At 32.8% G+C, this 230,686-nt stretch carries 214 protein-coding genes and 2 tRNA genes (2 of these 216 only partly in view); 109 read left to right on the top strand and 107 right to left on the bottom strand.

The genetic code is table 11. The features are described 5' to 3' along the window. The 13 genes from RC62_RS07340 to RC62_RS07280 form a co-directional block, all read left to right on the top strand. Positions 1-37, top strand: partial view of an NUDIX hydrolase gene (locus RC62_RS07340; protein WP_055094067.1) — the final stretch only. 656 nt of this gene lie to the left of the window's left edge; the window shows 37 of its 693 coding nt (coding positions 657-693); its start codon lies off the left edge, out of view; the stop codon is at positions 35-37. 74 nt (positions 38-111) lie between these two features. Continuing rightward, a complete protein-coding gene (gene prs / locus RC62_RS07335) occupies positions 112-945 on the top strand; it encodes a ribose-phosphate diphosphokinase (RefSeq protein ID WP_055094065.1) in 834 nt (277 codons plus the stop codon). A 70-nt stretch (positions 946-1,015) separates the two neighbouring features. Further along, on the top strand, positions 1,016-1,351 hold the full coding sequence (locus RC62_RS07330) for a hypothetical protein (protein ID WP_031455095.1): 336 nt from the start codon (positions 1,016-1,018) through the stop codon (positions 1,349-1,351). A 2-nt stretch (positions 1,352-1,353) separates the two neighbouring features. Then, a complete protein-coding gene (locus tag RC62_RS07325; RefSeq protein ID WP_055094063.1) occupies positions 1,354-2,223 on the top strand; it encodes a hypothetical protein in 870 nt (289 codons plus the stop codon). Positions 2,224-2,256: 33 nt separating this feature from the next. Further along, positions 2,257-3,339 carry an adenylosuccinate synthetase gene (locus tag RC62_RS07320; protein ID WP_055094061.1) on the top strand — a complete coding sequence of 361 codons (1,083 nt, stop codon included), beginning with the start codon at positions 2,257-2,259 and terminating at the stop codon, positions 3,337-3,339. A gap of 8 nt (positions 3,340-3,347) precedes the next feature. After that, positions 3,348-3,875, top strand: a complete 528-nt coding sequence (locus RC62_RS07315; RefSeq protein WP_055094059.1) for an NADAR family protein — start codon at positions 3,348-3,350, stop codon at positions 3,873-3,875. A 7-nt stretch (positions 3,876-3,882) separates the two neighbouring features. Then, the gene (locus RC62_RS07310) at positions 3,883-4,398 is read left to right on the top strand and encodes an O-acetyl-ADP-ribose deacetylase (RefSeq protein WP_055094057.1); all 516 of its coding nucleotides are present in this window, start codon (positions 3,883-3,885) and stop codon (positions 4,396-4,398) included. A 78-nt stretch (positions 4,399-4,476) separates the two neighbouring features. Beyond that, the gene (locus RC62_RS07305) at positions 4,477-5,121 is read left to right on the top strand and encodes a DUF4291 domain-containing protein (RefSeq protein ID WP_055094055.1); all 645 of its coding nucleotides are present in this window, start codon (positions 4,477-4,479) and stop codon (positions 5,119-5,121) included. Continuing rightward, a complete protein-coding gene (locus tag RC62_RS07300) occupies positions 5,118-5,666 on the top strand; it encodes an RNA 2'-phosphotransferase (protein WP_055094053.1) in 549 nt (182 codons plus the stop codon). The genes RC62_RS07305 and RC62_RS07300 overlap by 4 nt, the downstream gene beginning before the upstream one ends. A gap of 45 nt (positions 5,667-5,711) precedes the next feature. Then, the gene (locus RC62_RS07295; RefSeq protein WP_055094051.1) at positions 5,712-6,554 is read left to right on the top strand and encodes an ADP-ribosylglycohydrolase family protein; all 843 of its coding nucleotides are present in this window, start codon (positions 5,712-5,714) and stop codon (positions 6,552-6,554) included. Between the two features lie 51 nt (positions 6,555-6,605). Beyond that, entirely contained in the window at positions 6,606-7,337 is a 732-nt protein-coding gene (locus RC62_RS07290) for a metallophosphoesterase family protein (protein WP_055094050.1), read from the top strand. Between the two features lie 2 nt (positions 7,338-7,339). Next, on the top strand, positions 7,340-8,278 hold the full coding sequence (locus RC62_RS07285; protein WP_055094048.1) for an ADP-ribosylglycohydrolase family protein: 939 nt from the start codon (positions 7,340-7,342) through the stop codon (positions 8,276-8,278). Between the two features lie 5 nt (positions 8,279-8,283). Further along, entirely contained in the window at positions 8,284-9,753 is a 1,470-nt protein-coding gene (locus RC62_RS07280) for a nicotinate phosphoribosyltransferase (protein ID WP_055094046.1), read from the top strand. A gap of 222 nt (positions 9,754-9,975) precedes the next feature. On the opposite strand, the gene RC62_RS07275 is transcribed toward RC62_RS07280, so the two are convergent. From RC62_RS07275 to RC62_RS07250, 6 genes are all read right to left on the bottom strand, one after another. Next, on the bottom strand, positions 9,976-10,680 hold the full coding sequence (locus RC62_RS07275; protein WP_055094044.1) for a hypothetical protein: 705 nt from the start codon (positions 10,678-10,680) through the stop codon (positions 9,976-9,978). Then, positions 10,681-11,262: a nicotinate (nicotinamide) nucleotide adenylyltransferase gene (nadD, locus tag RC62_RS07270; protein WP_055094042.1), complete on the bottom strand. Its 582-nt coding sequence runs from the start codon at positions 11,260-11,262 to the stop codon at positions 10,681-10,683. Positions 11,263-11,348: 86 nt separating this feature from the next. Beyond that, on the bottom strand, positions 11,349-11,771 hold the full coding sequence (locus RC62_RS07265; RefSeq protein ID WP_055094039.1) for a DoxX family protein: 423 nt from the start codon (positions 11,769-11,771) through the stop codon (positions 11,349-11,351). 74 nt (positions 11,772-11,845) lie between these two features. Continuing rightward, a complete protein-coding gene (gene gmk / locus RC62_RS07260) occupies positions 11,846-12,421 on the bottom strand; it encodes a guanylate kinase (protein ID WP_055094037.1) in 576 nt (191 codons plus the stop codon). Positions 12,422-12,512: 91 nt separating this feature from the next. Then, on the bottom strand, positions 12,513-13,373 hold the full coding sequence (locus RC62_RS07255; RefSeq protein ID WP_055094035.1) for a YicC/YloC family endoribonuclease: 861 nt from the start codon (positions 13,371-13,373) through the stop codon (positions 12,513-12,515). A gap of 312 nt (positions 13,374-13,685) precedes the next feature. Next, the gene (locus RC62_RS07250) at positions 13,686-14,039 is read right to left on the bottom strand and encodes an arsenate reductase family protein (protein WP_055094033.1); all 354 of its coding nucleotides are present in this window, start codon (positions 14,037-14,039) and stop codon (positions 13,686-13,688) included. Between the two features lie 78 nt (positions 14,040-14,117). Here RC62_RS07250 and RC62_RS07245 point away from each other — a divergent pair, with 78 nt between their 5' ends. Continuing rightward, entirely contained in the window at positions 14,118-14,573 is a 456-nt protein-coding gene (locus tag RC62_RS07245) for a DinB family protein (protein WP_055094031.1), read from the top strand. Between the two features lie 81 nt (positions 14,574-14,654). Here the strand turns inward: RC62_RS07245 and RC62_RS07240 are convergent, their stop codons facing one another. The 19 genes from RC62_RS07240 to uvrC all read right to left on the bottom strand — a co-directional run bounded on the left by RC62_RS07240 (position 14,655) and on the right by uvrC (position 38,125). Continuing rightward, a complete protein-coding gene (locus RC62_RS07240) occupies positions 14,655-15,515 on the bottom strand; it encodes a thiopeptide-type bacteriocin biosynthesis protein (RefSeq protein ID WP_055094029.1) in 861 nt (286 codons plus the stop codon). 5 nt (positions 15,516-15,520) lie between these two features. Further along, entirely contained in the window at positions 15,521-17,752 is a 2,232-nt protein-coding gene (locus RC62_RS07235; protein WP_055094027.1) for a lantibiotic dehydratase family protein, read from the bottom strand. Positions 17,753-17,820: 68 nt separating this feature from the next. Next, positions 17,821-18,978, bottom strand: coding sequence for a lanthionine synthetase LanC family protein (locus tag RC62_RS07230; protein ID WP_055094026.1), 1,158 nt, complete (start codon positions 18,976-18,978; stop codon positions 17,821-17,823). Between the two features lie 73 nt (positions 18,979-19,051). Next, positions 19,052-19,342, bottom strand: coding sequence for a hypothetical protein (locus RC62_RS07225; RefSeq protein ID WP_055094024.1), 291 nt, complete (start codon positions 19,340-19,342; stop codon positions 19,052-19,054). A 48-nt stretch (positions 19,343-19,390) separates the two neighbouring features. Next, positions 19,391-20,137, bottom strand: coding sequence for a nucleotidyltransferase domain-containing protein (locus RC62_RS07220; RefSeq protein ID WP_055094023.1), 747 nt, complete (start codon positions 20,135-20,137; stop codon positions 19,391-19,393). Between the two features lie 262 nt (positions 20,138-20,399). After that, positions 20,400-20,897 carry a septal ring lytic transglycosylase RlpA family protein gene (locus RC62_RS07215; RefSeq protein WP_055094021.1) on the bottom strand — a complete coding sequence of 166 codons (498 nt, stop codon included), beginning with the start codon at positions 20,895-20,897 and terminating at the stop codon, positions 20,400-20,402. Positions 20,898-20,985: 88 nt separating this feature from the next. Beyond that, a complete protein-coding gene (locus RC62_RS07210) occupies positions 20,986-21,408 on the bottom strand; it encodes a hypothetical protein (protein ID WP_055094019.1) in 423 nt (140 codons plus the stop codon). Positions 21,409-21,513: 105 nt separating this feature from the next. After that, a complete protein-coding gene (locus tag RC62_RS07205; protein WP_316932852.1) occupies positions 21,514-24,294 on the bottom strand; it encodes a TonB-dependent receptor in 2,781 nt (926 codons plus the stop codon). Positions 24,295-24,620: 326 nt separating this feature from the next. Next, a complete protein-coding gene (gene pgi / locus RC62_RS07200; protein WP_055094015.1) occupies positions 24,621-26,264 on the bottom strand; it encodes a glucose-6-phosphate isomerase in 1,644 nt (547 codons plus the stop codon). Between the two features lie 113 nt (positions 26,265-26,377). Further along, positions 26,378-26,713, bottom strand: a complete 336-nt coding sequence (locus RC62_RS07195; RefSeq protein ID WP_055094013.1) for a hypothetical protein — start codon at positions 26,711-26,713, stop codon at positions 26,378-26,380. A gap of 44 nt (positions 26,714-26,757) precedes the next feature. Beyond that, a complete protein-coding gene (locus RC62_RS07190) occupies positions 26,758-27,378 on the bottom strand; it encodes a hypothetical protein (RefSeq protein ID WP_055094011.1) in 621 nt (206 codons plus the stop codon). Positions 27,379-27,415: 37 nt separating this feature from the next. After that, positions 27,416-28,636 carry a M23 family metallopeptidase gene (locus RC62_RS07185; RefSeq protein WP_055094010.1) on the bottom strand — a complete coding sequence of 407 codons (1,221 nt, stop codon included), beginning with the start codon at positions 28,634-28,636 and terminating at the stop codon, positions 27,416-27,418. Between the two features lie 22 nt (positions 28,637-28,658). Continuing rightward, positions 28,659-29,600 (bottom strand): tryptophan 2,3-dioxygenase family protein, encoded by a 942-nt coding sequence (locus RC62_RS07180; RefSeq protein WP_055094008.1) that lies wholly within the window; start codon positions 29,598-29,600, stop codon positions 28,659-28,661. Next, complete coding sequence (locus RC62_RS07175; RefSeq protein ID WP_055094519.1) at positions 29,600-30,370, bottom strand: DUF3108 domain-containing protein; 771 nt, start codon at positions 30,368-30,370, stop codon at positions 29,600-29,602. The genes RC62_RS07180 and RC62_RS07175 overlap by 1 nt, the downstream gene beginning before the upstream one ends. Before the next feature lie 299 nt (positions 30,371-30,669). Then, positions 30,670-31,830: a 4-hydroxyphenylpyruvate dioxygenase gene (hppD, locus tag RC62_RS07170; RefSeq protein WP_055094005.1), complete on the bottom strand. Its 1,161-nt coding sequence runs from the start codon at positions 31,828-31,830 to the stop codon at positions 30,670-30,672. Positions 31,831-31,923: 93 nt separating this feature from the next. Continuing rightward, on the bottom strand, positions 31,924-32,139 hold the full coding sequence (locus tag RC62_RS23205; RefSeq protein ID WP_316932855.1) for a four helix bundle protein: 216 nt from the start codon (positions 32,137-32,139) through the stop codon (positions 31,924-31,926). A gap of 348 nt (positions 32,140-32,487) precedes the next feature. Beyond that, positions 32,488-33,645, bottom strand: a complete 1,158-nt coding sequence (locus tag RC62_RS07165; protein WP_055094003.1) for a homogentisate 1,2-dioxygenase — start codon at positions 33,643-33,645, stop codon at positions 32,488-32,490. Between the two features lie 307 nt (positions 33,646-33,952). Beyond that, complete coding sequence (locus tag RC62_RS07160; protein ID WP_157472402.1) at positions 33,953-36,322, bottom strand: patatin-like phospholipase family protein; 2,370 nt, start codon at positions 36,320-36,322, stop codon at positions 33,953-33,955. A 9-nt stretch (positions 36,323-36,331) separates the two neighbouring features. Beyond that, positions 36,332-38,125 carry an excinuclease ABC subunit UvrC gene (uvrC, locus tag RC62_RS07155; protein ID WP_055094001.1) on the bottom strand — a complete coding sequence of 598 codons (1,794 nt, stop codon included), beginning with the start codon at positions 38,123-38,125 and terminating at the stop codon, positions 36,332-36,334. A 137-nt stretch (positions 38,126-38,262) separates the two neighbouring features. Between uvrC and RC62_RS07150 the strand changes: the two genes are divergently transcribed. Both RC62_RS07150 and RC62_RS07145 read left to right on the top strand, forming a co-directional pair. After that, entirely contained in the window at positions 38,263-39,243 is a 981-nt protein-coding gene (locus RC62_RS07150) for a succinylglutamate desuccinylase/aspartoacylase family protein (RefSeq protein ID WP_055093999.1), read from the top strand. Continuing rightward, entirely contained in the window at positions 39,230-39,802 is a 573-nt protein-coding gene (locus RC62_RS07145) for a 5-formyltetrahydrofolate cyclo-ligase (protein ID WP_055093997.1), read from the top strand. The genes RC62_RS07150 and RC62_RS07145 overlap by 14 nt, the downstream gene beginning before the upstream one ends. 283 nt (positions 39,803-40,085) lie before the next feature. On the opposite strand, the gene RC62_RS07140 is transcribed toward RC62_RS07145, so the two are convergent. From RC62_RS07140 to RC62_RS07100, 9 genes are all read right to left on the bottom strand, one after another. Next, positions 40,086-40,832: a tetratricopeptide repeat protein gene (locus RC62_RS07140; protein ID WP_055093995.1), complete on the bottom strand. Its 747-nt coding sequence runs from the start codon at positions 40,830-40,832 to the stop codon at positions 40,086-40,088. A gap of 56 nt (positions 40,833-40,888) precedes the next feature. Then, entirely contained in the window at positions 40,889-42,652 is a 1,764-nt protein-coding gene (locus tag RC62_RS07135; RefSeq protein ID WP_055093993.1) for a BatD family protein, read from the bottom strand. 115 nt (positions 42,653-42,767) lie between these two features. After that, positions 42,768-43,538 (bottom strand): tetratricopeptide repeat protein, encoded by a 771-nt coding sequence (locus RC62_RS07130; protein ID WP_055093991.1) that lies wholly within the window; start codon positions 43,536-43,538, stop codon positions 42,768-42,770. A 113-nt stretch (positions 43,539-43,651) separates the two neighbouring features. After that, entirely contained in the window at positions 43,652-44,686 is a 1,035-nt protein-coding gene (locus RC62_RS07125) for a vWA domain-containing protein (protein WP_055093989.1), read from the bottom strand. A gap of 60 nt (positions 44,687-44,746) precedes the next feature. Further along, positions 44,747-45,748 (bottom strand): vWA domain-containing protein, encoded by a 1,002-nt coding sequence (locus RC62_RS07120; protein WP_055093987.1) that lies wholly within the window; start codon positions 45,746-45,748, stop codon positions 44,747-44,749. After that, positions 45,748-47,382: a hypothetical protein gene (locus RC62_RS07115; protein WP_055093985.1), complete on the bottom strand. Its 1,635-nt coding sequence runs from the start codon at positions 47,380-47,382 to the stop codon at positions 45,748-45,750. The genes RC62_RS07120 and RC62_RS07115 overlap by 1 nt, the downstream gene beginning before the upstream one ends. 77 nt (positions 47,383-47,459) lie before the next feature. Continuing rightward, the gene (locus RC62_RS07110) at positions 47,460-47,816 is read right to left on the bottom strand and encodes a four helix bundle protein (protein WP_055093982.1); all 357 of its coding nucleotides are present in this window, start codon (positions 47,814-47,816) and stop codon (positions 47,460-47,462) included. Positions 47,817-47,879: 63 nt separating this feature from the next. Beyond that, positions 47,880-48,743 carry a DUF58 domain-containing protein gene (locus RC62_RS07105; protein ID WP_055093980.1) on the bottom strand — a complete coding sequence of 288 codons (864 nt, stop codon included), beginning with the start codon at positions 48,741-48,743 and terminating at the stop codon, positions 47,880-47,882. Positions 48,744-48,820: 77 nt separating this feature from the next. Next, positions 48,821-49,825, bottom strand: coding sequence for an AAA family ATPase (locus RC62_RS07100; RefSeq protein ID WP_007807095.1), 1,005 nt, complete (start codon positions 49,823-49,825; stop codon positions 48,821-48,823). 223 nt (positions 49,826-50,048) lie between these two features. Here RC62_RS07100 and RC62_RS07095 point away from each other — a divergent pair, with 223 nt between their 5' ends. The 3 genes from RC62_RS07095 to RC62_RS07085 all read left to right on the top strand — a co-directional run bounded on the left by RC62_RS07095 (position 50,049) and on the right by RC62_RS07085 (position 53,117). Next, positions 50,049-50,921, top strand: a complete 873-nt coding sequence (locus RC62_RS07095) for an aldo/keto reductase family oxidoreductase (RefSeq protein ID WP_055093978.1) — start codon at positions 50,049-50,051, stop codon at positions 50,919-50,921. A 158-nt stretch (positions 50,922-51,079) separates the two neighbouring features. Continuing rightward, on the top strand, positions 51,080-51,832 hold the full coding sequence (locus RC62_RS07090) for an SDR family NAD(P)-dependent oxidoreductase (RefSeq protein ID WP_055094516.1): 753 nt from the start codon (positions 51,080-51,082) through the stop codon (positions 51,830-51,832). A gap of 133 nt (positions 51,833-51,965) precedes the next feature. Further along, the gene (locus RC62_RS07085) at positions 51,966-53,117 is read left to right on the top strand and encodes an ATP-binding protein (protein WP_055093976.1); all 1,152 of its coding nucleotides are present in this window, start codon (positions 51,966-51,968) and stop codon (positions 53,115-53,117) included. 71 nt (positions 53,118-53,188) lie between these two features. Here the strand turns inward: RC62_RS07085 and RC62_RS07080 are convergent, their stop codons facing one another. Further along, on the bottom strand, positions 53,189-53,932 hold the full coding sequence (locus RC62_RS07080; RefSeq protein ID WP_055093975.1) for a DUF3298 and DUF4163 domain-containing protein: 744 nt from the start codon (positions 53,930-53,932) through the stop codon (positions 53,189-53,191). A gap of 105 nt (positions 53,933-54,037) precedes the next feature. Between RC62_RS07080 and RC62_RS07075 the strand changes: the two genes are divergently transcribed. Next, positions 54,038-55,180 (top strand): cystathionine gamma-synthase, encoded by a 1,143-nt coding sequence (locus RC62_RS07075; RefSeq protein ID WP_055093972.1) that lies wholly within the window; start codon positions 54,038-54,040, stop codon positions 55,178-55,180. Positions 55,181-55,238: 58 nt separating this feature from the next. On the opposite strand, the gene RC62_RS07070 is transcribed toward RC62_RS07075, so the two are convergent. Then, the gene (locus RC62_RS07070; RefSeq protein WP_055093971.1) at positions 55,239-56,033 is read right to left on the bottom strand and encodes a THC0290_0291 family protein; all 795 of its coding nucleotides are present in this window, start codon (positions 56,031-56,033) and stop codon (positions 55,239-55,241) included. 323 nt (positions 56,034-56,356) lie between these two features. Here RC62_RS07070 and gdhA point away from each other — a divergent pair, with 323 nt between their 5' ends. The 4 genes from gdhA (at position 56,357) to recO (ending at position 61,856) form a co-directional block, all read left to right on the top strand. Next, positions 56,357-57,700, top strand: coding sequence for an NADP-specific glutamate dehydrogenase (gdhA, locus tag RC62_RS07065; protein WP_055093968.1), 1,344 nt, complete (start codon positions 56,357-56,359; stop codon positions 57,698-57,700). 133 nt (positions 57,701-57,833) lie between these two features. Then, entirely contained in the window at positions 57,834-60,104 is a 2,271-nt protein-coding gene (locus tag RC62_RS07060; protein ID WP_055093966.1) for a T9SS type A sorting domain-containing protein, read from the top strand. Between the two features lie 13 nt (positions 60,105-60,117). Further along, positions 60,118-61,149 (top strand): acyltransferase family protein, encoded by a 1,032-nt coding sequence (locus RC62_RS07055; RefSeq protein WP_082421237.1) that lies wholly within the window; start codon positions 60,118-60,120, stop codon positions 61,147-61,149. Further along, on the top strand, positions 61,143-61,856 hold the full coding sequence (gene recO, locus RC62_RS07050; protein ID WP_055093962.1) for a DNA repair protein RecO: 714 nt from the start codon (positions 61,143-61,145) through the stop codon (positions 61,854-61,856). The genes RC62_RS07055 and recO overlap by 7 nt, the downstream gene beginning before the upstream one ends. Positions 61,857-61,933: 77 nt before the next feature. On the opposite strand, the gene RC62_RS07045 is transcribed toward recO, so the two are convergent. Then, positions 61,934-62,731: a T9SS type A sorting domain-containing protein gene (locus RC62_RS07045; protein ID WP_055093960.1), complete on the bottom strand. Its 798-nt coding sequence runs from the start codon at positions 62,729-62,731 to the stop codon at positions 61,934-61,936. 482 nt (positions 62,732-63,213) lie between these two features. On the opposite strand from RC62_RS07045, the gene RC62_RS07040 reads away from it, so the two are divergent. From RC62_RS07040 to RC62_RS07025, 4 genes are all read left to right on the top strand, one after another. Beyond that, entirely contained in the window at positions 63,214-65,106 is a 1,893-nt protein-coding gene (locus tag RC62_RS07040) for a PQQ-binding-like beta-propeller repeat protein (RefSeq protein WP_055093958.1), read from the top strand. 54 nt (positions 65,107-65,160) lie between these two features. After that, positions 65,161-67,080 carry a hypothetical protein gene (locus RC62_RS07035; protein ID WP_055094514.1) on the top strand — a complete coding sequence of 640 codons (1,920 nt, stop codon included), beginning with the start codon at positions 65,161-65,163 and terminating at the stop codon, positions 67,078-67,080. A gap of 203 nt (positions 67,081-67,283) precedes the next feature. Next, a complete protein-coding gene (gene ileS, locus RC62_RS07030) occupies positions 67,284-70,685 on the top strand; it encodes an isoleucine--tRNA ligase (protein WP_055093956.1) in 3,402 nt (1,133 codons plus the stop codon). 8 nt (positions 70,686-70,693) lie between these two features. Further along, a complete protein-coding gene (locus RC62_RS07025) occupies positions 70,694-71,074 on the top strand; it encodes a TraR/DksA family transcriptional regulator (protein ID WP_026983623.1) in 381 nt (126 codons plus the stop codon). A 248-nt stretch (positions 71,075-71,322) separates the two neighbouring features. On the opposite strand, the gene RC62_RS07020 is transcribed toward RC62_RS07025, so the two are convergent. Both RC62_RS07020 and RC62_RS07015 read right to left on the bottom strand, forming a co-directional pair. Next, positions 71,323-71,703: a hypothetical protein gene (locus RC62_RS07020; RefSeq protein ID WP_055093954.1), complete on the bottom strand. Its 381-nt coding sequence runs from the start codon at positions 71,701-71,703 to the stop codon at positions 71,323-71,325. A gap of 32 nt (positions 71,704-71,735) precedes the next feature. Next, complete coding sequence (locus RC62_RS07015; protein WP_055093951.1) at positions 71,736-72,092, bottom strand: roadblock/LC7 domain-containing protein; 357 nt, start codon at positions 72,090-72,092, stop codon at positions 71,736-71,738. 177 nt (positions 72,093-72,269) lie between these two features. Between RC62_RS07015 and RC62_RS07010 the strand changes: the two genes are divergently transcribed. The 7 genes from RC62_RS07010 (at position 72,270) to RC62_RS06975 (ending at position 83,170) form a co-directional block, all read left to right on the top strand. Further along, on the top strand, positions 72,270-72,485 hold the full coding sequence (locus tag RC62_RS07010) for a hypothetical protein (RefSeq protein ID WP_055093949.1): 216 nt from the start codon (positions 72,270-72,272) through the stop codon (positions 72,483-72,485). 125 nt (positions 72,486-72,610) lie between these two features. Beyond that, on the top strand, positions 72,611-73,210 hold the full coding sequence (locus RC62_RS07005) for a lipoprotein signal peptidase (RefSeq protein ID WP_055093947.1): 600 nt from the start codon (positions 72,611-72,613) through the stop codon (positions 73,208-73,210). 138 nt (positions 73,211-73,348) lie between these two features. After that, positions 73,349-76,507 carry a UvrD-helicase domain-containing protein gene (locus tag RC62_RS07000; protein WP_055094512.1) on the top strand — a complete coding sequence of 1,053 codons (3,159 nt, stop codon included), beginning with the start codon at positions 73,349-73,351 and terminating at the stop codon, positions 76,505-76,507. An 81-nt stretch (positions 76,508-76,588) separates the two neighbouring features. Further along, positions 76,589-77,782, top strand: coding sequence for a glycine C-acetyltransferase (kbl, locus tag RC62_RS06995; protein WP_055093945.1), 1,194 nt, complete (start codon positions 76,589-76,591; stop codon positions 77,780-77,782). Positions 77,783-77,894: 112 nt separating this feature from the next. After that, entirely contained in the window at positions 77,895-79,373 is a 1,479-nt protein-coding gene (locus tag RC62_RS06990) for an OmpA family protein (protein WP_055093943.1), read from the top strand. A gap of 63 nt (positions 79,374-79,436) precedes the next feature. Next, positions 79,437-82,202, top strand: a complete 2,766-nt coding sequence (locus RC62_RS06985) for a PD-(D/E)XK nuclease family protein (protein WP_055093941.1) — start codon at positions 79,437-79,439, stop codon at positions 82,200-82,202. 293 nt (positions 82,203-82,495) lie between these two features. Continuing rightward, on the top strand, positions 82,496-83,170 hold the full coding sequence (locus RC62_RS06975) for an ATP-binding cassette domain-containing protein (RefSeq protein ID WP_055093937.1): 675 nt from the start codon (positions 82,496-82,498) through the stop codon (positions 83,168-83,170). Between the two features lie 8 nt (positions 83,171-83,178). Here the strand turns inward: RC62_RS06975 and RC62_RS22845 are convergent, their stop codons facing one another. Beyond that, on the bottom strand, positions 83,179-83,322 hold the full coding sequence (locus RC62_RS22845) for a hypothetical protein (protein WP_157472399.1): 144 nt from the start codon (positions 83,320-83,322) through the stop codon (positions 83,179-83,181). A 287-nt stretch (positions 83,323-83,609) separates the two neighbouring features. On the opposite strand from RC62_RS22845, the gene RC62_RS06970 reads away from it, so the two are divergent. Together RC62_RS06970 and RC62_RS06965 are read left to right on the top strand one after the other, a co-directional pair. Beyond that, positions 83,610-83,927, top strand: coding sequence for a roadblock/LC7 domain-containing protein (locus RC62_RS06970; RefSeq protein WP_055093935.1), 318 nt, complete (start codon positions 83,610-83,612; stop codon positions 83,925-83,927). A 23-nt stretch (positions 83,928-83,950) separates the two neighbouring features. Beyond that, on the top strand, positions 83,951-84,325 hold the full coding sequence (locus RC62_RS06965) for a hypothetical protein (RefSeq protein ID WP_055093933.1): 375 nt from the start codon (positions 83,951-83,953) through the stop codon (positions 84,323-84,325). 76 nt (positions 84,326-84,401) lie between these two features. On the opposite strand, the gene RC62_RS06960 is transcribed toward RC62_RS06965, so the two are convergent. Next, complete coding sequence (locus RC62_RS06960; protein ID WP_055093931.1) at positions 84,402-85,178, bottom strand: alpha/beta fold hydrolase; 777 nt, start codon at positions 85,176-85,178, stop codon at positions 84,402-84,404. Between the two features lie 393 nt (positions 85,179-85,571). Here RC62_RS06960 and RC62_RS06955 point away from each other — a divergent pair, with 393 nt between their 5' ends. Together RC62_RS06955 and RC62_RS06950 are read left to right on the top strand one after the other, a co-directional pair. Next, positions 85,572-85,928, top strand: a complete 357-nt coding sequence (locus tag RC62_RS06955; RefSeq protein ID WP_055093929.1) for a hypothetical protein — start codon at positions 85,572-85,574, stop codon at positions 85,926-85,928. 88 nt (positions 85,929-86,016) lie between these two features. Further along, positions 86,017-86,535, top strand: a complete 519-nt coding sequence (locus RC62_RS06950; RefSeq protein WP_055093927.1) for a ferritin — start codon at positions 86,017-86,019, stop codon at positions 86,533-86,535. 66 nt (positions 86,536-86,601) lie between these two features. On the opposite strand, the gene RC62_RS06945 is transcribed toward RC62_RS06950, so the two are convergent. Further along, positions 86,602-87,894, bottom strand: a complete 1,293-nt coding sequence (locus RC62_RS06945) for an aminopeptidase P family protein (protein ID WP_055093925.1) — start codon at positions 87,892-87,894, stop codon at positions 86,602-86,604. 413 nt (positions 87,895-88,307) lie between these two features. Here RC62_RS06945 and RC62_RS06940 point away from each other — a divergent pair, with 413 nt between their 5' ends. Both RC62_RS06940 and RC62_RS06935 read left to right on the top strand, forming a co-directional pair. Further along, positions 88,308-88,742: a hypothetical protein gene (locus RC62_RS06940; protein WP_055093923.1), complete on the top strand. Its 435-nt coding sequence runs from the start codon at positions 88,308-88,310 to the stop codon at positions 88,740-88,742. A 2-nt stretch (positions 88,743-88,744) separates the two neighbouring features. Then, positions 88,745-89,320 carry a hypothetical protein gene (locus RC62_RS06935; protein ID WP_055093921.1) on the top strand — a complete coding sequence of 192 codons (576 nt, stop codon included), beginning with the start codon at positions 88,745-88,747 and terminating at the stop codon, positions 89,318-89,320. 128 nt (positions 89,321-89,448) lie between these two features. On the opposite strand, the gene RC62_RS06930 is transcribed toward RC62_RS06935, so the two are convergent. Beyond that, complete coding sequence (locus RC62_RS06930) at positions 89,449-89,853, bottom strand: helix-turn-helix domain-containing protein (RefSeq protein WP_055093919.1); 405 nt, start codon at positions 89,851-89,853, stop codon at positions 89,449-89,451. Between the two features lie 216 nt (positions 89,854-90,069). On the opposite strand from RC62_RS06930, the gene RC62_RS06925 reads away from it, so the two are divergent. Continuing rightward, positions 90,070-91,431: a hypothetical protein gene (locus RC62_RS06925; RefSeq protein WP_055093917.1), complete on the top strand. Its 1,362-nt coding sequence runs from the start codon at positions 90,070-90,072 to the stop codon at positions 91,429-91,431. Between the two features lie 14 nt (positions 91,432-91,445). Further along, complete coding sequence (locus tag RC62_RS06920; RefSeq protein ID WP_055093915.1) at positions 91,446-92,138, top strand: hypothetical protein; 693 nt, start codon at positions 91,446-91,448, stop codon at positions 92,136-92,138. A gap of 96 nt (positions 92,139-92,234) precedes the next feature. On the opposite strand, the gene RC62_RS06915 is transcribed toward RC62_RS06920, so the two are convergent. Further along, entirely contained in the window at positions 92,235-92,438 is a 204-nt protein-coding gene (locus RC62_RS06915; RefSeq protein WP_055093913.1) for a bacteriocin-like protein, read from the bottom strand. A gap of 295 nt (positions 92,439-92,733) precedes the next feature. Between RC62_RS06915 and RC62_RS06910 the strand changes: the two genes are divergently transcribed. The 6 genes from RC62_RS06910 (at position 92,734) to RC62_RS06885 (ending at position 98,137) form a co-directional block, all read left to right on the top strand. Then, positions 92,734-93,474 (top strand): LytTR family DNA-binding domain-containing protein, encoded by a 741-nt coding sequence (locus RC62_RS06910; protein ID WP_055093911.1) that lies wholly within the window; start codon positions 92,734-92,736, stop codon positions 93,472-93,474. A 100-nt stretch (positions 93,475-93,574) separates the two neighbouring features. Continuing rightward, positions 93,575-94,135: a hypothetical protein gene (locus tag RC62_RS06905; RefSeq protein WP_055093909.1), complete on the top strand. Its 561-nt coding sequence runs from the start codon at positions 93,575-93,577 to the stop codon at positions 94,133-94,135. Between the two features lie 74 nt (positions 94,136-94,209). Beyond that, positions 94,210-94,659 carry a GNAT family N-acetyltransferase gene (locus tag RC62_RS06900; protein WP_055093907.1) on the top strand — a complete coding sequence of 150 codons (450 nt, stop codon included), beginning with the start codon at positions 94,210-94,212 and terminating at the stop codon, positions 94,657-94,659. 462 nt (positions 94,660-95,121) lie between these two features. After that, entirely contained in the window at positions 95,122-95,301 is a 180-nt protein-coding gene (locus RC62_RS06895; RefSeq protein WP_055093905.1) for a hypothetical protein, read from the top strand. Positions 95,302-95,606: 305 nt separating this feature from the next. Further along, positions 95,607-96,809: a hypothetical protein gene (locus RC62_RS06890; protein ID WP_157472396.1), complete on the top strand. Its 1,203-nt coding sequence runs from the start codon at positions 95,607-95,609 to the stop codon at positions 96,807-96,809. After that, entirely contained in the window at positions 96,806-98,137 is a 1,332-nt protein-coding gene (locus RC62_RS06885) for a hypothetical protein (protein WP_167343849.1), read from the top strand. The genes RC62_RS06890 and RC62_RS06885 overlap by 4 nt, the downstream gene beginning before the upstream one ends. Before the next feature lie 65 nt (positions 98,138-98,202). On the opposite strand, the gene RC62_RS06880 is transcribed toward RC62_RS06885, so the two are convergent. Next, positions 98,203-99,564, bottom strand: coding sequence for a hydroxymethylglutaryl-CoA synthase family protein (locus tag RC62_RS06880; RefSeq protein ID WP_055093900.1), 1,362 nt, complete (start codon positions 99,562-99,564; stop codon positions 98,203-98,205). Between the two features lie 345 nt (positions 99,565-99,909). Here RC62_RS06880 and RC62_RS06875 point away from each other — a divergent pair, with 345 nt between their 5' ends. The 4 genes from RC62_RS06875 to RC62_RS06860 all read left to right on the top strand — a co-directional run bounded on the left by RC62_RS06875 (position 99,910) and on the right by RC62_RS06860 (position 104,513). Beyond that, on the top strand, positions 99,910-100,575 hold the full coding sequence (locus RC62_RS06875; protein ID WP_055093898.1) for a succinate dehydrogenase cytochrome b subunit: 666 nt from the start codon (positions 99,910-99,912) through the stop codon (positions 100,573-100,575). A gap of 11 nt (positions 100,576-100,586) precedes the next feature. Further along, positions 100,587-102,587: a fumarate reductase/succinate dehydrogenase flavoprotein subunit gene (locus RC62_RS06870; protein WP_055093897.1), complete on the top strand. Its 2,001-nt coding sequence runs from the start codon at positions 100,587-100,589 to the stop codon at positions 102,585-102,587. Positions 102,588-102,633: 46 nt separating this feature from the next. Beyond that, positions 102,634-103,380, top strand: a complete 747-nt coding sequence (locus RC62_RS06865) for a succinate dehydrogenase/fumarate reductase iron-sulfur subunit (protein WP_055093895.1) — start codon at positions 102,634-102,636, stop codon at positions 103,378-103,380. Between the two features lie 113 nt (positions 103,381-103,493). Next, the gene (locus tag RC62_RS06860) at positions 103,494-104,513 is read left to right on the top strand and encodes a hypothetical protein (protein WP_055093894.1); all 1,020 of its coding nucleotides are present in this window, start codon (positions 103,494-103,496) and stop codon (positions 104,511-104,513) included. A 75-nt stretch (positions 104,514-104,588) separates the two neighbouring features. On the opposite strand, the gene RC62_RS06855 is transcribed toward RC62_RS06860, so the two are convergent. Beyond that, positions 104,589-106,892, bottom strand: a complete 2,304-nt coding sequence (locus tag RC62_RS06855) for a family 20 glycosylhydrolase (RefSeq protein WP_055093892.1) — start codon at positions 106,890-106,892, stop codon at positions 104,589-104,591. A 198-nt stretch (positions 106,893-107,090) separates the two neighbouring features. On the opposite strand from RC62_RS06855, the gene RC62_RS06850 reads away from it, so the two are divergent. Beyond that, a complete protein-coding gene (locus RC62_RS06850) occupies positions 107,091-107,867 on the top strand; it encodes a DeoR/GlpR family DNA-binding transcription regulator (protein ID WP_055093890.1) in 777 nt (258 codons plus the stop codon). Here RC62_RS06850 and RC62_RS06845 read toward each other — a convergent pair. From RC62_RS06845 to RC62_RS06810, 8 genes are all read right to left on the bottom strand, one after another. Continuing rightward, positions 107,864-108,934, bottom strand: a complete 1,071-nt coding sequence (locus tag RC62_RS06845; protein ID WP_055093888.1) for a dipeptidase — start codon at positions 108,932-108,934, stop codon at positions 107,864-107,866. The genes RC62_RS06850 and RC62_RS06845 overlap by 4 nt on opposite strands. 129 nt (positions 108,935-109,063) lie before the next feature. Beyond that, on the bottom strand, positions 109,064-110,179 hold the full coding sequence (locus tag RC62_RS06840) for a D-TA family PLP-dependent enzyme (protein WP_055093886.1): 1,116 nt from the start codon (positions 110,177-110,179) through the stop codon (positions 109,064-109,066). Positions 110,180-110,183: 4 nt separating this feature from the next. Continuing rightward, positions 110,184-110,831 carry a bifunctional 4-hydroxy-2-oxoglutarate aldolase/2-dehydro-3-deoxy-phosphogluconate aldolase gene (locus tag RC62_RS06835; protein WP_055093885.1) on the bottom strand — a complete coding sequence of 216 codons (648 nt, stop codon included), beginning with the start codon at positions 110,829-110,831 and terminating at the stop codon, positions 110,184-110,186. 9 nt (positions 110,832-110,840) lie between these two features. Beyond that, the gene (locus tag RC62_RS06830) at positions 110,841-111,869 is read right to left on the bottom strand and encodes a sugar kinase (RefSeq protein ID WP_055094510.1); all 1,029 of its coding nucleotides are present in this window, start codon (positions 111,867-111,869) and stop codon (positions 110,841-110,843) included. Between the two features lie 261 nt (positions 111,870-112,130). After that, positions 112,131-112,598, bottom strand: a complete 468-nt coding sequence (locus RC62_RS06825; protein WP_055093883.1) for a RidA family protein — start codon at positions 112,596-112,598, stop codon at positions 112,131-112,133. Positions 112,599-112,602: 4 nt separating this feature from the next. Next, positions 112,603-113,922, bottom strand: a complete 1,320-nt coding sequence (locus RC62_RS06820) for a GntP family permease (protein WP_055093881.1) — start codon at positions 113,920-113,922, stop codon at positions 112,603-112,605. Between the two features lie 231 nt (positions 113,923-114,153). Then, positions 114,154-115,683, bottom strand: a complete 1,530-nt coding sequence (locus RC62_RS06815) for a SusD/RagB family nutrient-binding outer membrane lipoprotein (protein ID WP_055093879.1) — start codon at positions 115,681-115,683, stop codon at positions 114,154-114,156. 34 nt (positions 115,684-115,717) lie between these two features. Further along, positions 115,718-118,873: a SusC/RagA family TonB-linked outer membrane protein gene (locus tag RC62_RS06810; RefSeq protein WP_055094508.1), complete on the bottom strand. Its 3,156-nt coding sequence runs from the start codon at positions 118,871-118,873 to the stop codon at positions 115,718-115,720. Positions 118,874-119,105: 232 nt separating this feature from the next. Between RC62_RS06810 and RC62_RS06805 the strand changes: the two genes are divergently transcribed. Further along, positions 119,106-119,873: an amidohydrolase gene (locus RC62_RS06805; RefSeq protein WP_055093877.1), complete on the top strand. Its 768-nt coding sequence runs from the start codon at positions 119,106-119,108 to the stop codon at positions 119,871-119,873. Here RC62_RS06805 and RC62_RS06800 read toward each other — a convergent pair. Next, a complete protein-coding gene (locus RC62_RS06800; protein ID WP_055093875.1) occupies positions 119,870-121,558 on the bottom strand; it encodes an Ig-like domain-containing protein in 1,689 nt (562 codons plus the stop codon). The genes RC62_RS06805 and RC62_RS06800 overlap by 4 nt on opposite strands. Positions 121,559-121,729: 171 nt before the next feature. Between RC62_RS06800 and RC62_RS06795 the strand changes: the two genes are divergently transcribed. The 5 genes from RC62_RS06795 (at position 121,730) to RC62_RS06775 (ending at position 126,373) form a co-directional block, all read left to right on the top strand. Beyond that, the gene (locus RC62_RS06795) at positions 121,730-122,734 is read left to right on the top strand and encodes a hypothetical protein (RefSeq protein WP_055093873.1); all 1,005 of its coding nucleotides are present in this window, start codon (positions 121,730-121,732) and stop codon (positions 122,732-122,734) included. Then, positions 122,694-125,066, top strand: a complete 2,373-nt coding sequence (locus RC62_RS06790; protein WP_055093871.1) for a hypothetical protein — start codon at positions 122,694-122,696, stop codon at positions 125,064-125,066. The genes RC62_RS06795 and RC62_RS06790 overlap by 41 nt, the downstream gene beginning before the upstream one ends. Before the next feature lie 15 nt (positions 125,067-125,081). Continuing rightward, a complete protein-coding gene (gene mce / locus RC62_RS06785; RefSeq protein WP_055093869.1) occupies positions 125,082-125,486 on the top strand; it encodes a methylmalonyl-CoA epimerase in 405 nt (134 codons plus the stop codon). A 146-nt stretch (positions 125,487-125,632) separates the two neighbouring features. After that, positions 125,633-125,706 (top strand) — tRNA-Ile (locus tag RC62_RS06780). Between the two features lie 448 nt (positions 125,707-126,154). Continuing rightward, on the top strand, positions 126,155-126,373 hold the full coding sequence (locus RC62_RS06775) for a hypothetical protein (RefSeq protein WP_055093867.1): 219 nt from the start codon (positions 126,155-126,157) through the stop codon (positions 126,371-126,373). 36 nt (positions 126,374-126,409) lie between these two features. Here RC62_RS06775 and RC62_RS06770 read toward each other — a convergent pair whose 3' ends face one another. Continuing rightward, positions 126,410-127,000, bottom strand: a complete 591-nt coding sequence (locus tag RC62_RS06770; protein WP_055093865.1) for a riboflavin synthase — start codon at positions 126,998-127,000, stop codon at positions 126,410-126,412. Positions 127,001-127,057: 57 nt separating this feature from the next. Between RC62_RS06770 and pdxA the strand changes: the two genes are divergently transcribed. The 13 genes from pdxA (at position 127,058) to RC62_RS06705 (ending at position 135,860) form a co-directional block, all read left to right on the top strand. After that, entirely contained in the window at positions 127,058-128,107 is a 1,050-nt protein-coding gene (pdxA, locus tag RC62_RS06765) for a 4-hydroxythreonine-4-phosphate dehydrogenase PdxA (protein WP_055093863.1), read from the top strand. 106 nt (positions 128,108-128,213) lie between these two features. Next, the gene (locus RC62_RS06760) at positions 128,214-128,765 is read left to right on the top strand and encodes a YceD family protein (protein WP_055093861.1); all 552 of its coding nucleotides are present in this window, start codon (positions 128,214-128,216) and stop codon (positions 128,763-128,765) included. 9 nt (positions 128,766-128,774) lie between these two features. Next, positions 128,775-128,969, top strand: a complete 195-nt coding sequence (gene rpmF / locus RC62_RS06755) for a 50S ribosomal protein L32 (protein WP_007137315.1) — start codon at positions 128,775-128,777, stop codon at positions 128,967-128,969. Positions 128,970-129,143: 174 nt separating this feature from the next. Beyond that, complete coding sequence (locus RC62_RS06750) at positions 129,144-130,142, top strand: beta-ketoacyl-ACP synthase III (protein WP_055093859.1); 999 nt, start codon at positions 129,144-129,146, stop codon at positions 130,140-130,142. A gap of 23 nt (positions 130,143-130,165) precedes the next feature. Beyond that, positions 130,166-130,651 carry an acetyl-CoA carboxylase biotin carboxyl carrier protein gene (accB, locus tag RC62_RS06745; RefSeq protein ID WP_055093857.1) on the top strand — a complete coding sequence of 162 codons (486 nt, stop codon included), beginning with the start codon at positions 130,166-130,168 and terminating at the stop codon, positions 130,649-130,651. 109 nt (positions 130,652-130,760) lie between these two features. Continuing rightward, positions 130,761-132,110: an acetyl-CoA carboxylase biotin carboxylase subunit gene (gene accC / locus RC62_RS06740; RefSeq protein WP_055093855.1), complete on the top strand. Its 1,350-nt coding sequence runs from the start codon at positions 130,761-130,763 to the stop codon at positions 132,108-132,110. Positions 132,111-132,413: 303 nt separating this feature from the next. Continuing rightward, complete coding sequence (locus tag RC62_RS06735) at positions 132,414-132,710, top strand: hypothetical protein (RefSeq protein ID WP_055093853.1); 297 nt, start codon at positions 132,414-132,416, stop codon at positions 132,708-132,710. A 70-nt stretch (positions 132,711-132,780) separates the two neighbouring features. Beyond that, positions 132,781-133,077 carry a hypothetical protein gene (locus tag RC62_RS06730; RefSeq protein WP_055093851.1) on the top strand — a complete coding sequence of 99 codons (297 nt, stop codon included), beginning with the start codon at positions 132,781-132,783 and terminating at the stop codon, positions 133,075-133,077. Positions 133,078-133,105: 28 nt separating this feature from the next. After that, positions 133,106-133,396 (top strand): hypothetical protein, encoded by a 291-nt coding sequence (locus RC62_RS06725; protein WP_055093849.1) that lies wholly within the window; start codon positions 133,106-133,108, stop codon positions 133,394-133,396. Positions 133,397-133,422: 26 nt separating this feature from the next. Beyond that, positions 133,423-133,719, top strand: a complete 297-nt coding sequence (locus RC62_RS06720) for a PepSY-like domain-containing protein (protein WP_055093847.1) — start codon at positions 133,423-133,425, stop codon at positions 133,717-133,719. Between the two features lie 44 nt (positions 133,720-133,763). Then, on the top strand, positions 133,764-134,072 hold the full coding sequence (locus RC62_RS06715) for a hypothetical protein (protein WP_055093845.1): 309 nt from the start codon (positions 133,764-133,766) through the stop codon (positions 134,070-134,072). A gap of 12 nt (positions 134,073-134,084) precedes the next feature. After that, the gene (locus tag RC62_RS06710; protein WP_055093843.1) at positions 134,085-134,381 is read left to right on the top strand and encodes a hypothetical protein; all 297 of its coding nucleotides are present in this window, start codon (positions 134,085-134,087) and stop codon (positions 134,379-134,381) included. A 129-nt stretch (positions 134,382-134,510) separates the two neighbouring features. Further along, positions 134,511-135,860, top strand: a complete 1,350-nt coding sequence (locus tag RC62_RS06705) for a sigma-54-dependent transcriptional regulator (RefSeq protein WP_055093841.1) — start codon at positions 134,511-134,513, stop codon at positions 135,858-135,860. On the opposite strand, the gene RC62_RS06700 is transcribed toward RC62_RS06705, so the two are convergent. Both RC62_RS06700 and RC62_RS06695 read right to left on the bottom strand, forming a co-directional pair. Next, positions 135,857-138,295 (bottom strand): ATP-binding protein, encoded by a 2,439-nt coding sequence (locus RC62_RS06700; protein WP_055094506.1) that lies wholly within the window; start codon positions 138,293-138,295, stop codon positions 135,857-135,859. The two genes, RC62_RS06705 and RC62_RS06700, sit on opposite strands and share 4 nt — an antisense overlap. A 172-nt stretch (positions 138,296-138,467) precedes the next feature. Beyond that, a complete protein-coding gene (locus tag RC62_RS06695; RefSeq protein WP_055093839.1) occupies positions 138,468-140,369 on the bottom strand; it encodes a S9 family peptidase in 1,902 nt (633 codons plus the stop codon). Positions 140,370-140,661: 292 nt separating this feature from the next. Here RC62_RS06695 and RC62_RS06690 point away from each other — a divergent pair, with 292 nt between their 5' ends. The 6 genes from RC62_RS06690 to RC62_RS06665 all read left to right on the top strand — a co-directional run bounded on the left by RC62_RS06690 (position 140,662) and on the right by RC62_RS06665 (position 146,161). Beyond that, positions 140,662-141,774, top strand: coding sequence for an NAD(P)/FAD-dependent oxidoreductase (locus RC62_RS06690; RefSeq protein WP_055093837.1), 1,113 nt, complete (start codon positions 140,662-140,664; stop codon positions 141,772-141,774). Next, positions 141,774-142,547 (top strand): monofunctional biosynthetic peptidoglycan transglycosylase, encoded by a 774-nt coding sequence (mtgA, locus tag RC62_RS06685; RefSeq protein ID WP_055093835.1) that lies wholly within the window; start codon positions 141,774-141,776, stop codon positions 142,545-142,547. The genes RC62_RS06690 and mtgA overlap by 1 nt, the downstream gene beginning before the upstream one ends. Next, entirely contained in the window at positions 142,537-143,493 is a 957-nt protein-coding gene (locus RC62_RS06680) for a lipid A deacylase LpxR family protein (RefSeq protein ID WP_055093833.1), read from the top strand. The genes mtgA and RC62_RS06680 overlap by 11 nt, the downstream gene beginning before the upstream one ends. 152 nt (positions 143,494-143,645) lie before the next feature. Continuing rightward, positions 143,646-144,848 (top strand): hypothetical protein, encoded by a 1,203-nt coding sequence (locus RC62_RS06675; protein ID WP_055093831.1) that lies wholly within the window; start codon positions 143,646-143,648, stop codon positions 144,846-144,848. Between the two features lie 188 nt (positions 144,849-145,036). Then, the gene (locus RC62_RS06670; protein ID WP_055093829.1) at positions 145,037-145,783 is read left to right on the top strand and encodes a PIN domain-containing protein; all 747 of its coding nucleotides are present in this window, start codon (positions 145,037-145,039) and stop codon (positions 145,781-145,783) included. A gap of 48 nt (positions 145,784-145,831) precedes the next feature. Then, positions 145,832-146,161 carry a YegP family protein gene (locus tag RC62_RS06665; protein WP_055093828.1) on the top strand — a complete coding sequence of 110 codons (330 nt, stop codon included), beginning with the start codon at positions 145,832-145,834 and terminating at the stop codon, positions 146,159-146,161. A gap of 76 nt (positions 146,162-146,237) precedes the next feature. On the opposite strand, the gene RC62_RS06660 is transcribed toward RC62_RS06665, so the two are convergent. The 7 genes from RC62_RS06660 to RC62_RS22705 form a co-directional block, all read right to left on the bottom strand. Then, on the bottom strand, positions 146,238-146,633 hold the full coding sequence (locus tag RC62_RS06660; protein ID WP_055093826.1) for a helix-turn-helix domain-containing protein: 396 nt from the start codon (positions 146,631-146,633) through the stop codon (positions 146,238-146,240). Between the two features lie 479 nt (positions 146,634-147,112). Further along, complete coding sequence (locus RC62_RS06655) at positions 147,113-148,141, bottom strand: hypothetical protein (RefSeq protein ID WP_055093824.1); 1,029 nt, start codon at positions 148,139-148,141, stop codon at positions 147,113-147,115. A gap of 56 nt (positions 148,142-148,197) precedes the next feature. Next, positions 148,198-148,551, bottom strand: coding sequence for a hypothetical protein (locus tag RC62_RS06650; protein WP_157472393.1), 354 nt, complete (start codon positions 148,549-148,551; stop codon positions 148,198-148,200). A gap of 21 nt (positions 148,552-148,572) precedes the next feature. Next, complete coding sequence (locus RC62_RS06645; protein WP_245176799.1) at positions 148,573-148,980, bottom strand: hypothetical protein; 408 nt, start codon at positions 148,978-148,980, stop codon at positions 148,573-148,575. A 175-nt stretch (positions 148,981-149,155) separates the two neighbouring features. After that, positions 149,156-149,608 (bottom strand): hypothetical protein, encoded by a 453-nt coding sequence (locus RC62_RS06640; RefSeq protein WP_055093816.1) that lies wholly within the window; start codon positions 149,606-149,608, stop codon positions 149,156-149,158. Between the two features lie 2 nt (positions 149,609-149,610). Further along, complete coding sequence (locus tag RC62_RS06635; RefSeq protein ID WP_055093815.1) at positions 149,611-150,210, bottom strand: hypothetical protein; 600 nt, start codon at positions 150,208-150,210, stop codon at positions 149,611-149,613. 12 nt (positions 150,211-150,222) lie between these two features. Next, on the bottom strand, positions 150,223-151,866 hold the full coding sequence (locus RC62_RS22705; protein WP_082421236.1) for an SMI1/KNR4 family protein: 1,644 nt from the start codon (positions 151,864-151,866) through the stop codon (positions 150,223-150,225). Between the two features lie 180 nt (positions 151,867-152,046). Here RC62_RS22705 and RC62_RS06625 point away from each other — a divergent pair, with 180 nt between their 5' ends. After that, on the top strand, positions 152,047-152,226 hold the full coding sequence (locus RC62_RS06625) for a hypothetical protein (protein WP_055094502.1): 180 nt from the start codon (positions 152,047-152,049) through the stop codon (positions 152,224-152,226). 121 nt (positions 152,227-152,347) lie between these two features. Here the strand turns inward: RC62_RS06625 and RC62_RS06620 are convergent, their stop codons facing one another. Both RC62_RS06620 and RC62_RS06615 read right to left on the bottom strand, forming a co-directional pair. Then, positions 152,348-152,596, bottom strand: coding sequence for a GIY-YIG nuclease family protein (locus RC62_RS06620; protein ID WP_055093813.1), 249 nt, complete (start codon positions 152,594-152,596; stop codon positions 152,348-152,350). Between the two features lie 65 nt (positions 152,597-152,661). Next, positions 152,662-152,735, bottom strand: a tRNA-Ala gene (locus RC62_RS06615). 106 nt (positions 152,736-152,841) lie between these two features. Here RC62_RS06615 and RC62_RS06610 point away from each other — a divergent pair. From RC62_RS06610 to RC62_RS06600, 4 genes are all read left to right on the top strand, one after another. After that, a complete protein-coding gene (locus RC62_RS06610) occupies positions 152,842-153,606 on the top strand; it encodes an enoyl-CoA hydratase/isomerase family protein (protein ID WP_055093811.1) in 765 nt (254 codons plus the stop codon). Positions 153,607-153,710: 104 nt separating this feature from the next. Beyond that, entirely contained in the window at positions 153,711-153,887 is a 177-nt protein-coding gene (locus tag RC62_RS22980) for a hypothetical protein (RefSeq protein ID WP_167343848.1), read from the top strand. 31 nt (positions 153,888-153,918) lie between these two features. Next, positions 153,919-154,371, top strand: coding sequence for a 6-pyruvoyl trahydropterin synthase family protein (locus RC62_RS06605; protein WP_055093809.1), 453 nt, complete (start codon positions 153,919-153,921; stop codon positions 154,369-154,371). Between the two features lie 92 nt (positions 154,372-154,463). Beyond that, a complete protein-coding gene (locus RC62_RS06600) occupies positions 154,464-155,207 on the top strand; it encodes a UDP-2,3-diacylglucosamine diphosphatase (RefSeq protein ID WP_055093806.1) in 744 nt (247 codons plus the stop codon). On the opposite strand, the gene RC62_RS06595 is transcribed toward RC62_RS06600, so the two are convergent. The 7 genes from RC62_RS06595 to RC62_RS06565 form a co-directional block, all read right to left on the bottom strand. After that, positions 155,208-156,419, bottom strand: coding sequence for a cytochrome c3 family protein (locus tag RC62_RS06595; protein WP_055093804.1), 1,212 nt, complete (start codon positions 156,417-156,419; stop codon positions 155,208-155,210). Between the two features lie 83 nt (positions 156,420-156,502). Then, positions 156,503-156,859 (bottom strand): hypothetical protein, encoded by a 357-nt coding sequence (locus RC62_RS06590; RefSeq protein WP_055093800.1) that lies wholly within the window; start codon positions 156,857-156,859, stop codon positions 156,503-156,505. A gap of 238 nt (positions 156,860-157,097) precedes the next feature. After that, the gene (locus RC62_RS06585) at positions 157,098-158,378 is read right to left on the bottom strand and encodes an MFS transporter (RefSeq protein ID WP_055093799.1); all 1,281 of its coding nucleotides are present in this window, start codon (positions 158,376-158,378) and stop codon (positions 157,098-157,100) included. Next, positions 158,368-160,068, bottom strand: a complete 1,701-nt coding sequence (gene recJ, locus RC62_RS06580) for a single-stranded-DNA-specific exonuclease RecJ (RefSeq protein WP_055093797.1) — start codon at positions 160,066-160,068, stop codon at positions 158,368-158,370. Before recJ ends, RC62_RS06585 begins: the two co-directional genes overlap by 11 nt. Before the next feature lie 419 nt (positions 160,069-160,487). Further along, entirely contained in the window at positions 160,488-160,832 is a 345-nt protein-coding gene (locus tag RC62_RS06575; RefSeq protein ID WP_055093795.1) for a HopJ type III effector protein, read from the bottom strand. 158 nt (positions 160,833-160,990) lie between these two features. Beyond that, a complete protein-coding gene (rsmI, locus tag RC62_RS06570; RefSeq protein ID WP_055093794.1) occupies positions 160,991-161,722 on the bottom strand; it encodes a 16S rRNA (cytidine(1402)-2'-O)-methyltransferase in 732 nt (243 codons plus the stop codon). Between the two features lie 38 nt (positions 161,723-161,760). Next, complete coding sequence (locus tag RC62_RS06565) at positions 161,761-162,834, bottom strand: hypothetical protein (RefSeq protein ID WP_055093792.1); 1,074 nt, start codon at positions 162,832-162,834, stop codon at positions 161,761-161,763. A 237-nt stretch (positions 162,835-163,071) separates the two neighbouring features. On the opposite strand from RC62_RS06565, the gene RC62_RS06560 reads away from it, so the two are divergent. After that, positions 163,072-163,662 carry a thymidine kinase gene (locus RC62_RS06560; protein ID WP_029270718.1) on the top strand — a complete coding sequence of 197 codons (591 nt, stop codon included), beginning with the start codon at positions 163,072-163,074 and terminating at the stop codon, positions 163,660-163,662. A gap of 25 nt (positions 163,663-163,687) precedes the next feature. Further along, positions 163,688-164,125, top strand: coding sequence for a hypothetical protein (locus tag RC62_RS06555; RefSeq protein WP_055093790.1), 438 nt, complete (start codon positions 163,688-163,690; stop codon positions 164,123-164,125). A gap of 283 nt (positions 164,126-164,408) precedes the next feature. Here the strand turns inward: RC62_RS06555 and rpoN are convergent, their stop codons facing one another. The 4 genes from rpoN to RC62_RS06535 all read right to left on the bottom strand — a co-directional run bounded on the left by rpoN (position 164,409) and on the right by RC62_RS06535 (position 171,026). Then, a complete protein-coding gene (rpoN, locus tag RC62_RS06550) occupies positions 164,409-165,869 on the bottom strand; it encodes an RNA polymerase factor sigma-54 (RefSeq protein WP_055093789.1) in 1,461 nt (486 codons plus the stop codon). 136 nt (positions 165,870-166,005) lie between these two features. Next, the gene (gene asnS / locus RC62_RS06545; protein WP_055093787.1) at positions 166,006-167,454 is read right to left on the bottom strand and encodes an asparagine--tRNA ligase; all 1,449 of its coding nucleotides are present in this window, start codon (positions 167,452-167,454) and stop codon (positions 166,006-166,008) included. Between the two features lie 354 nt (positions 167,455-167,808). Beyond that, entirely contained in the window at positions 167,809-168,615 is an 807-nt protein-coding gene (locus RC62_RS06540; protein ID WP_055093785.1) for a hypothetical protein, read from the bottom strand. A 44-nt stretch (positions 168,616-168,659) separates the two neighbouring features. Next, positions 168,660-171,026, bottom strand: a complete 2,367-nt coding sequence (locus RC62_RS06535) for an efflux RND transporter permease subunit (protein ID WP_055093783.1) — start codon at positions 171,024-171,026, stop codon at positions 168,660-168,662. A gap of 178 nt (positions 171,027-171,204) precedes the next feature. On the opposite strand from RC62_RS06535, the gene RC62_RS06530 reads away from it, so the two are divergent. From RC62_RS06530 to RC62_RS06515, 4 genes are all read left to right on the top strand, one after another. After that, positions 171,205-171,534 carry a DMT family transporter gene (locus RC62_RS06530; RefSeq protein ID WP_055093781.1) on the top strand — a complete coding sequence of 110 codons (330 nt, stop codon included), beginning with the start codon at positions 171,205-171,207 and terminating at the stop codon, positions 171,532-171,534. Positions 171,535-171,640: 106 nt separating this feature from the next. Further along, positions 171,641-172,399, top strand: a complete 759-nt coding sequence (locus RC62_RS06525; protein WP_055093779.1) for a sensor histidine kinase — start codon at positions 171,641-171,643, stop codon at positions 172,397-172,399. Continuing rightward, positions 172,362-173,081 carry a LytR/AlgR family response regulator transcription factor gene (locus RC62_RS06520; RefSeq protein ID WP_055093777.1) on the top strand — a complete coding sequence of 240 codons (720 nt, stop codon included), beginning with the start codon at positions 172,362-172,364 and terminating at the stop codon, positions 173,079-173,081. The genes RC62_RS06525 and RC62_RS06520 overlap by 38 nt, the downstream gene beginning before the upstream one ends. Before the next feature lie 114 nt (positions 173,082-173,195). Then, complete coding sequence (locus tag RC62_RS06515) at positions 173,196-175,466, top strand: cation:proton antiporter (protein WP_055093775.1); 2,271 nt, start codon at positions 173,196-173,198, stop codon at positions 175,464-175,466. Between the two features lie 452 nt (positions 175,467-175,918). Here RC62_RS06515 and RC62_RS06505 read toward each other — a convergent pair whose 3' ends face one another. The 3 genes from RC62_RS06505 to pyrH form a co-directional block, all read right to left on the bottom strand. After that, entirely contained in the window at positions 175,919-178,411 is a 2,493-nt protein-coding gene (locus RC62_RS06505; RefSeq protein WP_055093771.1) for a DUF5686 family protein, read from the bottom strand. 119 nt (positions 178,412-178,530) lie between these two features. Next, positions 178,531-179,094, bottom strand: coding sequence for a ribosome recycling factor (gene frr, locus RC62_RS06500; RefSeq protein ID WP_055093768.1), 564 nt, complete (start codon positions 179,092-179,094; stop codon positions 178,531-178,533). Positions 179,095-179,256: 162 nt separating this feature from the next. Further along, positions 179,257-179,964: a UMP kinase gene (gene pyrH / locus RC62_RS06495; protein ID WP_055094499.1), complete on the bottom strand. Its 708-nt coding sequence runs from the start codon at positions 179,962-179,964 to the stop codon at positions 179,257-179,259. A gap of 190 nt (positions 179,965-180,154) precedes the next feature. Between pyrH and RC62_RS06490 the strand changes: the two genes are divergently transcribed. After that, on the top strand, positions 180,155-180,772 hold the full coding sequence (locus tag RC62_RS06490; RefSeq protein ID WP_055093766.1) for a thioredoxin family protein: 618 nt from the start codon (positions 180,155-180,157) through the stop codon (positions 180,770-180,772). Positions 180,773-181,143: 371 nt separating this feature from the next. Here the strand turns inward: RC62_RS06490 and truB are convergent, their stop codons facing one another. The 7 genes from truB to RC62_RS06455 form a co-directional block, all read right to left on the bottom strand. Beyond that, on the bottom strand, positions 181,144-181,833 hold the full coding sequence (truB, locus tag RC62_RS06485; protein ID WP_055093763.1) for a tRNA pseudouridine(55) synthase TruB: 690 nt from the start codon (positions 181,831-181,833) through the stop codon (positions 181,144-181,146). Then, entirely contained in the window at positions 181,833-182,630 is a 798-nt protein-coding gene (locus RC62_RS06480; RefSeq protein ID WP_055093761.1) for an undecaprenyl-diphosphate phosphatase, read from the bottom strand. Before RC62_RS06480 ends, truB begins: the two co-directional genes overlap by 1 nt. A gap of 102 nt (positions 182,631-182,732) precedes the next feature. Then, complete coding sequence (locus tag RC62_RS06475; protein WP_055093759.1) at positions 182,733-182,987, bottom strand: DUF3098 domain-containing protein; 255 nt, start codon at positions 182,985-182,987, stop codon at positions 182,733-182,735. A 92-nt stretch (positions 182,988-183,079) separates the two neighbouring features. Next, positions 183,080-183,955, bottom strand: a complete 876-nt coding sequence (locus tag RC62_RS06470; protein ID WP_055093757.1) for a cell division protein FtsX — start codon at positions 183,953-183,955, stop codon at positions 183,080-183,082. Positions 183,956-184,299: 344 nt separating this feature from the next. Further along, positions 184,300-184,893 carry a molybdopterin-dependent oxidoreductase gene (locus RC62_RS06465; protein WP_055093755.1) on the bottom strand — a complete coding sequence of 198 codons (594 nt, stop codon included), beginning with the start codon at positions 184,891-184,893 and terminating at the stop codon, positions 184,300-184,302. A 19-nt stretch (positions 184,894-184,912) separates the two neighbouring features. Continuing rightward, positions 184,913-187,474 (bottom strand): TonB-dependent receptor plug domain-containing protein, encoded by a 2,562-nt coding sequence (locus tag RC62_RS06460; RefSeq protein WP_055093753.1) that lies wholly within the window; start codon positions 187,472-187,474, stop codon positions 184,913-184,915. Between the two features lie 98 nt (positions 187,475-187,572). Beyond that, the gene (locus tag RC62_RS06455; protein ID WP_245176798.1) at positions 187,573-187,920 is read right to left on the bottom strand and encodes a winged helix-turn-helix domain-containing protein; all 348 of its coding nucleotides are present in this window, start codon (positions 187,918-187,920) and stop codon (positions 187,573-187,575) included. Between the two features lie 297 nt (positions 187,921-188,217). Here RC62_RS06455 and leuS point away from each other — a divergent pair, with 297 nt between their 5' ends. Further along, a complete protein-coding gene (leuS, locus tag RC62_RS06450) occupies positions 188,218-191,085 on the top strand; it encodes a leucine--tRNA ligase (RefSeq protein ID WP_055093749.1) in 2,868 nt (955 codons plus the stop codon). Positions 191,086-191,174: 89 nt separating this feature from the next. Here the strand turns inward: leuS and RC62_RS06445 are convergent, their stop codons facing one another. Next, complete coding sequence (locus tag RC62_RS06445) at positions 191,175-191,579, bottom strand: hypothetical protein (RefSeq protein WP_055093747.1); 405 nt, start codon at positions 191,577-191,579, stop codon at positions 191,175-191,177. A 166-nt stretch (positions 191,580-191,745) separates the two neighbouring features. Here RC62_RS06445 and RC62_RS06440 point away from each other — a divergent pair, with 166 nt between their 5' ends. The 3 genes from RC62_RS06440 to RC62_RS06430 all read left to right on the top strand — a co-directional run bounded on the left by RC62_RS06440 (position 191,746) and on the right by RC62_RS06430 (position 195,156). Then, positions 191,746-193,746 carry a sensor histidine kinase gene (locus RC62_RS06440; protein ID WP_055093745.1) on the top strand — a complete coding sequence of 667 codons (2,001 nt, stop codon included), beginning with the start codon at positions 191,746-191,748 and terminating at the stop codon, positions 193,744-193,746. Continuing rightward, positions 193,739-194,374, top strand: coding sequence for a response regulator (locus tag RC62_RS06435; protein ID WP_055093743.1), 636 nt, complete (start codon positions 193,739-193,741; stop codon positions 194,372-194,374). The genes RC62_RS06440 and RC62_RS06435 overlap by 8 nt, the downstream gene beginning before the upstream one ends. 95 nt (positions 194,375-194,469) lie before the next feature. After that, entirely contained in the window at positions 194,470-195,156 is a 687-nt protein-coding gene (locus RC62_RS06430) for a zinc metallopeptidase (protein WP_055093741.1), read from the top strand. A 123-nt stretch (positions 195,157-195,279) separates the two neighbouring features. Here the strand turns inward: RC62_RS06430 and RC62_RS06425 are convergent, their stop codons facing one another. The 3 genes from RC62_RS06425 to RC62_RS06415 all read right to left on the bottom strand — a co-directional run bounded on the left by RC62_RS06425 (position 195,280) and on the right by RC62_RS06415 (position 197,325). Next, a complete protein-coding gene (locus tag RC62_RS06425; protein WP_007811264.1) occupies positions 195,280-195,750 on the bottom strand; it encodes an Lrp/AsnC family transcriptional regulator in 471 nt (156 codons plus the stop codon). Positions 195,751-195,892: 142 nt separating this feature from the next. Beyond that, positions 195,893-196,642: a uroporphyrinogen-III synthase gene (locus RC62_RS06420; protein ID WP_041518659.1), complete on the bottom strand. Its 750-nt coding sequence runs from the start codon at positions 196,640-196,642 to the stop codon at positions 195,893-195,895. 14 nt (positions 196,643-196,656) lie between these two features. Further along, complete coding sequence (locus RC62_RS06415; protein ID WP_055093739.1) at positions 196,657-197,325, bottom strand: DUF4271 domain-containing protein; 669 nt, start codon at positions 197,323-197,325, stop codon at positions 196,657-196,659. A 106-nt stretch (positions 197,326-197,431) separates the two neighbouring features. On the opposite strand from RC62_RS06415, the gene RC62_RS06410 reads away from it, so the two are divergent. The 3 genes from RC62_RS06410 to RC62_RS06400 are packed head-to-tail and all read left to right on the top strand — an operon-like array spanning position 197,432 to position 199,997. Next, entirely contained in the window at positions 197,432-198,157 is a 726-nt protein-coding gene (locus tag RC62_RS06410) for a polyprenol monophosphomannose synthase (RefSeq protein ID WP_055093737.1), read from the top strand. Between the two features lie 10 nt (positions 198,158-198,167). Beyond that, a complete protein-coding gene (locus RC62_RS06405; protein WP_055093736.1) occupies positions 198,168-199,508 on the top strand; it encodes a dihydroorotase in 1,341 nt (446 codons plus the stop codon). Positions 199,509-199,517: 9 nt separating this feature from the next. Then, the gene (locus RC62_RS06400) at positions 199,518-199,997 is read left to right on the top strand and encodes a DUF4296 domain-containing protein (protein ID WP_055093734.1); all 480 of its coding nucleotides are present in this window, start codon (positions 199,518-199,520) and stop codon (positions 199,995-199,997) included. Positions 199,998-199,999: 2 nt separating this feature from the next. On the opposite strand, the gene RC62_RS06395 is transcribed toward RC62_RS06400, so the two are convergent. Further along, positions 200,000-201,001 carry an NAD-dependent epimerase/dehydratase family protein gene (locus RC62_RS06395; protein ID WP_055093732.1) on the bottom strand — a complete coding sequence of 334 codons (1,002 nt, stop codon included), beginning with the start codon at positions 200,999-201,001 and terminating at the stop codon, positions 200,000-200,002. A 220-nt stretch (positions 201,002-201,221) separates the two neighbouring features. On the opposite strand from RC62_RS06395, the gene tyrS reads away from it, so the two are divergent. After that, positions 201,222-202,517 (top strand): tyrosine--tRNA ligase, encoded by a 1,296-nt coding sequence (tyrS, locus tag RC62_RS06390; RefSeq protein WP_055093730.1) that lies wholly within the window; start codon positions 201,222-201,224, stop codon positions 202,515-202,517. Between the two features lie 80 nt (positions 202,518-202,597). Here the strand turns inward: tyrS and RC62_RS06385 are convergent, their stop codons facing one another. From RC62_RS06385 to RC62_RS06365, 5 genes are all read right to left on the bottom strand, one after another. Next, positions 202,598-204,238: a T9SS type A sorting domain-containing protein gene (locus RC62_RS06385; RefSeq protein ID WP_055093728.1), complete on the bottom strand. Its 1,641-nt coding sequence runs from the start codon at positions 204,236-204,238 to the stop codon at positions 202,598-202,600. Between the two features lie 143 nt (positions 204,239-204,381). Then, positions 204,382-205,362, bottom strand: coding sequence for an acyltransferase (locus RC62_RS06380; protein ID WP_055093726.1), 981 nt, complete (start codon positions 205,360-205,362; stop codon positions 204,382-204,384). Positions 205,363-205,498: 136 nt separating this feature from the next. Then, on the bottom strand, positions 205,499-205,843 hold the full coding sequence (locus RC62_RS06375) for a T9SS type A sorting domain-containing protein (protein WP_055093724.1): 345 nt from the start codon (positions 205,841-205,843) through the stop codon (positions 205,499-205,501). Between the two features lie 108 nt (positions 205,844-205,951). Next, positions 205,952-207,148: a hypothetical protein gene (locus RC62_RS06370; protein ID WP_055093722.1), complete on the bottom strand. Its 1,197-nt coding sequence runs from the start codon at positions 207,146-207,148 to the stop codon at positions 205,952-205,954. A gap of 223 nt (positions 207,149-207,371) precedes the next feature. Further along, positions 207,372-210,146: a TonB-dependent receptor gene (locus RC62_RS06365; protein WP_055093721.1), complete on the bottom strand. Its 2,775-nt coding sequence runs from the start codon at positions 210,144-210,146 to the stop codon at positions 207,372-207,374. Positions 210,147-210,379: 233 nt separating this feature from the next. Here RC62_RS06365 and RC62_RS06360 point away from each other — a divergent pair, with 233 nt between their 5' ends. From RC62_RS06360 to RC62_RS06350, 3 genes are all read left to right on the top strand, one after another. Continuing rightward, positions 210,380-211,063, top strand: a complete 684-nt coding sequence (locus RC62_RS06360) for a response regulator transcription factor (RefSeq protein ID WP_041518469.1) — start codon at positions 210,380-210,382, stop codon at positions 211,061-211,063. A 196-nt stretch (positions 211,064-211,259) separates the two neighbouring features. After that, complete coding sequence (locus RC62_RS06355; RefSeq protein WP_055093719.1) at positions 211,260-212,345, top strand: sensor histidine kinase; 1,086 nt, start codon at positions 211,260-211,262, stop codon at positions 212,343-212,345. Positions 212,346-212,508: 163 nt separating this feature from the next. Further along, a complete protein-coding gene (locus RC62_RS06350) occupies positions 212,509-213,804 on the top strand; it encodes a porin (RefSeq protein WP_055093717.1) in 1,296 nt (431 codons plus the stop codon). Between the two features lies 1 nt (position 213,805). Here RC62_RS06350 and RC62_RS06345 read toward each other — a convergent pair whose 3' ends face one another. The 6 genes from RC62_RS06345 to RC62_RS06325 form a co-directional block, all read right to left on the bottom strand. Further along, on the bottom strand, positions 213,806-214,876 hold the full coding sequence (locus tag RC62_RS06345) for a glycosyltransferase (RefSeq protein ID WP_055093715.1): 1,071 nt from the start codon (positions 214,874-214,876) through the stop codon (positions 213,806-213,808). Between the two features lie 241 nt (positions 214,877-215,117). Further along, complete coding sequence (locus RC62_RS06340; protein ID WP_055093713.1) at positions 215,118-215,651, bottom strand: hypothetical protein; 534 nt, start codon at positions 215,649-215,651, stop codon at positions 215,118-215,120. Positions 215,652-215,714: 63 nt separating this feature from the next. Further along, entirely contained in the window at positions 215,715-219,146 is a 3,432-nt protein-coding gene (locus tag RC62_RS06335) for a hypothetical protein (protein ID WP_055093711.1), read from the bottom strand. 101 nt (positions 219,147-219,247) lie between these two features. After that, positions 219,248-219,475, bottom strand: a complete 228-nt coding sequence (locus RC62_RS06330) for a hypothetical protein (protein ID WP_055093709.1) — start codon at positions 219,473-219,475, stop codon at positions 219,248-219,250. 86 nt (positions 219,476-219,561) lie between these two features. After that, positions 219,562-219,732 (bottom strand): hypothetical protein, encoded by a 171-nt coding sequence (locus tag RC62_RS22840; protein WP_157472390.1) that lies wholly within the window; start codon positions 219,730-219,732, stop codon positions 219,562-219,564. A gap of 53 nt (positions 219,733-219,785) precedes the next feature. After that, on the bottom strand, positions 219,786-220,010 hold the full coding sequence (locus RC62_RS06325) for a DUF5808 domain-containing protein (RefSeq protein ID WP_055093707.1): 225 nt from the start codon (positions 220,008-220,010) through the stop codon (positions 219,786-219,788). Positions 220,011-220,348: 338 nt separating this feature from the next. On the opposite strand from RC62_RS06325, the gene RC62_RS06320 reads away from it, so the two are divergent. The 3 genes from RC62_RS06320 (at position 220,349) to RC62_RS06310 (ending at position 224,081) form a co-directional block, all read left to right on the top strand. Continuing rightward, on the top strand, positions 220,349-220,690 hold the full coding sequence (locus tag RC62_RS06320) for a helix-turn-helix transcriptional regulator (protein WP_055093706.1): 342 nt from the start codon (positions 220,349-220,351) through the stop codon (positions 220,688-220,690). Positions 220,691-220,728: 38 nt separating this feature from the next. Next, positions 220,729-221,790, top strand: coding sequence for a helix-turn-helix domain-containing protein (locus tag RC62_RS06315; protein WP_055093704.1), 1,062 nt, complete (start codon positions 220,729-220,731; stop codon positions 221,788-221,790). A gap of 113 nt (positions 221,791-221,903) precedes the next feature. After that, on the top strand, positions 221,904-224,081 hold the full coding sequence (locus tag RC62_RS06310) for an outer membrane beta-barrel family protein (RefSeq protein ID WP_055093702.1): 2,178 nt from the start codon (positions 221,904-221,906) through the stop codon (positions 224,079-224,081). A 75-nt stretch (positions 224,082-224,156) separates the two neighbouring features. On the opposite strand, the gene RC62_RS06305 is transcribed toward RC62_RS06310, so the two are convergent. Both RC62_RS06305 and RC62_RS06300 read right to left on the bottom strand, forming a co-directional pair. Further along, positions 224,157-225,416: an aspartate kinase gene (locus RC62_RS06305; protein WP_055094497.1), complete on the bottom strand. Its 1,260-nt coding sequence runs from the start codon at positions 225,414-225,416 to the stop codon at positions 224,157-224,159. A 167-nt stretch (positions 225,417-225,583) separates the two neighbouring features. Next, complete coding sequence (locus RC62_RS06300; protein WP_055093700.1) at positions 225,584-226,072, bottom strand: GNAT family N-acetyltransferase; 489 nt, start codon at positions 226,070-226,072, stop codon at positions 225,584-225,586. Between the two features lie 260 nt (positions 226,073-226,332). Here RC62_RS06300 and fbp point away from each other — a divergent pair, with 260 nt between their 5' ends. Continuing rightward, positions 226,333-227,337, top strand: a complete 1,005-nt coding sequence (gene fbp, locus RC62_RS06295) for a class 1 fructose-bisphosphatase (RefSeq protein WP_055093698.1) — start codon at positions 226,333-226,335, stop codon at positions 227,335-227,337. Positions 227,338-227,495: 158 nt separating this feature from the next. Here the strand turns inward: fbp and RC62_RS06290 are convergent, their stop codons facing one another. Next, the gene (locus RC62_RS06290) at positions 227,496-227,927 is read right to left on the bottom strand and encodes a TerB family tellurite resistance protein (RefSeq protein ID WP_055093696.1); all 432 of its coding nucleotides are present in this window, start codon (positions 227,925-227,927) and stop codon (positions 227,496-227,498) included. A 169-nt stretch (positions 227,928-228,096) separates the two neighbouring features. Between RC62_RS06290 and RC62_RS06285 the strand changes: the two genes are divergently transcribed. The 3 genes in view from RC62_RS06285 to RC62_RS06275 are tightly spaced (at most 5 nt apart) and all read left to right on the top strand, a layout consistent with a single transcriptional unit that may run on beyond the window. Further along, on the top strand, positions 228,097-228,690 hold the full coding sequence (locus RC62_RS06285) for a HupE/UreJ family protein (protein WP_055093694.1): 594 nt from the start codon (positions 228,097-228,099) through the stop codon (positions 228,688-228,690). Between the two features lie 5 nt (positions 228,691-228,695). After that, the gene (locus RC62_RS06280; protein WP_055093691.1) at positions 228,696-229,127 is read left to right on the top strand and encodes a deoxycytidylate deaminase; all 432 of its coding nucleotides are present in this window, start codon (positions 228,696-228,698) and stop codon (positions 229,125-229,127) included. After that, positions 229,128-230,686: the 5' portion of a S41 family peptidase gene (locus tag RC62_RS06275; RefSeq protein WP_055093689.1), read on the top strand. The gene runs 19 nt beyond the window's last position; the window shows 1,559 of its 1,578 coding nt (coding positions 1-1,559); it begins with the start codon at positions 229,128-229,130; its stop codon lies beyond the right edge, outside the window.

Here is a 230,686-nt window from a genome sequence, read left to right as displayed (position 1 = left end):
TAAAAAAGGCTTTCACTTTGAAATAAAGTTTGCGTAATTTTTACACAAAATAAATTGTTTATTAAATAATTAAATCTATATTTGCGTATAATTAACGCAAACTACAACGCTATGATACTTAACCTAGACCCAAAATTCTCTCCTTTTGATAATCAGGAAGAAATCAAATTTCAAAGTTTTACATTTTCTGGAGGAGAACCTCACATTAAAATCAATCCTGATTTTGATCACAATCAGAAGATAACCATCACACACCGTTTAAATTCATTCAATGATTTAGGATTATTATGCATCACGGTAGATGCTTTACGAAGAATGGATGTTAAAGTAATCGATTTGTTTATTCCGTATTTCCCGGCAGCAAGACAAGATCGTGTGATGATTAAAGGAGAATCATTATCTGTAAAAGTTTACGCTGATATCATTAACGGACTTCAGTTAAATAAAGTTTTTGTTTTTGATGCACATTCTGAAGTTACTCCGGCACTGGTAAACAATTGCGAAGTGATTCCAAATCATACTTTTATTCAACAAGTTTTAAAAGTAATTGGTGAAAACGTAAAATTAATTTCTCCTGATGGTGGTGCTCTTAAAAAAATCTATAAAGTTTCTGAGTTTTTAGGTGGAGTTGATGTTGTAGAATGCAGCAAAAGCCGTGATGTTAAAACCGGAAAATTATCTGGTTTTAAAGTATACGAAGATGATCTAAACGGAATAGATTGCTTAATTGTAGATGATATTTGTGATGGTGGGGGAACTTTTGTAGGATTAGCGGAAGAACTAAAAAAGAAAAATGCCGGAAAATTATACTTAGCCGTAAGTCACGGAATTTTCAATAAAGGTTTTGAAGTTCTAAACTGCTTTGATAAAATATTCACTACAAATTCAGTTAAAGATTTTGAAGGAGAAAGTGTTCAGGTAATAAAATTAGATCAATTGGTCTAAAATAAGTTTCACGTTTGAGAACTTGAAACCTGAAACAAAACACACACTATTAACAATAAACCAAAAAATTATGAGTGATGATTTAAAACCAAGATTTATTGAGTCTTTAAAAAGAAACAATGATCAGATTAGAGAAGACAGAGCCAAAACAATTGGTGAGGATTCTGAATTAATTTACAGACGCCGGGTTGAAGATATTGAACTGAAAATAAAAAGATTAGAAAGAGAACAAGAAGGACTTATTGATATTAGTCCGCTGGATAAAAACAGTTTGACTTTTGCTGATTTTCAACCGGAAGCATTTGTGCAAAAAGATATGGAATTGTCACTGACAATTAGAAATTTAAACATTCAGTTTGAAGTGACAAAAAAAAGATTCGAATATTTATTTGGTAAAACATTTTAGTTATGGGAGGTACAAGATATGACTTAGGCGCTCGCGATAGCAGAGCAAAAAAAGCAGGATACGGATTTAAATCTGCAGGTGAGATTTTTATTCAGAATCAAATAGGAATGGCACATGAATCGATGAATCCGAACGGAATTACATTTCGAGAGGCCAGAGATTCAGAAGTTCACCCAAATACAGTTCCAATTATTTTAGGATTGGACGTTACAGGAAGTATGGGACATATTCCGCATGAATTGATAAAAGAGGGACTTCCAAAATTAATGGGAGGAATTATTCAGGGAGGAGTTGCGGATCCGGCACTTTTGTTCTTAGGAATTGGAGATCATGAATGTGATAGATTTCCGTTGCAAGTTGGGCAATTTGAATCTGGTGATGAAGAACTCGATATGTGGTTAACCAGAACTTATATTGAAAGCGGAGGAGGAGGAAATGCAGGTGAAAGTTATCTTTTGGCCTGGTATTTTGCCGCTTTTCATACCAAAACTGATGCTTTCGAAAAAAGAGGTCAAAAAGGATTGTTGTTTACCGTTGGTGACGAACCTAATTTGCCAACACTTCCTGCATCAGCAATAAAAGAAATTATGGGTTCAGGACAGCAAACATATACGCATCTTGAATTATTGAAAGAAGCACAAAAAAGTTACGAAGTTTATCATATCAGTGTGTTGCATTCTGATCAGGCAGTAAGGGCAAATGTAGCCTGGAAAGAATTACTGGGACAAAATTGTTTGTCTATCGAAGATCATAAAGAAATCCCGAATGTAATCAAGAAAATCATTTGCGATAAACATAAAAGTTCAGGATTAGGTTTAGGAACCATTCCGCTTGACGGATTAGATAATATAGATAATATAGAAATGCTATAAATGTTTCTATATGTTTAAATAATATTTTACAAAATGAAAACAGCACAAATAGTTATAGGTTTAGGATTTGGTGATGAAGGAAAAGGGATTACAACAGATTTTCTGGCGAAGCAAAATCCTGAATCTATAGTTATTCGGTTTTCAGGAGGGCAACAAGCGGCACATACCGTAATGATTGGTGATAAAAAACACGTTCATTCAAGTTTTGCGAGCGGAGCACTTCGCGGTTTGCCGTCTTATTATAGTGAACATTGCACTGTTCATCCGGTTTTTTTATACAACGAAAGAAAAGTGCTGGAAGAACTGGGAGGAAATATTGAACTTCATATTCATCCTTTGGCAAAAATAACGACGCCATTTGATGTTTGGCAAAACCGAAATAATGTAAGGAATCTGGATCACGGAACTTGTGGTAAAGGAGTTGGAGCCACAATGAAACGCAATGAAGGGCAATACAAATTATATGCAATAGACTTGATTGCGCCTCGCCAAATGCTTTTAGAAAAACTGGAAAAGATTGCCTACTACTATGGTTTTCTAAATGAAAGTGAAATCGACGATGAAGTAAATCATTTTCTTGAAATTGTTGATGAAATAAATTGGAATATTAGTGATTACAGCTTTTTAGAAAAATATTCGAATCTTATTTTCGAAGGAAGCCAGGGAATTTTACTTGACATGGATCATGGGGTTTTCCCGAATGTTACTTATGCCAATACAACATCAAAAAATGCCTTTGAAATTTGCAAGAACTTGAAAATTACAGCTATCGAAATGTATTATGTTACCAGAAGTTATTCTACCCGACATGGTAGTGGATGGATGAGTAATGAACGCGAATTAAAATTAAAAAATAACGAAGAAGAAACCTGTGTTTATAACGATTTTCAGAAAGAATTGCGAACAGGCGATTTAGATTACGATCTTTTGAATTATAGTTTAAAGCTGGATGCAGCATATAGTCCGGATGCTCAAAGAAATCTGGTTCTAACCTGTATGGATCAGATCGAAGTGGATTATAAATTTGAAAAGTTAACTACTCAGTTTGCTGAAATATATGGATCATTTTCGCCTGATTCTAAAGGTTTTAAACAGCTGACTTCTTTGTTTCAATAAGAGAAAAAATGAAATATAATATAGAAAACATAGCCGCAGAAAGTAAATTTTTATTTTTCTGGGGACATCAACCCAATAAAGACGGGAGCATTTCTAAAACCTGCTTTAGTCAATGGTGGTTAAGTTCTTTCGAAGTTGATAAAGTGATTTATAAAACAGCTGAACACTGGATGATGGCCAAGAAAGCCGAATTGTTTAAAGATGATAAAATTTTGGAGAAAATACTTCAGGCTAAATCTCCTGCTGAAGCCAAAAAGTTTGGAAGAGAAGTAAAGAATTATAATGAAACCCTTTGGTTAGCCGCAAGATTTGACATTGTGAAAGAAGGGAATTATCATAAATTCAGTCAGAATCCGGAGCTAAAAACTTTTTTACTAAACACACAAGACAGGGTTATAGTAGAAGCAAGTCCGGTCGATGCCATTTGGGGAATAGGAATGGCGGGTGATCACAAAGATATTCTCAATCCTGCCAAATGGAAAGGTTTGAATTTGTTAGGTTTTGCTTTAATGGAAGTTAGGGATGAATTGAAATAAATTAATTATGAAATTAGAAATCCTTAAAGGTGATATAACCGAAATTCAAGTCGATGCGATTGTTAACGCAGCCAATACTTCTTTGCTTGGCGGAGGAGGTGTTGATGGTGCTATTCATAGAAAAGGAGGAAAAGCTATTTTAGACGAATGCATCCAGATTCGAAATAAACAAGGCGGGTGTAAAGTTGGTGAAGCTGTGATTACAACAGCTGGAAATTTACCATCAAAATATGTAATTCACACCGTTGGTCCGGTTTGGGATGGTGATAAACAAGAAAAAAAGAATTTACTATCATCTTGTTATCAAAACAGTTTAAAACTGGCTGTACATAACAATATTAAAACAATTGCTTTTCCAGGTATTAGTACGGGAATTTACAGATTTCCTAAAGATAAAGCAGCGAAAATTGCTATAGAAGCAGTTCGAAATTTTGAAAGAATTTCGGAAATTGATAAAGTAGTATTTATTTGTTTTGATGATGAGAGTTATGAAATATATAGTGGTTTATTAGAAAATAAATAATAATAGAATCAGATTATTTGAATTGTGTCTGATTGAATTAAATAAAACGCATAATGAAGATATTGTGTAGAAAATAAAATGAAAATAGAATTAAAAAAATATGATGAGCAAATAACAGCATGGCCAAAATCAGGTTATCACATTATGGCTCAATATGATGATGAAGAAATAATAGTGTATCAATCATACCGAAAAGATATAGGTGAATTTGCAGTAAAAAATCAGTTTTTTGGAGGAGAATTTAGCCTTACGAGAATGACCTGGATTAAACCCAATTTTCTTTGGATGATGTACAGAAACGGATGGGGAACTAAAGAAGGACAAGAAGTGGTGTTGGCAATTCACCTTAAAATCTCGGCATTCAATAAGTATTTGCAAAATGCCGTTTATTCTTCTTATGATGCTTCGCTTGAAATAAGTCATGAAGAATGGCAAGAACAAGTAAAAACATCATCAGTAAGATTACAATGGGATCCTGATCACGATCCGTACGGAAACAAATTAGAACGAAGAGCCATTCAGATTGGTTTAAGAGATGACTTTATAAAATCTTTTGCGAAAGAAGATATTATGTTAATCGAAGATATTTCGGAATTTGTAAAAGAACAATATTCGTTTGTTCAGAACCAGCAATTAGAAAAATTAGTAGTTCCTGCTGAAAAGCCATTCGTTTTTAAGGATGAAGAACTGAATAAAAAATTAAAAATTTCAGAGAAATCATGAATGAAAAAATAGCAAAAACAGTGAGTAAATTTCTAAGTTTAGTACTTAGGCATTCTCCGGAAAAAATAGGATTAAAATTAGATGAAAATGGCTGGGCAGATGTAGATGAATTAATTTTAAAATGCTCTAAAAAAGGACAGAAACTAGACGCTGTTCTTTTGGATTATGTGGTAGAAAACAATGATAAAAAACGTTTCGCCTTTAATGAAGATAAAACAAAAATAAGAGCAAGTCAGGGACATTCGATTTCTGTTGAATTGAATTTGAACGAAACAGAACCTTCAGAGCTTTTATATCACGGAACTGTTGCAAAATTTTTGGATAATATTAAAAAAGAAGGTTTGCAAAAAATGAGCCGTCAACATGTTCATCTTTCCAAAGATCTGGAAACGGCCACAAAAGTAGGAGGAAGAAGAGGGATTCCCCATATTCTCACCGTAAGAAGTGGTGCAATGCACAGAGACGGATTTAAATTTTATTTGTCTGAAAATAATGTTTGGTTAACAAATGAGGTTCCGGCGAAGTATATTGAGTTTAAATCGTAAGGAGGACTAAAATCTATTCAAAATTAATAAGTAAAAATAACAGTTATGATACTAGAAGCAGCAATAGGCGATGCATATGGAGCAGGTTTTGAATTTCGCGATTTAGATTTTATTTCTCAAAACAATAATTTGACTGAGTATCATAAACACGGTCTTTATACTGAAATTTACAAACGATATACGGATGATACTCAAATGGCAATCGCAATTTCAGAATTGTTGTTAGAAGATGATAATTGGAACGAGATTAAGGTTGCCGATAAATTTGTAGAAGTATTTCACAGAGATAAAAGAAGAGGATATTCAGACAGGGTTTACAATGCTTTAGACGCCAGTGCAAATGGATCTGATTTTATTAAAATAATTAATAATGGCAGTAACGGAAATGGTTCTGCAATGCGGGCGTATTCTATTGGGTATCTAAAAAACATAGATCAATTGCTTGAGTTTTGCGAAATTCAGGCAAAAACTTCTCATCATACGATTGAAGGAATTAGTTGTGCAAAACGTATCGCCTTGGCAGTTCATTATTTTAAATATAATTTAGGAGATGGATCGACTTTGATCTCGTTTTTGAATGAAACTTTAAAAGAGAATGAAACCTACAAAATTACTTCTCCAATTGACATGCACGGATACCCAACAACACAATCTGTGATCAAAATTGTTTCAGAAGCGACTTCTATGAGCGATTGCCTCAAAACCAGTATAGATTATGGTGGAGATACAGATACAGTTGCGGCTCTTTGCATGGCAATTTTAAGTCATAAAGAAAACTGTGATAAGGTGTTGCCAGCATTTTTATATGAAGGTTTAGAGAATGATAAATTTGGAAAAGATTTTCTAGTCAAGCTGGATTTGAACTTGGATAATAAGTTTAAACATTAATTAATCGATACTATTTAGTTCCGCAACTTAACGCAAAAAGATATTTTTATTATGAAAAGAACTTTAGTTATTGGAGATATTCACGGCGGATTAAAAGCTTTGGATCAATTGCTGGATAGAGTTGAGGTAACAGAAAATGACAGGTTTGTTTTTTTAGGAGATTATGTCGATGGCTGGGGAGAATCAGCACAAGTAATTGACTTTCTGATTTTATTATCCCAAAAACAGGAATGCATTTTTATAAGAGGTAATCATGATGTTTGGTGTCACGAATGGCTGGAAAATAATGTAATTAATGATATTTGGTTTTTTCACGGAGGAAAATCAACTATAGAAAGTTACCAAAACATAGATTTCATGCGTAAAGAAAAGCATCTTGAATTTTTCTCTAATATGAAAGATTATTATGTAGATGAACATAATAATTTGTTTATTCACGCCGGTTTTTCATCGATGCACGGTCCAGAGAAAGAACATTATACAACAAATTTTTCATGGGACAGAACACTTTGGGAAATGGCTTTGACAATGGATAAAAGAATACAAAAAGATTCACTTTTATATCCTAAAAGATTATTACTCTTTAATGAAATTTACATTGGTCATACACCAACACTTCATTATAATGTTGAGATTCCAATGCAAGGGTGCAATGTCTGGAATATCGATACCGGCGCAGGTTTTTATGGAAAACTAACTTGCCTTGTTATAGCAACAAAAGAATTCTGGCAAAGTGATGTAGTACAATCTTTTTATCCAACAGAAAAAGGAAGAAATAAATAGAGATGAAAAACAAAATAGAATCAGGTTTATTTGGTATGGCAATTGGTGATGCTCTGGGAGTTCCTGTGGAGTTTAAATCAAGAATTTCTTTAAAAGAAAACCCTGTTACTGATATGATGGGTTATATGAGTTGGAATCAGCCACCGGGAACTTTTAGTGACGATAGTTCGTTGGCTTTTTGTACTGCCGAAAGTTTATGCAAAGGTTTTGATATCCAAGATATGGCCGTAACTTTTGTAAAGTGGATGCAGGAAGGATATTGGGGAGCGCATCACAAAGTATTTGATATAGGAGGAACTACAAAGCATTCGTTAGCCAGAATAGTAAAAGGTGATTCTGCCAGAGATTCCGGTAATTTTTTTGATGAAGATAATGGCAATGGTTCTTTGATGAGAATATTACCTTTAGTTTTTTATCTTCAAAATGAAAAAGATATCGAGGTTGTTTATAAAAAAGTAAAAGCAGTTTCCTCTATAACTCATGCTCATTTTCGGTCAGTATTTGCTTGTTTTATCTATGTTATTTTTTGTTTGGAAATTTTAAAAGAGAAAAATAAAAAAGAAGCATACACAGAAACACAAAATATTCTAGCAGAATTTTTGAAAGACAAAGAGTATAATCCAAAGGAAATTCATTTATTTGATAGAATTTTACAAAATGATATCTCTAAATATCCTGAAAACGAAATTGGATCATCAGGTTATGTTTTGCATAGTTTGGAAGCCAGTTTCTGGTGTTTTTTAAATTCTGAAACATATGAAGAAACAGTTTTAAAAGCTGTTAATTTAGGAGGAGATACAGATACAACTGCCGCGATTGCCGGAGGTTTGGCAGGTATTTATTATGGAATCGAAAATATTCCTGAAAAATGGATTGAAAATTTGGTTAGGGCCAATGATATAAAAGATTTAGCAGAACGATTATCAAAAAATATAAATTAAAGTATATGAACCCATTATTATTAACAGACGGTTACAAAGTTGACCACAGAAGACAATACCCGGATAAAACTACATTAGTATATTCAAACTGGACACCCAGAAAATCAAGAATTGAAGGGCTTGATGAGGTGGTATTTTTTGGATTACAATATTTTATCAAAAAATATATCATTCATGATTTTGATACTGACTTCTTTAAAAAACCAAAAGAAGAAGTCGTTAGAAAATATGCTCGAAGAATCAATAATTATTTAGGAGAAAACCAGGTTGGAACAAAACATATCGAAGATTTACATGATTTAGGATATATTCCAATGGTTTTTAAGGCCCTTCCGGAAGGATCAAGCGTGCCTTTGAGAGTACCAATGTTTACGATGTATAATACGATTCCTGAATTTTTCTGGTTGACGAATTATTTCGAGACTTTACTTTCTGCTGTAGTTTGGCTGCCTTGTAACTCTGCAACTCTTGCAAGAGAATACAGAAAAGTATTAGACAAATATGCAGATGAAACATCATCTGTTCCTGAATTTGTAGATTGGCAAGCTCATGATTTTTCGATGAGAGGAATGGGCGGAATAGAAGCAGCAATAACTTCTGCTGCAGGACATTTGTTGAGTTTTACAGGTTCAGATACTATTCCGGTAATTGATTTCTTCGAAGATTATTACAACGCGAATTCTGATACTGAATTGATTGCGGGTTCAGTTGCTGCAACAGAGCATTCTGTGATGTGTATGGGAACTACTGAAGGAGAATGTGAAACATTCAAAAGATTGGTTACAGAGGTATATCCAAAAGGAATTGTATCTATCGTTTCTGATACCTGGGATTTATGGAAAGTTTTAACCGATTATTTACCTCGTTTAAAAGAAGATATTGTTGCCAGAGAAGGTAAAGTAGTGATTCGTCCTGATAGTGGTGATCCGGTTGATATTATCTGCGGTAATCCAAACGGTAAAACTCAAGAAGAGAAGAAAGGTGTAATTGAGCTGCTTTGGGATGTTTTTGGAGGTACAACGAATGCAAAAGGATATAAAGAGCTTGTTCCTCAAATTGGGGCTATTTACGGCGATAGTATTACGGTAGCAAGAGCAACTCAAATTTGCGAAAGATTAAAAGAAAAAGGATTTGCTTCTACAAACGTTGTTTTAGGAATTGGTTCTTTTACGTATCAATACAATACCAGAGATACTTTTGGTTTTGCCATGAAAGCGACTTACGGAGAAGTAGATGGAGAAGGAAGAGCAATTTTTAAAGATCCTATCACAGATGACGGAACTAAAAAATCGGCTAAAGGATTAATGAAAATTGACCTAATCGATGGTGTATACCATTTAACGGATAATGTTTCGTGGGAAGAAGAAAAACAAGGCGAATTGAAAGAAGTTTTCAGAGACGGAAAACTTTTGGTTGATCTGTCTTTAACTGATATCAGATCACGAGTTAAGAGTTCAATAAATGTTGAAGCATAACAATTCAACTACCAGTTGAATTGATGTAAGTCCCAGAGGGGCGATATATTTATAGTATTTTAGGATTGTTATAAGAAAACCCCATCGGGGTGGTATATTTTAGACAATCAAATATGAGAAAACATATCGCTCCGCTGGAGCTGTTTCTGAAATAAATTATATTAAAAACAAAAGCCTGAATTTTTAAATTCAGGCTTTTGTTTGTTTGTTATTATCCATTTTTTAGCAGCAATATTTTGCTCTCAATTCTTTTGCTTCAGTATCAGAATCGTATCCAATTAATAGCAATCCTTCTGTACATTCTATCCTTTTTTCTTTGATCAATTTTGCAATAAAAAGTTCGAATTTCATGTATGAGCGGTATTCTTTATTTATTAAATTTAGATATTTTCTTTGATATGGGATTTTTTCATTTGTAATAATATTCAATAAAGCTGATTGCAATTCATCAATATGTCTTTCTGAATCTAATTTAAAATTTCTGGATATTTTTTGATCTTCATAATCGAAAGAAATTAAGTTATGTACTCCGTTACTATACATTGGACCGGACCTTGTGTTTTCATTTCTTTGACCTGAATAAGAGTTTCCGTATAAAATTAAATTTTCTATTTTGTTGTATTGATATTCTACGGAATCAATAAATGCGTAATCTTCTTTAAAAGAAATACTCCCTTCAAAGTATCCATTCAAATTTTCATATTCATTTAATCTAATGCCACCAGCAATGAAATAAGTTATTACAGGAATTATAAGTAAGCAATAGGCATATTTTGAAATATCGTATCCAAATGAAGTTTCTATAAACTGAAGCAATAAAACATATGAAATAATTGCAGTTAAAGAATAGTAGGTTAGCTTTTCAGACAAAGTAAAGTCAAATCGTCTGGATTTCTTTGGATAAAAAATCGAAGCAGAGAAAGGCATTTACTTTTTATAAAAATTATTATGATCAATATATTCCCAAACTTTTGCAGGCAATAATGGTTGAATATTTTTCCCTTCCTTAATACTGTTTCTAATAAAAGTTGAAGAAATCTCTACAATTGGAGCATCGATAACATGAACTTTTGGATGCGATTTTAATTCAATATTTTCCTCCTCTTCAGAAATACGTGGATATACATAAATATCATAGTGATCGAGAATCACTTCGTAGTTCTTCCATTTATGAAGCGTTTTCAGATTGTCTTCGCCCATGATTAATGAAAAGTCATGCGTTGGATACTTTTCGTGTAAATGAACTAAAGTATTTACGGTATAATTAGGCTGAGGTAATTTGAATTCGATATCCGAAGGTTTAATTTTAGGATAATCTTCGGTAGCAAGATAAACCATTTGCAAACGTTGATGATCGTCAAGCAAGGTTGCCTTCTTTTTTAACGGATTATGTGGCGTAACTACCATCCAAATTTGATCTAAATCGGCAAATTCAGCCATATGATTGGCAATAATTAAGTGGCCAACATGAATGGGATTATACGTTCCGAAATAAAGGCCTATCTTCATAAAAGGTTTTTTTTCATAATTCAAATAGCAATCATTATAGTGTTATTTTTACTTTTGAATTATTCTGTAATATTAAAAAATAGTTTTTAAAAACGATTTTTTTTTGAAATCAAATAATCAACAGAAAATTTGCCGCTTCCGGTAACAAGAAGAAGTAAATAAAATAAAAGATATAAAATTGCCATTTCTTTAACATCGATTGGGTCAGCTCCGTGTATAATAAATACAGCGACAAGCATTGTAATTATTAAGGGTAAAGTTGCCAATCTGGTTGCTAAACCAATGAAAAGAAAAAACGAACATATTATTTCAGCAAAAACGGCAAGACTTAAGGAAGCTGTTTTTCCTACTCCAAGTGGATCAGGAAATTGAATTTCACCTCCTGATATAAGCATATTCAATTTAGATAAACCATGTGAAATCATTAATGTTGCAATTGATATTCTAATTACAAGAAGAATAATACTCAGGTAGTTCTCGTTTCTTTTTATTTCAAATAAATTAATCATAATACAAAAATTAATAGCGGTTACATCAAAAGCTAACGGCTCTTTTTCTAAAAAAGTATTGATTTATGAAGTTTCTAGTCTTTATTTACAAAAGCTTTTACCAATTGATACGCTTCTTCCTTAGCTGTGTCTAAATCATAATTTTTTATAATGGTATCAAACTGAGGGGCAGTTGCCAACTCTACAGAAGCTTTTGCAATTCGCATATTGATCTTATCGTCACTTTCAGTAGAGCGTTCTTTTAATCTGCGTTTCAATTCATCTACACTTGGCGGTTTTACAAAAACTGCCAAAGTCTGATCCGGAAATTTATGTTTGATACGCAATCCGCCTGCAACATCAATATCAAAAATCACGTTTTTGCCTAAAGCCCAAATGCGTTCAATTTCGGCTTTTAGAGTACCGTAAAAGTTATCGCGATAAACTTCTTCCCATTCCAGGAAATTCTCGGCCTTAATGTGTTTTTTGAATTCTTCTAACGAAATAAAATAATAATCTTTTCCGTGTTCTTCTTCTCCGCGTGGGTCGCGTGAAGCCGCTGAGATCGAAAATTCTAAGTTTAAATCTTCTTTCCCAAGTAAATGTCTTACTATAGTTGTTTTTCCCGATCCCGAAGGCGCTGAGAAAACAATTAATTTTCCTTTGTTCATTAATATATGCTTTAGGCTTTAGGCAGTACGCTTTAAGCTCCTTACTTTATGTTTTTTTTGCTTAAAGCCTATTGCTTAAAGCTTATTGCGTTTACAAAACATTCAAAACCTGTTCCTTAATCTTTTCCAATTCATCTTTCATCATCACAACCAATTTTTGCATTTGGGCGTGATTCGATTTTGAACCCATTGTATTGATCTCGCGACCCATTTCCTGAGTAATAAAACCTAATTTACGACCATTAGCTTCAGTACCTTTTATGGTTTCTAAGAAATAATCTAGATGATTTGTCAAACGAACTTTTTCCTCAGTAATATCCAGTTTTTCCAAATAATAAATCAATTCCTGTTCGAAACGATTTTCATCAACATTCACCTTCAATTCTGAGATTGCTGTTTGCAAACGATCTTTAATAGCCTGAACACGTTCCGGATCAAGAGCCAAAGCATCGTTCATGTATTGGCGAATATTTCCAATTCTTAAGTTAAATTCTTTCTCAAGAGATTCCCCTTCATCTTTTCTAAAAGTCAGGATATTTTGTAAAGCTTCCTCAATGATCACCTGAATTTGCTCCCAGTCATTTTCGTCGATTTCCTCACGCTCCGTTTTTAGCGTGTCAGGCATACGAACTGCCATTTTCATTAATTCAGTTTCATCGGCATCAGGATAAACTTCTCTTAGCTGAGCGATGTAATTTTTTACAACAGGAACATTTACTTTAGTCGAAGTTTGTTCAGAAGTACTTTCGATGTAAATCCCGAAATCAATCTTTCCTCTTTCCAGTTTTGTAGAGATTTGAGTTCTCAGACCTAATTCCATTTCGCGATAAAGCGACGGCATTCTTACGTTTAGATCTAAACCTTTACTATTTAAGGATTTTACTTCAACGGTAATTTTTTTTGTAGGCAATTGCAAAGAAGCTTTGCCAAACCCTGTCATAGATTGTATCATATAATTGAGTATAAAGGCGCAAAGATAAATAAAACTTTGCAGTCTTGGGTTGTAAATAACTAATCTGTTAAAACCGTTATTAGATTAAGATTTTTTCGCCACGAATTTCACGAATTGGCATTAATTTGAAACTTTTTAATTCGTGCAAATTCGTGAAATTTGTAGCTAACTTTTTAGAACAAGAATTTTAATTTGGGCGTTGCCTCCGGCCGGGCTATTCGTTACAATCTTTTTCGAGCAGAAAAAGCTCAAAAAAGGATTTCCGCTTCTATCCCTAACGCAACCCGCAATCCATTATAACTTTAATTCTTTTTATTTTTCTAAAGCCTTCTGAACCTGCAATGTTACAGGTTGAGTGTTTCCAATGTAAATTTTCTCGTCAATAATAAAAACCGGACGGCTTATAAAAGTGTAATGTTCCAGGATGTATTTTTTATAATCAGCTTCAGTCAAAGACTTGTTTTTTAGATCCATTGACTTATATAGTTGTGCTTTTTTACTGAATAAAGCTTCATAGCTTCCTGCAAGTTGGTACATTTCTTCAAGTTCTGCTTCAGTTATCGGATTTTGTTTAATGTCGTGAAAAACTAGATTGTTATCCTTTGGTAAACTTTTAATAATTTTTCGACAGGTATCGCAAGAGGCTAAATAGTATATTTTGTTCATGTTTTTTAAATTTAAGAGATTACAAAGAAAATTCATTTAAAACTGAAAAATGCCTAATTTTAGAAAAAAAATAAAATTATGAATTCAGTTTTTGAAGTACAAAAAACCATTAGAGAAGTTCTTGTGAAGATCTTGGATAATCATTCATTAGAACAGCTAAATAAAATCCCTCAGGGCTTTAATAATAATATTATTTGGAATGCTGCACATTGCGTTGCAGTTCAACAAGCTTTAGTTTATAAATTGTCAGGTTTGCCAACAATGGTTTCTAAAGAGTTTATAGTAAAATATTCAAAAGGAGCAAAGCCGGAAGGCGATGTTTCGCAAGAAGAGGTAGATGAAGTTAAAGCATTACTCTCTACGACTTTGCAGCAGACAAAACAAGACTATTCTGATGCTATATTTGTAAATTTTCAGGAGTATACAACCAGCTTAGGAAATACAATTAGTGACATAAACGGAGCATTGGAATTTAATAATTATCATGAAGGACTTCATACTGGTGTAATTATGAGTATTAGAAAATTTGTTTAATATTATTAGTATTAGGTTTAGTATAACACCAGTTTTTAAGCTGATGTTTTTATCTACAACGTGTATTATCTAATATTGATCTTATAGACCTCTGCTAATTTTAGATTTGTAAAATTTCCATAGAACATCATAACATACTAATTCATGAATTCGATTATTAGAATAGTACAATCTATTTAGTGACATATGTACAAAGCTTGAAATTAAATAAGTAACTTTATTTTCTGGTGTTGATTCCTGTTTTGCAACTTTTAAAATTTCGTCTATATTCTGTTTTATTGCAGTATTTGTTATAGCATTATTTGTATCTAATAATTGCTGATAGATTGATTCTTTATGTTTGTTGTAGACTTTTTCAATTTGTTTTTTATTGTCTTTGTTAATGTCAAATTCTTTGTAAAAGGAATCTCTAAGTCTTTGCATAAAACTTAATTTTTGAGAATCAGTTAGTCTAAAATGACTCAGATAAAAATCAATTAGTTTTAAACTAAATATAGGTTTAGACTCTGAAACAATATCGGTTTCTTCGCTTTTTGAAGTTGATAGAAAATTAATTATTTCAACACTATCATTAAAAAAAACTTCTTCCGCTAGTTCCATCGTATTTGAACCATAACGTTCAATTTCTCTATCGTAACAATCTATTTGTAGCGACCAAACAGATTTGGACTCAATATACTCTTGCAATAGATTATTGAATTCATGTATTACATGTCCAATGTTTTTTTTATCAGTAAGTTCAAGTCGGAATCTGATGTGATAATTCGGGTCTGTATATCTGATAAAAAACCATTTTTTAATGTAATTTTCTCTGATAAGCTTTTCTGTAAAAGGCTTAATGATTTCAGTTAATAAAACATCAGATACTTTGTAGCCACAATATATCTTAAAGTATAGCCAATCGTCGCCAGGGAAAAAGCGACTTTTTATTTTTTCAACCATTATAATTAGTTTGTGTGGTTTTTATAAATTGAAATGATTACCTGATTGGTAAAATCACTTTCTCCTCTTTTTACTATTTGATTTTCATCAGAGAAGAGAAATTCTTCAAAGATGATTGCCTCTTTTTTCGAAATGAGATCCAACATCATGGCAAATGATGTGCTATTTTCAAAATCAACTAAGAGCTGGTGATCTCCCTCGACTATATTTATATAACGTGGAATTTTCCACTCTTCTCTAAAAGCTTGTATATTATTCTTTAGTTGGTCAAAAGGAACTTTTTTAAAGAATAATGAAATGTCTTGTTGGGTAAAAGTCCAACTTGCTTTTTTTAATATGATATTTTTATATTCTATTCGCGGTATATGTTTAAATATTTTTGTGAGACTATTTATTTCCAGACGCATTCCATTTCTTTTGCCTTGTGTTTGTAAATCACATAAGAAATGATATATCGGAGTGCTATTGTTGTTGAAATTGTGAGCGTTTATTAATCTAGGAACGACTTTTTTGTTTTTAGATACGGAACGAAGGACAATTTCTCCTAAATGATTAACTGATACGGCTAAATCGCTAACGGGGATTTGATTGCTAAATTTTTGAATTGATTTTGCAAGGTATGGTATTTCATAATCGTAAAACTTTGATCTTGAAGAGACATTTCCAATTCTTGCTTCAGGTAAGTGGCCAATGTCAGCTAGAATAACATTTTCGCTGTTTTTTTTATCAGCTTCAGTTATTTGTTTACAAAAGTGATCAATCTCATCATCAGCTAATGAAAATCTTCCAAATAGATTTGCACCAGTAGAATTTCCACCTGCGTTTAATAGTATTTTTTGTTTGCCATCTTTAATTACAAACTCGGTAAGGAATGACATTGTTTCAGGCAGATCGTCCCATTTGTTATTAAGATGAGGTAGCTCATCTTTATCTATAATGATACTTTGGCTGTCTTTTTTATATGACTTCAAGATTTTTTCATGCAAGAGCAAGTCAAGTTTATTTAACCGAAGGTCATTATTTGTATTTTTTTTATTTAATAAAATTTGATTTATAAAAGAATCATCGGGAAGAATGTTATGATATGGATTTTCCGTGTATAAAATTCCCGAATCTGAATCTAAAGCTATTGATAATGGTACTTCTGATTCTCCGAATTTTTCAATAAATTTTTTCTTAAAATTGTTCAAGAAATAGTTCTCCATGTAAGGAGATAGTTGATTTAAGATAATAATCCCTTCTCTGATATCTTTTATCGCTTTTTTATCCAATGTATTTGTCTGGACTGCGATTTTTAAATCCGTTTGAAATAGAAATTTTGTATCAAATCTCGTATTGAGCTCCTCTAAAAGTGCTGTTATTTCATTATAACTAGAGATTTGACTTTCAATTTTTATATCTAATTTTTCAATCTTCTCTGCAACATCTTCAATTATATTCTTTATTTCATCGATATCTTCGATCTTAGATATTATTTGTCGTAAATGAGTGAAATAATCCAATCCCACAACTAGCGGTTCTAATTCGCTTACTAGTAATTGATTTTCTATTATTTGATTTATATAATCTAAAGCTTCATGATATTCTACATCGGTATATTTTGCAATCAGTTTATTTGCAATTTCAGTAATTAAATAGCCTTCTTTAGAAAAATCAAGTAAAAAATCCAGTACTTCTGTTTTTTCGACGGAAACAATTTCATGACTTCTTTTTAATCCATAATATTTATATTCAATATATCTAAGTTCATTATGGTATGAATATATAGTTGAGTTAGCGTAGAAACGAACGCTATTCTTAATTTTTTCGTTTTTAATTAAGTTGTTAGTTAGAGAAACTAAATAAAACATATCGAGTTTTGTGTACTTTCTATGCTCAGTATTGTTGCTTACTAAAATATTATTTTCATCTGCAAATGAACCTATTGAATATCCGGCGTAAAGTCCGAAAGGCGTGCACCTTGAAGACATACGAGTTAAATATTTGAGAAGTGAGGTTTTTAATTTTTCTGTTTTTTTGAGATCTTCTAGCTCTCCATCCAGCCATTTTTTCAAAATAACATATAAGTTTGGAGATGCCACATAAATGGCTTCTTGTATTAAACTTTCACTGAATTTTTTCTTGAAAGTGGAATCATCATCTTTTATTTCGTCTAAAAATGAAAATAAATCAGATATGGGATATAAAGGTGTTCTTAGGACGTAGTTGGAAAATAATTTATAAGGGAAATGGTTCATTGTTTTATTGCTTAAGGAATTTAAAAGTGGTTGTAAAAACTAATTTTGCTTGTTTTTTTAATTGATTTTTACAAAAACAAGCATTCGCCCCAGTTTAGTTTTTTCGAATCTATATGGTCTAATAATGAAAGTCCAATGCCCGATAGCCCATTTAAAATGGTCAAATCTGAATCATTATTTATCGTAAGGTTTTTTATCCCAAGATCCAGCCAGTAATTGCTTGCTTTAAGGAAATTTTCGTTTTGTGTAATTTTATATGCATCTGAGAAAATTTTGTACGCTCCAAAATAGCCGTGGCAGAGACAGTCTAATTTTAAAGATGTTTTATCTAATGAAGATCTTTGTGACGCATGTTCTAAGATTTCGATCCCGGTTAGTTTATAATTTTCATTATGATTGTAACGGACAGCTGTATTTAATAGATTAATACCAATACCAAGATCCCCGGAACACCAGCTAAGAGCACTCTCATATTTTACAACTCCTTTTTTGCTCAAAAAATTCGGAAAAAGAGATATGTCTGAATTTTTATCATTCTTGTACTTTAATAAATAGGTGATATATTGATCAGATAATAATTGTGCTTCTGAATTGAATTTCGGGATTGTGGAGATTTTATTGAGAATGAATATAATATTCGAAATTCCATGAGCTGAGCCAAAAAATACATTGTTTTCAAAACCCATTTTGATAATGTATTTTTTTAAACCATTTGGATATAACTCAATTTCCGGAAGTAATTCTGATAAATAGTTTAATAGAAGTGTGACTGATTTTTCAATTTTTTCTAAGTTTTCAGAGTTGGTCAAACTATTATAGCGATCAATTGAATAATTTAAATACCCAATCGTACCATGAAAAAAATCAAAATTGTTGTCTTTTATTGAAAAATCTATCCATTCATGATTATAGTCGTCGATCTCATAAAGAACTTCATTATTACTATCATCTATAAAATTTTCTTTTATTAGATAGTTTATTACCCAGGCAAAACCGACTATTCCGTTACAGTAAGTTGGTTTTGAATATCCTTCATTAATTTTTAGAATGCATTTTTCTAAAATAGCACTACCAATCGTAGTTTCTTTATTAAATACTCGCGAATAATGAAAATTAAATAAAGCAATACCGGACAGACCAGCTAAAACTCCAATTTCGTTTGTTTTTTGAAAGCTAGAACTTATTTGATCATTGATTAAATGAATCTTTGACTCTATGAAATCCATAAATAGAATGTGTTGAATAAAAAATCCAAAACTGCTAAGTTTTGGATTTTTATCTAATTATTAAAGGAAATAATTATGATAGTTTGGTCATGCAAGTCCCACCTTCAGATACGATACAGCTGGTATAAGATGAAGTGTCATTCCATCCCCCTCCAATTGTTATGATATCAACACCTCCGGTAGAAGTTGTGCCACTTGGTCCGCTTGTATCAGTTGGATTAGTAGTTGGCTCAAGTGTACTAGTAAAAGATGGTACTTCGCCTCCACCTTTTAGATTTTGCAATTCATCATTTTGAAGTGGTCTAAGATTAAGATTATCAAGTTTTGAAATCGTAATTTTAGTTAATTTAAGATTAGTTTTCATGAATTTAACATTTTTTAGTGTATAGTATTACAAATATATTCGATAGTATTATTCTTGCCAAGAAAAGGTGTGGTTTTTTATGTTAAATCTTATGACTTTATCTTGTAGAAAATCAAACATTTTAGAAAGATTATGTTTGTTGATTTTTCCTGGTGAAATGCAGTTTTGCCAAAGTATTACAAACTCTTCATCAGGAAATTTACTCCAATTACATTTGTCTCTGAATAAATCATTTGTAAATAGTTTTTCAGTTTTTAAATCTGAAACTATTTCAAAATTTAAAAAATGAGAATAGAAATTCAAGCTTATTTTCATAAACAACATATAGGTGTAGATAAAATAAGGAGAGTCTTCTTCCAGAGTTTCTAAGTAACTTTTGTAGTTATATAAAAGATATATATTTGATTTTAGAGATTCATCATCAATATCTCTTTTGGTAAAGTCACTTCCCTGATAATGGTGGGCAAGTTTTTGTAATTCAGAAAGGATACCGTCTTTTTCAAGGATAATTTTACCCATAGAGATTGTAGTTGCTTCAAATCTACTATTTCTGGAGAATTCTCTTTTTAATATATTTTCTATAATAGTATGACTCCTTACTAAATATGAAATTTTGAATCCATCGATTTCTGTTAAACCTTTAGTTGTTTTAAAGCCTTCATTAACGAATATTCGAATATCAATATCCGAAGTTTTATGGTTCATCTCAATTGCATGACTTCCGGTTAAAAGTATTCCAACAACATCGCTATTATTACGCCAACTTTCTAAAAATTTATCAAGAGCTTCTTCCATTTACTTATATAGATATACTACTACTAAAGTAAAATAAAATTTTAAAAAGTAAAATAAAAAAATAGAATATTTTCTTACTATTTGCAGGTGTGGTAAAAGTAGTTGAATATTGAATTATTCTTTTAATTTTAAAATTTGATAGAAAGAAGTCCCAAAAAGTATTTTGTGTTCTTTAAATCAGGTCTAAGTAGGCTAAGACGTTTGCTTATAAGCTTTTTAAGAGGGAAATGTATAAAAAAAGTCCCGCAATAGCGGGACTTTTTTATTCTATTATAGTTTCAATTGTAACTTTCATGGCGCCGGCACCTTTATTTTTGGTGATTTCCATAAAGGCTCTTTTAGATAAATCAAGTTCTCTTGTTTTTACAAAGGGCCCACGATCTGTGACTTTAACGATAACAAATTTTCCGTTAGCTTCATTTGTCACTTTTATTCTGGTACCAAATGGTAATTTTTTATGTGCTGCGGTATATTTACTGTTGTTAAATCGGGCTCCACTGGCTGTTTTTTTTCCGTTAAAACGGTCAGCGTAGTACGAGGCGTGTGCGTTCTTTTTATAAGGCTTTAACTTTAAACCTTTGTCAGTAAAGACAGAATCAGTTGGGATAGCAAGTAAATCAGGTTTTATGATTTTTACGGTATCCTGAGGTATTTTAGCTTTAGGTTCTGTAGTTGGTTTTGTTTGACTTATAACGTAAGTAAAACAGCTTAAAAAAGTTAATGTAAGGCTAGTAAGTATAATGTGTTTTTTACTTCTCATGGGTTATTTTTTTTCAGACTTGGGGAGTTTGTACAAATAATATGCCGAGATAAAAAAAGCCCTATTGTTTTAGGGCTTTAATTGGTTTTTAGAACCATAGGTTCCAAGGGATTCTACTTAATATAAGCAATAATCCTAATCCATAATAAATAGCAAAAGTTTTAAATTTAGCTTCGCTATTAATTAATTTTTTATGTTTTGACCATCCAATAGTGATCAATGCAATAGCAATAAGGTTGATTAATGGATGTTCTAATGAAGTTAATCTTAATTCGGCATTAGACATTTGTCCAAATGCTGCTTTTCCAAGAGGAGAAACAAAATAAAGAATTATTCCAATCAATAACTGAGTATGAGTTCCTATTAAGGCAAACAATGCGATTTTGCGATCTTTACCAGTAAAATCTTTTTTTGAAGTCAAGCCAATTATAGCATTTACAACTGCAATCAATAAAAGCAAAAGTGCTAAATAAGCCCAGCCAGAATGGAATTTTTGTAGAAAATAGTACATAAATTTTATTTTTTGTTAAAACAAATATAGCAAAAAAGGGTATAAAAAAAACGGCATTGGACTAAAAGTCAATGCCGTTTTTGGTATTTATTTAGATTCTAAATATTAGAAATCATAACGTAGTGTAAAGTTCCAAGTTCTTCCAAATCCGAAGTAAACTTTGTTTGCTGTAGCAACTCCGTTGTATAAAGCTCCAGCTTGTGCATAAGTAACTGCTGGAGTTGTTCCTGTTGCAGGTGTTTTGATATCATCTGCAAAGATGTTTGTGAACGACTCATTGATAAATATTTTATCAAAAACGTTATTTACGTTGAATCTGAAGTTTAAAGCATTGCTTTTGTTAGCTCCAAATACAAATTTGTATGAGATACCAGCATCTGTAGTAGCATAACCAGGTAATTCTACTGCTCCTTTGTTAGTTGCACTTGCAAAACTAGCAGGTGAGATGTTACCATATAATTTTTCAAAATAGTTAATGTTAGCATCAACATTTAATCCATTTAATACTTCGTAAGCAGCACCAAGAGCCATAGTAGTCTGAGCGTTGTTTCCAACTTTTACTCCGTCTAAATATAGTGTTTGAGCAGTTCCACCAGGGAAAGGGTTGTTTGAAGCATCAAAACGGTTACTAGTTGCGTTACCATCGTATTTCCAATCTCCAACAGAGATCATACCGTTTAATTTCAATTTGTCAATTAATCTTGCAGTTACATCTAACTCGATTCCTTTGTGAGTTTCGTTAACACCAGAGAATGTATAGAATCCACCAGGGTTAGTTGCTGCATCAGCATCAGATGTAGGTGTAAATCTATCATCCCAAGTAGTATAATAAGCATTTAAGTTTGCGTTGAAAATTCCAGAACGGAAACCGTATCCTAATTCAATAGCTTTAACTTTTTCATTCGTAAGGTTATCATTAATAATAGAAGCATTATTAGGATAAACTGCGTTGAAAAATGGTTGTTTAGAATAATATCCTGCATTAGCAAATACATTGTGTTGTTCGTTAATGTTGTAGTTTGCTCCCAACTTAACATCTCCACCAGTAATGTTTTTGAATTCAGTTTCAGAAAGAGGATTTGAATCTAAATATTTAAAATGATCAATTCTTTTATAACCTTGTTGAGAAACTGCAGCCTGAAGGAAAGCAGTTAAGTTTCCAGAAGAATATTCTAATTGAGAAAATGCTCCGTAGTAATTAACCTGGCTATCATTCCAATAGTTTACTCTTTCTTGGTAGTCAGTGCTAACAAATGGATTTCCGCTTGGTCTTGGCGCATAAGTAGTGCTAAAGTATGCCGGAGTTGGATTAGCATTAACATTTGTTGCATCTCTATAGTTTGTTGCACCAAATAAGTCAATTAAGTTTTGGTAGTGAATTCCTTTGTAAGTTCTTCCTTCAACACCAAAGTCTAAAGTGAATTTATCAGATAGTTTTTTGTCTAAATTGATAACACCACCATACCAGTTGTGAGAGTTAACCGAAGCAATTTCAGTTATACCTGTGTTTGTTACTGTAGCACTTCCTGAAGCAGAACTATTTTGGTATTGTCCAGCTGTAGCTGTTCTTGTTCCTAATGTAGTTGGTTGTCCAGAGTTCCAGTTTTGGATTAAATCAAAATTAATTAATCCGTCAGCAGTTCTTAATGAATTATTTGTAGAGTAGGCGTTGTTTCCTTTAATACCACCATTAGTAGTAGTTCCTCCACCTCGACCCCAAGAACCGTAAAGAATAGTAGATAATTTTGTTGTTTCGTTGATGTTGTAATCCCAGTTGAAAGAAGCTACTGGTTTGTGGTAATAATTTGTTTTTAAATTATACTCTTCACCGTTTCTATATCCCCAGTCAGAGTTATATTTTATGTTTGGTTTAGTACCATTACTTCCGTATTTTAAGAAATCACTTAATAGAGGAGAAGTTGATCTTTGATCGTGCCATTGAGGCGCTCCTGTAAAAGTAAATTCAAAATGATGTTTTTCGCTAGCTTTGTATCCAAGGGCTACAAAATAGTTATATCCTTCAAATTGTGTTCCGTCAACATATCCGTTTCCTTCTGTTCTGCTGAATAAGATAGAAGCAGAAAGTCCGTTTTTCATTAATCCTGTACTGTATGAAGCTTGTGCTTTAAGGTAGTTGTCATTTCCAAAACTAGATGAAATAGATCCACCTTCTTTCATGTCAGAGCTTTTTGTAACAATATTGATTGTTCCTCCTACAGATGAAATAGCTAATTTAGAAGCTCCAAGACCTCTTTGTACTTGCATTGCAGATGTAACATCTGATAAACCTGCCCAGTTACTCCAATAAACTGCACTGTTTTCCATGTCATTAACAGGTACTCCATTGATCATAACAGCAATGTTTTTCTGGTCAAATCCACGAATAGCAATTCTTGAATCTCCAAATCCACCTCCTGCTTTTGAAGCGTAAACAGATGGAGTGCTTTTTAAAATTTCCGGAAACTCTTGAGAACCTAGTTTTTCCTGAATTTCAGCAGCTTTAATTGTAGACACAGCAACCGGAGTTTTTCTGTCTTTTGCAATATCAACTACGCTACTTTTTACAACAATCTCGCTTAATTCGTTTGAATTAGAAGTTAAAACGATTGTTCCTAAATTGGCAGTTGAACCACCAGAAACTGCAAATTTTACAGTTTTGTTTTCGTAACCTAAAAAAGAAATAACGATTTCTCCTGAACTTGTTGTAGTGCTCAAAGTAAATTTACCGTCAAAATCTGTAGAAGTAGCAGTTGTAGATCCTTTGATCACTACATTTGCTCCCGGTAATGAACCAACACCGTCGGTAATCATACCTGTAATTTTTCCTTGAGAAAATGCGGTTGACACTATCATGAACAATAGTCCAGTGAGTAACCAATTTTTCATTGTCTTCATTTGTTATTAGTTTATTGTTTTTGGCAAAATTATAACAATTAAATCAGATAGTGTTATCAAAATGTTAAGAAAGACAACTTTTATTTAATTCGTTGCGTATTAAAATGATTTTTCTCTTTTTTATTAAATAAAATAACATTTTTTTGAATTTTAGCTATTGTATTTTGTTAAAATGATAATGATATGCGTAGTCTTGTAATTCTAAACTTGCAATAATCAAGGATTTTAATCCATTTATAGGCTTTTTTGTATGAAAAACGCCTTAATTTGTTTTAAATTAAGGCGTTTCAGTTTGTTGCGAATTTTTTTATAATGATCTATTTGTTTTTCAAAAAGTGATTTAGTAAAAATGAAGTTGAACTATCATGATTTTTTACTGTTTTTGTATTGATTTCGTCTAAAATAGAATTGGCTAATTGTTTTCCTAATTCTACTCCCCACTGATCATAACTAAAAATGTTCCAGATAATACCCTGAACAAAAATCTTATGTTCATATAAAGCAATTAAAGAACCCAAGCTTTTTGGAGTCAATTTTTGAATTAAAATTGTATTAGTTGGTTTGTTTCCTGTAAAAACCTTAAAGGGTAATAAGTAAGATGCTTTATCTGCAGGAAGTCCTTGTTTGTCAAATTCTGCCTGAACTTGTTCAGTAGTTTTTCCGTTTAGTAAAGCTTCTGTTTGAGCAAAAAAGTTAGACATCAGTTTATCATGATGATCTTCGTTCCCGTATAATGGTTTTACAAATCCAATAAAATCCGTTGGAATTAATTTAGTTCCCTGATGAATCAATTGAAAAAACGCATGTTGCGAATTTGTTCCAGGCTCTCCCCAGATAATAGTTCCGGTTTGATAATTTACAGGTTTTCCATCGCGGCCAACACTTTTTCCGTTACTTTCCATAGTTGCCTGTTGTAAGTAAGGAGCCAGTTTTTGTAAATATTGCGTGTACGGAATCAATGCTTCACTTTCGGCACCAAAGAAATTATTATACCAAACACTTAACAAAGCAAGAATTACAGGTATGTTTTCGTCGAATTCTGTTGATTTGAAATGTTCATCCATTTCATGAGCTCCGGATAATAAATCATTATAATTGTCAAAACCAATTGCTAAACTAATGCTTAATCCAACAGCACTCCATAAAGAGAATCTTCCTCCAACCCAATCCCACATTGGAAAAACATTGTCAGGATTAATTCCAAATTCTGTTACTTTTTGAATATTGGTAGAAACCGCCACAAAATGTTTTGCAATATCTTCCTGAGAAGCTGATTTCAGGAACCATTCTTTAATAGTTTCAGAGTTTGATAAAGTTTCCTGAGTCGTAAAAGTTTTTGAAACAATTAAAAATAGTGTAGTTTCAGGATCTAATTTTTTGATAACTTCATTAACATGATCACCATCTACATTAGATACAAAGTGAAGATTTAAATGGTTTTTGTAAAATTGTAAAGCCTCAACTGCCATAACCGGACCAAGATCAGAACCTCCAATACCAATATTTACAACATCAGTAAAAGCTTTTCCGGTGTATCCTTTTCTTTCTCCCGAAATAACCTCGTGGCTGAATTTTTTTATTTTATTTTTTACTTCGTAAACTTCCGGAATTACATTTTCTCCGTCAACTTTAATAACAGCAGATTCCGGAGCACGTAATGCCGTGTGTAAAACAGCTCTGTTTTCAGTTTGATTGATGATTTCTCCGCCAAAATATTGGGCAATTGCTTCTTTTAATCCAATTGAATTTGCTAATTCTAATAAAAGGGAAATAGTTTCCTGACTAATATTGTTTTTAGAATAATCAACTAAGAAATCATTCCATTGTAAATTGAACTTTTCAACACGACTATTATCTTGTTGAAACAATTCCTGTATCGTAGTTTCGTGAATTGCGTTATAGTGGTTTTGCAGATTTTTCCACGCTTCAGTCCCGGTTGGGTTTGTTGTGTTTAAAGCCATTTTTTTTGTTTAATTGAAAATGTGGTTATAAAAAACAAAAATACTGAAATTAGTTTTAATAGGATATCGGTTCACAATTATATAACAAATAGTTACGAAAACGATTTATGAGATTATTTGTTTTTAATTCTTGCTGATATTATAATCGCACCGTCATTTTCTTTTTCATTATAAATAATGCGACTACTGTTTTTGTTTAAAAAATCTAAACTTATAATCTCAGATTTTTTAAGAGGCAGAATTATGGTATCTTGCTTTTTGTTGTATTTTAATGAAATTCCGTTTATAACAATCAAAGGTGATTTGTCAATTTGATTTTCTTCAAAGGCTTGATTGACTAATTTCGAGACAAAATATTTGTTTTCTTTTGTGTCGTTTAAAACAAAAGCAGGTGGTTTAGAACATCCTAAAAATATTGTAAAAGAAAATACTAGTAAAGTTCCTTTCATTAAATATTATGGTTTAGTAAGACAGTGTTTTTGGATAAAAGCTTTTACCATATCTTCCACCAAGGCTTTTTATTAACTTCAATTGTTTTTCGGGCAATATCAATTTCTATTCTTTTTAAATCTTCAGTTTTAATTTTAGAATCATCAAAAAACATTTTGCCATTTTCATCTATTCCAATTGGAGATTTTGTTCTTTCTTTCCAATTTTCTGTTAGTAATTCCGGAATTAAAGGCAGGTTAATTTTATCATTAAATTTCTTTCTCGCTTTTTCTATAATCTCCTCTTCGAGATTTGAAGTCGAATTTTTAAGAAGCGTTAGTGAATTGTCAGGAATGTTTAAAAGAAAAACCTGTGTTTTGTTGTTGATTTTCTGAATGTCCAATACTTTAAAATAAGCAATCGTGTCTAAAAGAAAGTGACCGTTTTTTGCTGAATCAAGATTGAATTTTGATAAATCTTTTGCATGGGCACTTGCAATTAGATATCTGGTATTTTCAGAAATACCGCCACCCATTGAAGTCATGTCAGTAAAACCTTTTTCCTGAATTATCTGTCCAACTTTATAATTTGAAATTATATCTTCGGTAAGATTAGTGTCTCTGTAAAAAAGTTTTAAACCTGAAAAAGTTTCATTATAAATTGCTTTAAGACGAGCATTTTTCATGTTTTACTATTTTTTTTAAATTGAAATTTCAATGAAGTTATAAATTTCCAATACTGTCCAATTCTCTTTTCAAAGGTTCCATTTGTTTCATGAAACGATTTTTATCAGATCCGGTTAAAGATTCTCCGGTTGGTAAGTTTAGTCTTAGCGCATCTACCTGAATTCCGTTTTTCCAGAAACGATAGCAAACATGAGGTCCTGTTGCAAGTCCGGTACTTCCTACTAATCCTATGGTTTGGCCTTGTGTAACACGTTGTCCGCGACGAACTAAAATTCTGGACATGTGTAAATATTGAGTAGAGTAGGTTCCGTTATGTTTTACTTTTACAAAGTTTCCGTTTCCTGCCGTATATCCCGTTGCTTCTACAACTCCTGATGCCGTGGTAGAAATTGGTGTTCCGGTTGGGGCAGCATAATCTGTTCCTTTGTGTGCTTTCCAGGTATGTTGAACCGGGTGAAATCTGTTTGCAGTAAATCTAGAAGTGATTCGGCTAAATTTGATTGGAGTTTTCAGGAAAAAGTTTTTCAGCGTTTTTCCTTCATCATCATAATATTCTACTTTTCCTGAAATAGTATCTTTTTCAAACGGAAATGCATAAACGATTTTTCCTTTATATTCAAAAAACGCAGCTTCAAGATCTTCAACTCCATCATACGTTTTACCATTTATAAAACGTTCTGTAAAAATTAATCCGTATCGATCTCCTTTCTTAAGCTTAAAAAAGTCAATAGACCAGGAGAATACCTTAGTTATTCTGCTCGCAAGTGCCGTTTCGACGCTTTCGTTTCCTAAAGTTTCAGATAATGAACTTTTTAAAACACCTCCAATAATTTTACGTTTAAGTGTAACGGGTTTTATTTTTTTGTAAGCCTTTGCAATACTGTCTCTAAAGTCAATTACATAATAAGTTAATGCGTCTGGCTGATAAATAAAAACCTCCAATTTGTTGGTTTTGTTTTTAGATCGAAGAATTGTGTATGGTTTATTGTATCGAATTGATCTCACATCAAAAGAGTCTTTTACTTGCTCGACAATGTCAAATACTTTTTTGTCTCCAATATTTTGACGTTGAAAAATAGAGCCAAAAGAGTCTCCTTTTTTTATAGTGTCCTGAAGAACATTAAAATCAGCGTAATTAAAACCGAATTCTACTTTTTTAGTTTTTGGTTTTGTAATTTTATTTTCAACTTTTTCAGCGGTTTTATTACATGAAACGATTGATAATAATAGGATTATAATTACGAATACTTTTTTCAAACTTATTTATTTTTTTTAGAAATTAAACTGCTGTTTCATTTCCCCAATTAGACAATTCTTCTTCGGTCCACAATTTAGGAAAAAAGATGCGTCTTTGGTATTTTGGATGCATATATTTTTGCCAGTCACTTCCTCCAGTCGCTTCACCATTACCTTTTCCACTTTCTAAAATATATTTTCTGGCAGTGTTTAAATGCTGCATAACCCAGGTAATATTAACAGTTTTGTCGTAGTGACGCATTGCCTGTATTAATTCTTGATTGTGTTGGTCTTCGATAGGGAGTTGTGTGAATTTCTGCCAAATATTTTTTGTTTTGAATGTAGATATTTGTCTTAGAAACTGATCTTTATATTTGTTTTCAAATTCTTTAAGAAGGTATGATTTTTCTCCGGTATGATAATCTTTTCCGGCAGCCTGCCAGTATAAATGTTCAAAGCTGGTTTCTAAAGCGGTGTTTTCATCAAAGTTTCCTTTGTATCTGAAATCTGTTAAATTGATGACATCTGTAGAGGCAAATTCTATCAATCTGTATTGTGCACTCTGGAAACCACTTGCGGGAGTCAGCGTGTTTCTGAATTTCATGTACTGATCAACTTCCATTCCGTTTTCCATAATACTGAACGAATTGGTCAGCATATCGAAATAACGGGTAATCCTTGATAATCTTTCGCTGAAAAAATCAACCTGAATATTTTGTGTGTCGGCAATTTGATCAATTTCCCACAAAATCATTTTAAATATCAATTCGTTGACCTGATGGTACATGATAAAAACCATTTCGTCAGGAAGCGTAGTACGTTGTATTTGTAAGTTTAAAAGAGCATCAGTCTGAATGTAATCCCAATAAGTGATAGGTTTTGACCAAAGTAAGCCTTCTAGCTGAACATCAGTTTTTTGATTTATCGCCTGAAATTTTAGGTCAATTTCTTTTAGAATTGATTCTGAATGATCTGTGGTATTCATTATTTTTTTGCTTTAAATGGATTTTTTAATCCTTTATATTCGTCAAGATCTGCTTTAAGTGATCCAACGGCAAGATCCGCTTTTATTCTAATCGGAACTTTATTGTCGTCGTCTGTTATCCAAAGCGTTACGCTTTCTTTTTCTTTAAAAACACGCCCGGTTTGCACTAATGGTTTAAATACCATCGTAGAAACGGTTCCAAATTTAGTCGTAATATCTTGACGACCTATATATTTTAACTTAAATTTTGTGATTTCTTCGTCAAAAAACATATCGATTGTAATTGCTTCACCAGATTTAAGTTTGTCAATGTTAGGATGATTTCTTAAGTAATAAAAAGACGAAATAATATCCTGAACATTATCTGTAATAACAATTGTTTTTTCGGTTTTGCGCTTATAATCTTTTACTAAAATCCTGTTTTCGTTTTGATTAAAAAAACCTTCCTGGTTTTTTGTGTAACCGCCTTCGTCTATTTTGCGCACATAGCGATAAGGACTTCCGGTTTGTTTGTCGAAATAACTTTCGTACAGGTCTTCTACTTTAAAGAAAAATTTAGACATTCCGGTTGTGTAACCTTTACCCACAGCGTGGAACACTTTTTTGTTGCTTATAGTAGCATCTTTTATTTCAAGTGTGGCATAACCTGCGTTTACAATTCCGTAATGAATTCTGAATTTAAAATATTCTCCCGTATCGAAAGCGTCTTCTTTTTGAGTATCGAAAGAAAGTGTCGTGAGAATTAATATAGAGAGGATGAATTTTTTCATAGTACAATTTTTACATTTCATTATAAAGATAAATAAATGCAAATTCTATTCCAAATGTACCGATACAAAAAAACTCAGTCAAGGAATGACTGAGTTTTTATGCTATTAACTAACCAAAAAACTATAAATTATGAAATTTATATCAATTCAGAAGGAAACCACCCCTTCTTGATTTGCGAGTGCAAAGATAGATAGAAAGTTCAAAAAATAAATAGCAAAAGGCAAGTTTAACATAACATTTGCATAAAAAGCACCCTTTTACAGAGAATTATTCTATTTAATGTAAAAATATTGCGTTTTTACAAAGTTCCTCTTAATTCTTGCTCTCTCTCAATTGACTCAAAAAGGGCCTTAAAGTTCCCTGCTCCAAATCCTTTTGCTCCCATTCTTTGAATAATTTCGAAAAAAAGCGTTGGTCTGTCCTGAACAGGCTTCGTAAATATTTGTAATAAATAACCATCTTCATCGGCATCGACCATAATAGCTAATTTTTCAATTTCATTAATATCTTCTTTCATCATGTCCATATGAACTCCTAATCTTTCTGGAATTGCCTGATAATAGGTGTGAGGAGGAGCAGATAAAAATTCAACTCCACGTGCTCTTAATTGTGATACGGTTTTAATAATATCATCAGTTGCAATGGCAATGTGCTGAATTCCGGGCCCGCCATAGAAATCTAAATATTCTTCTATTTGTGATTTCTTCTTTCCTTCAGCCGGTTCGTTGATTGGAAATTTGATTCTTCCGTTTCCATTTGACATTACTTTACTCATCAATGCGGAGTATTCTGTAGTAATTTGTTTGTCATCGAATGATAAGAAATTCACGAATCCCATTACTTCTTCGTAGAATTTTACCCATGTATTCATTTCGTTCCAACCAACATTTCCTACCATGTGGTCAATGTATTTTAATCCTGTTGGTTCCGGATTATAGTCTGATTTCCATTCTTTATAACCTGGAAGGAAAACACCATTGTAGTTTTTTCTTTCTACAAAAATATGAACCGTTTCTCCGTAAGTATAAATTCCTGAACGAACTACTTCTCCATATTCGTCTGATTCTACTGTTGGTTCCATAAATGAGCGAGCGCCGCGTTTCATGGTTTCTTCATAAGCACTTCTGGCATCTTCAACCCAAAGCGCAGCAACTTTTACTCCGTCTCCATGTTTTTGAAGATGAGCATGAATAGGAGAATCTTGTGTTAACGGAGTCGTTAATACAATTCTGATTTTGTCCTGTTTTAACACATAAGATGCTTTGTCTCTTACTCCGGTTTCTAATCCTGCATAAGCCAGTGACTGATAACCAAAAGCAGTTTTATAATAATGTGCAGATTGTTTTGCATTTCCTACATAGAATTCTACATAATCTGTTCCTAATAACGGAAGGAAATCTTGTGCTCCTTCAAAGATTTTTTCTAATCCGTATTCTACTGATTTTACTTCTTTGCTCATGATAATTAGATAATTTGATAATGAGAAAATGAGATAATTTTTGAAATGCGAATAATTAAAAATAATTTTCCAATTGACACATTTTCTAATTTTCTAATTCCTCTTAGATGTTGATATTATTTTATTTAAAATTTTTAAAATTTCTGAGAGATCATTTAATAAACGACTGCATTTTGGATATTCGCTATGTGCATCGCATAAAAACAACCAGTATTTTGTTTCGTCTGCTTCTTTAATTGCAATTTTTAATTTATGAATAAAATCTGCTTTACTTTCTGCGTTTTGTGATTCTTTTGAGTTTGCTCCAATTGATGTTCCGCTTTTTTAATAACTGATTTGCGATTACGAATTTCTTTTGTTCCTGAAGTTCACTAGTGTAATCAATTATGTTTAATGCGAAATTGAATGTTTTTATTAAAAGAGCGTTGTTTTTATATTTTTCGTTGAAAGTCATTTTTTTAATTAGATAATTAGAAAATTTGATAATGAGACATTTATTATTTTATAAGTTTAAATTTACAAATTGATAAATGAAATTTCATTATAAAATCGCACATTAACTAATTTGTGCGGTTCCAAGAAAATTATCTAATTGTCTAATTGCCAAATTTTCTAATTAAAAAAAATATCTAATTGTCTAATTGACGCATTGACTAATTACTCCGTCCAGGACTTATAGTATTGTCCATCATCAAGTCCCATAGCTTCTTCAGTAACCATAAGAGGTCTGAATGTATCAACCATAACGGCTAATTCATGAGTTTCTTTATGACCAATACTACGTTCCATCGCGCCAGGCGCTGGACCATGCGGAATTCCTTTTGGGTGTAAAGTAATATGACCTTGCTCTATATTGTTACGGCTCATAAAATCGCCATCAACATAATACAGGACTTCGTCAGAATCTATATTGCTGTGATTGTATGGTGCCGGAATGGCTTTAGGGTGATAATCGTAAAGTCTAGGACAGAATGAACAAACGACAAAAGTTGCCGTTTCAAAAGTTTGATGTACCGGAGGCGGTTGGTGAACACGTCCCGTTATTGGTTCGAAATTATGAATCGAAAACCCGTATGGAAAATTGTAACCGTCCCAACCCACAACGTCAAAAGGATGTGTAGCATAAACTACTTCGTGAATCATTCCTTCTTTTTTGATTTTAATTAAAAAATCACCTTTTTCATCGTGTGTTTCCAATTCGTTGGGCAAAATAAAATCACGTTCGCAAAATGGCGAATGTTCTAAATGCTGACCTGATTGGTTTTTATAACGTTTTGGAGTATAGAAAGGAGAGTAAGATTCGACATAAAATAGTCGGTTTTCTGTAGTTTCAAATTCTATTTGGTAAATAATACCTCTTGGAATAATTAAATAATCGCCATATTCAAAAGGAATATTCCCTAACATGGTTCTTAGTTTTCCTTTTCCTTTATGGATGAAAAGCATTTCATCGGCATCGGCATTTTTATAGAAATAATTTCTAAGAGATTCTTTAGGAGCTGCCAGACCAATAATGCAGTCTTTGTTGACAAGCATTGCTTTTCGGCTGTCTAAAAAGTCATTTTCAGGTTTTAATTCGAAACCTTTAAAAAGTAATGATTTTATGTTTTTTCCAATTGCAATTTTTGGTTCAACAGAGTAGGAGTTTAAAATTTCCTTAACCTGAGTTGGTCTGTGAACATGATAAGATAAAGATGAATGTCCGTGAAAACCTTCGGTACCAAATAATTGTTCGTAATAAAAACCTCCATTGGGTTTTTCGAATTGGGTGTGTCTTTTTTGAGGAAAGTTTCCGAGTTTATGATATAATGGCATGGCTTTTCTATTAGATAATTTGTAATTAGATAATTCGAAAATTTGAATTGTGTGAACAGATAATTAAATCAATTTTGTAAATTGACTAATCATCTCAATTCGGTGGTTTCATTCAGGATTTCTCTTGATGAGGAATTGAAGATACTCTAATAAACCTGTCCATTTTGTTTTCATTATAACAAATGTCGTAATTTTAATTGATTTAAATTATATATTATATCAATTATTAACGTTAAAAAAATATGAAAGATATTTTTTAGCATAAAAAAATGGATCTTTCCTATGTCCTATTTAATGTTGATTTGGTTTAGAACATAAACCCAATACTAAACCACGTATAACTTTTTGACATTTCAGGAGACCATGATTGCTTAACTTCAATTGGTCCAATAATAGTTTCGAGTCCGTAACCAACTGCATAACCGGAATATTTAGGCATTGAAACCCAATCTACAGTAGTAAAAATATCGTCGCCCAAATTGGCAAAATTCGCAGAAAAATTAACGTGGTTCTTTTTGAAAATTTCGTAATCTAAAGTAATATCGGCTTTTATAAAACTATTTCCGGCAATACTTAAAAAGTCATACCCGTAGAAATAATTAAAATTATTGATTTTGTTGTAACCATAACCTCCTAATATAAAATCGAAAAACGGAACGCTGTCGCTGCCAATATTAAATCCGGCATCTGCTCCAATTTTAACAGTCGCTTTTTTGAACAAAGTTCTTGCAAATGCAACTTCTGCCTTTGCAATTGAAAAAGGCTTAAACTGATTGGTGTAATCTGATGAGGCTAGATACGTTTGTAAATCTCCGGAAAAATAAACTCCGGTATGCGGGAAACTTTTATTATCAAAGGAGTCGTATTTTAAATATCCAAATACACTAAAATAGTTGCTTTTTTCAATGATATTTTCTGCATTGGAAAGTGTTGGCGAATTTATTTTTAAATATTTGTATTCAAATCCTCCGCCCATTAAAAACTTCTGAACAAAGATAGTTTGAAAGTAAGCCTGATTGGTGAGGTCTGTAAAATCGACATTAATCAAATTTACATTTGGATTTTCTGTCACTAAATTGCTAATGCTCGTAGTTACATTTCTATTAAACTGATTTAGTCTGGAACGAAATCCAAAGCTGATGTTAAAGCCATTCTCTACATAATAATTTAAATCGTATCTAAAATTGTCGCCAAGAATTATGTCCAGAGATGTTACATCATTTTTCAGGAAAGTTTTTTTATGGGTAAGATTTAATAAAATACCGCTTTTATATAATCCGTCATAATGCAAACCTAGTTTTAAGTAAGTCTGTGTTGGGTTTTCTTTTAGTACCAGATCGAGATCATCTTTTGTGCCATCTGGTTGCAGACAATAGGAGATTGTGCTAAAGTTTTGTGTAGCATTTAAGTTGTTGATTCCCGCTTTAAGATCATCATATGTAATGGTACTTCCTGGTTTAAAACGAAGTTTTCCGCGTATGTATTCACGGGTGTAATTGTCTAATTTGTCACTATTTATTTTGTCTATTTGTATAGTGTCAGTGGCAATTTTTAGTTTTGGTTTTTTATAAAAATTATCTTCATTTACCAATGTTTTGATTTTTTCATAAACGGCAAAAGCAGCTTCTTCTCCTTTTCTTATAATTTCTTCGCCTTTATCAAATGAAATAACGCCATAGTCACGAATGTCCGGTTTGATATAAACATCAGTGTCTTTTATTTTGCTTTTCATTTTATCAATTGACTGCAAATTGGTAATCTGAACTAATATTCGGGTGGCATTTTTCAGGTTTTTTCTTTTCATTAAATCATCCTGGACATCTACACCAATAATAATATCGGCACCAAGATTTCGCACTTCCTGAATAGGATAATTATTTACAACACCTCCGTCTACTAATAAATTCCCGTCGATTTCTACAGGAGTAAATAATGAAGGAAATGCTGCACTCGCCATCATAGCCTGAACGAGATTTCCTTTGTTTAGTAAAACTTCTTCGCCGGTTTCGATATTGGTACCAATACATAAAAACGGAGTTGGAAGTTTATTAAAGTCCCTTACATGACGTACATTACGTGTAAGGCTGCTTAATAAATTATAATTGTACATTCCTTTTGAAAGTGCTTCCGGAATTCCTACTCTAAATTTGCTAAAAGGTAAAACAATGGCATATAATTCATCATTTTTTTTGCCGTAAAAATTTTTAGACGAACGCGGAATATAATCATTGATAAGCTCATCGAAATTGGTTTTTTTGAAAATAGAATCAATTTGTGATGCATTGTAGCCTGAGGCATAAAGACCTCCAATGATTGATCCCATACTGGTTCCGCCAATATAATCGATTTTAATTCCGGCTTCTTCGAGTACTTTCAAAACGCCAATGTGAGCAAATCCTTTTGCGCCGCCGCCACTTAAAACCAAACCAATTTTAGGTCTTTTGGCTTCGTCTTGTTTTGCTTTTTCATTGTTTTCCTGTGAAAAAGAGTTTTGTGTATTGAAAAATAAAAGTATAAAAAGACCCAACTGTACGCCCCAGATGGAAATGGAAAACTGCGAGAGACAAAACGATATTTTTTCCTGTAAAAAAAGAGCAACTTTAGAAGCTCCTTTTTTTAGAGTAGAAAAAAATCGTTTTGACCGAGTATTTGAAATGGACAGCTGGATTGGGCGCATAAAAAATAACTAGTTGGTTTTGTAAAAGTCGACAATTTTTTTGGCTTTTGATACTCCTATGACATCAGATATTTCTTTTTCGGTTGCCAATTTCAATCTTTTAACACTTTTAAAATGTTGTATTAACGTAAGCATGGTTTTTTCGCCAATACCCGGAATGCTTTCTACAGACGAATTTAGTGCCGCTTTGCTGCGTTTGTCGCGATGAAAAGTAATACCAAATCTATGCGCTTCGTTTCGTAATTGCTGAATTACTTTTAATGTTTCTGATTTTTTGTCGAGATATAACGGGATAGAATCTCCCGGATAAAATAATTCTTCGAGACGTTTTGCAATCCCGATAATGGCAATTTTACCTCTTAATTCTAATGCGTCTATACTTTTTAAAGCTGCAGAAAGTTGTCCTTTTCCACCATCAATAATAATAAGTTGTGGCAAAGGTTCATTTTCATCTAATAATCTTTTGTAACGACGATAGACAATCTCGGTCATCGAAGCAAAATCATCAGGACCTTCGACGGTTTTTACATTAAAATGGCGATAATCTTTTTTACTTGCTTTACCGTCTTTAAAAACAACACAAGCTGCAACGGGATTTGTTCCCTGAATATTCGAGTTATCAAAACATTCTATATGTCGGGGTTCAACAGGTAGTCGTAAATCTTTTTGCATTTGCGCCATGATTCGGTTCGTATGACGATCCGGATCTACAATTTGCAATTGTTTTAATTGTTCAATTCTGTAAAACTTGGCGTTACGAATGGATAAATCCAGAATCTGTTTTTTATCTCCAAGCTGCGGAACAGTTGTTTTGATATTCTCGCCCAAATCGATTTCGAACGGAACAATTATTTCTTTCGATAATAGCTGAAAACGTTCGCGAAGTTCGATAATAGCAAGTTCCAACAGCTCTTCATCTGTTTCGTCCAGCTTTTTCTTCATTTCTAAAGTATGCGAACGAATAATAGAGCCATGCGAAATTTGAAGAAAGTTAACATAAGCGGCACTTTCATCAGACACAATCGAAAAGACATCGATATTGGTAATTTTAGGATTTACAATCGTGGAGCGTGATTGATAATTTTCCAGCACTTCTATTTTTTCTTTGATTTTCTGAGCTTCTTCAAAACGTAAATCCTGTGCATATTGGTTCATTAATCGCTTAAAATCTTTCATGCTTTCTTTAAAATTACCTTTCAGTATTTCTCGGATCGCATCAACTTGCCTTTGATATTCTTCAAGAGGTTCCAGACCTTCGCAAGGTCCTTTGCAATTGCCAATATGATATTCCAGACAAACTTTAAATTTACCTGAATCGATATTCGATTTACTTAAGTCATAATTACAAGTTCTGAGCGGATACAATTCTTTGATTAAATCAAGAATAGTATGTACTGTTTTGAAACTTGTATATGGGCCAAAATATTCAGAACCATCTTTGACCATTCGTCTGGTCGAAAATATTCTCGAAAAAGGTTCTCTCTTAATACAAATCCAGGGATAACTTTTATCATCACGAAGCAATACATTATAACGTGGCTGCAAAGTTTTGATTAAATTGTTTTCCAGCAAAAGTGCATCTGTTTCAGTAGGAACAACGATGTGTTTTATGGTTACAATTTTTCGAACCAATACGTTTGTTTTGGCCGTATCATGAATTTTATTGAAGTAGGAGGAAACCCTTTTTTTTAAATTTTTGGCCTTTCCAACATATAAGATCTTTCCTTCTTTGTCGTAATATTGATACACGCCGGGATTATCCGGTAAAGTTTGAATTTGAAGATCTAAAGACGGTTTTTGCATTCTGTTTTGTTTCTGAAGATAATCGATAAGCGTTTTCAAAAATCATTCTGATTTAAGAAAAAAAGCTTAACACTGATTTAGTTTCAAATTTACGAAATCAAAAGAATAATTTCTATATTTAGATTTTATAATTCTACATGAAAAATAGTAAACCCTTGGTTATTTTTGGCGAATCGATTTTGCCGGGAGAAAACAAAACAATAAACGTTGAAATTGCGAGACTCCATACCACCACAAAACTAAATATTCCGGTTATTGTGCGTCGATCAAAGATTGAAGGTCCGGTAGTTTTATTCTCAGCCGGAATTCATGGTGATGAAATTAATGGTGTTGAAATCGTTCGTCAGATTATCAGTAAAAAAATAAATCGTCCCGCAAAAGGAACTATTATTTGTATCCCAATTATCAATATGTATGGTTTTGTGAATAAATCCCGTGAGTTTCCGGACGGACGTGATTTAAACCGTGTTTTCCCGGGAAGCAAAAAAGGTTCTCTTGCAAGTCGTTTTGCTTATCATATTGTTGCCGAAGTTTTGCCTATTATTGATTATGCAGTAGATTTTCATGCCGGTGGAGCAAGTAGATTTAACGCGCCGCAAATCAGAGTTACTGAGAATAATCCTGAATTAAAAATCCTGGCCGATGTATTTAATGCTCCTTTTACTTTATATTCTAAAAATATAAATGGATCTTTTAGAGGAACTTGTGAGAAAGCCAATATCAAAATGCTGCTTTTTGAAGGCGGAAAATCATTAGATATTAATAATGTGATTGCAAATGAAGGTGTAATGGGAGTAAAGCGTTTGCTGCATTATCTGGATATGCTTGATCCTAAACAAGTAGTTGAATATGCTAAAGAACAATCAATTTATATCAAATATTCGGTTTGGCTGCGTGCCAAATGTTCTGGTTTGCTGCACGATTATAACTTGATTGGGAAATTTGTAACCAAAGGAACAATTTTGGCGATCATTACAGATCCGTTTGGTAAATTTGAACAGAAAGTAAAAGCGCCACATGACGGATTTGTCATTAACGCGAATCATTCGCCTATTGTTTATGAAGGCGATGCGATTTATCATATGTCTAAAAATAATCCTGAAAATGCCGACGAATAAAAAAGAATTACGACTCAACTATAAAAATCTGCGCAAACAGCTTACTCTTGATGATCTGGAAGAAAACAGTTTGGCTATAGCCAATAATCTAATTCAATTGCCTATTTGGGATAAAACCTATTATCATGTTTTCTTGCCTATTGAAGAGCAAAAAGAAGTAAACACAGAATATGTTTTGCATCTTCTTTCCGGAAAAGATAAAGAAATTGTAGTTTCTAAAAGTGATTTTGAAACAAGGGAAATGAAACATTTTTTATTGACGGATAATACCAAAATCAAAAAAAACGAATATAATATTCCGGAACCTGTAAATGGATTGCCAGTTCCGTCAGAAACTATTGATGTAGTTTTTGTTCCGCTTTTGGCATTTGATCTTTTAGGAAATCGGGTAGGGTACGGAAAAGGTTTTTATGATAAATTTCTAGCAGAATGCAAACCGGAAACCCTAAAAATTGGACTTTCATTCTTTGAAGCTGAAAACCAAATCGAAGATGTTTTTGAATCTGATGTGAAATTGAATTATTGTGTTACACCTAAGAAAGTTTACAATTTTAAATAAATTTTGCAATACAGTATTTCTCACAATCAAAATCGTAGACACGCACAGCAGTGCGTCTACACAAAGTTTGTAGACATGCTGCATTTAGATGCACTGCTGTGCGTCTCTACAATATGTTGGGTTGGATAGGTTTTGCTATAAATAAAATTTGTTTAATTACCATCAAACTTAAATTTACTTATATCATTTATAGGGTTTAAAGACCCGAATTGACATAAAAAATCCCAAACTCCAATTGTTATCAAGTTGGAATTTGGGATTTTTTATTTTAGATTTTAATTTTTTATTTTACTTCTTTAATTGTAGAACCATCGATCCAGCCTTCGGTTCCGTCTGTTAATTCGATTTTTTTCCATTGTCCTACAGTTTCAGTAACATATACTTTTGCTCCTTCGTGCAAAAGAAGAATAGCTGCACCTGCTTTTTGTGGTTCACTACGGACTTCACTTAACTCAGAAAAAACAATAGCCGGACGATCATTGTTAAAATGATCCTTTTCTGTAATTCCTGCCGATACAGCTAATAACAAAGCGACTAAAAGAACAAACATTCCAATGAAATAAAGTCTTTTTGAAAGAGTAAGTTGAGAGAAATAATAGCCAATAAAACTCAATAAAAATACAAATGCAATTGCAACAGAAATTTTTGCCCAGGTATTATAGTCAAAAATTCCTGTAAAGCTCTGAATCAGTTTTGCAAAACCTACTTTAGGGATTTCTTTAATCTCGTCGATAGTTAATTTTTTGGCGAACTTTAAATTGTTTAATGTTTCAGGATCATGAGGTTTTAAAACCAAAGCTTTCTCGTAATTATAAATAGAAGGTGCTACTTTATTTAGTTTGTAATAAGCATTTCCTAAGTTAAAATATAACTCTGCAGAATGTTGTTTGTTTTCTTTTATAATACTTTCATAGACATCAACAGCTTCTTGATATTGTCCTTTTTGATACAAGGCATTTCCTTTTTCAAAGCTGCTCTGAGCAAAGAAAACCTGAGTAATTAATAAAAAAAGATATACTATGTTTTTCATTTTATTTTCTTTAAACGCAACAGTTTTTTTAAAATCGGTTGGGTTTGAATTTAAGTTTAAACGATCTGTTTTTCTAATGCTGAAATTATCAAAACAGCTTTGTCATAATCTTGCTGAATTGAAGCGCTTGATGCCGGAGCATAACGTGCAAATTCACAGTTTTCTGTCAGGCTGATGAAATTTTGAACTGATTCCGGATTTGCATTTCTGGACAATAATAATTCACGAATATTGTCCTTGCTCATTTCTGAAGTTTCGATATGCAATTTTGCTTTTAGGAAATTATGCATCGCTTTTTCCAAAGCAATATAAAATGGCTCCTTATTGTTCAGTTGTTTCTTAGCTTCAGATAAATATTTCTTCGCCAGTTTGTTGTTCATTCTGATTCGGTTTCCGGTTACGTCGCCGTCAAGAGCTTCTTTTTTCTTTTTAGCCAGAACAATAATTGGCAAAATAACAAAAGGCATTAATAATAAAATATAATACAGATTCGAACCATAGAAATCATTTTTAGCTATTGCTACTAAAGTTGTTTTTGGTTTTATATATTTAAATTGTTCTGTTTTCGAAATTATATTTTTAGATGCATTTGCCGTTGCATTCGCCTCTGCCTGCATTGGTCCGTCTAATACATCAACCATGATTTCCGGCGAAGTAATAGTTTTATAAGAACCGGTACTCAAATCAAAATAAGAAAACTGCATTGGTTTTATTGCATACTTTCCTTTGTATTGCGGTACAATAGAATACTTGTCTGTAATTCTCCCTGACATTCCTGAAAGTGAAGTTGTTACTTGCTCATCATGAACCGGATCGTACATTTCTAACGCATTAGGAACAACCGGTTTTGGTAAAGTAAACAATTTCATGTTTCCGTTTCCTGAAGCGCTCACAATTAAATCCAGACTTTCTCCACTTTTAAGCTTCGTTTTAGATGGTGTAACTGTAAAATTAAATTTACCAACAGCACCACCAAATCCTTCTGGTTTTGTTGCTTCCGGAAGTGGTCTTACGTTAATAGTTTTAGCACCTGCTGAAACAATTTTGTTATCATCTGTCAGGATCATCTGGCCATACATATCGCGGCGGTTTGTAGGCAATTGTACGCCAATATCTAATGACAGCGGCTCAATCGTTAATCTTCCTGATTTTTGAGGATATAAAATAGTTTTTTTCAGGATAACAAAATAACATCTCTGTCCTTGAAAAGTTCCCTCTTCGATAGAGAGTTGCTTAATATCTATATTCTGATTCCAGAAGTCATTATACTTTGGTTTTGCTAATTCTTTAAAACCGGTAACATTAATGTTGTTAAAGTATAATTTGTAAACTACTGTTATAGGTTCATTTAAATATGGACTTGTTTTAGAAATTTCGGCTACAAGGTTCAAAGTCTCATTAGGAACACCTTGCTGGCCTTGCGGTCTGCTGTTATCATAAGGGTCTCTTTCCTGGGCGACGGCATTTGTTACTACAACTTTTATTGGTTGTGTTTTATAAATCTGCCCGTTATATTCAATAGAAGCCTGTTTGATAGAAAATGTTCCTTTTTGATTAGGCTGTAAGATATAAGAATATATTTTCTGAAAAGAGCTTCTTCCGTTTACCCAAGACTGGCTTATTTGCTGACTTGGTCCGCCTACCACTCTAAACCCGTCAAATGAAGGTTGGTCAAAGTTATCCCCATCAACATTCATGATGAAGTCAATACGTAATCTTTCGTTTACTCCAAGGGTATTTTTGCTTACTCTGGCTTCAAATTGAACTTGAGCCATAAGCCCTTGAAAAGTGAATAGTAATAGAATTAAATATCTTTTCATTAATTGTTTATCAGTTTTTGTTTAACTGTTTAATTGTTAACTTGTTTATCTTTTACTTGTTTAACTGTTTAATCTTAGGTTTATTGTAGATCAACTTAACAGTTAGATAAAAAAACTACCAGTCTTTTTCTGCTTTTCTAGGGGTTCCTTTTACTTTTTGAGCGTTTACTTTATCTTGAATTTTCTTTTCTTCATTGTTTACGGCGTCTAGCAAATTCTGAACCCTGTCTTTAGAAATTCCGCCAGGTTGTGGTTTTGGTTCTCCTTTATTGTCAGACTTATCATCTTTCTTCGGATCATCTTTACCATCTTTTTTATCCTTGTCTTTATCGCCTTTGTCGTCCTTTTTATCTTTGTCCTTATCCTTGTCTTTATTTTTATCCTTGTCCTTGTCTTTATCTTTGTTTTTATCCTTGTCCTTATCCTTATTTTTGTCTTTGTTTTTGTCGTTTTTAGGAGGATTTTCTTTTAGTTTTTGTTTGGCATAAGCATAATTATAACGTGTTTCATCATCAGTTGGATCATTTCGTAAAGCTTCTTTGTAGGCTTCAACGGCTTGCGTATAATTTTTCTCTTTCATTAAAACATTCCCTAAATTGTGGAAAGCTTTATGTTTTTCAGGTCTTGTTTTGGCATTTTTTATGGCTTTCGCGTAGGCAAATTTAGCTTCAGAAGCCTGATTTTGTCTGTAAATAGTATTTCCTAAGTTATATGGAGCAGTTGCACGCTTTGAAAATTTTGATTCTGAAATTCTGTAATTAGCTTCAGCATCAACAAATTTATTCTGCTTATATTCTTCATTGGCATCAGGCAATGTCTTGTCTTTCTCCTGAGCTGAAACAGCCAAAGAAAATGTTAGTAAAATATAAAGAAGTAAATTTTTCATTCTAATTTTTTATGTTTTTTAGTTTGCCCCAATTAGCACTAATTCTATTTGCAAAAAGACCAATTAAAATAGTCTCCTTTTCATGCAGATTCATGTAATTGCTGCTGACCTTATTATTTCTTTTCGTTAAATAAATTCAACTCTTTAATCCAATTCGTTTTTCTTTCCAGCAAGAAAATATCAATAAACAGCAATAAGAAACCAAAGCCAATAAACCACTGAAATTGAGATTGAAAATCGGCCATTTGCGTAGCTTCAAATTCTGTTTTCTGAATGTTGTTTAACGCATTTTTGATATATTCTAAAACTTCCTTTGTATTTCCGCCATAAACATAACCGCCTTTTGTCGCTTTTGCAATGGTTGTTAATCCTTCCTGATTTAGTTTTGTAATAACAGTTTGTCCGTTTTGATCTTTTTGATAGTTTTTGATTACGCCATTTTCTCTTAACGGAATTGTACCTCCTTTTTCTGTTCCAACACCAATAGTGATGATTTTCATTCCCATTTTGTTAGCTTCTTCAGCTGCTGCCGAAGCTCCTTCAGAATGATCTTCTCCATCAGAAATTAAAATTAATAACTTGCTGGTTTTGCTTTTCTCATCAAAATAAGTCGATGATAACCTGATTGCTTCATCTAATGAAGTTCCTTGAGATGAAACCATATCCGGAGTCATACTTTGCAGGAACATTTTAGCGACACTATAATCAGATGTAATTGGCAAAACCGGGAAAGCACTTCCTGCATACGCTACAATTCCTATTCTGTCACTTCCTAAATTATTGATGATTTGCGAAACCAATTGTTTGCTTTTTTCTAAACGACTTGGCGCAACATCTTCGGCAAGCATACTTTTAGAAACGTCGACAGCAAAAACAATGTCAATTCCTTCACGTTTTACCGTTTCCATTTTAGTCCCAATCTTCGGATTTACTAATCCGATAATTAGACAAGCAAGAGCCAAAAGAATTACTGATAATTTTAGCACAGGTTTAAAAACAGATCGTTCAGGACTTAGCCTTTTTACCATTTCCAAGTCACCAAATTCACGTTGTTTTTTTCTTTTCCAATACATATTGAAAAGGAAAATACACACCACAATTGGGAGTAATAATAAAAGATATAAATATTTTTTTTCGTCTAATTCCATTTTTATTTCTAGTTTTCAGTGGCAGTTTTCAGTTCGTGACTGGTAACTGTGACTAAAATATTATATAAAGCTTCTGTAAACCGTATTTCTTAAACCTACTTCTAACAATAACAAAAATGCTGCTAGAAAAACAAAACCTCGGTATTTTTCGTCGTAATCGTAGAACTTTAATTCCTGGATTTCAGTAGTTTCTAATTTATTAATTGCATTATATATTTCTGCTAATCGATCATTACTTGTTGCTCTAAAATAAGTTCCATCGGTTTTACGCGCAATATTTTTCATTAATTGTTCGTCGATTTCAACTTTCTGCATTTTATATAAAAAACCTCCGTTTGGCGCATAAGCGTATGGAGACGCAGCCATTCCGTTAGTACCAATACCAATCGTGTAAACTTTTATTCCGTATTGTTTTGCAATGTCAGATGCTGTTTCCGGCTCAATAAAACCGGCATTATTAACTCCATCTGTCATTAAAATAATAACCCTGCTTTTTGCTTTGCTATCTTTTAAACGATTCACGGCAGTTGCTAATCCCATTCCAATTCCGGTTCCGTCTTGTAAAACCGTATCATATTTAATGCTTTTTATGGCTTCAAGAATAATCGCTTTATCACTTGTAACAGGTGTTTTAGTATAGGCTTCAGAAGCATACAAAACTAGTCCAACTCTGTCATTAGGTCTTTCGCCAACAAAATCTGCGGCAACTCTTTTTAAAGCTTCCATACGGTTTGGCTTTAAATCTTTTGCCAGCATACTTCCTGAAACGTCTATTGCCAGAACGATATCAATTCCTTTTGTGGTTTTAGTCTGACTGCTAATATCTACGGTTCTTGGTCTGGCCAATGCAACAATTAAAGAACTTAAGCCAATAATTCTAAAAACATATAAACAAGGTTTTAGTTTTGTTAAAAGCGATTCGCTGTTTTTAAAACCCTGAGTTGAACTCATTTTTAAAGTAGCCGATTGCTGGTTGCGTTTCCAGTAAAACCAAGCGATTGCAATTGGAATTAACAGAAACAACCAAAAAAATTCTGGATTTAAAAAAGTTATCTTTCCCATTAGTTGCTCGCTTTTCTAAGTTCAACAGAATTTAAAATCCTGGTTGTAATGTCATTGGCGTATGTATCACCTTCTTCGTGTAAAATCATAATTTGCTGTAAACCCTGATCTTGTTTAAACAGTAAAAGTTCATAATAAGCCTTTGTACTGGTCTTATCAACAGGGTTAAAAACGGTCATTGTTCCGTATCCTTTTACACCCTGAATACCTGCGCTAGTTTGAAAATCTTCTTGTTTTACAATAATATTTTGTCCGCCCTGAGCTTCGATTACTTTTAGGGATCCTTCTAATGCTTTTGCTAAATCTATATCTGTAGGGGTTTTAAATTTACTGGTTGATACAGTTACATAGAAATTGCCAACCATACTTCCATACGTAAAAAGTTGCATCTCTTTTATTAAAGCCATGGTTTCTTTAGGAAGTACTTTTAGGGCATCCATACGTTTTAAAACCTTTGGGGTTTCAATTACAATGCCTGGATTTCCGTATTCACTTTTTACCCATTCGCCTTCTAATAATTCTTTAGAAGGATGACCAATAAGATTGTCTTTTACGTATTTAAAACCTTTCGTAGCAATAAAGAATGCGGTTGTAGCGATGAATAAAAACAAAACAGTTCCAACAGCAATAGCAATTCGTTTATTGCGTTTTTTAAGCAGCTGAAGTTTTATTTGTTTTTGTCTTTGTGCTTCGTTCAATAATTGATCTTCTTCTTCAGCCGGAACTTCAGTTGGGATCGCATTATCAAGCGTAAGAATTACTCTTTGAATTTTATTTCTGTCTTCAGTAATTTCAAATTCTAAAGGTTTAGATTTAGCAAATTTTACTAAATCCGCCTGACGTAAAACACGCTCAAGATTCTCTACAGTTTCAGGAGTCAACGTCATCTTTTTCTTGGTAGAAGCCAGTCTTATTGCCTGAATCAATTCAGATGTTGTGCTTTCCATTGCGGGAATATGAATCGCTTCTTCGATATAGTTTCGGGCAATATCAGTCAGTTCACTATAATATTCCTTAATCTCACCCTTCTGAACAAGTTCTTTTTGCTCCAGGTTGTTCAGTAAACTTGTCGCTTTTTCGATAGGGGTTTTATAAACCTCTTCTTCAATTTTTTTCTTTTGATATTTTTTAACGTACCAATATACAAAAGCTCCAATTGCAAGAATTACAACTACAATTAAAAGGTAAAACCACCAATCGCTAATACCGCTGTCTACAACGGTAATATCTTTGATGTCATACATTTTTTGCTGTAAAGTATCCACTTTTACATTCGCTACTTCAACACGGATAGAATCAGTTAAAAATGGTTTTTTATCGATCAGAATTTTAATACTCGGGATTGTGTATTTTCCAGAATCAAATTGCGTTAAACCATATTTTTTGATTAATTCGTAGGTGTCATTTTTCTTCACTGTATCAATTGGATAAGATTGAATTACTTCAAGCTGACCAATGTTTTTTAGTTTAGGAAAAACAACCTTAGATTTTGAGCTGACAACCGTTTTAAGCGTTAACTTAAATTCTGCCCCAATTTTATTTTTTGTGGTATCAATGCTCGTCTCCACTTGTTTTTGCTGGGCAAAAATAGCTGAGGAAAGTAAAAATAAAAATATGTAAAACTTTAATTTCATTATGATTAACGATTGAAGATTAACGATTTTTGATTTCAGATTTTATGATGAAACTAAAATTTTAATCTTTTGTTTTTTTATGAATTATTTTTTGATGTTTTAATGCTTGAAACAAATATTGATATTAATTCATTGACTTCTGTTTTTGCTTTTTTTAGATTTCCTAGATCAGTTGATAGATTTGCTTTTTCGATTATTTTTAAACAAACAAAAGTTTCCCTTAACTCCTTTAAGCAAATTCCCATTTTATGAATAAAATCTTTTTTGCTTTCTGCGCTTTGTGCTTCACCATAATTCAAGGCGGGCGACGTACTTGATCGAGTTATTTGGCCTAATAAATGATTTCCGGCATAATTTTTTTCAAATCTAAAAGTTAATCGAATTATGCTTGCAGCAAAATCAATTAATCTATTTTCCAATTCTTGTTTATTCATTTTCTAGTTTTAATTATCACTTCCATCATAAATCAAAAATCGTTAATCTAAATTCTTAAATCATTACCTCGATTTAAAATATCCGAGTAATTTAGTAACGTAATTTTCGTCAACTCTGGTATTTACAACTCCTGCGCCCGATTTACTAAATATATCTTTGAAATAATTAACTCTTTCCTGATAGTGTTTTTCGTAATTCATTCGCACTGTTTTCGAACCTGTATCTACCAATTGAATTTTCCCTGTTTCGGCATCAAGCATAGGGACCATTCCTAAATTCGGGATTTTTTCTTCACGAATATCGTAAACCCTAACGCCTGTAATATCGTGTTTTTTAGAAGCAATCTTTAAAGTCTGCTCATAATTCTCCGACATGAAATCGGAAATAACGAAAACAATTGCTTTCTTTTTCTGAGTTCCTGATAAAAACTTTAAAGCTGCTCCCACATCTGTTTTTTGGCTTTTTGGTTCGAATTCGATTAATTCACGAATGATACGCAAAACGTGTGAACGGCCTTTTTTTGGTGGAATATACAATTCGACATTATCAGAGAATAATATTAAACCAATTTTGTCATTGTTTTGTGTAGCCGAAAAAGCCATCGTTGCCGCAATTTCGGTGACGATGTCTTTTTTAAACTGACTTTTTGAACCAAAACCCTCAGATCCCGAAATATCAACCATTAAAACCATGGTCAATTCGCGTTCTTCTTCAAAAACTTTTACGTGGGCTTCATTGTAGCGTGCAGTTACATTCCAATCGATGTTACGAATGTCATCGCCATATTGGTATTGACGTACTTCACTAAAAGTCATCCCTCGTCCTTTAAATGAAGAGTGGTATTCTCCCGAAAAGATATGATTGCTCAGTCTTTTGGTTTTGATTTCTATTTTCCGTACTTTTTTTAAAAGCTCTTTTGTATCCATTTCTTTAGTTTTCAGTCGCAGTTTTCAGTCGCAGTTTACTTAAGATGTTCACTGTGATTGAAAACTGAAAACTATTTTTAAGGTACTTCAATCTCGTTTACGATTTTGTTGATAATGTCTACAGAAGTAATGTTTTCGGCTTCAGCCTCATATGTTATCCCAACTCTGTGACGCAGAACATCATGTACAACAGCACGAACATCTTCCGGGATTACATATCCACGACGTTTGATGAAAGCATAACATTTTGCTGCATTGGCTAAATTGATACTTCCACGTGGTGATGCCCCAAAACTAATAAGAGGTTTTAAGTCGGCTAGTTTGTACTTCTCTGGATAACGAGTAGCAAATATGATATCTAAGATATATTTTTCGATTTTTTCGTCCATGTAAACTTCACGAACCGCTTCTTGAGCACGTAAAATTTGCTCTACAGAAACCACAGGATTTACTTTTTCGTAAGATCCTTTTAAATTTTGACGAATTACAAAACGCTCTTCATCAATTTTTGGGTAGTCAATTACAGTTTTAAGCATAAAACGATCGACTTGTGCTTCCGGAAGTTGGTATGTTCCTTCTTGCTCAACCGGGTTTTGTGTTGCTAATACTAAAAACGGACGATCAAGTTTAAAAGTAGTATCCCCAATAGTAACTTGTTTTTCCTGCATTGCCTCTAAAAGTGCTGACTGAACCTTTGCCGGAGCACGGTTAATCTCATCGGCAAGGACGAAATTAGCGAAGATTGGCCCTTTTTTAATTGAGAATTCGTTTGCTTTGATGTTATAAATCATCGTTCCAACGACATCGGCAGGTAATAAGTCGGGAGTAAACTGAATACGGCTGAACGAACCTTGCACTGCTTGCGACAAAGTATTTATCGCTAAAGTTTTGGCTAATCCCGGAACACCTTCAAGCAAAATATGTCCTTGTCCCAGAAGGCCAATTAATAAACGCTCGACCATATGTTTCTGACCCACAATAACTTTGTTCATTTCCATTGTAAGAAGGTCTATAAAAGCACTTTCTCTTTCAATTTTTTCATTTATCGCTCTAATGTCTAAAGTCGTTGTATTTTCTTCCATATAAATATTTTTAAAACCTTTTTAAAACAATGATTCTTATGCCTAACTTTTGAGAGTGCAAATTGAATATTTTTTGAGAAGTAAGATGTTAAAGAATGGTTAAAACTTCGACCAATGACCTAATTTTAAGGACTAATTGTGAATCTATTTTTATATTTTTAAGAACTTTGATGATTATGTTTTAGAAAAGCATATTTATTACCAAAAATAACGCAATAAAACCATGAGTAAAACAGCATTATCGCCTATAATTTCAGGCACTATGAATTGGGGAGTTTGGGATAAAAACCTTACAACTAAAGAAATGGAAAATCTGATACAACTTTGTATCGAAAACAAAATTACCACTTTTGATCACGCAGACATTTACGGATCTTATACCACAGAAGCAGATTTTGGAAAAGCATTTCACAACAGTAAAATCTCACGTGAGAAATTACAATTAATCACCAAATGCGGAATTCAGATGATTGCTGAAAGCCGACAAAACAAAATAAAACATTACGATTATTCTAAAGAATATATTATTTGGTCTCTTGAAGAATCATTAAAAAAGTTGAAAACTGATTATGTTGATGTTTTTTTATTGCATAGACCTAGTCCGTTAATGCAAGCGGATGAAATTGCAGAAGCTGTTGAAAAATTGAAAGCAGAAGGGAAAATTATTGATTTTGGACTTTCAAATTTTACCAGTTCTCAAACAGAATTGATTCGTCAGAAAACAGAAGTAAGCTATAATCAGGTACAATTCTCAGCAACGAATTATGAACCAATGGTTGACGGAAGTTTTGATTATATGCAAACGCACGGAATTCGCCCATTATCATGGAATCCGCTTGGGACTGTTTTTAGAGAAGACACCAAAAAAACACGCCGATTGAAAAAATTACTTTCTGATCTGGTTCAAAAATATGGTTTTGGATCTGATACACTTTTACTTTCCTGGATTTTAAAACATCCGTCAGGAGTAATTCCAATTGCCGGAACAGTAAACATTGCCAGAATTCAATCGCTAATGAAAGCCGTAGAACTAGAAATGGACAAAGAAGACTGGTTTGCCATCTGGACAGAAAGTATGGGAGATGATGTTGCCTAATTTTTAGTGTTCAGCTAAATGAGATTAAAAAATATTTGCTACAGATTAAAAATCTGCGTTATCTGCTAAATCTGCGTGAAAAAATTACTCTCGCGGATTTAGCAGATAATGCAAATAAAAAATCATTTCAATCTGTAGCAAAAAACAAAATATTTAAAATGAAAAAAACAGTTTTAATTACTGGTGCCACAAGCGGAATAGGAAAAGCAACCGCACAAATCATGGCTAAAAATAACTATAAAATTATCCTTTGCGGAAGACGTAAAGACCGTTTGTCTGAACTTGAAAAAGAACTTTCGGCTTATACCGAAGTACATTCGCTGTCTTTTGATGTTCGCGATAAAAATGATGTTTTGGAAAGTATTAGTTCTTTGCCAGAAGCATTTTCAGATATTGATGTTTTGATCAATAATGCAGGAAATGCGCATGGTTTAGATCCAATTCAAACCGGAGATTTAGACGATTGGGATGCGATGATTGATATTAATGTAAAAGGACTTTTGTACGTTTCTAAAGCCGTTATCCCAAAAATGACAGCCAAAAATTCCGGGCATATTATTAATATTGGTTCAACAGCTGCCAAAGAAGTTTACCCAAACGGAAACGTATATTGCGGAACAAAACATGCAGTTGATGCCATTACAGCAGGAATGCGAATTGATTTGAATCCGTTTGGTATCAGGGTTGGAGCAATTCATCCGGGAATGGTGGCAACAGAATTCAGTGAAGTACGTTTTAAAGGTGATACTGAAAGAGCTTCGAATGTTTATAAAGGTTTCGATCCGTTACAAGCAGAAGATATTGCTGATATCATCCATTTTGTGGTTTCAAGACCGTATCATGTAAACATTGCCGATTTAGTGGTGATGAGCACTGCTCAGGCATCGTCTACCATAGTCAAAAGGGACTAACTTAGATTTTTAGACTAACTTAGACTTCTTAGATTTGAAGTTTATGTAATCCAATTAATCTAAGAAGTTAAAGATTCCAAAGTTCGATAGTCGAAGAAGTCTAAAATTCTAACAATCTAAGAAGTCTAAAAAGATGATTAATAAACGCCTTTTAATAAAAAATCTACTTGCACATAATGACGAGAGCAGTTTTTATGATAAAAAAAGGCAGTTGAATTTACATTCCAGAGAAGGTAAAGGAAAGTTCCTGAAGCATATTTGTGCGCTGTCGAATTCAAACCCAACGAATAATTCTTATATCGTGGTTGGGGTTGAAGACCATGACAACGAAATTGTAGGTGATGACTTTTTTGACGATAGCCGAATCCAGAATCTTGTAAATGCATTTTTAGAAAATCCTCCCAAAATTCAATATGAGAATGTACCTTTTCCAAATCTTCCAAAAGATAAAGTAATTGGATTGGTTACCATTAAACCTAAAAGTAAAATCTCATATTTTAAAAAAGGAATCCATACGATAGTCGCAAATAGTGTTTTTATTAGGCGCGGCAGTAATTCGGTTCCGGTTGAAGGTGAAATTGAAAAGAATTACCAAAATACCGAAACCGTAATTGGGATCGAAAACAGTTCCCGAAACAGTATTCAATATACACTTGACGGTGTGATCGATTTTATGAATTTCAGGCACAAAGACATGTCGCCTAAATACCATGTTTTTAAAGAATTATTTGTGATTTGCTGGGCAGGGGTTCCTCATAAATCGCGGGATAAAACATTCTTGTCACGTGTAGATATTGAATTGATCAACGAGCAAATCAAACTTTTTTACTCGGCTCAGGATGTGGTTACAATTGTTTTTGATGACGATACTTTTACCATAACCGAATATGTTCCGCTGGGATTAAATGACAAAACGAGTTATTATCCTTTAGAAAAACAAACGATTCATTTTTTTGATAATGGTTATTACAAAATTGATCGTGAAATGCTTTTTCATCCTCCTGAATTTAATCGAAAGATGTTATATCATATCTATAATGCAAATATGGCACTGCTTCAAAAATTGCAAAAAAGCATTGCTTTATCAGAACGCGAATTAAAAGATCTGGAAAATCTTCCTTCGACTTTTATGATTTGTTATCTGAATGGTTTTGATGATGCAAAACAAAAACTTATTGATGCAAAGTTGCTTCTGAAACCTTTCGGGAATATTTATTTATCTTTTAAAGAAGCGTTGAGGATTTTAAGAAAAATGAAATACGACTTTCAGGAAGGATCCAAGTGAGGTACAAAGGTTCAAAGTAACAAAGGTTTTTCTGTAGAGACGCACAGCAGTGCGTCTAAATAATGACATAACTATTGATATTTCAAATACTGGCTAACTTTTGCATACGGAAACAAAATCTCTTTTGGGCCATCAGCATATGAAGCTGCTTCATAAGAGTTGTAATATAAAAGCAAACCTTCATTGGTGTAAAAAATATTCTGCGGTAACTGAAATTTGTCATTTTCGAACATTAAACCAGTTGCATTAATATTTGATTTTGTTGGAACCTTATATTTCTTCCTGAATTCTTTTTCGGCGAAAGCCTTAAACTCTTTTTCATTGGTGAATATTTCATCATTAAAAATGGTTTTTCCAGTTTTAGGGTGAAACAATAAGGATCTAAAACCCTGATAACCGTGGGCTCCACCAGTAAAAGTATAGTGATCGATTTTAATGTTAATAATCTGATCCGATTCAAATTCGACATTTCCTTTTATTTTTCCTTCCCAGCCAAAGGTTTCTGTTGGAAATTTTTTATGCATTTCTTCATAAGAAGTAATAAAAGATGTTGCCAGAGTTTCGTAGTCATTTGCTTTTGATGGGTCTTCTTCAAAATAAACAATATCCTTTATGACCGAAAAAACTTTTTTGTTGATGCTGTCAGCCACAATAGCAATATTTTTTGCAATAGGAATGTCAATGGTAATTTTTGGACAATCTTTTTTGCAAGGAATAGTTGATTCTTTTTCAAATGTCTCATTTTCAAATGAAAGCTCCTTGTTGCAACTTGTAAGCGTTAGAACAAAAAAGACTAAAAAAGTGTAATGTTTCATATCAAAAAGTGTTAATTATATACAAAGGTAAGAAGTTGTGTCAGGATTAAAATAAATTAAACGGTAAATTTGTACCACGTTTAAGCATTTAAAATTTGTAACTATATGAAATTCAATACTAAAGTAATACATGGCGGTCAACATCATGATCCAAGTACAGGAGCTGTTATGCCTCCGGTGTATCAAACTTCAACTTTTATACAAACAAGTCCCGGTAAACCTTTGGCGGATTATGAGTATAGCAGAGCATCGAACCCAACTCGTACGGCTTTAGAAAATGCTTTGGCAAGTATAGAAAACGGTACTCGCGGATTGGCTTTTTCATCTGGTTTAGCGGCCACTGATTGTATTTTGAGATCGTTTAAAGCAGGTGACGAAATTATTGCAATGGATGATTTATACGGTGGAACATATAGAATGTTCTCTCGAATTTATAAAGATTCAGGAATTAAATTTCATTTTGTTGATATGACAGATATTGAAAAATTGAAATCATTAATCAATGAAAACACAAAATTGATTTGGGTTGAAACACCAACAAATCCATTAATGAAATTAGCTGATATCGAAGAAATTGCAAAAATTACTAAAGCACATAAAATTTTATTTGCTGTTGATAATACTTTTGCAACACCATATTTACAAAAACCTCTTGATTTAGGAGCAGATATTGTAATGCATTCAGCAACAAAATATCTAGGAGGACATTCTGATGTTATTGCAGGAGCTTTGATTGTGAAAGATGAAGCTTTAGGAGAACAATTGCATTTTCAGCAATTTGCAACCGGTGCTACACTTGGGCCAATGGATAGTTTCTTGGTTTTAAGAGGAATCAAAACACTTTCTTTAAGAGTACAAAGACATTGCGAAAATGGAGAAAAAGTGGTAGAGTTTTTAAGCAATCATCCAAAAATAAATACAGTTTATTATCCGGGATTAAAAAGTCATCCGTATCATGAAATTGCTAAAAAGCAAATGAAAGCTTTTGGCGGAATGGTTTCTTTTACTTTTAAATCAGGTAAAAAAGAAGATTCTATTGCGTTTTTAGAAAAGTTAAAAGTTTTTACTTTGGCAGAATCTTTAGGTGGAGTTGAATCATTGGCCAATCATCCTGCTTTGATGACTCACGCATCAATTCCCGCAGATAAAAGAGCAGAAGTTGGTATTACTGATGATCTTGTTCGATTAAGTGTTGGTATTGAAGATGCCGAAGATTTAATCGCAGATATAGAACAGGCTTTAGCATAAAAAATAAAAACCCCAACTCGAAAGAATTGGGGTTTTTTATTTATCATTGTTTATTGACTTAAAACTCTAAGTAATAAATATATCCTACATTAAACCAAACTTGTGAATCATTTGATTTGTTTTCTTTATAAATGTCTTTATTTGGATTTAAACCATCAACCCAATCAGAATTGTAACCCTGATAACGGGCTTCGAACATTAAATCGCTCATTGTAGTCATTTTATAATGTACTCCAACGCCAACAGTTCCTGATAAAACAATACCGTTTTCGCTTGAAAAACCATATTGACGGCCATCAGAAGGAACTAAGTATTTTGGGTATGTTGTTAAAGGAAGTCCTAACTGACCTAATCTTGACTCTACTTTAGTTTTGTAATAACTAACCTGGAATCCTACACTTATGTATGGGCTAAAGCTACCTATTGTATTTTCGAAATCGTGAATTTTCATAAAAGGAGAAAACTCTAATTGACCTCCAAGGTTTACTAAAGTCGAAGTGCCGTGCATTGCTCTAAGATGTTGTACAAGATTTTTTCTTTTTTCTGATTCAACCCATTCTCCAAAATGTTCTAATTTGGTCTGGTTGAAAGATAGTTCAGATCTAACTTTGAAGTGTTCTGTAAAAAAACTTTCTCTGTTGTTGTTGGCAGAAAAGTTTATGAAGTGAACAATTCCAACTCCAAATCCGTTATTTCCAACATTTGTGTCAAAGTTATTTCTTTGACCATAATCAGATTGAAAAGTTGACGGACCGAATATTATTCCTACTTCTTGGGCAAGATCAGATTGTGCGTTCGCTATTGTGGTAATGCCAAAATAGGCAAATAACGTTAGGATTATAGGTTTGAGCATGTTTTTGGGCTTTCAAATCTTGGCAAATATATAAAAAACCTAGTCTAAACAAAATATAAAATACGTCTATTAAAAAATTAGTAACAAAAGACTTAATTTCTTGACTTTAAGTAAGGTGATTTGATGTAAAGTGAGAACTGTAAAATCCTATTTTAAGTATTGTTTAGAAATTACACAATTCTGTTTGAAAAACGAAAAAAAATAACAAACCATGACAGTTTTGTTTTAACTTTGCGTGTTATTACGAAAACGTTTTCTTAAAACGTATTTTCTTGTTTAATTGATTAAAGTTTATAAACTATTATTGAATAATTTATTTAAAAATGGAACAAAAAATAAATGAATTTATGGCTCTTGTTGAGTCTAAAAATCCAAACGAGCCAGAATTTCTTCAAGCCGTTAGAGAATTTGCAGAAACGGTAATTCCATTTATCGCTGATCGAAAAAAATATGATGGAAAAAATTTACTTCTAAGAATTGCTGAACCAGAGAGATCTATAATTTTTAGAGTCCCATGGGTTGATGATAAAGGAGAGATAATTGTAAACAGAGGTTTCAGAATTCAGATGAATTCAGCAATTGGACCTTACAAAGGTGGAATTAGATTTCATCATACTGTAAATTTATCTGTTTTAAAATTTCTGGCTTTTGAGCAGGTATTTAAAAATAGTTTAACAACATTGCCAATGGGTGGTGGAAAAGGAGGTTCTGATTTTGATCCTGAAGGAAAATCTGATGGCGAAATCATGCGTTTCTGTCAATCATTTATGACTGAATTATGCCGTCATATTGGTCCGGACCTGGATGTTCCTGCCGGAGATATTGGAGTTGGAGCAAGAGAAATTGGTTATTTATTTGGTCAATATAAAAGAATCAGAAATGAATTTACTGGTGTTTTAACTGGTAAAGGTCTTGCTTATGGTGGTTCTTTAATACGTCCTGAGGCTACAGGATATGGCGTTGTTTATTTTACAGACCAAATGCTTCGTACTATTGGCCACGAAATAAAAGGTAAAAGAGTAGCAATTTCAGGATTTGGAAATGTAGCTTGGGGAGTTGCCCTTAAAATAAATGAATTAGGCGGAAAAGTAGTTACTATTTCAGGACCTGATGGATATATTTATGATGAAGAAGGAATTTCTGGAGAGAAAATCGAGCACATGGTCGAAATGAGAGCGACAGGTGATAACAGAGCCGAAGTTTATACTAAAAAATATTCAAATGCTGTTTTTCATAAAGGAAAAAGCCCTTGGGAAGTAAAAGTTGATATTGCTATTCCATGCGCTACCCAAAATGAATTAACTGGAGAAGATGCTAAAAAATTAATTGATAACGGTGTTTTATGTGTAACTGAAGCTGCAAATATGCCTTCTACATTAGATGCTATTAAATTGTTTTTAGATCATAAAGTTCTTTTTGCTCCGGGTAAAGCTGCAAATGCAGGAGGAGTTGCTGCATCAGGATTAGAGATGACACAAAACTCAATTCGTTTAAACTGGACTAGTGAAGAAGTTGATTTGAGATTAAAAGATATCATGGTTGGAATTCACAACCAATGTAAAAAATACGGGATGGGCGAAGATGGCTATGTAAACTACGTAAAAGGAGCTAACATTGCCGGATTTGTTAAAGTTGCCGATGCTATGCTTGCTCAGGGTGTAGTATAAGTTTTAGTTACAATTTTTAGATGCCTTCATTTATCTTTTTGAAAAGATTTTTGAAGGCATTTTTTATTTATACAGAACGAAATTCAAATACTTTCGTTTGTAGTATATTTGTCTATCCGAATATATCAAACTAATGAAGAAAAGCTTTCTGTATATTTTGTTTTTAGTGTTGTGTCAATTTAGTTTCGCTCAGAATAAATTGTCCTGGCAGGGTTATTTTTCGTTTAATGAAATAAAAGATATTTCACAATCTTCAACAGCAGTTTTTGCAGCTTCAGAAAACGCTTTGTTTTCAAAAAATGCAGCGACAAATGCAGTCAAAACCACAACTACAGTCGATGGACTTTCAGGTCAGACTATTTCGGCCTTATATCATAGTGAAGGCTTTAAGAAAACTATAATAGGGTATGAAAATGGCTTAATGATTGTGGTCAATGAAACTGATGGAAGTATTTTAAAAGTAGTCGATATCATTAGCAAACAATTGCCAACGAACCTTAAAAGAATCAATCATTTTATGGAGCATAATGGTTTGGTTTATGTTTCCTGCGATTTTGGAATTGTACAATTTAATTTAACGACTTCAAAATTTGGAGACACCTATTTTATTGGAGATAATGGTGCAGAAATTAGTGTAAAACAAACTGCTTATTTTGACGGATTTATTTATGCAGCAACTTCAAACGGAATTAGGAAAGCAAATAGTACGAATGCAAATCTAATTGATTTTAACCAATGGATTTTAGTAAATTCAGGAAATTGGTCAAGTGTCGAAACTTTAGATTCAGAACTTATTGCAATAAATTCAGGAGGATATATTCATCGTTACAATTCAAATACATTTGTTGGATTTTTGCAGCTTTCGCAGGCATCGACAGATATGCGTGCAGTAAATCATACTTTATTGATTACAACACCAAACACCGTTTTTGTATACAATAATCAGATGATTTTAAATCGTCAAATTACAAACACTCAGGTCTTAGACAATACATTGAGTTTCTCTTGCGCAACAATTATTGGCGATTTACTTTATATAGGGACAAAAGATAAAGGATTGTTCTCGTCGGCGTTATCAAGCTCTTCTACTTTCGAAAATATTAGTCCGGGTGGACCTTCAAGAAATAGTCTTTTTGCTATTCAGACTACATCAAATTCATTATGGGCCGTTTACGGAGATTACTCCGGAGTTTATAATCCATACCCAAAAGATAGTTACGGAATAAGTAAATTTAGTCAGAACTCATGGCTGAATATTCCTTATGACAAAGTTTTGGGGGCAAAATCTCTGGTACGAATTGCGGTTGATCCGTCAAACGAAAAAAAAGTTTATATAGGTTCTTTTGATGCAGGTTTATTAAAAGTCGAAAATGATGTGCCAACTCATTTATATGGTACTGCAAACAGTTCGTTACAAGCTGTTCCTGGTACTCAGGATATTTGGGTTAACGGGATGGTATTTGATAAGTCCGGAAATTTATGGATGAATAATAGTTTGGTTGATAACGGAATAAAAGTGCTTAAGCCAAATGGAGATTGGCAGGTTTTTTCGACAAAATCCGTAATAGCAAATGTTTCAAGTTGTCCTTTTGGAAGAATGTCTATTGATAAAAATGGGACAAAATGGATGGCAACGTATAATAGTGGGATCATAGGATTTAATGAAAAAGGAAATGTTATCAAAAAAATCACATCTGGAGCAGATACCGGTAATCTTCCTTTTATAGATGCACGTGTGGCAACTCCGGATAATAATGGTCAGCTCTGGATAGGAACAACAAAAGGATTGAGAGTGTTGTCTAGTGTAAATAGTTTTCAAACGGAAAGCCAATTAACTACAAAACCAATTATTATTGTTGAAGATGGATTGGCACAAGAATTATTATACGAACAGTTTATTACGGATATTGTGGTTGACGGCTCAAATAATAAATGGATTGGAACAGCTGATTCCGGTGTTTTTATGGTTTCTCCTAACGGACAGGAAACTAAATACCATTTTACGATAAACAATTCGCCTTTGCCTAGTAATACTATAAATGATATTGATATTGACAATACAACAGGAGAAGTTTTTATTGCGACAGATAAGGGATTGATTTCTTTTAAAGGAACATCAACTGGAGCTAATGAAAATTTGAACGATGTGTATGTTTATCCAAATCCGGTTCGTCCTGAGTTTTCCGGAACTGTAAAAGTTGCTGGTTTACTGGATAAAGCAAATATTAAAATAACTGATATTGAAGGTAATCTTGTTTATGAAACAACTTCAGAAGGTGGTACAATAGAATGGGATACTACAGCTTTTGGAAGATATAAAGTAGCTTCGGGAGTTTATATGATTTTTATTTCGGCTCAGGATGGGGGCGAAACCAAAGTTAAAAAAGTAATGATTATTCGATAAGTTTAACTCAGGTATGAATAATAAAAATTGCTTCGACTTTTTACGTTTTTTCTTTGCTGCGAATATTCTATTGGCACATCTTTGTGAGTTATCTCAAAATAATAATCTGGCATTTTTATCTTATTTTTCTAATGCAATTATAGGAGTAAAAGGTTTCTTTATTATAAGTGGCTTTTTGGTAGCTAAGAGTTATGCAAATACGCCTTCATTAAAAGAATATTTTATCAAAAGAGCTAAAAGAATTTTGCCTGCATATATTGTTGTTATTTTATTTTCGACTGTAATTTTTGCTTTTTTTAGCAGTTATAGTTTTGTAGAATATTTTGCAGATAGTAATGTTTACAAATACCTGGGATGGAATTTAGTCTTTTTGAATTTTATACATCCTTGCTTGCCCGGACTTTTTGATAATAATCTCCTTTGTTCTGTAAATGGAGCCTTATGGACATTAAAAGTTGAAGAAGGTTTTTATATTATTTTGCCTTTGATTTTTTATGCAATTAAGAAATCCAGAATGCCATTATTTATACTAATAACTCTTTATGTTTTATCATTAATATATTGGTTTGTATTAAATGATTACCTAAATATGCCTGTATTAGCGAAACAATTACCAGGTTATTTGTCTTATTTTGTTATGGGAATCTTTATGTTCCTTAATTTTGATTTCGTTATGAAAAACAAAGTAATACTTATATTATCATCTGTTATTGTATTAACAGGGTATTATTTATCCGGTCTTCCATTGGGTTTTCTTTATCCTGCGGCATTTGGTCTAATTATTATAATTGCAGCTTATAATCTTTCTTTTTTAAACAATTTCGGAAAATATGGCGACTTTACATATGGTCTTTATATTTATCATTTTCCAATTATTCAGCTTTTCAGACAATATAATTTATTCGAAAGATATAATCCTTTTATAATGTCATTTGCTGTAATTTTGATTACTTTTTTCTTTGCAATTATGTCCTGGTTTTTTGTAGAGAAAAGATTTTTGGACAGGTTTAAAAACAATAAAAAGCAAATTCCGACTATATGTTAGTCAAAACCAAAGCAATCGTAATATCGTCATTGAAATTTCAGGAAAAAAGCCTGATTGTAAAATGTTTTACGCTTTCAAATGGTTTAAAATCTTACTTTGTACGCGATGCGTTTTCAAGTCGAAAAGCAAGTCAGAAAATTGCTTATTTTCAGCCATTTTCAATTCTCGAAATCGAAGCTGTACATAAAAATAAAGGGACTTTAGAGAACTTTAAAGAAATTAAGGCGGCAGTTCACTTTCAAAGTATTCATACTGATATTATAAAGAGCACAATGGTTATGTTTTTGTCTGAGATGCTTCATTATTCAATTCAGGAAGAGGAAAAGAACGAATCGCTTTTTATTTTTTTAGAAACAGCATTGACGTGGCTCGATCATCATGATGAAATTTCTAATTTTCATTTAATCTTACTTTTAGAAATTACAAAGTATCTGGGTTTTTATCCGGATGTTTCAGAGATTGATTTGCCTTATTTCGAAATGAATGATGGTGTTTTTACGCTTTTTCATGGTTTGAGCTCCCTTACAGAACACGAAACAAATCTATTTAAAAAACTAATCGATTTAAAATTTGATAATACCCACAAAGTTTTTAATGTAACCGAAAGACAAATTCTATTGAAAATTATAATTGATTATTATAGTTTTCATTTAGACGGATTTAAAAAGCCCAAGTCTTTAGATGTTTTAAAAGAAATATTTTCTTAGTTCTTAAATATAAATAAAGAAACGGGCTTAATTTAGATTATAAATTAAGCCCGTTTTTATGATAAAATAATAGTTGATTATTGTTTTACAAATTTAACAGATGCGCTTACATCTTCTAATTTTAAAAAATAAACTCCTGTAGCTAATCCTGAAAGTTCAATGCTTTCAGAAGAATTTTTTCCTCTTTTCACTGATTTTCCATCTATAGAATAAATTACATAAGACGAGTTTTTGTAGTCGCTGTTTAGTGTTATTGCATCTTTAGATATAGAGACAATTGGGTTGCTTTTTTTAGTGAAATCAACTGTAGATAACGAGCTTTTTTTAGCTATTACAACATTGTCAAAGTATACGTGGTGATCAGAAAAATTTTGATCAATGCTTACAGTATAATAAAGTTTAAGACTAGCACTATTAACTTGTGTTTTGAACATTGATATTTTAAAATCATAAGTAACTGTTTTCCATACGCCATAAGTAATAGCAGTTGTAGGATAAGGAGCCGGTGCAAAAAGAGCTTCTGCAGAATTATTTTGTATCAGTTCAAATGTAAGATTGCTGATGTAATTAGTTGCACTTGTTCCAGGAATAAAATAATCAAATTTTAAAGTGTAAGTATCTAAATCGGTTACGTTAAAATCTTGCGAAAATCTTGCATTAGGAAGTTGAACAGGAAAGAATCCAACTGGAGAAACATCTAAGCTTGAATTACCGTGATTAAATGTAGTAGTTTCTTGTAATGTTGTTCCTGTTATGATATCCCACGAATTTGGAACATCTGTGGTGAATTGTTCAAAACTACCGTTTTGAAGAAGATTTTGACTTTGAGCAATGCCTAAACTGAATAAGGCTAGAATAAGTAATTTTGTTTTCATATAATTCTTTTAAAAGTTTGGATAAAACTACAATAATTAATAGTAAAATTAATGTGAAAAATGATTTCATCTTGATTTTTAATGAGATTGTAGAAAACGTTTGCATTAATTGTGTTTATTCTTAAAAATCCTATTCTCTTTTAATAATTAATTGAATTAAATGAAATTGCTCTCGATTATTGTAATGTCATCCAATATATTCACTTATTTGACAGAACAGATTTGTTAAAAATACTCTTCAGTAAAGCTTTTTCGGTCTAAAAAGTAAGATTTTATTTGCTGTTATAGTTTTCATTCAGAGGTGTTTAAGAACGATGAATAGTTGAAATTTCCTAAGGAAATATTTTGTTAAACTGAATGCTATTTTTATATATTTGCGCAGTGAATTTTTATTAAAATTTTGGTAATTCTTTTTTTAATAAGTTAATTCAACAACATGATCCCCAGCTTAATTATTAATTTTTTTAAAGAAAAAAACGACTATGAAGAAAATTACATTTTCGATTATTTTGCTTTTCTTGGTTGCCTTTTCGGTTACTGCTCAAAGAAAATATGACGAAATAATCACAACAGAGAACAATGTTCAGGATATTGTTCAAAACGAAATAACAGGAATTGTTGTTTTTAAAGAAGGCGGAACTGTAAAAGGTTTAGATCCTGAAACAAAAAAAGTTGTCTGGACATTAACTAAGGAAGATTTTGGAACAATTACTTCAAAAGACATACTAACAGATCCGGATTTTGGAAACGCATTCAAAGACAAAAGAGATTTAACAACTGTTTCAGGAAGTCCTTATGTAGAAGCTTACATCAATTCAAAGTATCTAATTATTAATACTGATACAGGTAAGGTAGTTTACAATTCTTCTAAAGAATCTTTTTGGGTATTTCAATCTGATTTTATTCCTGAAACAAATGAATATCTTCTTACTTTGAAAAAAGACGGAGATATGGCAATCGCCTTATTAGATATGGCAACAGGCGAACTAAAATGGACTACAACTGTTGATAAAGCTAAAGCAATGATTAGCTTTTCTTTGAAATTATCTGCTAATACTAATAAAGCAAAGATTAACGGTAACACAGTTTATTATTTACTATACGGTAATTTGTATTCTTTTGATAAAGAGACTGGAAAATTAAACTGGAAAGCAGCAGAAGAATATACAAAATTCTATGAAACACAAAACGATAAAAATATTGTTGTAGTAAATGCTGCAGGTTTATTTTCGAACAAACAATATCTAAATGTTTTAAGTACAGATGACGGAAAAAGTATCTGGAAAGAATCTATCAAAACAAAACAAGTTGTTTATTTAGAAGATTGGGGAACAAAATTATTAGTGGCTCATAATAGTGGTTTTAATTTCTACGATTTAAAAACAGGAGAAAAAATCTGGAAAAAAGATGCACGTGGAGACGGTTTGAAAAGAGTAATTCCTATCGAGCAGGATTTCTTATATGTTGCAGAAAATGAAATGATGCTGATCAATAAAGACGGAGAAAAACTTTGGAAAAAATTTATCGAAATTTCTGATGATAAAGAAGATCCAATTTATTATTTAGGAAAAGTAGGTGAAAAAGTAATGTACTTAACTGGTACTTACGGGAACATGGTTGATTATAAAACCGGAGTTAAACTTTGGAAACGTAACATCAATTTTGATAAAAACCGTCCGGTTTTGCCAACTTATGACGAAGCTACAAATTCATACTTAGTGTATAATGACGAAAAATTATACAAATTTGATCCAAGCATCAGCGATAAGCCAGAACCTTTTGCTAAAGTAAACATCAAGAAAGAAAAAGAATTAAACAGTATCGAATTATTTCCTTGGGGAGTTGTTCTTTCAGGACCAGTTGAGGTAATGGGAGTTAATATGGATGGTACTGTAAAATACCACCATATATACACACAACCGGGTGAAGGTACAAGACGTTTACTTAAAAGTGCTGCAATTGCAGGAAGTATTGGTTTAGGAGTTGGTTCTGCAGTAAGTGCTGTACAAGCTTCTGAGTTAACAATGACATACCGTGATTCTAACGGAAACATGAGATCTACTGTTCTTAAAGAAGAAGATAAGTCAAAAATGAAACAAGCTAATAATATGGCAGCCGGTTCAGCAGCTTTAGGATTGGTAGCAGCTAAATTTGACAAACGTTTCAATGCAATGAAACAAAACAGAGATTACTCGTATATTTTTGCAAAAGCGGATACTGGAGAAAAAATTCTGGTTAAAGTAAGTAAAGCTGACGGAGTTGAAGTTGATAAAATTATTTTCAACAACAACAAACCACTTTATGAAATAGATCCTGCAACACAAAATATTTTTTATGTGTCTGATAAATCTATTCAAATCTTCAATAAGAAATAATAATAAATACAGAGAGGCCATCAGGATTTGATTCTGATGGCCTTTTTTTTGCCTATGAAAAAAATAGTACTCTTTATTGCTTTGCTTGTAATTGGTTCAATTCAGGCACAAGAAAAAATAAGCTCAAAAAAGAAGAAATTTTATATACCAGTAATAAAATATTCAGAATTTCCTGTTCTTGATAATGCCTTGACTCAAACTACTTTTTATCAAATGGATAAAGAGTTGATACAAGAGGAAATTATTTTAAAGAAAAAATATTTTAATATCGATGGCTTTATAAAAGATCCTGCAAACGGAAAATTAAAAATTTACTTAACTATTGCATTGCCTAAATTTAATGCAACGAAAGTTGATAGTACGTTTGATAAAAAAAAGAATAGCTGGCAATTTCAGGTTTATTCTAATTATGATGTAAGAATAAAAGTTGATGCTAAGTGTGGTGATAAAATTTTATTTACTCAGGATTTTAATAGTATTGAATCGCATATAGTTGGAGGTTCGTATGAAAAAGGTAATGTAAAACTTGCTGTTGAGCTAAGTAATAAAAGAAGTGCACAAGCTGAAAAAGACGGTGATTATACGGCAGAAGAATTAGGTATAGATCATGTAATTTATAGTTCTGTCGACAGAATTCAGAATTATCTAAATTATAAATTAGGATATACCATCGATGAATCTAAAGAAAGATTTGAGTTTGTTACTTCAAAAGGGCATTCTGAATACAATCAAATGTTAGCATTTGAGAACGAAATTACGGCTCAAATGGCCAAAGTGACACTCGAAAAAGGTTTGGATGAAAAATTGCTAACGCCACATTTACAATATCTGGAAAGTTTATTGGTGAAATATCCACCTTCTCCTGCAAACGAAAATATTCGGTTTATCGTAACAAACAACTTAGCAGAAACCTACTTCATGCTCGAAAATAAAGAAAAAGCATTAATGTATGCCAATTTGCTTGTTGAAAACGATAAACAGGATTCAAGAGGATCTTCGATCATTAAAAGAGTTAATAACGGATATTTTGCAGATAAAAAGATAAGAAGTCATACCACCCGTTTTGCTGATCTTAAAAAATTAGGTGTCAAAATTGCGGAAGAAAAAGAAGAGCTGAGATTGGCGTTTTTTGAGAAAATAGCGCAACAAGATGCAGAGTGGGAAACCGAAAAATCGAATCGTGAAGCAAGATTGGAAAAATCTAAAATACAAAGATTTAATTTGCTTGACTCGATACCGTATCAGTTAAATGCTAATTTGCTGGCAAAAGTTGTTGATAATTTAGGAGGAAGTCAGGCTTTGAAAAAAGTAGAGAAAGCACATTTTTTTTCTAAGCTTTCTATAGAAGGAAATAATATGCCTCAAACAGAAGAAAAGTGGGCCACTACATCAAATTATCTTCTGAAGAAAAAAATGCCCGAAACCTATTATGAAATTGTAAACGGGGCAGAAGCCTGGACTCATGATGATCGCGAAAGCGGTCTAAATGCCAAATGGGCTAAATCGACAGCTTATGATTACAATAATTTATCAAGAAATGTTGACTTAATAAATTTCCTGACAGATCTAAGATTGGATTTATGGAATAATTTTGAAGTTCTTGAAGATGAAATGTACGAAGGAAGATTGTGTTATCATTTAAATTATTTCGAGAAAACATTAAGTTCCGGTAACAGAACAATTCCTAAAACAGATTATCATGTTTTTATTGATAAAGAAAACTTTAATATCGTTTCTACAGAAAAAACAGAATTTGATAACGGAAATAAAAGTTTTTTCGAAAGAAAGCTTTTTGGTGATTATCGCCCGGTAGCAACATTAAATTCAGGAAAAATTCCGTATAAGATTAATTATGAAATAGAGGATTTTAATGGTGAAACTTTTTATCAGGAAACACGTGAAAAAGTTGAAATAAATCCTGTTTTTGGAAATAGAATTTTCATGAAAGAAGTCTATTTTGGAGGATTTAAATAAGCTTCAATAACAATAAAAGAGAATAATTAGAATTGATTGGTTTTAGGTTTATTAGCTCATTTTTTTGAGATTAATACCGGAAACTAATCAATTCTTTTGTTTTTGTATCTATTATCTCAACAAAAGTTTGTGAAATTTTAATAAATAGGCGGACAATAATCCAAAATTCCTTACTTTCGCACCTCGTTTAAGAAAAGGATAAAATGAGCACAAAATTTACTGAATACAAAGGACTTGACTTGCCTGTAGTGGCGTCAGAAGTACTTGATTTTTGGAAGAAAGAAAATATATTTGAAAAGAGTGTAACAACTCGCGAAGGCGCAGAGCCTTTCGTATTTTTTGAAGGTCCGCCTTCAGCAAATGGTTTACCGGGAATTCACCACGTGATGGCACGTGCGATTAAAGATATTTTTTGTCGTTATAAAACTCAAAAAGGTTTTCAGGTAAAAAGAAAAGCCGGTTGGGATACGCACGGATTACCTGTAGAATTAGGTACCGAAAAAGAACTTGGAATTACAAAAGAAGATATTGGTAAAACAATTTCTATCGAAGAATATAACGAAGCGTGTAAAAAAACCGTAATGCGTTATACTGACGTATGGAATGATTTGACCGAAAAAATGGGATATTGGGTAGATATGGAAGATCCGTATGTTACTTACAAACCAAAATATATGGAGTCTGTTTGGTGGCTTTTGAAACAAATCTACGATAAAGGTTTGTTGTACAAAGGATACACAATTCAGCCTTATTCTCCAAAAGCAGGAACAGGATTGTCTTCTCACGAAGTAAATCAGCCTGGAGCTTACAGAGATGTTACAGATACTACGATTGTAGCACAATTCAAAACTTTGCCGGAAACGCTACCAAGCTTTTTGCAAGGTTTTGGTGATATCCACATCTTAGCCTGGACAACAACTCCATGGACATTGCCATCGAATACCGCTTTAACAGTTGGACCAAAAATCGATTATGTTTTAGTAAAAACATTCAATCAATATACTTTTGAGCCAATCAATGTTGTTTTGGCTAAGAATTTAGTTGGAAAACAATTCAGTAAAGGATTTTTCTTAAGTGAAGACGATTCTGACTTTGATAATGTAAAAGAAGGAGATAAAAAACTTCCATACAAAATCTTAGCAGAAGCAAAAGGAGCTGATTTAGTAGAAATTCGTTACGAACAATTATTACCTTACGTATTACCTTACCAAAATGCTGAAAATGCATTTAGAGTAATTGCTGGAGATTTCGTTACTACAGAGGATGGAACCGGAGTTGTACATACCGCTCCAACTTTTGGTGCTGATGATGCTAAAGTAGCAAAAGAAGCTAAGCCGGAAGTACCGCCAATGTTGGTTCTTGACGAAAGCGGAACCCCAGTTCCATTAGTAGATTTACAAGGAAAGTTTACTTCGCATTTAGGTGAATTGGCCGGTAAATACGTGAAAAACGAATATTATGATGCAGGACAGGCGCCAGAGCGTTCTGTTGATGTTGAAATTGCTATTCGATTAAAAGAAGAAAATAAAGCCTTTAAGGTTGAAAAATACGTACATAGTTATCCACACAGTTGGAGAACTGATGAGCCGTTATTATATTATCCACTAGACTCTTGGTTCATTAAAGTAACCGATGTAAAAGATAGAATGTTCGACCTGAACGAAACTATCAATTGGAAGCCTAAGTCTACTGGTGAAGGACGTTTTGGAAATTGGTTGAAAAATGCCAACGACTGGAACTTATCTCGTTCTAGATATTGGGGTATTCCGTTGCCAATTTGGAGAACTGAAGACAAAAAAGAAGAAGTTCTTATTGGTTCTGTAGAAGAATTGTACAATGCGATCGAAAAATCTATCGAAGCAGGTTTTCAAAAAGAAAATCCGTTCAAAGGTTTTGAAATCGGAAATATGTCTGAATCTAATTATGATTTAATTGATTTGCACAAAAACGTAGTAGATCAAATTACTTTGGTTTCGGCTTCTGGACAACCAATGAAACGCGAAAGTGATTTAATTGATGTTTGGTTCGATTCTGGAGCAATGCCTTATGCACAATGGCATTATCCTTTTGAAAACAAAGATAAAATTGACGAGAATAAAGATTTTCCGGCAAATTTTATCGCAGAAGGTGTCGATCAGACTCGTGGATGGTTTTATACCTTACACGCAATCGGAACTTTAGTTTTTGATAAAGTAGCGTATAAAAATGTAGTTTCGAATGGTTTAGTTTTAGATAAAGACGGAATAAAAATGTCTAAAAGTAAAGGGAACACTATTGATCCTTTTAAAACCATTGAAGAATATGGTCCTGATGCCACACGTTGGTATATGATTATGAATGCAAATCCTTGGGATAACTTAAAGTTTGACCTTGACGGAATTGCTGAGGTTCGTCGTAAATTCTTCGGAACTTTATATAATACCTATTCATTCTTTTCGTTATATGCGAATATTGATGGGTTTAAATACGCTGAAGCGGAAATTCCGTTGAACGAAAGACCGGAAATCGATCAATGGATTATATCTGAATTACATTCTTTAATAAAATTTGTTGACGAATGTTACGAAGATTACGAACCAACAAAAGCGGCGAGAGCTATTTCTGACTTCGTTCAGGAAAACTTGAGTAACTGGTACGTTCGTTTGTGTCGTCGTCGTTTCTGGAAAGGAGAATATGCTCATGATAAAATTGCAGCTTACCAAACGCTTTATACTTGTCTTTTAACGATCAGTAAATTAAGCGCTCCAATCGCTCCTTTTTTCATGGATAAATTGTACCGAGATTTGACAGCTTCGACAAAATCCGAGCAATATAGCAGTGTTCACTTGGCAGAGTTTCCAAAATTTGTCGAAAACTTTGTTAATAAAACGTTAGAAAGCAAAATGCAGAAGGCGCAAACCATCTCATCTTTGGTTTTATCGCTTCGTAAAAAGGAAATGATTAAAGTGCGTCAACCTTTGCAAAAGGTAATGATTCCGGTACTTGACGAAAATCAAAGAGCCGAAATTGAGGCTATTTCAGACCTTGTAAAAGCGGAGGTAAACGTTAAGGAAATCATACTTTTAGATGATGATTCCGGTATTTTAGTGAAGCAAATTAAACCTAATTTTAAAGCATTAGGACCGCGTTTTGGTAAAGATATGGGTCTGATTTCCAAAGAAATACAATCTTTTACGGCAGATCAGATTAATCAGTTGGACAAGCAAGGAACGTTAGATATTGTTATTGCTGGAAATAATGTAACTTTATCACTAGAAGATGTCGAAATAACATCTCAGGATATTGAAGGCTGGTTGGTTGCAAACTCAAACGGAATAACAGTTGCGCTTGATATAACGATCTCTGAAGAATTGAAAAACGAAGGTGTCGCTAGAGAATTAGTAAATAGAATTCAAAATATCCGTAAAGATTCTGGATTTGAAGTTACTGATAAAATTAAAGTAAAAATAAAACGAAGCGGTATCTTAGAAGAAGCAATTCTGAAAAATGAAGACTATATTAAGTCTGAAACATTAACAGATGAATTGATTTTTGTTGACGCCTTAGAAAACGGCACAGAAATTGAATTTGATGATATTAAAACAATGATATTAATTTCAAAATAAAATATAAAATGATAGATGAAATTACAAGATACTCTGATGCAGATTTAGCAGAGTTTAAAGAAATAATTCAAAATAAAATACAAAAAGCACAAGCCGATCTGGATTTAATAAAAAGTGCTTACATGAATGATTTGAATAACGGAACAGATGATACTTCTCCAACTTTTAAAGCATTTGAAGAAGGAAGCGAAACAATGTCTAAAGAAGCAAACTCACAGTTAGCTATCAGACAGGAAAAGTTTATACGCGATCTAAAAAACGCCTTATTCCGTGTTGAAAATAAAACATATGGTATTTGTAAAGTAACAGGGAAATTAATTAGCAAAGAAAGGCTAAAAATCGTTCCTCACGCTACAATGAGTATCGAAGCGAAGAACTTGCAACGATAAACAATATTTGATTGAAATAAGCGCTCCTTTTAGGGGCGTTTTTTTTGTTTAATGTTTTGTGGAAAAGGATTCAGGCAAACTAATAATCATTTGAAAGAATTTGATTATAATTCGAAAAAACAGAATGGAATTAAAAGGCTGTTTTTTGTAAGAAGAAAAATATAGTCGATTTGGGGCGACGTAAATATTTTTTAATTAGAACTATCTTGATAGAAAAATAGCTCTAATTAAAAAATAAAACTAAAAAACTAAGCTAAGTTTTTCTCTAATTCTAATTTGTGTTTTCTTAAAACGGCTCTTGTCATTCCTAAATTTGCCTTACTCGCATCTGCTGCAAGATAGATCATGAATTTTTTGTTTGGTGAAATGTCAATAATATGAATTTGATTCGAAAGTGTAATCAAAATATCTTCAATATCCTGATTCAGGTTTAAGGCTTTTACTGCGCTCAGTTTTGCTTTAACAACTTCAAGATTGTACGCCGCTGCCAATTCAGGATCAAAGGAAGGGTCAACAGTTAGGTTTCCAAAGCTTAATCCAGATTCAATTTCGGTTACTGCGACAGCTATAAAGCCGTTTACGTTAGTTTTAATTTCATTTAAAAAAACGTTTAAAAAATCATTACTCATAGTTTGTGGTATTTGGTGTTAATAGATTTATGTTATTTTAATAGGGAATTTTTACTCAATTCTGAGGCTACTTCATCGGTGGATCGCATTAACAGACCCAGATTGCTGCCGTCTTTTGAAAATGCAATTATAAAGTTGGTGCCGCTTATTTTATTTCCAATAACAACTCCTTCTGAGGTTTTTAAAAAAAGTTGTTTTAAAGCGCCTTTGTCTAAATCAATTAAGAATTTTTCGCTCATTGATAAAATTGCAGCACTCATTGCGGCAACGCTGTCTGCGTAATCTATATGTAGTGATGTGATTAATTTTCCTTTTCCATTTATGATTAATGCAGCAGAGGATTTTGTAGTAACTAAGAAATCATTTAGGGTAGATGTAATTTCATTCATATTTGTAGGATTAGAGGGGACTGTTAAAATTAATTCATTTTGATGTTTATTGGTAGAGAATGTTGTTGTTTAATCTAAACAAGTGTTAATTTTATTTAACAAATATAAATTAAATTATGTATCATTGTAATACCAAATCATTAATAATTTATTTATTTAACATAAAAAACTTACACTATGGCTAAAGTATTGAAATTCAAAGATGTAAATTCTGATGTAGAGAGTAAAATGAAAGATTTTGAAAAAATTCGCATTAAATTTAAAGCGGATATAAAAAAAGCTGAAGCTAAAAAAGCTGCTGCCGGAAAAGAGGGAAAAGGCTTGCTTAAGTCTATTTCTGAGTTTTTTAGTGATGCGCCAAAGACACCTGCTCAGCAAAATGTTAAAAAATAGACTTTGCATAAGCAGAATAAAGCTGATATAATACAACCTGGTTTAGTACCAGAAAAGATTAACGCTCCTTTAGGAGCGTTTTTTTTGATTAAATTGTTACTTTTGCCCCATCAAATTTTAATAAAATGTCATTACCAAAAGCGTATTTCCTTATATTTTTAGTTTTAATTGTTGATCAGCTTTCGAAAATCTATGTAAAAACAAATTTTGTTTTAGGTGAGGAGGTAGTTGTGTTTGATTGGTTTAGAATTCATTTTATTGAAAATGAAGGAATGGCTTGGGGTACAAAAATACCGGGGCAATATGGTAAATTAATTTTAACCGTATTTAGAATTTTCGCTGTATTCGGGATTGCATATTGGTTGTCTGATTCTATCAAGAAACGTCATTCTACTTATTTAATAGTGGCAATTGCCCTTATTTTTGCTGGAGCTGCCGGAAATATAATCGATTCTGTTTTTTACGGTGTTATTTTTGACGGAAGTCATGGTAATCTTGCTACTATTTTTTCTCCGGAACCTTACGGAACATGGTTTCATGGTCTTGTAGTTGACATGTTTTATTTCCCGATCTGGAGAGGTACTTTGCCAGGCTGGTTTCCAATCTGGGGAGGTGAAGAAGTTTCTTTTTTTAATGCTATTTTTAATGTTGCTGATATGGCAATTTCTACAGGAGTTGGGATTTTGCTGGTTTTTAATAAAAGAGCTTTTCCTAAAACAGCATAATTATTTAAAATATTCCAATAAAAAATTCCAAATTCCAATATTTGATGCATTCATTGCAGGTAGATATTGGAATTTGGAATTTTGTATAATTGGGGTTTAATATTTATTGTGCTATTTTTACATTATAAAACTAAAGTTATGCAAAGTCCGTCCTTTTCCCTTTATGATGCCTCTGCAGGTTCAGGAAAGACCTATACTTTGGTGAAAGAATATCTAAAAATTATTCTTTCTTCTCCTAAAAATGACGCGTATCGAAATATCCTTGCCATAACTTTTACCAATAAAGCGGTTCATGAAATGAAAAGCCGAATTGTGGGAAGTTTATCTGAGTTTACAAAAGAAGAACCTTCTTCAAAAGCAATGGATTTAATGGAGGATTTGTCCCGTGATACAGGACTTTCTATTATTAAAATCAAGACTAAATCACAAAATATTATAAAGCATCTTATTCATAATTATGCTGCATTTGATATTTCTACAATCGATAAGTTTACACATAAGGTAATACGTGCTTTTGCACATGATCTGAATTTACCAATGACTTTTGAGGTGACTTTAGATACTGAAAATTTATTGACAGAAGCTGTTGACGCTATTATTGCACAAGCCGGACAGGATGAAACTCTGACTAAATTACTGATTGATTTTACGATGGAAAAAACCGACGATGATAAAAGTTGGGATATCTCACGTGAAATTTTGGATACCGGAAGATTGGTTTTGAATGAGAATAACCGAAATGAGATTTCTCATTTTCAAGATAAGTCTATAGAGGAGTTTGTTGTTATAAAAAAGAAAATGCTTGCTCTTTGTAAAGAGCTGGAAACTGAAAATGAAACTTTGGCTACTGAAGCACTTGCTTTAATTGATAAGAACGGAATAGATTTAAAATCATTTTCGCGAGGTACTTTTCCTAATCATTTGGAAAGTATTCGTGATGGGAAGTTTAATCCCAGAAATAAAACGTTTCATGAATTTGAGGATATTGCAATCAATAAAACAGCAAAAGACAGAGCGTTAATAGAAAATATAATTCCGGAACTGCTTCAGATTTTAGAAAAAATTTATAAAAATTTTGAGAAAAGGGATTTTTATAAAGCATTTTTAAAAAATATAACGCCGCTTTCTTTATTGAATACCGTTAGTAATGAGCTGGCTAAAATTCAGTCAGAACAAAATATCTTATCTATTTCTGAATTTAATGCTATTATTCATCGCGAAATTCAAAACCAGCCTGCGCCCTTTATTTATGAACGTATTGGGGAGCGCTATCGTCATTTTTTTATTGATGAATTTCAGGATACCTCTGAGATGCAATGGCAAAACCTGATTCCGTTAATTGATAATTCACTTTCCGGGTTGGATGATTTAGGAAATAAAGGCACCTTGATGATTGTAGGAGATCCTAAACAATCTATTTATCGATGGAGAGGTGGTAAAGCAGAACAATTTATAGAATTGAGTAAAGGTTTAAATCCTTTTAATAATCCTGAAAAAGTAATAAAGCATTTAGATACAAATTATAGAAGTTATAGTGAAGTAATTGATTTTAATAATGCCTTTTTTAAATTGATTTCAACTGAATTTTCAAATGATGATTATAAAAATTTATATGAGAATCATAGTTTTCAAAACTCAAATTCAAAAAAAGGCGGTTATGTAAATATTTCTTTTCTTCCAATAATCGAAAAAAGTGATTTTGCTGATGAGGAAGAAGTTGTAGAAAAATCAGATTTATATGTTTTGGCGACTTTAAATACAATTCAGAATGTGGTTCGTGAAGGCTTTTTGTATCGGGATATTGTTATTCTGACCAGAAAAAGGGATCAGGGAATTGCAATTGCTAATTACCTGACAGAACAAAACATTCCGCTTTTATCGTCAGAAACATTGATGATTCAGAATGCTACCGAAGTTCGTTTGATAGTTCATCTGTTGAAATATTTAAACAATAGTGCTGATCTGGAATCAAAGGCTAATTTTCTGCATTTTTTAGCTTCAAACAAGGAGATTCAAATACCTGTTCATGATTTTATAGCTGATGGAATGTCAAAAAGATTGGAAGTTGATTTTGAAAAATGGCTTTTGAATTTTGATGTTTCGCTTTCTTTTGAAAATATTCGAAAAAAATCGCTTTATGAAGCAGTGGAAATAATCATTTCCAAATTCGTACCTCTTGCAGAAGGAAATGCTTATGTACAATTTTTTCTGGATATTGTTCTGGAGCGAGATATTAGAAATCAGGCAGGAATCGCTGATTTTTTAAGTTACTGGGATAAAAACGCAGAGAAATTCAGTATTCCTTCTCCGGAAGGCAATAATGCAGTGCGAATTATGACAATTCACAAGTCAAAAGGATTGGAGTTTCCAGTTGTGATTATGCCTTTTGCTGAAGAAGATTATAATCGAAAACCAAAAGATAAATTATGGTTAGATACTGACGATGTTGATTTGGATGTTCCAAAAGCTTTAATTGATAATAGCAGTGCCGTTGAAGGTTTTGGCGAAAGTGCATCTGCTGTTTTTAATTTAAAAAAACAAGAAGAATTGCTGGATAATATTAATGTTTTGTATGTGGCATTAACACGTGCAGAAGAACAATTATATGTTATTTCGCAATCTTTAAAGGAAAGAAAAGATGGTAAGTTTCCAAATAATATGGCTTCATTTTTTATTAAATATTTAATTCATCAAGGCGTTTTTGATCCTGATAAATTAGAATATGAATTTGGAAATAAAAACAGACTTTCTAAAGATGAGAAATCTGTGGATTTGATAAAAACAATTCCTGTTGTTTCGGAAGTTCTAAATCCAAAAAATATCAAAATTGCACAACGAGAATCTTTAATGTGGGGAACCCATCAACAAGAGGCAATTGCGTACGGGAATATAGTTCATGAGATTTTGGCATTTATTAAGGATAAATCAGATATTGATTTGGCGATTACAAAAGCAATCGAAAATGGTTTGATTAAAATTGATCAGGTAGATTTGGTATTAAAATCGCTTCATGAAATTGTAAATCACCCTGAATTAGCTGATTGTTTTGATGGGAGTTTTAAGGTTTTAAATGAGCAGACAATTGTTCAGAAAGAAGGAAGGATTTTAAAGCCTGACCGAATTGTTCTTACCTCAAATAAAGAAGCATATCTTTTAGATTACAAGACTGGTGCAATAAATCCGAAATATACACAGCAAATTCAAGAATATCAAGATGCTATTGAGGATTTAGGATACAAAGTGTTAAAAAAGGTATTGGTGTATATAGGAACAGAAATCGATGTAGTAAATTTGTGAAAAAATTAATCAGATGTTAAGAATAAATGAGGTCTTAAAATGGCTAAATTGTTAATTTTTAACGTTTTAAATAAATAAAAGATGTACGGTAAAATAAAGGAACATTTGCAAAGTGAACTTCAGGCAATTGAAGAGAACGGAATTTTTAAAAAAGAACGAATTATAACTTCGGCACAAGATGCAGAAATTACTATTTCTACAGGAGAAAAGGTTTTGAACTTTTGTGCAAATAATTATTTGGGACTTTCATCACATCCTGAAGTGGTTCAGGCTGCAAAAGATGCTATGGATACTCATGGTTTTGGAATGTCATCTGTTCGATTTATTTGTGGAACTCAGGATATTCATAAAACATTAGAGAAAAAAATTGCAGATTTTTACGGTACAGAAGATACGATTTTATATGCCGCAGCTTTTGATGCTAATGGTGGTGTTTTCGAGCCTTTATTAGGGGAAAACGATGCAATTATCTCTGATAGTTTAAATCATGCATCAATTATTGACGGAGTTCGTTTGTGTAAAGCAGCACGTTATCGCTATGAGAATAGTAATATGGAGGATTTAGAACATCAATTGATAAAAGCAAATGATGCTGGAGCTCGTTTTAAATTAATTGTTACTGATGGAGTTTTCTCTATGGATGGTCTTGTAGCACCTCTTGATAAAATTTGTGATCTGGCAGACAAGTATGATGCAATGGTAATGGTAGATGAATGTCACGCTGCCGGATTTATTGGGGCAACCGGTAAAGGAACACTTGAGGCAAAAGGAGTAATGGGCAGAGTTGATATTATCACAGGTACATTGGGTAAAGCTCTTGGAGGAGCAATGGGTGGTTATACAACAGCTAAAAAAGAAATAATTGAATTATTGCGTCAACGTTCGAGACCATATTTATTTTCTAATTCATTAGCCCCGGCAATTGTTGGAGCATCTATAAAAGTTTTTGAATTACTTGAAAAAGACACTTCTTTAAGAGATAAATTAGAGTGGAATACGAACTATTTTAAGGATGGGATGAAAAAAGCTGGTTTCGATATTATCGACGGAGATTCAGCAATTGTGCCTGTAATGTTGTATGATGCTAAATTATCTCAAACAATGGCCAACGAGCTTTTAAAACAAGGGATTTATGTAATCGGATTCTTCTTTCCTGTTGTACCAAAAGAAAAGGCAAGGATTAGAGTACAACTATCAGCTGCGCATACCAAAGAACACTTAGACAGAGCGATAGCTGCCTTTATAGTTGTCGGTAAAATGTTAAAAGTTATATAATTTCCATTTACTGAAATTTTTGTAGGTTTTTTTTAACATTTCATTTTGTATTTAAAAATTTTGGTGTTACTTTTGTCTGTAATTAACTAAATTGTAATTAAAAAAATTAAGTATGAAACATCTTAACAAACTTTTAGTTGCTGTGATGATGGTGATGGGTTTAAGTTCTCACGCACAAGACAGTAACAATCCATGGGCTATCTCTTTTGGAGTTAATGCCGTTGACACTAGAACCAGTTCTGGTGCAGGAAGTGGTTTCTTTGATCAACACTTTTCTCAGCCATTCGCTGTAAAAGACAACTGGAATATTCTTCCTTCTTTATCTTACATTGGTGTGTCTAGATATGTAGGTAGCGGTTTCTCTGTTGGTTTACAAGGATCTGTAAACAAAATTGATAAAGCTGTTTATTTTAGACCAACTGCTCCTGGACACGATTCAAGAGGTAATGTTGTTACTAATCCTGGCGATTTAATGTATTATGGAATTGATGCTACTATTAAATATAGCTTCCAGGAATTAATCAAATCTAAAGTAGTTGATCCTTCGTTATCTATTGGTGGAGGTTATACTTTCTTAGGAGATGATAGTTTTGGAACTGTAAACCCAGGTGTTGGAGTAACTTTTTGGTTTACTGACGCTATTGGTTTAACATTAGCTTCAACTTACAAATGGGCTGTTGCTGCTGGTGACGATGTTCCTGGAAGAAATGATTATAACGGAGAAATTGATTCTCCATCTCACTTCCAACACACTGCAGGTCTAGTTTTCAAATTCGGAGGTAAAGATACTGACGGAGACGGAATCTACGATAAAGATGACGCTTGTCCAGATGTTGCTGGTTTGAAACAATTCAACGGATGTCCTGATACTGACGGAGACGGAATCGTTGACGCTAGTGATGCTTGTCCAGATGTATTTGGTTTAGCTGCATTAAACGGATGTCCTGATACTGACGGAGACGGAATTGCTGATAAAGATGATGCTTGTCCAGATGTTGCTGGTTTAGCTGCTTTAAAAGGTTGTCCTGATACTGACGGTGATGGTATCGCTGACAAAGATGACAAATGTCCTACAGTTGCTGGTCCTAAAGAAAATGGTGGTTGTCCTTTCTTAGACGCTGACAAAGATGGTGTAGCTGATAAAGATGATGATTGTCCTACAGTTTACGGTCCTGCTTCTAACAGAGGTTGTCCTGAAGTAACTACTGAAGCTTTAGAAGATCTTAAAGTTCAAGCTAGAGCAATCTACTTCAACTCTGGTAAAGCTACTTTCAAAACAGGAGACAAAGAAACTCCAGCTAGATTAGATGCTATCAAAGAAATCCTTAAAAACTATCCAAACGCGAAATTCAGTATTGAAGGTCACACAGATAGCGATGGTTCTGACAAATTGAACCAAAAACTTTCTGAAGATAGAGCTGCTGCTGTAATGAACGCTTTGATCGAAAGAGGAGTAAACGTTGATAACTTAGTATCTAAAGGTTTTGGTGAGTCTCAACCAGTTGCAAGCAACAAAACTGCTGCAGGTAAAGCACAAAACAGAAGAACAGAAATTAGACACATTGGTTCTAAATACCAAGGTAAACTTTAATTTACTTTCTAAATAAAGACTAAAAGCCATTCTTAATTGAATGGCTTTTTTTATTTTTATAAAATGATAAATAATTCTTTTCTCGGAAAAATAGCATCTGTTGTAATTCAGGATTATTCAGCTAAACTCGCTGAAACAACTATTATTTTACCTAACAAAAGAGCCAAGGTTTTTTTAATCGAAGCTTTAAAAAATGAAACAGCCAATACGATTCTTTCTCCTGAAATTATTAGTATTGAAGACTTTGTACAAGATGTAGCATCGATAAGATCTGTAGATGCAATTGAGCTTTTATTTGAATTTTATGAAGTCTATCTTTCTGTAACCGAAAAGCAAAACCAACAATCTTTTGAATTATTTGCCAATTGGGCAAAAACACTCTTGCAGGATTTTAATGAAATCGATCGTTACTTATTAGATCCAACTCATGTACTCTCATATTTAAAAGATATTGAAGACATAAAAAAATGGGGAATTGAAGTTGAAAACAGCACTAAACTTTTAGAAAATTATATTGATTTCTGGAAACTTCTGCCATTGTATTACGATTCATTATACAATCATTTGCTGAATAAAGGAATAGGATATCAGGGATTGATATATAGAGAAGCGGTAAATAATCTAAATCACTTTTCGAATACCATCTCAAACCGATCTTTTATTTTTGCAGGATTTAATGCTTTAAATGCTGCTGAAGAAAAAATTGTACAACACCTTTTGTCTCTCGATCAGGCTAAAATTTATTGGGATGTAGATCAGGTTTTTTTAAATGATCCTTATCACGATGCAGGACTTTTTGTTCGTCGTTTTAAAGAAAATTGGAAACATTATAAATCACACATTTTTGAATGGATTGTCGATGATTTTTCACAGTCAAAAAACATTCAGGTTATAGGAACTCCCAAAACTATAGGTCAGGCAAAATTGGCGGGAAGTATTATCGAAAACATAATCACTGAAAACCCAAATACATCTCTTGATAAAGTTGCAATTGTTCTGGGTGAGGAAAATTTATTAATTCCTGTTTTATATTCATTGCCTTCTTCTGTTGGGAGCCTGAATATTACTATGGGTTATTCAGGAAAAAATAATCCATCGCAAATATTAATTGCCAAATTATTTAAAATGCATACTAATGCCCTTTCGCGAAAAGGAGATAGCTATGTTTTTTACTATAAAGATGTACTTGATATTTTAACACATCCTCTTATTGAGCCTTATGCAAACGCGGGCAATCTGGTTAGAATTATCAAAGAAAATAATTATACATTTATTACGCATAACAGGATAATTGAACTTAATTCAAGCCAATCGAAATTATTTAGTTTATTGTTTCAAAAATGGGAAAATGGATCAATTGCTGTTCTTGAAAATGTTTCGGCACTTTTGCTTTTAATAAAAGAAAATTTCAGTAACGATAGCGAAGAAGAAAAGATTGCAAAAGCCTTTGTTTTTGCTGTTTTTAAAGTTATTAATAAGCTTATAAATTATTATTCGCAACATCATCATATTGATAATATTGATACTTTGCATGCTATTTACAAGCAAATTATTGATGTTGCTGAAGTTTCGTTTGAAGGAGAACCTTTGCGGGGATTGCAAATTATGGGAGTTCTTGAAAGTCGTGTTCTGGATTTTGATACCGTAATTGTAACTTCGATGAATGAAGGGAAGTTTCCGGCTGGAAAATCTCAAAATTCATTTATTCCGTATGATGTAAAAAGAGAACTAGGTTTGCCAACTTTTAAAGAAAAAGACGCTATTTATACCTATCACTTTTATCATTTATTGCAAAGGGCTAAAAATATTTATCTTATTTATAATACTGAAAACGATGGTTTAGATGCCGGAGAACGAAGTCGTTTTATAACACAATTAGAAGTAGAGAAACAGCACAAACACAATCTTACTTTTGATATCTATAATCCTGTTTTGCCTACCTCTGCATATCAGCCAATGGTAGTTCCTAAGTCTCAGGCTGTAATGGATCGTTTAAAGGAAATAGCCACTACAGGTTTCTCTCCATCTGCGTTAACGAGTTATATTCGAAATCCTATTCAGTTTTATTTTCAAAAAATTCTGCGTATTCGCGAGGTCGAAGAAGTAGAGGAGAATATTGCTCTGAATACTTTGGGAACGATTATTCATGAAAGTTTAAAAGCGTTGTATGATCCTTTTGTTGGTAAGTTTATTTCTGAAGCTGATATCGAAAATTGTTTTAAACTGTTAGATAATGAAGTCTTAAACCAGTTTAAAGTAGTTTATAAAGAAGGTGAAATTAAAAAAGGACGTAACCTTTTGGCGTTTGAAGTCGCAAAACGAAATGTTTTTAATTTCCTGAAAATGGAATTAGAGGCGATCAAAAACGGAGACGCAGTAAAAATCATAGCTTTAGAAAAAACATATGAACGTGAGTTGAATCATCCTAATTTGCCATTTCCTGTTTTGATTAAAGGAAATGTCGACAGAATCGAATTGCGCAACGGAAAAATCAGAATCATTGATTATAAGACCGGAAAAGTAGAAAAAACGAATGTTGTACTTAAATCATGGAATGGCTTAACACAAGAGCTTAAAAACGATAAAATTATTCAGGTTCTGGCTTATGCGTTCATGTTTGAAAACGAAGCTGCGGGTTTGCCTATAGAAGTTGGGATTATTTCGTTTAAAAATCTAAAATCAGGATTCCTGCCTTTTGGATTTAAAGAAGATAAAGAATTGGATTCTACTGTTACAAATGAAATTTTAAAAAACTATTTAGAAGAAGTTGTAATATTATTGGCAGAAATTTTTGATGAGAATATTCCTTTTGAGGAAAAAATAGATTAAGATATCAGAAAGCTGCATAACATATTCGAATTTTTTAAAACCACATTGGTTATTAATTTAACTGTTTGTGCGGTTGCGGTTTTATTTGGTGGCTTTGATTATTTTTTTATCACAATTTTAAGTTTTGGATTTTTAATGAGTATTGCTTTTAAGGAATTATACCGCCAAAATGATTATTTATTTTATTCGAATAATGGGATTTCAAAAATACATCTTTTGGTTTTTGCTTATGCTTTTACTTTTTTTACTACCATTTTAATTGGTTTTATCACTTTTGTAATAAAGAATGTATTTTGAAAAAACATATTTTAGAAGTCGATGGAGTGCAAAAAAAGTATGATGAAAGAGTAATTCTTTCAGATGTATATCTAAAATGTGAAACATCTCAGATTATTGGGTTATTAGGACGGAATGGATCCGGAAAATCGACTTTATTAAAAATAATTTTCGGAATAATCTCGGCTCCTAATAAATGCATTCGAATAGATTCTGTTTCAAAAAATAAGCAGAATAATTTGTCTTCTGAAATTAGTTATTTATCCCAGGAACAATTCATTCCGAATCATTTGTCTGTAAAAAAAGCTATTTTATTATCGATCGATAAACAAAAATTAAAATTTTTTTATGAAGACGATTTTATTCAGTCGATTTTAAATAAAAGAATAAATCATTTGTCAAGTGGGGAATTACGATACCTTGAAATAAAAATCGTACTTTTTAATCCGTCGAAATTTGTTTTGCTCGACGAGCCTTACAACGGATTATCGCCAATAATGGCAGATCTGGTAAATGAAATGATAAAAGGTAATTCGCACAAAAAAGGAATTGTGATTACAGATCACAATTATCAGAATGTAATACGCATTTCGACACAATTAGTTTTAATAAAAGAGGGTAAGACGCACTATATAAGAGATAAAGCTGAACTTGTTGATAAAGGATATCTCACTAGTTCAGCTTTTTTATAAGGGATTTTTTAGCTAAAGATTTTTTTGAAAAAACCTTTTTTTGCGCGCTCTTGTAAATCGGGATTATTTATGCTTCCGTTTTCAAAACGGAATCTTCTAAATTTCATCAATTTTACATTTAAGTCAAAACGTACTTCGTCAACAGTTTTCATTTCGTTAAATTTTTTTTGCAAAGCTATGAAAAACTTGCTGTAAACGGTATTTGTTGTAAATGTTAAAATAAGATTTAAAGTATCTCAAACAGAATGATCTTTTTTTAAACAAATCTTCTTTTTTTGTTAACGTTTTTTAAAAAGTTTATTTTAAAAATTAAGAAACATTATAGTATAAATAAAAGTATTTCAAATGGTTACGTGTGGCTTTTTTTTAACAAGTGTTTAGGCGACAATTCTATTTAAAAAAATATCTTTGACCCTTCTTAAAAAAATATAATAGCGATATGATTGATTTAAATACACTCGTAGAGGAAACCGGGGCTGAATCTGGATTAACTTTTAATATAGATGGCATCTTACTTGAATCTGTTAATTTAGAGTACGATGGCAATGTAGCGGCAATGATCGGGATGATATTAAAGATGTGTTTAGAAATGTCTGAAGATGTAAATAACGGAGATCTTAAACAAGTCATGATTAAGAACAAAGACGGTATTGTGGTGGCTAATAAAGATGAGTACGATAACTGTGTTGCACTGCTTTCTAAAGATATAAGTAAAATGGGACTTTTGTTACGCAAAATGGATTCTGTTTTTCAATAAATTAATTTAAATACAATCAAAACATGTCAGATTTTTTACAAAATTTTCAAAACGATTTAAAAGAGAATGTTAACGGATTCATTGCCGTTTCAGTAACTGAAGTAGAAACAGGAATGTCATACTGCTCACTTTCTTTAAATCCAAATTTTGACCCAGAATTAGCATCTGCTTATAATCTAGAAGTTGTTAAAGCAAAATTAAATGCAATTAAAGCTTTAGGATTAGATCAAAAAATCAATGATATCTTAATTACACTAACAGATCAAATTCACATTATTGATGTATCTGAAGATGGTAAATATTTTATTTATTTAGCTGTTGATTCAACAAAAGCAAATCTTGGATTAACAAGAGCAACTTTAGCTAAATTTAAAAAAGACATTATTTCAAAACTATAATTTTTGCCCCCAATAATGAAAAAAAGGCTGTTCACGATTAATGAACAGCCTTTTTTGGTTTTTAAGATTATTTAGATTATTCAAAAAAATCTAATAATATAGTTTCCAGTTCTTCTTTGTTTTCGATCTGACTCATATGTCCATCTTCAAAAGAAACCAGTTTTACGTTTGTATTTTTGATTTGAGCAATACTTTCCTCATAGTTTAAAACCGGATCTTTTTTGCCTAAAATCAATAAAACCGGAAATAAGTTTTCATGAAGAAGAGCTTCTCTGTCTTTTCTAATTTTCATTCCTTCAAGCGAAGCTACAATTCCTTGCAGCGGTGTTTTTAGGGCCTGAATTTTTACTTTTTCGATTTCATCAGCTAATCTGGTTCTGTTATTTTCGCTGAATAAATTAGCAATTGCAAGGCTTACAAAGTTTATATAATTTTGTTTTACCGCTTTTATGGCGCGATTACGATTTATCTTTTTCTCGTGACTATCTGCTTTTGAGGTCGAGTTTAATAAAACCAGTTTATTGATTTTTGCCGGAAATAATTCGGCGAAAGCCAAACCAACATAACCACCCATAGAATGCCCAACAATAATAGCTTTTTCGATTTCAAGATGTTCTAAAACTTCTTTTACAACACCGGCATTATCTTCCATAGAATGTACATATCCCAAACAATCAGATTCGCCGTGGCCTAATAAATCAATTGTTATAACGCGATATTTTTCAGAGAAAAGAGCAATATAGTCTTTCCACATTTTTTTGTTTTCCAGAAAGCCGTGAAGCAATACAATTGTAGTTCCGTCACCTGAATCAGTATACGAGATCTTGGTGTTTTTATATGATAGAGTTTTCAAAATGATGTTTTAAGTTTAAAGTACAAAGATAAGAAATGACAAAACCATATAAGTAATATAAGATCATTTGAGTTAAAAATAGTAGTTATCGCGTTCAATTTTATGTTAAATGTTTAAACCATATAAGAGATATAAGTTCATTTTAGTTTAAAAAAAAGTTATTCAATTCACTCTTATGCTAAATATTCAAAGCATATAAGCTTATGCGAGTTTGAAAAAAAACATAAAGATTATGATTTAAATGAACTTGTATCACTTACATGGTTCAAAAAATACGGTCATTCGAACTGTTTTTAAAAACATTAAATGATTTTGTTATTTTAAATTAGTCTTAATTATGCTTGTTATTACTTAAAATTCTATATTTTTGCATCGTTATTATATCTTATCAGAATGGCATTAATTAGTGATTTGACCACCAAAGTATTATTTGAAACCGAAAAAGGATACAGTTATCAATGTGACTTGACCAATAGTATAATCATCAATTTTGTTGATACGGTGTCAAGTTATAAAATTCATGATTTTTTGATTTTTCAAAGAAAGGTTAATAGCGTTGACATTCTCAATATGCTTTATGACTTATCTGATCAGTCAGACGCACAGTTGATTGAAACTACTAAAAGAAATTTTTCCAGAAATCTTACTATCTGCGAAATAGTCCAGTTACGAGATTTATTAAACGGAACAAAATTTACCCTCACTTTACATTCTATGCTTTGCAATACTGTCAATGTAGAGCTTATTTAGATTCTTACTTAGATTAAATCCAAATTTTAAGGCATTTAGAGCTACCTTCTATAATTTTTGTAATTTTACGTAGATAAAAACAAAGGTTATGAAAGATTTACTAAGAACGAGTACTTCATTAGTTGAAGGAATAGAAAATATATTGAACTTACAGGCAAAAATAGAAAGCGACGCTTCTAATAAATATTTAGCTATGGCTGCATGGTTAGATAGAAATGGTTTTGCAAATACAGCATCTTATTTGTACAAGCAAGCCGAAGAAGAAAGAGAGCATTTTCTAAAAGTTTTCAAATATATTACAGATATGGGAGGGATTGCAGTTACGCCATCTGTTCCGGAAGTGCAGCAGGAATTTGCTTCTTTTAGAGAAGTATTTGAAATTGCTTTGCAAAACGAAATTGCAGTTACTCAGGCGATTAATAGAGTAATTGCAAAATGTAGAGCTGAGAATGATTATGCTACAGAAGATTTTATGATGTGGTATGTAGCTGAGCAAAGAGAAGAAGAGAAAAATGCAAGAAGAGCTTTAGAGCTTTTTGAACTAATCAACGCAAACGAAGCTGACGGAAAATTTCAATTGGATGTTCAGATTTCAAAAATCGGATAAATATCTATTTACTATATAAAAACAAAGCCCTTAATATTTAGTAAAGGCTTTGTTTTTTATCATGATTTATTGATTCATTAAGCTTTCGATTTCATCAACCTCAATCGGAATATTGCGCATTAGGTTAAAAGGTTCTCCTTTTTCCTGAACCACAACATTGTCTTCTAAACGAATTCCGAATTTCTCCTCCGGAATATAAATTCCAGGTTCAACCGTAAAAACCATATTGGCTTTCATAGGCTCGTGAAGCAAACCATAATCGTGCGTATCAAGACCCATGTGGTGAGACGTTCCGTGCATGAAATATTTTTTGTAAGCTGGCCATTCCGGGTTTTCGTTCTGAACATCGGCTTTATCAAGTAAACCTAAACCTAATAGTTCAGATGTCATGATTTTACCCACTTCAATATGATATTGTTTCCAAAGAGTTCCTGAAGTCAACATTTTTGTAGCTTCGTTTTTTACTCTTAAAACAGCATTGTAAACTGCTTTTTGTCTTTCAGAATATCTTCCTGAAACCGGAATTGTTCTTGTCATATCGCTTGAATAATTCGCATATTCTGCAGCAACATCCAATAAAATTAAATCTCCGGCTTTACATTGCTGATTGTTTTCGATATAATGCAAAACGTTTGCATTGTTTCCCGAAGCAATAATTGGCGTATACGCAAAACCTTTAGAACGGTTACGGATGAATTCGTGAACCAATTCGGCTTCGATTTCATATTCAGTAACATTTGGTTTCACGAACGACAATAATCTGCGGAAACCTTTCTCCGTAATATCGCAAGCTTGCTGAATCAAATCAATCTCTTCGCTTTCTTTTACAGAACGAATGCGTTGCAAAATTGGGTTGCTTTTTGCCACATTATGCGCTGGATAACGCTCTTTCCACCATTTTACAAAACGAGCTTCACGAGTTTCAGTTTCAACTGTTGCGCGGTAATGTTCGTTTGTATTAATGTACATTGTATCTGCATACGTCATCATTTCGTTCAAAACTTTATGAAAATCCTGCAACCAATAAACCGTTCTAATCCCTGAAACCTGAAAAGCACGTTCTTTGCTTAGCTTTTCACCTTCCCAAACCGCGATATGATCGTTAGTTTCTTTCAGGAAAAGAATTTCTTTTTGGTTCTCATAAGGCGCATCCGGAAACAAAAGCAAAATACTTTCTTCCTGATCAACACCGCTCAGATAAAAAATATCTCTGTGTTGTGCAAATGGCAAAGTACTATCTGCGCTAACCGGGTAAATGTCATTTGAGTTAAAAACGGCAACACTGTTAGGTTTCATTTCTGCCGTGAATTTTCTGCGATTTTTTACAAAAAGAGCGCTGTTTATTTGATGATATTTCATAATAATGTGAGTTTTGAACTTCGAATTTCAAAATTACTAATTTTTAGACAATGGCATAAGATTGCTTTATTAAAGTTTTCTTATTTGTTTGAGATTTTTTCTCTCGCAGATTTGGCAGATTTATTCTTTTTATTTCATTATGTTTTTCACCGTAATCTTTGTCATTTCGACGAAGGAGAAATCTTCGTAAGTAACTCGACAAAGATTTGAAAAAAAATCTTAGAATCTCAATTATGGCGTGTCCCTTCGGGTCGGGCTTTCAGCTATATCTTTTATTCCGTTTCACTTCATAAAAGGATAACGCCTCAATCCCTCACGCTGACTCGGTTTTCGAGTAAAAATATTGTTTTGCTGTAAGAAATGCTTTCGCTTAGAAGTATTTTGTATATTGCTTTTTATTTGAATGAATAAAAATGGCTCATAATAAAAATCTACATAAACTACTTAATATTTTTTATTCCAATGGCGATTACCCAGATCATGGTGATGACGTTATATTTGGTTCTTTTAGTCATGACGAATTAAAAGATCTGTTAAAACTTCCGAAGCTAGAAGTCGCTTTGCTTTTACGAAATCTTGTCGACAATAATGAATTAGAAAAAGTAGAAGTGGACACTTTTATTATTTCTCATTTAGGAATGAAAGCATTTGTAACAGGAAAATATATTAAGTTGTATCGAAAGGCTATAATTGACAATTTAAAGGATATTGCTAGTATTATAGTTCCAATTCTTTCTTTAACAGTTGCGATATTAGCTATTTCGATAAAGTTAAATAGTCCTTCAAAAGAGGATTTTGAAGTTTTGCAAAAGAAAGTCGAGAAATTAGAAAAAGAATATAAAAAATAATTATGCTTAAAATTAACAAAAAGACGATACTATTATTTTTGCTAATTTCTTCAATTGTTGTTGTAGTAATTTACAATGTAGAATATTTTAAAAAAGTAGATCCAACAATACTAACTTTAGTTTCGGGTTCAATAGGTTTTATAATTTCAAAAATTATTGAAGATTTAAAAGAAAGTAAACAACGACTTTACGAACAAAAAAGAAAGTATTATAATGAATTAATTAGACCGTATAGGGATGTTTTAAAAAATATAAAAGTCAAAAATGGAAATACTATATTAAACAATAAACAGATTGCAGATGCAATGGATACAGCTTTTGATAATATTCTCTATGCGTCAGATGAAGTCATTGAAAAATATGGTAGGTTTAGAAACACTGATACAAATGACACTGAAACAGGATCTAAAAGTTTATACAAGACATTAAAATTATTTTCGGACTTGTTATTAGCAATGCGTAAAGATTTAGGGAATAAATATACATCTTTAGATGATGTCCATATATTAAGAATGTTTATTAATATGTCAGAGAAAGAAGAAGAGCTGTATAGAAAAGAGTTTAAAAAAATTAAGTAAATAAAATTTTAGTTCTAGATAGCGCAAATTTCCAATACATAAATTGCAACAATAATCAAACCCATAAAAAAAACCGAAGTTTTAAGATGCTTCGGTTTTTTCTATAAATATATATTTTTCTGTAGAACTTATTTCTCGCTCAATAACTTCTCTAAAAGAGCAACTTTATCTTTTTCAGCTTCAACCAATCTTTCATAAAGTTTTTTATTCTCTTCAAAAGCTTCAAGAAGTTTATCTAATGGGTTAAATGTGCAATTATTATGATTTATTGTAGAAGAACCGTTATCATAAGTATTTCCCATAATATTAAAAACAGCTTCTTCAGAAAAATTTCTAATTACTTCGGCAGGAACGCCTAAAACTTCGGCAATTGCTTTTAGTTTCTCTTCATCAACGTTTTCGCTTCCTTCAATACTAGAAATAGTTTGTTGACTTACGCCAATAGCAATCGCAAGAGCTTCTTGCTTCATATCTCTAAGTTCTCTAATTCGGCTAATGTTTCTGCCTATGTGTTTTGGTTTCGCTGTGCTCATGATTCAAAGATATTTAAAATTCTTTTTATATTTTTTGATTTGGTAGAAAACAAGCCTGAGTTTGTGAGATACATTTTGTAAATTGTTTTCAGGATTGTAAAAATACAATTTTTCTGACGATTGTTGATTTTGACTTTTTTGTCATTTCGACGAAATGACAATATTGCGTAATATTGTATAATCTGGTATAAAAATAACAGCCCAATAAATAATAAAATGCACAATTCAGTTTTAAGACTAGTAACAATAAAAGAAGTAAAAGCGCAGTACCCGTTTTTAATCGATCATGAAGGATTTGATTATTTTGATGAATGGAACGACGATGATTTCTTTATTGTTGCAAACGAAGATGTAATCTTTGACGGTAATTTCTATTTAGATCTTTATGAAGAAAAAGAAAAAAAATGGCTTTCGAATATCTTAAATCTACCATTAAAAGAAATTGATTTAATACGAATCGAAGGAATTCTCATAAACGGAAATTTCTCTACAAACGGTTCTATCATAAATGCCGAAGGAGATTACGGACCGTATGTTTATATTGGCGGCAATGTCGATTGCCAAAGCTTATTATTAGGAGGTTCATATGTCGAAATAAACGGAAATGTAAAAGCTAACGAAGTTGTGATGACGTCGTATAATCACGGAAATTTTAAATGTTCCGGCATTATAGATTCTCCCGTTTTTATAGTAGAAGATCATTACACGACTTTTACAGATCGAAAAAATGATTTGTTTTATTATAATGATAAAACAGATGAAGTAGATCCAAAAAACGAGTGCACATATGATGAAGATTCAGGTGAAGATATTATCTCAGTCGAGTTGCGAAAACATTTAGATAACCCGTTAATAGAGACTTTCGAAGAGTTGAAACGGGAATTAGAATTTGGAGAATTGATTTTAAAACAAAATAATCCTCCTGCAAAAACTTATGAATATTGGCGCGATCGCGTTTTATCAAATTATAGAGATCTTAAATTGGTTCCTAAAGAATTTAAAACTGAAGAGCTTTGCAATCTGGCCTTAAATATCACTTATCATGCTTTACCATTTATTGATCAGAACTTAATAACTCCTGAATTCTGCGATAAATTAGTTAGCAAAGATGGTTTTGCAATTCAGGTTATTCCTGATGAGTTTATAACAAAAGAGCTTTGTTTTAAAGCCGCTGAAAATGGAACAGCGCTACGATTAATTCCGTCAGCATATTATTCTGAAGAACTGATTTTGTCAGTTTTCAAAAACGGAAAACATCAACCGGATATCAATGATGTTCCTTCTGAATTTATTACCAAAAGTTTACTAGTAGAATATGTAAAATTAGGCAAAGGATTATGGCTTGACAAAGCCTGTAAAGAAAACGGAATTGATAAAGTAGAGGTTTTAAAACGAGTAATTGATTCCGGAATTCAATATTTGGATACTGTTTTTGGGAATCATTTTAGTGCCGAAGTTGTTGATTATGCTGCTTCTATTTATAATAATGAAGAAAATAAACCGGAATGGAATAATTATGTCCAGAAATACAAAGTGAAATTTGAACGTCTTGGTTTGAATGGATATTTAGAAAATTAAACATTGTAATTATTATGAAATTTAAAGCATTAGCGTTACTCTTGATCGTTTTGTTTTTTGAAGTAAGCTGTGAAAAAGTTCCAGCATCAATAAAATTAAGAATCGAATTTGAAAATAAGCTAAATCAAGATCTTTCCAAAATTTATGGCATTCAGATATATAAAGATGGAAAAATATTCAAAAAATTTAGTTCGTTTGAAAAACCATACATTAGTAAAGAAATTACTTTGGACAGTTTAACAAACGGAACATACGAGTTCGTTTATGAAAATTTAGTTAATCAGACTTTGCGGAAAAAAATCGAAGTAAAAGAAAACAAGTCTTATGAGGTTTTAATATATCCGGATTATTCTGTTTATAAGGATTTTATTAAAAGATCATTTGTGCGGAATCTAAGAGAAGATCAAAAAGTAGAATTTTATTTTGAAAGTTTAGGCTGTTTTCATTCGGCAAAAGAGAGTTTGATTATTACTAAAAAAGGAAAAGTATATTATGCTGAGAATAAAGGACAATCTAAAAAATTAAGTAAAGAACAATTAGATACCATAATAAAGATGGAATGTGAATTAGAGCTTATAAAAGATGGAGGCTGCACGACATCAGATCATTATATTATCAAATCTGGGAAGCAAGAAAAAGAATTTTACGATGAAACCTGTAAATGGAATGGTTGGAGAAATATGTCTGAACAAATTAAATTAAATTAGGAAGTTTACAGTTTATAAATAAAGCTTTTCAGCGATAAAAAGATTAAATATAAAAAAACTGCTATTTTTTGGATAGCAGTTTTAATAAATTTATGATTATGATGCTCCGTATTCCATACAGCGACCTTTTCCTGATGTTTGGTATATATACCAACCACATGAGTTTATTGTTAAAAAAGTTTTTTCTTCACCCTCACATATCGGCCATGGTTCGCAGGTTCCACCTGTTCCACCGTTAATTGATTTTAATTCTTCTTTAGATAATTTTTGTAATGCTGATAAATTTTGGAAATTTTTCATAAGTAATTTGTTTTTTGGGTTTTCCTACTCTATAAGTTTTTCGGATACGACTTTGATAAAAATACAAATTATTTTCTAAATAAATACTTACAAAAAAACAGGTCTTGCTGTTTTATTGATTCTTTAAAAATCTGTTATCTTCTTGTTTCATTTAAAGTAAATTTGATGTAATTTCTTTCTTTTTGTGTTTTTATTGTAATGGTCAATCTTGAAACAAGTAAAAAACTAGTGGGTCTTACTTGAAATAAGTTAGATTAAAGTCTAATATTGTATAATATAATTGCTTTAAGAAAAAATGAAACAACTAAACATATCCATAAAACACAATCTAATAATAGGTTTAGGTATTGCGTTATGGATTTTTGTTTTTGCTTTTGTAATAAAACCTTTCGATGACGGAACTTTAGATTTCAGGTCCTGGTTTTTTATGAGTATTGGCTTTAGTTCTATGGCATTTTTGTGTTATGGTATTCTTGCCGTTGTTCAAAAAAGAGTTTATGAAAAAATCTCAATATGGAATTTAAAGTTTGAAGCAATTAGTTTAATATTCTTTTATCTAATTTATTTAATTGCGGTTTATACCTATTATAAAAGTCCAATTTTAAACGGAGGATATAGTTTTACAGCGTTTTTTATCATCATATTTATAAAAGTTGCTTTGATCTTAACTCCTGTAATTATTCTGGCGAGAAGATATTTACTCAAGCTGATTCCTGTACAAGAGGATATTTTAACTTTTAGAGGAGAAAATAAATTAGATGTTTTAAAAATTAAACAAGAAGATTTGGTTTGCATTTCTAATGCTCAAAATTATGTTGAGATTTTTTATGTAGAAAGCGGCAAACTCACATCAAAACTTATTCGGACTTCGCTCAAAAAAGTTCAGGACGATTTTGGATTTTTAGTTCAAATACATCGTTCGCATTTAATAAATCCAATACATTTTAAGTCCTGGAGAAATCAAAATACTATTATTCTAACGCAAATAGAACTTCCGGTTTCTAAAAATTATAAAGAAGCTTTATTGGCCTTATAATTTCGTACCTAAAATCGATACTTTCGTACCAAAGTCAATAAATTAGGTCTTTAAGAAAGATTCTGAGAGTAGTTTTGTTCATCAATTTTAAAAATTAATTATGAAAACGAAACATTTTTGCCTTCTCGGGTTGCTTTTTTTCTTTACCAGTTATTTATTATTTTCTAAGCTTTTACCCAGCTTTCAGCAACCAATAGATTTTGCACATTGGTTCAATCTTATTGGTGCTTGTTTTTTATTATCCTTTAATGATGTGTTTCCTAAAAACCGATTAAATTCTATAGCTTCAATTCTAACAACTTTAGGTGTTTTTGCGCATATTGGTCTTTGTACAATCGATTTTATAATGTGGAGTTTTGGCAATAACGAGCTTGCTAGAGAAGCATTAAGTAACCAAATAAGTAGTACGCCATCAATTTTATATCCTTTTATTATTGTTGGACCTTCTTTGCTTTTTATCGGATTATCAGCGCATGCGTTGAATTTTATTAAAACTCATTTTGTAATTGTTTTAATGATTGTTCTAAGTGCGCCAGCAATTGGTTTTTCGTTTTTTATATTAAAAAACGGAGTTTATATGTTATTGAGTTGCTTTATTTTTGCTTCGGGATTGGGTTTATTGCTGTATAGAAATGAAAATCTTGAAATAAATAATCTCTAAATCAACTGGAAAGTAGCTTTTTAGTAGATTAACGACTTTATAAATTATTATCTTCGTTATGATTTAATATAAAAATGACGATAGAAAAAGCAACAACATCTGATAACGAAATTCTAACTGATATAACCAAAAAGTCAAAAGCTTATTGGGGATATTCGGTAGAACAAATTCTAAAATGGAATCAAAATTTAACGATTACTCAGGATTATATTAGAGATAATAAAGTATTCAAATTAATAAAGGAGAATGTAGTTATAGGTTATTATTCTTACATTTTTGAAGGTCAAAAGCATGTCAAAATGGATAATTTATTTATCTTGCCGGAATATATTGGTAAAGGATTTGGAAAATTCCTGCTTCTGGATTTTTTAAACCGAATGAAAGAAGCTCAAATTCAAATAATAACGCTCGACTCAGAACCAAATGCTGAAGCATTTTATTCTAAAATGGGATTTGTGAAAATTGGAGAATTCGAAACTTCAATAAAAAATAGGTTTATGCCCATCATGGAAATGAAATTATAATAAATCAAACTAAATTGAAAAACTGTATTAAATATCTGCTTTCGCTCTTTCTGGCTTTTGTCGTGATTGCAAATGACGGTACAGTAGATTTTCAAACAAAATCGGCAGATTATTATCAATCTTCCTGTGTTATTTTAAGGAGAGAATTAGATTTTAGAAACTCTCGTTTCATCTTTAGTTATTCAAAATTTTTTTTTTAAAACGGTATTTTTAATTCCTGTACTTTATCTTCAGCTTAAAGATGTTTGTAATCTTGAGGTTCGAACTATTCATAAACTGCAAAAACTTCTTTATCAAAACATACATTCATTTATGAGACAATTTGTATTCATGAATGAAATGATAACTTCAAACAATTTCTACAAAAGTTTATACATCGCTTAGAGAATTTCTTTTCTAAGTATTTATGCTTTTTACGGCATAAAATGATACAATAATGTCTAATCATTTATCATTTTCAAAATGTATAAACACAATAATAAAACACGTTTAGTACAATCTAAACGACCGCTTCATTGGATAAAAAGAAAAATGGTGGTAATAATAACAGCCTTTATGTTAGGAATGTCAAACGGAATGAATGTTCACGATCAAGCCATTAAAGGAGATCAAAATTATACGGAACAACATAAAAAGGATTAAATAATTTTAAATTTAAAAGCCAAACCGAAGCAATTATAGTTTCGGTTTTTTTATTTGATTAAAGGCAAATAGTTGAAATTGTTGCAAGTCAGAGTGTTATAGTTGTAATATATTTAAAGTTAAAATTTAATTTATTTTTCTTTCAAAAAATGAATTTCAAACCTAAATGTTAAAATTTTTTTAATAGTTTTGGGCAAATTCCTACACAACCACTAATCCTTATTATGGACAAAAAAACCAAATTTTTTAAAACCGTTATATTACTTCAATTTATTCCCGCATTATTACTTGGTCTCTTAATTTTAATGAATTTTAGAAAGCAGAAACTTCTTAATGTAAGAGGATTTCATCCATATGAATTTAATTATGGACACGCAGTTCCTTTAATTTTCTTTGGCGTTTGTTTTCTTGTCTCTGTTTTAATTGTGTTTATAAAAAAGGAGAATGTTACGGAAGATGAAGCTGATATACAAAAGAAAGTTCGCCAGCAAAACTTTTGGAAATTTGCATTTTACTGCACTGTTTTCTTCTTAATAATCATTGCTGTTTTTGCATTTGGGTTATATCGAAAAAATCCATTTATAATAGATCAGCCAACTCTATTTTATAGTTTAGTGGTTTTAAGATCTTTACTCATTATAATATTAAGCTTAGTAACAGCTTCCTTTTTTTTAGCAGCAGGAATTTATTGGAAATCAAATAAAACACTTGCAGTTTTTATATTGATCTTTAGTTTTTTTATAATTGCTGCATCCTTTACTTATGAAGTTGTTTTTATAGGTGAATTTATGAATGCCTCAGAAAATTATATCAATCGAAGAGATGAAAAAGAACTTTCGTCTGATGCCGCAGAAACATCAGAAGATTATGTAGAAGCAGACAACGAACAAGTTGATTATGAGGTCGAAAAGTCTAAATTGCTTTCGTCCTGGAATTCTTTAATTCCGGATTGGGGAGCACTTGATGGAAAATATGATTTTTATGATGTCAGAATTCTAATAGGCAGAAGTTTAGACGATCATATTACCGAAAGTGACTATTATTATCTCGTTCAATACATTGATAATATTAGAGAAAATCCTGATGCACTTTATTTAGGATTCGAGAATTACAGATCAGTAATTTATAGTGTTATTTCACCAGAAATTTATCGCAAGGCAAATTTTGACAAAATTGTAGACGGGTTGCTTTTGACATACGATGACATTGGTGCTGAAAATGAAAAATTAAAAGAAATCTACAATGCTATGCATCAGTCTTATGGTAGTTCCAGACCTAATATGGAAAAATATTATTCAGATTTTGAAAAATATTTCACTGCAGAAACAATCGAAAAACTTCAGACTTATAAATTTTCTAATAATGCAGATTTTAAAGACGCTGATATTATGTGGTTTTATAGTTTTTGGGCAAGAAGAAATAATGAAGGAAATATAAAAGAAATTGCTATAATCTTAAACGAAATAAAAGAGCAATACGACGCAAATTCAAACTCAGACGAAGAATGATAAAATCTTATAAAATAGTTATAATAATTCAGTGTATAATATTGCTGGTTTTTAGTTTTGTCTTTAATAAAATATATAACGATGATATCCAGTTAATACCTATGATTCAGTTATTGATAATTGGTTTTTCGCCTTTAATTTTATTGGCAATTTCAATTATAATTCAAAGATTGATAGTGGCTGTAATCCATTCTGATTCTACAAATGATGAAGTGAATAAAGAAGCGCCAATTGATAAATTTTGGAAGAATGCCTTTTTTATAAATGTAATTTTTGGCGCTTTAACTTTTCTATGTTCTATTATTTCTTCCGTTTTAAAATTGGAAGTTGGAGTTGTTAGTTCTGATTATATTTATCGATTTTTTGTCTCTTTAGATATTTTAATGATTGCCAGTTTAATAATAAGTCTGGTTTTAAGAATAAAAGATTCTGTTATTGAAATAACTAAGTTTCTTGGTTTTTTAATGCTGTTTATTTCGATACTCATTTTTTCTTTTTCGTTGTATTTAGCGGTTTTAAATGTGGTTACAGTACGATCTTATAGTGGTGATAGTATAATTGGAACCTTAAATTCTGTGTCAGAAACAGAAGAAGTCGCTACAGATGTCGAACATGAAAGTGAAGGCGAAGGAGAAGGTGAGGAATCAGAATCTGATTATTATGGTTTTAACGAAATGAATTTTCCGGAAGTAAATATAAACGCATACTTCAAAGAACTTTTTGAGGATTCGAGTTATGATAATACCAAAACACAGGATCTTACTAAGAACTTTTTGTCGGGTTTTTTGGCATTAGAAAAAGATCAGTCCTTTACAGCAATCCGAATTGCAATAGAAAGAGGATTCGCTTATGATGAGGAAATAAAAAAAGTAGATGAAAAAATAAGGCGAAATCCTGAAGCGATTCGGGAAGCTTTTGATAGTTACAATACTTTATTGTATGCTTTTTTATCGAATAAAATTTATTTTGATTCCAATTTAAATTTAGTTGTAGATGCCTTAATAGAAACTCATGAAGATATTTATGCAACTGAAAATCCTGATGAAAGATTGAATAAAATCTATAAAACAATGATTTTTGGTGCGCAAAAAGAGTTTCCTAATTATTATTACAATGAGATAAAACCTTATGCATCAGAGAATGTTTTGAGTTTAGTAAGCAAAAATGCAGAAACAAGTTCAGAGAAAGATAATAGTAATGCAGAATATGCTTCGCAACTTAATACAGTCTGGATTTATAGTTTCTGGGCAAGACGACATAAAGAAAAAAATGATGATGTTGTTTTTGAAATCCTAAAAGAAATCAAGCAACATTATAATCAAGATTAATTAACTGAATAAAAAAACCGAAGCTAAGTACTTCGGTTTTTTTATGATTTAAAATTGGGATTAATTTAATCAACCCATTTATAATATCTCGCTCCAATTAAATTTGGGATTTCTTTTTCGATTTTATCTAAAATCCATTCGTTTTTTGGAGTTCGAATACTTTGTTTCTGTTCTTTTTTATGAAGGCTTTCATAAGTTTCAAAACCAATTTCGGTGCTTTCTTCCAAATTCTCAAAAAGCTTTGTTTTGGCTAAAGCCGATTGCCAGTTTGGTTGAATTGTTCCTTCGAAAACTTTTGATTTAGATCCGCTTCCGTAAGCTAAGAATCCAAATTTGGTTCCGGCAACTTCTTTTTTTGTGTCATAATAATGAGCCAAAGTCGATAATAACCCCATGAAAATAGATCCTGTATAAAGGTTTCCTATTAAAGATGAAGCCAATTCTGCAGGTTGTAATTTCTCGGTTACAAATTTTCTGTACTCATCAGATTTTCCTACTTCTTTAATTTTAGTTTGATAATCTGCAGGTTCGATATTTTCTGCAATAATTTTATCAGCATGATCTAAAGCATAAATTTCAGATAACATTCTGCGTCCCTGAAAAGAATAAGGCAAATGCATGATAATGCTGTTCCAGGTTTTGTATAAAGTTTCGGTTGTGTTTTTTAATTTTTTGAATGAGAAGTAAGCATTACGCGTACGATCCATATAACATTGATTCGAATATTGACCATCAAAAACAGGTTGATCTTTGTGGATCTCGATTTCGGCTTCTAAGTTATCAAACCAAGGATCGTTATTTTCGTTTTGGGTAATGGCGCTTTTTGATATAGTTCTGAATGGTTTAAAAAAGTCAAAAACGCCTTTTGTGCTTATTGCCCAATTTTCATCAAAAGCAATAATTCGAGGATTTGAAGTCACAAGCATTGCCAGAGCTCCGGCGCCTTGAGTGTATTCTCCGGTTGAGTTTAAGTCGTATTTTGCAAAATCTGTCGTAACGACAATTGCTTTTTTAGAAGGATTTAATTTTATAAAATCAATACAGTTTTGCAACGCATCAACTCCGCCAATACAAGCAAAAGTAAAATCGACAACATCACATTCTGATAAAGAATCTTCTCCGAATTTTTGTTCCATTAAATTTATTAAGAAAGAACTAATAGGTTTAGAACTGTCGATTCCGCTTTCAGTTCCAACATAAATCCGGCTTATTTCGTTTAAGTTTATATTATTGTCAAGGATTAATTTTGTTAAAGCGTTCGCGCCAAAAACAACTGCATCCTGATGTACGTCCGGAAGCGTCATTTTTATTAATCCAAGTCCTTTTTCTAATTTTTCGGGTTCAATATTTCTGGCAATTGCCAAAGTTTTTATGGGTAAATGTATGTTGGCTACATCAAAAGAGATAGCGTCAATTCCTGTTTTCATTATTAAATTTTAAGCCGATAAAGGTAAAATTATGTTGTGGAATGACAATTTTTTAATCCTATAAAATTTAAGGAGAGTAGAACTTTTAAAGAAAATAAATTAAAAGTTTACTTAAAATAATAATATGATAAGTTTTAGGGAAAGCAGAAGGCGTTTAATTGGGATGAAAAACGCTTTTAAAAAATTTTATAATAAAATAATTTGGGATACAATGTTTTTTATACGTAAAAGTACGTAATACGTAGGCTATTTTAAAATGATTATAAATAACAGCGAAATGGTTGTAGTTCTTTGTTAATTGAGTTATTTTTGTGTAATTTTTTAAAACAAACTACTTAAACACTTATGGCACAATCTGCACTATTGAATGCTTCCATCTTAAAGAAAGTGGCTATGGCTCTTTCGGGAATATTCTTAATCACGTTTTTAGCGCTGCATGTTTCCTTAAATTTCATTTCTATTATTAGTGAAGATGTTTTTAACGAAGCTTCTCACTTTATGGGATACAATCCGCTGATTCAATATGTAATGCAACCAGTTTTGGCAATCGGAGTAATTTTCCATTTCGTTATGGGATTTGTACTGACTGCTCAAAATAGCGCTGCACGACCAATTAATTATGCAAAATACAATGGAGCTGCAAATGCTTCATGGAGTTCTAGAAATATGATTATTTCTGGATTGGTTATTTTGGCTTTCTTAGGATTGCATTTTTATGATTTTTGGTTTCCTGAAGTTAACTACAAATATATTGCAGGTGCTACGCCAGATGCTACAAGATATTATGGAGAGTTAGTTCATAAATTTCATGATCCTATTCGCACAGGATTATATTGTGTATCATTTGTGTTATTAGGATTTCACCTTTGGCACGGATTCGGTTCATCTCTTCAATCAATGGGGATGCACAATAAGTATTCAAGATTTTTAAGTAAAGTAGGTTATGGTTTTGCAGTTGTAGTACCGGCACTTTTCGTAATTATCGCATTATTTCATCATTTCAATAATTAATATAAATTATAATGGCATTAGATTCAAAAATTCCACACGGCCCAATATCGGACAAATGGACAGATTATAAAGATCATATTAATTTAGTAAACCCGGCTAACAAACGTAATTTAGATATTATCATTGTTGGTACAGGTTTGGCTGGAGGTTCAGCTGCGGCTACTTTGGCTGAGCAGGGATATAACGTAAAAGCTTTCTGCTTTCAGGATTCACCTCGTCGTGCGCACTCTATTGCGGCACAAGGTGGTATCAATGCAGCAAAAAATTATAAAGGTGACGGTGACTCAGTTTACAGATTATTTTATGATACTGTAAAAGGAGGAGATTACCGTGCACGTGAGGCAAACGTTCACCGTTTAGCTGAAGTTTCTGCTAATATTATTGACCAATGTGTGGCTCAGGGAGTTCCATTGGCTCGTGAATATGGTGGATTACTTGATAACCGTTCTTTTGGAGGAACTTTGGTTTCTCGTACTTTTTACGCACAAGGACAAACTGGTCAACAATTATTGTTAGGAGCTTATTCTGCAATGAACCGTCAGATTGGTCGTGGTAAAATAAAAATGTACAACCGTCACGAAATGCTTGACATTGTTATCGTAAACGGAAAAGCGAGAGGTATTATCGCTCGTAACTTAATCACTGGAGAAATAGAAAGACATTCTGCTCACGCGGTAGTAGTTGGTTCTGGAGGATACGGAAACGTGTTTTTCTTGTCAACAAATGCTATGGGAAGTAACGCAACAGCAGCTTGGAAAATTCATAAAAAAGGAGCGTTTTTCGCAAACCCTTGTTACACACAAATTCACCCAACTTGTATTCCGGTTTCAGGAGATCACCAGTCAAAACTGACTTTGATGTCTGAATCGTTACGTAATGACGGTCGTATTTGGGTTCCTGCAAAACAAGAAGATGCAAAAGCAATTCGTGAAGGAAAGAAAAAAGCAACTGATTTGACTGAAGCTGAAAGAGATTATTTCTTAGAAAGAAGATATCCTGCTTTTGGTAACTTAGTACCTCGTGACGTTGCATCTCGTGCTGCAAAAGAAAGATGTGATGCTGGTTTTGGTGTTAACAAAACTGGAGAAGCTGTTTACTTGGATTTTGCTGCAGCGATCAAACGTTACGGAACTGAAGAAGCTTTCGTAAAAGGTTTAGATGCTAACGATGCGGCTTTGGTAACTAAATTAGGAGCTGAAATCGTGAAAAGTAAATACGGAAACTTATTCCAGATGTATTACAAAATCGTTGACGAAGATCCGTATACAACACCAATGATGATTTATCCTGCAGTTCACTACACAATGGGTGGAACCTGGGTTGATTATAACTTAATGACTACAATTCCGGGATGTTTCTCAATTGGAGAATCTAACTTCTCTGATCACGGAGCAAACAGACTTGGAGCTTCTGCTTTGATGCAAGGTTTAGCTGATGGATATTTCGTATTACCTTATACTATTGGAGATTACTTAGCTCCGGATATTAAAATGGGAGAAATTTCTACAGACTTACCAGAATTCGTAGCAGCAGAAAAAGAAGTAAAAGATCAAATCGATAGATTTATCAATAATAAAGGAACTCATTCTGTAGATTATTTCCACAAGAAATTAGGAAAAATCATGTGGGATAAAGTAGGTATGGCTCGTAATGCTAAAGGTTTAACTGAAGCTATCGAAGAAATTGCTGCTTTACGTGAGGAGTTTTATAAAGATGTAAAAGTTCCTGGAAGCGCTAACGAATTTAATCAGGAATTAGAGAAAGCGACACGTGTTGCCGATTTCTTAGAGTTAGGAGAATTATTCGCGAAAGATGCATTACACCGTAATGAGTCTTGTGGAGGTCACTTCCGTGAAGAATACCAAACAGAAGAAGGAGAAGCACTTCGTGATGACGAAAACTTTGCATATGTTGCAGCTTGGGAATACAAAGGAAAACCAAGTGATGCAGTATTACACAAAGAACCTCTGGTTTACGAAAACATTAAATTAGTTCAAAGAAGCTACAAATAGTATTTAAAAAGTTGATATACTTTTTGATACTTAAAACTTATACAAAATGAAACTTACATTAAAAATATGGCGTCAGAAAAACGCCCAGGATAAAGGGGGAATTGTTGATTACCCAATCGACGGAATCGAACCAGATATGTCTTTCCTTGAAATGCTTGATGTTCTTAACGAACAATTGATCAATAAAGGTGAAGAGCCAGTAGCATTTGACCACGATTGTCGCGAAGGAATCTGCGGAATGTGTTCTTTGTTCATTAACGGAGAAGCACACGGACCAGACAGAGGAGTTACTACTTGTCAGTTACACATGCGTATGTTTAAAGATGGCGATACAATTTTTATCGAGCCATTTAGAGCAAAAGCTTTCCCTGTAATTAAAGATTTAGTTGTTGACAGAAGTTCTTTTGACAGAATTCAACATGCAGGAGGATTTATCTCGGTAAATACTTCAGGAAATACAATTGATGCAAATACAATTCCAATCAACAAACATGATGCAGATAAATCATTTGATGCTGCAGCTTGTATTGGTTGTGGAGCTTGTGTTGCAACTTGTAAAAACTCATCAGCAATGTTGTTCGTTTCTGCAAAAGTATCTCAATATGCATTATTACCACAAGGTAAAGTAGAAGCGGTTGATCGTGTTTTAAACATGGTACACCAAATGGATTTAGAAGGTTTTGGTAACTGTACAAATACAGGAGCTTGTGAGGTTGAATGTCCTAAAGGAATTTCTCTTGAAAATATTGCACGTATGAACCGTGAGTATTTAGCAGCAAGTTTAAAAGGATAATTTAAACATACATTTAGTTTATATAAAAACGCATTCATTAAGTTGAATGCGTTTTTTTTGTACTATTTTTATCGCACCTAAAAAATAATATACACCAAAACAAATCTTGTTAAATGAAAAGAATTTTACTTATTGTAATGCTTGCCCTAAGTATTCAAAATTATGCTCAGGTAGCTGTAACTGCTTCTGACCGTGGTTCAAACGATGCCTTTGAAAAAGGAGAGTTAGAGAAATTTAAAGCTACTACTACCGTTTTTGTACTGCCTCAGTTGAATAAAAAAGAAGATTATGAAAAAATCCTGAAAGAAGTCTGGACAGTTACTCCGTACAAAGTCGTTGAATATAAGGATTTTAATATAATGGATTATGTAGATGGTAAATATTCAATTGCAAAATTCATGGGAGATATAACTACAAGTTCAAAAGGTACCGTTTATATTCATACCAATTTTGCAATACGAATTTTAGATAAAGAGAAATTCGATAAAGGAGTAGCAAAACTGAAATCAGATGACAAAAAATACGATAGAAAACTGAACGAGGTTTTAAATGAAAATTTGATTTATATAGCAAGAGCTCCTCTTTCTGCTAATAATAAATTTTTAAATGATGCAATGGGAACTGGTAAGGTAAAAAAGACATTGAGCGAATTGTATGAACAAATGTATACTGAACAAAGTTTTACCAATACTAATTTGGGAATGCTGAAAAACTATTTTCAGCAAATAAATAAAATTATCAGTAAAGGTGAACATTGCGGATTGTATGATGATTTTGCAGCTCCTGAAGTTAAAAATCTAAAAGAAAATACACTTTACATTCCGGAAGCTTATATGATGGAATATAGTCCATGGAAAGGAACTGAGAAACTTAGGGATGAAAAAGATCTCAAAAAACTTTTAGAAGATTACAAATACAAGTACCAGTTTATTAGAGATGAAGATCTGGAAAAGAAGATTTTAAATAATGAAGATATCTATTATTTAAGATATGTAAGTATGAATGGAAATAAATATATACAAGTTGTGAATGCTAAAACTGGTGATGCAGCTTATTATTTTTATGGTGCCGGTTTTGCATATAATTTAAAAGATGATGATTTTAAAAATATTAGTAAAGCAATATCTAAATAGTTTTTTTTAATAATCTAAATTGATCTTTTAATAATAAAGACGCATTTGCTAAAACGAATGCGTCTTTTTATATTTTTATTCATAATACAATTGCGAAGCACTAATTTCTTGTTTTTCTTTTCCTTCTTGTTGAATGAAACACGTTAAAGTAGTTCCGCCAATCTGGTCAAAATAACCAATATTGATTTTATGAAATCCTTTTTCTAGTTTTACTGCTCCATACGCTTCATTGAGCCAATGAATTCCGTCGTTATTAACAACTAATTCATTATCGATAAAAAGCTTCGATCCGTCATCTGAAAGCGTTGAAATTGTATAATTTGCTGTTTCCGAAATAAAGATATATCCGTCGAATTTTAAGCCAATATAACGCTCTGTTTTCGTTTTCCATTTTTCACTGCTTATTGCACCTTCAAAAATTCCTGAATTAACAGGTTTTGCTAAATCTAAATCCTGAACTTTTTGGAATAAGGTTCCGATATAATAATCGAATTTTAAACCTTTTTTAGCAGGTTTTATGGTCAAAGCCGATTTTAATTCCGGATTTCTAACCAATATCTTACTGATCGAACTTCTTCTTCCGCTTGGACTAATTTGAACCGTTTTTATAATTCGAATTTCTCCTTTTGGGATATTTATTGTGACCGGTTTTGTGTAAAGTTCAGCTGTTTCATCAGGATTATATCCATCAATTGTATAGAAGATTTGTCCGCTTTTGATCGTTGGTTTTAAATCCAAAACATATTTTGATCCGATTAAAGCTGTTTCATTAGAACCAAAAGGACTCGGAACTTTATACAATCTTTTTTGCGCTTCTAGTTTTTCCAAATGATGTGGAATTTGATTCAGAATAAAATGGTTGTAATTTTTATTTTGAGGTTCTGTCCAGGCAATTTCTGCTAAAGCAAATACACGCGGATAAATCATATAATTTAATTTTGCCGGACTTGTTAAGTATTCTGACCAAAGATTAGATTGTACTCCTATAATATATTTTTGTTCGTCAACGGTTAAACTATCAACAGGAGTAGGATTATAATTGTACATTTTTTCAATCGTGGTTAATCTTCCAATTGTTAAAGGCTCTTGCGGAGAATATCCTTGGTTATAATCCAGATAAAGTACTTGTTCCGGATTCATGATTACATTATGTTTTTGTCTTGCAGCGCTAATTCCGCCAGCTTCGCCTCGCCATGACATTACAGCAGCATTTGGCGCAAGCCCGCCTTCTAGCATTTCGTCCCAGCCTAAAATTTGTCTTCCGTTTGCATTCAGGAATTTCTCGATTCGGGTTGTTAAATAACTTTGTAATTCGTGTTCGTTTTTTAGACCCAACTCTTTGATTCGCTTTTGGCAATTCGGACATTCTTTCCATCTTGCTTTCGGACATTCGTCTCCACCAATATGAATGTAAGTACTCGGGAACAAAGCCATAACTTCTGTTAAAACATCTTCGAGAAAAGTAAAAGTCTCTTCTTTTCCGGCACAGAAAATATCTTCAAAAACACCCCAACTTTCAATAACTTTATATTGACGATCTGGAAAACAAGATAAATTTGGATAAGCAGTAACTGCTGCAGTTGCATGACCGGGCATTTCGATTTCCGGAATAATATTCACATAATGTTCTTCTGCAAATTTCACTACGTCTTTGATTTCTTCCTGAGTATAAAATCCTCCGTATGGATTTCCGTCAAAAAAATAAGGGAATCTTTCGAATTTATTTCCGACTAAAGTTTGTGCTCTTTTCGAACCTACTTCAGTTAGTTTTGGATACTTTTTTATCTCAATTCTCCACCCTTGATCGTCCGTTAAATGCCAATGAAAGTTGTTTAATTTATAATACGACATCTGTGCGATAAAATCTTTTATAACATTGACAGAGAAAAAATGACGGCAAACATCAAGGTGAAGCCCGCGGTAGCTGTATCTCGGCTCATCTTCGATAGTAACGCAAGGCAATTTCACTTCTTGATCCGTAGTTTTGTTCGGAAGCATTTGCAATAAACTCTGAACGCCATAAAATAATCCTTCTTCACTTCCGGTAACGGTTATTTTTTTTGAGGTAATATTGATTTTATACGCTTCTTTTTTTAAGGAAGCGGATGGATTTTTAGTAATGAATAAAACTTCGACCGGACTCTTTTTTGAAGACACATTTTTGTTAATAGCAGCTTCAAAAATATTTGCCGTTTTTTGCTCTTTGGCACTAAATTTATTCTTTTCGAAAATAACTTTAATTTGTCCGTTTAACCGAATACTGTCTCCGTTTGCTTTGTATGAATTTGGAGCAGGAATTATAGATTTGTTTTCAAAAGAAGTTTGGGCACTTATGACCGTGCAGCAGAATATTAAAAAGAGGAAGAATGTTGTTTTCATGTTAAGCTGGAATTTATTTTTTGGCAGTAAACAAATTTAGAATTTGTAATTGCTGTTTTGCAAAAAAAATGCAAATGGTTTTATGTATAAATGTCTTTAAAATAGATGAATTAACTTTTTTATTACGTACTGTTATAATTTGTTTCGCAATATTATTGCATTTATTGATTACATTTGCCTTAACAAAAACGAATTTGCATGAACAATGATAATGAAGTGGTAAATTACACTAAGGAAGAACGTAAAAATCTTATTTTAAAAGAGATAAATTTGCATACCCGTGTAAGTTTTGAAACGCTTTCGGCTAAATTATTTGTTTCAGAAGATACTGTAAGGCGTGATATAAACGAACTTGAATCAGAATCTTTATTGATTAAAGTAAAAGGTGGTGCCATGACAAAAGCCTATCATCATTCTTCATCAAATCAAACTTATGCAGGCGAATCCAAACAAATCATTGCGCAAAAAACCTTAGGTTTACTTCATGACGGAATGGTGTTGTTGATTGGCGGAGGAACTACAATTCGTGAATTCATTCGTTTAATTCCTGATGATTTAAATCTTACTATTTTTACTGTTACCGTTTTATCTGCGGTGGAACTTCTGGATAAACCCAATGTTAAAATTATAATGATTGGCGGAAGCATTTCATCTTACAGCCAAATGTGTGTGAGTGGCGATGTCTACAATCAATTGGCTAATATTAAAGTTGATTTATTAATATTAGGAACTAATGCTCTTGATATCGAAGGTGGTTTCTCAGATTCTGATTGGGAAACCGTTCAGGTAAAAAAAGCAATGATTCAGGCTTCTGAAAAAACAGCGATTCTGACTATTTCTGAAAAACTCGACACCGTTCTAAAAATGAAAATTGCCAACTTATCCGAGGTTGATTATGTGGTTACAGAAGTTGATCCAACCGACGAAAAATTACAGTCGTATAAGAAGGCAGTTCCAAGTTTAGTCTTTATTTAATCCCAATTTTTCATTAAGAAATTGATCCAGTTTTGGTGAAAGATTTTATTTAAATCTTCATCAGAATAGCCGTTGTTTTTAAAGATCAAAACCAATTTTTGTAAATCGGCAATGGTGTCTAAATCATACGGACCTTGTTCTGTGCCAAAAGCGCCATCCAAATCGGATCCCACACCAATATGATTGGCATTTCCGGCTAATTGGCAAATATGATCCATGTGTTTGAAAACCGTTTCGAGATTGCAATTGGTGCCTTTTGGTGTCGAAACGCCTCTTTCCCAATTCGGAACCAACATCCACGCATCTAAAGCACCGCCAATAACGGCGCCACGAGAAATTAAAGCTTTGATCATTTCGTCACTATATTGACGATTGTGATCAACCAGACTTCTGCAATTATTATGACTTGCCCAAACTGGTCCGTGATAATGATCTAAAGCTTGCCAAAAAGCATCGTCGCATAAATGTGTTGCGTCCAGAATGATGTTCAAACGTTCCATTTCTTTTAATAAATCCAGACCGTTTTGATTCATTTTTCCGGTTGCGTCCGTTCCGTTTGCGTAACGCCCGGGTCCATAATGCGCAGGACCAATGGCACGCAATCCGTAATTGTATGCTTTTTCTAAATATGAAACATTAATAATGGAATCTGCGCCTTCTAAACTCAAAATATAACCAATAGGTTTTTTATCGTTTGGAGTTCCATCATTCCATAAATCAATTTGTTTTAAAAGCGATTTTTTATCGGTAATGGCTGTGATTTCTCCGGCTTCTTCCATGGCTTTGTACCACGCAAGCTGACCTTGAGTTTGTGCCCAGGCTTGTTCAGGAGAATTCCAACCCGGAATAATACTGTCCGGTTTTACAAATCGTGCAATTTGAGTGGCTACAACAATACCAATATTGCCGCGTCGTAAATCTGGAAAAGAAACCGTTGCGCGTTCGCGATCTGGTTTGTCCGTCATTCCTTTTTCGAGATGACGCAAAGTTGGTACGTCATTTCTTAAATCTCGATTCCATTCCATCGCATTCATGCTCAGGTCTAAATGGGCGTCTATTATAAACATATTATTTTTTTTAAGGCACAAAGGTTCAAAGGCTCAGAGGTTTTCCAGACAAGTGTTATTATGAGGTCTATTCTCTTTCTTCTTCGCTTTATTTTCTATTCTTTTTTCTTTGTTCTACTTTTTCTGCTGCTAGATATTAATTTTTCTACTGCGGGCAACAACCAGCCATTGATCGCAAATTTCATGTTCCGAATTCACAACCTGAACCGAATCGTAAAGGGCGCAAGTTGGGCAAACATGATAAGGTTGTGCGTAAATGGTATCGCCAATAGCATACTCGTTTTTTCCTCTGTTTTCTATAATTAAATGTTCTTCTGAATGTGCCGTTGGGATTAGGTTTTCATCATTTAAAATCACTAATCTTTTATCGATTGGGTTTTCAGAAGCTACGGCTTTGTATCCAATATCAATACAAAAAGTAGCACTTGTTGGTTTTGAAATTATGGTTCCAACAATTACCAAAGCCGGTTCAAAATCTTGTTCCGGTAAATGAATTTGGTAATTCGAATCCCAAAAAACAAAAGTTCCGGGACTGCATTCTACATTTTCCTGAGTCGCATAAAACGGAAAAGTGTTTGATCCGCCAGCGACAATTTTTAATTCGTCCCCCAGTTTTTTATTAATAGTCTGAATTTCTTCGTTTATGCTAAAAAATAAATTCGAAGCAATATCAAATCGATGTTCTAAATCTCCTTTTAGATGACCATCATAAATATGAATTCCTGCAAAATCAATGTTTTTCAATAAAACAATTTCATCAATTAAATCTTTCCAGTTTTTAGAAACTGAGATTCCGGTTCTGTTCATTCCGGTATTTAAATCCAGATAAATGGTAAGTTTCAGATTGTTTTTTGCAGCACTTTCATTTAAGGCTTTCGCCGAATCTAAATTGTCAACAATAGTCGAAAAAGCAATATTGGGATATTTCTGAATCAATGAAATCCATCGTTCTTTTTTAGCACCAACAGGCTGATAGGCGAGAAGCACATCTTGAATTTCATGTATTGCAGCCAATTCCGCTTCGGCAATTGTTGCGCATTTTATTTTGTTGATGTTGTAGGTTTTAAACAAATCCAAAATTTCACCTATTTTATGCGTCTTGATGTGTGGTCTTAATTTTTGAGTTTCGCCATTTACTGCTTCAATTAAACGTTCAATATTCGACTGAATACGATTTTCGTAAACAGCTAAAAATGGCGTATCAATGCGTGTTTCGGAATTAATTTTCCACCAATTGTCTTGCATAACTTTAGTTTCTGGTTTTTTCTACAACTTCAATTAAATTTTGAAACGCTTCTAACGATTGCTTATAATTTAGGTTCAAAAGCATTTCTTTCGAAAATAAATTAGAACCAATTCCCACGCAAACCACTCCGGATTTGAACCATGATTTTAAATTGCTTTCTTCGAGCGTTACGCCTCCGGTTGGCATTATTTTCAAATTTGGGAACGGGGCTCTTATTGCTTTTACATATCCGGGACCACCAATTTTATCAGCAGGAAAAAGTTTTACAATTTCGGCCCCTAATTTATTGGCTTGCAATATTTCGTTTAATGTCGCAGCTCCGGGAATCCAGTAAATATTATTTTTGAAGCAATAATTTCCAATTTCCAGATCTGTATGTGGGCAAACGATACAATCTGCTCCAAGTAGATGAAACGTTTCGGCATCATCAACGCTTAAGATAGATCCAACGGCTATTTTTACATCAAGATTATTTGCTTTTTTAAAGTCTATCATTTGGCTAAAAACTTCTTTAGCATTATCTGCACGAGCAGCAAACTCGATAATTTTAATGCCAGCATCAGCCGCTGATTGTAATACTATTTGGGCTGTTTCAATGTTGATTTGGGTTACTAACGGAAGTACACCTTGCGTTTTTAATATGCTGTACATTTTCTTATTTTATCTATTAATTCTATTACTTGAGCCATTTTTGATGAAATGACTTATTTCGTTTTCATTTGTAATGGCAAAATCTCCGTGAATGCTTTGTTTGATTACGCTACAAGCTGTTGCCCATTCGATGGATTCTTGTCCGGAAAATTTATTCGATAATCCGTATAATAATCCAGCGTTGAAAGCATCTCCGGAACCAATTTGATCTGTTACAACGTGTATTTTATGTTCTTGAGTTTGGTAAAAATTACCTTCATGAATTAGTAAACCTTTGTATAAATGCGCCGGTCCATCTGATTTTCTAAAACTCATTGCTAATGTTTTTAGAAATGGCATTTTTACTTTTAATAATTCGAATGTTTTCTGAAAACGATTTTCATCCGATTCATTTTTATCGGTTTTAATTCCGAAATAAATTTCAATTGCGTCTAAATCGGCAACAGTAATTGTGCTGTATTGAAGCAAATCCGGCATAATTTCAGAAGGATGTTTCCCATATTGCCATAATTTTGATCTGTAATTAAAATCAGAAGAAATAGGTAAACCTTTTTTATGCGCCACAAGAATTGCTTCTTTACAAGCTAAACCTGCTTCGTTTGAAACTCCCGGACTTATTCCTGACCAGTGAAAGTGCGTAACATCGGCTAAAGCCAAATCCCAATTGATTTGATCTTTTTCGATAGTTGCAAAAGACGAATTGCTTCGGTCATAAATAACTTGTGATTGCCTGATTTGATTTCCGGCTTCAACAAAATACAATCCCAAACGTTCTCCGCCATAAACACATTTTGAAGTATTTACTTTGTATTTCTGAAGTTCGTTTAAGGCCAATTGTGCCAAATCATTTTCGGGTAATCGGGTAATATAATCGGTTTGAATTCCGAGTTGAGAAAGTAAAACACAAACATTTGCTTCGGCACCTCCAACATGAATTTTTATTTCATTGGCTTGTGTAAATCGGTTTCCATCTGCAACGCTCATTCGAAGTAATAATTCTCCAAAAGTTGCAATTCTAGTTTGTGGTGTTGTATTCATATTTTTGTTTTTTTGCCACGGATTATTATGATTAAAAAGATTTATAAACGTAGCGGTTAATTCTTTAAACACATAGAAACATAGTTTTTGAAAGTGTTGAAAAAAGGCATTTCACTTGCATTAATACACATAGCTATGTGTGAAAGCTGGCTTTTTTTACTTCCTTCTAGTTTACAAGTAAAAAATCTATGTTTCTATGTGTTAAAAAAAATCTGTGCGAACCTGTTTAATCCGTAAAACCCGTGGGCTAAATTCTTTAATCTAAAATAATTCGAAAACGGCTTCAACTTCAACAGGAATATTGTCCGGTAAAGAACCCATTCCTACGGCGCTTCTTACTCCAATTCCGTTTTCTTGTCCCCAAACTTCAGCAAACAATTCGCTACAACCGTTTATTACATACGGATGTCTCAAGAATTCGCCATTACAATTGACCATTCCTAAAACTTTTATAACACGTTTTACTTTATTCAGGCTCCCAAAATTGGTTACAATTGTAGAAAGCATTGTTAATCCGACTTGTCTTGCTGCTAATTTTCCTTCTTCGATATCCATGTCATCGCCAATTCGGCCAATGATTAGCGATTTGTCGTCGTTAACGGGCCCATGACCTGAAAGGTATAAATATTTACCATCAACTAAATAAGGTTTATAGATACCAAGTGGCTGAGGCGCCGGTGGTAATGATAAGCCTAATGTTTCAAATTTTTCTTGTGGTAATAAATTCATGATATTAATGTATTATAGAGTTTAAAATAAAAACGAAAATGATTCCTAAAACAGATACTAGAGATTCCATGACGGTCCATGATTTGAATGTATCTTTCAGGCTGATATTAAAATATTCTTTGAACATCCAAAAACTTGGATCGTTTACGTGTGAGCACATTAAGCTTCCGGCTCCAACAGATAAAACTAACAGGTTGGGATCTAGACCGGTAGTTTGTAACAAAGGTAATAAAACGCTGGCAGTCATTAATCCAGCTGCTGTTGCAGATCCTACACAAACGCGTATGATTGCCGCCATCATCCAGGCCAATAAATATGGATGAATGTTTGTTTGTGTTAATGATGCTACAATAGTTTCGTTTACACCGCTTACAATCATTACTTCTTTTAAACCACCCGCTCCTCCAACAATTAAAACAACCAAAGCAACATCTTTTATTGCAACGGCATAATCATCCATTACTGATGTAATACTTCTGTTCATTCTGATTCCTAAAGTATACGTACAGATTAATAGAGAAATCAGCATAATCATACTTGGTTCTCCAACTGTTTTGCAGATATTAACCAGAGTTTCATTTTTTGAAATCATAGGTAATATCGAAGTCAGTGTTAAACCGAAAACCGGAAATAAAGCGGAGAATAAACTCAATGAAAAACTTGGAAGTTTGCCTTCGTTTATTATTTCTTCGACATTCAGAATTTCATGATCTGATTCGGTTTTGATGTTTTTTAATAAATTCGAGAACAATAAACCTGCAATAAAAATGGTTGGAATCGCAATGATGATTCCGTAGACTAAAACGAGTCCGATATCAGCATTTAAAATACTGCTTAAAGCCATTGGAGACGGATGTGGAGGCAAAAAACCATGTGCCACTGAAAGCGACGCCAGCATTGGAATACCGAGATATACTTTTGAAAGCTTAAATTGATGAGCTACTGAGAAGATTAATGGAACTAACAAAACAAATCCAACACTATAAAATAGCGGTATCCCAACAATAAATCCGGTAATCATTAAACCAAGACGAACATATTTTTTACCCGTCCATCCCATAACTGTTTTGGCAATGACATTGGCGGCGCCTGATGAAACGGTGAGTTTACCAATACAGGTTCCAAAAACAATAATCAAGGTGATAGATCCTAACATTTCGCCTAAACCTTTTTGCACGGTTTGAGACAAAGTTTCTATTGGCAAGCCTAAAAATAAACCTGCTAATAAAGCTGTTATGATAAAGGCAATAAACGGATTGATTTTAAGCCAAGCTATCTGAATGATTAAAAACGCAATGCATGCCGTAAGAATTAAAATGCTCATTTATCTTTTGTATTAAGAGTTTTAATTTGTGTCGTTAGACACTTAATATTGGTAAAAAACATAAGTCACAATATCTGGCGTGCCGTAGGTACGCAATAGTTGTCATTTTGTTGCGTACCTACGGCACGCCAACGAATTGAAACTTTATGATTACCAACATTAAATGCCTAAAGGCACATTTTTTCTACCAATATTAAATACCTAAAGGCATATTTTAACTCTTGATTTCTATTATTTATCCCACCACATTCTGGTTGTAAAACTATCTTCGCCCTGACGTTTAACTGCTTCTGCTAAGTTAGTTGAATTCACTGAATATTCACTGGTGGAGTATTTCAAACGTCTTGGTATTGTGCCGTTTGTAACGTTTCCTGAAAAATTTACAGGAACTAAAACTGGATAACCCGTTCTTCTCCAGTTGGCATAAATTTCTTGCTCATCTACAAATAAAGCAACATAAATCTGAGTATGAATTTGATTCATTTTGTCTTCAAAAGATCCTGATGCATTATATGGGTTTAGAGTTAAATATGGTGTTGCGTCTGGAATTGCATATGCAGCTCCGTAAATTCCCATGTTTAAGAAGGAAGCTTTTACACCTTTTTCATATAAATCCTTATCTGTTTCACCAGAATACCATCCTCTTACAGCAGCTTCGGCTAAATATAAATTAGTTTCGGCATTACTCAAAAGAACTAGTGGCGCATCGTATTTAAAAATAGTGCTTTGATTAGGCTCAGAATAAGTTGCTTGTTCAACTGGTGTTGGCGCTATTTTAGTTCCGTTTGGAAAACCTTTTTGCGCTGCAAGAGTTGTATTTTGTGCTGTTCCCTGCCAAACGCCTGAATACACACTAATTCTTGGGTCGGCAGTTGTTTTTAATAAATCGATGAAGGTTTTAGCTAATTTTCCGCCTTCAACATTTTTTTGGCCGTATGATCCTGCAGTGAAATCCTGTCTTCTGGCATCAAAGCCAACCGGGTTTCTGTTGAAGTCATTTGGTCCGTCTGTATATTTCATGATTGCATTATCGCTTCCGTTAAGGATAACTCCGCCAGCAATAGCTTTGGTTACCCATATTTTAGATAATGCAGCATCTACTTTGCTTAATCTTAATCCCAAGCGAAGCATTAAGGAATAAGAGAATTTTTTCCATTTGGCAACATCTCCATCATAGATAAAATCGGCTTTGCCAAAACTTGGTTTCGCAGGATCTAATGCTGTTGCAGCTTCATCTAATTCTTTTAATAAATCTTTATAGATGAATTCCTGAGTATCATATTTAGGAAGAAAAACTTGTGAACTAGTTGCCTTTGCAGCATCTGAGTACGGAATATCTCCATATAAATCTGTAATTCTGTGATATAAATATGCTTTCCAGATTCGGGCAATATTAAGTCTGTTGCTATCTGCAGGATTTGTTTTTAAAGCATTAATTACAATTTCGGTTTCATTTAAAGCCGTTGGATATAACTGATTAAAATAAGCTGAAAAATAAACTTCATTGCTTAAATATTTATCGCCAACTCCAGATGCTTCCTTATAAGTAGCATAATGTTGAATCATACCTCCACATTCTAGAATATTGGTAAAAAAATAATTATTGTTTAAACCGTCTAATTGTGCTTTACTGAAAATGTAATTTGGATTTGGTTTTTCGACCACATTTGGGTTGGTATTTATTTCTTCAAAATCCTTGGTACAGCCTGTCATACTTGCTAAAAGTATGCCTGTTATATATAAAATGGATATCTTTTTCATGTCTTTTAATTTAAAAATTAGCAATTAAGTGAGTTTAAAATTTTACATTTAAGCTTAAACCGAAACTTCTGGTTTTTGGCACTCCAAATTGTTCTACACCCTGAGCATTTCCGGCACTAAATACAGATTCCGGATCTACGTTTGGTGTTTTCTTGTAAAGAATGAATAAGTTTCTTGCCACGAATGAAATCGAAGCTCCCTGAAGTTTAGATAATCCTTTGATGCTTTGAATAGGCAAATCATACCCCAGAATTACTTGTCTTAATTTTACAAAGCTTGCATCGTAAACAAATGTTGAGGATATGTTTCTTAAACCATCATAATAGGTTCTTAAGTTTTCAGGTCCAATAACCATGTCAACCGGATTTCCATTTGTGTCAACACCTTTTATAGGTAATCCGTTTTCACGACCTTCAAGAGTTAGTTTTGTCAATCCCATACGGGTTCCGTATAAATCAGTTCCTGAATATAAACTTCCCCCAAATTTACCGTCGATCAAAAAGCTGAATGATACTGATTTGTATTTAAATTCATTGCTGATTCCCGCTGCCCAGGGATGAACTCCCTGACCTAATTCCTGAAGTGGTCCTTGTGCTATAGTTGCTGATCCTCCGCTTACATTGTAAACAGTGTTTCCGTTAGCATCTACGCGTGGTTTGTATCCTTTTATAATACTGTATGGGCGGCCAACATCACTTGTTATGGTTACATATCCGTTTACAGATGTTGCCATAGTAATGGAGTTTAGCTGATCTGTAAGGGCTTCAACTGTGTTCTCATTATAAGAGCCGTTGAAACTTGCATCCCAGGAAAAACTTTCAGAATTAATGATTTTTCCACTCAATAAAACTTCAACTCCTTTGTTTCTCATTTTTCCAAGATTCAATAAAGCAGAGCTTGATCCTGAAGCGTTTGAAATTGTAGTTTCGACAATGTCATTTGTTGTAGCGCGGTTGTAGTAAGCAAAATCAAGATTTAAACGGTTGCGGAAAAATCCTAAGTCAGTTCCAATTTCAAAAGTAGTAGACGTCAACGGGCTTAAAGTTGGGTTTGAAACTCTTGTACTTGTTGGTCCTTGCAATTGCTGGCCATTATGTCCGCCCTGAATCATAGAATAAGATTGGTTCAATGCATAAGGATCTGGTGTTGCACCACCAACTTGTGCCCATGAACTTCTTAGTTTTGCAAACGAAATAAATTGTGGCATTGTAACAATATCTGATACGATTATTGCTGTTCCTACCGAAGGATAAAATACCGTATTATTTTCTTTCGAAAGTGTTGAGAACCAATCCTGACGACCTGTAATGTTTAAAAACACAATGTTTTTATAGTCAAAATCTGCGGCTCCGTAAACTGAATTTGTTTTGGTTTTTCCGTAAGGATAACTATAGGTAAGAGTAGATAAATTGCTTAAAGCATAAAAATCATCTAATACGAAATTTGATCCTTCAACTCTGGTTTCGTCTCTTAAATTGGTTCGGGAGTTAACTCCAATTAAAGCGTTTAAAGAGAAATTATCAACAATGTTTTTCTTGGTATAATTAAGAATAGCTTCAGAATTCAGGTTAGATATTTTCATTCTTGAACCTTGTGCGTATCCAACAGGATTGTTTAAAGTAGTTTTTGGGATATAACCGAAGAATTCATAATCTGTAAAATCCTGACCAATTCGACCCTGAAGAAATAACTCAGGTGTAAAGTTTAACTTCACATTCAACATTCCGATAAAACGATTTTTAGTATCGCTGTTTTTAATTTTATTGACAACAAAATATGGGTTTGTAGCGACAGCAACAGGATTCCACGCTTCTTCTACGCCATTTGCATCATAACCCGGGGCAAGATTTCTAATATCAACTGTATTGGCGATCATATAAGTTCCCCAGTTTGGATTTGCTTCAGCATCAGAAACGGTAACTCTGTTGTTTGATTTTTCTAAATTATATTGTGCTACAACATCAAACTTCAGCCAATTTGTTAAATTAACATTACTCGCCATGTTGATGCTTTTTCTATTAAAATCTGAATTGGGTACAACACCTTTATTTTCCATGTTAGAAAAAGAAAGACGTCCGGTTGCTTTTTCATTTCCTCCGGATAAAGCCAATGAGTTGATAAAAGTAGTTCCTGTATTATAGAAATTTTTAATGTTGTTTTTTTGAGCAACATATGGTCGCGCTACACCATCAAACTGTACAACGTCTGTTCCGTCAATTTTTGCTCCCCATGACCAGCGTCCGTCAGCAATGGCTTCAGCCTGAGTGGTTGGTTTCTTTCCGTTTGCTCCTGAACCGTATTCATACTGCCAATCTGGTGTGATCGATGGCGTTTCAAACGTAAATGAAGTGTTATAATCAACCCCGATTCCTTTTTGCGCGGCACCTCTTTTGGTCTGAATCAAAATAACACCATTTGCAGCATTTGCCCCATATAATGCGGCGGCAGTTCCGCCTTTTAAAACCGTAATGGTTTTAATATCATCTGCATTTATAACAGAAGTTCCGTCACCTCGGTCAACATTGATTCTGGTAGATCCCGGACCATTTCCTATTCCCGGTAAGTTTAGCTGTGTGTTATCAATTGGCAAATCATTCACTACATACATGGGCTGGTTATTTCCGTTTAGCGAACCATTTCCTCTAATTACAACTCTGCTTGAACCGTTAGGTCCTGTTGCAGTGCTGCTTACATTTACACCCGCAATTTTACCTACTAAGGCATTGGCAATGTTGGTTTCTTTTGCTTTTGTAAATTCTGTTCCTTTTAGTTCAGTTACAGCATATGCCACAGATTTGCTGCTTTTTTTAACCCCTAATGCTGTTACTAAAACCTGATCTAAAACATTTTCGGCAGGTTTTAAGCTTATGGTTAAGTCTTGCGTATTGTCTAATTTGAATTCTAAAGTTCCATAACCCATATAAGTAATGATGATGTGAGTTTCGTTCTCCGGAACATTTAGTTTAAATTTCCCGTTTTCATCCGTTATGGTTGCTATTTTAGTATTGCCTTTTGCATAAATGGTTGCGCCGGCAATTGGCATTCCGTCGTCCTGACCAATTACTTGGCCTGAAATTTCAATCTGACTGCTTTTTTGTTCAAAAAGGTGCTTTTTTATTGCAGCCTCTTTTGCATTTGCTGAGAAGATCATCCCCCCAATAAATACTAATGAAATTAGCTTTGTTTTCATAATTGTGTGGTTTTCATGTTTTTTTGGTTTTTGTTGGCGATCAAATATATATAAATACTTTTCACGTTTGCATATTTTTTGCACAAAATGCATATTTTTTGCAATATTTTTTATTGAAGTATTTTTAATATCCAAAAGATCTCCCATTTTAAGAGATGTTTTGAGAAATTTTTGCAGATTACGTTTTTTATGCAAAAAATAATTTTAATCTTAAAATTCGTATTTTTGAACTATGAAAATCGCACTTATACAATCAGATCTTTATTGGGAAGACGCTTCTAAAAACAGAAAAAACTTTGAATCGAAAATAAATCAGATCGATTCTGAAGTTAATTTAGTGGTGCTTCCGGAAATGTTTTCAACTGGATTTACCATGAATGCTGAGCAGGTTTCTGAAACTATGCAAGGTGAAACGGTATTATGGTTGCAAGATTTGGCAAAACAAAAAAACTTCGCCATTACGGGAAGTTTGGTTATTGTCGAAAATGGAAAGTATTACAACAGAATGTTATTCGTTTTTCCGTCAGGAGAGATTCAGTATTATAACAAGCGTCACTTATTTACATTAGCGGGTGAAGATAAATTCTACACAAACGGAAATGAAAAAGTAATCGTAGAATATCTCGACTGGAAGATTTGCTTACAGGTTTGTTATGATTTAAGGTTTCCGGTTTATGCAAGAAATGTAGAGAACTATGACTTGCTGTTATACGTTGCAAATTGGCCAAAAGTGCGAACCAATGCCTGGGATGCTTTGCTAAAAGCAAGAGCAATCGAGAATTTAAGTTATGTAATTGGCGTAAACAGAGTAGGATTAGACGCTAATAATTACGAGCATATCGGACATTCGCAAGTAATTGATTTTCTCGGGAATTTTATTCTCGAACCTCAGGAAACCGAAGCTGTTTTTGTGGTTGATCTGGACAAAAAAGCAATGTTGGAAACACGGGAAAAACTGGATTTCCTGAGTGATAAAGATATTTTCGAAATTAAAATCTAAAACGCTTTTCGTTTCTTGGCATCTTCTTTTTTCTTTTTATCCAGTAGTTTTTTCTCCACCTCAGGATTAAAAGGAACGCTTAAATCAATAGCCTGATCTACATCCCAGTTTGTTCTTACGTCAACATCACCCTGAAAATAAAAGACTTCTTCAGCATATGTTTTATTTAAGAAACTTCCGGAATCGTACATTTTGTTTTTATTGTCATCGTAGATAATTCTAACTGTAAAGATTTCTGGTACAAGCAAGTTGAATTCAAGTTTGGTTTTGCCTTCAGAATAATCAGTGGCATATACCATATCTCCCTTTTTATTGGTGATTTCAACAATTATAGGAAATCGTTTTACGTTTTGTAAATTCAACACCAGATTACCATAATCTGAGTATTCTTTTGTCGTTAATTTATAATGGAGTGTGTCATTTGTCTTTTCATAAAAGTCAGTCAAAGCACCCGGAAAAAAGGTGAAGTTGTATTTTTGTACTGGTTCTTTCTTGAAATCGAAATATAATTTTTGTTCATATTCATCATATTCCGTAGTAAAATCTACGGCAACAGAATCTTTATTCACCAGCCTGATTTTTGACTTATCAAATTTAACAAGCGGGGTTGCAGATTCCAGTGTAAAACGTTCCCTGAAGTTTAGCGTTCCGCTTTGTACGGCAGTTATATTTAAAGTGTCTTTTTTTTGATCCTTAACTTTAAAAGTGAACTTTTTATCATATTTATCCCTGCTGATTTCCATAGATAATGAATCTGCTTTTATGGGTTTGTACCAAACTTGCAGGGAATCTTTTTTAGGAAAAGCAGTTACAATAGTTTCGAGAACTTCATTGTTGTGTTTTAGAACAATCTTGGGTTTCGAGGTTTTAAAGTTCTGTTTTCCTTCGTAAGGCAAAAATACTCTGTTACCAGATGCCTGAATTGGTTTGAAAGCTTTTAGCGGAAGCGTTTCTTTAAATAATTCCAACTCAAATACCGTGTCATTTGGCACCGTGATATAATGTTTAAGAAATCCAATTTTGTCATCTTTAGGATTGTATCTGTTATTACTGCCTTTGTCTTTCAGTGCAACGAGTAAATATTTTCCGGCTTTTAAATTTTCTAATTTAAAAGTTCTCAAACTGTCCAGCGTATTTGTGATATATCTTGGGCTTTGCTTGTAGATTACAGAATCCTTATAAGTATCATTTACTTCATAAAGCATTACAGATACAAAATTGTCAACATTTTTTTCGTAAGCATCCCTAATTTGTCCGCTAATAGATAACGAATCAATATAAGATCCTGTAGAAAAAATATATTTGAATTGATTGATCGCATTTCCTTCGTTATTATCTGCTATACTTTGCCCAAAGTTGAAGCTATATGTAGTATTAGGCTGTAAAGTATCTTTTATTTTTATCGTAATAACTTTGCTTGCATTTGTAGGCAGGATCAATGGCTCCTGCTTCATTGGAGGTGAAATAATAAGCTGTTTGTTTAAATTTTTAAGCTTAACATATTCATCAAATCCTAAAATGATTTCATTTCCTTCAAAATTAGTGCTGAAGTTTTTAGGTGAACTATATTTTAAAACCGGAGCAAGAGTATCTTTTAATCCGCCGGTAATGCTGCCTCGTTTTGCACAGCTGAACATTAAAAATACCAGTAAAAAGGAAATATATCTGAAATTGTTTTTCAACATAGCAATTTTGAATTTGATTGCACAAAATAACGATTATATTTGCTTTAATTGAAATTTTTTATCCATTTATTAGGATTTATAGCTTTTGTTTCCCCGCTATTTTTTTGAATTTGAAATCATCGACAGGATATAATTTCTTACTTTTGATTTTAAATATAATTTTCCCCCGTTTTGATAAAAAGATTTTACGTTGGTTTGCTGGTTTTTTTACTGATCTCTTGTGGTAAAAATGAAAAGCCAATTGTAGCTTTTTATTACTGGAAAACCATCTTTAAGCTATCCCCAACAGAAAAGGAAGTATTGAAGGATAATGAAGTGAGTAAACTTTATATTAGGTATTTTGATATTGGTTTGCATCCACAAACAAAAGAACCAATTCCTGTAAGTCCTGTTCGTTTTCTGGAAAATACCGATAAATTTAATATTGTTCCGGTCGTTTTTATTCAAAACAAAGTTATGCTGCAGCCTCATCCTGATATAGAAGATTTGGCAGAAAAAACAATTCGTTTAATTGAAGAAATCAATACTAAGAACAAAATTGTTTGTCAGGAAATTCAAATCGATTGCGACTGGACTTTGAAAAGTAAAGACAATTATCTTAAATTTATAGAACGTTTTAAAAAGCTGTCGCATAAAAAGCTTTCAGCGACAATTCGTTTGCATCAGGTCAAATATTTCAGAAAAACAAAAATTCCAAATGTCGATTCAGGTGTTCTTATGTATTATAATATGGGAACAATTGCGCCCGATTCCCTGAATTCGATTTACAGCAAAAAAATTGCTGACAGATATCTGCAAAGTTTAAAGAAATATCCTTTACATCTTGATTTTGCTTTACCAATATATTCCTGGGCAGTTCATATCAGAGATCAAAAAGTGATTGGTTTACGCTCCAAACTAAATATTAGTGAGCTAGGTAAAGATGCTAATTTTGAGAAAATTGGTACTATATTTTTTAAGGTAAAACAATCTAATTATAAAAATGGAGTTTTTTATGAAAAGAATGATCTGCTGAAAACAGAATCAATTTCATCAGAAGATTTAAAAGAAATGGCCCATGATTTAGATGATAATTTAGCTCAGGCCCCAAAAGAAATTATATTTTACGATTTAGACGAATTCAATATTAAAAACCATGAAAAGAATATTTTTAAACAAGTTATTTCTTGTTTCTAGTGCTGCTTTACTTTCTGTTTACGGAATAATTTATGCGTGCGGAGGAGGTGATGACTGGGACTTTTTTAGCTATAACTCTAATTTTACGCCAGAAACATTTACGGATAAATCGTATTCACCACTTTTTTTATCAGGTTCTATTTTCTACGGAATTGGTTATGATACCCAGCATAATTCCAGGTTTAATGAAGATATAAAATCAGACTGGGCAAATTATCTAAAAGGGAAAGTAGATACGGCAACCGTAAATTATTTTTTAATTGGTGATGAAACGCCAATGTATTCTTCTGAGAAAAAAACACCCCAAAACAAAACTGATATTACGCAGCTTCACGTTTTCTTTAAAAATAAAAAAGAAAATCAAACTTCGTTAAAGTGGGGTAAAAAAATTAATCTGAAAGATGCGAAAGTAAAAAGCTTTATCGAGTTTTTATATTTGGCACAAAAAATAGAAACAGTATCAATTAATACGGACTATTGGAGTTATGATCCTGTTGTGGCTAAAACTTTTGATGATTTGAAAATGATTCAGTCCATCGAAAATGTTTACAACACGACTTCAGATTCATTCCTGAAAAACAGGTATTGGTTTCTTACTGCAAAAGCCTATTTCTATAGTAGTAACAAGAAAAAAACAATTGAATTTTTTAATAAAACTGAAGCTTCTGTAGCTAAAAATACGTTGTATTACCGCGCACTTTCTTATGTAGCGGGAATCAACTATCAACAGAAAAAATATGCTTCGTCTAATTATTTATATGCACAAGTATTTGATAAATGTCCTGAACTCAGGATTGTAACGGCGTATAGTTTTCATCCTCAAAATGATGCCGATTGGAATAAGTCTTTGGCAATGGCTAAAAACAACAAAGAAAAAGCAGCTCTTTGGGCAGTGCATGGTTTTTATAAAGATGAAACTCAGGCAATAGGAAAAATTTATGAATTAGATCCTAAAAGCGAACACCTGAACTATTTATTGACCCGCTTGGTAAATAATCAGGAACAGAGTTTAAATAATTCGTTTGAGACAAAAGTAAACTCTGATGATTATAGTTCGCCCGCACTTAAGCAATCAGTTGCTGAAAACAGAGAAGCAAATAAAGTTAAGATTAATACTAAAGCATTCGATTTAGTGGCTAAAATTGCTGCTGCCGGGAATACAGAGAAACCCTATTTATGGGATATTTCTTTAGGATATTTACAAACTTTAAAAGGAGATTATGCCGCTGCCGATACTAATTTGAATAAGGCAGAAAAAACAATGCCTAAAACAGAATTGGCAAGTTATCAGTTGAGGTTGCTACGTTTTGTAAATAATATGAGCAAAATAGAGAAGCTTACGGATAAAAATGAAAAAACAATCCTGGCAGACTTGAATTGGCTATATCAGGAACTTCCTAAAACATATAAAGGAGAAGAATTTCGTTATCAAAATGCAGCTCAGTGGAGTAAAAATTATTTAGCCGCTTTATACAGAGCAAAATCAAATCCGGTTATGGTAGAATTGTTTGGCGGGGATTCTCACTCTAATTCTTACTATTGGGGCGGGGGAAATGCTTTTTATGATAACGAAAAGAATTTGTTAGATATGAAATCATTTTTGGCAAAGCCAAATAAAACTGAAATAGAGAAAATTGGTGCCGGAATTTATAATTTAAAATTAAAAGACATTAATAGTTTTCAGGCGATTCAGGCAACTTTTGAAAATAAAATTCCGGAAGCAATTGCTTTTATTCAACAAACAGATTCAGTTCAATACTACACTTTTCTGGGAAATCCGTTTAACGGGAATATAAAAGATTGTCATGATTGTGATCACGAGGCGTATCAAAAGAAGAAATACACCCAGATTGATTTCTTAAATACGATAAAATCAATGCAGGATAAACTGGCACAGAAAGAAGATGTATATACAAATAGTTTGTTGTTGGGAAATGCATTTTACAACATCACCCATTTTGGTAACGGAAGGACTTTTTATGAGGTTAGTATTGTAGGTTATGGTTCAAGTCCATATTCGTTTAGGGATTCAATGAAAAAAATGATTACCAATTGTGATGTTCCTAAAATGTATTATCAAAAAGCACTTGAAGCCGCCACAACAAAAGAGCAAAAAGCAAAATGTATTTATATGCTGGCTAAATGCGAGCGTAACGAATATTATAACAATAAGTATAATAGTGTAAAGAATTGGTGGGATGCAAATGATGATAAAATTAATTTTATTGCCTGGAATAGTTTTAAAACCTTAAAAAAGGACTATTCAGATACGAAATACTATCAGGATGTCATTGCAGAATGTGGTTATTTTAATACATATATTAATCAGTAACTATAATTGAATGTTATGGTAAATAAAATAGAACATATAGGGATTGCGGTTAAAAATATGGATGATGCAAATGTATTGTTCGAAAAATTATTGGGAGTTCCGTCCTATAAAATGGAATCTGTAGAAAGTGAAGGAGTTTTGACTTCTTTTTTTCAGACAGGAGTTAATAAAATTGAACTTTTGATGGCGACAAATCCGGAAAGTCCAATTGCGAAGTTTTTAGAAAAAAAAGGAGAAGGGATTCATCATATCGCTTTTGATGTAGAAGATATTCATGCCGAGATTGCCCGACTTAAAAATGAAGGTTTCGTATTGATAAATGAAGTTCCAAAGAAAGGTGCCGATAATAAATTAGTAGTTTTTTTACATCCAAAAAACACAAATGGCGTTTTAGTCGAGCTTTGTCAGGAAATTAGATAAAAAAATGTGTTTCGACTATTTTAAATAAGGTGTTGAAAATCAATTATGTTTTGAAAAGGCTGACAATTATTTGAAATTAAATAGAAATCATATCCCAAAATATTTGGAGTGAATTAAAAATAGTAGTAATATTGCATCCTCAAACCGGTCCTATAGCTCAGCTGGTTAGAGCACCTGACTCATAATCAGGTGGTCCCTGGTTCGAGCCCAGGTGGGACCACAGTTTAAATCAAGCCTTTACAGCAATGTAAGGGCTTTTTTATTGATTCTCTTCATGAGTTTTATTGAGCTGGATTATAGATTAAAGTCAGTCAAAACTTTTGTGTGTCTTTGGTTATTAAAATGTAAAATTAATGATCCGGATATATTTTGATAGAGAAGTAATAATTTTTTTTGAGTAAATTCGTTTGTTATAAAATCCAAATTTTCAATTTATACGTAAATGATTGTAAAATGATTTTAGAATAAATTGTTGTTTTTTGGGTTTATTTCTTACGCCAAAAAAGAAAAGGCAGTTTTATTAAGTTTTTTTGATTTAAATCTTGTGTTTTTGCAAAAAACTTATACATTTGTCGAATAATTAAGCGTAAGCCCCTGTTTTTGTGCGAATTATATTAAAATAAATAAATTTAGCAACCTACCTTGCTGTATAGCAGCATGTTAAAATTATGAAGATAAAGACTATTTTTTTTGCGTTGTTTTTCACTTTGATTAATCTTACGGTTTTTGCTGCTGAACCACCTGTTCCAATGCAACCTATGGGTGTTCCGGTTAATCCTCCAACGAGTGATATAAATCAAGATATACTATTATTATTGGTGTCTGCCTTATTTTTAGGACTTTACACGGTATATAATCAAAATTTAAAAAGAAAAGCTTCAATGTAAATTGAAGCTTTTCTTTTGTAAAATAGTTTTTGAATTTTATTTGTTGATAGAATAAAGTCTTGAGATGTATTTTCCAACAACATCAAATTCTAAGTTTATTTTTGTTCCAACTTCAAAATTTTTGAAATTAGTATTTTCAAAAGTATAAGGAATGATCGAAACGCTAAATTCATTTGTTTTAGAGTTTACGACAGTCAGGCTAACTCCGTTAACGGTTATAGAACCTTTTTCGATGGTAATGTTGCTAAGGTTTTTATCATACTCAAAAGTATAATTCCAGCTTCCGTTTGCTTCTTCTATTTTAATACAGGTTCCGGTTTGATCTACGTGACCCTGAACAATATGTCCGTCGAGACGATCGCCAAGTTTCATGCCTCTTTCCAGATTTACAATATCGCCCGCTTTCCATTCTCCAATATTTGTTTTTAAAATGGTTTCTTCGATAGCTGTTACCGTATAAAATGAATCTTTTATAGCTACAACCGTTAAACATATACCGTTGTGCGATACACTTTGGTCTATTTTTAATTCGTTTGTAATTGAAGACTCTACTGTAACATGAAGATTGCTTTGGTCTTTCTTTATTTCGTGAATCCTTCCAAGGGTTTCTATAATTCCTGTAAACATTGTTGTTTTATTTTACTAAATTTGCACATCAAAATTAGTAATAAATAACCTGAGCTCATGAATAAAAAAGCAGAAAATATAATTGTTGGAATTTCAATTGGAGATTTAAACGGTATTGGAAGCGAAGTTATATTAAAAACATTCGAAGATTCTCGTATGTTAGAAATGTGTACACCGGTTATTTTTGCAAATGCCAAAATACTTTCATTCGTTAAAAAAAGCTTTACTTCTACAGTTCAATTTCACGGAGTTGATAAATTAGACCAGGTTGTACCCGGAAAGGTAAATGTTTATAATCTCTGGAAAGAAGGTGTTGATATTAATCTGGGTACAAATGATGAGAAAATTGGTGAGTATGCCATTAAATCATTTGTTGCAGCAACCAAAGCCTTAAAAGAAGATTTAATTGATATTTTGGTCACAGCGCCAATTAATAAATACAATATCCAGTCAGAAGATTTTAAATTTCCCGGACACACTGATTATTTAGATCAGGAATTAGAAGGAAATGCACTAATGATGATGGTGCAGGATAATTTGAGAATTGGTTTGTTGACAGATCATGTGCCTTTAAGTGAGGTTTCGTCGCATTTGACTGAAGAATTAATTACACGAAAGATCGAAACTATTAGAAAGTCCCTAATTCAGGATTTTAGTATTGTGAAACCAAAGATTGCTGTTTTAGGATTAAATCCTCATGCCGGAGATGGAGGTGTGATAGGAAAAGAAGATGATCTGGTTTTGAAGCCTGCATTAAAGAAAATATTCGATTCCGGAACTATGGTTTTTGGCCCTTTTCCTGCAGATGGCTTTTTTGGAAGCGGTCAATATGAAAAATATGATGCTATTGTAGCAACTTATCACGATCAGGGATTGATTCCTTTTAAAACATTATCTTTTGGAAAAGGAGTAAATTATACAGCGGGTTTAAATAAGATCAGAACCTCGCCGGATCACGGTACAGCGTATGATATTGCTGGAAAAGACATGGCAGATTTTAATTCGTTTAAGGAGGCAGTTTATCTTGCAATAGATATTTTTCACTCGCGTAATCAGTATGAGGAGATTAGTAAAAAACCTCTTAAAATAAAAGAAAAACAGTTATAAACAAAAAAAGGTGAATAAGATTATTAGTTTTATAATAATTTTATATCTTTGCACCCCAATTCAGGTATCTGATTTTTAGATTTGGGTTGGTGAAATTGATGTTGAAATGAGCAAAACAAAAGAATTTTTAATTCCTTTCATAGGGTTAAAGCTAGGAAAACACCATTTTGAGTATCAAATAAGTAACGCGTTCTTTGAGAACTTTGATTACGATGAATTTCAAAGTTCAGATATCAAAGTTGGTTTAGTTTTAGATAAGAAAAGCAACATGTTAGAGTTGGAATTCAAACACAAAGGTGCTGTAAACGTTCCTTGTGATCTGACAGGCGAAGATTTTGATCTTCCTATAAAAGGGAAAATGAAATTAATTGTTCGCTTTGGAGATGAATTCAATAACGATAATGAAGAGTTGTTGATCCTGCCACACGGAGAGCATGAAATAGATGTTGCACAATACATTTATGAAATGATTGCGCTTTCGGTACCACTAAAACGAGTTCATCCAGGAGTAAAAGACGGAAGTTTGCATACTGAAGCTTTGAAAAAATTAAATGAACTGACCGTAAAAGAAGTCAAAGAAGAGAAACAAGAGAGTAAAAAAGAAGAAGATATTGACCCGCGTTGGGACAAATTAAAGCAACTATTAACGGATAAATAATATAGTAAAATGGCACATCCTAAGAGAAAAATCTCGAAAACAAGAAGAGATAAGAGAAGAACACATTATAAAGCTACTGTAGCTCAAATCGCTACATGTCCTATTACTGGAGAAGCACATTTATACCACAGAGCTTACTGGCATGAAGGTAAAATGTATTACAGAGGGCAAGTTGTTATCGATAAATCTGTAGCGGTTGCTTAATACGTTTTTGTAAATGATACTAGAACTCTCACATAGTGAGAGTTTTTTTTGTTGGTTATAATTTTCTGTTTTTAAGAAAATGCATACAAATTCATTTCGTTTTTTTTTGTAATTTTCAAGTCTTTTAAAAATTTTTCAGATACAGCCGTACCTGAAACGAAATAATAGAATATAATGAATACAATCACAGCCGCAATTACCGCTGTTGGAGCTTATGTTCCTGACTTCGTTCTTTCGAACAAAGTATTAGAAACAATGGTCGATACCAATGACGAATGGATCACTACTCGTACTGGAATTAAAGAAAGAAGGATCCTGAAAGATGCTGATAAAGGAACGTCGTTTCTTGCGATAAAAGCAGCACAAGATTTAATTGCGAAAGCAAATATTGATCCTTTAGAGATTGATATGATTATCATGGCAACAGCTACAGCAGATATGCCGGTAGCCTCTACAGGAGTTTATGTTGCTACAGAAATTGGGGCTACAAATGCATTTGCATACGATTTGCAAGCTGCCTGCTCAAGTTTTTTATACGGAATGTCAACTGCTGCAGCATATGTGCAGTCAGGGCGATACAAAAAAGTACTGTTAATTGGGGCAGATAAAATGTCATCAATTGTAGATTATAAAGATAGAGCAACTTGTATTATTTTTGGAGATGGAGCGGGAGCCGTTTTATTCGAACCAAATTATGAAGGCTTAGGCTTGCAAGATGAATACTTACGAAGCGATGGTGTAGGACGCGATTTTCTTAAAATTCCTGCCGGAGGTTCTCTAATACCAACTACTTTAGAAACCGTTCAAAACAATCAACACAATATTATTCAGGACGGAAAAACCGTTTTTAAATATGCCGTAACAAATATGGCTGACGCAAGTGAATTGATTTTGAAAAGAAACAATTTGACAAACGAAGATGTTAACTGGTTGGTGCCGCATCAGGCAAACAAACGTATTATAGATGCTACTGCAAGCAGAATGAATCTTGAAGAATCAAAAGTATTGATGAATATCGAAAGATATGGTAATACAACTTCGGCTACTTTGCCATTGGTATTAAGCGATTTTGAACACCAGTTCAAAAAAGGAGATAATATTATTTTTGCCGCTTTTGGAGGTGGATTCACTTGGGGATCTATTTACCTAAAATGGGCTTACGATAAGAAATAAATTAAAACTAAAAACAAATCATTATGGATTTAAAAGAAATTCAAAACCTAATCAAATTTGTAGCAAATTCGGGAGTTGCAGAGGTAAAGTTAGAAATGGATGATGTAAAAATCACTATCAGAACAACTTTAGAAGGAAATGTAACTGAAACTACTTATGTACAACAATTGCCTGCTCAGGCTGCATTGCCTCAAGCAGTTGCTCCTCAACAAGCGCCAGCTGTTGTAAACGTAACTAGCGAAGCATCTGTTCCGGCAGAAGATTCTAAATTCATTACTATTAAATCTCCAATTATTGGAACTTTTTATAGAAAACCATCTCCGGATAAACCAGTATTTACTGAAGTAGGAAGTACTATTTCTAAAGGTGATGTTCTTTGTGTAATTGAAGCAATGAAATTATTTAACGAAATCGAGTCGGAAGTTTCAGGTAAAATTGTAAAAATTCTTGTTGACGATATGTCTCCTGTAGAATTTGACCAGCCTTTATTCTTAGTTGATCCATCATAAATAAATTTAGATTTTAGATTTTAGATTTTAGAAGGATTCACAATCAGTTTTTGTTAATCATCTAAAATTATCTAATTATCAAATTGTCTAATTATCTAATTAAAATAAGATGTTTAAAAAAATATTAATTGCGAATAGAGGGGAAATTGCACTTCGTGTAATTCGTACATGTAAAGAAATGGGAATCAAAACTGTAGCAGTTTACTCTACAGCCGATGCTGAAAGTCTGCATGTTAAGTTTGCTGATGAAGCGGTTTGTATTGGTCCTCCTCCAAGTAACTTATCGTATTTGAAAATGTCAAATATTATTGCCGCTGCAGAAATTACAAATGCAGATGCAATTCATCCAGGTTATGGATTTCTTTCTGAGAATGCTAAATTCTCAAAAATTTGTCAGGAACACGGAATCAAATTTATTGGTGCCGCTCCTGAAATGATTGACAGGATGGGAGATAAAGCTTCTGCAAAAGCTACAATGAAAGCAGCAGGAGTTCCATGTGTACCAGGTTCAGAAGGATTATTAGAATCTTTTGAACAAACACAAAAATTAGCTAAAGAATTTGGTTACCCGGTAATGCTTAAAGCAACTGCCGGTGGTGGTGGAAAAGGAATGCGTGCAGTTTGGAAAGAAGAAGAATTATTGAAAGCATGGGAAAGTGCTCGTCAGGAAGCTGCTGCAGCATTTGGTAATGACGGAATGTACATGGAGAAACTTATTGAAGAACCACGTCATATCGAAATTCAGGTTGTTGGAGATTCTTATGGAAAAGCATGTCACCTTTCTGAAAGAGATTGTTCTGTACAACGTCGTCACCAAAAACTAACTGAAGAAACACCTTCGCCTTTCATGACAGACGAATTGCGTACTGCAATGGGAGAAGCTGCTGTAAAAGCCGCTGAATTTATTAAATACGAAGGAGCTGGAACAGTTGAATTTTTAGTGGATAAACACAGAAATTTCTACTTCATGGAAATGAATACCCGTATTCAGGTAGAACACCCAATTACGGAACAAGTTATTGATTACGATTTAATTCGTGAGCAAATAATGGTTGCAGCGGGAATTCCAATTTCTGGAAAAAACTATTTGCCGGAATTACATGCTATCGAATGTCGTATTAATGCTGAAGATCCTTATAACGATTTTCGTCCTTCACCAGGAAAAATTACTACACTTCATATGCCGGGAGGTCACGGAGTTCGTTTAGATACTCACGTTTATTCTGGTTATACGATTCCCCCAAATTACGATTCAATGATTGCTAAGTTAATTACGACTGCTCAATCTCGTGAAGAAGCAATCAGCAAAATGCGAAGAGCTCTTGATGAATTCGTGATCGAAGGAGTTAAAACTACAATACCTTTTCATAGACAATTAATGGATGATCCAAGATATATAGCAGGAGACTACACAACTGCTTTTATGGATACATTTAAAATGAAACCTATAGAAGAATAATATAAAGGCTGTCAATTTTGGCAGCCTTTTTTTATTTACAAATTATATATCAAACCCGACAAGTTTTAAAAACCTGTCGGGTTTATTGTTTCAAAAGATAGCGGTAAACACTATTTGTGTATACTTTTTACACAGTATTTCATAAAATTACACACTTTTTCACAGTATAGTTTTTTGGCATAATGTTGTTAAAGTCTTTAAAAATAAGGATTTACAGGGTTGGAGAGGTGGTATTTTAGTTGCGGCATAATTATTTCATTATCTAAAGCGTAAACAACTAGTAATAATTAAAATATACACATTATGAAAAATTTATTCTTATCAGCCGCAATTGTATTAGGAAGTTTAACTTCATTCGCTTCAACATCTCCAATTAAAAATACTATCGTTAAAACGATTTCTATTGAAGATGAATATACAGAAATTAAATTAGAAGAATTACCAGCTCCGATTGCTGAATCTTTGAAAAAAGCATATCCGGATGCAGTAATTACTAAAGCGTATAAAAACGAAAAATCAGAATACAAATTAGATGTTACCGTGGGTGACAAAGTAGGAAATCTTTTTGCTAATGCAGATGGAACCTGGATTAAAAAATAATCAGGCACTCTCGTGAACATCCGTATTAACAATACTAAAATAAAATTAACAACATTAAAATATAACTATTATGAAAAATCTATTTTTATCAGCCGCAATCGTTTTGGGAGGTTTAACATCATTTGCTTCAACTTCTCCAATTACAAATTCAATCGTAAAAACAATTTCAATTCAGGACGAATACACTGAAATTAAATTAGAAGAAGTACCAGCTGCAGTAACAGAAGCTCTTAAAAAAGCATATCCGGATGCAGTACTTTCAAAAGCATACAAAAATGCAAAATCAGAATATAAACTTGACGTTACAGTAGGTGACAAAGTAGGATCTCTTTTTGCTAATGCAGATGGAACCTGGATTAAAAAATAATTAAAACTAACCGTAAAAAACTATCACTATGAAAAAGTTAATCTTATCGGCAGCTATCCTTTTAGGAGGGTTGTCAATGCAAGCAGGGAATGTAGCCGTGACAAGTTCAATGGTTCAATCAGTAAACATTCAGGACGAATATAAAGAAGTTGATGCTGTTCCGGCAGCTATCAAAACATCGTTAGACAATGCGTATCCAGGTGTAAAACTGGACAAAGCTTATGTAAACGACAAAAAAGAGTATAAAATAGAAGTAACTGTAAGAGGAGAAAAATCTATTGTTTATACAGATGCTTCTGGTAACATTATTAAAAAATAATTAATTAACCCATAAAAACTATTATTATGAAAAAGTTAATCTTATCAGCAGCAATCATTTTAGGAGGTTTGTCAGTTCAGGCAGCTAATCCTGTAATAAAAGCTTCAGTGACTCAGTCAGTGATGATTCAGGATGAATTTACTGAAATTGGTACAGATGCTGTTCCGGCAGCTGTAAAATCAACTGTCGAAAAATCTTTTCCGAAAACAAAGCTTGAAAAAGCATATAAAAACGAAAAGAATGAGTACAAGTTAGAGATTTCAAGTGGTGAAAAAAAGTATACAGTTTATACTGATGCTTCAGGAAATATTATAAAAAAATAATCCCTAATTTTATCAGCTAATTATTAATTAAAAATTCAAACATTATGAAAAAATTAATTCTGTCAGCTGTAATTGTTTTAGGAAGTTTATTTATGAATGCAGAAGCTGCAATATCTAAAAAACCGAATTTGAATGTTGTTACATTTCAAGATGGTTATAAAGAAATTAAAGCCGATGCTCTTCCTGTAGAAGTAAAAGCTACACTTGAAAAATCTTTTCCTGGTTCTAAATTGGTAAAGGCATACGTGAATTCAAAAAAGCAGTATAAATTAGAAATTAATTCTGCCGGAGATGATAATGACAAGCGTTTTGTTTTTACCGACAGTAAAGGCGTTATCGCCGAGAAATATTAAAAAGATCGCAATATGAAAAAGTTAATTCTTTCAGCAGTATTAGTTTTAGGAAGTCTATCTACTTACGCAAGTAAGGAGATAACTCCGCAAGAAACTAAGACGGTTGTTACTGCTCAGGCAGAATATACAGAGGTGAGTGCAGAAGCTGTACCGCCGGCTGTAAAAACCGCACTGCAAACTGCTTATCCGGGAGCAAAATTGGACAAAGCATTTGTAAATGAAAAAAAAGAGTATAAACTCGAAATATCGGTTGGGGACCAAAAGGCTACTGTTTTTTCAGATGTCAATGGCAACTGGTTAAAGATATAAATTAGGTGAATTTAGATTTATGTTTTTGGTGAAAAAGAGATTGCAATACGCAATCTCTTTTTTTTTGCATAATTTTGTGAAAAGACAATTTTAATAGTCTTATTTTAGCAAAAAAGTCCCTAAAAACAAATGCCAAAGATATTACTCATAGAAGATGATATTTCGTTTTGCAAATTATTAGAAAAGTTTCTGGTAAAAAAAGCATACGAGGTAACAATAGCTTTCTCTGCTGCGGAAGCAAGATTAGCAATCAAAAAAGAATCTTTCGATTTAATTTTGACAGATCTTCGTTTGCCTGACTCTGATGGTATTGGATTAATGACTGAATTTAAAACTGCCTATCCTGAAATTCCCGTTATACTTATGACAGGATATTCAGATGTAAATACTGCCGTAAAAGCTATTAAAAACGGTGCAGCAGATTATATTTCGAAACCTTTTAATCCGGATGAGGTTTTGTTGGTTATTACAAATGCCTTAAAAGTTTCAGAAACAGAAGAAGTGACTGTTAAGGAAAAAAAATCTGTAAAGAAAACAGCAAATTCAAATACTGAAAATGAGTTTGTAAAAGGGATTTCTATAGCTTCAAAAAAATTATTAGATCATATTCATTTGGTAAGTCCAACAGATATGTCTGTTTTAATAATTGGAGAAAGCGGAACCGGAAAAGAAATTATTGCAAAGAGTATTCACCAGCAAAGCTTAAGAAAAAACAATAACTTTATTGCGGTCGATTGTGGAGCTATTCCTAAAGAATTGGCAGCAAGTGAATTCTTCGGGCATTTAAAAGGATCTTTTACAGGAGCGATCAGCGACAAAATGGGATATTTTGAGGCGGCTAATGGCGGAACTCTTTTTTTAGATGAAATAGGAAATCTATCCTACGAAAATCAAATACAGCTATTAAGAGCACTTCAGGAGCGCAAAATCAAACCTGTAGGAAGCAATAAAGAAATTAATGTTGATATACGTATCATTACTGCTACAAACGAAGATTTACGTGAAGCAGTTAAAAACGGTGATTTTAGAGAAGATTTATATCATAGAATTAATGAATTCTCGATTCAGTCTCCATCATTAAAAGACAGAGATGAGGATTTAATGGTTTTTGCCGATTATTTTCTGGAAAAAGCCAATCAGCAATTGAATAAAGATATCATAGGCTTTTCGCCGGAAGTAGTTACTATATTTCAAAATTATAATTGGCCCGGAAATTTGCGTGAACTTCAAAATTGTGTTAAACGTGCAACACTTTTAACCCAAGGAGATTTTATAAAAAGTGATGTTCTTCCTGTTGAATTTTTTCAGGTTCAGAAACAGCAAACTAACAGTGGGAATTTCTCTTTGTCTGAAAACGAGAAAGAAGCTATTATTCATGCCTTATCAAAAGCACAGAATAATAAATCTGAAGCGGCAAAACTACTTAAAATTACCCGCAAGACGCTTTACAATAAATTGAAACAATACAATATAGATTAAGCGATTTCTTTGCTTAAAGCGGCGAAAAGCAGATCTGTTTTTGATTTTAAAACTTTAAAAATATCTTTTAAATCAGAAGTGTCCAGATTTTTGCTTTCTAAAACCTTTAGGATTTCGCCAATTTCGCGCGCCTGAATTTGTTTGAACATTGGTGCAATTCGATGAGCAATAGAATTTACTTCTGCTGTATTTTTATCTGATATTGCATTTTCCAGTAAAGTCAGATTCTCGGTACTGCTTTCTATAAATGATTTTAAAACCTCATGAAGCGCTTCATTATCATTGCCTAAAAACTCTTTTAAAGTTTCAACAGAATATAATTTAGTACTTGCCTGTTCTTCATTTTCATTAATAGCAACATTGGGTAACGTATCATTTTCTAAAATAAGATGAATCGTTTCCAGTAATATTTTATGCGAATACGGTTTTTGTATTACCGTTGTAAAACCAGCTTCATTATAAACCGCGGCATCAAGATCTGTTCTTCCGGTTAAAGCAATTACAGGTTGGTTTTTATAAGTTGAATATCCGGAATTTTTTAATTTTTTGAGGAACATAAAACCATCCATTTCCGGCATTTGTATGTCTGTAATCACAAAATCAAAGTTCGTGTTCTGAATTGCTTCCAGTGCTTTTATAGCGCTATTAAAAGATAAAACCTGATGTTGTTCTTGTCTTAAAACGCCGCTTGTAAGGTTTAAAAGATTAATATCATCGTCTAAAACTATGAAAGTTTGCTTTTTGGTATTGCGAATCACAGGTTTTTTAACTTCTGCAACTGAGTTTTGGCTGTTGTCAAATTGTAACGGAAGCTGAATCTCAAAAGTACTTCCTTTTCCAAAAGTGCTTTCCAGTTTTAAATCTCCGCCTAAAATTGAGATTATTTTTTGGCATATAGACAATCCTAAACCAGTTCCACCGTATTTTTTTTCAATGTTTTCATTTGCTTGTGCAAATTCTTCAAACACTAATTTCTGGTTTCCTTTCTCAATTCCAATTCCTGAATCCTGAATTGTGATGGTGAATCTTTCCTCATGATCCGTATAGGCACTTATTTTTATAAAACCTTCTTCAGTAAATTTATAAGCATTACCTATAATATTACTCAGGATTTGTTTAAGACGAAAAGGATCGCCAACAATTCTGGTATTTAGTTTTTCATCTACATTTATAATAAGATCAATGTCTTTTTGTTGGTAGACCGTCTGAATACTTTTAGCAACTTGATCTATAATTTCAGGCAATAAAAACGGAACCTTTTCGATGGCAATTTTTCCGGCTTCAATTTTAGAAAAATCTAGTAAATCCTGAACCAATTGTGTGATATATTCAGATGAATTTTTAATATTCTTGATAAAATAAGACTGTTTGCTGTTTACATCAGAATTGCCCAAAAGCTCAGAATATCCTACAATTGTGCTCAAGGGTGTTTTTAGATCGTGACTTACCGTAGAAATTAATTGTTCGCGGCTTTTAAGTAAATTCTTGGTTTTGAAATTGGCAATTTCCAGCTGTTTTTTATACACTTGAGATTTTGAGTAATCACTCACAATTAAAATCGAGAAAAACAACGTAAGAACCAAACCAATAATAGCCGAAGCCGTTACGATCTCGTTGACTTTTTTAAGTGATTTTTCTTTAAGCGAATTGTTTTTTATCGAATTGATGATAATTTCTCTTTCGATAATTCGAAGTACTTTACGAAGTTGATCAGAAATTGCAATTTCATTTTTCAGCAATTTATTCTCTTCAAAATTCAGGGATTCTTTTTTCTTTTCGGCCTTCAGCTTTACGTTGCTGAGCAGTTTTTTTGAATTCGCCAAAATCGAATCCGAAGCTTTTTTACTTAATGTATTTGTGCTGTCGTCCGGAATATTCTGATTGAGATAATCAACGTATTTTTGAAGCACATTTCGCTGATAACTTCCTAACTGATTGGGGTTTTTGTTAAAATCCTGAAGTTCTAATTTTCGAAGCTTGAACTCCATTTTAGTAATTTCATCAATAGCAGTATTGACCGATACTTCATCATCGGCTTTATTTTTTATGGTTTTTAATTGTCTGATATTCTTCGTTTTTTCAGACAATAAATATGTAACACTATCTAGTAATGTTTTCTGGTATTGTGTAGTAACGATTTGCTTTAGAGTATCGATCCTGGATTTTAAAGAATCGGTTTCTATGATATAACTTTTAAAATCCGCTTCAGAGTTCGTCTGGATTGTTTTTCTTGCTAAACTTTCGGTTTTATAAACATTCGAAAATAATTTACTAACTCTAAGAATCTTAGTTTTTTCGAATGCAATTTTATCTTCTAATTTATTATAAACCACATTTTCAGAATATAAAAACCATCCCACGGTAACGACCAAAGCCAGCAATGCAACATAACTGAAAAGCACTTTAATAGGCATGTAACTTTTTTTGCTCTCCATAAGTGGTGTAGGGATTTTTAAAGGTTTTATACTTGGAAACTCCTGCAATTTATTCAAAATTTCTGTTTTAGAAATACAAATAAATGCTAATGTTTTATATAATTAGAAGTTCTGGAAAACAAAATAGCCGTAGATTATATAAAATCTACGGCTATTTATTTATTATTGTTTGTTATAGTGTCTCGTCTAACCATTTAAAAAATTCACCTTGCCAAACCTGAGCATTTTGTGGTTTTAAAACCCAGTGATTCTCATCCGGGAAATAAACGAATCTACTTTTGATTGCTCTTAATTGAGCAGCCTGAAAAGCTTCTTGACCTTGCCCGATTGGTACACGGAAATCTTTTCCTCCCTGAAAAATCAAAATAGGTTTGTTCCAGTTTTGAACCAAAGTTGCAGGATTAAAAGTAGTATATGCTTTTTGCGCTACAGCATTATCTTTTTCCCAATATGCACCACCAAAATCCCAGTTGTTAAAGAAAACTTCCTCAGTAGTTCCTAACATACTTACCGTGTTGAAAACACCATCATGAGCAATAAAAGTTTTGAAACGGTTTTTGTGAATTCCGGCTAAATAAAACACAGAATATCCTCCGTAACTTGCACCCACACAACCTAAACGAGATTTGTCTACATAACTTTCTTTAGATACATCATCGATTGCAGAAAGGTAATCGTCCATAACTTGTCCGCCCCAGTCTTTACTGATTTTTTCGTTCCATTCAACACCATGTCCCGGCATTCCGCGACGGTTTGGCGCTACAACTACATAACCTTTTGCGGCCATTAATTGAAAATTCCAACGGAAAGAATACGATTGTGTCAATGGGCTTTGTGGTCCTCCCTGACAGAATAATAAAGTTGGGTATTTTTTTGAAGCGTCAAAATTTGGAGGTAAAATTACCCAAACCAACATTTTTTTACCATCGGTTGTAGTAACATAACGTTTCTCCGTTTTGCTAATTGCTAACGTTTTGTAAGTTTCTGTATTAACATTCGTCAATTGTTTCCAGCTATTTTTCTTTAAGTTAAAAGAATAAATTTCCGGAGCGTGATTCATATCATTTCTTGTAACGATGATGTCATCGCCAGAAAAACCAACTAAATCATTTACGTCAAAATCTCCATTTGTTAACTGGCGAACTGTGATTGCAATTCTGGTTAATCCAGGAAAGTTTACTGTAAACAATTGTTTTGTACCATCAACCGGAGCGACAAAAAATACATTTTTACCATCTTTACTCCAGATAAAATTATCTACAGTTCCGTCCCAATTTGCCGTTAAGTTGGTTTTAATTCCTTTAAAATCAACAATAATGTCATTTTTATCAGACTCATAACCGTCGCGCTTCATTTGCAACCAGGTTAAATTTCCTGTTGGAGAAAATTGTGGAGCCGTATCGTAACCTAAATTTCCTTCGGTTCTGTTTATTGTTTTTTGAGTCTCTAAATTGTACTCATAAATATCCGTATTTGTAGAAGTCGCATATTGCGTTCCTGCTTTTTTCTTGCAAACATAAACAATGCTTTTTCCGTCTGGAGACCAGATATAATCTTCGTCGCCGCCAAAAGGTTTTTGCGGAGAATCAAAATTTTCACCTTTCAAAATGTCAATTCCGGTTGCGCCGTCTTTGTTTTCTTTATAAAAAACGTGGTTAAATTTACCTTCGTTCCAGGTATCCCAATGACGATAATCTAAACCGTCATAAATTTGAGCATCAGATTTGTCCAGTTTTGGATAAAAATCTTTACCTAAAACCTTGTCTAATTTTACTTCTTCATTGTAGACTAAAAATTTTCCGTCAGGCGAAATGTTTTTATCGGCCAAGACATCTTTAGTATCTTTAATTTCAGTTGCATTACCACCATTTACAGGTATAATATAAAATTTAGAAGACGACTTGTTTTCCTCGATTGAAGGAGTTGAAACCTTAAAAACAACATTTTTCGCATCTTTTGAAAGTCCAAGAGCACTTACTCTTCCTAATTTCCATAACAACTCTGGCGACATTACATTTTGTCCGATAGCGTTTAAACTCATCATTATTAAGGTTGTAAATAATACTTTTTTCATAATATAATTCTAATATTCGTGGGGCTAAAAATACGAATATAATTTAGCAAGTAAATGTTAAAAAGTATTAAACTGTTTAAACCATATAAGTGATATAAATACATTTAATCTCAGCGAAATGATAAAAGTTTGTCACAGATTGCGCAGATTAAAATGATTATTTTCTAAATGACAGAAAATTAAAAAGCTTTTAAAATTATTTTTAATCTGTGACTAAAAAATAAATACTCCATTGAACTTATATCACTTATATGGTAAAACAAAAATCAGTATTTTTATAAAAAATTGACAAATGGAATTAAGTTATTGGGAACTTAAAAATTGGTTTACAAATGTTGATTATACTATTGTAGGCAGCGGTATTGTAGGTTTGCATGCGGCATTGCGCTTACGCGAAAGATTTCCTGTGGCTAAAATCCTGGTGTTAGAAAAAGGAATGCTGCCTCAAGGCGCGAGTACAAAGAATGCTGGTTTTGCTTGTTTTGGAAGTCTTTCTGAAATTCTGGAAGATCTCAAAACACATTCAGAAGAAGATGTGGTTACTCTTATTGATAAACGTTGGAAGGGTTTACAATTACTCCGTAAAAGATTAGGAGATGCTGCAATAGATTTTAAACCTCATGGCGGTTACGAATTATTCCTGAAAGAAGATGAAACCGGATTTAATGATTGTATTTCGAGATTGCCTTTTGTCAATGAAGTTTTGAAACCACTTTTTAAAGCCGACGTTTTTTCTAAAGAAGTGGATCGATTTGGATTCGATAATATTCAGGAATATCTAATTTTTAATCCGTTTGAAGCTCAGATCGATACCGGAAACATGATGCAGGAATTAATGCGACAAGCCGTGTCTGAAAATATTTTAATCCTGAACCAGCAAACTGTAACTTCATATGCTGACTTAGGAAATCAGGTCGAAATAGTGTTGAACGATTTTAGTTTTAAATCTAATAAAATACTTTTTGCCACAAATGGTTTTGCAAATGCAATAACAAAAGGAGCAGTCCAGCCCGCAAGAGCGCAGGTTTTAATTACAGAACCTATTAAAAATTTAGATATTAGAGGCACCTTTCATCTGGATCGCGGATATTATTATTTTAGAAATATAGGTGACAGAATTTTACTGGGCGGAGGAAGAAATTTAGATTTTGAAGCCGAAACGACAACTGAATTTGGACAGACGAAAATTGTACAAAATAAATTGGAGGATTTACTTAAAAATGTAATTTTACCAAATCAGGAATTCCAGATAGCGCATCGATGGAGTGGTATTATGGGAATAGGAAATAGTAAAAGTCCTGTTGTTGCACAACTGTCTGAAAACGTGTTTTGTGGAGTGCGTTTGGGCGGAATGGGAGTAGCAATTGGGAGTTTAATAGGAACAGAATTAGCAGATTTAATATAATGGCAGTAACCAAAAAACCGGCACCAAAAACAACCGCAAACAAACCAAAACCAAAAACAGCACCCAAAAAAGGCAATCGCTCTTTTGGCGAAAAAGTAAAATGGTTTTTTATAAAATTATGCTTATGGTTCTTCGGAGTCTCGATTGCATCAGTTGTATTCTTTAAATATATTCCGGTGCCTTTTACACCTTTAATGCTCATTCGGGCCATAGAAAATAAATTAGATGGTAAAGAAGTTTATTTTGATCACGATTGGGAGCCAATTGAGAAAATTTCGATGAATTTACAAAAAGCGGTAATCGCCAGTGAAGACGGAACTTTTCTAAAACATAATGGTTTCGATTTTAAAGCACTTCAAAAAGCCTATAAAAGCAACGAACGCGGACGCCGAATTCGTGGTGGAAGTACAATCTCGCAACAAACTGCCAAAAATGTCTTTTTATGGCAGGGAAAAAGCTATTTCCGTAAAGGTTTAGAAGCATATTTTACGGTTTTAATAGAGCTTATTTGGGGTAAGGAACGTATTATGGAAGTTTATTTAAATAGTATCGAAATGGGAGATGGGGTTTACGGCGCTTATGCCGCAACAGAACATTGGTACCGTCGCGATGCATCGAGTTTAACAGCCATGCAGGCAGCCGGAATTGCAGCCATATTACCTAACCCAAGAAAGTTTAAAGCAACAGGCTCTTCAAGTTATATTAACAGAAGAAAACAACGAATTGTTCGTGAAATGCGTTCTGTTGGAAAAATAAATTATAATGCGAAATAAAAAATCTTTTATTGCGCTTTTTCTATTGGGATCAGCTTTGGCTTTTGGACAGGCAAAAACCTCGGAAATTGGGTTTATTTCTGATAATGATCTATATACATCGTCAAAAAATGATATGTATTATACAAACGGTTTAGAACTTTTCTACCGTTTTTTATCGAAGAATAACAACGAAAAAATCAACAAGAAAATAACCGAATTCCGCATTGGGCAATACATTTATAATCCAAGGTTTATTAATGAAACAGCTGTCGATATAAATGATCGTCCGTTTACAGGATATCTTTTTGCCCAAGCAGGAAGAAGTTTTTTCTACCAAAGTGAATCTGTCTTAAAAACAAATTTTCAGTTAGGTTTCATGGGACCGAATGCTTTGGGCAGAGAAACTCAGGAAAGTTTTCATCATATTATAGGTTATAAAGAAGTTTTTGGGTGGGAAAATCAGTTGCATAATGCTTTTGCCATTCAGGCGCGTGTAATGTATTCGAAGAAAATGTTTCCATCAAAACATAATGATTTTATAGACCTGCATTTTCAGTCAGAAGCCAATCTGGGAACTATTTTTGACGGGATTTCTACCGGATTTCTAACCAGAATAGGTTTTAAGAAATTACTCCCTATTTATGATTCTAATTTGCACGATGCTTCGATAAGTTTGCAGCCACAATACAATATCAGGGAGTTTTACTTTTATGCAATGCCAAGTGTCAATTACCAATTTTACGACGCAACGATTCAGGGAAGTATGTTTAGCAATACAAGTCCGGTAACTTTTGATCTGGAACCGCTTCGTTTTAATGCCGAGTTTGGTTTAAAGTACAGACACAATAATTTCAATATGTCTTATTCATTTATCTATCGAGGCAGAGAATTAAGAGATCCCGAGACGAATACAAATTCCGGTTATTTTTATGGATCAATTAGGTTTGGATATTTATTGAACTAGGTTTTTAAAAGTCGCTAAGGTTCTAAGTTGCTAAGAAACTAAGTTTTTGGTTGATGTAAATAGAATTAAACTTTAATATAATGTAGTTGGCGTGATATTTGATTTTTTTACTATGCTGGTTTTTAGATATCCATTAATCAATAATGTCCAATATGATAAAAAAGTTAAATCGATTAGCGCATCCTGTTTTTCTTGTTTCGTTATTTATTCTTTTTTTAAATGACCTGATATTAAAAACCGTCTTTCATAATAACCTCACCGGAAAATTATCTGATTTTTCAGGACTTCTTGCTTTTCCGTTTTTTTGGACAGTACTTTTTCCAAAAAGAAGCAAAGAAATTCATATCGCAGTAGCTTTATTTTTTGTATTTTGGAAAAGCCCTTTTTCAGAAGCTTTTGTAAATTTCTTTGGTCTTTATCGTGTTGTAGATTTTTCAGATAATATGGCCTTGGTAAGTATTCTGGTTTCGTTTTGGTTATTAAAGCAACAATCTGTCCTATATAAAGTTCAGCCCGTTTTTCTGAAATTGATTTTTCTTCTTTCTTGTTTTTCTTTTGTTGCAACTTCAAAGCCACAGGAACCTGAAACGTTTGAGGATGGTTTTTCATATTTGCATCTGAATAACGAAACCGATAAAAAAATAACGCTTTTAATAAATTTTAAATTTTCTGAAAATGAAATTGCTACGTATAAAAACCAGCAGATTAAAATTCTTATAGATAATTACAAAAGATTTATTAATCAGGATGAAAAAGAACATCGATCAGTTTTTAAACCATCAGATTCGCTACAAATTGTAAAGGAAGTAAATGATGAATGGCTGTTACGACAAAAATATAGTATCATACGCTCGATTATACTAGATAAAGGAGATGAACAATATGTAGTATTGCCTTTGCATGGTAACGATATATCAATTGGCTTTCCTAAAGATTTTAAAATTTCAATTTTAGTTGATAATAATAAATTACTAAAAAGCTATGATAAAAAAGCATTTTTCAGTAAAACAGAAAACAAAAAATTAAACGAATTTTCCAGAAGAGAAATGTTTAATTTAACTTTTGGAAAGAAAAAAGAACCTTTAAATATTGCTGATTCTTACGGTAAATGGGAATCTGATAAAAAAGTCGATTTTAATAAAATAGAAATCAATTCTAATTATTTTATAAACGACAGGAATGGCGAAGTTTATGATTGTAATTATAACAATGACACAATTCTTGTTCATTCTCCTAATAAAATATATTTAGGAATAATTAAAAAAGCAACAAAAGATCGTCTTGTGATTTCGTGGGATAATGAACCAGATTTGACTTATGTCAGGTCTAAAAAGCCTCCGGTTTTGGGGCGTTAATTTTTTATGAGACGTATTTGATTTGGGTGTGGAGAATTGTTTTTTTTGAATCTGAAGTTGCAAACATACACTATCTTGAAAACAATATTGTTAGTTTTTAATTTAATATAAAAAATATAATTTAATTTATTTTGTAAGAATTTTTCTTTATTTTTGAATCTAATTTATTGTAAAATAATATAAAAAACATGAAGATACTTATTGATACTAACATATTTTTAGATTTCTATCGTTCTAATGGTACTTCAATGCATATTTTTAGTACTATAATTGAAAATATAGATCATTTTATCTTAACTGATCAAATAATTCAAGAGTTTGAAAGAAGTAGAGAAGGTGTTATTAAAAGTGTACAGCAAAGATTTCAAATAGAATCGAAACTGGAAAATTTCTCTAGCTCATATCTTCAGAATTTGGAAGAGTTTAATGAATTAATTAAAATACAAAAGCTTTATGTTGCACAACAAAAGATAGTTAGTTCAAGTATCGCAGAAATTCTAAAAGATTCAACAAAAGATCCAATTGCGAATTATTTCAAAGAATTTGTAAACGAATCATTAAAAAAAGATAAAGTCCTCTATACAACAGATGATATTGTGAGTAAGGCAGTAAAAAGAAAAAATATTGGAAATCCTCCTACTTCTAATAAATTTTCTCTTGGAGATGAAATTAACTGGGAAATAATTTTAGCAAATATTCAAGAGGATATAATTTTAGTTGGCCGTGATAATACTTACACAAATAATCTGACTTTTTTACAAAAGGATTATCATAAACAAACAGGTTATGATATTATAGATTTGACAGAAAGGATATCTGTAGCTTTGGAAAGAGCTGGAATTAAAACAACCGAGGCATTAATAAAAGAAGAAGATAAAGTTATAGATGATTTAAAGCATTATGATGATTTTTGGAAATATAAAGCTGTAGAATAATTACCTTTGAAACTAAAACTTTACTGAATATAATATTACTTATATAAAATGGGAAAATTTGTAATTACAAGAAGAACTAACGGAGAATTTCAATTTAATTTAAAAGCTAATAATGGTCAAACTATTCTTTCAAGTGAAGGTTATACTACAAAAGCTGCTTGTACAAATGGAATAGAATCTGTTAAAACTAATTCGCAAGATGATAGTAGATTTGATAGAAGAGAATCTTCAAATGGGAAACCTTATTTTAATTTGAGAGCTTCAAATGGTCAAATTATTGGGTCAAGTGAAATGTATGAAAGTACTTCGGCTAGAGAGAATGGTATTGAATTCGTAAAAAAAAATGCTATAGACTCAATAATTGATAGTCAAGAATAATTAAACGAATTTAATAAGAAATCAAAAAAGCCACTCTAAAATTTTTAGAATGGCTTTTTTAATTTTATGTAAATATTTACTTTTCCTTCAATAATTTCTCTAAATACTCGACTTTTTCTTTTTCGGCAAGTACTAAACGTTCGTAAAGTTCAACCACTTTATCAAGCGGATTAAAGTTACAAATAGAGCCACTCTCGAATTTTCCAAAGTTTCCGGGGCTATCGTTGAAAGTATTAAAATAAGTGATCATATTTTCTTCTGAAAAACTTTTTATTGCTTCTGCTGTTACACCAAGTGCTTTTGCTACTTCAATTAGTTTTTCATCATCTATGGTTTCGCTGTTTTCAATGGCAGATATCGTTTGTTGACTCATGCCCAAAGCTTGTGCCAAAGCTTCTTGTTTCATATCTCGTAGTTCACGAATACGGCTAATTTTTCGCCCTATATGATTTTGTTTTGTTGCTATGCTCATAGTTCAAAGGTATTTAAAATTCTTTTACAAAATAGATTTTGGTAAAAAACCAAGTTGTTCGTGTACGATACAATTTTGTGTCGTTTTGCGATAAGTAAAAATACAATTTTTCTTATGAAGAATGCAATTTGAAAATTGCTGCTTTCTTGTGATTGTATAATTAAAGCAAGATTATTTAATTAACATTTCTTACAAAAGAATGTCTTTTATAAAATCAAAAACCGTATTACAATCAAGTACTACGGTTTTAGTGTCAAGCTTTTGGGTATTTTTATTTTAAAGTAGGATCTGTTTAAAACCTTTTATAAAATTTGTTTTATATTTTCTAAAAGGTATATTCTTTATTGTAGATAAAGAAAATCATTCCTACAAATATAGGAAAAAATAAATAGACTTAAGTTTTATCTTGAATTTATTTTCTAATAAACATTTTAATTTTAAGATATATTTTAATTGTTCTAATTTTTTTAGATATGAATTTAATGGCGATTGTCGCATTGTATATAAATATCTTCGTTTGACTTGTCGATTATTGAAATTGCCGGACATCCAAAAGATTCGTATTGAAAACCAAACACAACCTCAGGCTTATTATTAAATAGTTTACCTGTATATTGATCAAATGAGTTATCTCCATTTTCGCCATTGAGTGGGGCAGGAGAGGTGCCTTCGCTTTGGGTGTAAACCTTATCGATTATGATTTCTTTGGTTTTAGAATCAGTTATTAAAAGGCGTCTGGTATAAATTATTTTATGGCTGTCAAGATAATCTTGTAAAAAATACTGATGGCTTTCTGTTGTATACGAATAAGTGTTGCCGGGAATTGTGTTTTTTAATGCAGTGATATCTTCAGCTTTCATGGGTTTAGAAGGATATTCTTTACGCGCAATTTTTTTCCAGACAATTGGTTTTAATGGTTCTTTTGCAAACGGGTTTTCTTTTCCCGCATAAACGATCACATTCGAATAATAATCACCAAATCCGTTTAAATTTTGTTTGCTGATTTCAAAACCAATCATATAATCGTATCGGCGATACGGCCAATCTTCTTCAGATGAATAACCATTTATCCATGCGGCAGTTTTCAGGTTTTTTATTGCAAATGATGCCAGTTTGTTTTTTGCATAATCATAAACAAAAAGAGAATCAGTTTCGGATGTATTTGTTTGGGATAAAAAATGATTTCTGTATTTTTTATCTAAGGTGAAATATTTTGAAGCGCTCTTTTCCATTTTTTCAATATTGGGCAAAGCGAGCGTGTCTGTTGCCGTATCATTTAAATGATAAATGTCTGAAAAAGATACAAAAGCCACATCTGTGCTGTCTCGATAAGTAAGGGTAAATAGATTTATACTTTCTTTTCTGGGCGCTTCTTCGGCTTGTTCAGCATCATTTTGTGCTGTTGTAGTTTTGTCAGGATGAACATTGTTTTTAGTTTCTTCTTTTTTATTGCAGGATAAAAGTAAAAGAAACGAAGCGCCAAGAAGTACTGGTATTTTAAAGTTCATAAACACGATGTAGATTTAAGGTTAGGTTTTGGTAACTAGTTTTGTTTTTATTTGTTTTATTTCGAAATCAGGACTAAAAAATAGATGATCGATGCTATTAAGAGAATCAACGCAATAGTAAGCAATACATCATCTTGCATCGTATTCAGGCTTTTTTTAGCGAGATAAAAACGGTTGAATAATAAACCAATTTCATAGCAAACTAAAAATGCGATTATCGTTAATATTCCATACAATCGTTCTAATCCGCCGCTTCCGCTAAATGCCCCTTCGTGTGCAAACCAGCTAACAATTACAACCAAAGGAACAATTAATAATGTCGATTTTATAACAATTGGACTGCCTTTCCAGAACAGTAATACAATCAATGCGATTATGGGTATTAATAACCAACGGAGTAATAGTGTCATAGTCTTTCGTTTTTACTTACATTAATTGGGTTCTATTTTAGTGATGTTTCCGGTATTCTTGTTGAAGGTAATTGTTTTGTTTGGCCCTCCGTAAAAAAGTGTGAGCGTGAGTGTGCTATCTGTTTCACTTTTGAAAATGATATCTTTTGCTGTTCGGATTTTCACATCTAAATTATCATTCATAAGTTCGCGATCAGTACTTTTAAAGATTCTTTTTTCGATCACGCCATTTTTTTCTATTACTTCAAGCCACGGCGATGCCATTGCACTATAACTTACAATTTGTGCCCGATATCTTTCATTTAGATTTTTATCGATCAGTAATCCTAATGATGTAGTCGAAAGAATCCACGCATAAAAAGGCATCATCATGGGTAAAATGCTTAGTATTATGGATATTATTATTGCTGCCAAAAGTAATTTTGCCATAATTTTTTTCCAGAACACAACAATTACCAAAAAGCTTGTTGCAAACCATAGCCAAAATAAAATAACATCACTATAATAACCACGCAAACTAATAAGTTTAAAATAATACAAAAAACAATTTATTGCCAGAAGCAAACTGAGAATCAGGTAAGTTCTAAGTATTGTTATATGTTTTTTAGTTAGGTTCATGGCTTTTTGAAATATAGTTTAAAGCAATTATGGTGACAGTTGATACAACCAAAACCGGCAAAATCGAATTCGAAAATGTATAAAAAAGTTCTTCTTTAAAAGTATATGTGCTCCAGGACGATTCGCGATCTACAAAAACGGTATGGTTCCAGAAGAGCCAAACTAAAATTAAGATTATAAGTTCGATTGTCCTTTTTAAATATAAGTTTTTTATTAACGAAAGTGCAAGAAATAAGAAGGTTAGGAAAAAAGTTGTCAATAAAGACATTAAAATAGCTTCTTCTATAAAACTACAATCCATACAGCCGCTTGAAATATTTTTAGAAAATTTTCCCACTGCCCAGTAGATTTCTATAAAAGTGCTTGTAAACAGAAGTAACCCAACCAGAATATATTTCTTTAAAAAAAAGATCAATTTATTTTGAGAAATTGATTTCATATTTATTTATCTGTTTTTAGATTCTCGATATAATTTTCGACTATTTCTAAAAATTTATCTTTGGTTAAAAAGCGTTTAAAGAAGTCTTCTAAAGTTCCTTCGTTTTCAATTTCCTGAAAAAAAACTTCATGATCTGTTCCGTAAACTGTTGGATTTTCAGGATTAGGATCTGTGAGACAAATAAAATATTGATCCGGAAATCCGTAGGAATAGCAAATACACATAAATTCTAAATCTCCGCCAGTAACAACTTCCCTTATTTCACTTTCTTCTACAAGTCCGTCGAGTTCATCAAAATCCTCTGAACCTTTTTTGAATGGTGTAAACAAAAAGTTCCTGAAAAAAGCCTGACCATATGGAATTTCATGATCAGAGAAAAAATGATCCAGTAAATTATTATAAAATGCTTTTTTGCTGGCTACATATAATGGCAGATTATTTTTGTAAAACTCGTCAACACCATACAATTCATCTGCAAAATCGTCTGGATATAATGGATGTTTGAATTCAATAGATTCTAAATCTTCCTGTAATGAGTTTCCTTTTATGTTGTTAATATTTCCTCCTAATTTCTGAATTTGAAGGAGTATTTCTTGTTTCATATGTTTTGTTTTCTAGCTTCCGCAAGCAATGTAGCAAGTTGGCAGTTCGTTAATAATTTGAGGATTCTCATCTGTTCCTTCAAAAAACACATGATCTCCCAGTTCTTTATTTGCCTGCTGATTATGTGCTTTTAGCAAAAATTCTAATGCAGTAAAGTATTTTTGATTATCTGCTTTTACTTTAGCTAAAATCTCGACCTGATGTTCTGTTTCATTAGGATATTTGTCGAAAACGTCTTTGTCTTCATCAATTAAAGTTTCATTTTCTAATAAGTCAGCAGTTTTTGTTATCCAGCTCATGTACTCAATCTGAAGCTCCGGAACATCAAAAACAATTTCATTTGGTTTCCAATTCTCATCGGTTTTGTAAATTCTTTTTTGATATTCGATAACTTCCTGATTGAATTCTTCAGCATTGTCATAGAATTTTTTCGAAAAAACCCAGGCAATATTATTTAGCGTCATATTTGATTTAGGAATGTTTACAGGCGTAATTGGGTTTAATTCTTCGATACACCATTTTTCATAATTTTTTGCTGTTTCGTATCCTAACAAAGCACTTGTTTTAAAATATGGCAGCGCTTTGTCTTTCTCATTTTTATGATAATAGGCATAACCAACCCGAAAATTCCATAACATATCCTCTTTTCCATTTTCGTTTTCAGTTAAAAGAATTTTAATCGCTTTTTCATATTCTGAATTATTGTTGTAAGCGCGCCCTAATAGATTTTTTAATTCATAGTCTAATTCAGATTCAGGAAGCGATTCAATTTTCTCAATTATTTTTGTGTGCTTGTCTGAGTCATGCCATTTAATTAATTGTTCAGTAAGTTCTGATTTTTGTTCAATTACTTCTGTTAGAAAATTTATCCTGATATTGTTTTCTCTTAATTTCTTGATTATTTCCTCGTTTAGATCTTCTTCAGAAAGTGCAAGAAATAAATAGTTTTCATCAATTTCAGGATGAATTACAGAAAAACTGTTCATTTGATTTTTTAGTTCCTCATATCTTTTATCGTTTTCTCTCACAAAACCTGCAGTAACTTTGTTAGGAGTTAACCATAGCCAGCTATTTTTGTATTTGCTTTGATAATTAGCGTATCCACTATTGAAATAATCTGGTTCTGAGAATTTAATCTCCAGAATATTTTCGAGCAGTTTTGCTGTATTTTCGATTGAATCATTTGTCTCAATGACCAATTCATTCTCTATGTCCAGTTCTAAAAGTTCCAGATATTCTCTAAACGATTCAGCAATTTTTTCCTGATTATCGCATTCAATGTCAATGAAATAAACTTTAGGGTTTTCTTTGTTTTCTCTGTAATCTAAACAAATATACCAATGGCCATCTCCGTCTAATGGTACAAGTCCGTCAAGTTCAAAACTCACATATTCTTTCGATTCTTCCCAGTCAAAATCAGTTAAAGACGGAAAGTTAGGACCAATTCCGTTAATTATTTCTTGAGGTAATTCCGGAAATTTATACCGAATATATCCACCATTTTGAGTCTTCAGGATTTCTACTAATTCTTTTGGCAATTTAAAACCAATTTGCTTTTCTGCATTTTCCAAAATATCATCTGTAAGCTCAGGCTGAAGATAAGGCAGGTATACCGGAACTCTCCAGATGGTTTGTAGTTTTTTCAGGTTCATCATTTACGTTATTGCTTTTACTAGTTTACGGCTTTATTCAAAAATATAAAATCTATATGAAGAAATATCCTGCAAATAATATTATTATATTCAATTAAGTGCTTATTTTTTTAAATCAACACTTAACCTTTTGATAATATGCTGAATGAATTAATGCTTTATTTTTATTTGAAAATTAAAACTATGGAAATCAATTGGATAATAATAGGGATTGTAGTTGCAGTCGCAATTGTTTTAATTGTACTTACAACAAAAAGAAATCAGAAAGAGAAAAAGAAACTGACAGATTTATTAAATAATGATTTTAAAAAACCGGATGAAGATGAGCCGGATTTTGACAATAATAACGCAAGTGAACGATAGATTAAAGTAACTTTTTAAAATAAAAAAGCCGTATTCCAATTAAGTAATACGGTTTTTTTGTGGAGAATACCGTCCCGAAACTTCGGCAGAATTCGTCATCTTGCTAATGCATTGGGTTAATCTAGTTTTTTGTTTGTATTAAAGTTTCGATGTATTTTCTGCTTTTCATTTTTTTGATTTGTAATTCTCTTTTGCAGGCTTCACTTCGGGTAACAAAAGTTTCAAAATATTTTAATTCCCAATCTTTAGCGACTTTTGTAAACTTACTTCTGCTGTTTAGATGATCTTGCAATCGTTGTTCAATATTTTCACAAGATCCGGTATAAAACTTATTAATTGTAATTGAATATAGGATGTAAGTGTAAAACATAATTTGTTATAAATGAAAATACCCAAACATAAAAATATGTTTGGGTATTTGTTTGTAAATATTTGTGGAGAATACCGGATTCGAACCGGTCACCCCTTGCCTGCCAGGCAAGTACTCTAGCCAAATGAGCTAATCCCCCAAAGCGTTAGCAAATAAAGTCAATTAATTTTCAAAAAACAAATTTCAAATCGCGTTCGATCAAAAATATTTTGCAAAACCGTAACTTTACGATCAAATATATTTTTATGAGTACAGAAAATCAAAACGGTTCTTTACAAACTACTTTTAATAATGCTGTGGCTACAGTGCAATTTGGTCATCCTGCTAGTAATTCTTTTCCTAGACAATTGTTGGATAGGTTAACGGCAGAGATTAATGCTTTAAGCTTTAATGAAACTATTTCGGTTGTTGTTTTGCAAAGCGAAGGATCTAAAGTTTTTTGTTCCGGTGCATCTTTTGATGAACTTTTGCAAGTTGAAAATGAGCAACAAGGCACAGAATTTTTCTCAGGTTTTGCACATTTGATAAATGCTATGCGCAATTGTTCTAAGCTTATTATTGGCAGAGTTCAGGGAAAAGCTGTAGGTGGAGGAGTTGGGATCATATCAGCTTGTGATTATGTTTTGGCGATTCCGGAGAGTGCTGTAAAATTATCTGAATTAGCGATTGGTATTGGTCCGTTTGTGATTGAACCTGCTGTTTCACGTAAAATAGGAAAAGCCGCAATGGCCGAAATGACTTTGGCAGCCCACGAATGGAAATCGGCAGAATGGGCATTGCAAAATAAATTGTTTTCTGAAATTCATACTGCACAGGATCTTGATAATGCGGTTGCAAATTTTGCTCAAAAATTGAGTTCGTACAATCCTGAAGCACTATCTGAAATGAAGAAAATTATCTGGGAAGGAACTGAGTATTGGGAATCACTTCTTCTTGAACGTGCAGCAATTACAGGAAAATTGGTTTTATCTGATTTTTCCAGAAATGCCTTAACACAGTTTAAGAAGTAAGTTTAGTCTCAGTTTTCAGTCTCGCTTTTCAGTGCAATAACTTTGGCAAAGTTTCTGGTTTTGTAAAGGCTTATTTTCTGTATGTTAATTTAAATTTTAATAAAATGTATATCATTTCATTATTCCAGCATGTAGATGTTTCAGAGAAAATTAAAACTGCTCCTGACGGCAGTTATCAGATTGGGGTTTTAATAGGATCGTTTATTCCTTTTGTAGTTTTAATAGTAATTGCATATTGGATGTATAACAGCGCTAAAAAAAGGGATAAAAACGGTTATTAATTTGTAAATTTGCAACCTAAAATTAAAATCGATGAGTAATATCAGAATTACAAAACAATTTAGTTTCGAAACCGGACATGCTTTATACGGTTACGACGGAAAATGTAAAAACGTTCACGGGCACAGTTATAAATTATCGGTAACGGTTATTGGTTCACCAATAACGGATCGATCGAATGTGAAATTCGGAATGGTAATTGATTTTTCGGATCTAAAGAAAATTGTAAAAGAAGAAATCGTCGATCAGTTTGATCATGCGACTGTTTTTAATGAAACCACACCACATATCGAATTGGCAAATGAATTAAAAAATCGTGGCCATCATGTCATTCTAGTAGATTATCAGCCAACAAGCGAAAACATGGTGGTTGATTTTGCAGATAGAATCATAGCACGTTTACCAAAAGATATTTCTCTTTACTCCCTTAAGCTTCAGGAAACAGAATCTTCATTTGCAGAATGGTACGCATCTGATAATTTGTAAATAGAAAAAAGTAAATTGTGAAAGGTAAAACGTTTCACATCTCACAAACTACATCTCACAAACCACATCTCACAAACCACATCTCACAATACATGAAAAAAGTATATTTTGCTTCAGATCAGCATTTTGGTGCTCCAACTCCTGAGTTGAGTTTGCCGCGTGAACAAAAATTTGTAGCATGGTTAGATGTTGTAAAGCAAGATGCAGAAGCTATTTTTTTATTAGGCGATTTATTCGATTTTTGGTTCGAATATAAAACAGTTGTTCCAAAAGGTTTTGTACGTGTTTTGGGTAAATTAGCTGAAATTCGTGATAGTGGTATTCCTGTCTATTTTTTTGTGGGAAATCACGATTTATGGATGAACGATTACTTTCAAACCGAATTGAATATTCCGGTTTATCATGATAATAAGGAATTTACTTTTAACGGAAAAACATTCTTAATTGGTCATGGCGACGGAAAAGGTCCTGGTGATAAAGGATATAAACGAATGAAAAAGGTATTTACAAATCCTTTTTCAAAATGGCTTTTTCGTTGGTTGCATCCTGATGTTGGTGTAAGTCTTGCACAATATTTATCAGTTAAAAATAAACTGATTTCAGGCGATGAAGATGTAAAATTTTTAGGCGAAGAAAACGAATGGCTGGTTCTATACGCCAAACGTAAACTGGAAACCAAACATTATAATTATTTTATTTTTGGACACCGTCATTTACCTATGATCATAGAGGTGGGACAAGACGCAAAATATGTAAATCTGGGCGACTGGATTGGTTATTTTACCTACGGAGTTTTTGATGGGGAAACTTTTGAACTTCAAAAATTCGAACAATAATTACTTTTTATTGCTGGGATAAATTCCAATTTTGTGCGTTCTCAAAATGTAATTTGACTTGTTTTTGTTTTGTGAAAGCTGAAAAGTGATTGCATTAGACATTTTCTTTGGCATATGACATTCCACACAATTGTTAGCTAATATGCTTGCTGAGGTTGTTTTTACGGTCGTAGCGTTGTGTTTTATTCCCTGATGGCAACTCATGCATATTTTAGAATAACTCACCAGATTTTGAGAAGCATTGGCATGCGGATTATGACAAGTCATACAATCCATGGTTTCGCTCTTTTTAAAACATTTACTTTGAGATAATAACCCCAATTGATTCCCGTGAACATCAAAATGAATACTGTCATTAGATCCCGGAACTCCCCTGAAATATTCTAATAAATCATCTCCGGGTTTAAATTCAAAACGTGATTTTACTTTTAGTTTATCATTTCCGGAATGGCATAAAGCACAAGCATCAATTTTTTGCTGTCTGCTCAGCTTTTTAAATGAAGTTATGTTTTGTGCAATTTTTAAATCAGGAAATTTTAAATGTTTTTGAACATGTTGTTTAGCAGGTCCATGGCAACGTTCACAATCAATTCCGTAAACTAAGGTTTTCGGATTCATAAAATCCTCTACTTCCTGGTTCATAAAAGTAATACTGTCTGAACTTGTAGTTACATAACGGCTTGCAATATTAGAACTATGACAGCCATAACACTCCTTGTCAATTTTTCGTTCAAAGTTTACTTTAGATGCTGAATATCCCGGACTTGTTGCCCAACTATTTAAAGATTTGTAGTAAGAGACAGGTAATTCGTATGTATAATGATTTTGCCAAAAAGCACTGGTTTGGGCATGTTTGGTTCCAAAAATAACTTCAAATGGATGCGCTTCAACTTCTTTTCCGTTTTTATAAAGAACCTGATAAAGACTGTCATTGCGCTCTTCCATAACCAGTTTTGTTTCTGTATCATAAACAAAAGTATTGCGGCCATTTTTAAAATGTCCTAAGATATTTTCTTTGGTAGCAGGTGAAGTTGCTTTGAAATGCGAACTATGAAAAGCATTTTCATATTGAGTTTGATGGCATTGAATACAGCTTTGAGAACCGGCATAATCCGTTCCGCGTGGGTCAATGTAATTGTCATCTTCGTTTTTGCAGCTCGTTAGAAAAGCAATCGAAACAATCAAAGTAAAAAGAATACGTACTATTTTCATTATAGTAAATATACTTTTTTTTGAATAAAATCAAAATATATTTAGATAATGAAAAGATGTTGTTAAAACATTTAGAATGTTTCTTAATTTAAGCCAACTCCGTAAACATATTCATCAAGCTCAATTCTAAATAAAGATCCTTCGACAAGATCTTTAATAGATTTTAGTTCTTTGATCGAAACCGCTAAATCTATAGAAGCACAAGGTGTTTTGAGTAAAAATTTATGACAAGAGTTTTTTAATTCGCAAGCTTCACAACAAGCATTTTCGATCATGCTGTCTTCGATTAAATCACAAAAATAATTCAACTCCTGAATCGTAAAATAAAATCCGGTTTCCTTAAAAACCAATTGTATTTTATCGGTTATCGTTTCGTTTTCTTTTTTCCAGTAAAAAGCAATCCCGAAGTTGTTGTGGTATAATTGTTCTATTTCTCTCATTACAGATACTTTTATTGCAACAAATATAAATACTATTTATATTAGTTCTAAATAAAAAATCATAAAATTTGAAAAAATGTTTCACTATATAAGTGATAGAAGGTCATGATATAGAGTTTTTAATTTTGGCTAATCCGAATCGATGACTCATAAAAAAACTCCAATTAAAACTGGAGTCTGTTCAAGATGAAGTTCAGTATTTTGAATGAACTTATAGTATTGATATGGTTGAAAAAGATTACTCCATATTTTGGTGATCTTCCATATCCTTATTAAGATCTAATTTTCTAAATGTTGGCGATTTTAATGCTGTTACAATAACAGTTAAAAGTGTAACACTTCCTCCAAAAACAACAGAAGTTACAGTTCCCATTAATTTAGCCGTTGCACCACTTTCAAAAGCGCCTAATTCATTCGAAGATCCAACAAAAATTGAGTTTACAGCACCAACTCGTCCACGCATATGATCTGGAGTTTTAAGCTGTAAAATCGTTTGGCGAATTACTACAGAAATTCCGTCAGCAAGTCCACTTAAAAATAAAGCGAAAACAGAAAGCCAGAATGAAGTAGAAAGACCAAATAAGATGATCGATAATCCGAAAATAAATATGGCTATTAAAAGCTTCTTTCCTGCATTTTTATATAAAGGCACATATGCAGAAACTAGCATGGTAATAAAAGCTCCTACTGCTGGAGCGGCTCTTAAAATACCAAAACCTTCAGCACCAACTTTTAAAATATCCTGAGCAAAAACAGGTAATAATGCTACAGCTCCACCAAAAAGTACTGCAATCATATCAAGCGATAAAGCGCCTAAAACTATTTGGTTTTTAAATACAAAATTCAAACCTTCTGCAAGGCTGTCTTTTATCGATTCTCCAATCTTTGGATTTGTGATTGGTTTTTTACTGATCTGAGATAAGGCAATTAAGGAAAGAATTGAGAATCCAAAAACCAAACACATTGACCAGTGAACTCCAATCCAGTTAATTGAGAATCCAGCCAGCGCCGGTCCCATAACAGCTCCAATTTGCCAAACCGAACTACTCCATGTAGCAGCATTTGGATATGCTTTTTTAGGAATAATCAACGATAGAAGAGAGAAAATAGTTGGCCCAAGAAAAGCTCTGACTAATCCGCCTAAAAAAACTAATGTATAAATTGAATATAAAATAATCGTTGGAGATAAATCGCCGACAACTCTTGGCCAGGTCAATAAAAACAATCCAAAGCTAATTACAGAAAATCCCAAAATACATTTTACCAATAATCCCTTCTTTTCTTTTTGATCCACAATATGTCCGGCAAATAAAGCCATACCAACTGCCGGAATAACTTCCATTAAACCAATAATTCCTAGCGAAAGCGGGTTTTTAGTCAAACTGTAAACTTCCCATTCGATCACGATAAATTGCATAGCCCAGGCAAAAACCATAGCAAAACGCAATAATAAAAAAACATTAAATTCTCTGTAGCGCAATGCCTGATAAGGATCTCGCTTTTCTGTTTTATTCGTCATTTGTTCTAATATCTTTTAGCATAAGTTGAGTCGAAACGGTTCCGTTCCACTCGTTTTCAGCCAATGAATATGCCAGCTGAAAAGTATTTTGATTTTTTGTAATGTCTAATTTTTTTCCAAGCCCAAAACCTATTGCAGCAATTCCATCTGAATTATATTGCTTCACAAAAAGTCTCAAATGTTCTTCCTCTGCGCCTAAAGTTTTGGCATAACCAGTATCTTTTACCTCTTTGGTGATAAAAACAGGCGTCATGTTCAGAGGTCCAAAAGGTTCGAATTGTTTTAAAATCCGGATTAGTTTTGGAGTGATATCACTAAAGTTAATTTCAGCATCAACTTCTATTTCCGGAGTACGCATTTCGGGTAAAATGGTTTCCTGAACTTGTTTTTCAAAAGCATCTTTGAAGGTTTTATAGTTCTCCGCTTTCAAAGTCATTCCTGCCGCGTACATATGACCTCCAAATTGTTCTAAATGTTCAGAGCAGGCATCAAGGGCATTGTAAACATCAAATCCTTTTACAGATCTTGCAGATGCAGCATATTTATCACCACTTTTAGTAAAAACCAAAGTTGGGCGATAATAAGTCTCAATAAGTCGTGACGCTACAATTCCGATTACGCCTTTGTGCCAGTCTTCCTGAAACACAACAGTCGAAAATCGATCTTGTTCATTATTGGTCAGGATTTGCTGAAAAGCTTCTTTGGTAATTTGTTTGTCGAGATCTTTCCGGTCGGAGTTATATTGTTCAATTTCGGATGCAAATTGCTGTGCTTGTTCAAAATTGAATTCAGTCAATAATTCAACAGCATGATTACCGTGTTTGATTCTTCCAGCCGCATTTATTCGGGGAGAAATAATAAAAACAACATCGGTAATGTCAAGTGTTTTCTTTTTTACCTGATGTACCAAAGCTTTAATTCCCGGTCTTGGATCTGAATTAATGACTTGCAATCCGTAGTAAGCCAGAACCCTGTTTTCGCCTGTGATTGGCACGATATCGGCTGCAATTGCTGTGGCAACTAAATCCAGATATGGAATCAAATCTTCTATAGTTTCATTTCTGTTTGTTCCTAGCGCCTGAATCAATTTAAAACCAACGCCACAACCACATAATTCATCATAAGGATAGGAACAATCTTCTCTTTTTGGGTCTAAAATCGCAACCGCATCGGGAAGAAATTCTCCGGGTCTGTGGTGATCACAAATAATAAAGTCGATGTTTTTTTCTTTCGCGTAAGCAATATGATCGATGGATTTAATACCACAATCGAGCGCGATGATTAAAGAAAATCCGTTATCATCGGCAAAGTCAATTCCTTTAAAAGAAATTCCGTAACCTTCCAGATAACGATCCGGAATATAAGTGGCAATATTAGGATAATGTGATTTTAAATAAGCCGAAACCAAAGAAACAGCCGTTGTTCCGTCGACATCATAATCGCCAAAGACTAAGATGTTTTCCTGATTTTCGATCGCCAATTCTATCCTTGAAACGGCTTTGTCCATGTCTTTCATCAGGAAAGGATCATGAAGATGGTCTAATGAAGGGCGAAAGAAATTTTTGGCATCTTCGAAAGTTTCAATGCCACGCTGAATCAAAAGTGTTGCTACAAAATCTTCTACATTTAGGGCTTGCGCCAAATGTTTGACTTTATCTTGAGAAGGTTTTGGTTTTAATGTCCAACGCATGGTTGATTTTTGATTTTAGAGTGTAGATTTTAGATTGTAGAAATCGAAAATCGTTTAATGTGATATGTAATTTTTTTATTGTCACAGATTAAATGATTTTAAAAGGATTTTTTTAATCTGTGTTAATCTTTTCAATCTGTGGCAAAAATATTCACTTTTACTTTTGTCAAAGTTTAAACCAAGACTGTAAGGAACGTTAGTCTTGCGCAAAATAACCACAATCATTGTCATTTCGACGAAGGAGAAATCTTCGCAAGTAACTCCGTAATGAGAATCCAATCTTTGTCGAGCTTCTCGCGAAGATTTCTCCTTCGTCGAAATGACAAAAACGCGAAAAATAACGAAGCTTGAACTTTTATTAAGGTTTATGGATTTTGGAATAAAGCAGATTTAAAAAATCTACATTTTGCAATCTAATATTATTTCGCTTCTAAAGCGTTTCCTTCAAATTTAATTCCGTCCCAGCCTAAATTGATGAAATTTCTAATGTTTTGGTGATTTGTTCCGTTTGGATCTCCCAAAACTTCTTGAAAGTAAAATGCTCCAAAACACGCTAAAGTTTCTTCATTACTTAAGTTTTGCAATTTTGCAAAAGAAAATAATTTACAAGAACCAGAATTTTCTCCGGCTGCATTGTGTTGTGTTCCGTTTTGGAAAGCTGTTGGAGTAAAGTTGTAATTTTCTTCAATTATTGCAATAGTTTCCGGAAATGTTATTTCGTTTGGAGTTTGTTTTACTTTTTCTAAAAAGGCTTGGATGCTCATGTTATGTGTTGTTTTTCTGCCACCGATTAAAATGATTCGAATGATTTTTTGCCACGAATTTCACCAATTATCACGAATTTAATTAGCGAAAATTTGTGCAATTTGTGGCAACTTTTTATTAATCTGTGAGAATCATTTTAATCTGTGGCTTAAATAATTTAATCTTCTTCTGTTTCTTCTTGATCCTTAGAGAATTTACTTTTCTTAGGTTCTTTTGTTATTGTTTTTCCAGCAACGACTACGACAATTTCACCTCGTGGTGCTGTTTTTTCAAAATGGGTTAAAACTTCTCTTGCGGTTCCGCGTACGTTTTCTTCGTGTAGTTTTGATAATTCTCGTGAAACACAAACTTGTCTGTCTTCGCCAAAATATTGGATAAATTCAGCTAAAGTCTTAACGAGTTTATGTGGCGAAACGTATAAAATCATCGTTCTGGTCTCTTCGGCTAAAGCCAAAAACCGAGTCTGACGTCCTTTTTTATCAGGCAAAAAACCTTCAAATATAAATTTGTCGTTTGGTAATCCGCTATTTACTAAAGCAGGTACAAAAGCAGTTGCTCCGGGTAAACATTCTACTTCGATTTTGTTTTCAACACAAGCGCGTGTCAATAAAAAACCGGGATCTGAGATTGCCGGAGTTCCGGCATCTGAAATCAGGGCAATAGTTTCACCGGCTTTCAAACGAGCAATTAAATTCTCGGTTGTTTTGTGTTCGTTGTGCATGTGATGGCTGTGCATGTGCGTGCCAATTTCAAAATGCTTCAGCAATTTGCCACTGGTTCTGGTGTCTTCCGCCAAGATTAAATCTACTTCTTTCAGAATCCTGATAGCACGAAAAGTCATGTCTTCAAGATTGCCAATTGGCGTTGGAACGATATATAATTTAGACATAATTTTTTATGTGAAATGTAAAATGAGAGATAGGAAAGTTATGAGAATTTCTTCTCTACAATTTCCAGAAAACGTTCTGCATAATCGTCTTTTCCTTCCCAGTTATTATAATCCGGTTTTACCATATTCTCTATAAAATCCTGAGCTTCTGCATAACTGTCAAAAGTTAAAAGTTGGTTTAAAACGCGGCTGTAATCTTCAGAACTATTTCCGAAAAGGTTTTTTGTAAAAGCAATTCGGTCATTTAAATCAATATGAAAACCTTTTGCCAGTTTTTCGTTTAGAGTTGCAGCTTTTGTTTCTGCGGGTTTTTCTGTAACAACAGTTTCTATGATTTCTTTTTTCTCTTTATATTCATTAGTTACAGGAGTTGGAGTAGGAATAACGTTTTCAAAACTATCTACTTTTACAAACTGAGCATCAGCATAATTAATTCCAAAATCCTCAAATGAGATCGTGATAGGTTCTGGTTTTGATGGAGTTTCCGCTTTTGGTTCTTCTTTTTCCGGTTGTTTCTCCTCAGTCTGATCTAATTCAAAAGCAGGTTTAAAATCCAAATCCGGAATTGGTTTAAGATCACTGAATGTTCTAAACGAAGTTTCATCAGGAGTTTGTACTTCTTCTTTTTTTGTTTCAAAAATTGGTTCTTCGATTTTTTCAACAACAGGTTCTTCTATAATTTCAGCAACAGGTTCAGCAATAGTTTCAACAGTTGGCTCCGGAATTACTTCTTCAGAAACTTCTGTAGCAATTTCTTCCTCAACTTCTGCAATAATTTCTTCTTCAACTTCTTCCGTTTTAATTTCTGCTGCAATTTCTGGTTCAGCTATAGTTTCAATCGGAGATTCTTCAGTTGCAACTGGTTCTTCGATTTTAACTTCGGCAGGTATTGTTTCTTCTTTGTCAAAGATAGATTCAATTTCAGTGCTAATCTGGCTGTGACCAATAGTTGGTTTTAAAGCATCAAAATTTTCATCAACAAATTTTAAAACCGCTAATTTCTCGTATAATTTCTGCGTTTCAAGATATAATTGATTGATATCGGATTTATTTTTAAGTTTTAAAATTCGATGTGCAATACTGATTAAATCGGCTTCCAATTTTTTTTTCATAACTGTTGAAATTATAGTGAATAGGGTATTTTAGTATATTTTGTATTTGAATGTCTTTATTACGGGTAGAAATCTGAGAGATATTTTTTTATTTCTGTTAATAAGCGTTTGCGAATCTTCGATTTGATAAAAATTTTCTACTTTTGAAAAAGTGTAAAAACAGCAATTTTTCACATCGATTTATTACCAGTACAAAGTAATAAAAACTATTCATTTTTAAAGGTAGAAAAATACAAAATGTTTCTCGAAAATACAGTAAATCACAAAGAACAATTTGGTTGGATTGAAGTTATTTGTGGATCAATGTTTTCGGGTAAAACCGAGGAATTAATCCGCAGATTAAAACGTGCCCAATTTGCCAAACAAAGAGTCGAAATTTTTAAACCCGCTATTGATACCCGTTATCATGATGAAATGGTAGTTTCTCATGATGCTAACGAAATTCGCTCAACACCGGTTCCTGCCGCAGCAAACATTGCTATATTAGCACAAGGCTGCGATGTTATTGGGATTGATGAAGCGCAGTTTTTTGATGATGAGATTGTTACAGTTTGTAATGATCTTGCCAATCAGGGAATTCGTGTGATAGTTGCAGGACTTGATATGGACTTTAAAGGAAATCCTTTCGGGCCAATGCCGGCACTTATGGCAACCGCAGAATATGTTACTAAAGTTCATGCCGTTTGTACCAGAACAGGAAATCTTGCCAATTATAGTTTTCGTAAAACAGATAATGATAAGTTAGTTATGCTTGGTGAAACCGAAGAATATGAGCCATTAAGCCGTGCGGCATATTATAATGCAATGAAAAAAAGTCAGGAAAAGTAATATTCAATTAAGTTCTAGTAAACATATGGAAGAAAAACAGAGTAAAAGAAAACAAAATATTTTACTATTAATTGTAATTGGAATCGCATTGGTTTTAGTTGTCTTATTTCAGTTTTATCTTTCTAAAAGTGCAAATGAAGTAAATAGCGAAATAAAAGAATTAGTTGGGAAATACAATAAAAATTGCCCACTTACAATTCAGGAAGGTATTCGTTTAGACAGCGTGAGTTTACCTGATCAGAGAGTTGTTCAGTATAATTTGACATTATTGAATGTCGAGAAAGAAAAAGCAGAAATCAATATCATACAAGAAGAAATAGAAAAAAGTCTGATTAGCACTGCTAAAGCAAATCCCGGACTTCAGGTTTTTAGAGATAGTGATTATACATTGATTTATAATTACTATGACAAGAAAAAAGTATTTTTGTTTGATATAAAGATATTACCTGATCAGTATAAATAAAACTGATGTTTGAATTAAAGAAAACCCAACAGATTTTGATTTGTTGGGTTTTCTGTTTTTAAATTTATGCATTCCTAATTTAAACTGGACTGAAGTCCAGCTCTACAATATAATTGGTTCCTTTGGAACCTATTAAAGACCCTTCGGCTCGAACCATTTTGTAAAGCCAGATTTTAATCCGGTTTAATATGCAGTAATAATATAAAATAAAACCCGACAGATTTTAAATCTGTCGGGTTTGCTATTTAAATGAACTTATATTTCTTATATGGTTAGAGAAATTTTAAATTTTCTTTCTCATTCTCGCTACCGGAATATCTAATTGCTCACGGTATTTTGCAATAGTTCTTCTGGCGATAGGGTATCCTTTTTCCTTTAGGATATCAGCCAATTGATCGTCTGGCAAAGGTTTCTTTTTGTCTTCTTCTTCAATTGTATTTTTAAGAATCTTTTTGATTTCTAAAGTCGAAACATCTTCTCCCTGATCGTTTTTCATCGCTTCAGAGAAAAATTCCTTGATTAGTTTTGTTCCATATGGTGTTTCAACATATTTGCTGTTGGCAACACGCGAAATAGTCGAAATATCTAATCCAACCATATCTGCAATGTCTTTTAGGATCATTGGTTTTAGTTTGGTTTCATCACCATCTAAAAAGAATTCTTCCTGATAATGCATAATCGCATTCATGGTTACAAACAGCGTTTCCTGACGTTGTCTGATCGCATCAATAAACCATTTGGCCGAATCCAGTTTTTGCTTGATAAACTGAACCGCGTCTTTTTGTGCCGATGACTTATCACGTGAATCTTTATACGTCTGCATCATTTCCTGATAATCCTTAGAAACGTGCAGGGAAGGGGCATTTCTTCCGTTTAAGGTCAGTTCCAGCTCACCGTCAACAATTCTAATAGCGAAATCAGGAACCACATTTTCAGTAACTTTATTGTTTCCTGTAAAAGATCCGCCTGGTTTTGGGTTTAATCTTTCAATTTCGTGAATCGCTTTTTTAAGCTGTTCATTTGAAACTGCATATTTTTGAAGCAGTTTGTCGTAATGTTTTTTGGTAAAAGCATCAAATTGATTTTCGATGATATCAATTGCCAAATCAACATATTCGGTTGGTGTTTTGTGCTTTAATTGCAATAATAAGCATTCCTGCAAATCACGTGCTCCAACTCCTGAAGGTTCTAATTCGTGAATAACATGCAGCATTTTCTCGACCATTTTCTCATCTGTATAAATACCCTGAGTAAAAGCCATATCATCTACAATATCCGGAACACTTCTGCGTATATAACCCATATCATCGATACTACCAACAAGGAATTCCGCGATTTCGCGTTCTTCATCATTCAGGATAAAAGTATTCAACTGATTAATTAAATCCTGATGAAAACTTATCGGAGAAGCAAAAGGAGTTTCACGTTCTTCGTCTTCGCTATAATTATTCACCTGAGTTTTATAATCCGGCGTATCGTCGTCGCTTAAATATTCGTCAATATTAATGTCGTCCGCTTCGATTCTGTCTGATTCGGCATCATCATAATCGTCGTATTCTTCGTTCGCAAATTCATCTGCTTCGTATTCATCTTCTTTTCCAGCTTCCAGAGCCGGATTTTCGTTCATTTCTTCTAATAAACGTTGCTCAAAAGCTTGCGTAGGCAATTGAATTAACTTCATCAGCTGAATTTGCTGAGGAGATAATTTTTGGGATAATTTTAAATTTAAAAATTGCTTTAGCATATAAAAAGTTGCTAAGATACTAAGGCGCTAAGCTGCTAAGTATCTTATATTGACGAATTAAATTCGTGTTAATTATTTTTTTATTTACATTCTAAAAACTTAGAACCTTAATATCTCAGTACCTTAGAACCTTAAATTAAAACTCTGCATTTCCAGGAGTTCTCGGGAAAGGAATTACATCTCTAATGTTTGTCATTCCGGTAACAAACAATACTAAACGCTCAAATCCAAGTCCGAAACCTGCGTGAGTTGCTGATCCAAATCTTCTGGTGTCTAAATACCATGATAATTCTTCTTCATCGATTTCTAACGCTTTCATTTTTTCGATCAAAACGTCGTAGCGCTCTTCTCTTTCAGAACCACCAACGATTTCTCCAATTCCGGGGAAAAGGATATCCATTGCACGAACCGTTTCTCTTCCAGGCTCCGTGTTGTCGTTCAAACGCATGTAAAACGCTTTAATATTTGCCGGGTAATCAAACAAGATTACCGGACATTTAAAGTGTTTTTCAACCAAGTAACGCTCGTGTTCTGACTGTAAATCAGCTCCCCATTCGTTGATGATATATTGAAATTTTTTCTTTTTGTTTGGAGTAGAATCTCTCAAAATGTCAATAGCTTCAGTATAAGAAACACGTTTAAAGTTGTTCTCTAATACAAAGTTCAATTTCTCTAGCAAAGCCATTTCGCTTCTTTCTGCCTGAGGTTTTGATTTTTCTTCGTCTAAAAGTCTTCCTTCTAAAAACTTCAAATCATCCTGACAATTGTCTAAAGCGTATTTAATTACGTACTGAATAAAATCTTCAGCCAAATCCATGTTGTCATCAAGATTATTGAAAGCAACTTCCGGCTCGATCATCCAAAATTCTGCAAGGTGACGAGAAGTATTTGAGTTTTCAGCTCTAAAAGTTGGTCCAAAAGTATAAATCTGACCCAAAGCCATTGCATACGTTTCACCTTCTAATTGTCCTGAAACCGTTAAGTTGGTTTCTTTTTCGAAGAAATCTTCTTTATAATTTACTTTTCCGTCTTCAGTTCTTGGCGTGTTATCAAAAGGTAAAGCCGTAACTTTAAACATTTCTCCAGCACCTTCAGCATCAGAACCCGTAATAATTGGCGTATTTACATACACAAAACCTTTTTGTTGAAAATAGTTATGAACCGCAAACGACAATACCGAACGCACACGCATAATTGCACCAAACATATTCGTACGAACACGTAAATGAGCATTTTCGCGTAAAAAATCTAAACTAGGTTTGTTTTTTGGCTGTATCGGGAATTTTTCTGCATCAGAATCTCCTAAGATTTCCAATTTGTTCACCTGAATTTCATATTTCTGACCAGCACCTTTACTTTCGATCAAAGTTCCAATTACAGAAACCGCAGCACCAGTAGTGATTCTTTTTAAAGTTTCGTCAGGTGTATTTTCAAAATCAACAACACATTGTATATTATTAATGGTAGAACCGTCATTAAGAGCGATGAACTGATTATTTCTAAAAGTTCTTACCCATCCTTTTGCATTAACCTCCTGAAGCGTCGTCGTACTGTTTAATAAGTCTTTAACTTTTGTGTGTTTCATTTTATATATAATATTGAAATTAAATTATTTGTTGTGTAATAACTGCAAATATAAACGATAATAATTAAAATTAGAAGCGGTTTCCCGCTATCCGCTATATCTTTTTATTGCTAAAGGAGCAATAAAAAGGATGCCGCTGCTATCGGGGCTAGGGCAATCGTTTTCAAAAGAAGCAATTATTTCTTTTTTTGTCATTTCGACCGAAGGGAGAAATCACACTAGTTGATCGACAAAGATTGGCGACATTCTTCGTGGAATTTCTGGTGTGATTTCTCCCTTCGGTCGAAATGACAACCTATGTGGAGATTTAGTAATGAATTAACTACTCTATTTTTTACTAACGTTTTATATTCTTTAAAATATCAACTTCTCTTGTATTTCTTTTGAAATTTGATCTTTGTCTTCTATTTTTTCATAAATTTTTAAAGCTTTCTGTTTCATTTTTTCATCTTTTTTTGCTTCCGCAACTTTAAGCAAGCATAATGAATAGTGAACTTTAAAATTAAAATCTTTTTTATAGATTGAATAAACTTTATCTAAGTATTCAAGTCCTTCTTCGTATTTTTCATTGTCTGAAAGTAGAATTCCCTTTAAAACTATAACATCATCGTTTAGTTTGGGATTTGTGATTTTATATTTTTCTATTGCAATATTTATGTTTTCAAGCCCCTTTTCGGTGTCTCCTAAAATAGGAGAGGTAAGGGCAAATCCATAATATCCTTCCGGACTGTCAGGAAATAGCTGAATTATTTCGCTATATTTTTTTCGTGAAATCCTAATAGATTTCTCTGTTCCATATCTTAAACCCTCAGCAGCTAAATTTGTTTTAAATTCAATGGATTTATTATAAGAGCTGTCTGCTAAAATATAAAATTCCAAAGCTTTTTTATCATCTAGTAATCTTAATGTATATCCTGTGAAAAACAATGCGTCACAAAAGGTAGTATCTTTTTCATAAGCTTTAAAAAAAATATTTGAAGTCATTTGGAGATACTTTTTATTTAAAGATTTGTTTAAATACAGAGTTTCTACTCCAAGGTTGAATAATTTAATTGATTCTGGGTCTTTTGATTCGCAGTGTAAATTTTTACCCTCAAAGTAACTTTGAGAAAAAATCAAATTTATATTCAATAGAAGTATTACCAGTATTATTTTTTTCATAATTGAATAAAAATTGTGTTTGTTGATTTTACAGCAAAAAAAAATTACCCCTCCAAATTCTCCAAATCCTCTTTCTTCGCTTTCTTCTTCTCAAAAGTCAAAACCAAAGCAGGTAAAACCAATAAATTAGCAAACATTGCAAAAGCCAAAGTACAAGAAATTAATCCGCCAAGAGCGATTGTTCCGCTAAAGCTTGAAAGTGTGAAAGTCGCAAAACCTAAAATCAAAACTACCGAAGTATAAAAAGTACTGATTCCGGTTTCTCTTAAAGCGCTGAAAACAGATTTCTTTACCTTTCCGTTACTTTGTATCAAATCATGTTTGTATTTCGCCATAAACTGAATCGCATTATCTACCGAAATACCAAATGCAATACTAAATACCAAAATCGTTGATGGCTTTAACGGAATCCCAAAATACCCCATTAATCCAGACGTAATACAAAGTGGTAAAACATTCGTAATTACAGATGCCATTACCATTTTGAAAGATCTGAACAAGTACAACATTAATCCCGCAATTACTAAAATCGCAAAAATTAATGACTCGATTAAGTTCTCAACCAGGTAAGAAGTTCCTTTCTGGAACACCAATGCCTTTCCTGTCAAAGTCACTTCGTAACGATCTGCGGGGAAAATTTCAGCAATTTTCGAGCGTAGTTTTTTCTCTACTCTCGCCATTTCCTGTGTTCCAATATCTTTCATGAAAGTCGTGATTCGGGCATATTGTCCAGTCGAATCTACGTAGGATTTCATTAAGTTGTCTTTGCTGTTTTTCGTTGCATTTTTTGCATACGACAAGATAAAAGTCTGTTCCTGAGAAGTTGGTAATTGGTAATATTCCGGATTTCCGTTATAGAAAGCCTGTTTCGAATACTTAACCAAATTTACTATCGAAACCGGTTTTGATAATTCAGGAAGTTCTGCAATTGTATTTTGCAATTCATCCATTTTGCGCATCGTCGATAATTTCATAACACCTTTTTTATGTTTGGTATTAATCATTATTTCGAGTGGCATAACGCCGTTGAATTCTTTTTCGTAAAATAAAATGTCTTTATAAAATGAAGCGCTTTTTGGCATTTCACCAATCAAACTTCCGGAAACTTTCATTTGTGCAACTCCAATTACACTAAAAACCAAAAGTAATCCATAGATAGTATAAATGACTTTTCGTTTGTTTTTTACCACATTTTCAACAAAATCCAATAAAGTCGAAATATATGTTTTAGTCAAATGGTACAAATGTTTTTCTCCTGGAACCGACATAAAGCTGTACACAATTGGCACAATTAAAAGCGTCAATAAATAAACAGAAATTACGTTGATAGAAGTTACCAGACCAAATTCAAAAAGCAAATCGTTTCCGGTAATCATAAATGTTGCAAAACCTATTGCCGTAGTTAAATTCGTCATTAAAGTCGAAACTCCAATTTTCGAAATAATACGCTGCAAAGCCTTTGCCTGATTGTTATGCAATTTAATTTCCTGCTGGTATTTATTGATCAGGAAAATGCAATTCGTGATTCCGATTACGATAATTAATGGCGGAATAATTGCCGTAAGAATCGTGATTTTATAATGAAATAATCCAAGTGTCCCAAAAGACCAGATTACACCAATAACCAAAATACAAATCGAGATAAATGTCGCTCTGAACGAACGGAAAAAGAAAAAGAAAATCAGGGAAACCGTGAATAAAGCTGCGCCAATGAAGAGTCCGATTTCACCTTTCATATTATCAGCATTAATCGTTCTGATGTATGGCATTCCGGAAACCTTCAAATCAACTCCAGTAGTTTTTTCGAATTTATCAATTTTTGGAACCAGGTTTTCAAGGATAAAAGTTTTTCTTTCCGGTGTATTTACAAGTTTTTTATTGATGTAAATTGCTGAACGAATACTACCGCTTTGTTTGTTGAACAATAATCCTTCGTAAAAAGGCAAATTGTGAAACAAATCATATTGAATCTTTTTTAAGTATTCCGGATCAAGCGCTTTTTTTTGATCGATAAACGGAGTAAGAACAAATTTTTCGTTAACAGTATCTTTATCTAATTTCTTTAAATCATTCAAAGAAACAACCAAATCTACTTCTTTAGAATTTTTTAAACCTGTCATTAATTCATTCCATGCGGCATAATTTTTAGGCGTAAAAAATTTCGGATCCTGAAACCCAATTACCACTAAATTTCCTTCTTCTCCAAACTTATCCAGAAACTGTTGGTATTGCTTATTTACGATATGATCTTTAGGAAGCAAGTTTGCCTCAGTATAAGTCATAGAAAGGTTTTTCCATTGGTAACCAAGGAAAATCGTTAAAGCAGATAGGATTACTAGTATTACTATTCGGTTTTTAAGTATGATTCGGGCTAGTTTTTCCCAGAATCCAACTTGTACAGCGTTTTTCATAAATTCTTTAAAATGGATGCAAATGTAGTGAAAAGTGCTCAAAATCATAAATAATCGCCTCGGTTTTTACTGTTTGTTAACATAATAGGAATTCTGATATTTAGGAAAATTTAGATGTTTTTTACAATTCTACGTTAGCTTTTCTCATATTTGTACTTAATTTCAAAATGAAAAGAAAATGAACTGGATTTTATTGATAATAGCAGGACTTTTTGAAGTAGGATTTGCATCTTGTCTGGGCAAAGCCAAAGAAACTGCCGGACTGATTTCGACATATTGGATGGTTGGCTTTTTCATCTGTCTTTCGATCAGTATGTTATTATTATATAAAGCCACACAAGTTCTGCCAATAGGAACCGCTTATGCCGTTTGGACAGGAATTGGTGCCGTTGGAACCGTTTTAGTCGGAATTTTGGTTTTTAAAGAACCGGCAACTTTCTGGAGAATATTTTTTCTGTCGACTTTAATTGCTTCGATCATTGGGTTGAAGTTTGTTTCTAGTCATTAAAATAGTTTCACGCAGATTTTGCAGATTAAGCAGATTTTTTAATAATAATAATTCGTGCTTATTTGTGAGATTCGTGGCGAAAAAAAACTTTTAACTTTACATAACAATGCAAGACAACACTATAACTTTTATATTCCTGGCGATTCTTTTATTGCTTATCGTTATCATTTGTTTTTTAATGTATCAATTGATGCAGTTTAAAAAAGCAAAAGATGATGCCGAGAAGAGTTTTTATGCACTTGAAATGAAAGTAAACGATTTGCAGTTAGAAACTTTAGAATCTAAACTGAATCCGCATTTGTTTAAGAATATTCTAAACTCGATTCAGTCGCACGCGTACCAAACCTATTTTGCATTAGATAAACTGGCAAACGTTTTAGATTATATTTTATACGAAAGCAAAAAGAAATTTGTCACCGCAAAAGAGGAAATTGATTTTGCATTGAATTTAATCGAAATTAACAAAATCAAGATCAGTCCGCTTTTTGAGTTGAAGATAAAAACCAATATCAATAAAGAAGACAAATTATACGATCAGCCTTTATTGGCACCGTTGATTTCTATTGATTTAATAGAAAATGCCTTTAAACATGCTGATTTGCAAAGTGCCGATGCTTTTATTTCGGTTGTTTTTGAGTTTAGGGATAATGCCTTTTTTATGACCGTTTCGAATAAAATATCAGATAAAAAAGTACTCAAAAAAGAACGAAGCGGTTTTGGTCATGCGACTTTAGAACACCGATTGCGTATTATTTATAAAAACAACTTCAAACTCGATAAGTTTGTAGAAAACGATATTTATATTGCCCATCTTAAAATAGATTTACTTGAATACAAAACTGAAATGCTTGCTGCTGGACGATGAGTTACCGGGATTAACGTACCTGAAAATGCTTTGTGAGCAAATTCATGAAGTCGAAATTGTAAAAACGTATAATAATCCGGAGAAACTCCTTGCTGATATTCCAAATCTCGATTTTGATTTGCTAATATCAGATATCGAAATGCCCGGAATTGATGGTTTACATCTGGCAGAAATGCTGGATAATAAACTCGTTATTTTTTGTACCGCTTATAAGGATTATGCTGCAGATGCTTTTAATATAGATGCGGTAGATTATATTACAAAACCCGTAAAACTGGAACGTTTACAAAAAGCGATCTCAAAAGCTTATGAACGTTTTCATAAACCGGACACGGCCAAAAAGTTTATTCAGTTAAATACAGATAAAGGAAAAACCTTATTGTATTTTAATCAGGTTGTGTACATCAAAACGGCTGTTAGCGATAGTCGTGACAAAACAGTTTTGCTGGCTGATGGAAGTTTTATGAATTTAAAAAATGTAAAATTTGATACGCTGCTGCACGAATTGCCTGATGCCGATTTTTGTCGCATAAACAAGAAAGAAATTGTTGCGGTAAAAGCCATTAAATTTTTCAATCATAACGAAATTGCCTTACATCATTTAGAGAAAAATGATAAAAACAGCACTTTAATTTTGAGCGAAACCTATCGTTCTGACTTTTTGAAAAAGGTGAAAATATAACTTATTACAAAGTTTTTCGGACTTGTTACATACATTTAAAATTTGGTTAAAATTTACTTTTTCACTTAATTCCCAGTTCTGATATTTGCACCATTAAAATCAAAAAAACGAGTTATGAATAACATAAAGAACTCCTTATTTTACGTTACGGTTATTGGTGGTTTTACAGCTCTGATATATTGGGTAATTTCAAAAGGTGCTGCACTCGAAGTAGGGCGCGGAATCGTACACAAGCAAATAGTAAGCAATCATTGGAATGACTTTCTAAATTCGATGATCGAAAATTTAAAACATCCCCTGGCTATTTTATTGGCACAGATCGTTACTATTATTTTAGTAGCACGTTTGTTTGGATGGGTTTTTAGAAAAATAGGACAACCATCTGTAATTGGAGAAATGATTGCGGGTATTGTTTTAGGGCCCTCTTTGGTCGGAATGTATTTTCCTGAATTCTCAGCGGCATTATTTCCAAAAGAATCTTTAGGTAATTTACAATTCTTAAGCCAGATTGGTTTGATTCTTTTCATGTTCGTTATTGGGATGGAACTAGATCTGAAAGTATTAAAAAATAAAGCACACGATGCTGTAGTAATAAGTCACGCTAGTATTGTTATCCCTTTTGCCCTGGGTCTGTCATTGGCTTATTTTATCTACCATACTTTTGCTCCCGTTGGAGTTGAGTTTGCATCGTTTGGTTTATTTATGGGAATCGCGATGAGTATCACAGCGTTTCCGGTGTTGGCCAGAATCGTGCAGGAGCGAGGCATGCAAAAAACAAAACTGGGTACTATTGCCATAACTTGTGCTGCTGCAGATGATATTACGGCTTGGTGTATCCTGGCTGTTGTAATTGCGATTGTAAAAGCGGGTTCATTTACAAGTGCATTGTATGTTATTGGGTTGGCTATTTTGTATGTAATAGTTATGCTAAAAATAGTTCGTCCGTTCCTGAAACGTGTTGGAGATTTAAATTCAACTCGCGAAAGTTTAAACAAACCGGTTGTTGCTATTTTCTTCCTTACACTTTTATTCTCGGCCTATGCTGCTGAATTAATTGGAATCCACGCTTTGTTTGGTGCTTTTTTAGCCGGAGCGATTATGCCTGAAAACAACAAATTCAGAAATATTTTTATCGAAAAAGTAGAAGACGTTGCTATCATCGTTCTATTGCCATTATTCTTTGTTTTTACAGGTTTACGTACACAAATAGGTTTATTGAACGATCCGTATTTATGGAAAGTTACAGGGGTAATTATTGCCGTTGCCGTTGCGGGAAAATTTCTTGGAAGTGCTTTGGCCGCTAAGTTTGTGGGACAAAACTGGAAAGATAGTTTAGCCATTGGAGCGTTAATGAATACTCGTGGTTTAATGGAGTTGGTGGTTTTAAATATTGGTTATGATCTTGGAGTTCTTTCTACAGAGATTTTTACCATGATGGTTATTATGGCTTTAGTAACCACTTTTATGACCGGTCCGGCATTAGATTTTATAGGATTTATTTTTAAAGATAAAATAACCGCAATTCCTCAGGAAATTGGAAATAAAAGCAAATACAAGATTTTATTATCGTTTGGAACTCCTGAAAGAGGTAAAAAATTATTGAAAATCGCAAACAGTCTGGTTAAAAAACAAGGCGACAATTCGATCGTTACCGCAATGCATTTATCATTAAGTACAGAGATACATTCGTTTGATGTAAAAGATCATGAGCGTAAAATGTTAGTTCCGGTAATCGAAGAATCAGAACGTTTGAACCAAAATATGGTGAGCATTTTTAAAGTAACGAATGATATTGATACAGATATTATCGATACGGCAAATCAAGGCGAATATGATTTATTATTGGTAGGTTTAGGACAATCTATTTTTGATGGAACTTTGCTTGGAAAGATTCTTGGCTTTACCACCCGAATTGTAAATCCGGATCGTTTGATCGATAAGTTTACCGGAAAAGAAGGTTTGTTCGAGAACTCTCCTTTTGATGAAAGAACACGTCATATTATTGCCAAAAGTAAAATGCCGGTTGGTATTTTTATCGACAAGGAATTAGAAGAAGTAAATCAGGTTTTTATGCCTGTTTTTACTAAAGAAGATTCTTTCCTGATTGAATATGCGAAGAAACTAATAAATAATAATGGCTCTCAGATTACAGTTCTGGATGCGAGTGGCGAAGTAAAAAATACCAGAGATATTCAGGAAACGATTCGTTCGATTGAGCAAATTGCACCCAACCATATTATGATTATGCACGACAGAACCATCAAAAAAGAATTTCTAGAAAACCAGAATTTAATGATTATTAGTTTAGACAGTTGGAAAAAACTAATAGAATCTCAAAGTACATGGTTGAATAATACACCTTCGGTTTTGATTTTGAAACCATAAAAGGGTTTAAATTATAATATTTAAAAAATCCCAAATTCCAATTTTACTATTGGGGTTTGGGATTTTTTTTGTTTTGATTCTTTTGAAGATTTCTAAGATTGCGGGATGGGACGCGGATGATACGGATTCGCTCACGCGAAAACGCGGATTTGTACGGATTTTTTTTATTGCCTTATCTATGTTTTTTGTCATCTCGACCGGAGGAGACCCGAGCGATATCGAATAGGCGAAGCAAATCACACTTGGGAATCGACAAAGATTGGCGACAATCTTGTCATCCTGACGGAGGAAGGATCTTCGCTAGTGGCTCGACAAAGATTGGTGATATGCTGTGCGGAGTTTCGAGTGTGATCTCTCCTCTGTCGAGATGACAAACTATATGTATAATTGGAATTTGGACCCGAGCGATAGCGAACAGGCGAAGCAATTTTAAAAATATTGGAATTTAAAATCTAAAGTCCCAAATCCAAAACATAAGAAATCTTAACAGCAATATTATCCTCGAATTTTAATAACTGATTTGGACCATATCGATAGAAACCTCCCAGACCAAAACCTTTATATATCTTGTTTAATTCTATTCCGGATTCAAAGAAACCTTTGTCTAGAGTTTTATATTCCGGACCTACATGTTGTTCCGGATTTTCCATATTTCCCCAAGCCATTCTGGTAACTAATACTAGCGAAGGGCGAACTTTTTTAAGGATTCTGATTCGGTCAAAACCATGTTTAATTTGAAAAAAGACATATTGACTGGAGAAAAACTCATTAAAATACATGGTCTCAAAACTATTTCGACCGGCAAAAGTAATACGCTGAATAACGGTTTCTTTGGTCAGGTTATTAGGCATTGTATTGTATAAATGCGTAAGCGGGACGTCACCAATTGCATAACCTCCTTGCAAAAGCAAACTTGTTTTTTGACCGTTCAGGTAATTTTTTTCATACTCGGTTTTGAAATCTATTTTACCAAAAGTAAAATCGTTTCCTAAAACATCAGGTAAGGATTGTGTATATTGAAAAGTAAATCTTGGGAATCTTTTCTCTGATTCATTTCTTCCGGTTGGCGTTTGCATAAAATTGCTAAACGGTGCCCAGACAATCGAAACCATTGCCGTTGTCATCACATAACTGGAATATAATTTTCCGTCGTAATTAAAAAGATAATCAAATTGGGGTTCGACATTTGTTCTTGCTAATTCGAAAACAGCTTCGGTTTTTGGAATAATTTTAGATTGAACATTGGCTTTCCAGGCGGTATATTTATAGAAAGTGCTAATGTTGATTGGCCGCGGATCATAAATTTTAAAAACTCGTTTGTCTACAGCAAAAACAGTACTTGCAATTTCGCGTACATCATCTGTATAATATCCATTTACCCAGGTATTAGTGCTTTTGTCCAGTAAAACGCCGGTTCCTAAACTGTATTTAACTTCACCGTCTTTTGTTCCGTAAGCCGAATATCCTTCGATTCTGAAATTTTTAGAAAAACGATCATTTGTGATTCCGCCAAGACCAAGACGAAAACCTTCATAATTATTGTAACTGATGATTTTTTTCAGATCAAGATCAATAGGTCCAATTGGTACATAACCATTGATTATTTTTCGTCCTAATCCTAAACGATTTTCAATTCTTTTCTTGATCGAAAGGCTGTCTATCAACTGGTATGTTTTCTGGCTTTTCAGGTCTAAACTTTCTTTTCTGTATTCATCCCAGAATGCTTCCGGTTTTTTGCTTGCATCGTCTTTAATTTCAATATAAAGTGCCGGATTCTTTATTGGAGGATTTGTATTGTAATGAATATCGAAATTGTTGCTTTCTGAAAGTAAATAAGTGAAATCTGAAGCTGATTTTTTTCGCGTTTCAAAATTATCCTCTACATCTCCGTCAAACTGAATTGTTCCGCCTAAAATCTTAATGTCATCATCGCTTTTCCCTTTTACGATTTTGAACGTAGTATTGCTTTGAAACCATATTTTTTCGCTGGGTACATATTCAAATTCATGTATGCCGCTAATATCCAGAACGCCTTTTATACGCATTACAGCTTTGGCGACAGCAAAATTTTCCTGATCAATATATAAGACGCCTTCTAAACCTGAGGCTTTTCTTTTTTGTTTGTTTTTAAAATAGATTACATAAGTTTCACGCCCTTTTATATTTACTGTATCCAGTATTTTATAATTATAACTTTCCGGAGCACTGTTCGAAATTGGGTTTTCATATTTAGTTTCGAAAAGTTCATATTTAGGATCATAAATCGATATAGATTGTAAGTTAAACGCTATTACTTCGTAAATAGGCTGCTTGAAACCAGCCATTTTTGTTCCAAGAATAGTTTCTTTGAGTTTGTTATTTCCAAACTGATATTGTGAAACTTTTTCAGTCTGAAATAAATGCTGTTTGCTAATGATTTCTTTAAACTTATAATCTGATGAGTCTACATTGATGCGGTTTTTCTTTAGATCTTTATAAGCTGCTGTAGAATCAATCCTGCCATCAATAGAATCCGGATTGGCGGTCACAATAAGTTTATTATAACTTTTGTACTCAAAACTGCTTAGTTTCTTTTGTGGATTATTTTTGTTTTTATTCGCAATTACTTTCTTTATAAGGGTTAAAGCAGGATTCTCGTTAGAAATAATAACTTCTTTTAAATCATCTGTTTTTTGAGAAAGTGAAACGGAGTAATATCTTTTATCTGTGATGGCAACAATTTTATTTTGAAAACCAATATAGGAAACCGAAAAATGAGTTGCATTTGCAGAAACCGTAAAAATAAATTTTCCGTCAACATCAGTAATTGTATTGATGTTGTCTGAAGTGTTTATGGTCGCAAAAGGAAGGGGTTTGTTGCTGGAATCCGTTACAATTCCGTTTATTTGAAATTGCGCTTGAATAGTAAGCGTGAAAAACAAAGTCAATAAACAAAATAGCCTCATACAGAATGTTATAATTTCAAAAACGAATATTATGTGATTTTGGTATGCAAAAATAGGAATAAAAAAATCCGTCCAGTAACAATTTAACTAAACGGATTTTTATTTTGTGATGATTAATATTACACTTTCATGATTTCGGCTTCTTTTGCAGCCAATAATTCATCTATTTTTTTGATGTAAGTATTTGTCAAATTCTGAACTTGCTCTTCGGCAGATTTACAAATGTCCTCAGAAGTTCCTTCTTTCTCTAATTTTTTGATATCTGTGTTGGCATCTTTACGCACATTACGCACACCAATTTTTGCATCTTCGGCTTCAGATTTTGCTTGTTTGGCTAAATCTCTACGACGTTCTTCTGTCAATGGTGGAACACTGATAATGATAACGTCACCATTATTCATTGGGTTAAAACCAATGTTGGCAATCATAATTGCTTTTTCGATAACCTGTAACATGTTTTTTTCGAAAGGCTGCAATGTGATTGTTCTTGCATCAGGAACACTAATTTTAGACACTTGCGAAAGTGGTGTTGCTGATCCGTAATAATCTACAAAAACGCTTCCAAGCATTGCCGGAGAAGCTTTTCCTGCACGAATGTTAAGAAATTCTTTCTCTAAATGCGCAATCGAACCATTCATTGATTCTTCAGTACTATCTAATATAAATTCTATTTCTTCAGTCATTTTTTTTTAGATTTTTAGATTTTTAGACGATTCGATTTTTAGATTTTTAAAAATGCCGGTATCTAATTTACTAACTAATATAGTTTTTTGTTTTTTTAATATTGTACGATTATCAAAATTTAGAGAAATCTAATGATCTCAAAATCCAACAATCTAAGTAGTCTATATATTTACTACTGTTCCTATGTTTTCGCCTTCACAGATTTTTAATAGATTTCCAATTTTGTTCATATCAAAAACAACGATTGGCAATTTATTTTCCTGACTTAATGTAAAAGCTGTTGTATCCATTACGTTTAATCCTTTTTTAAGGACATCATCAAACGAAATCATATCAAATTTTACTGCTGATGCATTTTTTTCAGGATCAGAATCATAAACACCGTCAACGCGGGTTCCTTTTAATATCACATCTGCATTGATTTCAATACCTCTTAAAACTGCAGCTGTATCTGTTGTAAAATAAGGATTTCCGGTTCCGGCACCAAAAATTACAATTCTTCCTTTTTCAAGGTGGCGATCTGCTCTTCTTTTAATATAAGGTTCTGCGATAGATTCCATTTTTAATGCAGTTTGCAAACGGGTTTTCATCCCTTTGTCTTCAAGAGCGCCTTGTAATGCCATTCCGTTGATAACTGTAGCAAGCATTCCCATATAGTCGCCTTGTACTCTATCCATACCGGCACTTGCACCTGCAACGCCTCTAAAAATATTTCCTCCTCCAATAACAATAGCAATTTCTACTCCTTTACTGTGAATTTGCTTAATTTCTTCAGCATATTCGGCTAATCTTTTAGGGTCAATTCCGTATTGTAAATCACCCATTAAGGCTTCACCGCTTAGTTTTAGAAGAATCCTTTTATATTTCATGTGTCGTTGCGTTAATTTGTGCAAATATAGACATATTCTGTTTTTTAAAAATAATGTTTTAAAAAAAATACTTGTTCTTTTATTTTTAGATTTATAAGGATTTTTCAGAAATTTTTTGAATGTGATAAAAGTCATACTTTGAGTCTTGCTGAAATTTGTATTTTTATACAATTCAAAAAAATAAACCAATATGAAAAACACCATAGCCAAAGCTTTATTTAATAGTCATTCGTATCCTGAATATCGAAAAATGGTTGCAGACTTATTAGTAGAAGGAAAATCAACCGGAAACGAACAGTCTGAAAGTCTGACAAATTATAGTAAATTGAATGACGCCAGAATGAATCGATTGGATAAAACGATTACGATTTCTGAAAAAATCCTTTCGAAACTGGATCATTTAGATAATAAATATATCTGGTTGGTGTTATCTGAGGGCTGGTGTGGTGATGCAGCTCAAATTCTTCCTGTTATCAATAAAATGGCTTTGGCATCGCATAAAAAAATAGATCTCAGAATTGTTTTACGGGATGATAATGCTGAATTAATGGATCAATACCTGACAAATGGCGGAAAAGCAATACCAAAAGTTATTGTAATTTGTAAAGAAGCAGGAATTGTTCGTGCTGATTGGGGACCAAGACCAAAAGGTGCAACAGAATTATTAGCAGCTTATAAAAAGGAATTTGGTGTACTTGATGAAAAAATAAAAACCGATCTGCAATTGTGGTACTTGGCTGATAAAGGAAATTCAGTTCAGGAAGAACTCATGCAAATAGTAGAAAATATCGCATATAACCGCTTGTAATTTCTTTGCAATAATGATCTTGAAATAAGTCTTAAGTTGTTAATGTGTTGAGGGTAAATACACTATAGTTAAAAAAAAACGTCAAAATGTTTTTTTGAATTATTTTTTTTGTAACTTAGTAATATAATCCCACTTCTATTATTTATTTTCTGATTTACTCTTTTTATTGGTGTCTATTTAATGTTTAACAATTAAAAAATACACTATTATGAAAAAGTTATTTGAAAGATTTTACGATTTTGTTTCAAAGTTATTGTTTGAAGGAAAAAATATTCCTCATTATTAACCGCAAAAAAGCAAGTTATGAAATAGAAATATTTTGAAGTTGGCACATTACTAGTATTCTTTGTAATGTGCTTTCGTATTTTTTTCTACTTAAGACTTTCTTCAAATAAAGTAACATCAATAGCATTTTTTACATCGTAATCACCAATTTTTGTTCTGCGCAAAACCGTTAGATGTGATCCTGAATTCATTGCTTTTCCAAAATCATAAGCCAGCGAACGAATATAAGTTCCTTTGCTGCAAACTACTCTAAAATCAATTTCAGGCAGTTCAATTCGTGTAATCTCAAATTCGTGAATAGTAGTTTTTCTGCTTGCAATTTCTATTGTTTCTCCAGCCCGCGCATGTTCATATAAACGAACACCATCTTTTTTGATAGCGGAGAAAATAGGCGGTTTTTGATCGATTTCGCCTAGAAATTGTTTTACGGTTTCGTGAATCAAGGCCTCATCAATATGAGAAGTTGGGTAAGTTTCGTCAATTTCAGTTTCCAGATCATACGATGGAGTAGTGGCTCCAATATAAAAAGTTCCCGTATATTCTTTTGCCTGACCTTGTAATTCAGTAATTCTTTTAGTGAATTTTCCGGTACAAATCAATAATAAGCCAGTTGCCAAAGGATCTAAAGTTCCGGCATGACCAATTTTGAACTTTTTAGGAAGTCCGACTTTATTGATCAATAAGTATTTTAATTTATTGACAGCTTGAAACGAACTCCATTTTAAAGGTTTGTCTATCAATAAAATTTGTCCGTTTAAATAATCTTCAGGCGTCATTATATAATGGTAAGAGGATGAATGAAAAAGTGGATCAATAATAAAACGATCCCCGCGATTATTCGGTAATAGCCAAAAACTTTAAAACCATTTTTAGTCAAAAAGCCAATGAAGGTTTTTATCGCCAAAAGAGCTACAATAAAAGCCACAACATTACCTATAACTAATAAATTAATTTGGTCGTGAGATAATTCGAATCCGGCTTTATAATAATCATAACATTTTTTTGCAGTAGCACCCAACATTGTAGGTACGGCTAAAAAGAAAGAGAATTCTGCTGCAGTTGTTCTGGTAAGTTTTTGTGACATTCCGCCTACAATACTTCCTCCGCTTCGTGAAACTCCGGGAATCATGGCCAAACATTGAAACAATCCAATTTTAAAAGCTTGTAGATATGTGATTTCTTGTGAAGTTTCGGCAGCGTTTGGTTTATTAAACCATTCATCAACCTTCAATAAAATTAATCCTCCTATTAAAAGTGAAACAGCAACCGTAACCGGATTTTCTAATAATCCGTCGATAAAATCGCTTAATAATAATCCTAAAACTACGGCCGGAATAAAAGCAACCAAAAGTTTAAAATAGAAATCAAGTGTTTGAAAGAAACGTTTGAAATATAAAACTACTACAGAAAGTATAGCGCCAAGCTGAATAACAATTGTAAAAAGTTTAGTGAAATCTTCGTGGGCAATTCCAAAAAAAGAAGAGGCAATAATCATGTGTCCAGTTGAAGAAACAGGTAAAAACTCTGTAATTCCTTCAATTATGGCAAGAACAATAGCTTGTAATGTATTCATTTATTAGATTTTTAGATTGTTAGACTTCTTAGAGGTTAGATTTTTTTGAGAGATTAATCTAATAATCTAAAGATCTAAGCGGTCTAATAAGTCTAAGAAAGTCTATTTAGATTTTTTGAAAATAGAATAAATCGTGATTCCAAATCCAATTAAAACAGTTGTTGGAGCTAAACGAATACGTCTAAAATTAAAAACATCTTCATTAAAAATCTTCGGATCGTTACTTCCTCCGCCAGACATTAAGATAAAGCCTAATGCAATAACGCCAATTCCAATTAATAGGATTTTGTAGTTAATACCATCAAAAAGAAATTCTTGTTTTTGTGGCTCTTGTTCTGTATTGTTGTTATTTTTCATTTTGTCATTGCGAGGAGCGAAGCAGTCGCAACCTCTATTTATATGAATTATCTTTTTTACTGTAAACTAAAAAACTGAGACTGAATACTTTTTTAATAAAGATCGTCTGTTCTTAAATTGAGGAAACGCTGTGTTGCAAAATGTGTACTTACCCATGTAATTAGAACGCCTAATCCAAAAACGGCTAACAATACAAGTCCTATTAAAACCTGATCTTCCATAATGCCTAATCCCGGGAAATTGTTTTCTACATAAAGTAAAAGCGCGATCAAAGCAATAATGGCTAATCCGGCACCTAACATTCCTAATTTTACACTTCGCATTACAAAAGGTTTACGAATAAACGATTTTGTTGCGCCAACCATTTGCATGGTCTTAATAATAAAACGGTTTGAATGTATCGATAAACGTAATGAACTATTGATTAATAAAACAGCGATTACGGCAAGAAAACCACTGATAATCAAGATCCACATACTAACTTTCTTGATGTTATCGTTTACAAGATTTACCAATTGTTTGTCGTAAACAATATCTTCGATCATCGTGTTTTTACGCAAATTACTTTCGATTTGCAAAATACTGTCTCTCTCTACATAATCAGCTTTTAAGTGAATGTCGTAGGAGTTCAATAAAGGGTTTTCTCCTAAAAAAGTCAGGAAATCTTCTCCAATAATATCAGTATGTTCTTTTGCTGCTTTTTCTTTTGTAACATACACATAAGATCTGGCGAAAGGAGCTCTTTTTAATTGTGTATCAAATGCTTTTATCACACTATCATTAGCTTCATTTTTAAAGAAAACCGTCATCGCGATTTTTTCTTTAAAATCATTCGCCAGTTTTTTAGAATTGATAATGAATAATCCTAGTACTCCCAAAAGAAATAAAACCAAGAATACACTTAGTACAACCGAAAAATAAGAGGAAATTAACCTGCGCTTTTGAAATTTATCAAAGTTAGAACTCATAGTTTGCTTAAATTATGTGGTAAAAATAATAAAGAATTTCTTTATTTGAAGTTAATAACGAACTTTTATACCATAAATGTACAATTAAAGATTAAAAGAGTCAACATTAAAAACCTTTGCAGTACTGAACCTTTGAAACTTTTAGCCTTTAAAATTTAATTTAATAGCAAAGTAAGCCAAGTTTTTAATAGTTGGTTTTATTTGTAAACACAAAGTTCGCAAAGCTGAATCAACGTATAGCTTTACGAACTTTGTATTTTTCTAACATCATACATTAAAATTTTAAAACACTTTGAGTTGAAATTTAAAATCTTTAATGCTTAGATCCTTACCAACTCAGAACCTTATTTGACTCTATAAACTTCAATACTTTTTAGCCAATAAACATGTCGTGGACCTGTTTTAATATCGTTTTTACAAATTAAAACCATTTCTCCGTTTTTAATTGGTTTTCCATTTTCTTCAAAAAGAACATATGTATTTTCTCCCGTTGAATTATTGAAAATTTCTGCCCAGGAAAAAGTAGCTTTATAATTGTCTGAAGCTCTGGCAACGATATAGAAATTACGATCTTTATGTCCGTTTTGTATGATTTTTGCTTTTTCAAGAATGTCTTTTAATAAAACACCTTTGCTGGTTTTATCGTTTTTTTTGATCTCGCCATTTTGACCCGTTATTTTGAAATTTGAAATTGTTGCCACTTTCATTTTTTGTAAAGAATCGATGTTTAATTGTAACGGAAACTCAACTTCTCCTTTTATTTCAATTTGATGATTTACGAGTTTTAAACTGTCAGAAGCTGTCATTGACGAATGCTGATCTTCTTTTTCAGGTACAGAAGTTTTTTTTGTCGTAACAACATCTTCTTTTTTTGAAGTATTACACATACTGCAGGTAAATGCAACTATAACAACAAGAATGTAGATTTGTTTTTTCATATTAAGATTATTTATGTTTTTAGAATTTGTTCGTTTCCCAAACTAATGACAGATAATATAATCCGCCAATTGCGGGACCGCCAAGAATAGAATTATAAGGTTTGTTTAAAATATTGGTGCCTCCAATTTTTGTAGTAATGCCGGCTTTTTCGAAATTATAATTCACCTGCGCATCCATCGACCAATAAGCAGGAACAGTCCCGCTTACTAAAAACGAAACATAATCAAAATTGTTCTGATAACGTGCAGTTGCACTTGCGCCAAGATTTTTCCAAATATTGGTTGCGATTAATGTTCCGTTTATATTGAATTCAGGCGTATTGAAACCGTCTTCGAGACCATCTTTGTCGTCTGTTCTGTCGAGTTTTGTATAAGTAAGATTTGTTAAAGCGGTGAAGGTTTTGTCAAGTCGATATTTTAGACCCAAACTTCCTCCGTAGTTATAAATTTTACTTTTAGAGTTTGTCCAAAGACGGTATCTGTTTTGCGTATTTTTAGAATATAATGCGGTCGGAATCTGACTAGGATCTGTTGTATTTGGAATACTGGCTTCGACTTGTGCGATAAAATTTTTATAAGAGTTGTAATAGAAATCAGCATCGATAAAAAGATTTTGTTTTAACGCAATTCCTCTAAATCCAAATTCGAAAGAATTTACAAATTCAGGTTGCAAATAAGTATAAGGATTTTTTTGAATCGTGTTTTTGTTCTTTTCAATGGCTTGTGCCTGGGTGATGCCAAGTGTATTTACATCGTTATTTACCTGCGATTGAAATTTATCTATTGACGCTTTTGTATAGGAGTTTTCAAAAATGCCGTCAGACATGATCCGTAATCCGCCAACACGTTTTACACCGCCGCTGTTTACATTCGAAAAGCCTTCGAAAATACTCGGAAAACGATATCCGTTTTGATACGAAGCCCTAAAGCTTATCGTTTCTTTTGGAACATAAACAGCAGTAAACTGAGGCGTGAATTTAGTATTAAAATAATCCGCTTTGTCCATTCGTATTGTTGCACCCAAACTTATTTTTCGATCTAAAAAATCTTTGTTTAATTGAGTAAAAGCACCCGTTTTTTGGTACGTTAAATTTTCGGAAGGATTTACAGGATTGATGAAATAGTTTCCGTCAGGCACTATAATATAGGTTCTGTAATCAAAACCACTTAGTAGTTTAGCTTCTATTTTTTCGAAGAAAGCGGGAAAAGCTTTATCCCAATTTAGCAAACCTTCGGCATGAACCAAAGTCGATTTTACGCGTAAAGCAGCACCGTAATCCCAATTGTTAATGTTTATTAATTCGTTTTTCTTTTGTTCATAAGCTTCAGTTCCCGGTTCAAAACGACCTTGGTCAGATACTGTTCTGGCTGCTTTATGTGCGTTGGCAATTGTCGCTCCGTTGGTTACTGCGCTTTTATAAGCCGTGGCGTAATCTGCAAACCATTTATCATCTGATTTATAGGCGCGATCCATGTTTTCTGCAAGGGAACGCATATTGTATGAGTTTCCGGTATTTTCGCCTGTAGCGTATGCCTTTAACTGAAAAATAGGAGTATGGTAATCTACAGCTATTTGGTTTAGTGTGTAGTTATCCAGTCTAAAGCGGTTCGAACGCTGGTAAATTGTATTGATAAGTGCTGTTTTATAAGTTACAGCCAATTCATTTCCTTTTTTGGGACGGAAATAAAAACCAATATCGGCTTTATAATTTTTAATGTCGTAATCAGAGATATCCGTTTCACGGTAACCTGTTCTGGCAACAACATAATTTTTACCATTTAAATTCAGTGTTTTTCTATTGGCTGATTCGTTTCCGTAACCATTTACTTCATCATAAGCCGGATTATCTGTGCCGTATAAATTGGTTGATGCATTGACGTTTGGGGTCAAATCAGTTCTGTCATCTGCAACCCAATCTGTTCCGCCTGTTGTTGAAGCATTAATTTTAAAAGCTAACTTTTCACTGAATGCTTTTGCAACACGTAAATTAAACTGAGAATAAATTTTAGGCGAAAATCGATCGATATTTCCCACATGATTTACGCCTGTTAATTGCTGGATACTGATGCCTTGATGATCAAAAGGGTTTTTAGTCTGAATGTTTGCCAGACCATTTATGGCATTCATTCCGTATAAAGCCGCTGCAGTTCCGGGAATAATTTCTATTTTGTCAATATCAAGATCATTTGCGCCCAATGCATTAGCAATAGGAGCGCCTAAATGTGGTGCCTGATTATCGATTCCATCAACCAATTGTGCAAAACGTACATTGGTCGAGTTGGCAAATCCTCTCGTATTTATAACTTTAAAACCCAAACTAGGCGTTATAATTTGTACGCCTTTTACGTTTTCAAGTGCTTCATAAATACTGGGCGATCCCATTATTTTGGCTTCTGTAGATTTTAACTGCTCTATAGTTATAGGAGAACGCATTATTTTTTCGGAACGTCTGGAAGCTGTAATTACAATCTCATTTAATGCTTCTTTTTTGATGCTGTCCTGGGTTTTTTTCGAACTTTCTATTTGAGAAAAGCTTTTAAGACTTATAAAAAGTAATAGAATGTAAAGGTATAATCTCATAATTTAAAGTAGTATTTTCAGTATGTTTTAAAATGAATACTGATAGTTGATGAAATTTGGTTTTGATGTTTTTTATAAAATATAAGTATTGGATTTTTTTAAAACTTTAAATTCTGTGTTTCTTTTAGGGCGAAATCTTTAATGCGTTTTTCGATTTCATAAAAAACAGTTATTGCTTTTTCTCCCGCTTTGGTTAGTTTTGCTCCGCCACCGCCTTTTCCTCCAAGAAGTTTTTCTACCAAGGGACTTTCGGCACGCTGATTCATTTCTTCAACTAATTGCCAGGCCTGACGATAAGCCATTTTCATCTCTTTGGCCGCATTGGTAATAGATCCTGTTTTTTGAATATTCTCTAATAACCAAATTTTGCCAATTCCTAAAAATGGACCATCAGATTCTTCAATCCAAACACGAACTTCAAGAGAATATTTCTTACTATTATTCATTTGCATCTTTTAATGATCTACAAAAATAGGTATTATGCTGTAATATTATTCTTTCTTTGATTCTTATTTGTACCGGATTGAAATCCGGCTCTACAATATAATTCGTTCCTCAGGAACTTAATAAGTTTATAAGTATTGAATGTAAAAATAAGTATTTTTACTTAATAAAAAATACGTACTTTGTTATTTTATTTGTTTGTCAGCGAAATAGCTTTGGTACAAACGACAATAAATGTAAATTTGCGATCTTAAAACTTAGAACCTTAGTTACTCAGTAACTTAGCAACTCAATAAAAAATGAAATACAATCCAAACGAAATCGAAGAAAAATGGCAGAAATATTGGGCTGAGAACCAAACTTTTGCAGCAGAAAACAATTCTGAAAAACCAAAGCATTATGTATTAGATATGTTTCCTTATCCGTCAGGAGCAGGATTACACGTTGGGCATCCGCTGGGTTATATTGCTTCAGATGTGTATTCTCGTTTCAAGAGACATCAGGGTTTCAATGTTTTGCATCCAATGGGTTATGATAGTTTTGGATTACCGGCAGAACAATACGCGATTCAGACAGGGCAGCGTCCTGAAGATACAACACGTGTAAATATTGATGGAGGAGTAGATAAAGAAGGAAAGCAAATTGCCGGATATAGAAAACAACTGGATAAAATAGGATTTTCATTTGACTGGAGCCGTGAGGTTCGTACTTCAAATCCGGATTATTACAAACATACACAATGGATTTTTATCCAATTGTTTAATTCTTGGTATTGCAAAAAGCAAGGAAAAGCATTTGATATTTCAGAGCTTGTAAAAGTTTTTACAGAAGAAGGAAATAAATTGGTTGAAGCCGTTTGTGATGATAATGTTGCGATTTTTAATGCGGCAGAATGGAATTCATATTCTGATGATCAGAAAGAAAAAATCCTTTTGCAATACAGAATGACCTATTTGGCGGAAACCGAAGTAAACTGGTGTCCTGGTTTAGGAACGGTTTTAGCGAATGACGAAATCGTAAACGGAGTTTCTGAACGTGGAGGATATCCTGTAATCCGCAAAAAAATGACACAATGGAGTATGCGAATTTCTGCTTATGCAGAACGTTTGCTTCAAGGTTTAAATGATATTGACTGGAGCGAATCTATAAAAGAGTCACAAAGAAACTGGATCGGAAAATCAGTTGGAGCATTAGTGAAATTTAATGTAAAAGATCACAACGATGTTATTGAAGTTTTTACTACTCGTCCTGATACTATTTTTGGCGTAACTTTTATGACTTTGGCTCCGGAACATCCTTTAGTTTCTGAAATAGTTACTGAACAACAAAGAGGAGATGTTGAAGCTTACATCGAAAAAACAGCAAAACGTTCAGAGCGCGAGCGTATGGCCGATGTTAAAACTATTTCGGGAGTATTTACAGGAGCTTATGCAGAACATCCTTTTACAAAAGAAGCAATTCCGGTTTGGATAGGAGATTATGTTTTGGCAGGTTATGGAACTGGTGCTGTAATGGCAGTTCCTTGTGGCGACGAAAGGGATTATGCTTTTGCAAATTTCTTTAAAGGTCAAAACGGAATGCAGGAAATCAAGAATATCTTCGCAAATGTTGATATTTCTGAAGCAGCTTATGGATCAAAAGACAATGTTGAAATCGCAAATTCTGATTTCTTAAACGGATTAAATTATAAAGAGGCAACTCAAAAAGCAATAGCAAAATTAGAAGAAATAGGTCAGGGAACAGGTAAAACAAATTACCGTTTGCGTGATGCTGTTTTCTCTCGTCAGCGTTATTGGGGAGAACCTTTCCCGGTTTATTATGTAAATGGTTTGCCAAAGATGATAAGTGCAGAACATTTGCCGATCATCTTGCCTGAAGTAGAAAAATATTTACCAACCGAAGATGGTTTGCCTCCTTTAGGAAATGCAACGATCTGGGCTTGGGATACTAAAAACAATGAGGTTGTAAATACGGACTTGGTTGATAATTTCGAAATTTTTCCTCTTGAATTGAACACGATGCCAGGTTGGGCAGGAAGTTCTTGGTATTGGATGCGTTATATGGATGCACATAACGAAACCGAATTTGCAAGCAAGGAAGCTTTAAAATATTGGGAAAGCGTCGATTTATATATTGGAGGAAGTGAGCACGCAACCGGACATTTATTGTATTCTCGTTTCTGGAACAAATTTTTAAAAGATAAAGGTTTTGCTCCAACCGAAGAACCATTCAAAAAACTGATCAATCAGGGAATGATTTTAGGAACGACGGCTTATGTTTACAGATTGGAAGGAACAAATACATTTGTTTCTAAAAATAAAATTGGAGATCAAAATGTACAGCCAATTCGTGTTGATGTTCATTTCGTAAACTCATCAGATGAATTGAATATTGAAAAGTTCAAAGCCTGGAGAGAAGATTTTAATACTGCCGAATTTATTTTTGATGAAAACGGAAAATACATTGTAGGCCGTGAAGTCGAAAAAATGTCGAAATCATACTATAACGTAGTAACTCCTGATGATATTTGTAATGAATATGGTGCTGATACATTACGTTTGTACGAAATGTTTCTAGGTCCGCTAGAGCAGGCAAAACCTTGGAATACAGCAGGAATTTCCGGTGTTTTTGGATTCCTGAAAAAATTATGGAGATTGTATTTTGACGAAAATAACGGTTTGATTGTAAACAACGACGAACCAACAAAAGACAACTTAAAATCATTGCATAAAACGATCAAAAAAGTAGCAGAAGATATTGAGAGTTTCTCTTTTAATACTTCAGTTTCTCAGTTTATGATTTGTGTAAATGAATTGTCTTCGCAAACTTGTCATTCAAGAGCAATTTTAGAACCATTGGCTATTTTAGTTTCTCCTTATGCGCCACATATTGCAGAGGAATTATGGTCACAATTAGGACATAAAACTTCGATTGCAACAGTTGCTTTTCCTGCTTTTGAAGCGAAACATTTAGTTGAAACCAATAAAGAATATCCAGTTTCTTTTAACGGAAAGATGCGTTTTACAATCGAATTGCCGTTGGATTTAACAGCAGCGCAAATTGAAGAAATTATCATGAAAGACGAAAGAACATTAAAACAATTAGATGGTAAAACACCAAATAAAGTAATTATTGTTCCTGGTAAAATTATTAACCTTGTAGGGTAATAATTTTGGCTGTAAAAAAAAAGAAGCTTCGTACTAGTACGAAGCTTTCTTTTATCCAAAAACAAAATATTAAATTCTAAAACTAATATTTAAAGAGGGAATACATATGTACCTGGGATTAGTACAATAATTCCGTCTTCAGTTGCAGTTGCAGTTAATTCTTTAACCACTTTTCCTCCAACATAAATTTTACCGGTCAGGGTTTGTCCTTTAACACCTCCATAACCACTTGTGCTTATTGATGCTGCTTGGCTATCTTTTTTGGCTGTAAATTCTTTTTTCCATGGTAATGCAGTGATATCTTCTATTAATGCAGCTCCTCCTTCTTCAATATAAGTTACACTAAGCTTTCCTGTGTAATTACCGGTTACTTCATATTTAACATCTCTTGAACTTGTGTTTGATCCTGAATCATTATCGTTGTCACTGCTGCAAGATCCTAATGTAAAAGTCAGAGTTAATACAATCGCTAAAGTTTTCAAAATTGATTTCATAATAAATTCTTTAATAATTAATATTCTTTACAGCAAAACTAAGTCCTTATTAAAGAGGGGGCAATACCTGATAAAATGTAATTCCTATTACCTGATATCAGGTAAAAAGCTTGGTTTTTTTTCTCAAATATTTTTAATTTTAATAAATTTGAACAAATCATACTCTATGAAGAAAATCTACTTTTCGGTACTATTTTTATTCTTATCCGCCATTACATATTCACAAGTTATTCTTTCATTAGACGATGATTCGGTTTATATTGACAGTATTGCCCAAGTGGTAAAAAATACAAGGTCTGACAGTTTAAAATGTTTTTATAGTTTTAGATTATCCAAATTATATTTGATGGTTCAGGATGTTCGAAAATCAAATGAATATCTGGCACAGGCGAATAAACTCAAGGTTAAATTTCCTTTTTTAAATGATGCCGCTATTTTCTACAATTCCTCTGTTTTTTTAGAAAAAGGAGATCATGATGGTTTCGAAAAAGCACTTCTTGACAGCAACGACAAACTTAAAAAATACCATAATATCGAAGCATATCGCCTTCGTGCTGTTATACTGCAGAATTACGGTGTTATGCTGCAGCGAAAAAACAATGAAAAAGGGTATATGAAGCTGCTGGTTAATGAAGCAATTCCGCTTGCAAAAAGAAGCAGGGATTATGAACTGATAAGTGGTTTGTATAAAGCGGTAGCTATTATTTTTATGAATAATAACGAACGTGAAAAAGCCGGTGAATATTTAAATGAGGCGCAAAATTATGTAGAAAGAGCGATTAAAAAGTCGCCAACTATTGCCGAGTCAAAAATGGAAACTTACATTATCAATGCTGAGAACTTAGTGGAGTTAAAGCATTTTTATGATGCTAAAAAGGTATTGGATAAAGCATTCTCTACTTTAAAAGACTTTCCGGAATCTAACTTAAATGATTCTTATTTTTATTCAGAAGGAATTTATTATGCGAAACAAAATAAGAATGAAAATGCTTTAGAAAGTTTTGCAAAAGGAATTAAATCGGCCGAAAAACATCAGAACCAGATTGCGTTAAACAGATTGAAGTTTGCGGAATATGAAGTGCTTTTTAAATTAAAAAATTATAATAGAGCCAAAGATAATCTGGAATATCTTCTGGAAAAAACTCCTTTTATAATAGATCAGAAAAACTATTATAACGAGTTGTCAAAAGTTTATAATGCAACCAAGAATTATGATAAGGCATATTTTTATGCCAATAAATCTAATATGATCAATGATAGTTTGAATGATTCTAAATTTAAGAGTGAAATCGTCGAACTTGAAGCAAAATATAAAAAAGCCGAAGATGAGAAAAAAATAACGCTGCTCCAGTCTCAAAACGAAAAAGCGGCTTTGATGGTCAATAACAATCGCTTAAACTCCATTCTTTTTGCAGTGTTGTCCGTATTGTTGTTTCTTATCGTTTTGTTCTTGTGGATATTGAATAAGAATCAAAAAAAGTTAAGTGTTCAAAAAGAAATTAATCACGAACAAGAATTGATCTCACTTGAAAATCAGCAAAAATTATCAGTTTCTAATGCTTTGATTGAAGGCGAAGAAGTGGAACGAAAGAGAATTGCCAGAGATTTGCATGACGGATTGGGGAGTATGCTTTCCGGATTAAAAATTCATTTAAAACTGGCAGAAAAAGAAAACGTACTAAGTCCGGCAGATATCAACTCATTGCTGGATAATTCGATTAAGGAATTACGGAATATCTCTCAAAACCTAATGCCTGAAAGTTTGCTAAAACTGAGTTTAGAACATGCTTTGCGGGATTTATGTATTGCCAATTCTAATGCTAAGACTAAAATTGAATTTCAATATTTGATTCAAAAACCCAATTTGCCTAAAAACTACGAAATTGTGATCTACAGGATTATTCAGGAATTATTGAATAATGCCTTAAAATATGCCGAAGCATCAGAAATATTAGTTTCCTGTTCTCAAAATAAAGATACTTTTTTTATTACTGTTGAAGATAATGGAGTAGGTTTTGATGTTGCTGCAAAAAATGGCGGAATGGGATTGCGAAATATAAAGAACCGTCTTGAGATTTTAAAAGGAAAGTTAGAAATAGAAAGCGAATTAAATAAAGGAACTTCTACTTATATAGAACTAAAAATAAAAAACGAATTAAATGGATAAAGTATATAAAACAGTAATAGTAGACGATCATCCCATTGTAATTTCAGGGATTTCAGGTTTGTTAGCAGATTTAGAAACGGTTGAAATCGTAGGTAAGTTGCAATCCGGAGTTTTACTTGTTGATTATATAGAAGAAAATCAGGTCGATTTAATTTTAATGGATATTTTTCTGCCGGTAATTAATGGCGTTGATCTTTGTAAAACCATAAAACAAAAATATCCGCAAATTATCATTATCGGTATGAGCAGCCAGTCTGAAAGAAGTTTGGTAATGCAGTTTATTCAAAATGGCGGTAATGGTTATGTTCTAAAAAGCGCTTCGTTTGAAGAATTTGGAAACTGTATCAATAATGTAATTCAGGGTGAAATTGTATTTAGCGATGAGGTTAAAACAATTATAAGTCAGCCGGTATCAGATGATTTGGAGCATATTCCGAGTTTGAGCAGAAGAGAAAAAGATATTACACTATTGTTGTCAAAAGGAAAATCGACACAGGAAATTGCAGATGAATTGTTTTTGAGTTTTCTAACCGTGCAAACCCACAGGCGTAATATTCTGCAAAAATATAAAACCAAAAATGTAGCTGAATTGATCGCTTTTTTATTGAAAAACAATCTGTTGAATTGATCGTTCCTGAAATGCCAAAATGACATTTTTTTAAATTGGTTCAGAAATTGCAGTTTGTTTTGTAACTTTAATAATCAATCAAAAAAAGTAAAAATATGGGAAGTGGATATTTAATACTCGCTGGAGCAATTATGTTATTCAGCTGGATCGTAAGTTCAAAACTAAAAAGTAAATTCGAATTATACTCTAAATTGCAATTAAGAAATGGCATGAGCGGTGCTGAAATTGCAGAGAAAATGTTAGCCGATAACGGAATTACTGATGTTCGTGTTATTTCGACTCCGGGTCGACTTACAGATCATTATAATCCTGCAGATAAAACAGTAAATCTAAGCGAAGCTGTTTATAATCATCGTAATGCTGCCGCTGCTGCTGTTGCTGCACACGAATGTGGTCACGCCGTTCAGCATTCTATAGGATATGAATGGTTGACTTTGCGTTCTAAGTTAGTGCCAGTTGTTAGTATAGCATCAAATTATGTGCAATGGATTTTATTGGCAGGAATTTTAATGATTAGAACTTTTCCGCAGTTATTGTTAATCGGAATTGTCATTTTTGCCGCAACAACATTGTTTACAATTATTACTTTACCTGTAGAATATGATGCCAGTAACAGAGCGCTTGCCTGGTTAGAAAACAAAAATATGTTAACGCAGCAAGAACAAGCCGGGGCAAAAGATGCTTTAAAATGGGCTGCAAGAACTTATGTTGTGGCTGCTATAGGATCAATCGCTACTTTGTTGTACTATATCTCGATCTATTCCGGAAGCAGAAGAAATTAATGAGATATTTAGTTAATTAGATAATTTATAAAGCCGCTAAGTTTTAAAACTTAGCGGCTTTTATTTTATAGGTTTCAAAATCATCTCATTTTCTAATTGGCACATTGCCACATTCTGTAATTTCTAAAGCTGAATTTGTCTGTCTATTTGCTGATCTAATGAGATGAAGGTTTCAGTTCTTGAAACGCCTTCTATAGCTTGAATTTTTGTATTTAAAAGCTGCATGAGGTGTTCGTTGTCTCGACAGATAATTTTAATCAAAACAGACCAGTTTCCTGTGGTATAATGACATTCCAGTACTTCTGGAATTTTTTTTAAATCTTTTACTGCTTCTGAGTTTCTTGAAGCTTTGTCTAGGTAAACCCCAATAAAAGCCATTGTATTATATCCTAAAACTTTTGGATTTACAGTAAATTTAGAACCTGAAATCACACCTGATTGTTCCAGCTTTTTTAAACGCTGATGAATCGCCGCTCCGGAAATACCTATTTTATTGGCAATTTGCAAAATAGGTTTTCGGGCATCATCCATTAAATATCGAAGGATTTCTTTATCGATGCCGTCAATTTCAATTAAAAGAGAGTTGATTTTCATAACAGTTATAATTTGAAACTAATTTTAGTTATTTGGTTTTAGTTAGAAATCAAATGTACTCAAAAGGATTTAAAAAGAAAAATTCCAAATCTCAACGGTTAAGTTGAAATTTGGAATTTAATTTTTGTATTAAAAGAAGGAATTATTTTCCTTTATTTGCTTCTGCGATATATTTTTCTAAAGCCATCGTCATAGAAGGAGTTTCAGGAGTTGGAGCAAGAATATCAATTCTTAAACCATGGTCAAGAGCTTCTTTTTGAGTTGTGCTTCCAAAAACTGCGATTCTGGTATCGTTTTGTTTAAAATCAGGGAAGTTTTTAAACAATGATTTGATTCCGGTTGGACTAAAAAATGCTAAAACATCATAATAAACATCAGCAAGATCAGATAAGTCACTCATTACCGTTTTGTAAAAAACAGCTTGTGCCCAATCTACTTTTAGATTGTTTAATGTTATAGGAGCATCAGCATTTAATTGATCAGATGCCGGCAGTAAGAACTTTTCGTCTTTGTACTTTTTGATAAGAGGTGACAAATCCGCAAAATCTTTTGCTCCAACGTAAATCTTACGTTTTCTATACACAACATACTTTTGCAGGTAAAATGCAACAGCTTCAGATTGGCAGAAATATTTCAATCCTTCAGGAACTTTATAACGCATTTCATCTGCTACCCTAAAAAAATGATCCACCGCATTACGGCTTGTCAAAATTATTGCAGTATAATGATTAAGATCGATTTTTTGTAATCGAATCTCTTTTGCATTAACCCCTTCCACATGAATAAATGGTCTGAAATCAATTTTTATTTTGTGTTTTTGTTGGAGCTCAAAGTAAGGAGAATTTTCCACTTTAGGTTCAGGCTGTGACACCAAAATTGTTTTCACTTTCATATTATAAACATTTTCTAAGCACTCCCTTTTGTAATCCAATAATAGAGAAAATAATAAGGGGCTATTTCAAGAGCGCAAAGATATAAAATAAAATAAAATAACTTACTGATTATTACGTTTTGATACGTTTTTATTGAAATAAAATATGAATATAAGCTGATACATAGCGAAATACCTATGATTGCCAGTGGTATAATTTTAGGAATATTGTCATAATAAAACAAAATAGCATTAATAGGAAGCACTAAAACGCCTATATAAGTTCTGTAAGTTACTTTTTGTAAGTTAAAAAGGTCGGCAAACTCATCAATGTTGAATGAAGTTGCTACTATTTTCTCGATTAAAAACTTCGCTAAAATAAAATAAAGCAAAAATGTGGCGATCTGAATAAACAGAATCCAATCTGTTTTTGAGGCATATCCAAAAATATGCATCGTCAACTGAATAAAAAAAGCATACGAAATAACCTGTACGAAAAACAGACCAACTGTAAAACTGCTTTTTAAGTGGCTGTTATCACGATAAATTTTCGCATACTTGTCTGAAAAAATAAGCTTGCTGAATTCGCTAAATCTAGTCTCATAAGCTGATTTAGTCATAGCAACAACGGCAAAGGTCAACACAAATAAAAGTGTCGCCCAGTCTTTGTTTTCGATAATTCTAGGATGAAGGTGTTCAATCATAACGATACAAAATTAGTAATTTTTTGTATCAATACTTTTATTATATATTTATTATGAATCAAATGCTATAAAAAGTTTACTTTTGCGATGAAATTTACGCAGAAAAATGAATGATTGTATTGTCATAATTCCCACTTACAACGAAATCGAAAATATTGAAAGTATAGTTAGAGCTGTACTCTCGCAACATAAACCTTTTCATCTTTTAATAATCGATGATAATTCGCCTGATTTTACGGCAAATAAGGTAATTGCATTGCAGGAAGAATTTCCAGACAGGTTGTTTTTAGAAAAAAGAGCTAAAAAATCAGGTTTAGGAACCGCTTATGTTCATGGTTTTAAATGGGCTCTGGAACGCAAATACGATTATATTTTTGAGATGGACGCAGATTTTTCTCATAACCCCAATGATCTTGAAAAATTATTTGATGCTTGTCATTTTGGCGGAGCAGATCTGGCTATTGGTTCTCGTTATGTAACCGGAGTAAATGTTGTAAACTGGCCTTTGAGCCGTGTTTTAATGTCTTATTTTGCATCGGTATACGTAAAGTTTATTACCGGAATGAAAATTCATGATGCTACAGCTGGTTTTGTTTGCTATAAAAGAGAAGTTCTGGAGAAAATTAATCTTAATAAAATTAAATTTGTGGGTTATGCTTTTCAGATCGAAATGAAATACAGAACCTATTGTTCTAAATTTGAAATTACTGAGGTTCCTATTATCTTTACAGACAGAACCAAAGGCGTTTCGAAAATGAGCAATGCCATTATCAAAGAAGCTATTCTGGGTGTAATTTCACTTCGATTAAAAAAATTAGTCAATACCTTATAATACCACGATGATGAACAGGATTTTAATAAAGAATGCTAAAATTGTAAACGAAGGATCTATTTTTGAAGGAGATGTTTTGATAGAAAACGACTTGATCGTAGAAGTAGCAGACAGCATTAGCTTAAAAACATCCGATTGTAAAGTAATAGATGCTGAAGGAAGTTATTTGATGCCCGGTGCAATCGATGACCAGGTGCATTTTAGAGAACCCGGATTAACGCACAAAGGCGATATAGAATCAGAATCAAGAGCTGCAGTTGCAGGAGGAATTACTTCTTTTATCGAGCAGCCCAACACAGTTCCTAATGCTGTAACTCAGGAAATATTAGAAGATAAATATCAAATTGCAGCAGTAAAATCATTTGCGAATTATTCGTTTATGATGGGGGCAACCAATGATAATCTGGACGAAGTTTTAAAAACCAATCCCAAAAATGTTGCCGGAATCAAGATTTTTCTAGGTTCTTCTACCGGAAATATGTTGGTAGATAATGAAGCGACATTAGAAAAAATATTCTCAAGCACACCCATGTTAATTGCGGTACATTGCGAAGATGAAACGACGATTCAAAATAATCTTGCAGCTTTTAAAGAGCAATATGGAGATGATGTTCCGGTAACGGCGCACCATTTGATTCGTAGTGCAGAAGCTTGTTATATTTCGTCTTCAAAAGCAGTAGCATTGGCCAAAAAAACAGGAGCGCGTTTGCATATTTTTCATCTTTCGACTGCGAAAGAAATGGAATTGTTTACAAATAAAATTCCTTTAGAAGATAAAAAAATTACCGCAGAGGTTTGTGTGCATCATCTTTGGTTTACCGATGAAGATTATAAAACAAAAGGCAATTTCATCAAATGGAATCCTGCTGTTAAAACCGCTGAGGACAGAGCTGAACTTTGGAAAGCTTTAAATGATGGCCGTATTGATGTAATTGCTACAGATCATGCGCCACATACCAAAGAAGAAAAAATGCAGTCGTACCTAAATGCGCCTTCGGGAGGTCCGCTTGTACAACATGCTGTTGTGGCAATGTTTGAAGCACATCATCAGGGAAAAATTACCGTAGAAAAAATCGTAGAGAAAATGTGTCACAATCCGGCTAAAATTTTCAAAATAGAAAAAAGAGGTTTTATAAAAGAGGGTTATTTTGCTGATTTGGTAATTGTAAATCCAAGTTTGCCCTGGAGCGTAAAACCAGAAAATATCCTGGCAAAATGTGGATGGTCACCTTTTGAAAATTATACTTTTAAATCAAGAATTACGCACACCTTTGTGAACGGTGAATTGGTTTATAATAATTTTAAAGTAAAAGACGTCCGTAACGGAAAAAGATTATTGTTTGATAGATAAAAAGCTGAAATGAAGAATTTAGTAATAATAGTATTGGTTTTGTTTCTTTCTGTAAGTTGTAAAAAAGAGTTGGTCAAACAACCTGCAAAGCTTATTGAGAAAGGAAAGATGATTGATATTATGTATGATTTGTCTCTTTTGGATGCGATGAAATATCAAAATCCGTTATCATTGGATTCAACAGAAACTGATCCTACTAAATTTATTCTCAAAAAATATAAAGTAGACAGCCTGCAGTTTGCACAAAGTAATATGTACTATGCAACTGACTATGAATCTTACAAAGAAATGTTTGATGAGATAAGCAAGCGATTGGCAGTGAATCAAAGAGCAACAGATTCAATAGTTAAAATTGAAGATAAAAAAGCAGCCAAAGAGAAGAAAAACAAACCTAAAGATTCTATTAAAGAGGCTGTTAAGAAACCGTTGAAGCAACAAGTAAATATCGACTCGATAAAACAATTAATACAATCAAGAAAGAAGAAGTAGTTTTATAACTTCGAAACGTCTTTTATATATTGATGTACATCTAGAAAAACCGTTCCAAGAGCGGTTTTTATTTTTTCATTTGAATACAGATTTTTAGAATAAGAGGCTTTTGCTGTTGCCTTGGTAATACTTCTTTTCTGAAAAAATAAGGTAGAGAAAATGGCATCTGCAATCCAAAGAAAATTCATCAATAAAGGTTTAGCATGAATTCCCGGTTTTTTTACTTTTAAGGTATCGGCAATTGTATTTAATATATCTCTAAAAATAATGTTATCTGCAATTAGTGTAAAGCGTTCATTTTTGATAGTGCTTTTCATTAATTCATGTGCAATTCTGACTACATCAGTTATGGCTATAAATCCGGTGTTTCCAAGCGTATAAAACGAAAGTCCGTTCGCCACTTTTTGATACAATTCGCTGCTTCCTTGTTCGAAAATTTTTGTTTTAGGAATAGGTCCTAAAATCACGCCCGGATTTATAATAATTACATTAAGTCCTTCCTGAAGTCCACGCCATACTTCCATTTCGGCGCCATATTTAGAAATAGCGTAATCGCTGTGAGGTTTTTCAGGATTCCAGTCTGTTTCTTCTGTAATATACGTTTCATGTGGTGCAATATCTCCTAAAGCCGCAATAGAACTTACAAAGCAAAATTTCTTTATTTCTTTGGCAATAGAAAAATTTACCATATTAGCGGTTCCTTCAATATTGGTTTTTCGAAGAGAATCTTCATCTTTGGGATCAAAGGAAATTAAAGCTGCGCAATGATAAACGTAGTCAATATTGATAAAAGCATTTTCTAAAGACGGAACATCTAAAATATCAGCTTCAAGCCAATTTATTTTTTCGAATAAATCTCCTTTTTTATACAATTCAAAAACCGATTTTGTTTTTTGAATGTTGTTTTGGTTTCGATAAATAGCCCGGACATTTTCTCCATTTTCAATTAAATGAAGCAATAAATGTGCGCCAACTAAACCTGTTCCTCCAGTTACTAATACCATTTTGTAAAGATAACTTTTTGCTTGAAAGGTGCAAAGCGACAAAGCGACAAAGTTGCAAAGGTTTTTTTATAAAGGTCAAAGTTGCAAAGGCTCAAAGGCACAAAGTAAGTATAGCATTTTTGATTGCTTTGATTCTTTGTGCTTTTGTAGCAATCTGTTTGTGTAAACCGTTTTGATATTGCAGTTGACAATCCCTATATTTGCACAAATTATTTTAAAAATGAAGAATCTAGTTGAAGAATTAAAGTGGCGAGGGTTATATCATGATAGCATGCCAGGAACGGAAGAACAATTGCTTAAAGAAGTAACTACGGCATATATAGGTTTTGATCCAACGGCAGATTCACTACATATTGGTAGTATGGTTCAGATTATTTTATTGGTTCATTTAAAGAATTTTGGTCATCAGCCTATTGCTTTGGTTGGTGGTGCAACCGGAATGATTGGTGATCCATCCGGGAAATCTGACGAAAGAAATTTGCTGAACGAAGAAACTTTGGCTAAAAATGTTGCGGGAATAAAAAGTGTTTTGTCTCGTTTCTTAGACTTTAATTCAAAAGATGCAAATGCTCCGGTGATGGTGAACAACTATGACTGGATGAAAGAATTCTCGTTTATTGATTTTGCCCGTGAAGTTGGAAAACGAATCACAGTAAATTATATGATGGCGAAGGATTCAGTTAAAAAGAGATTTGCCGGAGAAGGCGAAGGAATGTCTTTTACAGAGTTTACGTATCAGTTAATTCAGGGTTACGATTTTTATCATTTATATAAAAACAACAATTGCGTTCTGCAAATGGGAGGTTCTGACCAATGGGGTAATATTACCACAGGTACAGAATTAGTGCGCAGAATGGGAGGAGAAAATGCTAAAGCTTTTGCTTTGACAACGCCTTTGATTACAAAAGCAGACGGTTCTAAATTTGGTAAATCTGAAGGTGGAAATGTTTGGTTGGATGCAGACAAAACTTCAGTTTACAAATTTTACCAATTTTGGGTAAACGCAACTGATGTTGATGCTGAAAAATATATTAAAATCTTTACTTTTTTAGATAAAGAAACAATTGATGCCTTAATCGAAGAGCATAAAACAGCTCCGCATTTAAGAGTTCTGCAAAAGAAACTGGCTGAAGAAATCACGATTTTTGTTCACTCTGAAGAAGAATTGGAGAAAGCAATTCAGGCTTCGAATATTTTGTTTGGAAATTCTACTGCAGATGATTTGAAGAAATTGGATGAAACTACTTTTTTAGAAGTTTTTGATGGAGTTCCTCAAGCTGAAATTGTAAAAGCAGATTTAGAAAACGGATTGGATATTGTTGCTGTTTTGAATGAAAAAACAGGTTTTTTTAAATCAAACGGAGAAGCAAGAAGAGCTTTGACAGCTAATTCTATTTCTGTAAACAGAGAAAAAATAAAAGAAGATTTTGTGCTAACTGCAAATGATTTGATCAATAATCAGTTTGTATTGTTACAAAGCGGAAAGAAAAATTACTTTGTAATAAGAGTGGTTTAATTCATGTTTTGAACTTCTAATTGAAAGTTATAAAAAAAGCATCAGCGTAAGCTGATGCTTTTTCTTTTTAGTGAGTGTTTTTATTTAACAACTTTTCGGGTTTCATTCTTAGATTTAATGATGTAAATCCCGCTTTTTAATGATTCTAATGATTTGTTTTCTTCTTCTTTAGAGCTAACTTTTTTGGTTAAAACTTTTTGCCCTTCAAAATTGTAAACATTTATGGAATAAGGTTGTATGTTGTCTTCAACATTTAAATCAGACTGAACAGTTTTTGCGAAAGGGTTAACAAAAGTAACTGGTATAACTGTTATGTTATTATTTTCATTTGATTCGGTATTTGTTTTAGAGTCGTCAACCGACATAAGAATGTTTCGATTTCCAGTAACTGTTAAGCCGCCAAAATCAGAAGAGAAAATTGATTTAGATACTGTAATTGAACTTCCTGGGTTTATTGCAGCTATTGAAACACTGCTTGATGTAGATTTTATATCTGCTGTATCAAGAATACCATCAGTTGATAAATAAAACTGAAGTGTTGCAGGGGCTGATTTAGTGCTTCCTATATTTTTAATAGTTATTGCTTGTAAGTTAAGAATTCCAGATTGATTATTTATCGTGTGTCTTTTATTTCCTAAATCACTTAGTGCCGCACTACACTCAAAGCAATTACTAAAAACAATCGTATTGGCTGGATCAATAACTAAGTCTGGTTTTCCGGTTGGTGTTGTTGTCTGATTGATAGTAAATGACGATAAAGATGAAATTACATTATTACTGTTGTTTATGTCTTCACTATTAGTTAATTGGATAATTACATAATAAGTACCACTGCTAATATTTGCAGGAATAATTATGGATGGAACGCTATATTTGATTTCATTAGGATTTAGTGGATCTATAGTAACATCTTTGATTAATGTATCATCAGCGCTTAGAATAGAATTGCCTTTAGAAAAGTAAATTAAGCAATGAGATGGTGTAAAAGCTCTGCCTCCTATATTTTTTATAGAATATATTACACTAGCATTAGCTCCGCTGGTGGTAGTTGTACCTCCAAAGTCTGTTGCTGTAGCTTGTAAGTCTGGTTTTGGACAATTTAATGCAGCAGGAGAAAAAACGGCATTAGCAATTGTAGGATCAAATTCATAGTCAGCATCTCCATTTTCAGGACTTGAACCATCTATCAAATAATAATTTGGGCCCTTCCCAAAATCCATAAAATATGCACTGCCTACAATTAAAGATTGTGTTATTTTAATGTTTACTTTTTCTCTGGTCGTATTAGCTGTTAAATTTGCGCAATAGTTATTTTGTGCTTCTTCTAAAGTTGAACCCAATAAAATTGGTCTTATATATTTCCAAGATAAAGAGTTGCACAAATCAGTAATTGGAGCTCCAAAATTAGGAGGAGTATCAATTTCGTCGCCCTTGTCAGTTCCTGCATCTCCAGCATAAGTTACTTTGTAGTATCTTGTACCAAAGTTTCCGTAATTTAATCCTAAATCTGCCTTGTAAATTTTCCCAACTTCCAATTTGAAATTTTGTCTTAAATTTACTTCTCTTATGCCTACTGGAGAATAATGATGGGTACATTCGACGGCAATGGCCCATTCTATAGTAGGACCTAAATCTTGTAGTTCGTGATATCTGTAATTCGGATTTTGTGACCAGCTTATAAAGGTCAAAAAAGTAAACAGTACTAAAGTAATTTTTCTCATAATTTTTATATTTAAAAAGTTACTTTAAAAGTATATTTTAAACATAAGTGTAGTATTTTTTCTACATTAATTATAAGTTATGAAATTGTGTATATTCTTACATTAAGATAATTGCAATAAATGCATTTTATTATGATAACGAGTTACAATACCATCAAATTACAGCCACGAATATCAGAATTATCAAAACGTCCCAATACCTCGAAAGAGTTGTTGAGATTTTTTTTGCCTAAATCCTGTGTGGCGATAAAAGAACAAGAATTAATGTTGGCTAAATCAATTACATTGATTCCTCCGGTTTTTCCGTTTTTGACATAAGTAAGAGCATCTTCAGGATCACGAATTAAAATGTGCATCCATGACGGACATTCGAAAACTCCTTCACCTAAAGAATAAGCTTGTCCTAATAGTTCGGTCATGCCATATTCAGAATGAATTGCTGTAACTCCAAAACCTTTGCAGAGTTGTTCGTGTAATTCTTCGCGAATCATTTCTTTACGTTTACCTTTCATTCCTCCAGTTTCCATAATAATGGTGTTTTGAAGGTTGAATTGATGTTTTTCAATCAAATCTAATAAAGCATAAGTTACGCCAATTAAAATCACATTTTGACCAGATGCATCTAATGCTGTCAATTTTTTAATTAAGTCATCATGGTTGTGCAAATAAAACCCACTATCCGGCTGATTGGATAGTTTTATTAAATCTTCGACCATATAAATAAGCGAAGACCCATCACGTTCGAGATAGGACGGCAAAAGAGCTAAAACAACATAATCTTCGATATTGCCATAGAATTGAGAAAAACCGTTGCGGTAACTTTCCTCATATAGGGAAACATCGGTCACTATATGTCGGCTTGTGATCATTCCAGTTGTTCCGCTGCTCGTAAAAGTAACCTGAGCCGGATCATTATTAGAAACTACATTATGGCTTTTGAAAAACTGAATAGGTAAAAACGGAATTTGTTCCAGTGATTTTACCTGTTGTGGATTGACTTTTAAGAAATCACAGAAATCCCTATATACGATGTTGTTCTCATGTTGAAAACGAAATACTTTTAAGGCTATTTTTTCAAATTGTTTTTGACTCGAAATCGTAAATATATCGTTGGCTGTGATCAAAACTTTTTTTTTGCAAAGATATTGTTTTTAGTTTTCAGTAGTAGTTTTCAGTCACAGTTTTTGGCATGTAGTGAAACTGAAAACTGAGACTGGGACTGAAAATAAAAAAGCTCCTGAAAAGGAGCTTTTTTATGTTTTATCGAATGATGAGCTTTCGGGTTGCAGAAGCATTTTCTTCGCTTATTTTGATGATGTAAACACCGGGAACAAGATCTGAAACATTTAGTTCTCTTGAACTTAAATGTGCCTGAAGTACTTTTTTGCCCAGGACATCAAAGACTATTATTTCTTTTTCTAAATCATTTTTAGAGGAGATGTATACTTTTCCGCTCGTAACCGGATTAGGGTACAAGCTTAAACCCTCAATAGTAGATGTAGTTGCATCTTGAGGTTTTGGTAATTGCTTGCTCTCCTGTGCCGAAACACTTAGAGTAAAGAAAAAAGCCAATAAGAGTGTAATATAAAAGTAGTTTTTTACCATCGCATTATTTTGATTAATGTAAATATACAAAAAAAAATTACAAAAACTACGCCAAAAAAAAACATCCTAAATATTTAGGATGTTTTTAACATTTTATGTGTGAAGTGATTAGAAACCAACTGACCAGCTAGCAGCCCATGTTGGAGCTAAAACTCCGTTTCCAGCACCAGTTGCAGTAGCTGATTCTGTAAATACAGCAGATACATCAGCAGTTACTCCAGATGTAGCAGGAGCTACAGCAGTTTTCTTTCCTTTAGATTTTGCAGGTACATCAGTAACAAATAATACGTTTGATACTTTTAAAGCTGTTCCAACGAAAGCAATAGTTTCGTCATTTTCAACATCAATACCAGTTGCCCAAGAGCTTAAAACTACATTTGAGATGATTCCTTTAGTTCCTCTTCTTAATTTGATAGCTTGGTTTTCAGCAAAGTTAGCAACAGCTGCAGTGCTTCCAGGTCCAACAAGAGTTAAATTTGTGATAGTAGGGTTAGCGATTGGAGTGAAAGCATATCCGAATTCGAAGTTATCAGCTTCAATTCCTCTGTTTCCTTTTCCAAAATCTAATTTACCATACCAGTTAGTATTTGTTCCATTCCATCCTTCAGTCCAGTCAAACTGATCATCTTCGTTACCGATAGAGATTAAGTTTGTAGTGTTTACAGATCCTCCGAAGAATTCAAATCCGTCATCAGCACCGTGGTAAGCTTCTACGTTTTCAACAACTGTTCCAGAACCTACTCCAAAGAATGAAATACCATTAAATTCTTTTTCAGAGTTGAAAGCAGCTCCAGCGTACTCAATTCTTAAATACTTGATAGATCCTGAGTTATCAGCAGAGTTAGTTCCTCCGTAAGTTAATTCAGCAACTTCAGATGTAGCTGTACTAGCACCACCACTTACACGGTTGATTGGCGCTTTACCACAAATTACTAAACCACCCCATTTACCAGCTTCTTTTACAGTAGCGGTCATGATAACTGGCTTTGCAGCTGTACCGTTTACGTTGATTTTTCCTCCTTGTGCGATTGCTATATAAGATGCAGTTCCGCCTGTACCTTCAATAGTTGTTCCAGCAGGAATTGTTAGAGTTGCTCCGTTTTCTACTTTTATTGCACCTGTCAATTTGTATGTTTTAGATGCATCAAGTACTACCTCACCATCAGCGATAGTTCCTTTAAAGTTAGCAGCATCAGCAACAAATGTTGAAGTTGGTGCTTTTTTATCGTCATCACTAGAACAGCTTGTAAGCAAACCTCCTGATAAAGCAATAACTGTAACGAAATTTAAAATTGATTTTTTCATAATCGTTTTAATAATTTTTTTTGTGTTTAATTTCTTGTTGCAAAGATGGATTAGAAATCTTTTTTAGATGTTAAGTAACTGTGATTGTTAGTTTAATAAAAAGTAGTTTTTACATTAAGTAAACGTTAACTGCTTAACATGTGATTTAAAATGTAAAAACATTCCATAAAAAAAAGACAGCCATAAAGCTGTCTTTTTTTACTAATTCAAAATATCTGTTTATTTAGAACTCATAGCTAAATTGTAAGCTTAAGTTTAAACCTTTTTTGTAACTCAAAACATTTACATCTCCGGATTGGTTTTCCTGAACTCTGTTTACAGTTGGGTCAAGAATGTTTTTTACCACTAAACCAAGACCGTAGTTTTTACTTAATTTAGATTTTGCAATAAAATCTAATGAACCAACAGCTTTATCAACTAAGTCACCTTTTTCAAGTGTACCAATTGCATTTACTCGGTCAGAGAAATAGTTGTATGCTAAGGTTGTAGTAAGGTTGCTGTTTTTGTCATTCCATTCGTTATAGAAAGATATATCAGCATTTAATAATAAAGGAGAAGCTCCTGTAAATTTACCTGTTTTATTCGTAAAAGTAGTTGGACGTGTTCCGTTAGTTTCTTCAAGAACTTTTTCGTCATTTAACTCTTGTTTACTGTATAAATAGGACGCATTAAGACCTCCTGTTAATCTTTTTGTGTTTTCGCTGTCAAAATTAAAAAGTACTTTTTTGTATTCTAATTCAGCTCCTGCCACATAACCATAATCTCCTGAGTTTACATAAGAGATATCATTTGTAGATGAGTTGATGATAACTTCATTGATTGGGTTCAAAATATATTTACCAAATGCAGTTAGAGAAACAACTTCATCACTTTGTGGGAACATCTCCCATTTTAAATCTAAGTTATAATCATCTGAAGCATATAAAAACGGGTTACCAACTTTAGCTTGTAAAAATTCCTCATAAATAAAAGGAGATCTTTCTTTGAACTGAGGTAATGTATATGTCTTGCTGAATCCTAAACGTAAATTTTGTTTTTCATTAAGTTCGTATTTTAAAACTAAACTTGGTAAGAAAGCTGTTTTTTCTAATTTATCGCTTCCTCCGTCAGGATCTAACTGTGTGCTCCATTCAACATTTTGAGTAATAACTTCCGCTCTTAATCCTAAAACTGCAGTAAGTTTAGTGTTGAATTTATATTCAGTATTTAAAAATCCACCGTTAATAGTTAAATCTCCACCATAAGTTTGTGGGTCAAGTGCATTTGAAACTTCCGGACCTCCACGGAAAGTAGAAATTGTGAAGAAGTTGTTTGCGAAATTCTGTTGGTTGTAAAATAAATCCAGATTATTTGGGTCAACAATGTCACCAGTATGAGAAACAGGAGATGTAGTTGTTTTAAGATTAAATTGAGTTGCCTCAAAATCTCTGTTTTTAAATCTTCCGTTATACCCTACAGTAAACTTTCCTTTGTAATCTCCTTCGTCATTTTTGTTAAACTTATAATTTACAGATAAGTTTGCCGCTAATTCATTTTCTTTCAGCTCCTGAAAATAATGGTTATTATTTGGTGCAGACTGAGAGTTGATTACATAAGCACCATCAATTTTATTCAATGTATTGTAAGTTCTGTCCGGAATACTTTGGTTTACTATGTTGTAAGAACCTCCCCAGTTAAGAGTGCTTCTGTCGCTTAATTTATGTTCACCTAATAATTGGTTTACCCATAAATCAGTTTTTTCATATTCATTTCTACGAATGTACCCGTTTCCGTCATTTGCTAAATCAACAATATATCCTGATGATTCTTCTTTCTTTTGTGCAGATGTGTTAATGTACAAAGAGTTGAAGTTGATTTTGTTATTGTTGTTGATTTTGTATCCTGCATTAAACATCCCTGTTGTATTTGTGCTGTATGCCAGGTATTTGTAATCTAAGTCTTTTCCGGCAACACCAGCAGCATTTACACTTCCTTTTGCAGTTCCGTTTGTTCTTGAAGAGTAGTCGTTAGTGAAAGAAGCAGTTCCAAAAATGTTGATTTTTCCTTCTTCTCCAACATTAAAGGTATCACCGCCCGAAATTCCTAGTGAACCGGCAAGAGGTGTTTTCTTTTCAAATTGAAGCGTGTTAAATCCATATTGATTAAGCGGATTGTTTGGAATTTCAGCTTTGCTAAATCCAAAAGCATTTGGACCTTTTTGTAATGTAAAGTTGTTTTCTCCAACAGCATTTGTGTTTATTTTTGATTCAGCATCGATTTTGAAAAAACCGTTTCCTTTGTAGTCTTTAGAAACAATATCAACGTTACCTCCGGCAAAATCTCCAAAAAACTTACCATTATAAACCTTATCAATAGATACGAATTCAATAATGTCGGTAGAGAAAATATCTAAATTAATGTTTTTCTTTTCAGGATCGTTAGATGGTATTGGTAAACCATTCATAGTAGTAGAGTTGTAGCGGTCTCCTAAACCTCTTACAAAAATGTTACCAGTACCTTCTTGTTTCGTAATACCTGTAGTTTTTACAACAGCATTGGCAACATCACTAACTCCTTTTTTAGAAAGTTCTTGTGCTCCAATAGATTGTTTAATATCTACTGCATTTTTTTGTTCTAAAAGCAGGGCAGATTCTTTTTGTCTGTTTACTGCTGAAGATTTTACAACAACATCCTTAAGAGTATATCCTCCTGATGAAAGCACCTGATTAACAGTAATGGTTTCATTTGCTTTAACAGTTACTGGTTGTTCTACAGACTCATATCCAACGAAACTAAAAATAATAATATAATTTCCCGGATTTACATTCAACGAATATTTTCCGTCGATGTCAGTGTTTGCGCTAATATTTGTACCTTTAAGTAAAACATTAGCAAATGGTAAAACTTCATTGTTAGTTTCTTTGTCGGTTAAAACGCCAGAAATTGTACCTTTGTTCTGAGCGATAGAAATCGTGCAGATAAATAATGCAATAAATAGAAATTTTAAATTGAATTTCATTTCAGTGTTGTGTTTAATTTATTTTTGTGCAAAGAAAGAACCGTCTTGTAAAGTTCATGTTACGCACTTGTTATGTTTTTGTGTTCTCAAGATTATCAAATTGTTACCAGATTAAATTACCGTTAACCGCAATTTTTAACGGTTATTTTGTTAGTATATTTACGCTGTGAAATAAAAAACATCGAATATTTAATGAAGAAAATTTGATGTAAAAATCTCAATTTTTGCTATTTATGAAAAAAACACAAACCAAGATTTTATTAGTTGACGATGAACCAGATATCTTAGAAATCGTTGGCTATAACCTTGCTCAGGAAGGCTATCAGATTGTTACTGCTTCAAACGGAAAAGAAGCAATAGCAAAGGCTCAGAAAGAATTGCCGGACTTAATTATTATGGATGTAATGATGGCTGAAATGGACGGAATGGAAGCTTGCGAACACATCAGAAAAATTCCTGAATTAAATAATGTTATCATAACATTCCTTACTGCCAGAAGCGAAGATTACTCACAAGTTGCTGGTTTTGATGCAGGTGCAGATGATTATATCACCAAGCCAATAAAACCAAAATTATTGGTCAGTAAAGTAAAGGCTTTGTTAAGAAGGTTAAAAGAACAAGAAGTTGTTAGTGATACCCTGAATGTAGGCGGAATAGAGATTAACAGAGAAGAATACAAAATTATTAAAGGCAATGTTGAAATTGCTTTGCCAAGAAAAGAATTCGAATTGTTTTATTTACTGGCTTCAAAACCCGGAAAAGTTTTTAAAAGAGACGAAATCCTGGATAAAGTTTGGGGTAATGAAGTTGTAGTAGGAGGAAGAACAATCGATGTTCACATTAGAAAGTTACGCGAAAAAATAGGAGAAGACCTTTTTAAAACCATAAAAGGTGTAGGTTATAAATTTGAGGTATAACATCCTGTAAAATTCGAACCATATAAGTGAGTGATATAAGTTCATTTAATTTGTTTCGCAATTTTTAAAAATTAGTATATTTAGCACATGTAAACATAGCGTTTACATGTGCTAAGTCATTTATAGTCAAAAGTAAAATGAACTTATATCACTTATATGGTGAAAAAAAGTAATTTCTTAAAAGTTCAATAATTCAATGAAAATTAATTTTAAAAAAACATACAAATTTGCTGTCAAGTCGGCATTATATATAAGTCTTTTCGGAACAGGATTTGTACTGATTCTGATGAATTTATTCTATAAAAATCAGCTGAAACATCAAGTTGCATTTGGAATAATTTTTATTATTTCGATTTATATTTTCTCATTTTTAGTTTTACAATATCGGGTAGAACGCTTTATTTACAGAAGAGTAAAAAAAATCTACGATGAGGTTTCTTTATTAGAATCTACAACTCTTATCAATCAGCCCATAACTACCGATATGGAAACTCTTTCACGCGAAGTAAAAAAGTTTGCTACAGATAAAAAGCTGGAAATCGAAATGCTGGAAATCAGGGAGCAATATCGTAGAGAATTTTTGGGTAACGTTTCACATGAACTTAAAACGCCTTTGTTTACTGTTCAGGGTTATGTTTCTACTTTGCTTGATGGCGCAATGGATGATAAAACCATTCGAAAAAAATATCTGAAACGTGCTGAAAAAGGAGTAGAAAGATTAATTTATATCGTCGAGGATCTTGATATGATTACCAAATTAGAATCTGGTGATCTGGATTTAATGATTACCGATTTTGATATTGTTGAATTGATTCAGAATGTTTTTGATCTTCTGGAAATGAAAGCCGACAAAAAGAAAATTAAACTGGCTTTTGAAAGCAAAAATGTACAGTCGGTTATTGTGCGTGGCGATCAGGACAGAATTCAGCAAGTTCTCGAAAACCTGATTGTAAACTCTATTAAATATGGTAAAGACGGCGGTTTAACCGAAGTTGGTGTTGTGAACCTGACCAAGAAAAAAGTCTTAATCAGAATTAGTGATAATGGAGAAGGAGTTGAAAAACAAAATATCCCAAGACTTTTTGAACGTTTTTACAGAGTTGATAAAAGCGGAACCCGATCAGAAGGTGGTTCAGGTCTTGGATTGGCCATTGTAAAACATATTATCGAAGCGCATAAAGAAAAAGTATATGTAGAAAGTGAATTCGGTATTGGTTCTGAATTCTCATTTACACTTGAAAAAGCATTAAAAGCACAAAAACCTGAGGTTAAAAAATTGTAAGCAGATTTTAATAAATTGCCGTAAAAGATGGCTTTTTAACAATAAATCAAGATACAGCAAAACCTCATAACATTAAATTTTTATTATAGTAACATCTTGTTAATGATTTCTTAACATAGGTGAGTCATCTTTGTACCCTGAAATTAAGGGAACTAAAGAAATAATGATAAAAAGAAAAATAGCTGTCATATTATTACTGATAAGTTTTGCAGCAAATGCGCAGGATCTGAATAAACAGGATGTAAAAAACGAAGTAATGCGTATTTTAGATTCTATCAATAAAGCAAAGCTTCCAGATACTAAATCTGGCGGAGGAGTTGAAGAACACTGGTATGACAAAATATCTTTAAGAGGTTATGCACAAATACGCTACAACGGTCTTTTCTCTACAAATGATAAAGTTTCCTGTGAACAATGTGATAAATCCTGGGGAACAACTTCAACAGCACCAGATGCACAAGCAAATAACGGACTATTTATTCGTCGTGCACGTTTAGTGTTTTCAGGTCAGGTTCACCCAAATGTCTTTTTCTATTTTCAGCCTGATTTCGCCAGTTCGCCAAGTACCGGAATTCAGAATTTTGTTCAGATTCGTGATTTATACTTTGATCTTTCTTTTGATAAGAAAAGAGAATACCGCGTTCGTGTGGGGCAAAGTAAAATTCCGTATGGTTTCGAAAATATGCAATCCAGTTCGCAGCGTTTAGCTTTAGACCGTAATGATGCAATGAATAGCGCGATCTTAAATGAGCGTGATTTAGGTATATTCTTTTATTGGGCTCCAGCCGAAATTAGAGAGCGTTTTGCTATGCTGGTAAAAGACGGTTACAAAGGTTCAGGTGATTATGGAGTTTTTGCTTTTGGAGTTTACAACGGTCAAATTGCCAATAAACTTGACGGAAACCGTGATTTGAATGTGGTAGCAAGATTAACCTATCCGTTTGTTATTGGCAGTCAGATTATCGAACCCGGAATTCAGGCTTATACCGGAAAATGGGCTTTTACCGGCGAAATTTCGTCAGGAGTAAAAGTAGACGATCCTCAATATGTAAAAGATCAAAGAGTAGGGGCAACTTTTGTATTGTATCCCAGGCCTTTCGGGATTCAGACCGAGTATAACATTGGTACAGGACCACGATATAATACAGTAACAAATACAGTTGATGAAACAGATCTAAACGGAGGTTATGTTTTATTGAACTACAAATTAGACATCAAAAAGCAACATATCTATCCTTTTGCTAAATTTCAATATTATGACGGAGGAAAAAAATACGAAAAAGACGCAAGAAGTTATGTCGTTAGAGATTATGAAATTGGTATAGAATGGCAACCACTGAAAGCTTTTGAGCTTACAGCAGAATATGTTATTGCTGATCGTACTTTTGAGGACAGTTTACTTCCCGTCAACCGTCAGCAGGGTAACTTATTAAGATTGCAAGCGCAGTTTAATTTCTAGATTAATCCTCGAAAACACTAAATAAAGAATCCCAGTCTATATCTTCGTTAAACTGAGTTAAGCCTTTAAACGACTTTACTTTTGAAAGATCTTCAATGGTAAAGTCGTCTTGCATTGCATACGGTACAAGATTTTCCTGTTGTAGTTTTACCGCGAGGTATTCTTGCTCATATTGTCCCGGAGTAGGAATAAAAAAGGCTTTTTTGCCTAGTTTTGCCAAATCCATTACCGTTGTATACCCGGAACGGCATAAAACAAAATCACTTTCATTAAAAGTTTGTTCCAGTTGTTTTGAGTTCATAAAATTATAATAGGTCACATTTCCGGCTTGCCATTTAGTTTGTGCTTTCTCTACAATACCTTGTACAAAAACAACTTTACCTTTATAATCAGCAACTTCTTTTTGTAATTTCTCGTCTAAAAAAGTGCGTTGAGGTTCCGGTCCGGATAAAATGATCATCAAATCATATAGCTTTGGCGTTTCCTTTTTACGCATTCTGCTTAAAGGACCAATATATTTAAGATTAAGATCAGTTGTTTTGAGATGACCCAGTTCTCCCGTTAAATTTATCGCTTCGTTAGTATCAGGAACCCAGCATTCAGTATACTTTTTTATAACATGCTGATGACATTTACTGGTAAACCAAGTTGTGTTTCCCGTCATTACATTCAATTGATGCGTCATAAAAACAGAAGGGATTTTTTTGCTGAAAACACCTAATCTATTATCAGAAATGATTCCGTCGATTCCGTGTTTTTTGATCCAGCTTTTTACCATTTTTTTCTCATCCAGGATAGCGACAATCATTTTAGGTAAATTCTTAATCAGTTTCCATTTAAAGTTCTTACCGTTCTTTGCATATTCAATATGATAAGAAGGAAGTTCAAGAGTTTGAATATATGGAAATTCTTTTCGCAATAATGCCAATGCAACACCATCAGAGGCTATTATGGGGATAAAATTATTTTCCTGAAGCGCTTTTATAATTGGGATACATCTTGTGGCGTGGCCTAGTCCCCAGTTTAATGGAGCAACTAAAATTGTTTTGTTCGCAGAATAGTCAATGCTCATAGTTTAACGCTTTTTAAAAACGAAGATAGAGAAATATGTTTTTTATGTTATTTCGCACATATTACTAAATTATTAACTCTATATTCTTGTCTAAGCCAAGTAATCCGTTAAAAAATAAAAATAAAATTAATCTTCAAAAAGTAAAGTTACTTATATGTTAAGTAATGTTTCATTTTTTTAAAGAACTTGCATAAAAAAAGGAACTAGTAAATAGTTCCTTTTGTATTGTTGCAAAATTATTTTAGTCTTGTATATACGTTTTATTTCCATTTTTGTTAATGTAGTATTTACCACCTTTTGGCCCCGTATATACTTTTTTCCCGTTATATTCTCCGGTAACTTTATCAGCTACTTTTGGAGCTTTTTCGGTAGTTTCTTTTAATGTTTTAGTAGTTGTTTTTTTAGCTGTAGCATCTTTTTTGGCTGCTGCGTCTGCTTTCTTTACGTCAGCTTTTGCACCATCTGCTGCTGCAGTTGCTTTTTTAGAGGCTTTTGCAGCATCACTTTTAGCTTTTGCAGCATCTTTATCAGCTGCTTTTTTAGTTGCTGAAGCACTTTCTTTTTTTGCTGCGGTCGAAGCATCAGTAGCTTCTTTTGCTGCTTTTTTTGATTTTGCAGCTTCTTTTTTCGCATCAGATGCCGCTTTGTCAGCAGTTGCTTTTTTCTTTTTGGCAGCAGTTTCGGTTTTGCTTTTTGACTCCTTTGCAGTTGTTTCCTGAGCATAGAAACTAGAAGAAAAAACAACCATAAAACAAAGTAATAATAATTTTTTCATAGGGTTACGAGTTTAAATTTCAATTAAAATTAATCAATTTATTAATACGTTTTTCGTAAACTGTTAAAAATAAGCACGAAGCTGTACATTGCCCGTGTGAACTACAGATCCAGTCTCACTTTTTCGTCCCTGATAATTTAAATTTACATCCAGAAACTGGGTTAGATTTTTCTGTAAAAGCAATTTCCAGACTAAATTTTGTCCTTGCTGAAGTCCTTCAAGCATCTGAAAACCTACTGATGAAAATTCATTTCCTGTAAACTTATTTTGGTAAAAAGAGAATTCTCCATTTAGGGTTACTTTTTTCTCTCCCGCAAAGGAAAAAGAAGTTCCAAGTCTGTTTTGAACTAAAGTATCTAAATTTCCAATCTGATTTTCTTTGTTCTGAAATTCATAAAAGAAATCTAAACTTGTATTTTTTGAAAACAAATAACTGATTTTTGGTGCAACCTGATATCCATTCAAATCGTAGTTTTTCTCTTCAAAATCTTCAGAAATCAAATTGGTTTTAATGGTTTTCGTGAAAAAGTTAAATAACCAGCTTTTTTGATACAAATGAGTGTATTGCAATTGATTCGAGCTGTTTGTGATATTTTGTGACCCAATTGAAAGTAGATTTTTTCCTTTATTTATAAGATAAGTATAGGTTACGGAATGTTTCTGTTTTCCGCGGTTATAGTATAAACTGTTTCTAAAACTGGAATTTAGTCCTAAAATATTTTCTTGTGATGAATCAAACGGATTTAGTTCTAAACGCTCTCCCCGGCTTTTTACCTTTCGATCCATAATAAAAGAAGTCTGGTTGTAAAAGTAAGAAGCGATTTTCCTGAAACCGGTTTCATTTTGCCATTGCAGCGGATTTAAAGCAACAGATTGCGAAAATTTATTTTGGTTGGTTTTAATATAAACCTGATTGGGTAAAAAGATCCTGACATATCTGGCCTGATCCGGAAAAGCTGCAATTTCAAATTCTTCTAATTCCTGAATTCCGTTGCCATTATAATCATTCCAGGTATAAACACCTTGTCCTGTAGGGACTTCAATATAAGTAAACTCTTGTTGAGCAATAGTTCCCGAGCTGGTTTCGTAAGCTGTTCCTATTTGCATGAATTGGTTAAAAAAACGATCGTTATATAAAACTCTTGAATTTAGTGAAGGTTCATTTTTTCGTGATGAATCTGTAAAATCTAAATTGCGATAACTGGCATAAACTGCTAAATCTGTTGTTTTGTTCTGGATCAGTTTCGACTTTAAATAATAGGTTTGCGAATTGTTTACGTGTTGCAATAATCCGTTTTGCAAACTGTCATTTCGACGTTGCAGGTATCCAATTTCTACAAACACTTTTGTACTGTCACCCCGACCAATAAAAGTGCCATATTCTGAAAATCTTTGGCTTAAAGCCGAAAAAGCATTGGTCACTTTATCCCTTTGCTGATTGTTCTCGATTTGCATACTGGCACCAATCCAGTTTTTGCCAAAATGATATTTAGTACGGGTTTGGTTTCTGATAAATTTTGAAGTCGAACTCGTAGCATCACTATTTAGATAACTGCCTTGGTTTTCGATTGTCCATTTCTTTAGTTTAAAAAAAGCAGTTGTGGTATGTCTGATTCCGGAATAACTTTCGGTATAATCCAATTTTTCAAACTGATAAGTAAATAAACCAATATTTGAAGTCTCCTTTTTAGCAAATAGATCAAAATTTAATCCTGTCATTAATAAACTTTGATTGCCTAAAAGGGTTTCATTTAAATTCCAATCCCTATTAAATTCTATATTATACAAACGCTCGACAGATCTGAAATCTTCCTGCACAAATTGGTAATTTGCAAAAGCATCTAAAGTCCATTCTCTGGTAAAAAGACGTTTTTTTACATTGGTCTTGAGTGCAATTCCATCATTGTCGCTGTCATCAATTTTCGAAAATAAATTTTTATCATTATTACTTACCGCTATTTCAAAGTCAACAAGGGTTTTCTCATTGGGGTTATATTTCCCTAAAAAAGTAGCGACCTGCAGTTTTATTGGGGCAACTAGATTTACAATAGGCTCATAATTTCCTTGTAAAACGCCATTAATTGGCGCGGTATATTCATAAATACGTTCTACTGAATTGTTGTTCTGTATACTATAATTTCCGGCATTATTACCTACAAGACTAAATTTTACATTGTACAAGACATTACCTGGATCATTAGAATATTCGTATGCCTCAACAGAATTGACCAGTATTTTTTTATATAAAATTTTATTATCTGCATAAGTGTCTTCATATGCTGATGGCGCTTTCATTAAATCAGGATTATCTCCGGCCTGGTTTAAAATCTGAACTTGTTCTGTAGAAAGATTTTGCTGCAGCGGTTGGTTTTTCATATCATTTTCAGAATAGATATAACCGCCAAAGCTCCAATTTTTATTTTCATGTGTTGCGCCCGCATAGGTAACCAATCTATTATAGTTTCGTTCAGAATATTGGTATTCAACATTAATACGCATTTCAGAAGTAATAGTAAAAAGAGAGGTAAAAGTGATTTCTCCGGCATTATAATCGATGACATAATCGTTGTTTTCGCCACGTTTTAGCAAAACACCATTTACATAAACACGCTCAGATCCTGAAATTACCAGTACATATAATTCACCATTTTGGCCTTTTAATTTATAAGGTCCCTGATTGCCTTCCTGACCGGTAAAAGTACTTTTGGCATATTGGCCTTTTACAAAAGCAACAGAAGCAAAAATATTGGTTTTGCTCTCGTCATCACCAAAATTGAAACTGGTAGAAAGTCCTTGTACTTTTTTATTGAAATTTAAAAATTGAGTTTTTCTGTTTTCCAAAAAAACATCACCGGCACGAATATTCCAGTCATCGCTAAAAAGTTCCATGAAAATATTATCGAACTGATCGAGTTTTTGAGAATATCCTCCGTCTTGCAACGGGATATTATTGTCCTGAAGGGAAGCACGTAAACTAATTTTATCAGATATTTTTCCGGTAATCTGAAGATCTAAATTCGAATTTAAAACTGTGTTTTGATTGTTTCCAACAGTTACACCGCGAGTGATACTTCCAGAAGTATTTAAACCATCAAACGGAGTAACTTTTTTAGTATTGGTGTTTTCTATTTTGTACAATTTCTCAGAACCTACATCATTCGTAACTACTTGATTGGATTTGTACAGGCTGTATTCTTTAGTTATAAAATCCGGATATCTTAAATAATTTACAATCAGGGTATCTGATGATAAAGCTAATTGTTCCTTTAAAATCAAAGTTCCTTTTTCAAAATCAATTTTATAAAAAGTAGAATCCAGCGGTTCATTTTTAGTATTTAGAATTTCGAAAAAGCTGGAATTTATGCTGAATTCTTCAATATGGATAGTATCACGCGTTGCAATTACTTTTTTGGTTTTGTACGATGAGTCCGTTTCCTGCGCCTGAAGCCCGGAATACCAGATGAAAACCGTTAAAAACAGTAATTTTTTCAACATAAATACTTTAACTCTAAAAAATCAAAAGTAGTATTTATAATTGGTAAATGTTGCGCAGCATATTTTAGTTTTATTAGGTAATTAGATACCCTTAAAGCTGACTATCTGGAATATTTTATCAAAATTAGAATTATTGCAATCAATAATAAAATTATAATGCTGTAACTAGGATCTGCATAATTAGCGTGCCAGCCAAATTGTTTTATTTTTTTGGGAAAATAGGATCTCTTATCTTTTCGATTATAATAAAACATTCCCCAAATCCAATTATTTGGGTCGTTTTCCCATTCGTTTTGAGTTTCATGGCTTGGTTCATCATCATTTTTCATGATTATAAAGTATTGATGTTGATGTGTTTGTCTTTGAACTAAAGTAAATTTAATTAAATATTTTTAATTGAGGAATGTTACATGTTTTATCTTCCGTTTTTTATTTGGGTAAACATAGAGACCGAAATAAAAAAAGCCAATGCCATCGAAGTTCCCATTTTTATCATATTACCGCTATGGTTTGGGTTGTAAAAAAAGTAGGCTAAATAAATACAGCTAATAATAGCGATGCTATATTTGAAAATAAAAAATTTCATGTTTTCAATGAATAAATTAGTTGGAAGAATTACTTGTTTTTTAAACTTGATTGCTAAAGATGTGCTGCAACTATAAGAATAATTGCAATGACAACTAATACTAAAAATACTGAATTAGGATTCGCAAAATTAATTGTCCATCCCAGTTTCTTTATTCTTTTAGAAGGAAACAATCTGGTGTCTTTTGGGTTGTAATAGAAAATTCCCCAAATCCAATTATTGGGATTGTTGTTCCATTCATTTTTAGTTTCTTCGGAGGGGTCGTTATTAAAATTCATTATTTTGTAGGTTTAAAATATGTTTCTTTCTAATAATTGTGACAGATATTTTTAGGGATATCTTTTGCTGAATCGATATCCTAGCACTACAATTATTATAAAAAGGGAAAGAAGCAAAGCAGAATGGGTCATTTTTGGTTTTTTTTTATTTGAGAGAAAATATTTATTGTTTTTTTGGGCATGCCTAAATTACTGTTTTGTAAGCGTTTGTATTATGTGATTATCGGGTATTTTTAATAAGAAATGTATTAGCTATTTTTTTATTTAAAAAAATATCTGATTTTTGTGAGTATATATTTATAAAACATCTTTCTTGTTTTATAAAAACTTTATCAATTATGAATGTTATTGTAGGCAATAAGTTAAAAATACTTCGGAAAAATAAAAAAATGTCACAAGAAGAAGTGGCAGATTATCTTGATATATCACAATCTGCATATGCCAGAATGGAAAGTGGTGAAAGTCATTCCTGGGCCAGTCATATTTTAAGAATCTGTAAAATTTTTGGTATAACTCCGGATGAATTATTAAAGTTAGAAGTTAATAATAAGGAAATATCTTCCGGGCAAATCTTCAATCAACTGTCTGATACTGTAATAGAGCAGTACGAAGAAAGAATACGTGAATTAAAAAAAGTAATTAAGGATTTGAAGGAGGATAAAAAATCGTTAAAGTCATAATTTTTTTTAGCTTTGTGAGAATAAAACTAACTTAAATTATGGATACCAGTAAAGAACTCTTATTCTTTTTTAGCGCATTAGGAGTTTTTAACGGAATTATTTTAAGTGTGTATTTTTTCTTTTTTACCAAAAAAAAGTTCCTGACCAATTATTTTTTGGGTGCATTATTATTTGCACTAAGCATCAGAATTGGAAAATCGGTGTTTGTGTATTTTAATCCCACGTTGCCAAAAATGTATTTGCAATTTGGACTTACAGCTTGCTTTTTTATTGGTCCTTTTTTATATTATTTCCTGAAATCAGCCGTTGCTGAAATTAATTTAATGCCCAAATCCTGGAAACTTAGCCTTTTATTCTGGGCTTTATTTATAGGTACAATTGGATTTTTATATCCTTATGAATATTATCCGGAACTGTGGACACAGTATTTTATAAAAGCGATTTATTTTCAATGGTTTGTGTATATTATTTTTTCCGGGTTTACCATTAAAGACATTCTACAAAAAATCATAAGTAAAAAACACAAAGCAACTCCGGCAGAAATGTGGTTCGGGATGCTTTTTCTGGGCAATTTCCTTTTATTCTTTTTTTATTTTCTTGCGATAATGCGCGCTCCGGCCGCCACTTATATTAGTGGGGCAATTGTTTTTTCGATTATGTTCTATTTAATTATTTCTATCCTTTTATACCGTAAAAAAACCGATGATTTGTTTTTATTAAACGGATCAAAGAATTCCGGTAAAAAAATAGAGGCAACCGAAGCGGAAATTTTTACACAAAAACTCGAAAGTCTAATGAATGAAAAGGCTTTGTATAAAAATCCCAATCTTACATTGCACGACTTGTCTAAAGAAATAAATATTTCAAGTCATCAATTATCCCAACTTTTAAATAATAATTTGGGTAAGAACTTTACCAGTTTTGTAAATGAATTTAGAATAAAAGAAGCTTGCGAAATTATAACTTCAAATGATAAACTTACTTTAGAATCTATTGGCTACGATGTAGGTTTTAATTCTAAATCGACATTTTTTGCAGCCTTTAAAAAACATACCGGAACTACACCTTTAAATTATCAACATCAGGCGTTACAGGCTTAAACCTTAGTATGAATTTATAAATTCGTACTCCTGATTTCTGTTTCGATTACTTCATCCTGCAATTTGGAATAGACTTTTGTCTCAACAAAGTCAAATTTTAAATTGCCAAATTTATGAGATTCCTAGTTTCTGTTTTCATTTACACTTATTGCTTTCTTTTTTATGCCTTAGAAATAAATGCACAATCTAAGCCAACAATTCCTGAGAAAATTACAAATCAAAATAACGAATTAAAGGAAGTGGTTATTAAAAAACAGGCATCGTTAGTAAAATATGTTGCGAACGGAACACTTGATGTAAACGTCGCCAATACATTGCTTTCGACAAGTAGTTCGGTCAATGAATTATTGGGCAGGGTTCCGAATGTTATTGTAGCCGAAGGACAAATAAGTGTTCTGGGAAGAGGAGAAGCGATTATTTATCTTAACGGAATTTTAATTAATTACGAACGTTTTGCTGCGATTCCGGTTTCTCAAATTTTAAAAATCGAAGTAATTTCAAATCCATCCTCAAAATACGATGCCGAAGGAAAAGCAGTTATTAATATTATTACCAAAAAAAATATCGAAAACGGAATGTTAGGAAGCGTGAGTCAACAAGTGACCGTTTCTGAGTTTGCGGGAACGAGTACGAATACACTTTTGGATTTTAATTATACAAAAGGCAAATTTTCGTTCATCACCAATTACGGATTGCAATTAGGCAAAGGCCGCGAATTGTTATACACGACCAGAACACGACCGAATCCGGAGGATTATATGCGATCTGAATTAACTACAGATTGGAAACGTCAGTTTAATAATTATTCGAATTTTGGTTTTGGATTGCAATATACATTCTCTGAGAAGAATTATATTTCATTGGCATATAGCGGAAATATTGAAGATTTGGGCGGAGTTGTAGAAAGCCGAAATTCGATCAGTAATAATGTGGGAAATAGTTTTTATGCCACGGATATTGCTAAAAATGATGTGCTGCTGAATCAGTTCATTAATCTAAATTATAATGCGATAACAGATAGTAAGGGTTCATCGTTATTTATAGGAACGCAATACTCTAATTATAATGGAACTATAAAAGATTTTATTGATGAAAATAGTTTGGTTGACGAACGAAATGCGGAAAAGTATTTGAAGAATAATGTTGACAATACAATTAATATTATAAGCATTCAGGCAGATTATTCTAAAAAGATAAATGAAAATACAAAACTAGAAACCGGAGCAAAATTTAGCAATGCGAAAGTACAATCAGGAACAGATTTCCTGATTTCTGATACAGAAAATGGCGGTTTTGAACCTGATGATCAACTTTCGAGTGATTTTAAATACGTTGAAAAAATAAGTGCTGTTTATTTTAATTATGGAAGTTCATTAGGAAAGAAGTTTAATTTTTCTTTTGGCGCCCGAGGCGAATGGACGAGTTATAATTTGTATACTACAGCAAACGGGATTCAGGAATTCAAAAAAAGTTATGGCAATTTTTTCCCTAATGTGTTACTAAATATGGATGTTTCGGATGATTTGAAAGCGCATATCTCGTATGTTTCCAGAATAACAAGGCCCAGATATCAGGGTTTGAATCCGTATGTTATTTATCAGGATCCGTTTACTACTATAGAAGGAAATCCTAATTTATTGCCTGAAAAAGTTCATGCCTTTGAAATTGGTGCGATGTACAAAAAGTTCGATTTTAAAATAGGCTATACCTATAAAATCGATCCAATTTCCGGAGCTGCTTTGCGTGGCGATACGCCTAATAGTTATATTTTGAGATCATTAAATATAGAAAAAGAGCATACTTTTTTTACTTCGCTTTCAAGATCATTTGCAAACAAATGGTGGAATTCAACGAATACCATTAGTATGAATTTAAGCAAATCGATCGATAATTTTTATGAATATGCTTTGGGGCCTGTCAAACCTCAAATCTATCTCTATTCTAATAATACATTTACAATTCCGAATCTTTTTAAAGTTCAATTGCTTGCCTGGTATCTTGGTGATAAAAGCTACGGATTAAGAAGCGAAAATAGCAGATCGACAGTTACTGTAGGAATCGAAAGAAACTTTTTTAAAGAGACTTTAAAACTCAATTTTACCGCAAATGATATCTTTCATGACTTTATAGTTTCCGGTAATTATGATGTAGGGCAAACCGAAATATATTATCACAGAACCTACACCACCAATTATTTTAAACTGATAGCAACGTATAGTTTTGGAAACTCAAAGAAGCAAGCTTTTAAGAAAACAGAGATTGAACAAAGTGAAAATAACAGAGCGAGATAAACAAAAAGGCTTCACATATTAGTGAAGCCTTTTCTAAGTATAGTTGAATTGTATAATTAACTTTATAAAAAGATTTTATTTAATCTCTTTGGTAACAATTTGCATCGTTTCGCGGCTTACTTGTTTTAGTAATACGGTTTTGTTTTCTTCTACAGTTTGCGCAGCTTGTTCTGTAAAATGACGAATGGTATATAAAGTTACATTTTCGTTGTAATCTACTTTGAATTTTTTCGAAAGTATTGAGTTCAATTCATTAAAATTTTCAAATTTATCTTCTACACATACAGAAAAACTAATTGCTGAGTTCTGGATCAGATTTACTTTTATTTTGAATTGGTGAAACAAAGCAAAAATTTCACTTATGTTTTCTTCCATAATAAAAGAGAAATCAATTGATGAAAGTGAGATCAAAAGTTGGTCTCTTTTTACAATAAAACAAGGATATTGAGGTTCCAGATCTACACCTTTAGAAACACACGTTCCTTTTAATAATGGGTTGATAAAAGATTTTACATATAACGGAATTTCTTTTTTCTGTAATGGCTGTAATGTTTTTGGGTGAATAACCGTTGCACCGTAAAAAGCCAGTTCGATCGCTTCACGATAAGAAATTTGATTCAACAAACTCGCATTTTCAAAATAACGCGGATCCGCATTCATAACTCCCGGAACATCTTTCCAGATTGTTACACTTTCGGCATTTAAGCAATAAGCAAAAATTCCTGCTGTATAATCAGAACCTTCACGACCAAGAGTAGTAGTAAAGTTATTTTCGTCAGCACCTAAAAATCCTTGTGTGATGTTTAATATTTTGCGTTTTACATTTTTGCTGATGTTTTGTTGCGTTGTTTCCCAATCTACCTCGGCATCTCTGTAATTTGCATTGGTTTTAATAAAATTACGAACATCAAGCCATTGCGTCTGAATCCCTCTAAAATTCATGTAATGACTTAAAATAGTAGTTGAAATCAATTCACCAAAACTCACAATCTGATCGTAAACAAAATTGTAATTAGGCGATTTATTATGTGCCAGGAAATATTCTAATTCAGAAAATTGAGCTTGAACCGCTTCAAAAACCTCCTGTTTTTCATCTTCAAATAAATCCAGTAATATTTGATTGTGGTATTTTTTAATTTCCTCAACAGATGAATTTAACTCTGTAGATTTATCAAAATAATTTTTGATAACAACTTCAAGGGCATTTGTAGTTTTTCCCATTGCTGAAACTACTAAAATCACATCTTCATAACCTACTTTTTGTAAAACGTCGTATACGTTTTTAATTCCATCAGCATCTTTTACTGATGCTCCACCAAATTTAAATACTCTCATTTTTAATTTTAGATTTTTAATTTTAGATTTCAGCTTGAAATGAAATCCGGTATATTTTATGATTTTTTCTGCCACAAATTCTGCGAATTAGCACAAATTTAATTTATGACAAACTTGATACAGATTGAAAATACTCTTAATCTTAATAATCTGTGGCAGATATATTTTTACAGTTTGTCCAGAAATGAATTTACGCCGGCTTCATCCATTTGGACGACTCTCCATTCTTCCAGAATTTTTGCACCTGAATTTTCATAGAATTTCACGGCAGGAGTATTCCAGTCCAGGACATTCCATTCTACTCGTCGCACATTATCTCTTTTACCTTGTTTCATGATTTCAGCATAAAGAGCAGATCCTAAACCTGTCCCTCGCATTTTTTCTTTGACAATCAAATCTTCAAGATGTATAGTTTTACCTTTCCAGGTAGAGTATCTGTAATAGTACAATGCGATTCCAACTATTTCTTTGTTACTTGATTCATCTTCAATTTCTGCAACAAATACATGAAATAGCGGATTTTCACCAAAGCCGTCACGCACTAAATCATCAACAGTAATAACAACAGCTTCCGGTTCTTTTTCGAATATTGCCAACTCCTGTATTAATCCTAAAACTGATTGCATGTCTTCAGGATTTCCTTTTCTAATATTCATATTATCCAATTTTTATTTTATTCTATATCGTATTCTTGCCTAATTTTTAAGAACTTATTTTCGTCAAAATTTTTGTAAGGCCAATTCGTGTATTCTTATTATTAAGCGTTTATTAGCTAAAAAAATATTCTTTTACTCGGTACTTTGAGTGTTTAATTAGCAAATATACAATAGTGGCAAACTAACGAAATAATTTTTAAATCATTCTCACAAAAAAAACGATATTTGTGACTTAAAATTAAAACTACAACGATATAGTAATGGAAGAACGCAATAAAACACTAGGAGAGTTTATTATTGAGAACCAAAAAGCATTTCAGTATTCGTCGGGAGAGCTTTCCCGAATTATTAACTCTATACGTTTAGCGGCGAAAGTTGTAAACTATAAAGTCAACAAAGCCGGATTAGTGGATATTATTGGCGCTGCAGGCGAACAAAATATTCAGGGAGAAGACCAGCAAAAATTAGATGTGTATGCAAACGAAGTATTTATTCAGACGTTAATTAACCGTGAGATTGTCTGTGGAATTGCTTCAGAAGAAAACGACGAATTTATTACTGTCAAGGGGAGCGACAACAGTAATAATAATAAGTACGTGATCTTGATGGATCCGCTTGACGGATCTTCGAACATTGATGTAAATGTTTCCTTAGGGACCATTTTTTCCGTTTTTAGAAGAATTACACCACTTGGTACTCCGGTAACCATCGAAGACTTTTTACAGCCGGGTGTAAATCAGGTGGCAGCGGGATATGTAATTTACGGAACCTCTACAATGTTGGTTTATACTACAGGTCATGGTGTAAATGGTTTTACGCTAAACCCTGCAATTGGTACTTTTTATCTTTCACATCCAAACATGCAATTTCCTCGAAACGGAAATATCTATTCAGTAAACGAAGGGAATTATGTTCATTTTCCGCAAGGAGTAAAAAATTATATTAAGTATTGTCAAAAAGAAGAAGAAGACAGACCATATACCTCAAGATATATTGGAAGTTTAGTTTCTGATTTTCATCGAAATATGATCAAAGGCGGAATTTATTTATATCCAACAAGCTCAAAAGCGCCAAAAGGAAAGTTACGTTTATTATATGAATGTAACCCAATGGCATTTATTGCAGAGCAGGCGGGAGGAAAGGCAACAGACGGTTTTGGAAGAATTATGGAAATCCAGCCAACAGAACTACATGAAAGAGTTCCTTTTTTCTGCGGAAGCTATAATATGGTAGAAAAAGCAGAACAATTTATGGCAGCTGAATAAAGGCTTTAGTCTCAGTCTCAGTTTTCAGTTTGGACTATAAATAGCAAACCCGACAGTTTTTTTAAAACTGTCGGGTTTATTTTTTGGTTTCAATTAAATTTTAGTCTTCGGTACAACACTGTAAACTGTTACTGCGACTGAATACTAAAAACTGAATATTATTTATTCATGTTTTCCATTTCGAAAACGAAAGTGTCTAAATCTACTTTTTTGTCAACCAAAGACAATGCTTTTCTAACAATATAGTTTACGTTTCCTGGAGTAAATCCTAAAGCTAATCCCATACGGGTTAACATTACTTCCTGCTGATCTCCTAAATGATGATCTACGTGAACCATTCTTGCCAAATCATATAAACGCTCTAAACGTTGAGTATATAAATAAGGAGGGTTTATTGGATGTTTCCACGGATCTTTAAGGATTTCGTTGTATTCTTCTTCTGAAATTTGTAATGTTGAAGCTATTTTATCTAAAAAATCTTTTTCTTCTGGACTTACTTTGCCGTCAGCAAAAGCTACACGAACAATGGCAGAGAAATGACCTCTGTTTCTTTGTTTGAATTCGTTATCAAATAATTCTGAAAATGGCATAATTAATTAGTTTTTATTGAGCAAAGATAAATCTTATTTTAATTTAACAAATTTAAATTTCTCATAAAATTTAACTTATTATTATTCGGTGATTTAATGTTTTGCATCATAAATTTTTCAAAATAAATCGTAAGTTTACAACCCCTAATCATTTAATAGTATTACCCGTATGTCAGAATTTTGGATTTATTTTCAAATAGGATTAAAGCATGTTTTAGATATTCACGCTTATGATCACGTTCTTTTTTTAATTGCATTAACAACCCCTTATTTGTTTAAAGACTGGAAACGAATTTTGCTTTTAGTTTCTGTTTTTACAATAGGACATACATTAGCTTTATTGCTTTCAGTTTACGGAATCATTGCAATAAAAGTTAATACCGTTGAGTTTTTAATTCCGATAACAATTTTAATAACCGCGATTTTTAATCTTTTTACAGCAGGAAAAACATCAAAGAGTGACGGATTGAATTTAGTGTTTTTTGTAACCTTGTTTTTTGGAATTATACACGGACTTGGATTCTCAAATTATTTCAAGACAATTTTAGGAGGATCACCTAGTTCAAAATTACTACCTTTAGGCGAGTTTGCGTTAGGAATCGAAGCAGCTCAGTTAGTAGTGGTTTTTGTGGTTCTGATACTATCATATATTGTACAAACCGTATTTCGTTTTTCAAAACGCGATTGGGCACTTGTAATGTCGGCTTTTATTATAGGAGTAGTAGTTCCTATGATTATTGAAAGCCCAATTTGGCACAGATAAAATAAATGGAAGAAAAAAAATTAAATAAATACGATAAAGCTTATTTAAGAATTGCGACAGAATGGGGAGCACTTTCCTATTGCATTCGAAAAAAAGTAGGCGCCATTATCGTAAAAGACCGAATGATTATTTCTGATGGATACAATGGAACACCATCCGGTTTTGAAAATTGCTGCGAAGACGAAGACGGTTTAACCCGTTGGGATGTGCTGCATGCAGAAGCAAATGCAATTTTAAAAGTTGCAAGATCAACACAATCATGTGAAGGTGCGACTTTATATATTACACTTTCGCCATGTAAAGAATGCAGCAAACTGATCCATCAGTCAGGAATCAAAAGAGTAGTATATCATAATGGATATCGGGATGATTCCGGAATTCAGTTTTTAATAAAAGCAGGTGTCGAAGTCGAACATATTCCTGTTTTAGAAGAGTAAATGAAATTTAATTCAAAATATTTACCCATTATTATCGGAGCAGTCTTTGCTCTCGGAATAGTCATCGGAAGCCTTATGAATGCTCCCGTTGATGACCAGCTTTTGGCTAAAAATTACTCGAAAACCAAGCTCAACAAACTTATTGATTTTATCAATAATGAATATGTTGACAGTATTAATACAGACTCTATTGTGAATCTTACAGTAGATAATATATTATCAAAATTAGATCCTCATTCCGTTTATATACCGCCAACAGAACAAGCTGAAGTAGCCGAAAGTATGAAAGGTGATTTCGTTGGAATCGGAATTAACTTTTATATGTATAAAGATTCTGTTGCGATTATAAAACCAATCGAAAATGGACCTTCGGCGAAAGCCGGAATAAAATCTGGAGATAGAATTTTATTTGCAGGAAAAACGAAATTATACGGCAGAAGATTACCGTCTGATAGTTTATTTTCGAAATTAAAAGGAATAAAAGGTTCTGAAATTGAATTGACGGTTTTTAGAAAATCACAACAAAAGAAATTAAAGTTTAAAGTAAAAAGAGATATTATCCCTATAAAAAGTGTGGATGCATCTTTATTGCTCGATAATAAAACAGGTTATATCAAGATCAACCGTTTTGCAGAAACTACTTTTAATGAATTTAAAACCGGTTTAACACGACTAAAACAAAACGGAATTGAATCACTTATCATCGACCTTCGCGATAATGGCGGCGGTTATATGGAAGAAGCTATTGCAATTGCCGATGAGTTTTTGAAAGACAAACAGCTGATTGTTTTTACCAAAAATAAAAACGGAACAACCGAAAAAACTTTTGCGACAAAAGCAGGAAGTTTTGAAACCGGAAAAGTATATGTTTTACTTAATGAAAACAGCGCATCTGCAAGCGAAATTCTGGCCGGTGCACTTCAGGATAATGATCGTGGTACTATTGTTGGGCGTCGTTCTTTTGGAAAAGGGTTAGTGCAGCGTGAAATGGATTTTAACGATGGATCTGCAGTTAGGTTAACAGTTGCGAGATATTACACACCAACCGGAAGATCGATTCAGAAACCTTACAAAAAAGGAAACGAAGAATATTATAAAGAATCAGAATCACGTATAAAATCTGGGGAACTTTATGCAAAAGACAGTATAAAAGTAGCTGATTCATTGAAGTTTAAAACTCCAAAAGGTAAAGTTGTATACGGTGGTGGCGGAATTGTTCCGGATGTTTTTGTGCCAATTGAAGCAGAACACGGAAATGAAAACGTAGCATATCTTCTTCAAACGGGAATTGTAGGTCATTTTGTTTTTGAAGAATTGGATAAAAACAGAAATGCTTTTGCCGGACTTCATTTTAATGAGTTTTTGGCTAAGATGAAAAACTCTGATGCCTATTTTAAAAAGTTCAGAACATATATTTTAATAACTGGTCTTGATTTAAAATTAGACAAAACCAAAGCATTGGTAAACCGTTATATTACCGCAGAATTTGCCCGTCAGCTTTATGGCGAATTGTATTATTATGATGTTATTCTAAAAGATGATGCCATGATAAAAGCAGT

This window comes from Flavobacterium aquidurense (assembly GCF_001404985.1).
Taxonomy (GTDB): Bacteria; Bacteroidota; Bacteroidia; order Flavobacteriales; family Flavobacteriaceae; genus Flavobacterium; species Flavobacterium aquidurense_B.
The sequence above is the reverse complement of the archived record's forward strand: the minus strand, read 5'-3'. Positions and strand labels throughout refer to the sequence as shown.

Bases quoted from the DNA above. Each gene is read 5' to 3' on its own strand.
- RC62_RS06910 (WP_055093911.1), top strand. From the start codon at position 92,734: ATGAAACAACTAAACATATCCATAAAACACAATCTAATAATAGGTTTA.
- RC62_RS06650 (WP_157472393.1), bottom strand. From the start codon at position 148,551: ATGACACTATTACTCCGTTGGTTATTAATACCCATAATCGCATTGATT.
- RC62_RS07225 (WP_055094024.1), bottom strand. From the start codon at position 19,342: ATGAAAACTAATCTTAAATTAACTAAAATTACGATTTCAAAACTTGAT.
- RC62_RS06675 (WP_055093831.1), top strand. From the start codon at position 143,646: ATGATAAAAAAGTTAAATCGATTAGCGCATCCTGTTTTTCTTGTTTCG.
- RC62_RS07095 (WP_055093978.1), top strand. From the start codon at position 50,049: ATGAGTAAAACAGCATTATCGCCTATAATTTCAGGCACTATGAATTGG.
- RC62_RS07015 (WP_055093951.1), bottom strand. From the start codon at position 72,092: ATGAATGAAATTACATCTACCCTAAATGATTTCTTAGTTACTACAAAA.
- RC62_RS07025 (WP_026983623.1), top strand. From the start codon at position 70,694: ATGATAGATGAAATTACAAGATACTCTGATGCAGATTTAGCAGAGTTT.
- RC62_RS06800 (WP_055093875.1), bottom strand. From the start codon at position 121,558: ATGTTGAAAAACAATTTCAGATATATTTCCTTTTTACTGGTATTTTTA.
- RC62_RS06805 (WP_055093877.1), top strand. From the start codon at position 119,106: ATGAAAATCGCACTTATACAATCAGATCTTTATTGGGAAGACGCTTCT.
- RC62_RS06315 (WP_055093704.1), top strand. From the start codon at position 220,729: ATGGATACCAGTAAAGAACTCTTATTCTTTTTTAGCGCATTAGGAGTT.
- RC62_RS06810 (WP_055094508.1), bottom strand. From the start codon at position 118,873: ATGAAAACAAAGCTAATTTCATTAGTATTTATTGGGGGGATGATCTTC.
- uvrC (WP_055094001.1), bottom strand. From the start codon at position 38,125: ATGCAAAAACCGTCTTTAGATCTTCAAATTCAAACTTTACCGGATAAT.
- RC62_RS07020 (WP_055093954.1), bottom strand. From the start codon at position 71,703: ATGAGTAATGATTTTTTAAACGTTTTTTTAAATGAAATTAAAACTAAC.
- RC62_RS07235 (WP_055094027.1), bottom strand. From the start codon at position 17,752: ATGAACCATTTCCCTTATAAATTATTTTCCAACTACGTCCTAAGAACA.
- RC62_RS06900 (WP_055093907.1), top strand. From the start codon at position 94,210: ATGACGATAGAAAAAGCAACAACATCTGATAACGAAATTCTAACTGAT.
- RC62_RS06280 (WP_055093691.1), top strand. From the start codon at position 228,696: ATGGAAGAAAAAAAATTAAATAAATACGATAAAGCTTATTTAAGAATT.
- RC62_RS06560 (WP_029270718.1), top strand. From the start codon at position 163,072: ATGTTTCTCGAAAATACAGTAAATCACAAAGAACAATTTGGTTGGATT.
- RC62_RS07085 (WP_055093976.1), top strand. From the start codon at position 51,966: ATGATTAATAAACGCCTTTTAATAAAAAATCTACTTGCACATAATGAC.
- RC62_RS06725 (WP_055093849.1), top strand. From the start codon at position 133,106: ATGAAAAAGTTAATCTTATCGGCAGCTATCCTTTTAGGAGGGTTGTCA.
- RC62_RS06640 (WP_055093816.1), bottom strand. From the start codon at position 149,608: ATGAAATCAATTTCTCAAAATAAATTGATCTTTTTTTTAAAGAAATAT.
- fbp (WP_055093698.1), top strand. From the start codon at position 226,333: ATGGAAGAACGCAATAAAACACTAGGAGAGTTTATTATTGAGAACCAA.
- RC62_RS06680 (WP_055093833.1), top strand. From the start codon at position 142,537: ATGCGAAATAAAAAATCTTTTATTGCGCTTTTTCTATTGGGATCAGCT.
- RC62_RS06620 (WP_055093813.1), bottom strand. From the start codon at position 152,596: ATGTTTTACACTTACATCCTATATTCAATTACAATTAATAAGTTTTAT.
- RC62_RS06395 (WP_055093732.1), bottom strand. From the start codon at position 201,001: ATGGTATTAGTAACTGGAGGAACAGGTTTAGTTGGCGCACATTTATTG.
- nadD (WP_055094042.1), bottom strand. From the start codon at position 11,262: ATGAAGATAGGCCTTTATTTCGGAACGTATAATCCCATTCATGTTGGC.
- RC62_RS06930 (WP_055093919.1), bottom strand. From the start codon at position 89,853: ATGAGCACAGCGAAACCAAAACACATAGGCAGAAACATTAGCCGAATT.
- prs (WP_055094065.1), top strand. From the start codon at position 112: ATGATACTTAACCTAGACCCAAAATTCTCTCCTTTTGATAATCAGGAA.
- RC62_RS06540 (WP_055093785.1), bottom strand. From the start codon at position 168,615: ATGAAAAAAATAATACTGGTAATACTTCTATTGAATATAAATTTGATT.
- RC62_RS06880 (WP_055093900.1), bottom strand. From the start codon at position 99,564: ATGAAAACAGGAATTGACGCTATCTCTTTTGATGTAGCCAACATACAT.
- RC62_RS06480 (WP_055093761.1), bottom strand. From the start codon at position 182,630: ATGAATACATTACAAGCTATTGTTCTTGCCATAATTGAAGGAATTACA.
- RC62_RS07045 (WP_055093960.1), bottom strand. From the start codon at position 62,731: ATGAAAACAAAATTACTTATTCTAGCCTTATTCAGTTTAGGCATTGCT.
- RC62_RS07070 (WP_055093971.1), bottom strand. From the start codon at position 56,033: ATGCTCAAACCTATAATCCTAACGTTATTTGCCTATTTTGGCATTACC.
- RC62_RS06935 (WP_055093921.1), top strand. From the start codon at position 88,745: ATGCTTAAAATTAACAAAAAGACGATACTATTATTTTTGCTAATTTCT.
- RC62_RS06645 (WP_245176799.1), bottom strand. From the start codon at position 148,980: ATGGCAAAATTACTTTTGGCAGCAATAATAATATCCATAATACTAAGC.
- RC62_RS06835 (WP_055093885.1), bottom strand. From the start codon at position 110,831: ATGTACAGCATATTAAAAACGCAAGGTGTACTTCCGTTAGTAACCCAA.
- RC62_RS06950 (WP_055093927.1), top strand. From the start codon at position 86,017: ATGAAAGATTTACTAAGAACGAGTACTTCATTAGTTGAAGGAATAGAA.
- RC62_RS07080 (WP_055093975.1), bottom strand. From the start codon at position 53,932: ATGAAACATTACACTTTTTTAGTCTTTTTTGTTCTAACGCTTACAAGT.
- RC62_RS07285 (WP_055094048.1), top strand. From the start codon at position 7,340: ATGAAAAACAAAATAGAATCAGGTTTATTTGGTATGGCAATTGGTGAT.
- RC62_RS06710 (WP_055093843.1), top strand. From the start codon at position 134,085: ATGAAAAAGTTAATTCTTTCAGCAGTATTAGTTTTAGGAAGTCTATCT.
- RC62_RS06365 (WP_055093721.1), bottom strand. From the start codon at position 210,146: ATGAAATTCAATTTAAAATTTCTATTTATTGCATTATTTATCTGCACG.
- RC62_RS06905 (WP_055093909.1), top strand. From the start codon at position 93,575: ATGAAAACGAAACATTTTTGCCTTCTCGGGTTGCTTTTTTTCTTTACC.
- RC62_RS06885 (WP_167343849.1), top strand. From the start codon at position 96,806: ATGATAAAATCTTATAAAATAGTTATAATAATTCAGTGTATAATATTG.
- RC62_RS22845 (WP_157472399.1), bottom strand. From the start codon at position 83,322: ATGAAAACTGTTGACGAAGTACGTTTTGACTTAAATGTAAAATTGATG.
- ileS (WP_055093956.1), top strand. From the start codon at position 67,284: ATGAGCACAAAATTTACTGAATACAAAGGACTTGACTTGCCTGTAGTG.
- RC62_RS06750 (WP_055093859.1), top strand. From the start codon at position 129,144: ATGAATACAATCACAGCCGCAATTACCGCTGTTGGAGCTTATGTTCCT.
- RC62_RS06735 (WP_055093853.1), top strand. From the start codon at position 132,414: ATGAAAAATTTATTCTTATCAGCCGCAATTGTATTAGGAAGTTTAACT.
- RC62_RS06610 (WP_055093811.1), top strand. From the start codon at position 152,842: ATGAGTACAGAAAATCAAAACGGTTCTTTACAAACTACTTTTAATAAT.
- leuS (WP_055093749.1), top strand. From the start codon at position 188,218: ATGAAATACAATCCAAACGAAATCGAAGAAAAATGGCAGAAATATTGG.
- gdhA (WP_055093968.1), top strand. From the start codon at position 56,357: ATGGAACAAAAAATAAATGAATTTATGGCTCTTGTTGAGTCTAAAAAT.
- RC62_RS06730 (WP_055093851.1), top strand. From the start codon at position 132,781: ATGAAAAATCTATTTTTATCAGCCGCAATCGTTTTGGGAGGTTTAACA.
- RC62_RS06440 (WP_055093745.1), top strand. From the start codon at position 191,746: ATGAAGAAAATCTACTTTTCGGTACTATTTTTATTCTTATCCGCCATT.
- RC62_RS07105 (WP_055093980.1), bottom strand. From the start codon at position 48,743: ATGGATACAAAAGAGCTTTTAAAAAAAGTACGGAAAATAGAAATCAAA.
- RC62_RS06505 (WP_055093771.1), bottom strand. From the start codon at position 178,411: ATGAGGCTATTTTGTTTATTGACTTTGTTTTTCACGCTTACTATTCAA.
- RC62_RS06350 (WP_055093717.1), top strand. From the start codon at position 212,509: ATGATAAAAAGAAAAATAGCTGTCATATTATTACTGATAAGTTTTGCA.
- RC62_RS06425 (WP_007811264.1), bottom strand. From the start codon at position 195,750: ATGAAAATCAACTCTCTTTTAATTGAAATTGACGGCATCGATAAAGAA.
- RC62_RS22980 (WP_167343848.1), top strand. From the start codon at position 153,711: ATGTATATCATTTCATTATTCCAGCATGTAGATGTTTCAGAGAAAATT.
- RC62_RS07135 (WP_055093993.1), bottom strand. From the start codon at position 42,652: ATGAAAAGATATTTAATTCTATTACTATTCACTTTTCAAGGGCTTATG.
- RC62_RS06830 (WP_055094510.1), bottom strand. From the start codon at position 111,869: ATGAATACAACACCACAAACTAGAATTGCAACTTTTGGAGAATTATTA.
- RC62_RS06605 (WP_055093809.1), top strand. From the start codon at position 153,919: ATGAGTAATATCAGAATTACAAAACAATTTAGTTTCGAAACCGGACAT.
- RC62_RS06345 (WP_055093715.1), bottom strand. From the start codon at position 214,876: ATGAGCATTGACTATTCTGCGAACAAAACAATTTTAGTTGCTCCATTA.
- RC62_RS07055 (WP_082421237.1), top strand. From the start codon at position 60,118: ATGAATAATAAAAATTGCTTCGACTTTTTACGTTTTTTCTTTGCTGCG.
- RC62_RS06915 (WP_055093913.1), bottom strand. From the start codon at position 92,438: ATGAAAAATTTCCAAAATTTATCAGCATTACAAAAATTATCTAAAGAA.
- RC62_RS07215 (WP_055094021.1), bottom strand. From the start codon at position 20,897: ATGAGAAGTAAAAAACACATTATACTTACTAGCCTTACATTAACTTTT.
- asnS (WP_055093787.1), bottom strand. From the start codon at position 167,454: ATGAAACACACAAAAGTTAAAGACTTATTAAACAGTACGACGACGCTT.
- RC62_RS06585 (WP_055093799.1), bottom strand. From the start codon at position 158,378: ATGACGAATAAAACAGAAAAGCGAGATCCTTATCAGGCATTGCGCTAC.
- RC62_RS06470 (WP_055093757.1), bottom strand. From the start codon at position 183,955: ATGAGTTCTAACTTTGATAAATTTCAAAAGCGCAGGTTAATTTCCTCT.
- RC62_RS06940 (WP_055093923.1), top strand. From the start codon at position 88,308: ATGGCTCATAATAAAAATCTACATAAACTACTTAATATTTTTTATTCC.
- rsmI (WP_055093794.1), bottom strand. From the start codon at position 161,722: ATGTCTAAATTATATATCGTTCCAACGCCAATTGGCAATCTTGAAGAC.
- RC62_RS07230 (WP_055094026.1), bottom strand. From the start codon at position 18,978: ATGGATTTCATAGAGTCAAAGATTCATTTAATCAATGATCAAATAAGT.
- RC62_RS06875 (WP_055093898.1), top strand. From the start codon at position 99,910: ATGGCACAATCTGCACTATTGAATGCTTCCATCTTAAAGAAAGTGGCT.
- RC62_RS07120 (WP_055093987.1), bottom strand. From the start codon at position 45,748: ATGGGAAAGATAACTTTTTTAAATCCAGAATTTTTTTGGTTGTTTCTG.
- RC62_RS06385 (WP_055093728.1), bottom strand. From the start codon at position 204,238: ATGAGAAAAATTACTTTAGTACTGTTTACTTTTTTGACCTTTATAAGC.
- RC62_RS07310 (WP_055094057.1), top strand. From the start codon at position 3,883: ATGAAATTAGAAATCCTTAAAGGTGATATAACCGAAATTCAAGTCGAT.
- RC62_RS07145 (WP_055093997.1), top strand. From the start codon at position 39,230: ATGCCGACGAATAAAAAAGAATTACGACTCAACTATAAAAATCTGCGC.
- RC62_RS22840 (WP_157472390.1), bottom strand. From the start codon at position 219,732: ATGAAATTTTTTATTTTCAAATATAGCATCGCTATTATTAGCTGTATT.
- RC62_RS06925 (WP_055093917.1), top strand. From the start codon at position 90,070: ATGCACAATTCAGTTTTAAGACTAGTAACAATAAAAGAAGTAAAAGCG.
- RC62_RS06575 (WP_055093795.1), bottom strand. From the start codon at position 160,832: ATGAGCATCCAAGCCTTTTTAGAAAAAGTAAAACAAACTCCAAACGAA.
- RC62_RS06360 (WP_041518469.1), top strand. From the start codon at position 210,380: ATGAAAAAAACACAAACCAAGATTTTATTAGTTGACGATGAACCAGAT.
- rpoN (WP_055093789.1), bottom strand. From the start codon at position 165,869: ATGCTAAAGCAATTTTTAAATTTAAAATTATCCCAAAAATTATCTCCT.
- RC62_RS06955 (WP_055093929.1), top strand. From the start codon at position 85,572: ATGGCATTAATTAGTGATTTGACCACCAAAGTATTATTTGAAACCGAA.
- rpmF (WP_007137315.1), top strand. From the start codon at position 128,775: ATGGCACATCCTAAGAGAAAAATCTCGAAAACAAGAAGAGATAAGAGA.
- RC62_RS07040 (WP_055093958.1), top strand. From the start codon at position 63,214: ATGAAGAAAATTACATTTTCGATTATTTTGCTTTTCTTGGTTGCCTTT.
- RC62_RS07240 (WP_055094029.1), bottom strand. From the start codon at position 15,515: ATGGTTGAAAAAATAAAAAGTCGCTTTTTCCCTGGCGACGATTGGCTA.
- RC62_RS07090 (WP_055094516.1), top strand. From the start codon at position 51,080: ATGAAAAAAACAGTTTTAATTACTGGTGCCACAAGCGGAATAGGAAAA.
- RC62_RS07110 (WP_055093982.1), bottom strand. From the start codon at position 47,816: ATGAATAAACAAGAATTGGAAAATAGATTAATTGATTTTGCTGCAAGC.
- RC62_RS07325 (WP_055094063.1), top strand. From the start codon at position 1,354: ATGGGAGGTACAAGATATGACTTAGGCGCTCGCGATAGCAGAGCAAAA.
- recO (WP_055093962.1), top strand. From the start codon at position 61,143: ATGTTAGTCAAAACCAAAGCAATCGTAATATCGTCATTGAAATTTCAG.
- RC62_RS06455 (WP_245176798.1), bottom strand. From the start codon at position 187,920: ATGAATAATAGTAAGAAATATTCTCTTGAAGTTCGTGTTTGGATTGAA.
- RC62_RS07220 (WP_055094023.1), bottom strand. From the start codon at position 20,137: ATGGAAGAAGCTCTTGATAAATTTTTAGAAAGTTGGCGTAATAATAGC.
- RC62_RS06555 (WP_055093790.1), top strand. From the start codon at position 163,688: ATGGAAGAAAAACAGAGTAAAAGAAAACAAAATATTTTACTATTAATT.
- RC62_RS07290 (WP_055094050.1), top strand. From the start codon at position 6,606: ATGAAAAGAACTTTAGTTATTGGAGATATTCACGGCGGATTAAAAGCT.
- RC62_RS06895 (WP_055093905.1), top strand. From the start codon at position 95,122: ATGTATAAACACAATAATAAAACACGTTTAGTACAATCTAAACGACCG.
- RC62_RS07250 (WP_055094033.1), bottom strand. From the start codon at position 14,039: ATGAACAAAATATACTATTTAGCCTCTTGCGATACCTGTCGAAAAATT.
- pdxA (WP_055093863.1), top strand. From the start codon at position 127,058: ATGAATAAAAAAGCAGAAAATATAATTGTTGGAATTTCAATTGGAGAT.
- RC62_RS06705 (WP_055093841.1), top strand. From the start codon at position 134,511: ATGCCAAAGATATTACTCATAGAAGATGATATTTCGTTTTGCAAATTA.
- RC62_RS07125 (WP_055093989.1), bottom strand. From the start codon at position 44,686: ATGGAATTAGACGAAAAAAAATATTTATATCTTTTATTATTACTCCCA.
- kbl (WP_055093945.1), top strand. From the start codon at position 76,589: ATGTACGGTAAAATAAAGGAACATTTGCAAAGTGAACTTCAGGCAATT.
- RC62_RS06525 (WP_055093779.1), top strand. From the start codon at position 171,641: ATGCAAGACAACACTATAACTTTTATATTCCTGGCGATTCTTTTATTG.
- RC62_RS07315 (WP_055094059.1), top strand. From the start codon at position 3,348: ATGAAATATAATATAGAAAACATAGCCGCAGAAAGTAAATTTTTATTT.
- RC62_RS06370 (WP_055093722.1), bottom strand. From the start codon at position 207,148: ATGAAAAAATCAATTTTAAATTTCGTTACAGTTATTGCTTTATCAGGA.
- RC62_RS06375 (WP_055093724.1), bottom strand. From the start codon at position 205,843: ATGGTAAAAAACTACTTTTATATTACACTCTTATTGGCTTTTTTCTTT.
- RC62_RS06515 (WP_055093775.1), top strand. From the start codon at position 173,196: ATGAATAACATAAAGAACTCCTTATTTTACGTTACGGTTATTGGTGGT.
- pyrH (WP_055094499.1), bottom strand. From the start codon at position 179,964: ATGAAATATAAAAGGATTCTTCTAAAACTAAGCGGTGAAGCCTTAATG.
- RC62_RS06460 (WP_055093753.1), bottom strand. From the start codon at position 187,474: ATGAGATTATACCTTTACATTCTATTACTTTTTATAAGTCTTAAAAGC.
- RC62_RS06435 (WP_055093743.1), top strand. From the start codon at position 193,739: ATGGATAAAGTATATAAAACAGTAATAGTAGACGATCATCCCATTGTA.
- RC62_RS07005 (WP_055093947.1), top strand. From the start codon at position 72,611: ATGTCATTACCAAAAGCGTATTTCCTTATATTTTTAGTTTTAATTGTT.
- RC62_RS06990 (WP_055093943.1), top strand. From the start codon at position 77,895: ATGAAACATCTTAACAAACTTTTAGTTGCTGTGATGATGGTGATGGGT.
- RC62_RS07075 (WP_055093972.1), top strand. From the start codon at position 54,038: ATGAAATTCAATACTAAAGTAATACATGGCGGTCAACATCATGATCCA.
- RC62_RS06850 (WP_055093890.1), top strand. From the start codon at position 107,091: ATGAACAATGATAATGAAGTGGTAAATTACACTAAGGAAGAACGTAAA.
- frr (WP_055093768.1), bottom strand. From the start codon at position 179,094: ATGACTGAAGAAATAGAATTTATATTAGATAGTACTGAAGAATCAATG.
- RC62_RS06965 (WP_055093933.1), top strand. From the start codon at position 83,951: ATGTCAGATTTTTTACAAAATTTTCAAAACGATTTAAAAGAGAATGTT.
- RC62_RS06400 (WP_055093734.1), top strand. From the start codon at position 199,518: ATGAAGAATTTAGTAATAATAGTATTGGTTTTGTTTCTTTCTGTAAGT.
- RC62_RS06665 (WP_055093828.1), top strand. From the start codon at position 145,832: ATGGGAAAATTTGTAATTACAAGAAGAACTAACGGAGAATTTCAATTT.
- RC62_RS06985 (WP_055093941.1), top strand. From the start codon at position 79,437: ATGATAAATAATTCTTTTCTCGGAAAAATAGCATCTGTTGTAATTCAG.
- RC62_RS06305 (WP_055094497.1), bottom strand. From the start codon at position 225,416: ATGAGAGTATTTAAATTTGGTGGAGCATCAGTAAAAGATGCTGATGGA.
- RC62_RS06820 (WP_055093881.1), bottom strand. From the start codon at position 113,922: ATGAGCATTTTAATTCTTACGGCATGCATTGCGTTTTTAATCATTCAG.
- RC62_RS06355 (WP_055093719.1), top strand. From the start codon at position 211,260: ATGAAAATTAATTTTAAAAAAACATACAAATTTGCTGTCAAGTCGGCA.
- RC62_RS07275 (WP_055094044.1), bottom strand. From the start codon at position 10,680: ATGCCTTTCTCTGCTTCGATTTTTTATCCAAAGAAATCCAGACGATTT.
- RC62_RS07195 (WP_055094013.1), bottom strand. From the start codon at position 26,713: ATGAAAGGAACTTTACTAGTATTTTCTTTTACAATATTTTTAGGATGT.
- RC62_RS06625 (WP_055094502.1), top strand. From the start codon at position 152,047: ATGGAAATCAATTGGATAATAATAGGGATTGTAGTTGCAGTCGCAATT.
- RC62_RS07165 (WP_055094003.1), bottom strand. From the start codon at position 33,645: ATGCCATTATATCATAAACTCGGAAACTTTCCTCAAAAAAGACACACC.
- RC62_RS07295 (WP_055094051.1), top strand. From the start codon at position 5,712: ATGATACTAGAAGCAGCAATAGGCGATGCATATGGAGCAGGTTTTGAA.
- RC62_RS06320 (WP_055093706.1), top strand. From the start codon at position 220,349: ATGAATGTTATTGTAGGCAATAAGTTAAAAATACTTCGGAAAAATAAA.
- RC62_RS06720 (WP_055093847.1), top strand. From the start codon at position 133,423: ATGAAAAAGTTAATCTTATCAGCAGCAATCATTTTAGGAGGTTTGTCA.
- RC62_RS06600 (WP_055093806.1), top strand. From the start codon at position 154,464: ATGAAAAAAGTATATTTTGCTTCAGATCAGCATTTTGGTGCTCCAACT.
- tyrS (WP_055093730.1), top strand. From the start codon at position 201,222: ATGAAGAATCTAGTTGAAGAATTAAAGTGGCGAGGGTTATATCATGAT.
- accB (WP_055093857.1), top strand. From the start codon at position 130,166: ATGGATTTAAAAGAAATTCAAAACCTAATCAAATTTGTAGCAAATTCG.
- RC62_RS06845 (WP_055093888.1), bottom strand. From the start codon at position 108,934: ATGTTTATAATAGACGCCCATTTAGACCTGAGCATGAATGCGATGGAA.
- RC62_RS07300 (WP_055094053.1), top strand. From the start codon at position 5,118: ATGAATGAAAAAATAGCAAAAACAGTGAGTAAATTTCTAAGTTTAGTA.
- RC62_RS06890 (WP_157472396.1), top strand. From the start codon at position 95,607: ATGAATTTTAGAAAGCAGAAACTTCTTAATGTAAGAGGATTTCATCCA.
- RC62_RS06815 (WP_055093879.1), bottom strand. From the start codon at position 115,683: ATGAAAAAGATATCCATTTTATATATAACAGGCATACTTTTAGCAAGT.
- RC62_RS06290 (WP_055093696.1), bottom strand. From the start codon at position 227,927: ATGCCATTTTCAGAATTATTTGATAACGAATTCAAACAAAGAAACAGA.
- RC62_RS06770 (WP_055093865.1), bottom strand. From the start codon at position 127,000: ATGTTTACAGGAATTATAGAAACCCTTGGAAGGATTCACGAAATAAAG.
- RC62_RS06715 (WP_055093845.1), top strand. From the start codon at position 133,764: ATGAAAAAATTAATTCTGTCAGCTGTAATTGTTTTAGGAAGTTTATTT.
- RC62_RS06300 (WP_055093700.1), bottom strand. From the start codon at position 226,072: ATGAATATTAGAAAAGGAAATCCTGAAGACATGCAATCAGTTTTAGGA.
- RC62_RS06790 (WP_055093871.1), top strand. From the start codon at position 122,694: ATGAAAAGAATATTTTTAAACAAGTTATTTCTTGTTTCTAGTGCTGCT.
- RC62_RS06840 (WP_055093886.1), bottom strand. From the start codon at position 110,179: ATGCAAGACAATTGGTGGAAAATTAATTCCGAAACACGCATTGATACG.
- RC62_RS06420 (WP_041518659.1), bottom strand. From the start codon at position 196,642: ATGAAAGTGAAAACAATTTTGGTGTCACAGCCTGAACCTAAAGTGGAA.
- RC62_RS07210 (WP_055094019.1), bottom strand. From the start codon at position 21,408: ATGTACTATTTTCTACAAAAATTCCATTCTGGCTGGGCTTATTTAGCA.
- RC62_RS06690 (WP_055093837.1), top strand. From the start codon at position 140,662: ATGGAATTAAGTTATTGGGAACTTAAAAATTGGTTTACAAATGTTGAT.
- RC62_RS07280 (WP_055094046.1), top strand. From the start codon at position 8,284: ATGAACCCATTATTATTAACAGACGGTTACAAAGTTGACCACAGAAGA.
- truB (WP_055093763.1), bottom strand. From the start codon at position 181,833: ATGACGCCTGAAGATTATTTAAACGGACAAATTTTATTGATAGACAAA.
- RC62_RS07190 (WP_055094011.1), bottom strand. From the start codon at position 27,378: ATGAAAAATGCTCGTCTTAAAGCAATTTATAATGAAACTTTTTCAGGT.
- RC62_RS06475 (WP_055093759.1), bottom strand. From the start codon at position 182,987: ATGAAAAATAACAACAATACAGAACAAGAGCCACAAAAACAAGAATTT.
- RC62_RS06445 (WP_055093747.1), bottom strand. From the start codon at position 191,579: ATGAAATCAATTTTGAAAACTTTAGCGATTGTATTAACTCTGACTTTT.
- RC62_RS06760 (WP_055093861.1), top strand. From the start codon at position 128,214: ATGAGCAAAACAAAAGAATTTTTAATTCCTTTCATAGGGTTAAAGCTA.
- RC62_RS06285 (WP_055093694.1), top strand. From the start codon at position 228,097: ATGTCAGAATTTTGGATTTATTTTCAAATAGGATTAAAGCATGTTTTA.
- RC62_RS07130 (WP_055093991.1), bottom strand. From the start codon at position 43,538: ATGAAAAATTTACTTCTTTATATTTTACTAACATTTTCTTTGGCTGTT.
- RC62_RS22705 (WP_082421236.1), bottom strand. From the start codon at position 151,866: ATGATGAACCTGAAAAAACTACAAACCATCTGGAGAGTTCCGGTATAC.
- hppD (WP_055094005.1), bottom strand. From the start codon at position 31,830: ATGAGCAAAGAAGTAAAATCAGTAGAATACGGATTAGAAAAAATCTTT.
- RC62_RS06310 (WP_055093702.1), top strand. From the start codon at position 221,904: ATGAGATTCCTAGTTTCTGTTTTCATTTACACTTATTGCTTTCTTTTT.
- RC62_RS06565 (WP_055093792.1), bottom strand. From the start codon at position 162,834: ATGAAAAAAAAATTGGAAGCCGATTTAATCAGTATTGCACATCGAATT.
- RC62_RS07180 (WP_055094008.1), bottom strand. From the start codon at position 29,600: ATGAATACCACAGATCATTCAGAATCAATTCTAAAAGAAATTGACCTA.
- RC62_RS07205 (WP_316932852.1), bottom strand. From the start codon at position 24,294: ATGAAAAATTGGTTACTCACTGGACTATTGTTCATGATAGTGTCAACC.
- RC62_RS06670 (WP_055093829.1), top strand. From the start codon at position 145,037: ATGAAGATACTTATTGATACTAACATATTTTTAGATTTCTATCGTTCT.
- RC62_RS06530 (WP_055093781.1), top strand. From the start codon at position 171,205: ATGAACTGGATTTTATTGATAATAGCAGGACTTTTTGAAGTAGGATTT.
- RC62_RS06415 (WP_055093739.1), bottom strand. From the start codon at position 197,325: ATGATTGAACACCTTCATCCTAGAATTATCGAAAACAAAGACTGGGCG.
- RC62_RS07245 (WP_055094031.1), top strand. From the start codon at position 14,118: ATGAATTCAGTTTTTGAAGTACAAAAAACCATTAGAGAAGTTCTTGTG.
- recJ (WP_055093797.1), bottom strand. From the start codon at position 160,068: ATGCGTTGGACATTAAAACCAAAACCTTCTCAAGATAAAGTCAAACAT.
- RC62_RS06590 (WP_055093800.1), bottom strand. From the start codon at position 156,859: ATGAGAGAAATAGAACAATTATACCACAACAACTTCGGGATTGCTTTT.
- RC62_RS06865 (WP_055093895.1), top strand. From the start codon at position 102,634: ATGAAACTTACATTAAAAATATGGCGTCAGAAAAACGCCCAGGATAAA.
- RC62_RS07175 (WP_055094519.1), bottom strand. From the start codon at position 30,370: ATGAAAAAATTCATCCTCTCTATATTAATTCTCACGACACTTTCTTTC.
- RC62_RS06700 (WP_055094506.1), bottom strand. From the start codon at position 138,295: ATGGAGAGCAAAAAAAGTTACATGCCTATTAAAGTGCTTTTCAGTTAT.
- mtgA (WP_055093835.1), top strand. From the start codon at position 141,774: ATGGCAGTAACCAAAAAACCGGCACCAAAAACAACCGCAAACAAACCA.
- RC62_RS06825 (WP_055093883.1), bottom strand. From the start codon at position 112,598: ATGAATTTATTACCACAAGAAAAATTTGAAACATTAGGCTTATCATTA.
- RC62_RS06430 (WP_055093741.1), top strand. From the start codon at position 194,470: ATGGGAAGTGGATATTTAATACTCGCTGGAGCAATTATGTTATTCAGC.
- RC62_RS07265 (WP_055094039.1), bottom strand. From the start codon at position 11,771: ATGATTAATTTATTTGAAATAAAAAGAAACGAGAACTACCTGAGTATT.
- RC62_RS06465 (WP_055093755.1), bottom strand. From the start codon at position 184,893: ATGAAAAAACAAATCTACATTCTTGTTGTTATAGTTGCATTTACCTGC.
- RC62_RS06405 (WP_055093736.1), top strand. From the start codon at position 198,168: ATGAACAGGATTTTAATAAAGAATGCTAAAATTGTAAACGAAGGATCT.
- RC62_RS06945 (WP_055093925.1), bottom strand. From the start codon at position 87,894: ATGAAATATCATCAAATAAACAGCGCTCTTTTTGTAAAAAATCGCAGA.
- mce (WP_055093869.1), top strand. From the start codon at position 125,082: ATGGTAAATAAAATAGAACATATAGGGATTGCGGTTAAAAATATGGAT.
- RC62_RS06655 (WP_055093824.1), bottom strand. From the start codon at position 148,141: ATGAACTTTAAAATACCAGTACTTCTTGGCGCTTCGTTTCTTTTACTT.
- RC62_RS07320 (WP_055094061.1), top strand. From the start codon at position 2,257: ATGAAAACAGCACAAATAGTTATAGGTTTAGGATTTGGTGATGAAGGA.
- RC62_RS06635 (WP_055093815.1), bottom strand. From the start codon at position 150,210: ATGAAACAAGAAATACTCCTTCAAATTCAGAAATTAGGAGGAAATATT.
- RC62_RS06335 (WP_055093711.1), bottom strand. From the start codon at position 219,146: ATGTTGAAAAAATTACTGTTTTTAACGGTTTTCATCTGGTATTCCGGG.
- RC62_RS07010 (WP_055093949.1), top strand. From the start codon at position 72,270: ATGGCTAAAGTATTGAAATTCAAAGATGTAAATTCTGATGTAGAGAGT.
- RC62_RS07115 (WP_055093985.1), bottom strand. From the start codon at position 47,382: ATGAAATTAAAGTTTTACATATTTTTATTTTTACTTTCCTCAGCTATT.
- RC62_RS07150 (WP_055093999.1), top strand. From the start codon at position 38,263: ATGAAAAATAGTAAACCCTTGGTTATTTTTGGCGAATCGATTTTGCCG.
- RC62_RS06325 (WP_055093707.1), bottom strand. From the start codon at position 220,010: ATGAATTTTAATAACGACCCCTCCGAAGAAACTAAAAATGAATGGAAC.
- RC62_RS06870 (WP_055093897.1), top strand. From the start codon at position 100,587: ATGGCATTAGATTCAAAAATTCCACACGGCCCAATATCGGACAAATGG.
- RC62_RS07100 (WP_007807095.1), bottom strand. From the start codon at position 49,825: ATGGAAGAAAATACAACGACTTTAGACATTAGAGCGATAAATGAAAAA.
- RC62_RS07000 (WP_055094512.1), top strand. From the start codon at position 73,349: ATGCAAAGTCCGTCCTTTTCCCTTTATGATGCCTCTGCAGGTTCAGGA.
- RC62_RS07160 (WP_157472402.1), bottom strand. From the start codon at position 36,322: ATGCGCCCAATCCAGCTGTCCATTTCAAATACTCGGTCAAAACGATTT.
- RC62_RS07035 (WP_055094514.1), top strand. From the start codon at position 65,161: ATGAAAAAAATAGTACTCTTTATTGCTTTGCTTGTAATTGGTTCAATT.
- RC62_RS06595 (WP_055093804.1), bottom strand. From the start codon at position 156,419: ATGAAAATAGTACGTATTCTTTTTACTTTGATTGTTTCGATTGCTTTT.
- RC62_RS06970 (WP_055093935.1), top strand. From the start codon at position 83,610: ATGATTGATTTAAATACACTCGTAGAGGAAACCGGGGCTGAATCTGGA.
- RC62_RS06660 (WP_055093826.1), bottom strand. From the start codon at position 146,633: ATGAGCATAGCAACAAAACAAAATCATATAGGGCGAAAAATTAGCCGT.
- pgi (WP_055094015.1), bottom strand. From the start codon at position 26,264: ATGGCTTTAAACACAACAAACCCAACCGGGACTGAAGCGTGGAAAAAT.
- RC62_RS07255 (WP_055094035.1), bottom strand. From the start codon at position 13,373: ATGATACAATCTATGACAGGGTTTGGCAAAGCTTCTTTGCAATTGCCT.
- RC62_RS06535 (WP_055093783.1), bottom strand. From the start codon at position 171,026: ATGAAAAACGCTGTACAAGTTGGATTCTGGGAAAAACTAGCCCGAATC.
- RC62_RS06860 (WP_055093894.1), top strand. From the start codon at position 103,494: ATGAAAAGAATTTTACTTATTGTAATGCTTGCCCTAAGTATTCAAAAT.
- RC62_RS06410 (WP_055093737.1), top strand. From the start codon at position 197,432: ATGAATGATTGTATTGTCATAATTCCCACTTACAACGAAATCGAAAAT.
- accC (WP_055093855.1), top strand. From the start codon at position 130,761: ATGTTTAAAAAAATATTAATTGCGAATAGAGGGGAAATTGCACTTCGT.
- RC62_RS06330 (WP_055093709.1), bottom strand. From the start codon at position 219,475: ATGAAAAATGATGATGAACCAAGCCATGAAACTCAAAACGAATGGGAA.
- RC62_RS06695 (WP_055093839.1), bottom strand. From the start codon at position 140,369: ATGAAAAAAGTATTATTTACAACCTTAATAATGATGAGTTTAAACGCT.
- RC62_RS06340 (WP_055093713.1), bottom strand. From the start codon at position 215,651: ATGAAAAAATTATTATTACTTTGTTTTATGGTTGTTTTTTCTTCTAGT.
- RC62_RS07060 (WP_055093966.1), top strand. From the start codon at position 57,834: ATGAAGAAAAGCTTTCTGTATATTTTGTTTTTAGTGTTGTGTCAATTT.
- RC62_RS06855 (WP_055093892.1), bottom strand. From the start codon at position 106,892: ATGAAAACAACATTCTTCCTCTTTTTAATATTCTGCTGCACGGTCATA.
- RC62_RS07330 (WP_031455095.1), top strand. From the start codon at position 1,016: ATGAGTGATGATTTAAAACCAAGATTTATTGAGTCTTTAAAAAGAAAC.
- RC62_RS07140 (WP_055093995.1), bottom strand. From the start codon at position 40,832: ATGAAAAACATAGTATATCTTTTTTTATTAATTACTCAGGTTTTCTTT.
- gmk (WP_055094037.1), bottom strand. From the start codon at position 12,421: ATGAACAAAGGAAAATTAATTGTTTTCTCAGCGCCTTCGGGATCGGGA.
- RC62_RS06490 (WP_055093766.1), top strand. From the start codon at position 180,155: ATGAAAAACACCATAGCCAAAGCTTTATTTAATAGTCATTCGTATCCT.
- RC62_RS06775 (WP_055093867.1), top strand. From the start codon at position 126,155: ATGAAGATAAAGACTATTTTTTTTGCGTTGTTTTTCACTTTGATTAAT.
- RC62_RS07305 (WP_055094055.1), top strand. From the start codon at position 4,477: ATGAAAATAGAATTAAAAAAATATGATGAGCAAATAACAGCATGGCCA.
- RC62_RS06920 (WP_055093915.1), top strand. From the start codon at position 91,446: ATGAAATTTAAAGCATTAGCGTTACTCTTGATCGTTTTGTTTTTTGAA.